Origin of the sequence: Cellulosimicrobium sp. Marseille-Q4280 (genome assembly GCF_943181405.1) — a bacterium.
Classification (GTDB): domain Bacteria; phylum Actinomycetota; class Actinomycetes; order Actinomycetales; family Cellulomonadaceae; genus Cellulosimicrobium.
In genome coordinates, this window is sequence record NZ_CALPBY010000004.1 from 54,752 (window position 1) to 285,437 (window position 230,686).

General features: G+C 74.3%; 190 protein-coding genes and 1 pseudogene (2 of these 191 cut by a window edge). 123 read left to right on the top strand and 68 right to left on the bottom strand.

Annotation, left to right across the window (positions count from 1 at the left end):
• Positions 1 to 2,679 carry the 5' portion of a helix-turn-helix transcriptional regulator gene (locus NFS20_RS22160; protein ID WP_285821128.1) on the bottom strand. The gene continues 258 nt to the left of window position 1, outside the view, so 2,679 of the gene's 2,937 nt are visible here — the first part of the coding sequence; it begins with the start codon at positions 2,677 to 2,679; its stop codon lies beyond the left edge, outside the window.
• Between the two features lie 179 nt (positions 2,680 to 2,858).
• Complete coding sequence (locus tag NFS20_RS11635; protein ID WP_251151953.1) at positions 2,859 to 2,996, bottom strand: hypothetical protein; 138 nt, start codon at positions 2,994 to 2,996, stop codon at positions 2,859 to 2,861.
• A 252-nt stretch (positions 2,997 to 3,248) separates the two neighbouring features.
• On the opposite strand from NFS20_RS11635, the gene NFS20_RS11640 reads away from it, so the two are divergent.
• From NFS20_RS11640 to NFS20_RS11650, 3 genes are all read left to right on the top strand, one after another.
• Positions 3,249 to 3,941 carry a hypothetical protein gene (locus tag NFS20_RS11640; RefSeq protein WP_251151954.1) on the top strand — a complete coding sequence of 231 codons (693 nt, stop codon included), beginning with the start codon at positions 3,249 to 3,251 and terminating at the stop codon, positions 3,939 to 3,941.
• Positions 3,938 to 4,348 carry a UBP-type zinc finger domain-containing protein gene (locus NFS20_RS11645; RefSeq protein ID WP_251151955.1) on the top strand — a complete coding sequence of 137 codons (411 nt, stop codon included), beginning with the start codon at positions 3,938 to 3,940 and terminating at the stop codon, positions 4,346 to 4,348. Before NFS20_RS11640 ends, NFS20_RS11645 begins: the two co-directional genes overlap by 4 nt.
• A 251-nt stretch (positions 4,349 to 4,599) precedes the next feature.
• On the top strand, positions 4,600 to 8,223 hold the full coding sequence (locus NFS20_RS11650) for a LamG-like jellyroll fold domain-containing protein (RefSeq protein WP_251151956.1): 3,624 nt from the start codon (positions 4,600 to 4,602) through the stop codon (positions 8,221 to 8,223).
• Between the two features lie 107 nt (positions 8,224 to 8,330).
• Here the strand turns inward: NFS20_RS11650 and NFS20_RS11655 are convergent, their stop codons facing one another.
• Positions 8,331 to 9,503: an ROK family transcriptional regulator gene (locus NFS20_RS11655; RefSeq protein ID WP_251151957.1), complete on the bottom strand. Its 1,173-nt coding sequence runs from the start codon at positions 9,501 to 9,503 to the stop codon at positions 8,331 to 8,333.
• A 98-nt stretch (positions 9,504 to 9,601) separates the two neighbouring features.
• Here NFS20_RS11655 and NFS20_RS11660 point away from each other — a divergent pair, with 98 nt between their 5' ends.
• Entirely contained in the window at positions 9,602 to 10,465 is an 864-nt protein-coding gene (locus NFS20_RS11660; protein ID WP_251151958.1) for a LacI family DNA-binding transcriptional regulator, read from the top strand.
• Between the two features lie 106 nt (positions 10,466 to 10,571).
• Here the strand turns inward: NFS20_RS11660 and NFS20_RS11665 are convergent, their stop codons facing one another.
• Complete coding sequence (locus NFS20_RS11665; protein ID WP_251151959.1) at positions 10,572 to 11,210, bottom strand: isochorismatase family protein; 639 nt, start codon at positions 11,208 to 11,210, stop codon at positions 10,572 to 10,574.
• Between the two features lie 111 nt (positions 11,211 to 11,321).
• Here NFS20_RS11665 and NFS20_RS11670 point away from each other — a divergent pair, with 111 nt between their 5' ends.
• From NFS20_RS11670 to NFS20_RS11690, 5 genes are all read left to right on the top strand, one after another.
• The gene (locus NFS20_RS11670) at positions 11,322 to 12,296 is read left to right on the top strand and encodes a GlxA family transcriptional regulator (RefSeq protein WP_251151960.1); all 975 of its coding nucleotides are present in this window, start codon (positions 11,322 to 11,324) and stop codon (positions 12,294 to 12,296) included.
• 147 nt (positions 12,297 to 12,443) lie between these two features.
• Complete coding sequence (locus NFS20_RS11675) at positions 12,444 to 12,974, top strand: histidine kinase (protein WP_251151961.1); 531 nt, start codon at positions 12,444 to 12,446, stop codon at positions 12,972 to 12,974.
• Between the two features lie 98 nt (positions 12,975 to 13,072).
• Positions 13,073 to 13,912 (top strand): DUF4097 family beta strand repeat-containing protein, encoded by an 840-nt coding sequence (locus NFS20_RS11680; protein ID WP_251151962.1) that lies wholly within the window; start codon positions 13,073 to 13,075, stop codon positions 13,910 to 13,912.
• A gap of 26 nt (positions 13,913 to 13,938) precedes the next feature.
• Entirely contained in the window at positions 13,939 to 14,763 is an 825-nt protein-coding gene (locus tag NFS20_RS11685; protein WP_251151963.1) for an ABC transporter ATP-binding protein, read from the top strand.
• Positions 14,760 to 15,524 carry an ABC transporter permease gene (locus NFS20_RS11690; protein WP_251151964.1) on the top strand — a complete coding sequence of 255 codons (765 nt, stop codon included), beginning with the start codon at positions 14,760 to 14,762 and terminating at the stop codon, positions 15,522 to 15,524. Before NFS20_RS11685 ends, NFS20_RS11690 begins: the two co-directional genes overlap by 4 nt.
• A 115-nt stretch (positions 15,525 to 15,639) precedes the next feature.
• On the opposite strand, the gene NFS20_RS11695 is transcribed toward NFS20_RS11690, so the two are convergent.
• Positions 15,640 to 16,230, bottom strand: coding sequence for a TetR/AcrR family transcriptional regulator (locus NFS20_RS11695; protein WP_251151965.1), 591 nt, complete (start codon positions 16,228 to 16,230; stop codon positions 15,640 to 15,642).
• A gap of 115 nt (positions 16,231 to 16,345) precedes the next feature.
• Between NFS20_RS11695 and NFS20_RS11700 the strand changes: the two genes are divergently transcribed.
• The 3 genes from NFS20_RS11700 to NFS20_RS11710 all read left to right on the top strand — a co-directional run bounded on the left by NFS20_RS11700 (position 16,346) and on the right by NFS20_RS11710 (position 21,683).
• Positions 16,346 to 17,206, top strand: coding sequence for an SDR family NAD(P)-dependent oxidoreductase (locus NFS20_RS11700; protein ID WP_251151966.1), 861 nt, complete (start codon positions 16,346 to 16,348; stop codon positions 17,204 to 17,206).
• A gap of 86 nt (positions 17,207 to 17,292) precedes the next feature.
• Positions 17,293 to 20,073 carry a cation-translocating P-type ATPase gene (locus tag NFS20_RS11705; RefSeq protein ID WP_251151967.1) on the top strand — a complete coding sequence of 927 codons (2,781 nt, stop codon included), beginning with the start codon at positions 17,293 to 17,295 and terminating at the stop codon, positions 20,071 to 20,073.
• Positions 20,074 to 20,162: 89 nt separating this feature from the next.
• The gene (locus NFS20_RS11710) at positions 20,163 to 21,683 is read left to right on the top strand and encodes an MFS transporter (RefSeq protein ID WP_251152272.1); all 1,521 of its coding nucleotides are present in this window, start codon (positions 20,163 to 20,165) and stop codon (positions 21,681 to 21,683) included.
• A gap of 4 nt (positions 21,684 to 21,687) precedes the next feature.
• Here NFS20_RS11710 and NFS20_RS11715 read toward each other — a convergent pair whose 3' ends face one another.
• Positions 21,688 to 24,435 carry a winged helix-turn-helix domain-containing protein gene (locus NFS20_RS11715; RefSeq protein WP_251151968.1) on the bottom strand — a complete coding sequence of 916 codons (2,748 nt, stop codon included), beginning with the start codon at positions 24,433 to 24,435 and terminating at the stop codon, positions 21,688 to 21,690.
• 49 nt (positions 24,436 to 24,484) lie between these two features.
• Positions 24,485 to 25,840, bottom strand: a complete 1,356-nt coding sequence (locus NFS20_RS11720; RefSeq protein ID WP_251151969.1) for a hypothetical protein — start codon at positions 25,838 to 25,840, stop codon at positions 24,485 to 24,487.
• A gap of 172 nt (positions 25,841 to 26,012) precedes the next feature.
• Between NFS20_RS11720 and NFS20_RS11725 the strand changes: the two genes are divergently transcribed.
• Together NFS20_RS11725 and NFS20_RS11730 are read left to right on the top strand one after the other, a co-directional pair.
• On the top strand, positions 26,013 to 26,930 hold the full coding sequence (locus NFS20_RS11725) for a DUF6325 family protein (RefSeq protein WP_251151970.1): 918 nt from the start codon (positions 26,013 to 26,015) through the stop codon (positions 26,928 to 26,930).
• Between the two features lie 13 nt (positions 26,931 to 26,943).
• On the top strand, positions 26,944 to 27,261 hold the full coding sequence (locus NFS20_RS11730) for an SHOCT domain-containing protein (protein WP_251151971.1): 318 nt from the start codon (positions 26,944 to 26,946) through the stop codon (positions 27,259 to 27,261).
• A 100-nt stretch (positions 27,262 to 27,361) separates the two neighbouring features.
• Here the strand turns inward: NFS20_RS11730 and NFS20_RS11735 are convergent, their stop codons facing one another.
• The 4 genes from NFS20_RS11735 to NFS20_RS11750 form a co-directional block, all read right to left on the bottom strand.
• Complete coding sequence (locus NFS20_RS11735; RefSeq protein ID WP_251151972.1) at positions 27,362 to 27,751, bottom strand: SHOCT domain-containing protein; 390 nt, start codon at positions 27,749 to 27,751, stop codon at positions 27,362 to 27,364.
• A 73-nt stretch (positions 27,752 to 27,824) separates the two neighbouring features.
• Positions 27,825 to 28,670, bottom strand: a complete 846-nt coding sequence (locus tag NFS20_RS11740) for an alpha/beta fold hydrolase (RefSeq protein WP_251151973.1) — start codon at positions 28,668 to 28,670, stop codon at positions 27,825 to 27,827.
• Positions 28,671 to 28,759: 89 nt separating this feature from the next.
• Positions 28,760 to 30,904, bottom strand: a complete 2,145-nt coding sequence (locus tag NFS20_RS11745; protein WP_251151974.1) for an alpha-galactosidase — start codon at positions 30,902 to 30,904, stop codon at positions 28,760 to 28,762.
• Between the two features lie 96 nt (positions 30,905 to 31,000).
• Positions 31,001 to 32,239, bottom strand: coding sequence for an ROK family transcriptional regulator (locus NFS20_RS11750; protein WP_251151975.1), 1,239 nt, complete (start codon positions 32,237 to 32,239; stop codon positions 31,001 to 31,003).
• Positions 32,240 to 32,394: 155 nt separating this feature from the next.
• Between NFS20_RS11750 and NFS20_RS11755 the strand changes: the two genes are divergently transcribed.
• From NFS20_RS11755 to NFS20_RS11805, 11 genes are all read left to right on the top strand, one after another.
• Positions 32,395 to 34,083 carry an ABC transporter substrate-binding protein gene (locus NFS20_RS11755; protein WP_251151976.1) on the top strand — a complete coding sequence of 563 codons (1,689 nt, stop codon included), beginning with the start codon at positions 32,395 to 32,397 and terminating at the stop codon, positions 34,081 to 34,083.
• A gap of 105 nt (positions 34,084 to 34,188) precedes the next feature.
• Positions 34,189 to 35,181, top strand: a complete 993-nt coding sequence (locus tag NFS20_RS11760; protein ID WP_251151977.1) for an ABC transporter permease — start codon at positions 34,189 to 34,191, stop codon at positions 35,179 to 35,181.
• Between the two features lie 9 nt (positions 35,182 to 35,190).
• The gene (locus NFS20_RS11765) at positions 35,191 to 36,159 is read left to right on the top strand and encodes an ABC transporter permease (protein WP_251151978.1); all 969 of its coding nucleotides are present in this window, start codon (positions 35,191 to 35,193) and stop codon (positions 36,157 to 36,159) included.
• Positions 36,156 to 37,130, top strand: a complete 975-nt coding sequence (locus NFS20_RS11770) for an ABC transporter ATP-binding protein (protein ID WP_251151979.1) — start codon at positions 36,156 to 36,158, stop codon at positions 37,128 to 37,130. Before NFS20_RS11765 ends, NFS20_RS11770 begins: the two co-directional genes overlap by 4 nt.
• Entirely contained in the window at positions 37,127 to 37,933 is an 807-nt protein-coding gene (locus NFS20_RS11775; protein WP_251151980.1) for an ABC transporter ATP-binding protein, read from the top strand. The genes NFS20_RS11770 and NFS20_RS11775 overlap by 4 nt, the downstream gene beginning before the upstream one ends.
• Positions 37,930 to 38,559 carry an SGNH/GDSL hydrolase family protein gene (locus NFS20_RS11780; protein ID WP_251151981.1) on the top strand — a complete coding sequence of 210 codons (630 nt, stop codon included), beginning with the start codon at positions 37,930 to 37,932 and terminating at the stop codon, positions 38,557 to 38,559. The genes NFS20_RS11775 and NFS20_RS11780 overlap by 4 nt, the downstream gene beginning before the upstream one ends.
• A complete protein-coding gene (locus tag NFS20_RS11785; RefSeq protein WP_251151982.1) occupies positions 38,556 to 41,192 on the top strand; it encodes a glycosyl hydrolase 2 galactose-binding domain-containing protein in 2,637 nt (878 codons plus the stop codon). The genes NFS20_RS11780 and NFS20_RS11785 overlap by 4 nt, the downstream gene beginning before the upstream one ends.
• A 202-nt stretch (positions 41,193 to 41,394) precedes the next feature.
• A complete protein-coding gene (locus tag NFS20_RS11790; RefSeq protein ID WP_251151983.1) occupies positions 41,395 to 41,736 on the top strand; it encodes an S-adenosylmethionine decarboxylase family protein in 342 nt (113 codons plus the stop codon).
• Complete coding sequence (locus tag NFS20_RS11795) at positions 41,733 to 42,491, top strand: DUF4178 domain-containing protein (protein WP_251151984.1); 759 nt, start codon at positions 41,733 to 41,735, stop codon at positions 42,489 to 42,491. The genes NFS20_RS11790 and NFS20_RS11795 overlap by 4 nt, the downstream gene beginning before the upstream one ends.
• Before the next feature lie 71 nt (positions 42,492 to 42,562).
• The gene (locus NFS20_RS11800) at positions 42,563 to 42,787 is read left to right on the top strand and encodes a DUF350 domain-containing protein (protein WP_251151985.1); all 225 of its coding nucleotides are present in this window, start codon (positions 42,563 to 42,565) and stop codon (positions 42,785 to 42,787) included.
• A gap of 2 nt (positions 42,788 to 42,789) precedes the next feature.
• Positions 42,790 to 44,418 (top strand): polyamine aminopropyltransferase, encoded by a 1,629-nt coding sequence (locus NFS20_RS11805; protein ID WP_251151986.1) that lies wholly within the window; start codon positions 42,790 to 42,792, stop codon positions 44,416 to 44,418.
• A 25-nt stretch (positions 44,419 to 44,443) separates the two neighbouring features.
• Here NFS20_RS11805 and NFS20_RS11810 read toward each other — a convergent pair whose 3' ends face one another.
• Both NFS20_RS11810 and NFS20_RS11815 read right to left on the bottom strand, forming a co-directional pair.
• The gene (locus tag NFS20_RS11810) at positions 44,444 to 45,490 is read right to left on the bottom strand and encodes an LLM class flavin-dependent oxidoreductase (protein WP_251151987.1); all 1,047 of its coding nucleotides are present in this window, start codon (positions 45,488 to 45,490) and stop codon (positions 44,444 to 44,446) included.
• 25 nt (positions 45,491 to 45,515) lie between these two features.
• Positions 45,516 to 45,950, bottom strand: coding sequence for a VOC family protein (locus tag NFS20_RS11815; RefSeq protein WP_251151988.1), 435 nt, complete (start codon positions 45,948 to 45,950; stop codon positions 45,516 to 45,518).
• A gap of 252 nt (positions 45,951 to 46,202) precedes the next feature.
• On the opposite strand from NFS20_RS11815, the gene NFS20_RS11820 reads away from it, so the two are divergent.
• Positions 46,203 to 47,378 (top strand): serine hydrolase domain-containing protein, encoded by a 1,176-nt coding sequence (locus NFS20_RS11820; protein WP_251151989.1) that lies wholly within the window; start codon positions 46,203 to 46,205, stop codon positions 47,376 to 47,378.
• Positions 47,379 to 47,391: 13 nt separating this feature from the next.
• Here NFS20_RS11820 and NFS20_RS11825 read toward each other — a convergent pair whose 3' ends face one another.
• Positions 47,392 to 47,823, bottom strand: a complete 432-nt coding sequence (locus tag NFS20_RS11825; protein ID WP_251151990.1) for a YdeI/OmpD-associated family protein — start codon at positions 47,821 to 47,823, stop codon at positions 47,392 to 47,394.
• Between the two features lie 109 nt (positions 47,824 to 47,932).
• On the opposite strand from NFS20_RS11825, the gene NFS20_RS11830 reads away from it, so the two are divergent.
• The 9 genes from NFS20_RS11830 to NFS20_RS11870 all read left to right on the top strand — a co-directional run bounded on the left by NFS20_RS11830 (position 47,933) and on the right by NFS20_RS11870 (position 59,675).
• Entirely contained in the window at positions 47,933 to 48,679 is a 747-nt protein-coding gene (locus tag NFS20_RS11830) for a DedA family protein (protein WP_251151991.1), read from the top strand.
• 95 nt (positions 48,680 to 48,774) lie between these two features.
• Entirely contained in the window at positions 48,775 to 50,463 is a 1,689-nt protein-coding gene (locus NFS20_RS11835) for a bifunctional lysylphosphatidylglycerol flippase/synthetase MprF (protein ID WP_251151992.1), read from the top strand.
• A complete protein-coding gene (locus NFS20_RS11840) occupies positions 50,460 to 51,311 on the top strand; it encodes a hypothetical protein (protein WP_251151993.1) in 852 nt (283 codons plus the stop codon). Before NFS20_RS11835 ends, NFS20_RS11840 begins: the two co-directional genes overlap by 4 nt.
• Positions 51,312 to 51,438: 127 nt before the next feature.
• Complete coding sequence (locus tag NFS20_RS11845) at positions 51,439 to 52,689, top strand: MalY/PatB family protein (RefSeq protein WP_251151994.1); 1,251 nt, start codon at positions 51,439 to 51,441, stop codon at positions 52,687 to 52,689.
• A gap of 173 nt (positions 52,690 to 52,862) precedes the next feature.
• Positions 52,863 to 54,371, top strand: coding sequence for a WXG100 family type VII secretion target (locus NFS20_RS11850; protein ID WP_251151995.1), 1,509 nt, complete (start codon positions 52,863 to 52,865; stop codon positions 54,369 to 54,371).
• Positions 54,368 to 55,021 (top strand): hypothetical protein, encoded by a 654-nt coding sequence (locus NFS20_RS11855; RefSeq protein WP_251151996.1) that lies wholly within the window; start codon positions 54,368 to 54,370, stop codon positions 55,019 to 55,021. Before NFS20_RS11850 ends, NFS20_RS11855 begins: the two co-directional genes overlap by 4 nt.
• Positions 55,022 to 55,254: 233 nt before the next feature.
• Complete coding sequence (locus tag NFS20_RS11860) at positions 55,255 to 57,165, top strand: penicillin-binding transpeptidase domain-containing protein (protein ID WP_251151997.1); 1,911 nt, start codon at positions 55,255 to 55,257, stop codon at positions 57,163 to 57,165.
• Between the two features lie 146 nt (positions 57,166 to 57,311).
• A complete protein-coding gene (locus NFS20_RS11865) occupies positions 57,312 to 58,907 on the top strand; it encodes an alpha/beta hydrolase (protein WP_251151998.1) in 1,596 nt (531 codons plus the stop codon).
• Positions 58,908 to 58,952: 45 nt separating this feature from the next.
• Complete coding sequence (locus tag NFS20_RS11870; RefSeq protein WP_251151999.1) at positions 58,953 to 59,675, top strand: helix-turn-helix domain-containing protein; 723 nt, start codon at positions 58,953 to 58,955, stop codon at positions 59,673 to 59,675.
• Between the two features lie 96 nt (positions 59,676 to 59,771).
• Here NFS20_RS11870 and NFS20_RS11875 read toward each other — a convergent pair whose 3' ends face one another.
• Positions 59,772 to 60,071 carry a hypothetical protein gene (locus NFS20_RS11875; protein ID WP_251152000.1) on the bottom strand — a complete coding sequence of 100 codons (300 nt, stop codon included), beginning with the start codon at positions 60,069 to 60,071 and terminating at the stop codon, positions 59,772 to 59,774.
• 513 nt (positions 60,072 to 60,584) lie between these two features.
• On the opposite strand from NFS20_RS11875, the gene NFS20_RS11880 reads away from it, so the two are divergent.
• Positions 60,585 to 62,126: a dicarboxylate/amino acid:cation symporter gene (locus tag NFS20_RS11880; protein ID WP_502800810.1), complete on the top strand. Its 1,542-nt coding sequence runs from the start codon at positions 60,585 to 60,587 to the stop codon at positions 62,124 to 62,126.
• 142 nt (positions 62,127 to 62,268) lie between these two features.
• On the opposite strand, the gene NFS20_RS11885 is transcribed toward NFS20_RS11880, so the two are convergent.
• The 7 genes from NFS20_RS11885 to NFS20_RS11915 form a co-directional block, all read right to left on the bottom strand.
• Positions 62,269 to 62,748 carry an SRPBCC family protein gene (locus NFS20_RS11885; protein ID WP_251152001.1) on the bottom strand — a complete coding sequence of 160 codons (480 nt, stop codon included), beginning with the start codon at positions 62,746 to 62,748 and terminating at the stop codon, positions 62,269 to 62,271.
• A gap of 102 nt (positions 62,749 to 62,850) precedes the next feature.
• Positions 62,851 to 63,270 carry an MmcQ/YjbR family DNA-binding protein gene (locus NFS20_RS11890; RefSeq protein ID WP_251152002.1) on the bottom strand — a complete coding sequence of 140 codons (420 nt, stop codon included), beginning with the start codon at positions 63,268 to 63,270 and terminating at the stop codon, positions 62,851 to 62,853.
• Positions 63,271 to 63,364: 94 nt separating this feature from the next.
• The gene (locus NFS20_RS11895; protein ID WP_251152003.1) at positions 63,365 to 63,829 is read right to left on the bottom strand and encodes a hypothetical protein; all 465 of its coding nucleotides are present in this window, start codon (positions 63,827 to 63,829) and stop codon (positions 63,365 to 63,367) included.
• Between the two features lie 136 nt (positions 63,830 to 63,965).
• Positions 63,966 to 64,913, bottom strand: a complete 948-nt coding sequence (locus NFS20_RS11900; protein WP_251152004.1) for a quinone oxidoreductase family protein — start codon at positions 64,911 to 64,913, stop codon at positions 63,966 to 63,968.
• Between the two features lie 128 nt (positions 64,914 to 65,041).
• On the bottom strand, positions 65,042 to 65,422 hold the full coding sequence (locus tag NFS20_RS11905; protein WP_251152005.1) for a fluoride efflux transporter FluC: 381 nt from the start codon (positions 65,420 to 65,422) through the stop codon (positions 65,042 to 65,044).
• Positions 65,419 to 65,832 (bottom strand): fluoride efflux transporter FluC, encoded by a 414-nt coding sequence (locus NFS20_RS11910; protein ID WP_251152006.1) that lies wholly within the window; start codon positions 65,830 to 65,832, stop codon positions 65,419 to 65,421. The genes NFS20_RS11905 and NFS20_RS11910 overlap by 4 nt, the downstream gene beginning before the upstream one ends.
• Positions 65,829 to 66,380, bottom strand: coding sequence for a universal stress protein (locus NFS20_RS11915; protein WP_251152007.1), 552 nt, complete (start codon positions 66,378 to 66,380; stop codon positions 65,829 to 65,831). The genes NFS20_RS11910 and NFS20_RS11915 overlap by 4 nt, the downstream gene beginning before the upstream one ends.
• Before the next feature lie 144 nt (positions 66,381 to 66,524).
• On the opposite strand from NFS20_RS11915, the gene NFS20_RS11920 reads away from it, so the two are divergent.
• Complete coding sequence (locus NFS20_RS11920) at positions 66,525 to 66,881, top strand: TraR/DksA family transcriptional regulator (protein ID WP_251152008.1); 357 nt, start codon at positions 66,525 to 66,527, stop codon at positions 66,879 to 66,881.
• Between the two features lie 52 nt (positions 66,882 to 66,933).
• On the opposite strand, the gene NFS20_RS11925 is transcribed toward NFS20_RS11920, so the two are convergent.
• The gene (locus NFS20_RS11925) at positions 66,934 to 67,338 is read right to left on the bottom strand and encodes a hypothetical protein (RefSeq protein ID WP_251152009.1); all 405 of its coding nucleotides are present in this window, start codon (positions 67,336 to 67,338) and stop codon (positions 66,934 to 66,936) included.
• Positions 67,339 to 67,398: 60 nt separating this feature from the next.
• Positions 67,399 to 68,670 (bottom strand): amidohydrolase, encoded by a 1,272-nt coding sequence (locus NFS20_RS11930; protein ID WP_251152010.1) that lies wholly within the window; start codon positions 68,668 to 68,670, stop codon positions 67,399 to 67,401.
• Positions 68,671 to 68,828: 158 nt separating this feature from the next.
• Between NFS20_RS11930 and NFS20_RS11935 the strand changes: the two genes are divergently transcribed.
• The 7 genes from NFS20_RS11935 (at position 68,829) to NFS20_RS11965 (ending at position 75,088) form a co-directional block, all read left to right on the top strand.
• The gene (locus tag NFS20_RS11935) at positions 68,829 to 69,605 is read left to right on the top strand and encodes a Pr6Pr family membrane protein (protein WP_251152011.1); all 777 of its coding nucleotides are present in this window, start codon (positions 68,829 to 68,831) and stop codon (positions 69,603 to 69,605) included.
• Positions 69,606 to 69,627: 22 nt separating this feature from the next.
• Entirely contained in the window at positions 69,628 to 70,305 is a 678-nt protein-coding gene (locus NFS20_RS11940; RefSeq protein ID WP_251152012.1) for a hypothetical protein, read from the top strand.
• A gap of 110 nt (positions 70,306 to 70,415) precedes the next feature.
• Positions 70,416 to 71,135, top strand: a complete 720-nt coding sequence (locus NFS20_RS11945) for a copper resistance CopC family protein (protein WP_251152013.1) — start codon at positions 70,416 to 70,418, stop codon at positions 71,133 to 71,135.
• A 207-nt stretch (positions 71,136 to 71,342) separates the two neighbouring features.
• Positions 71,343 to 71,891, top strand: coding sequence for a hypothetical protein (locus NFS20_RS11950; RefSeq protein WP_251152014.1), 549 nt, complete (start codon positions 71,343 to 71,345; stop codon positions 71,889 to 71,891).
• A 98-nt stretch (positions 71,892 to 71,989) separates the two neighbouring features.
• A complete protein-coding gene (locus NFS20_RS11955; protein WP_251152015.1) occupies positions 71,990 to 72,718 on the top strand; it encodes a DUF1775 domain-containing protein in 729 nt (242 codons plus the stop codon).
• 7 nt (positions 72,719 to 72,725) lie between these two features.
• Positions 72,726 to 74,474, top strand: a complete 1,749-nt coding sequence (locus tag NFS20_RS11960) for a copper resistance CopC/CopD family protein (protein ID WP_251152016.1) — start codon at positions 72,726 to 72,728, stop codon at positions 74,472 to 74,474.
• Complete coding sequence (locus tag NFS20_RS11965; RefSeq protein ID WP_251152017.1) at positions 74,471 to 75,088, top strand: DUF1775 domain-containing protein; 618 nt, start codon at positions 74,471 to 74,473, stop codon at positions 75,086 to 75,088. Before NFS20_RS11960 ends, NFS20_RS11965 begins: the two co-directional genes overlap by 4 nt.
• A 222-nt stretch (positions 75,089 to 75,310) precedes the next feature.
• Here the strand turns inward: NFS20_RS11965 and NFS20_RS11970 are convergent, their stop codons facing one another.
• Positions 75,311 to 76,489: a CobW family GTP-binding protein gene (locus NFS20_RS11970; protein ID WP_251152018.1), complete on the bottom strand. Its 1,179-nt coding sequence runs from the start codon at positions 76,487 to 76,489 to the stop codon at positions 75,311 to 75,313.
• A 116-nt stretch (positions 76,490 to 76,605) separates the two neighbouring features.
• On the opposite strand from NFS20_RS11970, the gene rpmB reads away from it, so the two are divergent.
• The 5 genes from rpmB to ykgO are packed head-to-tail and all read left to right on the top strand — an operon-like array spanning position 76,606 to position 77,765.
• Positions 76,606 to 76,842 carry a 50S ribosomal protein L28 gene (gene rpmB, locus NFS20_RS11975; protein ID WP_251152019.1) on the top strand — a complete coding sequence of 79 codons (237 nt, stop codon included), beginning with the start codon at positions 76,606 to 76,608 and terminating at the stop codon, positions 76,840 to 76,842.
• Complete coding sequence (gene rpmG / locus NFS20_RS11980) at positions 76,842 to 77,009, top strand: 50S ribosomal protein L33 (protein ID WP_251152020.1); 168 nt, start codon at positions 76,842 to 76,844, stop codon at positions 77,007 to 77,009. Before rpmB ends, rpmG begins: the two co-directional genes overlap by 1 nt.
• Positions 77,009 to 77,314, top strand: a complete 306-nt coding sequence (gene rpsN / locus NFS20_RS11985) for a 30S ribosomal protein S14 (RefSeq protein ID WP_251152021.1) — start codon at positions 77,009 to 77,011, stop codon at positions 77,312 to 77,314. The genes rpmG and rpsN overlap by 1 nt, the downstream gene beginning before the upstream one ends.
• Before the next feature lie 38 nt (positions 77,315 to 77,352).
• The gene (locus NFS20_RS11990; RefSeq protein ID WP_251152022.1) at positions 77,353 to 77,646 is read left to right on the top strand and encodes a type B 50S ribosomal protein L31; all 294 of its coding nucleotides are present in this window, start codon (positions 77,353 to 77,355) and stop codon (positions 77,644 to 77,646) included.
• Positions 77,643 to 77,765 (top strand): type B 50S ribosomal protein L36, encoded by a 123-nt coding sequence (gene ykgO / locus NFS20_RS11995; RefSeq protein WP_251152023.1) that lies wholly within the window; start codon positions 77,643 to 77,645, stop codon positions 77,763 to 77,765. Before NFS20_RS11990 ends, ykgO begins: the two co-directional genes overlap by 4 nt.
• A 304-nt stretch (positions 77,766 to 78,069) precedes the next feature.
• Here the strand turns inward: ykgO and NFS20_RS12000 are convergent, their stop codons facing one another.
• The 6 genes from NFS20_RS12000 to NFS20_RS12025 form a co-directional block, all read right to left on the bottom strand.
• Positions 78,070 to 78,903, bottom strand: a complete 834-nt coding sequence (locus NFS20_RS12000) for a helix-turn-helix domain-containing protein (RefSeq protein ID WP_251152024.1) — start codon at positions 78,901 to 78,903, stop codon at positions 78,070 to 78,072.
• 101 nt (positions 78,904 to 79,004) lie between these two features.
• Positions 79,005 to 79,643 carry an Atu4866 domain-containing protein gene (locus tag NFS20_RS12005; RefSeq protein WP_251152025.1) on the bottom strand — a complete coding sequence of 213 codons (639 nt, stop codon included), beginning with the start codon at positions 79,641 to 79,643 and terminating at the stop codon, positions 79,005 to 79,007.
• Positions 79,640 to 81,031 (bottom strand): amidohydrolase family protein, encoded by a 1,392-nt coding sequence (locus NFS20_RS12010; protein ID WP_251152026.1) that lies wholly within the window; start codon positions 81,029 to 81,031, stop codon positions 79,640 to 79,642. The genes NFS20_RS12005 and NFS20_RS12010 overlap by 4 nt, the downstream gene beginning before the upstream one ends.
• Complete coding sequence (locus tag NFS20_RS12015) at positions 81,028 to 81,768, bottom strand: Atu4866 domain-containing protein (protein ID WP_251152027.1); 741 nt, start codon at positions 81,766 to 81,768, stop codon at positions 81,028 to 81,030. Before NFS20_RS12015 ends, NFS20_RS12010 begins: the two co-directional genes overlap by 4 nt.
• A gap of 209 nt (positions 81,769 to 81,977) precedes the next feature.
• Positions 81,978 to 82,355 (bottom strand): DUF1304 family protein, encoded by a 378-nt coding sequence (locus tag NFS20_RS12020; RefSeq protein WP_251152028.1) that lies wholly within the window; start codon positions 82,353 to 82,355, stop codon positions 81,978 to 81,980.
• Positions 82,352 to 83,029 carry a maleylpyruvate isomerase family mycothiol-dependent enzyme gene (locus NFS20_RS12025; RefSeq protein WP_251152029.1) on the bottom strand — a complete coding sequence of 226 codons (678 nt, stop codon included), beginning with the start codon at positions 83,027 to 83,029 and terminating at the stop codon, positions 82,352 to 82,354. The genes NFS20_RS12020 and NFS20_RS12025 overlap by 4 nt, the downstream gene beginning before the upstream one ends.
• Before the next feature lie 89 nt (positions 83,030 to 83,118).
• Between NFS20_RS12025 and NFS20_RS12030 the strand changes: the two genes are divergently transcribed.
• Positions 83,119 to 83,559: a MarR family winged helix-turn-helix transcriptional regulator gene (locus NFS20_RS12030; RefSeq protein WP_251152030.1), complete on the top strand. Its 441-nt coding sequence runs from the start codon at positions 83,119 to 83,121 to the stop codon at positions 83,557 to 83,559.
• On the opposite strand, the gene NFS20_RS12035 is transcribed toward NFS20_RS12030, so the two are convergent.
• Genes NFS20_RS12035 through NFS20_RS12055 form a run of 5 tightly spaced genes read right to left on the bottom strand, consistent with a single transcriptional unit; the run spans position 83,556 to position 89,867 of the window.
• Positions 83,556 to 85,223, bottom strand: coding sequence for an ABC transporter ATP-binding protein (locus NFS20_RS12035; protein WP_251152031.1), 1,668 nt, complete (start codon positions 85,221 to 85,223; stop codon positions 83,556 to 83,558). The two genes, NFS20_RS12030 and NFS20_RS12035, sit on opposite strands and share 4 nt — an antisense overlap.
• On the bottom strand, positions 85,220 to 86,899 hold the full coding sequence (locus tag NFS20_RS12040) for an ABC transporter ATP-binding protein/permease (protein WP_251152032.1): 1,680 nt from the start codon (positions 86,897 to 86,899) through the stop codon (positions 85,220 to 85,222). The genes NFS20_RS12035 and NFS20_RS12040 overlap by 4 nt, the downstream gene beginning before the upstream one ends.
• 3 nt (positions 86,900 to 86,902) lie before the next feature.
• Positions 86,903 to 87,940 (bottom strand): ABC transporter substrate-binding protein, encoded by a 1,038-nt coding sequence (locus tag NFS20_RS12045; RefSeq protein ID WP_251152033.1) that lies wholly within the window; start codon positions 87,938 to 87,940, stop codon positions 86,903 to 86,905.
• Positions 87,937 to 88,752: an ABC transporter ATP-binding protein gene (locus NFS20_RS12050; RefSeq protein ID WP_251152034.1), complete on the bottom strand. Its 816-nt coding sequence runs from the start codon at positions 88,750 to 88,752 to the stop codon at positions 87,937 to 87,939. The genes NFS20_RS12045 and NFS20_RS12050 overlap by 4 nt, the downstream gene beginning before the upstream one ends.
• Positions 88,749 to 89,867, bottom strand: a complete 1,119-nt coding sequence (locus NFS20_RS12055) for a FecCD family ABC transporter permease (RefSeq protein ID WP_251152035.1) — start codon at positions 89,865 to 89,867, stop codon at positions 88,749 to 88,751. The genes NFS20_RS12050 and NFS20_RS12055 overlap by 4 nt, the downstream gene beginning before the upstream one ends.
• Positions 89,868 to 90,099: 232 nt before the next feature.
• On the opposite strand from NFS20_RS12055, the gene aztD reads away from it, so the two are divergent.
• From aztD to NFS20_RS12075, 4 genes are all read left to right on the top strand, one after another.
• On the top strand, positions 90,100 to 91,512 hold the full coding sequence (aztD, locus tag NFS20_RS12060) for a zinc metallochaperone AztD (RefSeq protein ID WP_251152036.1): 1,413 nt from the start codon (positions 90,100 to 90,102) through the stop codon (positions 91,510 to 91,512).
• A gap of 122 nt (positions 91,513 to 91,634) precedes the next feature.
• Positions 91,635 to 92,564 carry a metal ABC transporter substrate-binding protein gene (locus NFS20_RS12065; protein ID WP_251152037.1) on the top strand — a complete coding sequence of 310 codons (930 nt, stop codon included), beginning with the start codon at positions 91,635 to 91,637 and terminating at the stop codon, positions 92,562 to 92,564.
• 74 nt (positions 92,565 to 92,638) lie between these two features.
• Entirely contained in the window at positions 92,639 to 93,031 is a 393-nt protein-coding gene (locus tag NFS20_RS12070) for a Fur family transcriptional regulator (protein WP_251152274.1), read from the top strand.
• 132 nt (positions 93,032 to 93,163) lie between these two features.
• Complete coding sequence (locus NFS20_RS12075; protein WP_021482680.1) at positions 93,164 to 93,445, top strand: HU family DNA-binding protein; 282 nt, start codon at positions 93,164 to 93,166, stop codon at positions 93,443 to 93,445.
• 87 nt (positions 93,446 to 93,532) lie between these two features.
• Here NFS20_RS12075 and NFS20_RS12080 read toward each other — a convergent pair whose 3' ends face one another.
• On the bottom strand, positions 93,533 to 93,904 hold the full coding sequence (locus NFS20_RS12080; protein ID WP_251152038.1) for a hypothetical protein: 372 nt from the start codon (positions 93,902 to 93,904) through the stop codon (positions 93,533 to 93,535).
• A 161-nt stretch (positions 93,905 to 94,065) separates the two neighbouring features.
• Here NFS20_RS12080 and rpmF point away from each other — a divergent pair, with 161 nt between their 5' ends.
• The 4 genes from rpmF to NFS20_RS12100 all read left to right on the top strand — a co-directional run bounded on the left by rpmF (position 94,066) and on the right by NFS20_RS12100 (position 102,247).
• Entirely contained in the window at positions 94,066 to 94,236 is a 171-nt protein-coding gene (gene rpmF, locus NFS20_RS12085; protein WP_251152039.1) for a 50S ribosomal protein L32, read from the top strand.
• Between the two features lie 97 nt (positions 94,237 to 94,333).
• Positions 94,334 to 95,629, top strand: coding sequence for a YibE/F family protein (locus NFS20_RS12090; protein WP_251152040.1), 1,296 nt, complete (start codon positions 94,334 to 94,336; stop codon positions 95,627 to 95,629).
• Between the two features lie 197 nt (positions 95,630 to 95,826).
• A complete protein-coding gene (locus NFS20_RS12095) occupies positions 95,827 to 99,792 on the top strand; it encodes an SCO7613 C-terminal domain-containing membrane protein (protein ID WP_251152295.1) in 3,966 nt (1,321 codons plus the stop codon).
• 58 nt (positions 99,793 to 99,850) lie between these two features.
• Entirely contained in the window at positions 99,851 to 102,247 is a 2,397-nt protein-coding gene (locus NFS20_RS12100) for a glycoside hydrolase family 95 protein (RefSeq protein ID WP_251152041.1), read from the top strand.
• A 5-nt stretch (positions 102,248 to 102,252) separates the two neighbouring features.
• On the opposite strand, the gene NFS20_RS12105 is transcribed toward NFS20_RS12100, so the two are convergent.
• Both NFS20_RS12105 and NFS20_RS12110 read right to left on the bottom strand, forming a co-directional pair.
• Entirely contained in the window at positions 102,253 to 103,104 is an 852-nt protein-coding gene (locus tag NFS20_RS12105; RefSeq protein WP_251152042.1) for a YrhB domain-containing protein, read from the bottom strand.
• 49 nt (positions 103,105 to 103,153) lie between these two features.
• Positions 103,154 to 103,642, bottom strand: coding sequence for an Lrp/AsnC family transcriptional regulator (locus tag NFS20_RS12110; protein ID WP_251152275.1), 489 nt, complete (start codon positions 103,640 to 103,642; stop codon positions 103,154 to 103,156).
• Positions 103,643 to 103,790: 148 nt separating this feature from the next.
• On the opposite strand from NFS20_RS12110, the gene NFS20_RS12115 reads away from it, so the two are divergent.
• The 9 genes from NFS20_RS12115 (at position 103,791) to NFS20_RS12155 (ending at position 117,319) form a co-directional block, all read left to right on the top strand.
• Positions 103,791 to 105,152, top strand: a complete 1,362-nt coding sequence (locus NFS20_RS12115) for a thiamine pyrophosphate-dependent dehydrogenase E1 component subunit alpha (protein ID WP_502800811.1) — start codon at positions 103,791 to 103,793, stop codon at positions 105,150 to 105,152.
• Positions 105,149 to 106,225 (top strand): alpha-ketoacid dehydrogenase subunit beta, encoded by a 1,077-nt coding sequence (locus NFS20_RS12120; protein WP_251152043.1) that lies wholly within the window; start codon positions 105,149 to 105,151, stop codon positions 106,223 to 106,225. Before NFS20_RS12115 ends, NFS20_RS12120 begins: the two co-directional genes overlap by 4 nt.
• Positions 106,225 to 107,928 (top strand): dihydrolipoamide acetyltransferase family protein, encoded by a 1,704-nt coding sequence (locus NFS20_RS12125; protein ID WP_251152044.1) that lies wholly within the window; start codon positions 106,225 to 106,227, stop codon positions 107,926 to 107,928. The genes NFS20_RS12120 and NFS20_RS12125 overlap by 1 nt, the downstream gene beginning before the upstream one ends.
• Complete coding sequence (locus tag NFS20_RS12130; RefSeq protein WP_251152045.1) at positions 107,925 to 109,625, top strand: carboxyl transferase domain-containing protein; 1,701 nt, start codon at positions 107,925 to 107,927, stop codon at positions 109,623 to 109,625. The genes NFS20_RS12125 and NFS20_RS12130 overlap by 4 nt, the downstream gene beginning before the upstream one ends.
• A gap of 5 nt (positions 109,626 to 109,630) precedes the next feature.
• On the top strand, positions 109,631 to 112,123 hold the full coding sequence (locus tag NFS20_RS12135) for an ATP-binding protein (RefSeq protein WP_251152046.1): 2,493 nt from the start codon (positions 109,631 to 109,633) through the stop codon (positions 112,121 to 112,123).
• The gene (locus tag NFS20_RS12140) at positions 112,120 to 113,295 is read left to right on the top strand and encodes an acyl-CoA dehydrogenase family protein (RefSeq protein ID WP_251152047.1); all 1,176 of its coding nucleotides are present in this window, start codon (positions 112,120 to 112,122) and stop codon (positions 113,293 to 113,295) included. Before NFS20_RS12135 ends, NFS20_RS12140 begins: the two co-directional genes overlap by 4 nt.
• Positions 113,296 to 113,423: 128 nt before the next feature.
• On the top strand, positions 113,424 to 113,987 hold the full coding sequence (locus tag NFS20_RS12145) for a MaoC family dehydratase (protein ID WP_251152048.1): 564 nt from the start codon (positions 113,424 to 113,426) through the stop codon (positions 113,985 to 113,987).
• Complete coding sequence (locus tag NFS20_RS12150) at positions 113,984 to 114,880, top strand: HpcH/HpaI aldolase/citrate lyase family protein (RefSeq protein ID WP_502800812.1); 897 nt, start codon at positions 113,984 to 113,986, stop codon at positions 114,878 to 114,880. Before NFS20_RS12145 ends, NFS20_RS12150 begins: the two co-directional genes overlap by 4 nt.
• Positions 114,881 to 115,048: 168 nt before the next feature.
• Positions 115,049 to 117,319: a tetratricopeptide repeat protein gene (locus NFS20_RS12155; RefSeq protein ID WP_251152049.1), complete on the top strand. Its 2,271-nt coding sequence runs from the start codon at positions 115,049 to 115,051 to the stop codon at positions 117,317 to 117,319.
• A gap of 21 nt (positions 117,320 to 117,340) precedes the next feature.
• On the opposite strand, the gene pntB is transcribed toward NFS20_RS12155, so the two are convergent.
• Positions 117,341 to 118,747 carry a Re/Si-specific NAD(P)(+) transhydrogenase subunit beta gene (gene pntB / locus NFS20_RS12160; RefSeq protein WP_251152050.1) on the bottom strand — a complete coding sequence of 469 codons (1,407 nt, stop codon included), beginning with the start codon at positions 118,745 to 118,747 and terminating at the stop codon, positions 117,341 to 117,343.
• Positions 118,744 to 120,399 (bottom strand): Re/Si-specific NAD(P)(+) transhydrogenase subunit alpha, encoded by a 1,656-nt coding sequence (locus tag NFS20_RS12165; protein ID WP_251152051.1) that lies wholly within the window; start codon positions 120,397 to 120,399, stop codon positions 118,744 to 118,746. Before NFS20_RS12165 ends, pntB begins: the two co-directional genes overlap by 4 nt.
• A gap of 234 nt (positions 120,400 to 120,633) precedes the next feature.
• Here NFS20_RS12165 and NFS20_RS12170 point away from each other — a divergent pair, with 234 nt between their 5' ends.
• A complete protein-coding gene (locus NFS20_RS12170) occupies positions 120,634 to 120,972 on the top strand; it encodes a hypothetical protein (protein ID WP_251152052.1) in 339 nt (112 codons plus the stop codon).
• Positions 120,973 to 120,979: 7 nt separating this feature from the next.
• Here NFS20_RS12170 and NFS20_RS12175 read toward each other — a convergent pair whose 3' ends face one another.
• A complete protein-coding gene (locus NFS20_RS12175; protein WP_251152053.1) occupies positions 120,980 to 123,787 on the bottom strand; it encodes a flippase-like domain-containing protein in 2,808 nt (935 codons plus the stop codon).
• A 198-nt stretch (positions 123,788 to 123,985) separates the two neighbouring features.
• Here NFS20_RS12175 and NFS20_RS12180 point away from each other — a divergent pair, with 198 nt between their 5' ends.
• From NFS20_RS12180 to NFS20_RS12210, 7 genes are all read left to right on the top strand, one after another.
• Entirely contained in the window at positions 123,986 to 124,975 is a 990-nt protein-coding gene (locus NFS20_RS12180) for an HdeD family acid-resistance protein (protein ID WP_251152054.1), read from the top strand.
• A 298-nt stretch (positions 124,976 to 125,273) separates the two neighbouring features.
• On the top strand, positions 125,274 to 126,917 hold the full coding sequence (locus NFS20_RS12185) for an ABC transporter substrate-binding protein (RefSeq protein ID WP_251152055.1): 1,644 nt from the start codon (positions 125,274 to 125,276) through the stop codon (positions 126,915 to 126,917).
• 84 nt (positions 126,918 to 127,001) lie between these two features.
• Positions 127,002 to 128,105, top strand: a complete 1,104-nt coding sequence (locus tag NFS20_RS12190) for an ABC transporter permease (RefSeq protein WP_251152056.1) — start codon at positions 127,002 to 127,004, stop codon at positions 128,103 to 128,105.
• Between the two features lie 157 nt (positions 128,106 to 128,262).
• Positions 128,263 to 129,297, top strand: a complete 1,035-nt coding sequence (locus tag NFS20_RS12195; RefSeq protein WP_463106399.1) for an ABC transporter permease — start codon at positions 128,263 to 128,265, stop codon at positions 129,295 to 129,297.
• Positions 129,294 to 131,024, top strand: coding sequence for a dipeptide ABC transporter ATP-binding protein (locus NFS20_RS12200; protein WP_251152058.1), 1,731 nt, complete (start codon positions 129,294 to 129,296; stop codon positions 131,022 to 131,024). Before NFS20_RS12195 ends, NFS20_RS12200 begins: the two co-directional genes overlap by 4 nt.
• Positions 131,021 to 132,001, top strand: a complete 981-nt coding sequence (bla, locus tag NFS20_RS12205) for a class A beta-lactamase (protein WP_251152059.1) — start codon at positions 131,021 to 131,023, stop codon at positions 131,999 to 132,001. The genes NFS20_RS12200 and bla overlap by 4 nt, the downstream gene beginning before the upstream one ends.
• A gap of 146 nt (positions 132,002 to 132,147) precedes the next feature.
• Positions 132,148 to 132,729, top strand: coding sequence for a DUF6993 domain-containing protein (locus tag NFS20_RS12210; RefSeq protein ID WP_251152060.1), 582 nt, complete (start codon positions 132,148 to 132,150; stop codon positions 132,727 to 132,729).
• Positions 132,730 to 132,805: 76 nt separating this feature from the next.
• Here the strand turns inward: NFS20_RS12210 and NFS20_RS12215 are convergent, their stop codons facing one another.
• The 3 genes from NFS20_RS12215 to NFS20_RS12225 form a co-directional block, all read right to left on the bottom strand.
• On the bottom strand, positions 132,806 to 133,654 hold the full coding sequence (locus NFS20_RS12215) for a CPBP family intramembrane glutamic endopeptidase (RefSeq protein ID WP_502800813.1): 849 nt from the start codon (positions 133,652 to 133,654) through the stop codon (positions 132,806 to 132,808).
• Between the two features lie 82 nt (positions 133,655 to 133,736).
• Entirely contained in the window at positions 133,737 to 134,027 is a 291-nt protein-coding gene (locus NFS20_RS12220) for a type II toxin-antitoxin system antitoxin (RefSeq protein WP_251152061.1), read from the bottom strand.
• Complete coding sequence (locus tag NFS20_RS12225) at positions 134,024 to 134,992, bottom strand: SPFH domain-containing protein (protein WP_251152062.1); 969 nt, start codon at positions 134,990 to 134,992, stop codon at positions 134,024 to 134,026. The genes NFS20_RS12220 and NFS20_RS12225 overlap by 4 nt, the downstream gene beginning before the upstream one ends.
• A 215-nt stretch (positions 134,993 to 135,207) precedes the next feature.
• Here NFS20_RS12225 and NFS20_RS12230 point away from each other — a divergent pair, with 215 nt between their 5' ends.
• The 4 genes from NFS20_RS12230 to NFS20_RS12245 are packed head-to-tail and all read left to right on the top strand — an operon-like array spanning position 135,208 to position 138,074.
• Positions 135,208 to 135,924, top strand: a complete 717-nt coding sequence (locus NFS20_RS12230) for a hypothetical protein (RefSeq protein WP_251152063.1) — start codon at positions 135,208 to 135,210, stop codon at positions 135,922 to 135,924.
• Positions 135,917 to 136,222 (top strand): transcriptional regulator, encoded by a 306-nt coding sequence (locus NFS20_RS12235; protein ID WP_251152064.1) that lies wholly within the window; start codon positions 135,917 to 135,919, stop codon positions 136,220 to 136,222. The genes NFS20_RS12230 and NFS20_RS12235 overlap by 8 nt, the downstream gene beginning before the upstream one ends.
• Positions 136,219 to 137,250: an ABC transporter ATP-binding protein gene (locus NFS20_RS12240; RefSeq protein WP_251152065.1), complete on the top strand. Its 1,032-nt coding sequence runs from the start codon at positions 136,219 to 136,221 to the stop codon at positions 137,248 to 137,250. The genes NFS20_RS12235 and NFS20_RS12240 overlap by 4 nt, the downstream gene beginning before the upstream one ends.
• Complete coding sequence (locus tag NFS20_RS12245; protein WP_251152066.1) at positions 137,247 to 138,074, top strand: ABC transporter permease; 828 nt, start codon at positions 137,247 to 137,249, stop codon at positions 138,072 to 138,074. The genes NFS20_RS12240 and NFS20_RS12245 overlap by 4 nt, the downstream gene beginning before the upstream one ends.
• A gap of 129 nt (positions 138,075 to 138,203) precedes the next feature.
• Here NFS20_RS12245 and NFS20_RS12250 read toward each other — a convergent pair whose 3' ends face one another.
• The 3 genes from NFS20_RS12250 to NFS20_RS12260 all read right to left on the bottom strand — a co-directional run bounded on the left by NFS20_RS12250 (position 138,204) and on the right by NFS20_RS12260 (position 142,192).
• A complete protein-coding gene (locus NFS20_RS12250; protein ID WP_502800814.1) occupies positions 138,204 to 141,104 on the bottom strand; it encodes a heavy metal translocating P-type ATPase in 2,901 nt (966 codons plus the stop codon).
• Positions 141,105 to 141,383: 279 nt separating this feature from the next.
• The gene (locus tag NFS20_RS12255) at positions 141,384 to 141,746 is read right to left on the bottom strand and encodes a heavy-metal-associated domain-containing protein (protein ID WP_251152067.1); all 363 of its coding nucleotides are present in this window, start codon (positions 141,744 to 141,746) and stop codon (positions 141,384 to 141,386) included.
• 104 nt (positions 141,747 to 141,850) lie between these two features.
• Positions 141,851 to 142,192, bottom strand: coding sequence for a metal-sensitive transcriptional regulator (locus NFS20_RS12260; protein WP_285821129.1), 342 nt, complete (start codon positions 142,190 to 142,192; stop codon positions 141,851 to 141,853).
• Between the two features lie 178 nt (positions 142,193 to 142,370).
• Between NFS20_RS12260 and NFS20_RS12265 the strand changes: the two genes are divergently transcribed.
• From NFS20_RS12265 to NFS20_RS12275, 3 genes are all read left to right on the top strand, one after another.
• On the top strand, positions 142,371 to 142,853 hold the full coding sequence (locus NFS20_RS12265; RefSeq protein WP_251152068.1) for a hypothetical protein: 483 nt from the start codon (positions 142,371 to 142,373) through the stop codon (positions 142,851 to 142,853).
• 76 nt (positions 142,854 to 142,929) lie between these two features.
• Positions 142,930 to 144,045: a DUF2330 domain-containing protein gene (locus NFS20_RS12270; RefSeq protein ID WP_251152069.1), complete on the top strand. Its 1,116-nt coding sequence runs from the start codon at positions 142,930 to 142,932 to the stop codon at positions 144,043 to 144,045.
• A gap of 157 nt (positions 144,046 to 144,202) precedes the next feature.
• Entirely contained in the window at positions 144,203 to 144,802 is a 600-nt protein-coding gene (locus NFS20_RS12275) for an HdeD family acid-resistance protein (protein ID WP_251152070.1), read from the top strand.
• Positions 144,803 to 145,012: 210 nt separating this feature from the next.
• Here NFS20_RS12275 and hemL read toward each other — a convergent pair whose 3' ends face one another.
• The 6 genes from hemL to hemE form a co-directional block, all read right to left on the bottom strand.
• Complete coding sequence (hemL, locus tag NFS20_RS12280; protein WP_251152071.1) at positions 145,013 to 146,416, bottom strand: glutamate-1-semialdehyde 2,1-aminomutase; 1,404 nt, start codon at positions 146,414 to 146,416, stop codon at positions 145,013 to 145,015.
• Positions 146,416 to 147,474 carry a porphobilinogen synthase gene (gene hemB, locus NFS20_RS12285; protein ID WP_251152072.1) on the bottom strand — a complete coding sequence of 353 codons (1,059 nt, stop codon included), beginning with the start codon at positions 147,472 to 147,474 and terminating at the stop codon, positions 146,416 to 146,418. The genes hemL and hemB overlap by 1 nt, the downstream gene beginning before the upstream one ends.
• Before the next feature lie 85 nt (positions 147,475 to 147,559).
• Positions 147,560 to 148,546: a uroporphyrinogen-III synthase gene (locus NFS20_RS12290; protein ID WP_251152073.1), complete on the bottom strand. Its 987-nt coding sequence runs from the start codon at positions 148,544 to 148,546 to the stop codon at positions 147,560 to 147,562.
• Positions 148,543 to 149,679, bottom strand: a complete 1,137-nt coding sequence (gene hemC, locus NFS20_RS12295) for a hydroxymethylbilane synthase (RefSeq protein ID WP_353050452.1) — start codon at positions 149,677 to 149,679, stop codon at positions 148,543 to 148,545. Before hemC ends, NFS20_RS12290 begins: the two co-directional genes overlap by 4 nt.
• Before the next feature lie 167 nt (positions 149,680 to 149,846).
• A complete protein-coding gene (locus NFS20_RS12300; protein WP_285821130.1) occupies positions 149,847 to 151,304 on the bottom strand; it encodes a protoporphyrinogen/coproporphyrinogen oxidase in 1,458 nt (485 codons plus the stop codon).
• A complete protein-coding gene (gene hemE / locus NFS20_RS12305) occupies positions 151,301 to 152,443 on the bottom strand; it encodes a uroporphyrinogen decarboxylase (RefSeq protein ID WP_251152074.1) in 1,143 nt (380 codons plus the stop codon). Before hemE ends, NFS20_RS12300 begins: the two co-directional genes overlap by 4 nt.
• Before the next feature lie 50 nt (positions 152,444 to 152,493).
• Here hemE and NFS20_RS12310 point away from each other — a divergent pair, with 50 nt between their 5' ends.
• Positions 152,494 to 153,858 (top strand): glutamyl-tRNA reductase, encoded by a 1,365-nt coding sequence (locus tag NFS20_RS12310; protein ID WP_251152075.1) that lies wholly within the window; start codon positions 152,494 to 152,496, stop codon positions 153,856 to 153,858.
• Positions 153,859 to 153,879: 21 nt separating this feature from the next.
• Here the strand turns inward: NFS20_RS12310 and ggt are convergent, their stop codons facing one another.
• Positions 153,880 to 155,820: a gamma-glutamyltransferase gene (ggt, locus tag NFS20_RS12315; RefSeq protein WP_502800815.1), complete on the bottom strand. Its 1,941-nt coding sequence runs from the start codon at positions 155,818 to 155,820 to the stop codon at positions 153,880 to 153,882.
• Positions 155,821 to 155,935: 115 nt separating this feature from the next.
• Between ggt and NFS20_RS12320 the strand changes: the two genes are divergently transcribed.
• Entirely contained in the window at positions 155,936 to 156,892 is a 957-nt protein-coding gene (locus tag NFS20_RS12320) for a Ppx/GppA family phosphatase (RefSeq protein WP_251152076.1), read from the top strand.
• 6 nt (positions 156,893 to 156,898) lie between these two features.
• Here NFS20_RS12320 and NFS20_RS12325 read toward each other — a convergent pair whose 3' ends face one another.
• Positions 156,899 to 158,236 carry a CoA transferase gene (locus tag NFS20_RS12325; protein ID WP_251152077.1) on the bottom strand — a complete coding sequence of 446 codons (1,338 nt, stop codon included), beginning with the start codon at positions 158,234 to 158,236 and terminating at the stop codon, positions 156,899 to 156,901.
• 155 nt (positions 158,237 to 158,391) lie between these two features.
• Here NFS20_RS12325 and NFS20_RS12330 point away from each other — a divergent pair, with 155 nt between their 5' ends.
• The gene (locus NFS20_RS12330; protein ID WP_251152078.1) at positions 158,392 to 159,630 is read left to right on the top strand and encodes an SH3 domain-containing protein; all 1,239 of its coding nucleotides are present in this window, start codon (positions 158,392 to 158,394) and stop codon (positions 159,628 to 159,630) included.
• Between the two features lie 115 nt (positions 159,631 to 159,745).
• Here NFS20_RS12330 and NFS20_RS12335 read toward each other — a convergent pair whose 3' ends face one another.
• A complete protein-coding gene (locus tag NFS20_RS12335) occupies positions 159,746 to 161,404 on the bottom strand; it encodes a glycoside hydrolase family 10-like protein (protein ID WP_251152079.1) in 1,659 nt (552 codons plus the stop codon).
• A 163-nt stretch (positions 161,405 to 161,567) separates the two neighbouring features.
• Between NFS20_RS12335 and NFS20_RS12340 the strand changes: the two genes are divergently transcribed.
• Positions 161,568 to 162,827: a hypothetical protein gene (locus NFS20_RS12340; protein ID WP_251152080.1), complete on the top strand. Its 1,260-nt coding sequence runs from the start codon at positions 161,568 to 161,570 to the stop codon at positions 162,825 to 162,827.
• Positions 162,828 to 162,838: 11 nt separating this feature from the next.
• Here the strand turns inward: NFS20_RS12340 and NFS20_RS12345 are convergent, their stop codons facing one another.
• Together NFS20_RS12345 and NFS20_RS12350 are read right to left on the bottom strand one after the other, a co-directional pair.
• Positions 162,839 to 164,392, bottom strand: coding sequence for an arylsulfotransferase family protein (locus tag NFS20_RS12345; protein WP_251152081.1), 1,554 nt, complete (start codon positions 164,390 to 164,392; stop codon positions 162,839 to 162,841).
• Between the two features lie 101 nt (positions 164,393 to 164,493).
• On the bottom strand, positions 164,494 to 165,855 hold the full coding sequence (locus tag NFS20_RS12350) for a glycoside hydrolase family 6 protein (RefSeq protein ID WP_251152082.1): 1,362 nt from the start codon (positions 165,853 to 165,855) through the stop codon (positions 164,494 to 164,496).
• Positions 165,856 to 166,095: 240 nt separating this feature from the next.
• Between NFS20_RS12350 and NFS20_RS12355 the strand changes: the two genes are divergently transcribed.
• A complete protein-coding gene (locus NFS20_RS12355; RefSeq protein ID WP_251152083.1) occupies positions 166,096 to 166,509 on the top strand; it encodes a PadR family transcriptional regulator in 414 nt (137 codons plus the stop codon).
• Positions 166,506 to 167,732: a hypothetical protein gene (locus NFS20_RS12360; protein WP_251152084.1), complete on the top strand. Its 1,227-nt coding sequence runs from the start codon at positions 166,506 to 166,508 to the stop codon at positions 167,730 to 167,732. The genes NFS20_RS12355 and NFS20_RS12360 overlap by 4 nt, the downstream gene beginning before the upstream one ends.
• A 153-nt stretch (positions 167,733 to 167,885) precedes the next feature.
• On the opposite strand, the gene purB is transcribed toward NFS20_RS12360, so the two are convergent.
• Positions 167,886 to 169,364 (bottom strand): adenylosuccinate lyase, encoded by a 1,479-nt coding sequence (gene purB / locus NFS20_RS12365; RefSeq protein ID WP_251152085.1) that lies wholly within the window; start codon positions 169,362 to 169,364, stop codon positions 167,886 to 167,888.
• A 214-nt stretch (positions 169,365 to 169,578) separates the two neighbouring features.
• Between purB and NFS20_RS12370 the strand changes: the two genes are divergently transcribed.
• Both NFS20_RS12370 and NFS20_RS12375 read left to right on the top strand, forming a co-directional pair.
• Positions 169,579 to 169,890, top strand: a complete 312-nt coding sequence (locus NFS20_RS12370; RefSeq protein ID WP_251152086.1) for a hypothetical protein — start codon at positions 169,579 to 169,581, stop codon at positions 169,888 to 169,890.
• Positions 169,887 to 171,587 carry a hypothetical protein gene (locus NFS20_RS12375; RefSeq protein WP_251152087.1) on the top strand — a complete coding sequence of 567 codons (1,701 nt, stop codon included), beginning with the start codon at positions 169,887 to 169,889 and terminating at the stop codon, positions 171,585 to 171,587. The genes NFS20_RS12370 and NFS20_RS12375 overlap by 4 nt, the downstream gene beginning before the upstream one ends.
• A gap of 10 nt (positions 171,588 to 171,597) precedes the next feature.
• On the opposite strand, the gene NFS20_RS12380 is transcribed toward NFS20_RS12375, so the two are convergent.
• The 3 genes from NFS20_RS12380 to NFS20_RS12390 form a co-directional block, all read right to left on the bottom strand.
• Positions 171,598 to 171,987, bottom strand: coding sequence for a phage holin family protein (locus NFS20_RS12380; protein WP_251152088.1), 390 nt, complete (start codon positions 171,985 to 171,987; stop codon positions 171,598 to 171,600).
• 90 nt (positions 171,988 to 172,077) lie between these two features.
• Positions 172,078 to 172,386 (bottom strand): PAAR domain-containing protein, encoded by a 309-nt coding sequence (locus tag NFS20_RS12385; RefSeq protein WP_251152089.1) that lies wholly within the window; start codon positions 172,384 to 172,386, stop codon positions 172,078 to 172,080.
• A 1-nt stretch (position 172,387) separates the two neighbouring features.
• The gene (locus NFS20_RS12390; protein WP_251152090.1) at positions 172,388 to 173,755 is read right to left on the bottom strand and encodes a COG1470 family protein; all 1,368 of its coding nucleotides are present in this window, start codon (positions 173,753 to 173,755) and stop codon (positions 172,388 to 172,390) included.
• A gap of 179 nt (positions 173,756 to 173,934) precedes the next feature.
• On the opposite strand from NFS20_RS12390, the gene NFS20_RS12395 reads away from it, so the two are divergent.
• The 8 genes from NFS20_RS12395 (at position 173,935) to NFS20_RS12430 (ending at position 188,518) form a co-directional block, all read left to right on the top strand.
• A complete protein-coding gene (locus tag NFS20_RS12395) occupies positions 173,935 to 174,561 on the top strand; it encodes a helix-turn-helix transcriptional regulator (RefSeq protein WP_251152091.1) in 627 nt (208 codons plus the stop codon).
• 132 nt (positions 174,562 to 174,693) lie between these two features.
• A complete protein-coding gene (locus tag NFS20_RS12400; RefSeq protein ID WP_251152092.1) occupies positions 174,694 to 178,365 on the top strand; it encodes a hypothetical protein in 3,672 nt (1,223 codons plus the stop codon).
• 4 nt (positions 178,366 to 178,369) lie between these two features.
• Positions 178,370 to 179,095, top strand: coding sequence for a Pvc16 family protein (locus NFS20_RS12405; RefSeq protein ID WP_251152093.1), 726 nt, complete (start codon positions 178,370 to 178,372; stop codon positions 179,093 to 179,095).
• On the top strand, positions 179,092 to 181,131 hold the full coding sequence (locus tag NFS20_RS12410) for an ATP-binding protein (protein WP_251152094.1): 2,040 nt from the start codon (positions 179,092 to 179,094) through the stop codon (positions 181,129 to 181,131). Before NFS20_RS12405 ends, NFS20_RS12410 begins: the two co-directional genes overlap by 4 nt.
• A 158-nt stretch (positions 181,132 to 181,289) precedes the next feature.
• Entirely contained in the window at positions 181,290 to 182,240 is a 951-nt protein-coding gene (locus NFS20_RS12415; protein WP_251152095.1) for a hypothetical protein, read from the top strand.
• A complete protein-coding gene (locus tag NFS20_RS12420) occupies positions 182,237 to 184,066 on the top strand; it encodes an eCIS core domain-containing protein (protein WP_251152096.1) in 1,830 nt (609 codons plus the stop codon). The genes NFS20_RS12415 and NFS20_RS12420 overlap by 4 nt, the downstream gene beginning before the upstream one ends.
• Before the next feature lie 110 nt (positions 184,067 to 184,176).
• Positions 184,177 to 186,420, top strand: coding sequence for an eCIS core domain-containing protein (locus tag NFS20_RS12425; protein ID WP_251152097.1), 2,244 nt, complete (start codon positions 184,177 to 184,179; stop codon positions 186,418 to 186,420).
• 172 nt (positions 186,421 to 186,592) lie between these two features.
• Complete coding sequence (locus tag NFS20_RS12430) at positions 186,593 to 188,518, top strand: alpha/beta hydrolase domain-containing protein (protein ID WP_251152098.1); 1,926 nt, start codon at positions 186,593 to 186,595, stop codon at positions 188,516 to 188,518.
• Between the two features lie 117 nt (positions 188,519 to 188,635).
• Here NFS20_RS12430 and NFS20_RS12435 read toward each other — a convergent pair whose 3' ends face one another.
• A complete protein-coding gene (locus tag NFS20_RS12435; protein WP_251152099.1) occupies positions 188,636 to 191,776 on the bottom strand; it encodes an alkaline phosphatase D family protein in 3,141 nt (1,046 codons plus the stop codon).
• Between the two features lie 321 nt (positions 191,777 to 192,097).
• Here NFS20_RS12435 and NFS20_RS12440 point away from each other — a divergent pair, with 321 nt between their 5' ends.
• The 4 genes from NFS20_RS12440 (at position 192,098) to NFS20_RS12455 (ending at position 194,798) form a co-directional block, all read left to right on the top strand.
• A complete protein-coding gene (locus NFS20_RS12440; RefSeq protein ID WP_251152100.1) occupies positions 192,098 to 193,663 on the top strand; it encodes a phage tail sheath family protein in 1,566 nt (521 codons plus the stop codon).
• Positions 193,664 to 193,732: 69 nt separating this feature from the next.
• Positions 193,733 to 194,179 (top strand): phage tail protein, encoded by a 447-nt coding sequence (locus NFS20_RS12445; RefSeq protein ID WP_251152101.1) that lies wholly within the window; start codon positions 193,733 to 193,735, stop codon positions 194,177 to 194,179.
• Positions 194,179 to 194,643: a hypothetical protein gene (locus NFS20_RS12450; RefSeq protein ID WP_251152102.1), complete on the top strand. Its 465-nt coding sequence runs from the start codon at positions 194,179 to 194,181 to the stop codon at positions 194,641 to 194,643. The genes NFS20_RS12445 and NFS20_RS12450 overlap by 1 nt, the downstream gene beginning before the upstream one ends.
• Complete coding sequence (locus NFS20_RS12455; RefSeq protein ID WP_251152103.1) at positions 194,640 to 194,798, top strand: DUF6760 family protein; 159 nt, start codon at positions 194,640 to 194,642, stop codon at positions 194,796 to 194,798. The genes NFS20_RS12450 and NFS20_RS12455 overlap by 4 nt, the downstream gene beginning before the upstream one ends.
• A 1,912-nt stretch (positions 194,799 to 196,710) precedes the next feature.
• Here the strand turns inward: NFS20_RS12455 and NFS20_RS12460 are convergent.
• Positions 196,711 to 196,926, bottom strand: coding sequence for a hypothetical protein (locus NFS20_RS12460; protein WP_251152104.1), 216 nt, complete (start codon positions 196,924 to 196,926; stop codon positions 196,711 to 196,713).
• Positions 196,927 to 197,479: 553 nt separating this feature from the next.
• On the opposite strand from NFS20_RS12460, the gene NFS20_RS12465 reads away from it, so the two are divergent.
• The 8 genes from NFS20_RS12465 (at position 197,480) to NFS20_RS12500 (ending at position 205,674) form a co-directional block, all read left to right on the top strand.
• On the top strand, positions 197,480 to 198,481 hold the full coding sequence (locus NFS20_RS12465) for a hypothetical protein (RefSeq protein ID WP_251152105.1): 1,002 nt from the start codon (positions 197,480 to 197,482) through the stop codon (positions 198,479 to 198,481).
• Positions 198,478 to 198,927: a phage tail protein gene (locus NFS20_RS12470; protein ID WP_251152106.1), complete on the top strand. Its 450-nt coding sequence runs from the start codon at positions 198,478 to 198,480 to the stop codon at positions 198,925 to 198,927. The genes NFS20_RS12465 and NFS20_RS12470 overlap by 4 nt, the downstream gene beginning before the upstream one ends.
• A 6-nt stretch (positions 198,928 to 198,933) precedes the next feature.
• Positions 198,934 to 199,719 (top strand): CIS tube protein, encoded by a 786-nt coding sequence (locus NFS20_RS12475; RefSeq protein ID WP_251152107.1) that lies wholly within the window; start codon positions 198,934 to 198,936, stop codon positions 199,717 to 199,719.
• Positions 199,709 to 201,565 carry a VgrG-related protein gene (locus tag NFS20_RS12480; protein ID WP_251152108.1) on the top strand — a complete coding sequence of 619 codons (1,857 nt, stop codon included), beginning with the start codon at positions 199,709 to 199,711 and terminating at the stop codon, positions 201,563 to 201,565. Before NFS20_RS12475 ends, NFS20_RS12480 begins: the two co-directional genes overlap by 11 nt.
• A 15-nt stretch (positions 201,566 to 201,580) precedes the next feature.
• Positions 201,581 to 202,003 (top strand): GPW/gp25 family protein, encoded by a 423-nt coding sequence (locus NFS20_RS12485; protein WP_251152109.1) that lies wholly within the window; start codon positions 201,581 to 201,583, stop codon positions 202,001 to 202,003.
• 1 nt (position 202,004) lies between these two features.
• On the top strand, positions 202,005 to 203,951 hold the full coding sequence (locus tag NFS20_RS12490; RefSeq protein WP_251152110.1) for a putative baseplate assembly protein: 1,947 nt from the start codon (positions 202,005 to 202,007) through the stop codon (positions 203,949 to 203,951).
• Complete coding sequence (locus tag NFS20_RS12495) at positions 203,948 to 204,508, top strand: phage tail protein (protein WP_251152111.1); 561 nt, start codon at positions 203,948 to 203,950, stop codon at positions 204,506 to 204,508. Before NFS20_RS12490 ends, NFS20_RS12495 begins: the two co-directional genes overlap by 4 nt.
• 320 nt (positions 204,509 to 204,828) lie before the next feature.
• A complete protein-coding gene (locus NFS20_RS12500) occupies positions 204,829 to 205,674 on the top strand; it encodes an NADase-type glycan-binding domain-containing protein (protein WP_251152112.1) in 846 nt (281 codons plus the stop codon).
• Here NFS20_RS12500 and NFS20_RS12505 read toward each other — a convergent pair.
• Positions 205,595 to 208,624, bottom strand: a complete 3,030-nt coding sequence (locus NFS20_RS12505) for an AfsR/SARP family transcriptional regulator (RefSeq protein ID WP_251152113.1) — start codon at positions 208,622 to 208,624, stop codon at positions 205,595 to 205,597. The genes NFS20_RS12500 and NFS20_RS12505 overlap by 80 nt on opposite strands.
• Before the next feature lie 184 nt (positions 208,625 to 208,808).
• Here NFS20_RS12505 and hisC point away from each other — a divergent pair, with 184 nt between their 5' ends.
• The 5 genes and pseudogenes from hisC (at position 208,809) to NFS20_RS12530 (ending at position 214,219) form a co-directional block, all read left to right on the top strand.
• A complete protein-coding gene (gene hisC, locus NFS20_RS12510; RefSeq protein WP_251152114.1) occupies positions 208,809 to 209,888 on the top strand; it encodes a histidinol-phosphate transaminase in 1,080 nt (359 codons plus the stop codon).
• Between the two features lie 146 nt (positions 209,889 to 210,034).
• Positions 210,035 to 210,301, top strand: a complete 267-nt coding sequence (locus NFS20_RS12515; RefSeq protein WP_251152115.1) for a DUF805 domain-containing protein — start codon at positions 210,035 to 210,037, stop codon at positions 210,299 to 210,301.
• Positions 210,302 to 210,586: 285 nt separating this feature from the next.
• Complete coding sequence (gene pdhA / locus NFS20_RS12520) at positions 210,587 to 211,741, top strand: pyruvate dehydrogenase (acetyl-transferring) E1 component subunit alpha (protein WP_251152284.1); 1,155 nt, start codon at positions 210,587 to 210,589, stop codon at positions 211,739 to 211,741.
• Positions 211,738 to 212,736: an alpha-ketoacid dehydrogenase subunit beta gene (locus NFS20_RS12525; protein WP_251152116.1), complete on the top strand. Its 999-nt coding sequence runs from the start codon at positions 211,738 to 211,740 to the stop codon at positions 212,734 to 212,736. The genes pdhA and NFS20_RS12525 overlap by 4 nt, the downstream gene beginning before the upstream one ends.
• A gap of 38 nt (positions 212,737 to 212,774) precedes the next feature.
• Positions 212,775 to 214,219, top strand: a pseudogene (locus tag NFS20_RS12530) (dihydrolipoamide acetyltransferase family protein).
• Between the two features lie 57 nt (positions 214,220 to 214,276).
• On the opposite strand, the gene NFS20_RS12535 reads toward NFS20_RS12530, so the two are convergent.
• Positions 214,277 to 216,214, bottom strand: a complete 1,938-nt coding sequence (locus tag NFS20_RS12535) for a pectate lyase-like domain-containing protein (RefSeq protein WP_251152117.1) — start codon at positions 216,212 to 216,214, stop codon at positions 214,277 to 214,279.
• Positions 216,215 to 216,284: 70 nt separating this feature from the next.
• Positions 216,285 to 218,972 carry a glycoside hydrolase family 3 C-terminal domain-containing protein gene (locus NFS20_RS12540; protein ID WP_251152118.1) on the bottom strand — a complete coding sequence of 896 codons (2,688 nt, stop codon included), beginning with the start codon at positions 218,970 to 218,972 and terminating at the stop codon, positions 216,285 to 216,287.
• A gap of 191 nt (positions 218,973 to 219,163) precedes the next feature.
• Here NFS20_RS12540 and NFS20_RS12545 point away from each other — a divergent pair, with 191 nt between their 5' ends.
• The 8 genes from NFS20_RS12545 to nirB form a co-directional block, all read left to right on the top strand.
• Positions 219,164 to 220,084: a helix-turn-helix transcriptional regulator gene (locus NFS20_RS12545; protein ID WP_251152119.1), complete on the top strand. Its 921-nt coding sequence runs from the start codon at positions 219,164 to 219,166 to the stop codon at positions 220,082 to 220,084.
• Positions 220,085 to 220,304: 220 nt separating this feature from the next.
• Complete coding sequence (locus NFS20_RS12550; RefSeq protein ID WP_251152120.1) at positions 220,305 to 220,742, top strand: LysE family transporter; 438 nt, start codon at positions 220,305 to 220,307, stop codon at positions 220,740 to 220,742.
• A gap of 94 nt (positions 220,743 to 220,836) precedes the next feature.
• Positions 220,837 to 221,289, top strand: coding sequence for a hypothetical protein (locus NFS20_RS12555; RefSeq protein WP_251152121.1), 453 nt, complete (start codon positions 220,837 to 220,839; stop codon positions 221,287 to 221,289).
• Between the two features lie 85 nt (positions 221,290 to 221,374).
• A complete protein-coding gene (locus tag NFS20_RS12560) occupies positions 221,375 to 222,082 on the top strand; it encodes a DUF6766 family protein (RefSeq protein WP_251152122.1) in 708 nt (235 codons plus the stop codon).
• 141 nt (positions 222,083 to 222,223) lie between these two features.
• Complete coding sequence (locus NFS20_RS12565) at positions 222,224 to 223,705, top strand: MFS transporter (RefSeq protein WP_251152123.1); 1,482 nt, start codon at positions 222,224 to 222,226, stop codon at positions 223,703 to 223,705.
• Positions 223,706 to 223,725: 20 nt separating this feature from the next.
• Positions 223,726 to 226,116 (top strand): molybdopterin oxidoreductase family protein, encoded by a 2,391-nt coding sequence (locus tag NFS20_RS12570; protein WP_251152124.1) that lies wholly within the window; start codon positions 223,726 to 223,728, stop codon positions 226,114 to 226,116.
• Positions 226,113 to 228,008 carry an FAD-dependent oxidoreductase gene (locus tag NFS20_RS12575; protein WP_251152125.1) on the top strand — a complete coding sequence of 632 codons (1,896 nt, stop codon included), beginning with the start codon at positions 226,113 to 226,115 and terminating at the stop codon, positions 228,006 to 228,008. The genes NFS20_RS12570 and NFS20_RS12575 overlap by 4 nt, the downstream gene beginning before the upstream one ends.
• Before the next feature lie 267 nt (positions 228,009 to 228,275).
• Positions 228,276 to 230,686, top strand: partial view of a nitrite reductase large subunit NirB gene (gene nirB, locus NFS20_RS12580; protein ID WP_251152285.1) — the 5' portion only. The gene runs 262 nt beyond the window's last position; 2,411 of the gene's 2,673 nt are visible here — the first part of the coding sequence; its start codon is at positions 228,276 to 228,278; the stop codon falls past the right edge of the window.

Consider the following 230,686-nt stretch of genomic DNA (forward strand, 5'->3'; position numbering starts at 1 on the left):
GGCCTCGGCGAGCGGAGCGGCCCCCATCGCCTCCGCCTCCTCGAGCGCCTGCGCCGCCTCGATCTCCGCGGCGTTGCGGTCGCCGGTGGCGCACAGCGCCTCCGCCCAGCGGAACCGCGAGCGCGCCGCCTCGTAGCGGTAGCCGTAGTCGAACGCGCGCGTCGTCTCCTCCCACAGCGCGGCGTCGGTCTCGCCGGTGAGCCGAGCGTGCTCGGCGGCGGCGCGCGCGAGCCAGGCCCGCCCCTCGGGGCCGAGCGTCCCGCCGCGAGGGCGGCCGCGCTCCGCCGTCGTGACGGCCGCGTCGAGCAGGGGCCGACCGCGCGCGACGAGGCCCGCGACGGCGGCGGAGGTGTCCCCCGTCACGCGGGCGGCGTCGGCGGCGTCGGCGAGCGCCGCGAGGGCGAGCGCCGAGAGCCAGATCCGCCCGAGGAAGTAGTCGCTCCACGTGCGGCCGAGGTGCTCCACGAGCTCGACGGCGAGCTCGACCGCCTCCTCGTACCGGCCCGCCCACGTGAGCGCGTCGATCGAGCAGCCGCCGGAGATCAGCGCGATCATGCCGTCGCGGTACCAGTCGCGGCGCAGGGCCGTGCCCCGCTCGACGGCGTCCGCGTCGCCCCGCGCGACGGCGGCGTAGAGCTGCACGGCGGCGAGGGTCGGGACCCAGCTCTCCGGAACCGTCTCGCCCAGCGTGTCCGTGGGCGTGAGGTCACCGATGGCGTACCGGACGAGGTCGTCGAACAGTCGCAGCTCGACGCCGTACACGCTCCAGCCCAGACCCGTCGCCAGTGCGCGGTCCACCCCGTCGCGCACGACGTCGAGCGCCTCGGTGAGGTGGCCCGCGTAGTAGCGGTTCGCGGCGATGTTGTACCAGCAGCGCAGCTCGGTGAGGATGTCGCCGGCCTCGACGGCGCGCTCGCGCGCCTGCTCGAGGAGCACCGCCGCGCGGTCCTCGTCCTCGACCTCGAGGACCGCCATCGTCGTGAGGACGTCGGCCTCGACGTCGGGCGCGTCGACGCGGTGCGCCTCCGCGAGGGCCTCGGCGGCGACCTCAGCGGCGAGCTCGTCCTGGTCCGCGTTCATCGCCGCGCGGGCCCGCATCGCGAGCGTCCACGCGCGGTCGAGCGACGGCGGCTCCGTCGGCAGCACCGCGAGCGCCGCCGCCGTGTGCGTGAGGACCTCCTCCACCTGCTCGGTCCCGAGGAGGTAGCGGGAGAGCACGTGGCGCAGCGCGGCCTGGCGCAGGGGATCGTCGGCGGTCGCCTCGACGACCTTGCGCGCGAGCGCGACCGCGCGCTCGGGGCTCCCGGCGCGGCTCGCGGCGCCCGCGGCCGCGAGGGCCACGGCGACCCGGTCCTCCCCGAGGCGCTCCGCGGCGTCGGGCACGGCCGCCCACAGCGACAGGACCTGCTCGAGGTGGCGCAGCTCCTCGGCGGGCGCGAGGACGCGCGCCGCCTTGCGGGCCGCACCGCGCGAGGCGGTGAGCGCCGCCGGGAGGTCGTGCGCGGCGAGCGCGTGGTGGGCGCGCAGCGCGGGCGACCCGAGCGTCGGGTCCTCGCTGAGGGCGCGCAGGTACGTGCGGTGCACGGTGACGCGCTCGCCGGGCAGCAGGTCGGTGGCGACGGCCTCGGCGAGGAGCGCGTGCCGGAACACGACCGTGTCGCGGCCGTCGCCGCTGGGGTCGGCCTCGATGCCCAGGACGTGGTGCGCGATCGCCTCGCGGAGCGAACGGTCGAACGCGCCGGGGTCCGCCGCGAACGCGCCGTCCTGGTCCAGGACGGCGCGCAGGAGGCGCTCGGACACCTGGCGCCCCGAGACCGACGCGGTGCGCACGAGGTGCTGGACCGGCGGGTCGAGGGTCTCCAACCGGGCCCGCAGGACGTCGGCGAGCGACCACGGCAGCTCCTCGCCCGGGCCCGCCTCGACGAGCTCCTCGGCGAAGTAGGCGTTGCCCTCCGAGCGGGTGCGGACCGACTCGAACGCGTCCTCGCGCAACGGGTCGCCCGCGACCGCCGTCGTGAAGTCGCGCAGCTCCCCGGCCGTGAACGGCCGCAGGTCCACGTGCTCGACGCGCGGGTGGCGGCGCAGCTCGGCGAGCACCGGCCGCAGCGGGTGCCGCCGGTGCAGGTCGTCGCTGCGGTAGCTCGCGACGACCACGACGTGCTCCGACCGCAGGCGCGCGACGACGAAGCGCAGGACGTCGCGGCTCGACGGGTCGGCCCAGTGCAGGTCCTCGACGACGAGGACGAGCGGCGCGTCGGGGGTGCCGGAGGCGGCGAGCGCCGCGGCGATGCTCTCGAAGAGCTGCAGGCGCTCGCCCTGGCTCTGCTCGTCGTCGGCGGGGAGCGCGGCGTCGAGCAGGCGCGCGAGCGCGGGACGCTGCGCGACGGTCTCGTCGACGGCGTCGTGCACCGACCGCAGCGTGGTCAGCGCCTCGGTGAAGGGGAGGTAGGGGAGACCGACCTCGCCGAGGTCGACGCAGTGGCTCCACACGACCGTCGCGCCCTGCTCGGCGGCGAGCTCCGTCGCGCGGGTCAGGAGGCGGGTCTTGCCGACGCCGGCGTCCGCGCCGACGAGCACGACACCGGGCTCGCCGCGGCGCGCCCTGTCGACCGCGGCGGCGAGGCGTTCGAGCTCGTCGGCGCGGGCCACGAAGGGCGCGCGGGTGGAGGGGCGGGGCACGGGACCCATCCTCCCAGCGGGCACCCACGAGGGGCCAGGGGAATGGGGCACGTCGTGAGCGACCGGGGACGAGGCGCCGTCGGGCACGACGACGCCGCCGGCAGCGGGTGTCCCACCGGGGGTCCCACCACCGACGGCGTCGGGGGCGTCGTGCTGCCGGCGCTCGCCGGTCGCGGCGCTCACCGGGTGTGCCGGTGCCGGCGCTCCCGGAGCCAGTGCAGCAGCACGGGCTCGCCCCGCTGGTAGTCCTCGCGGAGCTTCTGCTGGTGGTACGTGAGCTCGGCCTCGAAGGCCGGGCCGAACTGCATGCCGCTCATGATCGTCCCCGTTCCCGCAGGCGCCCTGCCTGCCTGACGACAACACTCGTCCTGAGCACCCTGGGCCGGGATCGGTCGTCCGGGCAGGATCGCGTCGCGCAGGGCCTCAGACGCGCGGACCTCGGCCGGCTGAGGCGTCTGAGGTACCTCAGAAGCGCGGCTGCTGTGGCGCCGGTCACGCTTCCCGTTGCCAACGACCCGGCCTCGTCGCAGACTGGACGGTGACCGGACCCACCGTGTGGGGGTGACCTCGTGACCGACACCTACGACATGCTGCCGATGCTGGGCCGTGGCAAGCACCGCAACCCGAAGAAGGGGGCGTGCTTCATGGAGCTCGCGTCCTACCTCGCGGGCGAGCGGTGGAGCGACCATCCACGGTGCACGCACCCGCTCCTCGCGATGCTGGCCCGCGCGGTGAACGACCTCACGGTCGATCCCGAGCGGCCGAGGCTGGCACCGCTCATCCCGTCCGTCATCGGGCTGACGAGCGACGACCCGCACTGGGACGTGCGCATCGCGCTGCGTGCCGCGGTGACGGCGCTCCCGATCGCACCCGCGGAGCGCCAGCAGACGCTCGCCGTCGCGATCATCGGCGCCGAGAAGATGCTCGACGTGCTCGACCACCGCCCCGCCGGGACGATGAGCGCGGAGTCCGCCGACGCGCTCGCGACGTGCCCGCGCACCGCGCGGTGGGCGCAGAAGTTCTGCGAGGGCGCACGACTGCGGCCGAGCCGCTTCGTGCGCGACGCCGCGCCGAGCATCATCTCCGCGGCGGTCCAGGGTGTCGCCGAGGCGTGCGTCCCGAACCCCGACGAGCGTCTGCGCGACCTGCTCTCCGCGACGATCGACGACTGCCGGGCGTGGGCCGCAGCCGAGCCCGCCGCCGCGCTCGACCCCGAGTCGTGGGCTCCCGTCGTCCGGGCGGCCGGCGCCGGGGCGCGATGACCACCGACCGCGCCCCGAGCGTCAACGGGGACGGTCTCGACGATGCGGCGCTCGTCGCCGCCCTGCGGGCTGCCGTGAAGCCGGACGCCCCGCCGAGCGGCGACGGGTGCGCCGAGTGCGACCCCGCCGGTGGGTGGTGGGTGCACCTGCGCCGCTGCGCGACGTGCGGCCACGTCGGGTGCTGCGACACGTCCCCCGCCCAGCACGCGACGGCTCACTACCAGGAGACCGGACACCGCCTGATGCGCTCGTTCGAGCCGGGCGAGGACTGGTACTGGGACTTCGAGAGCGAGCAGGTCCTCGAGGGCCCGCATCTCGCGGCACCGCTGTCGCGCCCGCCGGAGCAGACGGTGCCCGGTCCCGCCGACCGTGTCCCGCCGAACTGGCGCGAGCTGATCCATCGCTGACGCGACCGCGACATCCTGTGACCGAGCCGGGTAGCACGCCATGGGTCTCGGCGAACCCCGGGTTCGGCGCTGCCCGGCTCCGGTTCGGCAGTCCGGCCTCGCGCGTACCTGTTGTCTTTCCGTGGTGGAAGCTGTTTGATTCTGAGGAGCGGTGTTCGCATCGCGGCCGACGACGGTCGCGCGCCCTCGGACGACGGCTGTCCGTACCGGCACCGCGCACCACAGTGATTTCTCGATGAGGAGGACCACGGATGCATCGTCTGACAGCGGTATCACCGCCCAGGGGGAGAAGACGGTCGAGACTGCTCGCCGCTGCGCTCGCCGCCGCCCTGACCATCCCGCTCGCCGCCGTCTCGGCGTCGGCGGGCGCCCTGCCTGCCGAGCCCACGGGGGACGAGCCCGCCGCGCAGGCGGAGGCCCTGCGCAACGGGCTCAAGGGCGAGTACTTCCTCTCCGGCGGCCCGGCCTGGCCGCTGACCGACCTCAAGGCCACCATCCCGGACCCGCGCATCGAGTTCCAGAACCTCGTGCCGACGTTCGCCGAGCTCACGGGTCGCGGCGAGCGCACGTCCGCGCGCTGGACGGGCACGATCACGCCCGAGTTCAGCGAGGCGTACACGTTCTCCGCGATCGGCGACAACGGGTTCCGGCTCTGGATCGACGACGAGCTCGTCATCGACCACTGGGTCGACGACTGGGACGTCGAGCAGACGGGCGCGCCGATCGAGCTCGAGGCCGGTCAGGCGTACGAGTTCCGCATGGAGATGTTCCAGAACACCGGCGGGTCGCACCTGCGGCTGCGGTGGCAGAGCCCGTCGCAGGAGCGCGAGATCGTCCCGACCGACGCCTTCACCTACCCCGACGACTTCGTCGTCTTCCCGGCGGCGGCCGCGCTCGAGGCCGACGGCACGAGCCTCAACGTGACGTTCGAGGGTGCTGCGGGCGGCGTCGACGAGAGCCTCGTCGACCACCTCAGGGTCCAGGTGGACCAGCTCGCGTGGCCGGTCGCCGGTGTCGAGGCGCAGGGCGACGTGCTCGGCATCGACCTGGGCGCGCAGGTGGACCGCGCGTCCGCCGTCCGCCTCGTGTACGACGGCGAGGGCGACCTCACCGTGGGCGGCGAGGCCGTCGGGTCGCTCAACCTTCCCGTGGAGAACTCCTCCACGTTCCGCATCCAGACGCCGTGGGCCGACGACTTCGACCCCGAGAACCCGCTGCCCGAGTACCCGCGCCCGCAGCTGACGCGCGACGACTGGCAGAACCTCAACGGGATCTGGCAGTTCGAGGCGGCATCGGCCGAGACACCTGGTGGCACCACCGACGTCCCGACCGGCCGCGACCTCGACGAGGAGATCGTCGTCCCCTACGCCGTCGAGTCCGCGCTGTCGGGCATCGAGCGGCGCGAGGACGACATGTTCTACCGCCGCACCGTCACGGTCCCCGAGGACTGGGGCGTCGGGACGGACCACCGGCTGCGCCTGAACTTCGGCGCGGTCGACTACACCGCGACCGTGTGGGTCAACGGTACCGAGGTCGGCACGCACCGCGGCGGCTACGACGCGTTCTCGTTCGACGTCACCGACGCGCTCGTCGAGGGCACCGAGCAGGAGGTCGTGGTCCGCGCCGTCGACACGACCGACGGCAGCAACCAGGCCGTCGGCAAGCAGACGCTCAACCCGGGCGGCATCTTCTACACCCCGACGTCGGGCATCTGGCAGACGGTGTGGATGGAGCCCGTTCCCGTCGCCGCGATCGACGACGTCGTCACGACGCCCGACATCGAGGCCGGCGTCCTCGCCGTCACGGCGCACTCGGCGTCCGCGTCCGACGGCGCGACCGTCACCGCGGTCGTCCGCGACGCCGACGGCGCCGAGGTCGGCACCGCGACGGGCGCGGCGAACGAGCAGCTCGCCGTCGAGGTCCCCGACGCCCACCTGTGGACGCCGGACGACCCGTACCTGTACGACGTCGACGTCACCCTGACGGACGGCAGCGGTGACGGCGCGACGACGGACACCGTCGAGTCCTACGCGGGCATGCGCTCGATCGAGGTCGCGGAGGTGGACGGTGTCAACCGCATCCTCCTCAACGGCGAGAACACCTTCCTGCTGTCGACGCTCGACCAGGGCTACTGGCCGGACGGCATCTACACGCCGGCCTCGGACGAGGCGTACGTGTTCGACATCCAGGCGCACAAGGACCTCGGGTTCAACACGCTGCGCAAGCACATCAAGGTCGAGCCCGCGCGGTTCTACCACCACGCCGACACCCTCGGCCTCATGGTCTGGCAGGACATCCCGAGCGGCTGGTTCAACAACGGCGACACCGACCCGGCGTCGCGCACGTTCTGGGAGTCCGAGATGAAGGAGATCATCGACCAGCTGCGGTCGGTGCCGTCCATCGTCGGCTGGGTGACCTTCAACGAGGGCTGGGGCGAGTGGGACCTCGCCCAGACGGCCCGCATCGGGAACGAGATCGACGCCTACGACCCGAGCCGCATCCTCAACACGCACTCCGGCTACAACTGCTGCGCGTCGAAGGGCGACTCGAAGACGGGCGACATCATCGACCACCACCTGTACACCGGCCCGGCCACGCCCAAGCCGGACGCGACGCGCGCGTCCATCGACGGCGAGCACGGCGGCTTCTCGATGAGCGCCCCGGGTCACATGTGGCCGGGCGTCTCCGCCAACCCGTACGGCGGCGTCGCGAACAGCGAGGCGCTGACGGACGCGTACGTGGCGAACACCGAGAAGCTCGTGCGACCTGCGCAGTGCTACCTCTCGGGCTCGGTGTACACGGAGATCTCCGACGTGGAGAACGAGCTCAACGGCTTCTACACCTACGACCGCCGGGTCCTCAAGATGGACGCGGCGCGCGTCAAGGACGTCAACGAGCGCGTCGTCGCGGCGGCGAAGCAGGGCTCCGCGCCGGTCGACCCCGGCACCCCCGGCCTCGCCGGCACGGGACGCTGGTCGTTCGACGAGGGCACCGGCACGACCGCCGCCGACGCCGTGGGCGACCACCCGGCGTCGGGCACGGGCACCTGGGTGCCCGGGCAGGGCGGCACGGGCTCCGCCGTGAAGCTGAACGGCACGAACCAGTCGTTCGCGACGGAGGGGCCCGTGCTCGACACCACCGGCTCGTACACCGTGTCCGCGTGGGCGCAGCTCGACCGCCTGCCGGGCGGCGCGTGGGCGACGGTCGTCGGGCAGGACTCGTCGACCGGCTCCAGCGCGTTCTACCTCCAGTACGGCGGCGGCGGCCGGTTCGCCTTCTCCTACGACGGCGAGCCGCGGGCCGAGTACGTCGTCCAGCCGGTGCTCGGCGACTGGTACCACCTCGTGGGCGTCCGCGACGCGGCCGACCAGACGCTGAAGCTGTACGTCAACGGGGAGCTCGTCGGGCAGTCCGACGTCTGCGGCGGCACGACGCCGTCCGGCCCGCTGACCATCGGCCGCGGCCAGTGGGGCGGCAACCCGGTCGACTTCTGGCCGGGCACGATCGACGACGTCCGCGTCTTCGACCGCGCGCTGTCCGACGACGAGGTCGCGTCCGTGTACGCCGGCGACGACGAGGAGCCGGCGCTCGACGTCACCGTGACCGCGGAGCCGCGCTGCCTCGCGGGCACCGCGTACGTCGCGGTACGGGCGACGAACGGCGGGGACGTCCCGGTGGACGTCACGCTCGACACGCCGTTCGGCTCGAAGACCGTCTCCGACGTCCAGCCGGGGAAGAACGCGTACCAGTCGTTCGCCGTCCGGTCCACGTCGGTCGAGGCCGGGACGGCGACCGTCACCGCGCGCGGCGAGGTCGACGGCGAGGAGGTGACGACCGAGCTCGAGGCCGGGTACGCGGCGTCGTCCTGCGGCTGATCCCACCCGCGAGGTAGAACCGCAGGTCGCGAGGTAGAGCTCGAGGAGCTCTACCTCGCGACCGCGGTTTCTACCTCACGTCGACGCCGCCGCGGAGGCCCGGGCCGTCAGGTCCGACGGCGCGTCGCCTCGTCCGCGACCGCCGGCAGCTCGGCGCGCAGCACCATCGAGGCGGCACCCACGGCCGCGGCGTCGGCGACGCGCATCGAGAGCGCGACGCGGACCTCGTGGCGGGCACGGGGCAGCGCCTCGGCGTCCAGCCGCTCGCGCAGGACCGACAGGTAGATGCTGCCCGCGACCGTGAACGACGGCCCGGCCAGCACGATCGAGTCGAGGTCGAGCAGGTCCACGAGCGTGAGCACGGCGTCCGCGAGGTGGTGCGCCGACTCCTCGACGAGCGCTGTCGCGAGCGCGTCGCCGCGGACGGCCGCGGACGCGACGGCGGCGAAGTCGGTGAACGGGTCGCCGTCGTCGCTCAGCTCGACGACGGTCTCGCGCCCGGCCTCGACGGCGGCGCGCGCGGCGGCGGCGACGGCTGCGGGGGCGGCGAGCTCCTCGACCGTCGGCCCGGCCTTCCCGTCGGCGCGGTGCACGTGCAGGCGCCCGAGCGGCCCGACGTTGCCGCTCGCGCCGCGGTAGACCTGGCCGTCGAGCACGAGCCCGGCGCCGATCGACGCGCCCATGTAGACCGTGCAGTGTGCGCGCGCGTCGCCCACCGTCCCGCGCCAGAGCTCGCCCACGGCGGCCGCGGTCGCATCGTTGCCGAGGACGACGTCCAGTCCCGTCGCGCGTTCGAACGCGGCGCGCACGCCGTGACCGACCCAGCCGGGCAGGCTGCGCGAGTGCAGCAGCGACCCCTGCTCGAGGTCGAGCGTGCCGGGCAGCACGAGCCCCACGCCCACGACCGACGACGGCGCCACCTCGCCCGCGCGCAGCAGCGCGAGGACCTGCGCGGACAGCCGCTCGACGACGGCGTCCGGGTCGTCCGCGCGCGCCCCGCGCACCCGTTGGCGTGCGACGAGCGCGCCCGCGGCGTCGACCACGACGGCCACCGCCCAGTCGGCGCCGACCTGGACCCCCACGGCGCAGCGCGACCGCGGGGCCACGGCGAGCATGACGCGCGGCTTGCCGCCGGTCCACGCCCGCTCGCCCGTCTCGACGACGAGGCCTTCGTCGAGGAGTGCGCGCACCGCGTGCGTCACCGTCGCCTGCGTGAAACCCGTGGTCTCGGCGACCTCGACGCGGCTGATGGGGCCGAGGCGCCGGATCGTGTCGAGCACCGTGGAACGGCTCGTCCGCGCACCCGTTCGGGGCGCACGCCCAGGGACCTCCACGGGACGACGGTACCCGGCGGGCTGTCGGGCGGCATACTTGCGCCATGGAGCAGCCTGCAGCTCCCGGTCGCTCGACGTTGCGCGCCGGGATCGTCCAGCACCGGTCCTCCGACTCGCACGACCTCGACCCGTTCTACGACCACGTGCTCGCAGGGCTGGAGGAGACGCTCGACGCGCACGGCGCGAGCGTGTTCGTGCTGTTCGAGGAGTCGGCCGACGCGGAGCTCGAGGTGTACCGGCGGTGGGCGGACCAGGCGCTCGTCGACGCGGTCGTGCTCACCGACCTCGTCGACGGCGACGAGCGGGTCGCGGCGTGCCGGCGTGCGGGGCTGCCCGCGTACGCCCTGTGCCCGGCCCCGCCGGCCGACGTGCCCGCCGTCGTGGTGGACGACGCCGACGCGATGCGCCGGGCGATCGACTATCTCGCCGGCCTCGGTCACCGGCACGTGGCCCGGGTCAGCGGACCCTCGCACCTCCTGCACACGCGGGCGCGGACCGTGGCGTTCGACGAGGTCGTCACGGCACGGGGTCTGCGCGGCACGACCGTCGTGGGGAGCTACGGGACGGCGTCCGGCGCTGATGCGACCCGGACGCTCCTGGACGCGGACGACCCGCCGACCGCGATCGTCTACGACGACGACCTCATGGCGGTGGGCGGGCTCCGGGTCGCTCGTGCGCTGGGTCGGTCGGTGCCCGGCGACGTGTCGCTGCTCGCGTGGGACGACTCGGCGCACTGCCGCCTCGCCGACCCGCCGCTCTCGGCGGTGAGCCGCGACGTGCGCGGCCTGGGCGCGGAGCTCGGCGCGCTGCTGCTGCGGACCACGACGGGAGATGTCGCGGACGTGCTGCAGGCGCCGGCCGCACGGGTCGTGACGCGGGGGAGCACCGGACCCGTGCCGGCGGCCTGATCAGCGCCGCACGGCGCGCGCGAGCTCGTGTAGGCACAGCGGATCGCAGTGGGAGATCTTCCAGTCGCTCAGCTGAGCGCGGTCGCCGGCGACCAGGGCGGCGAGGTCAGCCCTGCGCGGCGCGCTGCGCGCCCGTGACGGCGGAGGTTCCCAGGTCGCTCGCGGGCAGCGGCGCACCGGCGGTGACGGCGTCGGACCAGGTCACGGTGTCGGTGACCGCGGCGAAGTTGGAGTGGAGCAGCGTCAGCAGGGTCGTGTGCACCGTCTTGGCGTCCGCGAACCCCGCGTCGTTGGCGATGTTGATCGCCCCGGTCGCGTCGGACAGGACCTCGGCCGCCAGGCCGTGCGTCTCGGCCTCGGCGGCAGAGGCAAGGATGCAGTTGTTGGTCATGTAGCCGACGAGGGTGATCGTGTCGACCTTGTGGTCGCGCAGCCACTCGAGCAGGTCCGTCCCGGCGAAGACGGTGCCGTACTCCTTGACGACCGACTTCCACGCGTCGGTCCGGCGGCTCTCGACCTCCGGGTGCAGCTCGAAGCCGGGCGTGGTCGGGTCGAACACCGGAGCGCCCTCGCCCGCCGTGTGCTGCACCGCGACGACGGGGATGCCGGCAGCGGTGGCGGCGTCGACGGCAGCGGCGATGCGGGGCAGCGACTCGGTGTGGGGCGGGTGCTGGATCTCGAGGGGGCCGCCGAAGTACTCCTGCTGAACGTCGATGAGGACGAGGGCGCGGCGCGGGCTGGTCATGACGGGGGTGCTCCTTGGTCGTGGGACGCCGCCTCCGGGGGGCGACTCCTCGATCCTCCCGGCCACGACAGGGCTCGGCCATTGGCACACGTGCATCGTTACGATGATTTCGTGCCAACCTCCGGACCGCCGCTGCGCATCGCCGTCTACGCCTTCGACGGCGTCACGATGTTCCACCTGTCGGTCCCGCAGATCGTCTTCGACGAGGTGTCGCGGCAGGGCCTCGGCTCCTGGGAGACGGTGCTGTTCTCCGACCGCGCCGGGTCTGTCCGCACCGCGGAGGGGTACCGCATCGGCGGGGTGCGGGGCCCCTCGGCGGCCGAGGATGCCGACGTCGTCGTCGTCCCGTCGTGGTTCGAGGACGGCCGCACCGCCGGCGCGACGCTGCGTCGCGCGCTGACGCGGGCTCACGGCCGCGGGGCCACCGTCGCCGGGCTGTGCCTCGGGGCGGTCGCCGTCGCGGACGCGGGACTGCTCTCGGGCCGCGGTGCGGTGACGCACTGGCAGTCGATGGACATGCTGGCCGGCCGCCACCCCGACGTCGCCCTGGACGCGACCGTCCTGTACGTCGACCACGGCGACGTGCTCACCTCGGCCGGGACGGCATCGGCGATCGACGCATGCCTGCATCTCGTCCGCCGTCGGCTCGGCGCGGCGGCGGCCAACCGGGTGGCGCGCCACCTCGTCGTGGCGCCGCACCGTGAAGGCGGGCAGGCGCAGTACATCGAGCGCCCCGTGCCCGCGCGCGCGTCGGACGACCCGGTCTCCCGCGTCGTCACCTGGGCGCTCGAGCACCTCGGCGAGACGCTGACGGTCGAGCGCCTCGCCGCCATGGCCCACATGAGCAGGCGCACCTTCATCCGCACCTTCCGGGCCTCCACCGGCGCGACGCCGGCCGCCTGGGTCCGGTCGCGCCGGCTGGACGAGGCGCGCCGGCTGCTCGAGTCGACGGACCTGCCGATCGACCAGGTGGCTGACGCGTGCGGGTTCGGCAGCGCCGTGACGCTGCGGCAGAGCTTCGCCGCCGCGTTCGGCACGTCGCCGTCGGAGTACCGGCGCCGCTTCGATGCGCGCACCGTGGCCTAGCCCCGCGGGAGTACCGCTGACCCACCGGATGCGCACACGCCGGATGGTGGCGCGAGCTGGGCAGTGACGTCACCTCCGACACCATGATCGACATATCCGATGTCAGAACCCCTTGCAGTGGTGTCACTATGGTGTCATAGTGGAGCCATGGACCTGACCCGATATGTCGACGAGCTGCAGCACCAGCTCTCCACCGCCGCTGCGGCCGGGGGAGACGAGGCGCGTGAGCTCGCCGCCCGGCTGACCGCCCCGCTCGACGCGGCCGCCCGCCTCGTGCTCCTCGAAGCCCTCTCCGACGCCGCGGGGGAGATCTCCGCGGAGCTGGCGCCCGGCTCCGTGGACGTCCGCCTCCGCGGCGGTGCCCCCGAGTTCGTCGTCAGCGCTCCCGCCGCCCCGGCTGTCCCGACAGCCACCTTCGCCCCGGTCGCCGACGCGGCCGCGACACCCGCGCCGCCGACTGTCGACACCGAGGGCGCCGCGACCACCCGCACCACCCTCCGCCTCCCCGACCACCTCAAGACGCAGGCCGAGACCGCCGCCGCGCGTGACGGCGTCTCGGTCAACACCTGGCTCGTCCGTGCGGTCGCAGCCGCCCTCGAGCAGACCTCGGGTCGGCCCGCGACCGCGAGCAGCTCCCCGCAGCGCGGCACCGGCCGCGTCACCGGCTGGGTGCGCTGACACCTGCGCTGACATCTGCGCTGACACCTACGTCGGCAGTCCGCCGCCGTTCTGAACCACCACACCCGACCCCACCCCCCCACCGATGGAGCTTCGTCATGCCCACTTTCCCCGCCCCCCACCCCGTCCCGGTCGTCGTGGACGTGCCCTTCGCCAACCTGCAGGTCGTCGCAGGGGAGCGCGACGACGTCGTCGTCACCGTGCTGCCGACCACCTCCAAGCCCGGCAGCGTGCGTGCCGCCGAGGAGGTGCGCGTCGACCGCGACGGGGACGCCGTGACGATCACGTACCCCGGGTCCTGGAAGCAGTTCGTGCTGCCGTTCGCGTCCGGCACCGCGAACATCACCGTCGAGGTGCCCGCCGGCTCGCGGCTGCGCGGCAAGACCGGCTCGCTCTACGCCGAGGGCCCGCTCGACGCCGTCGACATGACGCTCTCCGCGGGCAACGTCCGGGTGGGCGACGTCGACCGGCTCGACCTCAAGGTCGCCGCCGGCTCGGTCGCCGCGGGCCGCATCACCGGGACGCTGGACGTCAGGGTGAGCGCCGGCTCGGTCGTCGTCGACGAGATCGCCGGCAGCGGCACGATCCGCGCGAGCAACGGGACCACCACGGTGGGAGTCGTCACCGGTTCCCTGGAGGTGCAGGGCGCCCACGCCGACATCGCCGTGAGCCGCGTGCGCGGCACCGTGACCGCCAAGTCCGCCCACGCCGGCATCCGGGTCACCAGCCTCGAGTCCGGCGCCGTGACGCTCACCTCCTCCTACGGCTCGATCGAGGTGGGCGTGCCCGAGGGCACCGCCGCCTACCTCGACGTCTCGTCGGAGAACGGCACAGTCCGCAACCTGCTGACCCCCACCGAGGGGCCGGTCGACGACGAGGCCACCGCAGAGATCCACGCGAGCACCGGCTACGGCGACGTCGTCGTCCGCCGGCCCTGACACGACCCCACGAACGGAGACCGGACATGACCACCCCTCAGTTCCCCGCACCCGCGATCAGGGTGCAGGGCATCCAGAAGTCCTTCCAGGACCTGCACGTGCTGCGCGGCGTCGACCTGGACGTCGCGGCAGGCAGCATCTTCGCGCTGCTGGGCTCGAACGGCGCCGGGAAGACGACGCTCGTGCGGATCCTGTCGACCCTGCTCAAGGCCGACGCGGGCACCGCGACGGTCCACGGGTTCGACGTCGCCACGCAGCCCAGCGAGGTGCGGGAGGCGATCAGCCTCACGGGGCAGTTCGCCGCGGTCGACGAGATCCTCACCGGCCGGGAGAACCTCGTCCTCGTCGCGCGGCTGCGCCACCTGCCCGACCCCGGTGCGATCGCGGACGAGCTGCTCGCGCGGTTCTCGCTCACGGACGCGGGAGGCCGTCGGGCCGGCACCTACTCGGGGGGCATGCGTCGCCGCCTCGACATCGCGATGAGCCTCATCGGCGACCCGCCGGTGATCTTCCTCGACGAGCCCACCACCGGCCTGGACCCGCAGGCCCGGATCGAGGTCTGGGACACCGTCAAGCAGCTCGCGCAGGGCGGCACGACCGTCCTGCTGACCACCCAGTACCTCGACGAGGCTGAGCAGCTCGCCGACCGGATCGCGATCCTGCACCAGGGCACGATCATCCAGAACGGCACGCTCGCCGAGCTCAAGGCGCTCCTGCCCGCGGCCGAGGTCGAGTACGTCGCCAAGCAGCCCTCCCTCGAGGACGTCTTCCTCTCCCTCGTCGGCGAGACCGGCACCACCGCCCAGCCCGCCTCCGCCACCACGGCCGGCACAGACAAGGAAGCACGATGACCACGCACGTCCTCACCGACACCGGCGTCCTGACCGGCCGCTCGCTGCGCCACATCTCGCGCAGCCCCGACACGATCATCACCACCGCCGTCACCCCGACCGCGCTCATGCTGCTGTTCGTCTACGTGCTCGGCGGCGCGATCGACACCGGCACCAGCGAGTCCTACATCGACTACATGCTCCCCGGCATCCTGCTCATCACCATCGCCTCCGGCGTCGCGTACACCGCCTACCGGCTGTTCCTCGACATGCAGGGCGGCATCTTCGAACGGTTCCAGTCGATGCCCATCACCCGCTCGTCCGTCCTGTGGGCGCACGTGCTCACGTCCCTGGTCGCGAACCTCGCGTCGATCGCGATCGTGGTCGCCGTCGCGTTCCTCATGGGCTTCCGCACCGGCGCGTCCGTCGGCGCCTGGCTCGCCGTCGTCGCCATCCTCGTCCTGTTCACCCTCGCCCTGACGTGGCTCGCCGTGATCGCCGGACTCTCGGCGAAGACGGTCGACGGGGCGAGCGCGTTCAGCTACCCCCTGATCTTCCTGCCGTTCATCAGCTCGGCGTTCGTCCCCACCGACACCATGCCCGCCCCGGTCGCCTGGTTCGCCGAGAACCAGCCCGTCACCGCCATCGTCGACACCCTGCGGGCCCTGTTCGGCCAGGAGCCGGTCGGTACCGACATCTGGGTCGCCCTCGCCTGGCTGGTGGGGATCCTCGTCGTCGCCTACGCCGGTGCCGTGGTCATCTACCGCCGCAAGGTCAGCTGACCCCGCGCACCTGCACCGACCACCCCCACCGCACACGCCCACGGCGTCGTGCGGTGCGGTCGTTCCCCGAGGGCGCGGCCCGGTCCCGAGCGCGGCGTCTCGCCTGGCGGAGTGGTCAGGGGCGCATGCCGCCGAGCGCGGTCGTGACGAGCCGGTCGACGTACTCGTCCGTCAGGGGTCCGCTGCGCTGGAGCCACCGGTTGAGCACCGGGCCCCAGATCAGGTCGACGGCGAGGTCGAGGTCGAGGTCGTCCGCGAGCTGGCCTGCTTCCTGGGCGCTGCGCAGGCGTTGCCGCTTCGCCTCCTTCAGCGGCCCGTCGAGCCGCTCGTGGTAGGCGTCGGCCAGCGCGCCGTCGTGCGCGACCTCGGTCGCCAGGGCCCGCATCGGCCGGTCGAGGCGCGGATCGTTCAGCTCCGCGACCGTGGCGCGCAGGACGAGCCGCAGGTCGGCGTCGAGGTCGCCGGTGTCCGGGAGGGTGGGCGGCTCGCCGTCGCCGCTCTCGCTGAGCAGCAGGAACGCGTCGAGGAGCACCGCGGCCTTGGAGGGCCACCACCGGTAGATGGTCTGCTTGCCGACGCCGGCCCGTGCGGCGATGCGCTCGATGCTGAGCTGGGGGTAGGGCATCTCCTGGAGGAGGTCGAACGCGGCGGTGAGCACCGCGCGACGCGACGTCTCGCTCCGGCGGGCGGGGTCTGGCTTCGACATGGAACTACTCTACGTGAACGAGACGGAACGTCTCGTCTTGACCTCTGGGTTGGCCGGGGGTAGCGTCTCGCACTAACGAGACGGACCGTCTCGTCTCATCGACCGAGGAGCTACCGTGCGACCGTCTCCCCTCACACCCCGTACCTGGTTCATCACCGGCGCGAGCCGCGGCCTCGGCCGTGCGCTCGCCGTCGCCGCGCTCGAGCGCGGCGACCGCGTCGTGGCCGCCTCACGGACCGCCACCGCCGACGCCTTCGACCCGGCCCACCGCGAGCGCGTCCTGGCGCTGCCGCTCGACGTGACCGACCGGGACGCGGTCGTCACGGCCGTGGCGGCCGCCGTCGAGCACTTCGGACGGCTCGACGTCGTGGTCAACAACGCCGGCACCCTGTCCATGGGCATGGTCGAGGAGTTCACCGAGGGCGAGGCGAGGGCCCAGCTCGAGGTCAACCTCTTCGGAGCGCTCTGGGTCACCCAGGCCGTGCTCCCGCACCTGCGTCGTCAGGGGTCGGGCCACCTCCTGCAGGTGTCGAGCATCGCCGCCCTCGGCGGCTTCGCGAGCACGGGCCTGTACAGCGCGAGCAAGTTCGCGCTCGAGGGCCTGAGCGAGGCGGTGGCCTCGGAGGCGGCGTCGTTCGGGGCCAAGGTCACGATCGTCCAGCCCGGCGGCTACTGGACCGACCTGTACTCGAGCATGGCGTCGACGACGCCGCTCGAGGCCTATGCGCCGCTGCGCGCCGAGCTGGAGCGCCAGTGGGCGGAGGGCTCGGCGGACAGCGACCCGCGCCTGGCCGCCGAGGCGATGCTCACCGTCGTCGACAGCGACGACCCGCCGCTGCGGCTCCTGCTCGGCAGCATGGTCTACGACCTGGCCCTCGACGTCTCGCGCCGACGCCTGGACACCTGGGCGGCGTGGGAGGCGGTCAGCCGGGCCGCGGAGCACGCGGTCGACGCCCCGGCCGTCGCCGCCGGCTGACCCGGGCCACGGTCACCCGCGGCGGGTGAGGCCCGGGCGACCGGCTCCTGTGACCGTGGAGCCGAGCGCCCTGAGAGGAGCCCGCGATGACGGCTGCGCAGATCCCCCGACAGCAGGTCCCCGGACAGCAGGTCCCCGGACAGCAGGCCCCGACCGAGGCCCGCTCGTGGCACACCGTGCCCGCCGACGCGGTGTGCGCCGAGCTGGGCGTCGACCCGGCCGTCGGACTCTCCTCGGCCGAGGTCGTGGAGCGGCGTGCGCGCTACGGCCCCAACGCGCTCGCCGAGGAGAAGAAGGAACGCCCCTGGCAAGCGTTCCTGCGCCAGTACCGCGACCTCATGCAGCTCGTCCTCGTCGGCGCCGCGGTCGTGAGCATCATCGCGCTCGGCGACGTGACGACAGGCGTCGTCGTCCTCGCCCTCACGGTGCTCAACGCGCTCATGGGCCTGCACCAGGAGGGCAAGGCGGCGCAGAGCGTGGCCGCGCTGCGCGAGATGCTCGTCATGACGGCCACGGTGCGTCGCGACGGCCGGCAGGAGCAGGTGCCCGCCGAGGAGCTCGTGCCGGGCGACGTCGTGGGCTTCGAGGCGGGCAGCAAGATCCCCGCCGACGGACGCCTCCTCGTCGCGGCGTCCCTCGAGATCGAGGAGGCCGGGCTCACGGGCGAGAGCACGCCCGTGCCCAAGGGCGTGGATCCGGTCGCGGCCGACGACGCCCCGCTCGGCGACCGCGTCGACATGGCGTACATGAACTCGCAGGTGACGCGCGGGCGCGGCGAGATGGTCGTGACGGCCACGGGCATGACGACCGAGGTCGGGCGCATCTCCGGGATGCTCAGCGGCGTCGAGCAGGACAAGTCGCCGCTCACGCGCCAGCTCGACCGCATCACGGTCATCATCACGGTGATGGCCGCGATCGCCCTCGTGGTGGTCGTCGTGCTCGGCCTCGCGCGCGGCGAGGACTTCGACAGCCTGTTCGTCGTCGGGATCAGCCTGGCGATCGCCGCGATCCCGACGGGCCTGCCCGCCGTCGTGACGATGCTCCTGTCGCTCGGCACGCGGCAGCTCGCCGACGAGGGCGCGATCGTCAAGCGGCTCAAGTCCGTGGAGACCCTGGGCTCGACGTCCGCGATCTGCTCGGACAAGACCGGGACGCTCACGCTCAACCAGATGACCGCGCGCCGTCTCGTGCTCGCCGGGCGGCGGTTCTCCGTCGACGGCGAGGGCTACTCGACGACGGGCCGCATCCTCGCGGCGGCCGGCTCGACCGACGTCGACCTCGAGCCCGTGGCGCTGCCCATGGCGCTCGCGAGCGACGCGGTCGTGCGCGACGGCGAGTGCCTGGGCGACCCGACCGAGGGCGCCCTCGTCGTGCTCGCCGCCAAGGCGGGGCTCGACGTCGAGGAGACGCGCCGCGAGCACCCGCGCGTCGCCGAGGTGCCGTTCGACACCGAGTACAAGCTCATGGCGACGTTCCACGAGATCGACGGCGTGGTGCGCAGCTTCGTCAAGGGAGCGCCGGACGTCCTCCTGGCACGCTCGACGCGGTATCTCACCGCGGACGGCGGCACGGCGCCGCTCGACGACGACGCCCGGGCGCTCGTCGCGCGCGAGAACGACGCGCTCGCCGGCGAGGGGATGCGCGTCCTCGCCGTCGCGCGGCGCGACGTCTCTCGAGCCGATCTCCAGGGCGACCTGCTCGGGCTGGCCCAGGACCTCGAGCTCCTCGCGCTCGTTGGCATCGTCGACCCGCCGCGCCGCGAGGCGCGCGACGCGATCGCCGAGTGCAAGGACGCGGGGATCCGCGTCCGGATGATCACGGGCGACCACGTGACGACGGCGTCCGCGATCGCCGGCCAGCTCGGCATCGAGGGCCGCGCGCTCACCGGGGCCGAGTTCGCCGCGATGAGCGACGCGCAGCTCGAGGCAGAGGTCGCGAGCATCGGCGTCGTGGCACGCGTGGCGCCGGAGGACAAGGTGCGGCTCGTCGACGTCCTCAAGCGGCAGGGCGACGTGGTCGCGATGACGGGCGACGGCGTGAACGACGCGCCGGCGCTCGCCCGCGCCGACATCGGTGTCGCGATGGGGATCACGGGCACCGAGGTCACCAAGGACGCCGCCGAGATGATCCTCACCGACGACAACTTCGCGACGATCGTCAAGGCCGTCGAGGGCGGCCGCGGCCTCTACGACAACCTCATGAAGTACATCCGCTTCCAGATGGTCGTGCTCGTCGGGTTCATCCTCACGTTCGTGGGCGCCGGGATCTTCATGGTCGCGGCCGGCACACCGCTCACGCCCCTCCAGATCCTCTGGATCAACTTCGCGATCGACGTGCTGCTCGCGATCGGTCTCGGGTTCGACGCGGCCTCACCGGGACTCATGCGCCGCCGACCGCGCCCGCCCTCCGAGCCGGTCATCGGCCGTGCGCTCGGCGTCCGTCTCGCGGTGGGCGGCGTGCTCATCGCCGTCGGGACTCTCGTCGCCGTGGCGTGGGGCGAGGCCCGGTACGACCTGGCAGTCGCGACGACGATGGGCCTCACGGCCATGTCGCTCCTGCACGTCGTCGCGGCGCTCGAGTGGCGGGACCCGCGCGCGAGCATCCTCTCGTTCGACACGCTCGCCAACGGCCGGTTCGTCGTGCTCCTGCTCTCCTCGCTCGGGCTGACGTTCCTCGTCACGACGCTCGACGGGCTCGAGCGGATCTTCGGCACGGTGAGCCTCGACGGCGACCAGTGGGGGGTGTGCGCGCTCGTCGCGCTCGCGTTCCTCGTGCTCGTCGAGCTGGGCAAGCTCGTGCTGCGGCACGTCTCGCCGCGGCGTACGGCGGACCCGCACGTCGCGGCCCACGCGCTGCCGGGGGCCTGACCGTGACGGACCAGGGGGCGGGGGGCGGCGCCCCGAGCGGACCGGAGGCGCCGCAGGGGGTCGACCGGCGGCTCGCGGTGCTGCTCGCGATGGCGATGTTCGTCCTCGTCGTCGACACGTCCTTCATGAACGTGTCGATCTCGGCCGTCGTCCACGACCTCGGGACGTCGGTGAGCGGCGTTCAGACGGCCATCGCGCTCGAGGCGCTCGTCTCCGCGGCGTTCATCCTCCTCGGGAGCAAGGTCGGTGACCTCGTGGGCCGGCGGCGCGCGTACGTGATCGGCCTCGTCGGGTACGGCATCGGTGCCGTGGCGATGATGCTCGCGCAGAGCCTGGTCGCGGTCGTCATCTTCTGGTCCGTGGTCGGCGGACTCGGTGCCGCCCTGCTCCTTCCGGCCATGCAGGCCCTCGTGCACGGGAGCTTCGAGGGCACCGCGCGGACCAAGGTCTACGCGCTCGTCGGGGCGTCCGCGTCGGTGGCGGCCGCGGTCGGGCCGCTCCTCGGCGGCTTCATCACCACCTACCTGTCGTGGCGGGTCGCGTTCGGGCTCGAGGCCGTGGTGATCGTCGTCGTCCTCGCCGGCATCCGGCTCGTGCACGACGTCCCCTTCACGGGGGACCGATCGGTCGACGTCGTCGGGGCCGTGCTCTCCGTGCTGGGGATGGGAGGCGTCGTGCTCGGCGTCCTCGTGTGGCAGGAGGGCGGTGAGGCGGTGGGGATCCTCGTCGCGGTCGGCGTCCTGGGGCTCGTCGGTCTCGCGCGCTGGGTGCTGCGTCGCGAGCGCCGCGGCGCGGTCCCGCTCGTCGACCCGGCGCTGTTCCGCTCGCCGCCGTTCCGCGTCGGGGTGTCGCAGCAGACGCTGCAGCAGGTCGCGCTCGGCGGCGCGATGATCGCCCTGCCCGTGTTCCTCCAGATGGCGCTGGGGTACGACGCGATGCTCGCCGGCCTGTCGCTCGCGCCGCTGTCCCTCAGCATGTTCGCCGCGGCGATCGTGGCGGGCCACCGGGCGGGACGACGGCGCCCGGCCACCATCGTCCTGGCGGGCTTCTCGCTCCTCGTGGTCGGGGTCGCCGCGCTCCTGCCGGTGGTCCCACGCGCGACCTCCGGGTGGTACCTCGCGGTCCCGCTCGTCGTCGCCGGCTGCGGGCTCGGGCTCCTCGTCTCCCAGCTCAACGCCTTCACTCTCTCGCCGATCGAGGAGGAACGGGTGGGGGAGGCCGCGGGCGTGAACTCGGCGGCGGGGTCGTTCGGGCTGTCGCTCGGGCTGGCGCTCGCGGGCGCCGTCATGCTGGCGTCGCTCGCGCGCGGGTTCACCGCGCAGGCGCAGGACAGCCTCGTGCTGCCGCCCGAGGACAAGGCGCAGGTGAGCCAGGTCCTCGAGGAGGACGCCGAGGTCATGAGCGATGCCCAGCTCGTCGAGCTGCTGGCCGACGAGCCGGCGGCCGTGCGCGAGGAGATCTTGCGGATCAACGACGACGTGCGGGCCCGCGCGCTCCAGGTGGCCCTCCTCGTGCCGCTCGGCGCCGGCCTCCTCGGGGTGGCACAGGCGTTCCGGATGCGTCGGCTGCCCGACCCGGTCCCCGGAGCCGCCCCGGCGACCCTGGGCTGACGTGTCAGGGCAGGAGACCGAGCTCGCGCCCTCGGCGGACGGCGTCGCGCCGGGACCCGACGCCGAGCTTGCGGTACAGCGCCTTGAGGTGCGCCTTGACGGTGTTGACGGACACGAGGAAGTCCTCGGCGATCTCGACGTTGCTCTCCATGGTGGGCAGGACCGAGAGGATGGCGAGCTCACGCTCGGTGAGCGGCTGGACGAGCGGTGCGGACGCGAGACCGGCGGGCGTCTCGGGGAACCGGGACCGCAGATGGGTGGAGAGCGGGTCGTCGCGGTGTGTGACGAGGGTGGCAAGGAGGGTGCGGAGCTCGGCCCCGCGGACCGCGAGGAAGGGCTGCGCCAGGTGCTCCGTCGCCGCGAGGGCGAGCGCCCGGTCGATCGCGTGCTCGGCGCGTCGGCTCCCGGCACGCGCCAGCGCAGCCGCCTCCACGAGGACGGCCTCGACGCGCGTCAGGTCGTCCGCGCCGCCGGGCGGCGCGTCCTGCAGCCCGTCGACGGCGCGCAGCGCCGCGTCCGCCCGGCCCGCCGCGAGGAGGAGTCGCGCGCGGCACACGGCGGTCGCCGCAGCCGATCCGAGATGCTCGCGCTCGACGCGCGACGCCCGCGCGACGCCGGGACCGCCCGGCCCTGCGCCGTCGTGCCCGAGCAGCCGCACGTCCGTGTCGACCCGGACCCACAGGTCGGCGAGGACGGGCGGAGCGGGCGTCCCGCCCAGTGCGCGGTCGGCGGCGGCGAGCGCGATCCGGGCGGCGCGACCGTGCCCCGGGGAACCGGCGACCTGCGCCTGCAGCAGCAGCACCGCGGCCTCGGAGGCAGGCTCGCGGCCACCCGCGTCCGCCGCGAGCGCGAACGACAGCGTGCGCTCGAGCCCGGCGTCGGCCCCGCGCAGGTTCTGCGCCCAGGCGAGCGCGGCGTGCGCGGTGCGTGACTGGACGTGGGTCTCCCAGCCACGCCTCCGGGCGGCCTCGATCGCCTCCCGGGCGCGCGACTCGCCCTGCCTGACGCGACCCTCGGCGACGTCGAGGAGCGCGCCGGCGGCCTCCGCGCCGAGGTCGACGAGGCGTTGCGCCCCGGCGACCGCGTCCTCCGGTGCGGCACCGCTGCCCGGACCGACGAGCACCGGGTCCTCGGGTCTGTCGGCTCCCGTGTCGACCCCGACCGGAGCCCGCCGGCGCGGGGTGGTCCTCGCGGGGATCTCGCACCAGGCGAGCCCGGTCCTCCGGTGCGCCTCGGCCAGCTCGCGGTAGGTCTCGAGGGCGGGGAACGGGAAGGGCACCCCGACGGCTGCGGCGAGCGCCGCTCCCGCGGCGGTGGCGAGCGCGCGGACGTCGCCGACCGCGCGGGCCGTCGAGGCGGCCAGCAGCTCGAGGAGGACCGACGCCGGGGACGCCGGGGCGCCGTCGAGCAGCTTGCGCGCGCGGGCGACGTGATGGCGCGTCGCGTCGAACCGCTCGTCCACGAGGGCGAGCGAGCCCGCGGAGAGGTGCAGCGCGACGTCGGGCAGCAGGTCGGCGAACGGCACGCGGCGCAGCAGGTCGGTCACCGCCTCCCGGTGCGGTCCGACGAGGTGGACCGCCGCTCCCTCGACGAAGACCTCGCCCACGAGAGCCCAGTCCTCCGACAGCACCGCGTGCTCCAGGGCGCGCAGAGGCTCCCCGTGCCGGACGAGCCACCGGGCCGCGGCGCGGTGGACGCCCGGCACTGCGGCAGGGTCCTCGCGTCGGAGCTCGCTCTGCAGCATCTCGCGCAGCAGCGGGTGGTAGCGGTACCAGACCTGCCGGCCGCCGACGGCGGTGACGAAGCCGTGGGACGCCGCCAGCTCGGGCAGCAGCCGACCTGCGGGCGCCTCCGGGTCCAGCGTCGACGCCAGCCCGACACAGATCGTCGACGCGACGCTCGTCCGCAGCAAGAACTGTCGTGCCGTCGCGTCCTGGCGGTCCAGCACCTCGGCGAGGAGGAACTCCGCCGCCGAGCGCTCCGCGCGCGCGCGACCCGCCGGGTCCCGCGCGGCCTCGACGTGGAGACGGACCCCGACCGCCCACCCACCGGTCTCCGCGAGCAGGTCCTCGACCTCGTCGGGGGCGAGCGCGCGGCCCTGGAGCGCGCCGAGCGCGGCGACCGCCGTCGCGTCGAACGCGAGGTCGGACGCACCGATCTCGACGACCTCGCCCTGCCCGCGCAGCCGCTCCAGGCGCAGCAGCGGGTCGATCCGGGACAGCATGACGACGTGGAGCGGCAACGGGTAGCGCAGGAGGTCGTCGACCGTGCCCGACACCTCCGCGGTGGCGACGTGGTGGACGTCGTCCAGGACGAGGACGACGGGTTCCGGGAGGTCCTCGATCTCGTCGCGGATGCGGCGGAGGAGGCCCGCCGACATCCGGGAGGGCACCGTGATCGCCGCGAGCGCGTGGTCCCGCGGGACGGCCCCGGCGGCGCGGAGGGCCGCGAGGAGGTCGGACCAGAACGCGGTCGGGGTGTCGTCGAACGGTTCGAGCGTCAGCCAGGCGACCCGGAGGCCGGTCTGCGAGCGGGCCCAGGCGGCGACCGTGGTGGTCTTGCCCCAGCCCGGGCCTGCCGAGACCAGGGTGAGGCGCCGTGAGACCGACTCGTCGAGCCGGGTCTCGAGGCCGGGGCGGCGGACGGTCGACAGGGGGAGGAGCGGGATCGTCGTGCGCGCGCGCAGGGATCCGGAGGCGACCGGGACGCGTGGCGTCACCTCCGGCTCGGCGCGGGGCTCGACCGAGGCCATGACAGCAGGCTACGCGCGCCGTCCCGCTTCTGCCCGGCCCCCGCGCAGGTCAGTCCGACGGCACCGGTACCGGGCGCGCGAGGAGCTCGACGACGAGGAGGAGCACGCCCGCGACGAGCGCCGTCCCCACGACGAGGGCGGGCGTCGGCTGCCCCGCGAGGAGCAGCACCAGTGCGGCGAGCGCGACGACGACGACGCGGACGAAGGTCTTGTGCCGGCCGAGCCACTCCCCGACCGGGCCCGAGGTCACCCCGCGGCCCGCTGCCCAGTCTCGGCCGGAGTCACCCACGCGGGCGAGTCCCGCGCGCAGGCTGCGGGCGGAGGCGCTCGACCCGCCGAGGTAGGCGGCGAGCGCGACGACGAGGCCCAGCACGCCGACCGTGCGCAGCGTGAGCCGCAGGAACGAGACGACCTGGTCGAACACGATCTCGGCGGCGTCCAGCCGCGCCACCTGTCCGCTCAGCGCATTGAGGTAGACGCTGCGCGCGACGGCGAGCGCGACACCCAGCAGGACCATCGCCGCCGCGAGCGCCAGACCGGCGACCACGAGCGCGCGCAGACGGTGGTTCGCCGCGAGGACGCCGGCCGCGAGCAGGCCCAGCGCGACCCACGGGAGCCAGGTCGTGAGCACCACGAGCTGGGCGTAGCGGTTCTGGACCTGCACGAGCTGGGACGTCTGGACGATCGTGAAGCTCGCGTCGATCTCGGGGATGTTGGCGGCGACGTCGAGCCCGCGGTCGACGAGCCGCTGCTTGAGGATCTCGATCATCCCCGAGAGCTGGATGGTCAGCTGCCCGTCCGCTCCCACCTGCAGCACCTCGCCATCCTCGCCCCGCATGACGGCGACGAGCTGCTGGTGCGCGACCCGGTTCGCCTGCACCCACGCCTCCTCGAACGCGTCGCTCTGGACGACCCGATCGGCGGCGCTGCGCACGAACGACTCGACGCCGCTCGTCAGAGGCGCCTCGAGCGCGCTGAGCGCGCGTGTCGCACGGGGGGCGATGTCGTTCTCCTCGAGACCGCCGACGACGTCGTCGAGCAGCGCAGCCACGTCGATCCGGGACATGACCGCCTCGGTGAGCCGGCCCGCGACAGCCGACTGCACGACCGGGTCGCTCGCCAGGGGACCGACCGTCTCCACGTACCGCTCGGTGTCGGTCAGCTCGCGCTGCGCCCACGCCGCGACCGCACCCACCGGGGCGAGGAGCGCGCCGAGCGTGATGAGGACGACGCACGCCACCGCGCGCAGGCGGTGCGGGCGGGGACCGTCCTCGCGCCGCCGCGGCGCCCGCTCGGCCGGCGCCGCGACCTCCGCGGTGGCGAGCCGGCGTCGCAGCTCGGCGTTCTCCCGCTCGAGCGTCGCGAGCCGTTCCTCGACGGACGCGCCGTCGTTCGAGCCGTCCATGCGCGTTCCTCCCGGGTGGCGGCGCTCGGCGGCCGCGACCTCCACTCTGCGGCAGGAGGGCGCGCCCGCTCCTCACCCGTCCGGGGTAGTCGGGCGAGGCACCCGTGCCGGGTGATCCGCCGGACCCGTGGCACGCGGATCCTTGCGGGACGTGGGAAGTCTGGAGGGCGACGTGACCGGGACGACCGTGGTCGAGCTGACGGTGGTGGGGTCCGTCGACGTGTCCGACGTGTCCGACGCGGACCTCGCGGAGCTCGGGGTCCGCCGGGCGACGGTGTGCACCCTGCTCGAGGCGACGGTGCGCGACCAGGCGGCGCTCTACGGGCTGCTCCAGCGGCTCGCGTCCCTCGGTCTCGACCTGCTCGAGCTCCGCACGGCCGCGCCGGGGGCCCGCGCCGACGTCGAGGTCGTCGTCCGCGGCCCGGTGGGCGCCCTCGTGCAGGAGATGCTGCGCGACGTGAGCCGCTCCGTCCCGGCGGCGGTCACGTCGTACCGCGTGCGCGACACGGACCTCGCCGGCCTGCTCGCCGTCGTCGACGGCATCCCCTCACCCTCGATGGGTGAGGACACTCACGGGGCCCGGGGTCACCGTGGATCCGCGGGGCTCGTTCCGGGACTCCGCCGCGTCGCGACGACGGAGGAGAGAGCGATGGACCGAGCGCTGGACGAGATGGGACCGATCGACTACCTGGTGGTGGAGTTCCCCGAGAACCGGCTCGACGGCGAGGCGCTCCCGCTCCTGGTCGAGCTCGTGGACCGCGGGATCATCCGCGTCCTCGACCTGGCGTTCGTCGAGAAGAACCGTGCGGGCGAGGTGTCGGGCATCGAGCTGCGCGACCTCGACAGCACCGGGGACTTCGACGTCTCGGTGTTCGAGGGCGCCTCGTCGGGCCTGCTGGGCGACGACGACCTCGAGGAGGCCGGGGCCGCGCTCGAGCCCGGCAGCGCCGCCGGGGTGCTCGTGTACGAGAACGCGTGGGCGGCCCCGTTCGCGTCCGCGTTGCGTCGCGGCGGCGGGACCGTCGTCGCCGGGGGACGGATCCCCGTCCAGTCGATCGTCGCCGCGCTCGACGCCGTCGAGAGCCGCTGAGGAGGAGCACGCCATGGGACTGATCCGAGGAGTCGCCAGGACCGCCGTCGTCGCGGGGACGGCGAGCGCCGTCTCCGGGCGCGTGCAGCGCCGCCAGCAGGGACGCTGGGCCGCGCAGGACGCCCAGAACGCGCAGCCGGCCTACGCCGAGCCGCAGTACGCACCGCCCCCGCAGCAGTACGCGGCCCCTCCGCCCGCGCCCGCAGCCCCGGCCGGCGACGACATGGACGCGAAGCTGGCGCAGCTGCGCGAGCTCGCCGGGCTGCGCGACCAGGGCGTCCTCACCCCGGCCGAGTTCGACGCCCAGAAGGCGCGGATCCTCGCCACCTGAACCACCTCGCACGCGACATCGGGCCGGCCCGTCGTCCTGACGGGTCGGCCCGACGTCGCCCCGGCCTCGGGATCCGGCGTCCCGAGGCCGGCGCCCCGGACTAGGCGAGCGCCTTCGCCTTGAGCTGCGCGAACTCGCCCGCGTCGATCGTCCCCGCGTCGTAGAGCGCCTTGGCGTCCGCGATCTCGGCGGTCGCGGACCTCCCGCCGCCGCTGCCGGCGGTCGCCCGGACGTAGTCGTCCATGATCTGCTTGCGCGCACGGTCCTCCTCGGCGTGACGCTCGGCCATGCCCCGTCCGCGCGCGATCAGGTAGACCAGCGCGCTGAGGTACGGCACGAGGATCAGCGCCACGACCCACAGCGCCTTCAACCAGCCGCTGAGGTGCTTGTCCCGGAAGAGGTCGCCCAGGATCTGGAAGAGCACGATCAGGTACGCGATGAAGAAGAACCACCACACCATGAGCCAGAACCAGCTCCAGAAGTCGTCCACGGTGCACCCCTCGTCTCGGGGTCACGGGGTCCCGTGACCGCCTCTACCGTGGCGTGACGGCGACGACCGGACCTCACCCGTCAGGGGTGATCGTGGGGTCACGACGGATCTGCAGCACGCGCGCGATCCCGGGGGAGTCCGGGTCGTCGGTGATCTCCCGGCCGTCGAGCCAGCACGACACGACGTGCGCGAGCTCGCCGGGGTGGCTGAAGTTCATCGCGTGCGCGGCTCCCTCGATGAGCGCGACCGTGAGGTGTGCCGGGGCGAGCCGTCCCACCTCGCGCACGCGCCGCGGGGGCGGCATCAGCGGGTCCCGCGAGCCGAGCACGGCGAGCGTCGGGACCGGGGTCCGCAGGATCCGCTCGAGGGACGGGAAACGTGCCAGCTCGCTGAAGAGGTGCAAGGTCGAGACGGGACCGAACCGCACGTAGTCGGGCACGGCGACCCGCGCCATCGCGGGGCTCTCGCGCGTCGCGTCGCGGGCGAGCTGGACGAGGGCGCGCGCGAAGGGCTGGTTGTGGACGCCACCCGCGGGGGACGCGAGGACGACGCCGGCGACACGGTCTGGCGCCTGGTGCGCGACCTCCAGGCTGACGGGCCCGCCCATCGAGTTCCCGATCAGCACGACCCGGTCGAGCTCCAGGGCGTCGAGCAGCTCGAGGAGCGCCAGCGCCAGTGCCGGGATGCCGAGCGCGGACCCCCAGTCCGGCGTGCGCCCGTAGCCCGGCAGGTCGGGGACGAACGTCGTCGCGCGGTGGGCGAGGAGCGACGCCGTCGGGAGCAGGTAGGTGCCGGAGACGGCGAACCCGTGCACGTGCACGATCGGCACGCTCCCGGGCACCTCGGGGCCGACGCGGACGAACACGGGACGCCCCCCGACGTCGACCTCGCGCTCTTCCCAGACGATGTCGCCGCTCATGGCGCGATGCTCCCAGAGCGCGCGACGGTCGGCACGCCGACGGGAGACCGCGCTCGGTCGGCGCGTCAGGCCGAGCGTGCGGCCGAGCGTCAGGCCGCCGTGGTGACGTGCACGACGAGCGCCTGTGCGGGCCACAGCGCGGGGACCTGGAGACCGACCTCGGCGAGCACGCGCCCGCTGACCGTGACGGGCGTCGTCAGCCACGGCGGCGTGACCCAGCCGTGGCGCGCGAGCCCGATCTCGTCGCGCACCCGGACCGTGTAGCGGCGGTCGGGGTCGAGCCCGTGCAGGGGGACGCGCTCCGGCAGCGCGTCCTCGAGCGTCGCCACGGTGGCGACCGTCCAGACACCCTCCGAGCGGTCCGGGAGGACTGCCCCGACGACGCGCAGCGCCGGGTCGACGACGTCGGCGTGCACCGCGGTCCCGGTGTGGAGCACGTGCCGCAGCTCCTTGTAGAGCGCTGCGAAGGCCGTGATCGTCGCGACCTCGTCGGGACCGCACCCGAGGACGTCCCACTCGAAGCCCGCCGACCCCATGAGGCTCGTCGCGAGGCGGTAGGAGAGGTCGGTCGTGCGACCGGACGAGTGCGCCTCCCCGGGACCGACGTGCCCGCCGACGAGCTCGGGCGGCAGGAGGAGCTGCGTCCAGCGCTGGATGTCCTGGCGCTCGACCGGGTCGTTGGAGTCCGACGCCCAGACGCGGTCGGCCACCGCCATGACGCCGAGGTCCGTGCGTGCGCCGCCCGACGAGCACGACTCGATCTCGAGGCCGGGACGCCGTTCCTTGAGCTCGGCCATGAGCGCGTACGCCGCACGGGTCTGGGCGTGCGTGCCGGGACGGCCGTCGTGGACCGTCTCGACGAGGTCGCGGTTGTGGTCCCACTTGACGAAGTCCACGCCCAGCTCGCCGATCACGGCGCTCATCGCGTCGCGCACGTGGGCGTACGCGTCCGGGTTCGCGAGGTCGAGGACGTGCTGGCCGCGCCACGACAGCCCGGCGGGCGCGTCGAGGTGGGTGGGGCTGTGCAGGAGCCAGTCCGGGTGGGCTCGAGCCAGGTCGGAGTCGAGGTTGACCATCTCCGGCTCGAACCACAGCCCGAGCTCCATCCCGAGCCCGTGCACGAGGTCGGCGAGCGGCCCGAGACCGTCGGGCCACACCGTCCGGTCGACCCACCAGTCCCCGAGGCCGCGGGTGTCGTCACGGCGGTCGTGGAACCACCCGTCGTCGAGCACGAACCGCTCCACACCGACCTCCGCCGCGCGCCGCGCGAGCGCGTCGACGCGCGCCGGGTCGTGGTCGAAGTAGACGGCCTCCCACGTGTTGAGCACGAGCGGCCGCGGCGACCGGGGGTGCTGCGGCCGCGCCCGCAGGTACGTGTGGAAGCGCGCCGCGACGCCGTCGAGCCCGTCGCCCGACCACGCGAAGTACGTCGTGGGGGCCGTGTGCTCCTCGCCGGGGGCGAGGACGACCTCGCCCGGGCGCAGCAGCTCGCCCGCGCCGAGGAGCGTCGGGTGCTCGGGCGTGCGGTCGACGCGGTAGGTGACGTCGGCGCTCCAGCCGAGGTGCACCGCCCAGACGTCGCCGCGCCGGTCGCGCGGCGCGCCCGCCGAGGCCAGCACGACGTGCGGCGAGTCGTGCCCGACGCGTCCGCGTCGGGTCTGGCGCGTCGTCGAGCCGCGCGGCGTCTCGGTCGTGCGTGGCGACTTCTCGCGCGTCCACCGCCCGGTGAACGACGTCAGGTGGTCCGCGCGCGTCGGCACGGGGAGCGTCGCCTCGAGCTGGTGCACGGTGAGGGGCTCGTCACCGCCGTTCACCAGCGCGTGGTCGACCGTCACCACGCCGCCTGCGCCGATCGCGAGGCGCGTCGTCAGGCGCAGGCCGGCCGTGGCGTCGTGCGCCTCGACGACGAGCGCGGCCCCGCCTGCGCCGTCGCCCGCGCGCCGGACCTGTGCGGTCCAGCGCGGGAACACCGGGCGCCCGGAGCGCTCCAGGAGGATCCCGGGCCGCCCGGCCCAGCCCTCGGAGTCCTGCGGGAGCAGGCTCAGGCGCCACGCGGCGTCGAGGGTCCCGGGCGGCGTCTGGCGCGTCGTGGCCAGCGCGAGCCCGTCGAGGAGGTCGTCGTCGAGCTCGCCCAGGTCGGCGCCCCAGTGCAGCACCGCGGGCAGCCCTGTGGCCGGGGTCTCGACGACCAGGGCGACGCCGTCACGGCGCAGGATCGTGCGGTCGAGGTCCATCCTCGTCCTCTCGGTGGGCTCGTCGTGTCGTGGCACCGGTTCGTCGGCAGGTCGTCGGCAGGTCATTGGCAGGGGGTCGGCAGGTCGTCGGCGCTGTCAGGCCGCGCGCGGGCCGGGGCCCGCGGCGTCGGACGCGGGCCGTGGCTCGGGCGGCCCGCGGAGCACCGAGACCGCGACGCCGACGGCGGCCGCCGTCGTCCCGTGCGTGGACAGCGTCGCACGGACGGGCCGCAGGTCCCGGTTGTACGCGGCTCGGTCGAGCGACCGCTGGACGCGGGGCACGACGACGTCGCCCACCGTGCCCAGGGCGGGCCCGGCGAAGACCACGACGTCGAGGTCGAAGAGGTTCGCGAGCGTGACCGCCGCGAGCCCGAGGGCGTCCCCCGCGTCGCCGAGCAGGCGCGCGGCCGCGACGCTCCCGTCGCGTGCTGCGCGCGCGACGCGCTCGAGCTCGACGAGCGTCTCGTCGGGCCGGCCGGTGAGCCCCAGGTGGTCGAGACCCGGCTCGGCGAGGGCGCGCGCGACGACGGCCTCGGGTCCGGCGAGCACCTCGACGCACCCGCGGTTCCCGCAGCGGCAGCGCGGGCCGACGCGGTCGAGGCTGATGTGGCCGAGCTCGACGGCGTTGCCCGACAGCCCGCGGTAGGCCAGGCCGTCGACGACGACGCCCCCGCCCAGGCCGCTGCTGCAGTAGACGAGCCCGAACGTCGCGGGGGAGCTTGCCGTGACCTGCTCGCCCGCCCACTGCTCACCCACCGCGGCAGCGGTCGCGTCGTTCTCGAGCCGGACGGGCAGACCGAGGCGCGCGGCGAGGTCGGTGACGAGGGGGTACCCGCGCCACGCCGGGGTGGGCTGCGGGGTGAGGAGCACGCCTCGTTCCTCGTCCTGGGGACCGTGCGTCGCGAGGCCCACGCCGAGCACGCGCTCGGCGGCGACGCGCGCGTCGTCGAGCACGGCCCGGACCTGGGCCGCGACGATCCCGAGATAGTCCCCGGGCGCCTCGCGCCCGGTGCCGCGCAGCGCGGACCGGGCGACCGTTCGCCCGGCGAAGTCGAGCAGGACGACGCTCGCCGAGCAGCGGTCGAGCTGGACCCCGACGGCGTACCAGGCCTCGGGGTCCACCGCGAGCAGCCGGCGCGGGGTGCCGCCCGACTTCTGGCGGCCCACCTCGCGGACCAGGCCGTCCGCCACGAGCTCGCGCACGACGTGGGTGATGGTCGCGGGGGTCAGGCCGGTGCGCTCGGCGATCTCGACGCGGCTGAGGGTGCCGGTCGAGCGCACGAGGTCGAGCACGGCCGCGCGGGTCGCGCTCCGGCCGGGTGCGCTGCGGGACATCGTCGTCGACCTCCTGGACGGTTCGAGGTGCCCGACGCCGGTGCCGAGCCGCGGCGATATCTTGACACGGTAAATTTAGTGGGGCAAGAATCCTCCTGCGGTCATCGCCCAGAACCGGCCACCGTCGGCCGGTCGCCACCCGAGGAGGACCACTGATGTTCCTGCACCGCACCCGAACGCTCACCGTCGCGGCCGCCGCCGCCGCGTCGGTCGCCCTGCTCGCCGGCTGCAGCGGCGGTGCCGGAGACGGCACCACGACCACCGGCGACGGCACGTCGATCACCGTGTTCAACGGCTCGACCGGCACGATCACCGAGAACTTCAACCCGCTGAGCACGACGGCGCTCCAGCCGACGCTCGGCGTGATCTTCCAGCCGCTCTACTGGTACAACCTCGCGAGCGACGCCGAGCCCACGCCGCTCCTCGCCACCGGCCACGAGTGGAACGAGGACGGCACCGTCCTCACGATCACGACCCGGGAGGGCGTGTCGTGGAGCGACGGGCAGCCGTTCACCGCCGCCGACGTCGCCTTCACGTTCAACCTCATCAAGGACACGCCCGCCCTCAACACGAGCGGCCTCGCCGCGACGGCCGAGGCGACCGACGACACCACGGTGACGCTCACGTTCCCCGAGACGTCGTTCATGCAGGAGCCCGCGGTCCTGGGGAACCAGGCGATCGTCCCGGAGCACGTGTGGACGGACGTCGCCGACCCGGTGACGGAGATCAACAGCGACCCCGTCGGCACGGGGCCCTTCACGGTGAAGTCGTTCTCCGCGCAGTCCTACGTGCTCGAGAAGAACCCCGAGTACTGGGAGGAGGGCCTGCCCAAGGTCGACGAGGTGCGCTACATCGCCCTCGACACCGCGGACGCCGCGAGCGCCGCCCTCACCGCGGGCGACGTCGACTGGATGTCGTCGTTCCTGCCCGGGCTCGAGGACCTCATCGAGACGAACCCCGACCTGTCGTACGTGAACACCCCGGCGCTCACGGCGTCGATCTTCACGTGCTCCAACGCCGAGCTCGGGTGCGAGGGGCCGCAGACCGACAAGGCGGTGCGCCAGGCGCTCTACCACGCGATCGACCGGACCCAGCTCAACAACCTCGCGGGCGGCGGGTTCGCCGAGACCGCGTCGCCGACGCTGCTCCTGCCCGAGCGTGACGACCGGTGGATCACCGACAAGGACCTGCTCACGGCGCCCGAGACGGCCGACGTCGACACGGCGAACCAGATCCTCGACGACGCCGGCTGGACGACGGGCGACGACGGCGTCCGCACCAAGGACGGCCAGCGACTGTCCATGACCATCCAGACCGTCACCGGGTGGAGCGACTTCATCTCGCTCAACGACGCGATGAAGCAGCAGGCCGCCGAGGTCGGGATCGAGCTCGTGCCGAGCCAGGTCGCGTGGAACGAGTGGAACCAGGCGCAGACGTCGGGCACGTTCCAGCTCAGCCTCGACTCGATCGGTCTCGGGGCGTCGTCGAACCCGTACTTCACCTACTTCGGGAAGTACGACTCGGCGAACACGGTGAAGGTGGGCGAGACGGCGTCGGCCGGCAACTTCGCGCGGTTCTCGAACCCCGACGTGGACGCGGCGCTCGCGACGGCCCGTGCGACCGACGACGAGGCCGTGCAGACCCAGGAGTACGCGAAGGTCCAGGAGATCATCGCCGACGAGCTGCCGTACATCCCGATCTACGTGAACTCGATGCTCACGGAGTTCAACACGTCGCGGGCGACCGGATGGCCGACCGACGACGACAAGTACGCGATGCCCGCGTCCTGGAAGGCCTGGGACAACGGGATCGTCCTCAAGTCCATCACCCCTGTGGAGAACTGACCCGTCCCTGGACAGGTCCCGGCGTCGCCGCGCGGCGCCCCCGCCGACCGCGGTTGCGCCGGGACCACCCAGCCGGGCAGCAGGACGAACAGGGAGGTTCGACCGGTGCGCTTCGTACTCCGGAAGGCGGGCTTCTACGTCGTGGCCCTGTGGGCCGCGCTGACGCTCAACTTCCTCATCCCCCGGCTCATGCCGGGCAACCCCGTCGACATCATGCTCTCGAAGCTCGCGACGAAGGGCCCGGTCACACCGGCCACGCGCGACGCGATCGAGGCGATGCTCGGCACCGACACCGACGCGTCGCTGTGGAGCCAGTACGTCACGTACCTCCAGGCGCTCGCGCACGGGGACCTCGGGACCTCGGTCGCGTTCTTCCCGGCGGGCGTGGGCCAGGTCATCGGCCAGACGCTGCCGTGGACCATCGGTCTCATCGGCCTGTCGACCGTCGTGTCGTTCGCGATCGGCGTCGGGCTCGGCATGGTCGCCGGGTGGCGGCGCGGGTCGTTCGTCGACAACCTCGTGCCGGCCGCGACGATGCTGCAGTCCGTCCCCTACTTCTGGCTCGCGCTGCTCCTGCTGTTCCTGCTCGGCAGCGTCTGGCCCGTCTTCCCGCTGAGCCACGGCTACGACGTCTACACGTTCGCCGGCCCGGAGCCCACGTGGGCGTTCGTGTCGTCCGTGATCTACCACGGCACGCTGCCCGCGCTGACGATCGTCATCTCGTCGGTCGGCGGCTGGATGCTCGGGATGCGCAACATGATGGTCTCGACCCTCGCCGAGGACTACCTCGTCACGGCCGAGGCCAAGGGCCTGCGGCCGCGCCGCATCCGGTTCGCCTACGCCGCGCGCAACGCCGTGCTGCCGTCGCTGTCCGGCTTCGCCATCTCGCTCGGCTTCGTCGTCGCCGGGTCGATCGTCACCGAGGCGGTGTTCTCGTACCCCGGCATCGGGTCCGCGCTGCTCCAGGCGGTCAACAGCAACGACTACGCGCTCATGCAGGGCGTGTTCCTCGTCATCACCCTGTCCGTGCTCGGGGCGAACCTCCTGGTCGACCTCCTGTACGGCGTGATCGACCCGCGCACGCGGGCCCGGTCCTAGGAGGTCCGCATGGCCATCACCACCCAAGACCCGGCGCTCGCCGCCGAGGAGGCCGTCGAGGCCTCCAGCGGTCGCCGCCGGCGCCGCGTCCTGCCGCCGATGACGCTCAAGCTCGGCGTCGGGCTGACCGTCGCCGGGGCGATCGTCCTGTTCGGCCTCCTCGGGCCGCTGTTCGTCGGGAACCCGTCGACGGTCTCCGACATCGGGCTGTCCCCGCCCGGTCCCGGGCACCCGCTCGGCACGACGCAGACCGGGCAGGACGTCCTCGCCCAGCTCGCGTACGCGACGCGGGGGTCGCTGACGATCGGTCTCGTCGTCGGTGTCCTCACGCTCGTGCTGTCGGCGTTCTTCGGCGTCGTCGGCACGTTCGTCGGCGGCTGGGTCGACGAGGCGTTCTCCCTGTTCTCGAACGTCATGCTCGTGCTCCCCGGCCTCCCGCTGGTCATCGTCATCTCGAGCTACGTGCCGCAGAAGTCGGTGTGGCTCGTCGCGCTGGTCCTCGCGATCACGAGCTGGGCCGGGTCGGCGCGCGTGCTGCGCGGCTACACGCTGTCGCTGCGCGAGCGCGACTACGTGCTCGCGTCGCGCGTGGCCGACGAGCGGAGCTGGCGGATCCTCGCCGTCGAGATCCTGCCGAACCTCGTGCCGATCATCGCCTCGCAGGTCGTGTTCGCCGTGATCTTCGCGATCCTCGGGGAGGCCGGCCTGTCGTTCCTGGGGCTCGGGGCCTCCAACTCCTTCACGTGGGGCACGATGCTCTACTACGCGCAGAACGGCCTCGCGCTGCGCCTCGGGGCGTGGTGGTGGTTCGTGCCGCCGGGCCTCATGCTCGCGCTGTTCGGCGCGGCGCTGTCGCTCATCAACTTCTCCATCGACGAGATCATCAACCCGAAGCTGCGCGCCCAGACCCGCTCCCAGCGCAAGCGGTGGCGCATGTCGCGCGAGCAGCTCCGCGAGGCCGACGAGGTGACGGCATGACCGAGGGCACCCTCCAGGAGCAGCCGGCGGCCGTCGTCGGCTCCCACCCCGTCCTCGAGATCGAGGACTTCTCCGTCACCTACCTGGTCGACCCGCCCGTCCCGGCGGTGCAGCACGTGGACCTCGTGCTGCGCCGCGGCGAGATCCTCGGGCTCGCGGGCGAGAGCGGGTGCGGCAAGTCCACGCTCGCGTACGGCGTGACGCGCCTGCTCAAGCCGCCGGCCGCGATCACGTCGGGCCGGGCGGTGTTCCACTCGCGCGAGGGGTACACCGTCGACCTGTCGTCGCTGCACGGCGAGGACCTGCGGGCGTTCCGCTGGGACAAGGTCGCCATGGTGTTCCAGGGCGCGATGAACTCGCTCAACCCGGTCCTGACGATCCGGTCGCAGCTCGAGGACGTCTTCACGACGCACCGGCCGCAGCTCTCGCGCCGCGAGCGGCGCGCCCGGTGCGGCGAGCTCCTCGAGCGCGTCGGGGTCGACGCGAGCCGGCTCGGTGCCTACCCGCACGAGCTCTCGGGCGGCATGCGCCAGCGCGTCATGATCGCCATGGCGCTCGCGCTCGAGCCGCAGGTGCTCGTCATGGACGAGCCGACGACGGCGCTCGACGTCGTGGTCCAGCGCGAGATCCTGCGCGAGATCACGCGCCTGCGGGCAGAGCTGGGGTTCGCCGTCGTGTTCATCACGCACGACCTGCCGCTCCTGCTGGAGATCAGCGACCGGATCGCCGTCATGCGCGCCGGCCGGATCGTCGAGCAGGCGGACGCCGTGACGCTGTACACCGACCCGCAGCACCCGTACACGCGGCGGCTGCTCGCGTCCTTCCCGTCGCTGACGGGCGAGCGCGGCGACTTCGTCCGGGCGGGCGACGCCGACCTGGGCGAGGAGCAGCTCGAGGAGACGCCGCAGGACGCGGGCACGGTCGGCATCGCCACGACCGGCATCGCCACGGACGAGGAGGAGACCGCATGACGACGCTCGAGGCCCGTGACCTGGTCAAGGACTACCGCCTGCGCAGCGGCCTGCGCTCGACCCGGCTGCGTGCCGTGGACCACGTGAGCTTCACGCTGCAGCCCGGCAGCACGGTCGCGCTCGTCGGGCAGTCCGGGTCGGGCAAGTCCACGATCGCCAAGCTGCTCATGCAGCTCGAACGTCCGTCGTCGGGCGAGATCCTGGTCGACGGCGCCCCCGTGGGCCGGGGCCGGCGCGCGCGGTCCGCGTACCGCAAGGCCGTGCAGATGGTGTTCCAGGACCCGTTCGCGTCGCTCAACCCGTACCACTCGGCGGGCCACCACCTCGCGCGCGCCGTCGCGCTGCACCACCCGGACCTCGACCGGCGGCAGGTGCACGAGCGCGTGCTGCAGCTCCTGCGCCGCGTGCGGCTCGACCCGGCCGAGGAGTACGCGGAGCGCAAGCCGCACGAGCTCTCCGGCGGCCAGCGTCAGCGCATCGCGATCGCGCGGGCGCTCGCGCCCGAGCCCGGCATCCTCGTCGCGGACGAACCCGTGTCGATGCTCGACGTGTCGATCCGGCTCGGGGTGCTCAACCTGCTCGCGCGCCTGCAGCGCGAGGAGAACCTGGGGGTCCTGTACATCACGCACGACCTCGCGACCGCGCGGCACTTCTCGGACGAGGTCATGGTGCTGCACCGCGGAGTGGTGGTCGAGGCAGGCCCGGCCGACGACGTCATCCTGCGGCCGCAGCACGAGTACACGCGCACGCTCGCGGCGGCCGCCCCCGACCCCGAGCGCCGGATCGCGGAGCTGCGGTCGTGACCCGCGGCACCGGCGCACCCCGGCACGTCGTCTTCGCGGGCGACTCGATCACGGAGTGGGGGCGCGACCGCTCCGACCCCGACGACGTCGGCACCGGCTACGTGGGCCTGCTCGCGCGCGGCCCGCTCGCCGGGTCGACCGTCCACAACACCGGGGTCGGCGGCGACCGGGCGAGCGACCTGCTCGCGCGCTGGGAGCGTGACGTCCTGCCGTTCGACGCCGACGTGCTGTCGCTCTACGTCGGGGTGAACGACACCTGGCGTGCGCTCGACGCGGGCGAGCGCACGCCGGTCGCCTCGTTCGAGACGACCCTGCGAGCGCTCGTCGCGCCGTGGCACGCGCGCGGTACCCGCCTCGTGCTCGCCGAGCCGTTCGCGCTGCCGCTCACCGACGCGCAGGCGTGGGCCGACGACCTCGGTCCGAAGCAGGATGCCGTGGCACGCGTCGCACGCGACGTGGGGGCGACGTTCGTCCCGCTCGCCACCGTCATGGCCGACCTCGCCGACGAGATCGGCCCGCGCGCCGTCGCCGCGGACGGCGTCCATCCGACACACGCCGGTCACACGGCGATAGCAGACGCGTGGTGGGATGCGTTCACCCACCGCTCCGAAGGAGATCCCGCATGACGACCGTCGACCTGACCGCCGGCTGGACCCTGCGCGCCACGGCCGGCGACCTGCCCGCCCCGGTGCACGCCGCCGTCGTGCCCGCGACGGTGCCCGGCGACGCGCACACCGCGCTGCTCGCGGCGGGGCTGATCCCCGATCCGTACGTCGACGCGAACGAGGCGGGGCTCGCGTGGGTCCACGGGACAGACTGGGAGTACCGCCGCGCGCTGCGCCTCGATCCCACGGGCGAGGACGAGCACGTCGACCTCGTGCTCGACGGCCTCGACACCGTCGCCGACGTGCGGCTGGGCGACGAGACGATCCTGACGAGCCGGAACATGCACCGCTCGTACCGGGTGGACGTCCGCCGGTTCGCCGACGGCGCGGAGCGTGACCTCGTCGTCGGGCTCGGCTCGGCGACCGCGTGGTCGGACGCGGCGAGCGAGCGTCTCGGCGCGCGGCCGTCGGCGTACCCGAACACGTTCAACGCGATCCGGAAGATGGCCTGCTCGTACGGGTGGGACTGGGGTCCTGACCTGCGGACCGCGGGCATCTGGAGGCCCGTGCGCGTCGAGCGCTGGCGTGTCGCGCGGCTGGAGCGCGTGCGACCGTTCGTGCGCGTCGCCGACCTCGCTCCCGACGGCGCGACCGGCGCGGGCCGGATCGAGGTCCACGTGGACGTGCAGCGCTCGGCGCTGACCGACGCCGGACCGCTCGTGCTCGACGTCGCGCTGGACCTTCCCGGGTCGGGTCCGGCCGGGTCCGGGTCGGCCGGGTCCGGGTCCGCGACCGCGGTCCCGGGCGGGGGGCGGGCGCCGCGGGCGCGCGTCGAGGTGCCGGCCGGCGCGACGTCGGCGGTCGTGACGCTCGACGTCCCGGACGTGCCCGTGTGGTGGCCCGTGGGGTACGGCGCGCAGCCGCTCGTCGGGGTCGAGGTAACGCTCTCGACGCCCGACGGGGCCGCGCTCGACGGCGCCGTGCTCGACAGGTGGGAGCGGCGCGTCGGGTTCCGCACGGTGCGGCTCGACACGACGCCGGACGAGCACGGGACGCCCTTCGTGCTGCACGTCAACGAGCGGCCCGTGTTCGTGCGCGGCGCGAACTGGATCCCCGACGACCACCTGGTCACGCGCCTCACGCGGGACCGGCTGGCCCGGCGGCTCGACCAGGCCGTCGACGGCAACCTCAACCTGCTGCGCGTGTGGGGCGGCGGGACGTACGAGTCGGAGGACTTCTACGACCTCGCCGACGAGCGCGGGCTCCTCGTGTGGCAGGACTTCCTCCTCGCGTGCGCGGCCTACAGCGAGGACGACGAGCTGTGGGCGGAGATCGAGGCCGAGGCGCGCGAGAACGTCGCGCGGCTCGTCCCGCACCCGTCGCTCGTCGTCTGGAACGGCGGGAACGAGAACGTGTGGGGCCACGAGGACTGGGGCTGGAAGGAGCGTCTGGGCGGGCTCACCTGGGGCGAGGGGTACGCGCGCGACCTGCTGCCGCGCGTCGTCGCGGAGGTCGACCCGACGCGCCCGTACACGGACAACAGCCCGTACAGCCCCGGCCGGCCCGACCTGCACCCCAACGACCCCGACCACGGCACGCACCACCAGTGGGAGGTGTGGAACCGCGTCGACTACCGCGCGTACCGGGACGAGGTGCCGCGCTTCTGCTCCGAGTTCGGGTTCCAGGGACCGCCGACGTGGCGCACGCTCACCGACGCGGTGCACGCCGTCGACGGCGGCCCGCTCGCCGACGCGCCCGACCCCACCGCGGACCCCGTGTGGCTCGTGCACCAGAAGGCCGACGACGGCAACGGCAAGCTCGACCGCGGCATGGCGCCGCACCTCGGCGTCCCTGCGCGCTTCGAGGACTGGCACTGGGCCGCGCAGCTCAACCAGGCTCGCGCCGTCGCGCACGCGCTCGACCACTACCGGTCGTGGTGGCCGCGGACGGCCGGCGCGATCGTCTGGCAGCTCAACGACTGCTGGCCGGTGACGAGCTGGTCCGCGGTCGACTCCGCGGAGCGGCCCAAGCCGCTCTGGTACGCGATGCGGCGGGCGTTCGCGCCGCGGGCGCTCGCGGTGGTCGAGCGCGACGGGTCGCCGCACGTCGCCGTCGTCAACGACCACGACGAGCCGTGGCGCGGCGCGCTGTCGATGCGGCTCGAACGGCTCGACGGGATGGACCCGGCGCGCGGGACGGTCGCGGTGTCGGTGCCGCCGCGCTCGGTGCTGCTCGTCGCGGTCCCCGCCACGCTCGCGCGGCCCGCGGACCCGACGGACGCGGTGCTCGTCGTGGACCTCGGTCCGGAGCGGGTCGTGCACACGTTCGTCGAGGACGTGCACCTGCGCCTCGACCCGCACGCCGCCGAGGTCCGGGCCGAGCGGTGCGCCGGCGGGTACCGCGTGCACGTGCGGGCCCGCTCGCTCGTGCGCGACGTCGCCGTCCTCGCGGACCGGCTCGCGCCCGACGCGGTCGCCGACGACGCCCTGCTGAGCCTCCCCGCAGGCAGCACCGCGACGATCACGGTGACCACCGCGGCCGAGCTGGACCCGGCCGCGCTCACCGCGGCCCCCGTGCTGCGCAGCGCCAACGACCTCCGTGCCGTCCCGCAGCGCGCGGGCGTGCGCGGCCTGGAGGCCGCCGCCGCGAGATAGAACCACCGGTCGCGAGAGAGAAGCCGCGGAGTTCTACCTCGCGACCTGCGGTTCTATCTCGCGACAGACCGGCACGGCCGGGCCTGTGGACGGGCCGGTGAACGCCCTGACCCGGTCCGCTAGGGTGTGCGCGGCCCGACGTCGCGGGCCCGGTCCGGGCGGTTCGTCCCGGGTCGGTCGCGCCGTCCCCGGGAGCTGAGCCGTGCACCGCAACCTCGTCCACGTCTTCGACGTGACGGGAGCCGACCCGCGCCTGCTCGACGACGAGGCGACGGTGCGCGCGTCGCTCGACGCGGTCGTGCGGCTCGCGGGCATGACGCCCCTCGGCGAGGTCGCGCACCGGTTCGAGCCGCAGGGCACGAGCGTCGCGATCCTCCTCGCGGAGTCGCACCTCGCGGTGCACACATGGCCCGAGCACGGCGCCGCGTACGTGACCCTGACGACGTGCCGCGCGCCGTCGTCCCCGACGTTCGCCGACGACGTGCGCGCCCTCCTCGGCGACGTGTTCGCCGCGGGAGACGTCGCCGTGCGGAGCCTCGTGTGAGCGGAGGGCGGCGCCTCGCGCTCCGGGTCGGGGAGGAGCTCGTGGCGACGGGCACGGGACGGGACGCCGTGCGCACGACGGTGCGCGCCTCGGCGGTGGTCGAGATGCGTGAGGCCGGCACGACGTTCACGTGGGAGGAGTGGCAGCTCCTCGGGCACGACGGCTCGGACGTGTGGCTCGAGTACGACCACGACGAGCGCGAGCTCACGCTGTACCGGCCCACGGAGTCGGTCCCGCCCGTCGTCGACCTGGCCGGTCTGCACCGCGGGAGGCAGCTCGACCTGCGGCTCGACGGCAGGCCGCACCGCCTCACGGTGCGCGAGCGCGGGACGGGCACCGTGCGGTCCGTCGAGGGGACGTTCGCCGAGCCGTTCGTGCCCGGCCAGCAGGTCGAGTACGCCGACCTGACCGGGCACGGCGTCGTCGTGTCGGTCGAGCGCACCACCGGACCGCTCGGCCCCGTGACGAGCGTCTACGCGGGGCGGCGCCTCGACGTCGCGGAGCAGACGCGGTTGTTCGGCCGTCGTCTCACGCCGCGCTCGCGCTCGGGCGGAGTCGTCGCCGCGGTGGTCGGGGCGTTCGTGCTGCTCCTCTCCTTCGGCGCGTGCCAGGCGAGCCGGGCCGACGACGCGTCCTGCACGCCACGGTCCGTCGTGACGACCGCGCCCGCGAGCGGGACACCGGCCCCCGCAACGACCGACTCCACGTCGTGCTACCGCCGCACGCTCTACGGCGGCGGGGGTGTCGGGAAGTGAGGCGCCGCACCGGCGTCGTTCCCTGGCCACCCCGTCCGTCCTGACCGTCCACCCCTCACCCAGGAGATTCCGTGTCCGTCGCCTCGCTCGCGTTCCTGTGGGCCTTCCTGTCCACGATCCTCTACTCGGTGCTCGGCATCGTCCTGCTCCTGGTCACGATCGTCGTGGCGAACAAGCTCTTCCGCCTGAACCTGCACCGCGAGCTCGTCGACGAGCACAACGTCGCGTTCGGCGTGATGATCGCGGGCCTGGCCATCGCGATCGGCCTCATCATCGCGGGGACCATCAGCTCCTGAGCATGGTCGACCAGCACGCACCGGCGGCCGTCCTCGACCCTGCCCCGGCGGACGACGGCGGCTCCGCGGACCTCCCGCGCACCGGGCGCACGCGCCGCATGGACCGTCCGACGGTGTTCGCGGCGGCCCTGCTCGTCGCCGTCGGCGGCATCGTCTACGAGCTGATCCTCGGCACGGCGGCGTCGTACCTGTTCGGGGACTCCGTCGTCGCGTTCTCGGTCGCGACGGGCCTGACGCTCTTCGGCATGGGTCTCGGCTCGCTGCTCGCGCCGCGGCTGCAGCGCGAGGCGGGGCTGAACTTCGTCCGCAACGAGCTCGTGCTCAGCCTGCTCGGCGGCACGTCGGTGCTCGTGCTGTTCTGGGCGTACGCGCAGACCGAGCTGTACTGGCCGGTGTTCGTGCTGCTGTCCCTCGCGATCGGGACGGCGATCGGGGTCGAGATCCCGCTGCTCGTCGCGCTGCTCAAGGAGCACGGGCGCGACGAGTCGGTGTCGCTGCTGTCGAAGGTGCTCGCGCTCGACTACTTCGGCGCGCTCGCCGCGTCGCTGCTGTTCCCGTTCCTCCTCCTGCCGTACCTCGGCCTCGTGCGCACCGCGTTCGCCGTCGCGGTGCTCAACGTGGCCGTCGCGCTGTTCATGCTCGCGCGTCTGGGCCACCCGCCGCGCTGGACGGCGCTGACGTGGGTGACGCTCGCCGCGCTGCTCGGGGGGTTCGCCGCGTCGACGTGGCTCGAGACGTCGATCAGCGCCCGGATGTACACCGACCCCGTCGTCGTGCAGGAGTCGAGCCCGTACCAGCGGCTCGTCGTCACCGACTACCGGGGCGACGTGCGGTTGTACCTGAACGACCAGCTCCAGTTCTCGTCCGTCGACGAGGCCCGGTACCACGAGACCCTCGCGCACGCGGCGATGACGTCGGTCGCGGCGCCGGTCTCGGTCGCGATCCTCGGCGGCGGCGACGGCCTGCTCGCGCGCGAGGTGCTGCGGTACGGGTCCGTGCGGGACGTCACGCTCGTCGACCTCGACCCCGCGGTGACCGACCTCGCGCGGGAGAACCGCCTCCTCGCGGACCTCAACGAGCACGCGCTCGACGACGAGCGCGTCACCGTCGTCAACGCCGATGCGTTCCGCTGGCTCGACGAGGCGGACGCGTCGTTCGACGTGGTGCTCGTCGACCTCGTCGACCCGTCGGGCGAGCGCGTCGCGAAGCTCTACTCGCAGGAGTTCTACGCGATGGTCGCCGCGCACCTGCGCCCGGGCGGCGCCTTCGCGACGCAGGCGACGTCCACGTACTTCACGCCGCGCGCATTCTGGCAGGTGGTGGCGACGGCCGAGGCGGCCGCACCCGACCGCACCGTCGTGCCGCTGGGCGTCAACGTCCCGTCGTTCGGCGAGTGGGGCTTCGTCCTCTCGGTGCCCGGCCAGGTGCGCAGCCAGGTGCCCGACGACGCCGCTGGGCTCTTCGCCCGCACGCCGCTGCCCGACGGGCTGCGCTTCCACGACGCCGCGTCGCTCGCCGCGACGACGCGCCTGCCCGCCGACAACCCCCGGCGCGACCTGCCGCCGTCGACGCTGCTCTCACCGGTCGTCCAGCGCACCTACCAGCAGGACATGCGGGCCTGGCGGTACTGAGCGGCGCTACTGCTGAGCGGAGCGCTCAACGCCCTGCGGTGACCGCCTCCAGCGCGTCGAGCGCCGCGAACGGGTCGTCCGGCCGCTGCGGGTCGGGGCTCACGGGCGCCATGACGACGCTCGACACACCGTGCTCGCCGAGCAGCGCGAGGCGGTCGCGCACGTCCGACGGCGTCCCGGTCACGGTGAGCGCGTCGACCCACGCGTCGGGTGCCGCCGCGGCGAACGCCTCGGGCGACGCGCTCTCGCGGGCCAGCGCGCGCAGCTCGTCCGCGAACGGCAGCGGGTCGACGTGGACGGCCCAGTCGGGCAGCGCGAGGACCGCGAGACCCGGGCGCGCCAGCGACCGGGCCAGCGCCGCGTCGTCGTGCACCACGCCGTGCGCGAACGCGACGATCCGGTGCTCCGGCGGCACGGCGTCCCCGGCCGCCGCACGCCCGGCGTCGATCGCCGCGCGGACCCCCGCGAGGTACTCGGGCGTGACCGGCATGTCGAGGATCGTGCCGTCCGCCGCCCGGCCCGACACCTCGAGCGAGCGCGGACCCCGCACGCCGAGGAGCACCGGGGGAGCCACGGCGGGCGGGGCGTGCAGCGCGACGTCGTCCACCTGCACGTAGCGCCCGGAGGTCGACACGGTCTCGCCGTGCAGCAGCGCACGCACCGCCGTCGTCGTCTCCTCGAGCATCGCGAGCGGGCTCGCGGGCCACACCCCGATCTGCCGCATCCACGACGGCATGCCATGACCGAGCCCGAGCTGGAGGCGGCCCGGGTGCAGCGAGGCGAGCGTCGCGGCCTCCATCGCGGCGGTCGACGGCGCGCGCGTCGCCGCCGGGAGGATGCCGATCCCGACGCCGATCCGCTCCGTCGTCGCGAGGATCGTCGCGGCCTGCGCGATCCCGCCCAGGAAGGTGAGGTCCTCGACGACCCACACCTCGTCGAGCCCGACCTCCTCCGCGCGCCGGGCGAACGGCACGATGCGGTCGGCGGGCAGCGTGCGGGGGAGCATCAGCCCGAGCGCGGGACGGCGTGCGGGGGCGGGCGTCGACGAGACGGTCGAGAGGTCTGCGGGCATGACGTGACCGTACGGGACGAACCGGTCAGGCGGGAGCACCCGCGCCCGCGGCCGCACCCGTGACGTTGACCATCCACACCGTGCCGAACCGGTCCGTGAGCATGCCGAACTCGTCGCCCCACGGGGCGGTCTCGATCGCCATGACGTCGCGCGCGCCGTCGGACAGCGCGGTGAACCACGCGTGGAGGCGCTCGCTGTCCGCCTGCTCGCCGAAGAGCGCGACCGACGAGCTGACCGCCGGCGGCATCCCGGGCGCGGTGTCGGACGCCATGAGGGTGCCGACGCCCTCCATGACGAGCTGGGAGTGCATGACCTTCTTCGCCTGCTCGGGGTCGTCGACGGGTCCCACCGAGTCGAAGGTGCTGACCTCGGGCGTCACGCCGAACACCGATGCGTAGAAGTCGACCGCCTCGCGGGCGTTCCCGTCGAAGGTCAGGTAGGGGCTGAGCTGCACGGTCATGGTCGTGTCCTCTCGTGGTGCGGTTCGGGGACGGCGCGCCGTGAGGTGGCGCCACGAGTGGTGGACCGGTGCCGTGCTCCCGACTCATCGTCGCGTCGTCGCCAGCAGTGGTCGACGTCTCACGCATGGCCTGCTCGACAGCGCACACGTCATCTGGTCGACGTACCCGCGCCGGCGCGGGAGCCTTCCCGCGGTGCCGGGTCCAGAGAAATAGCCGGGCGTCGAGAACACCGGCGGGCCTACTGTCGAGACATGGTCACCGATGTCGCCAGCCTCCCCTCCGAGCGCCTTGCCGCGCTGGACGACCACCTGCTCGCCGCGGCGGAGAAGGACGAGTTCTCCGGCGTGGTGCGGATCGAGCGCGACGGCGAGGAGGTCTTCGAGCGCGCGTACGGGGTCGCGTCGCGGCGCTGGGGCGTCCCGGTCCGCACGACGACGCGCTTCGACGTCGCGTCGGTGACGAAGCTCTTCACCGCCGTCGCGGTGCTCCAGCTCGTCGGCGAGGGCCGCCTCGGTCTCGACGACCGGGTCCACGACCACGTCGACCTCGCCGGCACGGCGATCCCGCGCGAGGTGACGATCCGGCACCTGCTCACCCACTCGTCGGGCATCGCGGACGACGCCGACGAGGAGGCCGGCGAGTCGTACGAGGCGCTGTGGGTCGACCGCCCGAGCTACTCCGTCACGCGCACGGCGGACTTCCTCCCCGGGTTCGTCCACAAGGAGCCGAACTTCCCGCCCGGCGAGGGCTGCCGCTACTGCAACGTCGGCTTCGTCCTCGCGGGCCTCGCCCTCGAGAACGTCACGGGGTCGTCGTACCGCGACCACGTCCGCGAGCACGTGTTCGCGCGTGCCGGCATGGCCGACTCGGGCTTCTTCCGCATGGACGAGGCCGTGCCCGACGTCGCGGAGGGCTGGGAGCCGGTGCACGACGACGACGAGCGCGTCACCGGGTGGCGGCAGAACATCTACTCCTACCCGCCCGTGGGCTCGCCCGACGGCGGCGCGCACGTCACGGCGCGCGACCTCACCCGGTTCCTCGCGGCCGTCCGCGGGGGCGAGCTCCTGCCGCCCGACCTCACGCGCGCCTTCCTCACGCCGCAGGTGAAGCACGACGACGGAGACACCGAGGAGACCGACGAGAAGACCGGCCCGGACCTCCCGCCCGGGGACCGCGCCGCCGAGGTGCACTACGGGTTCGGCCTCGAGTTCGAGCTCCTCGCCGACGGGAGCGTGCGCTCGGCGTACAAGGAGGGCATCAACACCGGGTCGAGCGCGATGCTGCGCCACTACCCGGACCCGGCACCGACCGGGTCGGGGGACCTTCCGCCCGCCGGAGGCCCGGGGGTGACGGTCGCCGTCGTCTCCAACCTCGAGGGCGGGGCCTGGGAGCCCGTCCGGTTCATCGACGCGCTCGTCCGGGGCTGAGCGGGCCGGGAGATCAGGCGAGCGACCCGACCGCCTTCTCGATGCGCCGCTGCCGGGTCTCCGGGGTCTTCGCCGCGTCGAGGGGCTCGACGAGCGCTCGCTGCCTCGAGTACGACAGGGCGTCGAACGCACCGCGCGCCCCGGCGGACCTGAGCGCGGTCGCGAGGTCGCCCGGTACGTCCACCGTGCGCGGGGCGTCGTCGACCTCGACGTCGATCTCCACCTCGTCCCCCGCGCTCACGCCTGCGGCCTCGCGGCTCGCCGCGCTGAGCGAGATGACGAACTGGCCGCGGTAGAACGTCAGCGAGCTCCGGTAGGTGTGCCCGCCGATCGTGACGCGCACGGGGAACCTCCGCCCCTGCCCGAACGACAGGGCCACGTCCTCCGGGATCGGCAGCCCCGTCGTCGTGCCGCCGCCCGCCTCCACCGTCGTCGTGATGCGCATGTCGGTCCTCTCCTCGCTCGTCGGGCTCGCCACCTGCCCACGAGACCTCCACAGGCTCTCGAACTCATCGGTGCCGTGTCCTCGGGCGGCTCGCCTAGGCTGGGAGACCATGCGCCCCGGACTCCTCGCCGCCTTGCCGGCCGCCCTGCCGAGCGCCGCGACCGCGGCCCAGGAGCCCGCTCTCGACGGTGTCGCCGGGTGGGCCGTGAACCTCATGGAGACGCTCGGGCCGGCCGGCGCGGCGATCGCCATCGCGCTGGAGAACCTCTTCCCGCCGCTGCCGAGCGAGATCATCCTGCCGCTCGCGGGCTTCACCGCGAGCCAGGGGAGCTTCGGGCTGGTCGAGGCGATCCTGTGGACGACGGCCGGGTCCGTCGTCGGGGCGCTCGCCCTCTACGCCGTCGGTGCGCTCGTCGGGCGCGAGCGAACCCGGTGGATCGCGGAGCGCCTGCCCCTCGTCAAGGTCGAGGACGTCGACCGCACCGAGCAGTTCTTCCTGCGGCACGGCGGCGCGACGGTGTTCTTCGGCCGCTTCATCCCCATCTTCCGCAGCCTCATCTCCATCCCGGCGGGCGTCGAGCGCATGCCCCTGTGGAAGTTCACGGCCCTGTCGACCGCGGGCAGCGCGATCTGGAACACCCTCTTCGTCGTCGCGGGCTACACGCTCGGCGAGAACTGGCACGTCGTCGAGCAGTACGCCGGCGTCTTCCAGAAGATCGTCATCGCCGTGGTCGCGCTCGCCGTGGTCTGGTTCGTCTCGACCCGCGTGTGGCGCTGGGTGCACGACGACGAACGACCGGCCCATGCCCGCCGCCGGGCCGCGCCGGCGGACACCGAGGACGACGCCGCGAGCTGACGGGCGGGGCCTCCCTCCCGGCGAGCACCGTGCGCCGACGGGTGGAAAGCTCCGGACGCCGTGCGCTGCGGGACACGGTCCCGGATGATCGGTGCGTGGAACCCGCCCCGGCCCCGGCCGCTTCTCCCGTCGTCAGCTCACCGCTCGACGAGCAGCGACGTCGTGTGCGGGTGCGGGTCGTCGCGTCGCGCGTCGTCCTCGCCCTGGGGATCCTCGGCGTCCTCGCCGTGCTGGTCCGCGGCCTGTGGACGCACCTGGCCCTCTACCGCGACGTCGTGCCGGGCCTGCTGCCCGGTACCGCGTCGACGACGCTCCTCGTCGACTCCGTCGTGCTGCTGCTCATGGCGCGCGGGCTGCGGCGCGGGCACCGTCTCGCCTGGCTCGTCACGGTCGTGGTGCTCGGGCTCACGGCGGGGACGCACACGGCGCGCGGGGTCGACGTGATCCCGTCCGTCGTGGTCCTCGCCGCGGCGGTGTGGCTCGCGACGCGGTGGCGCTCGTTCCCCGTGCTCCCGACCCGCCGCGCGGTCCGCCGGGCCGCACTGCTGCTCGTGCTCCTCGTGGGTGCGTGGGTCCTCGCGATCGCGGCGCTCGCCGTCGTGGTCCTGCGCGCGGACGACCCCGAGGAAGCGCTCAGCAGCAGCCTCGTCACGACGGTGGCCGTGGTGTCGACCGTCGTCGACCTCGTCGTGCTCGTGCTCGTGCTCTGGTGGCTCGGCTCGCCGCGCGAGGCACGCCGGCTCGCGCCCGCGGAGCACCGCGAGGAGCGCGAGCGGGCGCGCGCCGTCGTCCAGCGGTACGGGGGCGGGACGCTCGACTACTTCGCGCTGCGCGACGACAAGGACTGGTTCTTCGTCGGGCGCAGCGTCGTCGCGCACTCGGTGCGCGGCGGCGTCTGCCTGGTGTCCCCGGACCCGATCGGACCGGTCTCCGAGCGAGAAGAGACGTGGGCCGAGCTCCTCGACCACGCGGCGGCGTCGGGCTGGTCGATCGCGGTCGTCGCGGCGGCTGAGGACTGGTTGCCGGTCTACGAGCGCAGCGGCCTGCGCCACGTCTACCTCGGTGACGAGGCGACGGTCGACTGCACGACGTTCACGCTCGCGGGCCACGACCACAAGTCGCTGCGGCAGGCGGTCAACCGCGTCGCGCGCGGCGGGTACACGACCACGTTCCACGACCCCACGACCCTCGACCCGGTGCTGCGCGAGCAGATCCTCGCGATGAGCGACGAGTCGCGCCAGGGCGAGGACGAGCGCGGGTTCTCCATGACGCTCTCGCGCCTGTTCGACCCCGACGACGCGGGGCTCGTGCTCTCGGTGACCCGGAACGCCGACGGACGCGTCGACGCGTTCTGCCAGTGGGTCCCGGCGGCGGCGATCGACGGCTGGTCGCTCGACGTCATGCGCCGCCGCACCGATGCGGAGGACGTCCCGAACGGCCTGATCGACGCCACGATCGTCGCGACGATCGCCGAGGTCGCGGCGCGCGGGATGCGCGGGCTCGGGCTGAACTTCGCGGTCATGCGCGAGGTGCTCGAGGGCGAGCGCGACGGCCGCGTCGACCAGCTCGCACGGCCGGTCCTGCGACGCCTGTCGAAGGGGACCCAGATGGCGACGTTGGGCGCGTTCAACGAGAAGTTCGACCCGGGGTGGACGCCGCGGTACGTGGTGCTGGACTCGGCGGAGTACACGGCCGCGCAGGCGCTCGTGCTCGCGGGCGCGGAGGGCGTCACGGAGATCCCGGTCGTCGGGCGGTTCCTGCGCGGCGTCGGGACGGCACCGTGATCTGGTCCGTCGCCGCGGCGGTCGGTGCCGCGCTCGCCTACGCGGTGAGCACGATCATGCAGGCCGTCGCGACGCGGCGGGCGCACGGGCTCGCCGCGGTGCGGCACCCGCTCGTCCTCGGCGGTCTCGCGCTCGACGGCGCCGCGTTCCTCCTGTCCCTCCTGGCGCTGGACCACCTGCCGCTCTTCGTCGTCCAGGCGATCATCGCGTCGTCGCTGGTGGGCGTCGTGGTCCTGGCCCGCGTGGTGCTGCACGCGACGCTGCGGCGCACGGACCTCGTCTCGATCGGAGCGGTCGTCGTCGCGCTCGTCGTGCTGGCGCTCTCGGCGGGGGAGCAGCCGGCCGCGGAGCCGCCGGCCGGCTTCACCACCTGGGCGATCGTGGCGTCCCTCGCCCTCGTCGCCGGGGTCGCGCTCGCCTACCGCAGCGGTCATCCGATCCTGCTCGCCCTGCTCGGCGGGCTCGGCTACTCCGTCGCGGCGATCGCCGCTCGGGGCGCGCACGCGTCGGGCGACCTCCTCGACACCGCCCTGCAGCCGCTCGCGATCGCCATCGTCGCCGCGGGCGCGGCAGGCGTCCTGGGCTACCTGCGGGCGCTCGAGAAGGGCAACGTCGGCTCCGTCGCGGCGACGGTCTCCGTCGTGGAGGTCCTCCTCCCCGGGGCCGTGGGGCTGCTCGTGCTGGGCGACATCGTCCGCGACGGCTGGGTGGTGCCGGCCGCCGTCGCGACGGTGCTCGCCGTCGCCGGGTGCGTCGTGCTCGCGACGAGCCCGGCCAACGCCGCGGCCGAGGAGCCGACGGCAGCACCCCTCGGAGCCGGACCGCCATCGAGCTCGGCAGCCCCGTGAGCTCGGCAGCCCCGTGAGATCGGCAGCTCGGCGTGAGATCGGCTCGTGAAACGACCGATCTCGAGGTCGAGGTGCCGATCTCGGGCGAGGATGCCGATCTGACGAGGGGCCTCCTAGCCTGGGACGCATGACCGGAACCTCGCTCCGCACCCCGCTGGACGTGCCCACCCTCGACGAGCTGCGCCGTCGGACGTCGGTGAAGTGGCGAGCGTTCGACCCGGACGTCCTGCCGCTGTTCGTCGCGGAGATGGACGTCGCGCCGTGCGAGCCCGTCGTGGACGCCGTGACGGCGGCGATGCGCGCCGGCGACACGGGCTACGACCACGGCACGGTGTACGGGGAGGCGTACGCACGGTTCGCGGAGCGGCGGTGGGGCTGGTCGTTCGACCCGTCGACGACCCGCACGCTGCCCGACGTCATGGTCGCGATCGTCGAGGTGCTGCGCGTCCTCACCGGGCCGGGCGACGCCGTCGTCGTGAACCCGCCGGTCTACCCGCCCTTCTTCGGCTTCGTGCGGAACGAGGGGCGTCGCGTCGTCACCGCGCCGCTCGGCGCGGACCTGCGCCTCGACCTCGACGCGCTCGAGCGCGCGTTCGCGGAGGCGACCGGCGTCGCGGACCACGGCGGCGGGCCGAGGTCCGGGCGCCGCGCCGTCTGGCTCGTGTGCAACCCCCACAACCCGACCGGCACGGCGCACGCACCGGACGAGCTCGCCGCGGGCCTCGCGCTCGCCGCGCGGTACGGGGTGCGCGTCGTCGCGGACGAGATCCACGCGCCGATCACCCGGCCCGGCCTCGCGGGGCACCCCGCCACCACGCACACGCCGCTGCTCACCGTCCCCGGGTCCGACGACGCGGTGGCGGTCGTGTCCGCGTCCAAGGCGTTCAACCTGCCGGGCATCAAGGCGGCCGCGGCGGTCGGCGGCCCGGGCGCGGTCGCCGACCTGCGACGCATCCCCGAGGAGGCGAGCCACGGCGTGCACCACGTCGCGGTCCTCGCGCACGTCGCGGCGCTCGACCACGGCGACGCCTGGCTCGACGCCGTCCTCGCCGGCGTCGAGCGCAACGCGTGGCTGCTCGCCGACCTGCTCGCCGAGCACCTCCCGGGCGTGCGGTACCGGCCGGGCGAGGCGACCTACCTCGCGTGGCTGGACTGCCGGGACCTGGCCGGCCCGGCGGGTGGCAGCACCGTGCCCGACGGCGCCCGGTCGCCCGCAGCGGACCCGCGCGCCTGGTTCCTCGACCGGGCGCGCGTCGCGCTCGAGGACGGCCGGCGCTTCGGGCCGGGCGGCGAGGGCCACGTGCGGCTCAACCTCGCGACGAACGTCGACGTGCTCACCGAGGCCGTCGTGCGGATCGGCGCGTCCCTGGCGCGCTGACCGGTCGTGCTCCGAGGGGCTGCGCTCGCACGCCGTGCGCATGGGCAGACCTCCCCATCGCCGCGGACCCTGCGACGGCGTAGCCTCACCGTCGACCGCCCGTGCTCACGGGCGTCCCGGGCCGCCGTCCTCGTCGGCGCGCCCGCGCCGCGCACGACCTCGAGGAGCATGTCGTGAGTGGATCGTGGGGCGCCGATGTCGCGGCCCTGCGCGCGCTCGCGGACGTCATGCTCTCCGGGGCCGACACGCTGCGCGGCGCCCGCGCCCAGGTGGCGTCGCTGGTCGAGTCCTCGACGCGGTGGGACGGTCCGGACGCCTCGACCTTCCGCACGGACTGGTCCTCGGCGCTCGCCCCGGCGGTGGTCGCCGCCGCCGCTCTCCTCGACCGGACGGCCGAGACGCTGCGTCGCGACGCCGACCAGCAGGAGTCCGCGAGCGCCGCGGACGGTGGAGCGCCCGGCGGTCCCGGCGGACCGACGCCGCCGGGCGGGCCGGGCGCACCCGGGGCGCCCGGGACGGTCCCGACCCCGAGCCCTGCCGAGTACCTCGCGATGGACGCGGCCGAGCGCGCCGACTGGCTCGCCGCGGCGACGGACGCCCAGGTCGCGGCCCTGTACGGGCGCATGGTCTCCCAGGGTGTCGACCCGGACTCGGCCGGGTTCGCCGACCTCGCCGTCGCGCACTGGACGCGCACCGCCGCCGCCGAGGCCGGCTTCGACTTCGCGGACTGGGACCCGGCCGCGGGTGCGGGCGCCAACCGGGAGATCATCGAGGCCGTCTACAGCTACTACGCCGAGCTGTACCTCGACCAGCCGTGGATGCAGTGGGCGGGCATGGCGGCGATGATCGGGCCGTCGTTCGCCGCCGGGTTCTTCGACCTCGACATGATGCGCGAGCTCGCGCAGGGCGTGCAGGACGGCGCGCAGCACCTGCCACCCGGCGTCACCCCCGCGGCGCTCGCGGCGGTCGCCGGCATGACGGACGCCGAGCTCGCCTTCTACGAGAACCAGTTCCTGTCGATGCAGCGCGAGATCTTCGTCGACCAGGCCGTCATGCACGAGGCCTACCTGAACGGCGGGCTGCCCGAGATGGAGCGCCTGCTCGAGGCCGGCGTCATCGACGACGCCGCGTACCAGGCGTGGGAGGACATCGAGGCCGGTCGCGGCGGGGACGCGCAGGCGCTCGCGGACGGCAACACGGCCCTGCTGTGGCGCGAGCAGAACCAGATCATCGCGGACGACTGGCAGACGATGCGCGACCACCCCGGCACGGGCGAGGCGTTCACGTACCTCATGACGCTCGTCGGGGAGCCGTCGATCCCGGGGGCGGGCACGTACGCGCAGCACGACCCGTTCACCGTGAACGTCGAGACCCCCGGTCCCGAGAACATCGGCATCCCGTTCACCGGCATCTCGCTCGACAACCCCGTGCAGGGGAGCATCTCGGTCGAGACGCCCCTGCCCGGCGGCAACATCGCGGACCAGGCCACGCGCTGGGACTACATCGCCAACGACACGCTGCCCGCCTACCAGGAGCTCATCACGCAGCACCCGGACCAGGCCGCGCAGATCGTCGGGACGGACGTGTCGCAGCGCATCGACGACTACCGGCTCACGGATCCGGGACGGATCGGTCGGATCCTTGACAGACTGACCGAGTGGGACGTGGACGTGGACCAGTGACAGCCGCCCGCGCGGCCGCCGCGGCCGCCCTCGCCCTGGTGCTCGGGCTGGGGGTCGGCGCCTGCACCGTGACCTTCGGCGACCCGGACGACGAGGGCGGGTCGACGTCGTCGGGCAGCGCGGGCAGCACCGGTACGGAGAGCGGCACGACGATCGACGACATCGAGGAGGGCGCACCGATGCGCTGGGACGTGAGCAGCCCGATCACCGCCGAGTCGGTGGGGCTGGGGGAGCAGATGGCGATCGTCGACGTCCCCGGCGGCGGCGCCGAGGTCGAGCTGACCCTCCCCGACGGGACGTGGTCGACGACGGCCGAGGAGCTGACGATCCAGCCGCGGCGCGGGTACGTGAGCTCGATCAACGTGTTCCGCTCGCTGTCCGGCGGCGAGGCCGTGCACGACCAGCTCCTGGCCGACGCCGACGTGCTGGGGTTCCCGCGCGCGCAGGTCGACCGCTGGCTCGACGAGCTCCCGGCCTCGCTCGTGGAGTCGCGGTCGGGCGGGGTCCGGGCGCGCACGGGCATCAACGGTTCCAACGGCGACGTGGTGACGTCGGTCCAGATCAGCCACGAGCCCGGCCCGGGCGGCGACGAGTCGATCCGGCTCTGGTACGCGATCAGCCCGGTGACACCCGCCGAGGGCGAGGACTGACGCCGACGGTCGACGCGCCGTCGGAGGGCTGCGGCCGGACGGCGACGGTGCACGCCCCGCCGGGACACGCTGTGGAGAGGCCGCGGACGATCCGGGTCGGTCTGACCGGGATGTCCCTCGCGCGGGTGCCGTGCGGTAGCGTCCCTCGCGTCCCGTCAGGTCGCAGCAGGGGAGCCCCGGTGAGCACGGTCGCACGCGTTCGTCCCAGGTCGGTCCGCCGGAGGGTGGCCGCCGTGCTGCTCGTCCCGGCCCTCGCGCTCCCGCTCGCGGCGTGCACCGAGGACCGGCCGACCGCCGAGGACGCGGCGGCGGCGCTGGCCGCGGGCATCGCCGAGGGCGACGTGAGCGGCCTGGCGTTCTCCAACGGCCGGGCGGAGAACGTGCAGGGGCACCTCGAGGCCGTCCTCGAGCCCGTCGCCGCGTTCGAGCACACGGTCGAGGTCGACGGCGTCGTCGTGGACGACGAGGGCTCCGACGCCGACGAGCGCGCGACGGCGACCCTCGCCTACCGCTGGGTCGTCACCGACGACGCCGCGTGGGAGTACACGACCGACGTCGACCTGACGTTCGCCGAGCCGGCCGAGGGCGAGGACGGCCCCGGGCGCTGGGAGGCGGCGTGGGAGCCCGACGTGCTCGTGCCGGACCTCGCGCAGGGCGACCGGCTCGCCGTCGACCGCGTGCGCGCGGAGCGCGCCCAGATCCTGGGTCTCGACGACGTCCCGATCGTCGCGGACCGCCCGGTGTACCGCATCGGCGTGGACAAGACACGCCTCGCCGCGGGCGCGTGGGACGGCGCGGCGCGCGCGCTCGCGGGCGTCGTGGGGATCGACCCGGAGGAGTTCGCGCAGCGGGTCGCGGGGGCCGGGGAGAAGGCGTTCGTCGAGGCGATCACGGTGCGCACGGAGGACACGGCCGGCATCGACGTGGACGCGGCGCGCGCCATCGAGGGCGTCGCCGTCATCGACGACGAGATGCCGCTCGCGCCGACGCGCGAGTTCGCCCGCCCGATCCTCGGCCGGGTCGGCGAGGCGACGGCCGAGATCGTCGAGGAGTCCGACGGCGCGGTCGTCGCCGGGGACACGGTCGGCCTGTCCGGCCTGCAGCGCCAGTACGACGAGCAGCTGCGCGGGACGCCCGGGGTCTCGATCACGGTCGTCCCCGACGGGAGCACGCCGGACGAGGTGTCGACGGAGGCGTTCGCGGTCGAGCCGGTCGCGGGCGTGCCGCTCAGCACCACGCTCCGGCCCGAGATGCAGGTCGCCGCCGAGCAGGTCCTCGCGGGGCAGACCTCGCCCAGCGCGATCGTCGCGATCGAGCCGTCCACGGGCGAGGTGCTCGCCGCGGCCAGCGGCACCGCGGGCGACGGGCTGTCCACGGCCACGACCGGCCAGTACGCGCCGGGCTCGACGTTCAAGGTCGCGACGACGCTCGCCATGCTCCGCGCCGGTCTGACGCCCGACTCGGTCGTGTCCTGCCCGCCCGAGATCACCGTCGACGGCCGCACGTTCCAGAACGTTCCCGGCTACCCGACCGACGCGCTCGGCGAGGTGCCGCTGCGCACGGCGTTCGCGAACTCGTGCAACACCGCGATGATCGGCCAGCGCGACACGGTGACGCAGCAGGGGCTGCACGACGCCGCGGCGTCGCTCGGTCTCGGCGTCGAGGCGGACCTCGGCGCGGCGGCGTTCTGGGGCGACGTCCCGGCCGAGGCCGAGGGCACCGACCACGCGGCGTCGATGATCGGCCAGGGGCGCATCCTCGCGTCGCCGCTCGGCATGGCGACGGTCGCGGCGAGCGTCGCAGCAGGTCACCGCGTGGCACCCGTCCTCGTGCGTCCCGACGTCCAGCCCGCCTCGGCCGAGCAGCCCTCGGGCGACCTCACCGAGGACGAGGCCGCGACGCTGCGCAGCCTCATGCGCGCCGTCGTCACGGACGGCTCGGCGGACATGCTCGCCGACCTGCCCGAGGAGGTCGGGGCGAAGACGGGGACCGCGCAGTACGGCGACGGCAACCAGTCGCACGCCTGGATGATCGCGACCCAGGGCGACCTCGCCGTGGCCGTGTTCGTCGAGACGGGGGAGGGCGGTTCCGCGACCGCCGGGCCGCTCATGCGAGCCTTCCTCGACGCGCCGAACCAGGGCTGAGGGTCCGGCCGGCGCGAGCGCGTCGTCGGATGCTCGGTCGTCCTGTGCCCGAGCGTCGAGGGTGGATCGGATGCCGGTGCTTGACCCTGTTCCTTGAACACGGTGTGTGCTGGCGGAGCATCTGACGGCGTGAGGAAGGAACCGACATGGACGACGTCCGACCACGCACGAGCCTTCGCGGCCGGGGACGGGCGCCGCGCGTCGTCGCGGGCCTCGCGGTGCTCGCCGTCTCCGTCCCGCTCGGGGCGTGCTCCCCGCCGGCGGACGTCACGCCCACCACGTCCGGGACCGCGGCGCTCGAGCGGTACTACGAGCAGGAGCTGGTGTGGACAGCGTGCGGTGCCGATCATGCGGGGACCGACGACGACGAGAAGCTGATGGCGACGGTTGCCGGTGCCGAGTGCGCCCGCCTCTCGGTGCCGCTGGACTACGACGATCCTGAGGGGGACGTGGCTTCCGTCGCGGTGCTACGGGTACCGGCGCGAGGCGAGTCGAGAGGGCCGATGGTGATCAACCCGGGAGGCCCGGGCGGTTCAGGGGTGACAGGCGCGATCATCACTGCCGCGGGGCTCGCGGAGAGCCCGATCACCGAGTCCTTCGACGTGGTCGGGTTCGACCCGCGTGGCGTCGGCGCCACGCGGCCCGCCGCGGACTGCTACAGCGACGAGGAGGCCGACGCCGGCACCGTGCCCCTGGGATCGCAGGGCACGACCGTCGCGTTCACCGAGGACGACACCCGGGCGATCATGGAGAAGTGCGCCGAGAGGTCGGGCGGGATGAAGGCGCTCACCCACATGGGGACCCGCGACACCGCTCGTGACATGGACGTGCTGCGCGCCGCGCTCGGGCAGGACGAGCTGACCTACTTCGGGCAGAGCTACGGGACCCGCCTGGGTGTCGTGTACGCAGAGATGTTCCCGGAGAGGGTGCGGGCGATGCTCCTGGACGGCGGTCGAGACTCCCGCGAGGGGACGTTCGAGTCTCGCGTGAACGCCTACGCCGGGTTCCAGGGCGCGTTCGACGAGATGGCCGCGTCCTGCGCGACGCAGGAGAGCTGCCCGCTCGGCACGGACCCGCAGCAGGCGACGGCCAGGTTCCAGGAGATCGTCCGACCGCTGCGGGACCGACCCGTACCGGCGTTGGAGACCGAGCTGGGCTTCGACGACGCGATCGGCGCCGTCATCGCGGGTCTCTACAACCAGGCGGCGTGGCCTCGGATCATCGCCGGCATCACCGAGGTCACCCAGGGCCGTGGCGACGAGATGATGCAGCTCATCTACGACTTCAGCCCGCGCAGCGCGACCGGGCAGTGGCCGAACACGAGCGAGGCGAACTACGCCATCAACTGCATGGACGAGGACCGGCTGACCCCTCGAGAGGGTGGCGAGCTGCGCACCGCCACGTACGAGCGTGCGCCGTTCATGGACCCGGGGGTCGACGTGACCGCGGGAGCGCGCGACGGCTGCGAGCACTGGCCGGCGGAACCCACTCTGGGGATCCCGTACGGGCAGGACATCGACGGGCTCCCGGCCACGCTCGTCGTGTCCATCACGGGCGACCCCACCACCCCCCACGAAGGGGGGATCAGGCTGGCGGACTCGCTCGGGAGCGCTCTGCTGACCGTGGAAGGCCAGGGACACACCATCGTCGCCTTCGGGAAGAACGCGTGCGTCGACGAGGTCGCTGCGGCCTACCTGATCGACCTGGACGTCCCCGCCGAGGGCACGACCTGCACGATGTGAGCCCGCTTCCACCGTGAGAACGGTGCACGTCGACGAAGGAGAAGCATGGCGTGGAGCACCTCCGAGCTCGCCGAGCTGGCCGGTACGACCGTGAACACCGTCCGTCACTACCACCGGGTCGGTCTTCTGGAGCAGCCGGAGCGACGAGCCAACGGGTACAAGCAGTACCGAGCCCGCCACCTCGCTCGCGTCATCCCGATCCGGCGCCTGCGCGAGCTCGGTGTCCCCCTCGCCGAGATCGGGTCGCTCGGGGCAGCCGGGGGAGACGCCGCCGGCACCCTCCGGGCGCTCGACGTCGAGCTCGCCGCGAGCATCGAGCGGCTCCAGCGCGCTCGGACCGAGCTGGCCGTCGTGCTCCGCGACCGTGCATCGCTCGACGTGCCGCCCGAGTTCAGCTCCGTCGAGGAGCGGCTGACCGACGCCGATCGCGCACTGGTCACCATCTGCACGCAGTTCTACGACCGGGACGCGCTGGACGACATCAGGCGCATGATCGAGGTCGAGCCGACCGACATCGATCGTGACTTCACCGCGCTCCCGCCCGACGCGAGCGAGGCGACGAGGCGCGACCTGGTCGAGCGGATGGTGCCGCTCCTCGACCGGCACCTGGCCGACCACCCCTGGCTGAGCGATCCGCTGCCGCGCCTCTCCACGAGCGCGACCGCGGCCCGAGACGCGCTGCACCGAGTGCTGCCCGACCTCTACAACGGGGCGCAGCGCGACGTCCTGCGTCGCGCGATGCTCGTCGTCCTCGACCCTCCCACGTGATGACCACCGTCAGCCGGAGCGACTCTTCTCGGACCCGTCTCTCTCCTGCACAGTCGTGGGCCCAGCAGACCCGGTGCTCGCAGGGGGGCAGGCGGCTCAGGGCCGCGGGTCGACGCGGCGCCAGGGCTTGTCGTCGCGTCGCGCCCCCGTGCCGGCCGAGCAGCGCCGGCACATCGACGAGACGGCGTCGGCGTCCCGGCCGGTCGCCGGCTGGGCGTCGGCCCACGTGACGTGCGGGAACCGGAGGAGGCCCTGACGGCTGAGCTGCAGGCCGCACACCGTCGAGTTCGTGCCGCGCTCCCAGGCGTGCACCTCCCCGGCGGGCATCCGCACGCCGTCCGGGTCGGTCCACGTGCCGGTGGCCGCCACCGCCGCACCCGTCACCCGCTTGCGCATGGGCTCGACCCTAGGCGCGGCGACCTCGCTCGCACGCCGGGGCCACGTTCACACGATCCCTGGGAATGAGACGGCACGGCGGGGCGTTGCCCACCGACGAGTACGATCAGGTGCCGCGGGCGACGATCGTGCCCGCAGCGCGAACACCGCCTACCGCCGAACCTCGGGAGACACCTCCGTGTCCGTCAGCGTGCCGACCTGGTACCTCACCGAGCGCCGCGACGTCGACCTCCGTCGAGTCGCCAGCGCTCTGTGTCGCTGACCCGTCGTCGTCGCTGACGCTCCCCGGCCCTCGCGCCGACGCTGCGCCGCGCCTCGGGTCAGGTCCCTGGTTCACCCTGCTGACGCCTGACCCTGACAACCGGCCGCGTCCGCACGCGTGTCAGGACCCCCGGCCACCCGGGTGATCCCCTGCCCTGACACGGGAACGCCTCGCGACGACGACCCCCGCCCCCTCTCCCGGGTGCGGTCGCGTCGTGCGTCCGTGCCACCCGAGCACCGAAAGGTCCCTCCGTGTCCTCGACCCCCTCGAAGCCCGCAGAGCAGGCTTCCCCCGGCCGCCACGACGTCGCCGCGTCGGCCCCGCCAGCGACCCCGGCCCCCGCGAAGCGCACGCGCCGCTTCCCGTCGTTCAGCACCCAGATCCTCATCGGCCTCGCGCTGGGCATCGCGCTCGGCGGCATCGCCCTCGCGATGGGTCCGCAGGACGCCGACGGCGAGGTCCCCAACGGACTCACGACGACGCTCGCGACGATCGGCAGCTCGTTCGTCACGCTGCTCAAGGCGATCGTCCCGCCGCTGATCTTCACCGCGATCGTCGCGTCGATCGCCAACCTGCGGACCGTCACGAACGCCGCGCGCCTCGCCGGCCAGACGCTCCTGTGGTTCGCGATCACCGCCGCGATCTCCGTCGCGGTCGGCATCGGGCTCGGGCTGATCTTCCAGCCCGGCAACCACGCGTCCGTGTCGCTCGACGACGCCGCCGAGCCGGGGAAGGCCGGCACGTGGCTCGACTTCCTCACGGGCCTGATCCCGGGCAACGTGCTGGGCCTCGGCGCCGGCACGCAGGTCGAGACCGCAGCCGACGGCGCCGTGACCGCGAGCACGTCGATCAACTTCAACGTGCTGCAGATCCTCGTCGTCGCACTCGTCATCGGCATCGCGGCGCTGAAGACCGGCTCCAAGGCCGACCCGTTCCTCGCGTTCAACCGCTCCGCCCTGGCGATCGTCCAGAAGGTGCTGTGGTGGATCATCCGCCTCGCGCCGCTGGGCACGCTGGGCCTCATCGGGAACGCGATCGCCACCTACGGCTGGACGTCGCTGAGCTCGCTCGCCTGGTTCGCCGCGGCGATCTACGTCGGCCTCGCGGTCGTGCTGTTCGTCGTGTACCCGGTGCTGCTGCGCACCAACGGCCTGAAGGTCACGAGCTACTTCAAGGGCGCGTGGCCCGCGATCCAGCTCGCGTTCGTGTCGCGCTCGTCGATCGGCACGCTGCCCGTGACGCAGCGCGTCACCGAGCGCAACCTCGGCGTGCCGAGCGAGTACGCGTCGTTCGCCGTGCCGCTCGCCGCGACCACGAAGATGGACGGCTGCGCCTCGATCTACCCCGCGATCTCGGCGATCTTCGTCGCACAGATCTTCGACGTCGACCTGTCGATCACCGACTACCTGCTCATCGCGTTCGTGTCCGTCGTCGGCTCCGCCGCGACCGCGGGACTCACCGGCGCCGTCGTCATGCTCACGCTGACGCTCTCGACGCTGGGCCTGCCGCTCGCGGGCGTGGGCCTGCTGCTCGCGATCGACCCGATCCTCGACATGGGCCGCACGGCCGTCAACGTCGCGGGCCAGGCGCTCGTGCCGACGATCGTCGCCAAGCGCGAGGGCATCCTCGACGTCGAGCAGTACGAGTCCGCGTCGGCGGAGGACCTCTTCGCGGACGACGACGCCCCGGTCGAGGACGACGACGCCCCGGTCGAGGGCGAGACGCCCGCGGTGGAGGGGGCGCCGTCGGGCGCCGCGACCGACAAGGAGCCCGTGGCGGCCGGCGCCCGCTGACGCCGACGACGCGGTCACCCCGGACGAGCGCGGTTCCGGGGCGGCCGTGCCGGGTCTACCATCCGCGGCCTCGTTCCTCGGCCGCTCCCGCCAGACCCGCCACGACCGCCCCTGCACCGCCCTCGTCCTCCGCGGCTGCCGCTCAGCCCGTCTCGTGCACCGCCGCGAGCACGACCGGGTCGGCGCAGCCGCGCGCGAACCCGGCGATGCGGTGGTCGATGTCGCGGCCGAGCACCCACGACCCGACCCGCTCCGCGAGCGGCGCGAGCCAGCGGGGGCGGCACCGGAAGCTGTAGCGCCACGTCGCGCGCGTGCCGCCCGCCGGGTCGGGGGCGAACCGCCAGCCCCCGGCGAGGTTCTCGAAGAACCACGACCCGCGGACCATGCGCATGCCGACGTTCGTCGGCGGGTTGTACGACACGTACTCGCTGACCATCGTCAGCCCGGTGCGGTGGCGCGTGAGCGTCCGGACACCCTTGGCGGGAGCGGTCGCGCCGTCGAGGAAGCGCTGGTTGCGGATGAACGGGTCCCAGCGCAGCCGGACGTCGCCGGTCGTCTGCGAGACGGCGAACGCGGTCGCGGGGTCGACGGGGACCACGAGCGAGGACTCGACGACGGGCATGCGCCCGATCGTGGCACGACGGCGGCCCTCGCGCAGCGACGGACCCGCGCGCTCCGACGACCCGTGCGCTCCGACGTCCCGCGTGCCGACCGGCCCGCGGGCTCAGGCGTCCCGGTCGGCCGGGCTTCCCTCCGCGTCGAGCCGGGCGACGAGCCGGGCCCCGGAGACCTCGCGGTACGACGCGTCGACGAGCTCCGCGACCTCCTGCCAGTCGACCGGCGCCGCGTCGAGGTCGAGGCCGAGCCATCCCGCGGCACCGTAGTAGGCCGGGACGAAGAACCGCGGGTCCTGCTCGAGCGCCGTGCGGTCGGCGACCGGGACCTGCACGAGGACCGACCGGGGGTGCTGCCGCACCGGGACGTCGGCAGAACGCTTCGTCATGCCGCCGTGGACGGCGAACAGGACCCGGGCACGGAAGGCCGTGCGACCGTGGGTGACGATCTCGTGCGCGTCGGGGAAGGCGAGGCACAGGGTGCGCAGGCGGGAGAGGTGCGGCTCGTCGTCGGGCACGGTGGACGCCATGGGGCCAGGCAAGCACCCGCCACCCACGGACGCGCGAACGCCCCGCCCCCGGACGGTGTCCAGGGCGCGGGGCGTTCGACCGCGGCGCAGGGGATCAGGACGCGAAGGCGTACCCGGCCTCGGTGCACTGCTCGCGGAGGCCGTCGAGCGCCGGCTGCACGCCGTCGGTCTCGACCGTGGCGCCCGTGAGGGCGGCCTCGAACGGGGCCTTGATGCCGTTGAGGTTCTCCTGGAGCTCCACGTCGGCGAAGCGCTGGACGGAGGCGATCTTGTCGCGCGTGGTCGTGATCTCGACCCCGCTCTCGTCGGTGACGGCCTCGGTCGTCAGCGCGAGGGTCGCGTCGACGCGCGTGGCGAGCGAGTTCTCGGCGCCGTCGTAAAACCCGGCGCAGGACTGGACGATCTCGATGACCGTGGGCTCGGGGACCTCGGACTGGGCCGTCGTGGTCTCGTCGGTGGGGGCGGTGGCGTCGTCGCTCGACGGGTCGGTCGTCGACGCACAGGACGCCAGGAGGAGGGCACAGGAGAGCGCCGCGGTAGCGGCCAGGTACTTACGCATGCTAAGGATTGGACACCGGCGGGAGGCCGCGGTGCAAGAAGATTGCTGCGGCCCGGGCGGGCAGATCGCCGGGATCCTGCGGGTGCCGCCGCGCGCTTGTGCGCAGCGTCACAGGATGTGGACGCCCGTCTCGGTCTCAGTCGACGTCGGGCACCTCGAGCACGACCTTGCCCCGCGCGTGCCCGTCCGCGACGAGGCGCAGCGCCTCCGCGGCCTCGGAGAGCGGGAACCGGTGGGAGATCTCGACGTGCAGCCGCCCGTCCTCCGCCAGCGCGAGCACCTCGTCGAGCGCCCCTCGGGCGTCGACCTTGTCGACGATCCCCGCAGCGCGCGACACCTCCGACCCGACGATCGTGACGGCCAGCGGCGGCTCGTCGGGGTCGGCCAGGGCGAGGTCCTCGCCCAGCAGCTCGACCGTGGCGGCGACGGTCTCCGGGGTGCCGACGAGGTCGACGACGACGCTCACCGCGGCCAGCCCGTCCTCGAGCGCGCGGACCGCGTCCACGAGGCCGGGCCCGTAGGCGACGGGTGTCGCGCCGAGCCCGCGCAGGTAGTCGTGGTTCGCGGGCGAGGCGGTGCCGACGACCCGCGCACCCAGCGCGAGCGCGACCTGCACCGCGGCGGAGCCGACGCCGCCGCTCGCGCCGTGGAGGAGCAGGACGTCCCCCTCGCCGACGTCGGCCTGGACGAGCGCGGAGAACGCCGTCGCCGCCGCGACCGGCAGGACCGCGGCCTGCTCCGCGGGGACCGACGGCGGTCTCCGCCGCACGTGGTCGGCCCGCACGACGGAGAGCGCGCGCTGCGCGCCGGTCCCGTGCCACACGACCTCGTCGCCGGGCGCGAAGCCCTCGACGTCCGTCCCGACCGCGTCCACCACGCCCGCGGCCTCGAAGCCGAGCACGCCCGGGACCCGTCCGCCGAACGCTCCGGCGAGCCGCTTGACGTCGGCCGGGTTCACGCCGACGACGCGGTTCGCCACGCGGACCTGTCCCGGTCCGGGCTCGGCAACCTCCTCGTCGGCGACGCGCAGCACCTCGGGACCGCCGAAGGTGTCGAAGCGGACGACGGTCGACGTCGTGCTCATGGGTCCTCCCCTGGTGACCCCGGCTCGGCCGGGCGGTGCCACTCTTCCATCACGGCGGGCCGCTGTCATGCGCATCCCGGCGCGTGGAACCGCTGGTGGGCGTCACGCCGGGCGGTCGCGCCGGCCGGTCAGAGCAGACCTCCGACGACGAGTCCGAGCGCCGTCGCGGCGAGGCACGCCCCGAGCATCCCGAGCGCGTGCACGGCGGCCGCCGCGGGGCGGCCGGCGAGCAGCAGCCGTGCGCCCTCGACGCTCGCCGTCGAGAACGTCGAGTAGCCACCGAGGAGACCGACGCCCACGGCAGCCGCGAGCGCGTCCGGGCCGGCGTGCGCCACGACCCATCCCGTGACGAGGCCGAGCAGGAGGCACGCGCTGACGTTGACGACGACCGTCCCCAGGGGGACGACCGTCCGCGCGCGGCGCGCGACGGCGCCGTCGACCAGGAACCGTGCCGCCGCACCGAGACCCCCGCACGCGGCGACGAGGAGCGGGACGAGGAGCCCGCTCATGCGCGGCCCGCCCCGCCGCGTCGTCCGAGCGTGCCCGCCAGGAGGATCCCGGCACCGGACGCGAGGACGCCCAGCACCACGCTGCCGAGCGCGTACGCCACGCCGAGCCCCGCGTGCCCGGCGTCGACCAGCCGGTCCACCTCGAGCGCGAACGTGCTGTACGTCGTGAAACCGCCCAGCACGCCGGTCCCGACGAGCACGCGGGCCCGGCGCCGCCACCCGTCGTCGGGCCCGGAGCGTGCGAGCCGCTCCAGCAGCACGCCGAGGAGGAACGAGCCGACGAGGTTGATCGCGAACGTCGTCCACGGCCAGGTCCCGGCCTCGGGGGCGAACGCCGTCTCCAGGCCGGCCCGGGCGGAGGTGCCGACGGCGCCGCCGAGGGCGACCAGGCCGGCGAGCCGCAACCTCACCGGCCCCACGGCGCCGGGCCCTCCGCCCAGTCGACGACGCGCAGCGGCACGGTGAGCACCGGGCGGTGCTGGTGGTGCGCGAGATGGGCCGCGACGGAGCCCTCGACGAGCTCGCGCAGGCGTCCGCCGGCGCCGGGCGTCCGCGTCCCGACGACGAGGACCGCGGCGTCGACCGCGCGAGCGAGGTGCGTGAGCGCGCGGTCGGGCCGTCCCGCGAGGTAGCGCAGCTCCCACCGCACGGGCTCGTCGCCCAGCACCGCCGCGACCTGCTCCCGCAGTCCGGCGTCCGTGCCCTCCCACGACCCGTCGTCGGCGTCCGGGTCGACGGCCGCGTGCGCCACGGTGCCGTCGGCGTGCTCCTCGACGACGTAGCGCGACGGGTCGGCGTAGGCGAGGTACAGCGTCGGGGCCCCCGCGGCCCGCGCCCATGCCGCGGCGGTGAGCACGACGAGCGGGTCCTGCCCGGGGACGACGCCGACGACGACGGGATGTCCCGCGAAGGGGGTCAGGCGCTCGGCGCCGGGCTGCGGGACAGGTCGGTCACGCACGATCCGATCACCTCCTGCGGGCACGGTCCCGCTCGCCGCCAGGACGGTCCGGGGCCGTCGGCCACCACCCTAGCCGCGCGCCGGGACACGCGTCCCGACGCGCGGCGAGGGACGGTTCCGGGAGGCCGAGGTGTTGAGGACGACGTGACCGACCTCGACCTCGTGACCGCGCGCGAGCGCCTCCTCGCCGAGCGCGCCGACGCGTTGGCCCGCCTGCGTTCCCTGCGCGGCGAGGTCGCGGAGATCGTCGAGGCCTCGCGGGACTCGAACGCGGACGACGAGCACGACCCGGACGGCGCGACGATCGCGTTCGAGCGGGCCCAGGTCGACGCCCTCGCGCGGTCCGCCGCGGTGCGGGTCGAGGAGGTCGACGCCGCGCTCGCGCGGATGGAGGCCGGCTCCTACGGGACGTGCTCGTCCTGCGGGCAGGAGATCCCCGCCGCCCGGCTCGAGGCCCGCCCGACGGCGCGCACGTGCGTCGGGTGCGCGGCGTCGGCCTGAGCTCTCCTCGGCGCACGTCGACGACGGCGGACGCGGAGGCTCGGTGCGCCGGTCACCGGTCCGAGATCATGTCTCCTCCGATGCCGGCCTGCGTCTCCTCGAGGTCGTCGACATCACCCTGGATCGCCCAGTTCGGGCCCACCAGCACCGCCTCGCCCTCGATCTCGGGCGACGGCGGCAGCATGGAGACGAAGTCGTCCTCCGCCACGCCGTCGGCGAAGACCGCGAGCAGCGCCGTGTCGTCGCACGTGCCGGTCTCGACGTCCGGCGAGCCGGAGTCCGTCTCCGTGAACGACAGGCACGTGAGCCCGGCGGTGGTCGCCGAGCTCTGGAGGTCCGCGACGGAGTCGTAGGTGGTGTCCTTCTCGCCCGGTCCCGAGCCGCTGCACCCGCTGACGAGAGCGGCCATCAGACCGGCCGCCGCGACCGGCAGGGCGACGCCGTGTGCTGTGCGCATGGAGTGATGGTCCCCCTGCGGGGGACGCGGCGCCAGACGAACGGTGGTCGCTCGGACCCCTCAGTGCGCGAAGCGCTCCGCGCGCTCGACGACCCGACCCGCCCCGCGACCGCCGTTCGCCGCGGCGTCCCACGTGTAGACCTCGGTGCCGGTGACGAGCACGTGCTCGGCGCGCGCGGTGACGTCGAGCGGGTCGCCCGACCACACGACGACGTCGCCGTCGAGCCCCGGCGTGAGCGCGCCGACGCGGTCGTCGAGGCCGAGGAACTGCGCCGGGTTCACGGTGAGCGCCTGGAGCGCGACGTCGCGGTCGAGCCCTTCCTTCACCGCGAGGGACGCCTGGTGCACGAGGAAGTTGATCGGCACGACGGGGTGGTCCGTCGTGATCGCGACACGCACGCCCGCGCGGGCGAGCACGCCGAGGTTCGCGATCGCGCGGTCGCGCAGCTCGACCTTGGACCGCGACGTGAACATCGGGCCGAAGATCACCGGGACGTCGCGCTCGGCGAGCACGTCGGCGATCGCGGCGCCGTCGGTGCCGTGGTTGAGGACGAGCCGGTAGCCGAACTCGTCGGCGAGCCGCAGGGCGGTGGCGATGTCGTCCGCCCGGTGCGTGTGCTGGTCCCAGTACAGCTCGCCCGCGAGCACGCGCGCGAGGGTCTCCTTGCCGAGGTCGCGGTCGAACGGCTCGCCCTTCGCCTCGGCGGCGTCACGCTTCGCGACGTAGTTCTGCGCGTCGACGAACGCGGACCGGATGACCTTCGCGACGCCGAGGCGCGTCGAGGGCGTCTTCTTCTGGTCGCCGTAGACCCGCTTGGGGTTCTCGCCGAGCGCCGACTTCACGGACACGGCCTCGCGGATCACCTGCTCGTCGACCGTGCGCCCGCCCCAGGTCTTGATCGCGACCGTCTGCCCGCCGATCGGGTTCCCCGAGCCGGGCTTCACGACGGCGGACGTCACGCCGCCGACGAGCGCGTCGCGGAAGCCCTCGTCCTCGACGTTGATCCCGTCGATCGCCCGCAGCGCAGAGCCGTTCGGGTCGGTCATCTCGTTGGTGTCGTTGCCGGCCCAGCCCTCGGCCTCCTCCATGACGCCCATGTGCGCGTGGGCCTCGACGAAGCCGGGCAGCACCCACCGGCCGCGGGCGTCGAGGACGCGGGCGCCGTCGGGCACCGCGACGTCCGTGCCGACGGCCGTGATCACGCCGTCCTCGACGAGGACCGTCCCGCCCTCGATCGGCGAGGAGGCGACGGGCACGACGTAGCCGTTGGTCACGGCGACGGTCGCGCGCGCGGTGCGGGGGGTGGTCCGGGTGCTGGATGAGGTCGTCATGGGTCCATCATGGCCCCGTCGCCCCGGGCAAGCGTCACCTCGTCCGGTCTGCGCCGGTGCGCCGGGACGGCTCACGGCGGGACTAGGCTCGGCGTGCGGGAAGGCCGCCCGGGGCGACCGGACCGGCTCGTGACCGGATCGCGCGCGAAGGAGCTCGCATGCACGTCGTCGTCGGGATCTTCCGGCTCTTCCTCGTCGTCCTCGCGCTCGTCGGTACGCGCACGATCTGGCGGGACGGCGACGTCGAGGGTCTGATCTACTTCACCAACCAGACCTGCTTCCTCGTCGTGGTCGCCTTCACGTGGGCCGGGATCGCGTCCCTCCTGCGGCGCCGGCAGCCCCCGGCATGGTTCACCGGTGCGGTGACGCTCTTCGCCGCGATCACCGGGCTCGTGTCGTGGTTCGTCCTCGCGCCCGAGGACCCCGACGCGCCGGCGGTCTTCCTCGGGCTGACGGACGGGCAGATCGAGCACGAGGTCCTCCCGCTGGCTGTCGTCGCCGACTTCCTGCTGCTCACCCCGCACCGGCGCCTGCGCGGGCTCACGGCGGCCCAGTGGCTCCTGTACCCGCTCGCCTACTTCGCCTTCACGACGATCCGCGGCTTCGTCAGCCCGGGGAGCGAGTACCCCTACGGGTTCGTCGACCTCGACGCGCTCGGCTGGGCGGGCCTGCTCGTCAACGTCGTCCTCTACGGTGCCGGGTTCCTCGTGCTCGGGCTCGTGCTCGTCGGTCTCGACCGGATGCTGCCCGCGCGGGCTCTGATCGGCTCGTACCCGGGTGCCGTCGTGCTCCCCGACGTCGGCGCCGCCGACGGCACGGGCGCCGACGGCGGCACGGGCGCCGACGGCGGCACGGGCGCCGACGGCGCCGCGCGAGGTGGCCCGGACGCCTCCGACGCCCGCGCGACGGGCCGCGGGGACGGTGCCCCCGCCTGACGCGAGCGGCTAGGGTGGCCCCGTGCTCTCCCCGGTCGCCGGTCCGCTGCGCGTGACGCGCGCAGCGCTCGTGGCGACCCTCGTCCTGGCGCTGAGCGCCGCGGCGCACGCCGTCGCCGGAGGTCACCTCCCGGACCCGCTGGTCCTCGCCGCTCTCGCCGCGTTCACGCTCGCAGGCGCGATGGTCGCAGCCCGGGTCCGCTTCACCGTGCCGCGGCTCCTCGCGGTCCTCGGCACCGCCCAGCTCGGGCTCCACGTCGCGCTCGACACGCTCGGTCACGGCGCCGCGACGTGCGTGCCTGCGGGTCCGTCGGCGGGGGCGGGTCACACCGGGCACGGTGCGGTCCTCGTGTGCTCCCCGGGCGCAGGGCTGCCCGACGCCGGAGCGGGGCTCGCGTCGTCGGCCCGCCTCGCGTCGTCGGCGGCCTCCGTGGTCCCCGGCGTGTGGATGGTCGTCGCCCACGCCGTCGCGACCCTCGTCCTGGCGGTCGTGCTCGCGCGCGGCGAGCGCGCCCTCGAGCGGTTCGTCGCCTGGCTGACGCCGCTCGCGTCCCTGCTCGCCCCCGTCGTCGTGGCCGCGTCGCGCCGCGAGGCCGGCGTCCCCGCCGCGTTCACGCGCCGCCCGACGACGCGCCACCCGGGGACCGCGCCGACGCGTGGCCCCCCGGCCGCCGTCCGGCTCGTCGGGACCTCCGCCTAGAACCCACCGCTCGCGCGTCCGCGCGACGCCCGACGAGGCCGTGCCGGCGCACGCCGGACCACCGGGTACAGCCAGCGGCACCGCCGCGCCTCGGACGGAAAGACCTCCTCATGCTCCCTGCACGAACCCTCACCGCACGCCGACCCTTCTCGGCGCTCCTCACGGCGCTCCTCGCGCTGCTCGCGGCGCTGGCCCTCACCGTCGTGCTCGCGACGTCCTCCGCGCTGCCCGCGCAGGCGCACGACCGTCTCGTCGGCTCGGACCCCGCGGACGGCGCCCAGCTCGACGCCCCGCCCGCCGCGATCACGCTGAGCTTCAACACCGAGCCCCTCGCGGTCGAGCCGCAGGTCGTCGTGACCGACGCCGCCGGGACGGTCGTCGCGGAGGGCGCCCCGACGATCGACGGCGCGAACGCGTCGCTCCCGCTCGACGCGGCCGCCCTGACCGGCGGCACGTACTCGGTCGCGTGGCGCGTCGTCTCGTCCGACGGTCACCCCATCGAGGGCACGCTCTCGTTCGGGGTGGCGGAGCAGCCGGCGGCCGAGCCCGCGCCGTCGGAGAGCTCTCCCGCCGAGGAGGCGACGCCCGAGGAGAGCGCGTCGTCGCCCGCCGCGGACGGCGACGCGGGTGCCGCCGAGGACGCAGCCACCGCCGACGACGGTGACACGGACGGCACCGACGACGCCGCCGCGACCGACGACGACGGTGGCAACGCGCTGCCGTTCGTGATCGGTGCCGTCGCGGTCGTGGCCGCCGCGGGCGTCGCGACGGTCCTCGTGCTGCGCCGCCGTGGCGGCGGTGACGACGGAGCCGGGGACCCGCGGGCCTGACCGCTGCCGGATCCGGCCGCTGCGACGGCACGAACCGGTGCGACTTTTGATTGACGCACGCCAGAAGCGCCGGTACTTTCGGCGAAAGCAGGACGACGGGCGCGACGAGGCGACCCCACGGCCCAGCGGAGGGAACCGGTCGATGACGACCCCGACGAGCACGGAGCGCGACCGGTCGACCGTGTCGCGCGTCGTCGGGGTGCGGTCGTGACGTCTCCGGGGTCCGGGCCGTTGCGCGCCGCGCGCGGGCTCGTGCTCGCTGCCGTGGTCGTGGGTCTCTCGCTCTTGTCGCACGACCTCGCGGGCGGGTCGCGTCCGGGCACCGTCCCCCTGGTCGTCCTCGCGGCGCTCAGCGCGGTCGCGGTGCGTCCGCTGACGCGCCGGGAGGTCGGGCTGCCGCGTCTCCTCGCGCTGCTGGGCGTCGGGCAGGTCGTGATGCACGTCGTGCTCGAGCGCTCCGCGGAGCTCTCCGCGACGGCGACCGCGTCCACCCACGCCCACGACGGCCCCGTCGCGACGGCGACGATGCTCGCGGCACACGCCGTCGCGACCGTCGTCCTCGCGCTCGTGCTCCGGCACGGGGACGCGCTGCTCTGGCGGCTGTGGTCCTGGCTCTCCGGCCGACAGGTCCCTGGTCGCCCGCGGCCGGTCGTCGTCGGCAGGGTGGTCCCGCTCGCCCGCGGCTGCCTCCCCGCGCCCCGCCGTGCTCCCGTCCCGGGGGCGGTCGGCGGACGTGCGCCACCCGCCGTCGCCTGACCCCGGACGCCCACCGCGGCGTCCCGTTCCCGCGCGCCCCGGCGGGCCACGACGTCGTGCCCGCGCGCGCACCCCCGTCTCTCCCGAAAGGCACTCCCATGCGCAAGTCCCTGCGCGCCCTCGGCGCCGCCACCCTTACCACCGGTCTCGTCGTCGCGGGCGCGAGCGTCGCGTCCGCCCACGTGACCGTCACACCGAGCACCTCGACCGCCGGCTCCTACACCGTCCTCACGTTCGCGTTCGGGCACGGCTGCGGGGAGTCGGCGACCACCGAGATCGCGATCCAGATGCCCGAGCAGATCCTCGCGGTCTCGCCCACCGTCCACCCCGGATGGGACGTCGAGAAGGTAATGGAGGACCTCGAGACGCCCGTGGACGACGGCCACGGCGGCGAGTACACGGAGCGGGTCAGCGAGGTCGTGTACACCGCCGAGACCCCGGTCCCGAACGGGTACCGCGACGCGTTCGAGCTGTCCCTCAAGCTCCCCGACGCCGCGGGGGAGACGCTCGACTTCCCCACGGTCCAGACGTGCGAGGAGGGCGAGACCGCGTGGGTGGAGATCCCCGCGGACGGCCAGACCGGCGACGACCTCGAGTCGCCGGCGCCGTCGTTCGACCTGACCGCGGCGGAGGCCGCCGAGGCGGACGGTACCGAGGCCCAGGCCGAGGAGGTCGCAGCGGAGGAGACGCAGGACGACACGTCGGCGGACGCGGCCTCCGACGACGCGGCCACGCCCGTCGTCTCCTGGGTCGCGCTCGCGCTGGGTGCCGCGGGCCTCGTCCTCGGGGCGCTCGCGTTCGCGCGCTCGCGCCGCGCCCAGGACTGACACGTCCATGACCAGCACGACCCACTTCTCGGTGCTGCACCGGGTGGTGGTGCTGGTCGTCGGTGCCGCGGCCGCGGTCCTGCTCGTGATCCTCGCGAGCGGCCCGGCCGCGGCGCACGCCGTCCTCGTGGGTACGGACCCGCAGGACGGCGCGGTGCTCGACGCCCCGCCCGACGCCCTCACCATCACCTTCAACGAGCCCGTGCGGGCCGTCGACGGCGGGACGACCGTGCTCGCAGCCGACGGGTCGGACGTCGCGGTCGACGTCTCCGCGGTCGACGACGCGCTCGTGATCACCCCCGACGGGACGCTCGGCGACGGGACGTACGTCGTGAGCTGGCGCGTCATCTCGCTCGACACGCACCCGGTCGCCGGGGCGTTCAGCTTCTCCGTCGGGGCGCCGAGCGCGACGACGGTCGAGGCGCAGGTCGCCGAGCCGAGCGCTGCGCTCGTCGCGGTACGCGCGGCCGACCAGGCCGCGGTCTACCTCGGCACGTTCCTCGTCGCCGGTCTCCTCGTCTTCGAGCTGCTCGTCCTGCACGCCACGCCCGGCGCCATGCCGCGGCTGCGGTCGCGGCTCCAGCGCGCGCGGCTCGTCGGTCTCGCGACCGGCGCCGTGGGACTCGTGATGAGCGTGCCCCTCACGACGGCGTGGCAGGCCGGGGGCGGCCTCGACGCCGTGCTCGACGCCGCGACGTGGCGCACGGGCCTGACGTCCGACACCGCCCTCGCGGCCGCGCTCGGCGTGGCCGGTCTCGCGTGCGCGGCCCTGCTCGCGCCGCGGGCGGCGCGAGAGAGTCGCGCCGTCTGGCCGGCGGGCGTCGCGCTCGGAGGGGCGACGCTCGCGCTCGGAGCCCTCGTGCTCGTCGGCCACACGCGCACCTTCGGCCCGGCGGTGCTCGTCGTCGCGGCCGACGTCCTGCACGTCGTCGCCGGGGCCGTGTGGATCGGCGGCGTCGTCGGGCTGACGCTCGTGCTCATGCGGTCGTCGCAGGTGGACGAGCGGCGTGCCGCGGTGACCGTGACGCGCTTCTCCGCGCTCGGTGCGTGGGTCGTGCTCGCCCTCGCGCTGACGGGCGTCGTGCTGGGCTGGCGGATCGTCGGCACCGTCGAGGCGCTCGCGTCGACGGCGTACGGGCAGGCGCTCCTCGTCAAGGTCGGTGTCGCGCTGTGCGTCGTCGCCGTCGCGGCGTGGAACCGCTACCGGCTCGTCCCGGCCTTCGCCGCGCGGTCGGGTCGCGGCACGACGGGCCGCGCGGCGGGCACCACCGGGGCGGGGACCGGCGCACCGGCCTCGCGCCGGCTCGGCCGGACCGTCGCGCTCGAGGCGGGGCTGCTCGTCGTCGTGCTCGCCGTGACGGGCGTGCTGGTCTCGCGCAGCCCGGTCGACGGGGTCGCGACCGCTCCGGTGGCGGCCGACGCCGCGCCGGACGCCGTCGAGGAGACCCGGCCGCTCGGCGACGGGACGCTCGAGGCCCGGGTCACGCCGGGCGCGGTCGGGGTCAACGCCCTCGAGCTCGTCCTGCTCGACGCCGACGGGGCGCCGCTCGAGCCCGTCGCGGACCCCGAGGTCACGACGACGCTCGCCGAGCCCGCGCTCGGGCCGTTCGCCCACGCGCTCGTGCGCACCGGGCCGGGGACGTACGAGGCGCCGCTCGACCTGCCCCTCGCGGGGTCGTGGACGGTCACGGTGCAGGTACGGACCTCGAAGTACGAGAGCCCGATCGTCGAGATCCCCCTGGAGGTGACGTCATGACCCGTCGACCGCTGCGCCGGGCGACCGCCGCGCTCGTCCTCGCCGCGGCGGGCGTCGTCGCCGCGTCGAGCCCCGCGGCCGCGCACGTGCTCCTGGAGACCGTCGAGCCGCTCGGCGACGGGACGGCGCGGATCACGTTCACGTTCGACCACGGGTGCGACGGCGAGCCCACCGACGCGCTGCGGGTCGTCATGCCCGAGGGCGTCGAGCTGCTCGCCGCGGATCAGCCCGACGGCTGGACCTCCGAGGTCGGCGACGACGGCGTGGCGTGGTCCGGGGAGGCGGCCCCGATCGCCGACGGCGAGCGTGCGGCGTTCACCGTCGACGTCCGCGTCACCGGCGACATCGGCGAGTCGTTCGCCTTCCCCGCCGTCCAGGAGTGCCCGTCGGGGGCCTCGCACGACTGGAGCGACACCGACCCGTCGGGTGCCCACCCGGCGCCCACCTTCGTCGCGACCGCCGCCACGCTCAGCACGCCGGCGGCGTCACCGCTGCCGGCGAGCGAGGCACCGATACCGCTCGCACCGCTGGTCGCGGGGGTCGTCGGTGCGTCCGTGCTCGCGGGTGCGGGCGGGGCGTGGGCGGTCCGTGGGCGTCGACGCCAGGGGGTCTGACGCGCTGGTTCTGCGCGAAGTGTGACGCAGGTCACGTCAGCGCGGTGTCCCGAACGTGCCGGCCACCCCTCGTTCGCAGGTGGGGGACGTCGTCGCGACGGGTCACGCGACGACACCCGGACCGGTGGCGGTCCGCGACGAGAGCTCCGCTGGGGGGAGCTCACGTGGCGGACCGCCACCGGTTCGTCATTCCCGGTCCGTCCGCCCGGAGGGCGGCAGGGGTCAGACCTCGCTGCGCGCGCCCAGCCACGGCGCGAGGACGTCCTCGCGCCCGAGCCAGCGCAGCCCGCCGTCGGCGAGCTCGTCGGGCGTCGCGAGGACCTCGCCGAACGCGTCGAGCAGCCGGTCGCGCTCGTTGCCGTCGGCCTCCGGGTCGGTGGCGCCCACGACGACGATCCGCGTGTGCGGGTGGACCGGCGTCCCCTCCTCGGTGCTCGCGTCGTCCCAGGTGCCGAGCCCGCCGATGCAGAGCTGTCCGCCTGCCCCGTCCCACGCGCACAGCGAGTCGGGCCGGTTGGCGACGTGGAAGACGCCGCGCGAGCGCAACGGGCCGGTCCCGAGGTCCTCGATCCGGCGCAGGAGCCGCTCCGGGTCGAACGGCCGGGCGGAGCGCAGCTCCAGGGTCCAGCTCCGGTCGCCCGGTCGCCGGTCGCCGTCCGCAGGCCGGCGCGCGCCTCGCGCGCCGAGCGGGTGCGCGCGCCGCTCGGCGGCGGCGGCGTCGTGCACGCCACCGGCGAGGTCCGCGGCGTCGAGGGCGTGCAGCCCGTCGATCCGGCGTGTCCCGGTCCCGCGCAGGCGGTCGACGAGACCGGAGCCGGTGGGTGCCGCCTCGGGCGAACCCGTCGTCACGACCAGGTCCGCGTGCTCGAGCTGGGCCGCGAGCACCTCGCCGATCGCTCGCTCGTCGTCCGGGGTCAGGGCGATCCCGCGCTCGTCGACGAGGTCGTCGCCGAGCAGGTCGTGCTCCACCTGCTCGACGTCCACGACGGCCAGCACGGTCGCGAGCCGCAGGCGCTCGAGCTCGCCGCCCGGGGCGCTCGCGCCGGCGAGCGCCCTCGCGACGGGGAGAGACTCCGCGCCGACGGGCAGCGCGAGGGCGACGTGGTCCCAGCGGCCGTCGGCGGCGAGGCGGCGCAGCGTGGGGACGGCGTCCTCCCGCACCGCGCACGACAGGCACGCGTGCTCGAGCGGGACGCGGACGTCCTCCACCACGCCGGTGGCGTCGACGACGACGCGCCGCAGCTCGCCGTCGGTCGCGAGGATGTCGTGGCGCAGCACCACGGTGCCCTCCCCTCCGACGGCGAGCCCGAAGACGGCCGAGTCGCGCAGGACGGCGTCGACGGTCGCGAGGACGCTCAGCGGGAGGCGGGTGTCGAGCGGGTCCGGGTGGTCGATGGTCATGCAGAGGCTCCAGTTCTGGCCGGGAACATCCGGGTGGACGGGTGTGTTGGACTCTACACCTTGACGAGAACGATTCTCAGTACCTATCGTCTCGGCATCGTCCAGGAAGGAACACCATGTCCGCCGTCTGCCAGGTGCTCGGCACCTCGTCGGGTTTCGGCCACTCGATCTCGCACTCCCACGTGCGGACCAAGCGTCGCTTCGACCCCAACATCCAGAAGAAGCGCTACTGGGTGCCCTCGCTCGGGCGCCACGTCACGCTGCGCGTGAGCACGCGCGGCATCAAGACCATCGACCGCAAGGGGATCGACGTCGTCGTGGCGGAGATCCTCGCGAGAGGGGAGAAGCTCTGATGGCCACCCGCCAGGACCTGCGTCCCGTGATCAAGCTGCGTTCCACCGCCGGCACCGGGTTCACCTACGTGACCCGCAAGAACCGCCGCAACGACCCGGACCGGCTCGTGCTGCGCAAGTTCGACCCCGTCGCGCGGCGCCACGTCGACTTCCGCGAGGAGCGCTGATGGCCAAGACGTCGAAGATCGCGCGGAACGATCAGCGGGCGGCCGTCGTCGCCCGGTACGCGGAGCGGCGCGCGGAGCTGAAGCGCGTCGTCGCGTCGCCCACGGCCACGGCCGACGAGAAGGCCGCGGCCGTCGCGGAGCTGCAGCGCCAGCCGCGCGACGCGAGCGCGACGCGCCTGCGCAACCGCGACGTCGGTGACGGCCGCCCGCGCGGCTACCTACGGAAGTTCGGGATCTCGCGCGTGCGGATGCGTCAGATGGCGCACCGCGGCGAGCTGCCCGGAGTCACGAAGTCGAGCTGGTGACGGCCGCCGCCGTCATGACAGCAGTACGGAGGCAAGCAATGAAGAAGGACATCCACCCCCAGTACGGACCCGTCGTCTACCGCGACAAGTCGGCCGACTTCGCGTTCCTCACGCAGTCGACGCTCGCGGGCGACCACCCGGGTGGACCGGGCGTGCCGCGCGAGACGATCGTCTGGGAGGACGGCAACACCTACCCGGTCGTCGACGTCGAGATCTCGAGCGCGAGCCACCCGTTCTACACCGGCACGCAGCGCGTCGTGGACACCGCGGGCCGCGTCGAGCGCTTCCGCCAGCGCTACGGGACGCGCACGCAGGGCGGGGGTGCCCGATGAAGGTCCGCGCCTCGCTGCGCTCGCTGAAGAACAAGCCGGGCGCGATCGTCGTGCGCCGCCGCGGCAAGACGTTCGTCATCAACACGAAGAACCCGCGCTGGAAGGCCCGTCAGGGCTGAGGCGCACCGGGTGGTGCTGTGCGCGCCGCCACGCGGGACCCAGGACCGGAGCTGCCGACGGGCGGCTCCGGCCCTGTCTTCCCCTGGCGTCGGCCCATCCATGTGTACGGAAGTTCGGGCATGTGCCCTCGCGAGTGCACGGCGCGATCCTCACATGCCGGAGTCGGTGGATCAGGTGGCGCCGGCTGGGGTCGGAGGCGGCCGGGACAGGCCGCCGGGTGTCATGGCGCCTCGAACGTCTACGCGCCGTGCTCCAAGCCAGGAGAGCGACCGACGAGCACTCGTGGGACCGGGCGAGTGCGGCTCACGTGGCGGGCGTCGCCGGAGGCGTAGCGTGCAGTGAGGCCAGCAGCTGCAGCTTTTCGGCGCTGGGCGTGCCGGGCGCGGCCTGGTAGACGATCAGCTGGCGGCCCGGTGAGCCCTTGACGTCGAACGCGTGGTAGTCGAGGACGAGGTCGCCGACGTCGCGGTGGCGGAACGTCTTGGAGTCGTGCGTCTTGCCGCGCACGTCGTGCTGGGCCCACAGGTGGCGGAACGCGGCGCTGGCTGCCGAGAGCTCGACCACCAGCCGGCGCACGGCGTCGGCGGAGTCGACGTGGCCCAAGGCCAGGCGCAGGTTGGCCACGCAGGACTCGGCGGCCCGGTCCCAGCGGGCGTAGAAGCTGGTGCCGGCCAGGTCGAGGAACGTCATGCGCGCCAGGTTGTCGATGCGGTCGAAGTCGGAGTACAGGGCCCCGGCCAGGGCGTTGTGCGCCAGGACGTCGAGCTGCCGGTCGATGATCATCGCGGGGGTGGCCGGCCAGGCGTCGAGCAGGTCGAGCAGCGACTGCGGCGGTGTCGCGCTGACCGCGGTCAGGGCCGTGGGTGCCAGGTCGGCGAGGCGGAAGAGGTGCTCCTGCTGGTCGGTGTCGAGGCACAGAGCGCTGGCGATGGCGTTGAGCACCGACGGTGACGGGTTGCGTTCGCGTCCCTGCTCCAGCCGGGCGTAGTAGTCCACGCTGACGCCGGCCAGCAGGGCCACCTCCTCGCGACGCAGCCCGGTGACGCGCCGAGGGGTGTGCCCGGGCAGCCCGACGTCGTCGGGCTGGACCTGCCCGCGGCGTGCCTTGAGGAACGGACCGAGATCTGAGGTGCTCACGCTCCGACCGTAGAGGCACCGCAGCCCACCAACCAGGACCTGGTGCCCCCTGGCAGCCACTCGAGGCGTCGTGCGGGACACGTGCCCGGCGCGCCGCCTGCTCAGCGCCGGGTCATCACGAACCCGGCGTGGTGCAGCACGCCGTCGAGCAGCTGGCCGAACGCCCAGAAGCCGGAGTCGTCCAGGTAGGTGATGCGGTCGGTGTGGACCCAGTAGCGGCCGGTGTAGGCGTCAGCCCGCCCGCCACGGGTCTCCGAGTAGCGGCCGTCCGCCCGCAGGTGCTGCTGCAGGTCCCGGTGAGGGTCGTGCCAGGTGCCCACCCACGTGGCCCGCACCGTCGGGTCGGCGACGTCCTGCCCGGCAGGCCGGGTCGGTGTGCCGTCCCACGCCTCGAGGTGGCCCGCGACCCACACGGCCAGCAGGTCACGCGGGTCGACGACCAGCATGGTCCGCACCTGCGCCTCGCTGACCGGTCGACGCACGACGGCGAAGGTGGCCGCGTTGCCGGGCACCAGGTCGTACCTGCCACGCCGGGAAGGTGGCAGCTGCGCCACGGCGCTGTCGACCGACAGCGGGACGGCATGGGCGCCGTCGGCGCCGATCACCTCCGTCCCGGCGTCGGCCGGCCCCGGGGCCAGGCGCTCCCCGACGACGTACAGGTCGCCGCGTCCCACTCTCCCGGGGGTCGCCCTGACGTGCGCGCCCGTGACGACGAACGCGTCGGCGCTCGGCGGGGTCACCGGCCGGCCACCGGGGTGGCAAGGCGCTCGGTGATCGCGGCGAGCGAGTCGTGCACCTGGGTGCGCAGCGCGTCGACGTCCACGCCGACGAGCTCGCCGTCCCACTTGCGCACCTGGCCCGCCACCCACACCGAGGTGATGTTCGAGCGGTCGGCGCCCAGCACGAGGGTCCCGATCGCGTCGTGCAGCGGCATGGTGTTGATCGCCTCGGCGTCCACGACGATCAGGTCGGCCTGCTTGCCGGGGGTGATGGAGCCGGTGCGGTCGTCGAGCCGCAGCGTGCGTGCTCCGGACAGGGTGGCGAAGTCGAGGACGTCACGGGTGGTGATGCGGGTGGGCTCCCGCCCGGTCCCGTAGGCGGAGTTGACCGCACGCATGCGCTGGATGGTCAGCAGCGCCCGCATCTGGGTGAACATGTCGGAGGCCAGCGCGACCTCCACGTCCACCGACAGCCCGGGCCGGATGCCGTGGGCGAGAGCATCGTCGACCGGCGGGACGGCGTCCTCCAGCCCGATCTGGGCGTCGGAGGTGGGTGCCAGCGCGACCGTCACGCCGTGGTCGCGCATCGCCGCCCAGGCGTCCGCGGTGAGCGCCGTGGAGTGGATGGACTCCAGGTGCGGGCCGAGCAGTCCCTGGCTCTGCCAGGCGAGGACGGCCCGGGAGGCGCCCTGGCCGAACATCACGTCCAGGCTCACACCGATGTCCAGGTCGGTGGCGACCTCGGCCAGCTCGGGACCGTAGGCGAGGTGCCCGGCGATGTCTCCGGTGGCCAACGCTGCCATGCGCAGCGTCACGAGCTGGTCGTCGGTGGGGACGTACGTCGAGCGCAACCGGGCGAGATCCGCGGGCCACTGGCCGTCCCAGTCGCCGAAGTGCGGGCCCATGGAGGCGTGCACGCCGCGGATGCCGGAGTCGATCAGCGCGGTGATCGCGGCGTCCGAGTGCGCGGTGGTGCGTGAGTTGTGCGAGAAGTCGAGCATCGTGGTGATGCCGCCGTCCAGCGCGGTCAGCGCGGCCAGGCGGGTCCCGACGTACACGTCCTCGGGCGCGTAGGCGGGCGCCACATGCATGAGCGTGGACTGCAGGTACCCGGCCAGGTCGTCGACGTCGGGGATGGTGCGGCGCATCTGCGCCTGCCAGGCGTGCCGGTGGGTGTCCACCATGCCGGGGGCCACGATGCTGCCGGTCGCGTCGACGACGATCGCGCCGGTGTCCGGCAGGTGCCGGCCGACGTCGACGATGCGTTCCCCGCGGACCAGCACGTCGCCGGCATCGATGGTCCCCAGCGTGGGGTCCATCGTCACGACGGTGCCGCCGCGCAGCAGGACGATCCGGTCGGGGTCGGTGGCGGAGCGGGTCAGTGCGTCGAGGGCGGGGCCGGTGCTCATCGGGCGTCCTTCCGGTGCATGGTGTAGCCGGCGTGGTGCAGGGCGTCGCCGGCGAACGTGCCGAAGGCCCAGAAGCCGAGGTCGTCGAGGTAGTCGATGCGGTCGCCGTCGATCCAGTAGCTGCCTTGGAAGGCGTGCGGCCGTCCGCCGCGGGTCTCGTCGTAGCGGCCGTCGGCTGTCAGCTCTTGGTGGAGGAAGTCGTCGGTGTCGATCCATACGCCCACACGGCTCGGGTCCACCGCAGGCCGACCAGGCAATGAGGAGGTGGCCGGGACACCGCCGAAGGACTCGCCGGCCCAGTGGGTGGGCCGCCCCTCGAGCAGTACGGCAAGGAGGTGCTCGGGCTGGGTGAACGCGGTGTGCAGCGCCGCGGGCAGGTCGGCAGCGTGCTGGGCGGGCACGACGACGAGGCCGGCCTCGGATCCGGGAGCGAGCGTCCCGGCCCCGGTGCCGCGCGCTGCGGCGCCGAGGGTGGCGGTCGCGTCGAGGCGAGCCGGCAGGACGGCGGTGCCGGTGGCGTCGATGACCACGGCGCCGTCGTCCTCGGCTGCGGTGACGATCCCGGGTCCGACACCGACGATCAGCGTCGCGCCGATGAGGACGTCGGCACCGTGCATGGTGCCGATCAGCGGGTCGAGGGTGTGAACGGTCGCGTTGGTCAGCAGCAGCGGCCGGTCGGCACCGGCGCGCACGGCGTCCAGACCAGCGGCAGTGAAGGAGGGAAAGGCGTTGGGCATGGCTCCACCCTCGTGCGTCCCGACGCGGACTAGAAGGCCGGGACGCACCCAGGGAGCGCCGCACCCCGGCTACGTGAGCCCACCGGCCGCGCTGAGGGAGGCGCCGGCCAGTCGCCCGCGCGCGGCCAGAGCGGGTCGTGGACGAGGGGCTGCTCCGCGGTGGTCACCTCAAGACCTGGGCCCGTCGACGGCCGACCGCCGCGGTCCCGTCAGGACGCGAGCGTCGCGACGAGCGTCGCCAGCCCGAACCCCGACTGCCCCAGGGTCCCGGTCCACAGCCGATGGTCGGAGATCCACAGGACGACGCCACCCAGCGTCATGAACCCCGCGGTGTACAGCACGAGGGTGCGGCCTTCGTCGATGAGCCCCTGCGCGGCGAGCGCGACGCCCAGCACGGTGCCGGCACCGAGGAAGATGTTGTAGAACGCGACGTTGAAGGCCCACAGCGTGACCTCGGGCGGCGACGACTGCTTGCGCAGCAGGAACTGCTGGGCCCAGGGCCGGTGGAAGAAGAAGGCCTCGACGACTCCGACGCCGACGTGCAGGACGCCGGCGGCGACGGCGAGGACCTGGGCGAGCGTGCTCATGGGAGCTCCTCCCGGTTCTGCGGCGAGAACGAGCGGGCGAGGCGACGGGCGCCGTCCCCGTCCAGGTGGGCGAGGGCTGCAGGTCGCCCGGTCAGCAGCAGGAGCAGCGCGGTCATGGAGCCGGTCACCTGCTGGCCCTCGCCGCGGTGCCACGGCACGTCGGCGGCGACGAGGTGGAACCCGGTCAGCCGTCTCCGGGCGCGGAAGGGGAACGAAACGGCCCATACGCGCTCGGCCGCCTCGCGGGCCGCGACCTGCGGGGCGGGGACCTCGATCCCGAGCGCGACGGCGACGTCCTGCGTGTGGACGAGCGCGTCGACGAGGGCGACGCGCGGGGTCGTCCCCGGCGCGAGTCGGCGGGAGCCGGCGGTCGCGCGCAGGGTGGCGAGGACGTCCTCGCGAGGACGCGACCCGGCCTCGCGCGTGAGGAGGTCCATCATCCGGTCGAAGCTCCCGTGGCCACGGACCAGGCCGCGGACGAGCGCGCGGCGCGTCGAGGTGGGGGCGAGGGTGAGATGGGCGGCGACGTCGTGCACACGCCACCCCGCGCACAGGCTGGGGCGTTCCCAGTCGGCGGGGCCGAGCCCGGTGACGAGGTCCACGAAGGAGGCCCGGGCGAGCGCGACGGCCGCCCACACCTCGTCCTCCGTCATCCAGTAGTCGGGTGCACTCATCGGAGCGCCTCCAGAACTGATACGATGATCTGACTACTTTAGTCAGTCGGACTGACGATGGTCAACCCCTCGACCCCGCGGAGGCGCCCGTGAGCCGGCAGGGCGAGCTCAACACCGGACTGCTCCTGTTCATCCCCTACCGCGCGCTCGAGCTGCGGGTCTACACCGCGGTCCGGGACGCCGGGTTCGACGACGCGACGCCCGCGCAGCTCCGGGTCTTCCAGCGCATCGGGCCGCGCGGTACGCGGCTCACCGAGCTCGCGGAGGCGGCGGAGATCACCAAGCAGACCGCAGGCTTCCTCGTCGACCAGCTCGAGGCGGCCGGGTACACCGAGCGCGTCCCCGACCCGGCCGACCGCCGGGCGCGCCTCGTGCGCGTCACGCCTCGTGGCGAGGCGGCGTCCCGGGTCGCCGCGGCGGAGCTCGCCCGCGTCGAGGCGGAGTGGACCGCCCATCTCGGCGCGCGCGGCATGGCCTCCCTGCGCCGTCAGCTCGAGCGCCTGCGGGAGATCACCGACCCCTGGGCCTAGGCGCACCGACCCGCTGCGTCGTCGACGCGGTCGAGGCGAACCACCCGATGGGCGGCGTCGACGGTGGCGCGTCGGTGGGCGACGACGAGGGTGGCGCGGCTCGGCGAGGTGGCGAGCAGCTCCATGAGGGCCGCGTCGGCCTCGTGGTCGAGCGACGCGGTCGCCTCGTCGAGCACGAGGACCCGTGGGTCGCGCAGCAGAGCGCGTGCGATGGCGACGCGGGCCCGTTGCCCTCCGGAGAGCCCGTGGCCGTGCTCGCCGACGGGGGTGTCCAGTCCCCGGGGCAGCCCGACGTCGGGGCGGAGGAGGCCGGCGTCCCGAGCGGCCCGTCCGACCGCCTCCGCGGGTGCGTCCGGGTCGCCGAGGACGATGTTGGACCGCACGGTGCCGCGCAGCAGCGGGGACGACTGCGGGACGACGGCGACGAGTCCGCGCAGCGCCTGGTCGGACAGGTCCCGGACGTCGGTCCCGTCGACGCGGACGGCGCCGGAGTCGGGGTCCCAGAGCCGTAGCACGAGCCGAGCGGCCGTCGTCTTGCCCGCCCCGGACGGTCCGGTGAGCGCGACCACCTCCCCGGGCCGTACGTGCAGCGAGAACCGGTCGAGGACGGGCCGGGCGCCGTCGTAGGAGAAGGACACGGCGTCGAGCACGAGGCCGCTCTCCGTCGCGGCGGGTGGCCGGTCCGGCCGCTGCTCCTCCACCCTGGCGTCCGTCCCGACGGTGGGCGGGAGGTCGAGCACCTCGGTGATCCGCGCGGCCGCCGCGCGCAGCGTGCCGGCGTTGCGCAGGAGGTCGGCGATCTGGGCCGCGGGACCGAGCCCCGCGACCGCCACGGTCAGGGCGAGCGGGACGTCACCCGGTGCGACCGCGCCACGGTCCAGCAGCGCGACGCCGAGCGCGCCGAGGGCGGTGGCCGCGAGCAGCAGGTCGCCGATGCCGCGCTCGGCTCCGAGGCGGGACGCCTCCCGGATCTGGAGGCGGCCCAGTGCTCGGGTGCGCTCGGACACGTTCGCGAGCTGCACGTCGAGCGCGTCGGCGCCGGCGAGCTCTCGCAGACCGCGGACGGTGTCGATCACCTGGGTGCGCAGCTGCGCTGCGCCCGTCGCGAGCGCATCGCCGTCGTCTCGGGCGCGTCGCGCCGTGGCGAGGGGGACGGCGACGCCGACGACGAGGAGCGGTACCCACACGAGCAGCAGCAGAGGGCTGATCGCCGCCGATGCCGCGGCGCTGATCCCGAGGACGAGCCCTGCGCCGAGCGTCTGGGAGACCGTGTGCGCGTAGAGCCACTCGAGAGTCTCGATGTCGGTGACGACCGTCGTCGTGAGATCGCCCGAGTGCCGATGGCGGGTACGCGCCGGCAGCGCCCGGCGCAGCGTGTCGAAGACCCGCCCGCGCAGGACGCCGATGAGCCGGTAGGCGAGGTCGTGCGACACCCACGCCTCGCGCCAGGCCGCACCCGCGGCGACCAGGCAGAGGGCGGCGAGCCCGGCGGTGGTCGGTCCGAGCGCCGGCGGCTCGCCCGCGACCGCCCGTCCGACCGTCGCGGCGAGCCAGAGCGCGATCACCAGCACGGCGACCTGGGCGACGACGTTCCACACGACCGTCTCGACGAAGAGCCGTCGGTGGGTGAGCACGACCGGGAGCATCCGCAGCACGGGCCTCATCGGTCGGCTCCGGCGAGGACGCGCTCCGTCGGCGGACCGTCCCCCGAGCCCACCACCCGTCCGCCCTCGAGCGCGATCCACCGGTCGGCGTGGGCGCACGCGCCCGCTCGGTGCGCGACGACGATCGTCGTGCGGTGGCCGTCCCGCTCGGCGACGGTGCGCACGAGGCGCCGCTCGGTCTCGGGGTCGAGGGCGGACGTCACCTCGTCGAGCACCAGCACGGGCGCTCGGGAGACGAGGGCGCGCGCTACCGCGAGGCGTTGGCGCTGCCCGCCCGACAGCTGTGCGCCGTCCTCGGCGAGGACGGTGGAGTAGCCCTGCGGCAGGGCGAGCAGGACGTCGTGCACCTCGGCGGCGCGCGCGGCGTCCTCGAGCTCCGCGTCGGTCGCTTCCGGGCGGTACAGGCGCAGGTTGTCCCGGACCGTCCACGCGAAGAGGGCCGGATCCTGGGGCACCACGACGACGCTGCGGACGCGGGCCGCGCGGTCGAAGGTGCGCAGGTCCGCGCCGTCGACGCGGACCGTGCCGCGGTCGGGGTCGACGTCGCGCTCGAGCAGCCGGGCGAGCGTGCTCTTGCCGGAGCCGGACGGCCCGACGACCGCGACGGTCTCGCCGGGTGCGATGCGCAGGGTGACGTCGGTGACGCCGACGTCGGTGCCGGGGTAGCGGTACGTCACCTGCTCCAGCGCGACGGCTGCGGGCGAGGTAGCGGGACAAGAGCGGGTGCCGTCGTCGGTCACCGCCGACCGGGCCGACAGCAGCCGGTCGAACCCGTCGACGGCCGTGAGCCCGAGGTAGCCGGAGTGCCAGTGCCGGGCGAGGTCCGTGACGGGCCGGAAGCACTCCCGGGCGAGCAGCATCACGGTGATCGCACCGGCGACCGGCAGGGCGCCGCGGGCGGCGTCGACGAGCGTGACCACGACGGCGAGGACGACCCCGAGCTGCATCGCGAGGACGCCGACCCCCGTGTCGACCATGGACCAGCGCAGCTGGTGCATGGTCGACGCACGCAGCGCCTCGGCGCGTCCTGCGAGGCGGTCGCCGGCGCGTCCGGACGCGCCGAAGGAGCGCAGCAGCGGGATCGACTGCAGCGCCTCGACGTAGTCGCCCGCGAGCTCCTCGAACCGCTGCCAGCGCACCCGTCCGTGGCGCACGAGCCGCGCGTCGCCCAGGCGGGGCAGGAGGACGGCCACGGCGGCCGAGCCGGCGAGGACCCCCGCGGCGGCGGGGGAGTGCGTCCCCACGAGGAGGACGACGCCGAGGGGGACGACCGCCGTGACGACGAGCTGGGGCAGGTAACGGGTGCAGTACGCGTCGACCCCGTTCACGCCGTCGAGCACGGTCGCCGCTGCCCGCCCGGAGTCGCGCTCGCCGGCGGGAACGGCCTGCAGCTGACGCAGCAGCCGGGCGCGCAGCCTCACCCGCACGGCCACCCCCACGCGTGCGGCGAGCGGTTCCTGGGCCCAGACGAGGACCGCGCGCACCGCCGCGACGACGCCGAGGAGGAGGAGCAGCGCAAGCACCTGCCCGCGGCCGTGCACGACCGCCGCCACGGCCTCGCCCGCGAGGACGGCGGACGCGACGTGCGCCCCGCACAGCGCGACGCCGAGTGCGGCCAGGGCGCAGATCGCGCCCGGGGCCGCGCCCGCGAGGTGGAGGAGCCGCCGATGGAGCACCGCTCAGAACGCGTCGGGGTAGAGCTGCTCGGCGATCTGGCGCACGATCGAGACGTTGCCGAGGGTGCCCGGGAAGACGTCGGCGCTGGACACGGCGACGAGGCGGTCCTCCCGGACGGCCGGCATGTCCGGGAAGGTCGTGGTCAGGTACTCGCGCGTCGCGGCCTCGTGCGCGTCGTCGTAGACGGAGAACACGAGCGCGTCCGGCTGTTCCGCTGCGAGCGACTCAGGCGTGACCGTTGCCGCGAAGAAGTCCGCGAACGCGGACTGGTCCGGTGCGTACACGGTGTCCGCCCCGGCGCGACGCAGGATGTCGTACTCCACGCCGGCGCCGATCGCGGAGAGCGTCGTGCCCTCGACGTACACCTGCGCGACCCGGAGCTCGTCGACGTCGGCGACAGCCGCCTCGACGTCGTCCAGCTCCGTCTGGCTCTGCTCGACGAGCTCCGCGGCGGCGTCCTGCACGTCGAACGCCTTCCCCAGGTTCTCGAGGTCGGTGAACAGGTCCGTCACCTCGGCGGACATCCGTCGCTCGGCGCACCCTCCCGTCGCGACGTACACCGCCGCCCCGGCCTGCTCGAGCTGCTCGATGCTCGCGAAGCCCTGCTCGGCCGTGAACTCGTACGTCGTGGGCGAGTACACGAAGTCCGGTCCGACGGCGAGGAGGTCCTCGCGCGCAGGCGGCATCACGTCGCCGATGACCGGCACGTCCTGGGCCAGGTCCGCGACGTCCTCGGGCAGCGCCTGCGCCCCCGCCTGCGCCTGACCGGCCAGGCGGTCGGCCAGTCCGAGCCGCAGCAGCAGCTCGGTCTGGGCGGGGTGCATCCCGACCGCGGCCGCCGGCACCTCCTCCAGCACTACCTCGCGGCCGCAGTTCTCCAGGGTCACGGGAGCCGGTGCGGAGTCGTCGCCGGCGCCGGCCTCTGCCGGTGGGTCCGCCGAGACCGACTGGCCGCAGCCGGCCAGGAGCGCGGCGGCGAGGACGGCCACCGTGGCGCGGCGTGCGGTGGTCCAGGGGAGGGAGGCATGGGGAGTCGTCATGGGTGCGTGCTCTCTGCTCGGGGGGCGGTGGTGCGGTCGGAGGTGTGCGCGGTGGCGCGGGCCAGTGGCCGGAACGCGAACACGGGCGGGTCGCCGAGCACGCGCACGTCGACGGCGAACGTCGCGCGCACGAGGTCGGGGGTCAGGACGACGCCGGGCGGGCCGTCGGCGACGACGCGGCCGTCGGCGAGCACGACGACGCGGTCGCAGTACTGCGCGGCGAGGTTGAGGTCGTGCAGCGCGGCGATCACGGTGCGGCCGAGGCTGCGCACGGTGCTCATCAGGTCGTGCTGGTGGCTGACGTCGAGGTGGTTGCTGGGCTCGTCGAGCACGAGCACGGGGCTGCGCTGGGCGAGGGCGCGCGCGAGCATGACGCGCTGACGCTGCCCTCCGGAGAGCGTCGCGACCATGCGGTCGGCCAGGTCGTCGACCTCCGTGCGGCGCATGGCCTCGTCGAGGATGGCGAGGTCCTGCGCGGTGTCCCGGCCGAACGACGCGTGGTGCGGGCCGCGGCCGAGCAGCACGGTCTCGTGCACGTCGAGGTCGAACTCCGTGCGCGGGTCCTGCAGCATGACCGCGACGCGGCGGGCGGCCTCGCGCGGACCGAGCGCGAGCACGTCGTCGCCGTCGACGCGCACGGTGCCGCTGCTCGGACGCACCGCCCGGTACAGGGTGCGCAGCAGCGAGGACTTGCCGCTGCCGTTCGGCCCGACGAGGCCGACCACCTCGCCGGGCTCGACGACGAGCGACGCACCGCTCACGACCTCGCGTCCGCCGAGCGTGACGCAGACCTCGTCGATCTCCACCCTCATCGGCCGAACCCCGCCCGTTCGGCGCCGTCACGGCGCATGAGCCACAGGAAGAAGGGGGCGCCGACGAACGCGGTGAGGATGCCGAGGGGGATCTCGGTCGGTGCGGCGACCGTGCGTGCGAGCAGGTCGGCGGCCATGAGGAAGACCGCACCCCCGAGCACGGTCACGGGCAGCATGCGCCGGTGGTCGGAGCCGACGACGATGCGCGCGACGTGCGGCACGACGAGCCCGACGAAGCCGATGCCCCCCGCGACGGACACGACGGTCCCCGTCAGCAGCGACGCGACGACGAGCAGCCCGCCGCGCAGCCTCGTGGCGTCCACGCCGAGGGAGGCGGCCGACTCGTCCCCGGTGAGCAGGGCGTTGAGCGACCGGGAGAAGGCCGCGGCCACGACGCACCCCACGACGAGCGCGACGGCCGGGCCGACGAGGCTCGTCATCGTCGCCGCCGAGACGCTGCCGAGGAGGAAGAACAGGACGCTCACCACGTTCTGCGCGTCGGTGGAAATCGTCAGGTAGCTGGTGATCGCGCTGAACAGGCTGCCCAGCGCGACGCCCGACAGGATCATCCGGGTCGGCGACAGGGTCCCGTCCTTGCGGGCCAGCGCGGCGACGCACCCGCAGGCCACCAGCGCCCCGACGAACGCCGCGACGTTCAGCGAGAGCCCACCGACGGCGGCCGAACCGAGCACGATGACGAGGACCGCCCCGACGCTCGCACCCGACGAGACCCCGAGGATGTAGGGCTCGGCCAAGGGGTTGCGGACGGTGACCTGCATGAGCGCCCCGGCCAGCGCGAGACCGGCCCCGGCCAGCCCGGCCAGGAGCACGCGGGGCAGGCGGAACTGCCACACGGCCTGGTCCTGCAGCATCGTCAGAGAACCGTCGCTCATCCACGGCATCCCCGGGACCAGGTGCCCGACGACGATCTGTGCGGCCTGCGCAGGAGCGACCGCGACCGCCCCCACGGCGCACGAGACGACGATCAGCAGCACCGCCGCGACCGCCAGGACGCTGCTGAGCAGGACGGCTCGTCGGGCGAGGGGCCGTCGAGACTCCTGACGTCTCGTCGACGGTGAGGTGCCCGCAGGAGGGCGCCGAAGCTCGTGAAGCACAGGCGAGAAGATACTGAGAATTGTTCTCAGCGCCTAATCCCGCGGTCCGGGCCAGTCGCGAGCCGGCCTGGGTGCACGGCACCGCACGGTGGCGCAGGTGGCGGATGGGCTCGCGACGAGAATGAGAATGATTCTAAGTTCTGTTAGCCTGCCGCCAGACCGCCCAGCGGCTCTCTGTCCCCATCGGAAAGGAGTGGGTTCCGCACGCCTGCACGCGGAGCCCGACCCACGCATGACCCTCACACGCCACCGCACCCGACCGCTCGCCGCGCTCGGGATGCTCCTCCCGCTCGCGCTGATCGCCGCCTGCTCGTCCGGCGAGCCCGCCGCCGAGGAGGCCCCGAGCTCGCCCGCCGCGGAGGAGACCGCGAACGAGCCGAGCGAGGCCTCGTCCCGCACCCCGCGCCTCGCCGTCACCTACGACGGCGGCATCCAGGTCCTCGACGCCCAGACGCTCGAGGTCCTGGAGGACTTCGAGCTCGACGGCTTCAACCGCCTCAACGGCGCCGGCGACGGCCGCCACCTCCTCGTCTCGACGACGGGCGGCTTCCAGGTGCTCGACGGCGGGGCCTGGGCCGAGCCGCACGGCGACCACTCGCACTACTACACGGCGCACCCCGAGCTCACGGACGTGATGTTCGACGCCGAGAAGCCGGGCCACGTCGTCGTGCACGCCGGGCGCACCGCGCTCTTCGACGACGGCACCGGCGAGATCACGGTCCTCGACTCCGGCGACGTCGCGGACGAGTCCCGCGAGGCGCGCGAGCTCACGACGCCGGAGGCGCACCACGGCGTCGCCGTCGAGCTGTCCGACGGCACGCTCGTCGTCTCCGAGGGCACCGAGGACGCGCGCACGGGCATCCGCGTGCTCGACGCCGAGGGCGCCGAGATCGCCGCGTCCGACGAGTGCCCCGGCGTCCACGGCGAGGCCGTGGCTGCCGACGAGGCCGTGCTCATCGGCTGCGAGGACGGCGTCCTCGTCGTCAAGGACGGCGAGATCACCAAGGTCGCGAGCCCCGACGCGTACGGCCGCATCGGCAACCAGGCCGGCAGCGAGGAGTCGACGGTCGTCCTCGGCGACTACAAGTCGGACCCCGACGCCGAGCTGGAGCGCCCCACGCGGGTCTCGCTCACCGACACCGCGACGGGCGAGCTGACCCTCGTCGACCTCCCGTCGAGCTACACGTTCCGCTCCCTCGCCCGGGGCGACGCGGGAGAGGCCCTCGTGCTCGGCACGGACGGCCAGATCCACGTCGTCGACCCGGCGACCAAGCAGCTCGTCCGCTCCATCCCGGTGGTCGACGCGTGGGAGGAGCCCGAGGAGTGGCAGTCGCCGCGACCGGCGATCTTCATGCTCGACGGCTCCGCCTACGTCACCGACCCGGCGAACCAGGCGATCCACGCGGTCGACATCGAGACCGGCGAGGTCTGGAACACGGTCGAGCTCGACGTCGAGCCCAACGAGATCAACGGGGTCTCCGGCGACGTCGAGGCCGGGTCGGCCGAGCACGGCGAGGCCGGGCACTCGGAGGAGGAGCACGCCGAGGCCGGGCACTCGGAGGAGGAGCACTCCGAGGAGGACGCGCACGACCACTCCGAGGAGGACCACGAGCACGCGGACGAGGAGACCACTCCCGCGGGCTGAGCACCTCCACGCAGCACGCACGGCCGCGGTACCCGGTCCGTCGACCGGGTACCGCGGCCGTCGTACGTCGCCCTCGGCGGACCCGTCGCCCGCACCCGAACCACCGACCCACGGAGCACCCCATGACCCGCCCCCTCCCGCGCGCCCGCGGCGCCGCCCTCGCCGGCGGCGTGCTCCTCGCCCTGACGCTCACCGCCGCCTGCACGCCCGCCGGCGCCGACGACGACGGCGTCGAGGTCCTCGCCTCGTTCTACCCGCTGGAGTACGTCGCCGAGCGCGTCGGCGGCGAGCACGTCGCCGTCAGCAACCTCACCCCGCCCGCGGCCGAGCCGCACGACCTCGAGCTCTCACCGGCGCAGGTGCGCCAGATCGGGAGCTCCGACCTCGTCGTCTACCTGTCGGGGATGCAGCCCTCGACCGACGAGGCGGTCGCCGCACGGGACCCCGAGAACGTGCTGGACACCGCAGAGGCCGCCGGTCTCGAGGCCGGGCCCAACGGCTCCGCGGCCCCGGCGCCGGAGGGCTCCGTCCTCGACCCGCACTTCTGGCTCGACCCGACGCGGCTCGCGACCGTCGGGCACCAGGTCGCCGAGGAGCTCTCCGCGATCGACCCCGACCACGCCGACGACTACGCCGCCAACGCGCAGGCGCTCGAGGACGACCTCGTCGTTCTCGACGAGGAGTACGCGACGGGGCTCGCGGCGTGCGCGGGCGCGACGCTCGTCGTCTCGCACGCGGCCTTCGGCTACCTCGCCGAGCGGTACGACCTGGTCCAGGTCGGCATCTCCGGGATCGACCCGGAGGCGGAGCCGTCGCCCGCCCGGCTGCGCGAGGTCCGCGGCGTCGTCGAGGACGCGGGGGTGGAGACCCTGTTCTTCGAGGTGCTCGTGAGCCCCAAGGTCACCCGGACCCTGGCGGACGACCTCGGGGTGGGCACCGACATGCTCGACCCGCTCGAGGGGCACACCGACGAGGAGGCCGACTACCTGGCGGCCATGCGCGCGAACCTCGACGCCCTCCGGCAGGGTCTGGTGTGCGAGGCTGCGGGCTGACGGCCCCGCTCCTCCGGAATCCCGTGAGATGCTCGGGCGTTCCACGGACGGAGGAGGTGGTCGTCGTGCAGAGGATGACGCGGCAGCGCGCGGTGCTGCTCGAGGCGATCGACGCGCAGGCCGGCTTCCGCAGCGCGCAGGACATCCATCAGGACCTGCGCGCCCGGGGCGACGCGGTCGGTCTCGCGACCGTCTACCGCGGGCTCCAGGCGCTGTCGGAGGCCGGCGTCGTCGACACCCTGCGCACCGCGGAGGGCGAGAACCTGTACCGCCGGTGCGCACGGACCGAGCACCACCACCACCTCGTCTGCCGCTCGTGCGGACGCACGGAGGAGATCGACGGCCCGAGCGTGGAGAGCTGGGCCCGCACGGTCGGCTCGTCGCACGGCTTCGTCGACATCGAGCACGTCGTGGAGCTCTTCGGCACGTGCGCGACGTGCCGTGCCGAGGCCTCCGACGCCGGCTGAGGCGCCAGAAGTCGCGCGAAACTCCGCGTGTTCCCTAGTGTTGTCCCCGGTGCACGGCCCCTCGGCTGGCACACTGAGACCGTGACGACGCGTGGTGACCACCGCGCGTCGTGAACCGAGGAAGGGATTCGCATGTCGCTCAACAAGTCCGAGCTCGTCTCGGCCATCGCCAGCAAGGCCGACCTGTCGAAGGCGGACGCGGAGAAGGCCCTCAACGCCTTCCAGGAGGTGCTCATCGAGTCGCTGGGCAAGGGCGAGGCCGTCAAGGTCACGGGCCTCCTGTCCGTCGAGCGCGTCGAGCGTGCCGCCCGCACGGGTCGCAACCCCCGCACGGGCGAGGAGATCTCGATCCCGGCCGGCTACGGCGTGAAGATCAGCGCCGGCAGCCTGCTCAAGAAGGCCGTCGCCAAGTGACGTCCCGCTGACCGAGCCGTCACCGGCCGGTCGGCGTGACGAAGGCCCGGGTCCCGCGAGGGACCCGGGCCTTCGTCGTGCGCCTCGTCAGGCGTGGACGACGTCCGCGAGGATGCCGGCCTGCGTGAGCCGGGTCCCGATGGCCTGGTCCGCCTCGGAGAACGCCTTGTTCGACCGCGCGACGCCGACCGCGCCCGCCATCGCGCCCTGACCGGTGGGGCGCTGGACGCGCGCGACCAGGGCGCCGCCGTGCTCCATGAAGTCCACCGTGAACACGAGGTGCTGCTGCTTGCCGGCGAACGCGCCGAGCCAGAACGTCTTCGTCCTGCTCCCGCGCTCGACCGACCACTGGCCGCTGCGCTGCGTGGTCACGGTGAAGCCCTGCTCGTGGAGCGCCGTCGCGAGCTGGTGACGGGCGGCGTCGTGGTCGCCGGTGAGGAAGTAGTCGACGGTGGCCATGCGGTGCTCCTGGCGGGTGCGGGGCGCAGGGACGCGCCCGGTCGGGTCCGCGCGACCGCGCGGCGGGTGGGATGCTACCGGTCCGCATCGCGCCGCGGAGTCAGTTGATAACCGTTATCAGTCCTCGTAGACTCGTCCTCCCGACCCCGGAAGGACCTCTCATGGCCGTGCCCAAGCGCAAGCTGTCCCGCTCCAACACCCGCGCCCGTCGTTCGCAGTGGAAGGCGCAGGTCCCGCAGCTCGTGACCGTCGTCGTCGACGGGCGGGAGGTCGCCGTGCCCCGCCGCCTCGTCGCGGGCGTGCGCCGCGGGCTCGTCACCCTCCCCGAGTGACGTGCCGGCCGGGGCCTCCCGGCCGTGAGGCGACGGCGGGCGTGCCCGACGGCGCGGGGGCGCCCGGGCAGGCCGGCGGACGTGTCAGCATCGTCCGGTGACCGAACCGACCACCCGCCGCGCGGTCCGCGCCGCAGGACGACCCGGCGGACCCGAGGCGGTCCACGGGCACGCGCACGGACCCGCCGCCCCCGCCACGCGCCGGGTCCGGCTGACGCTCACCGCGCTGCTCGTGCCGCTCCTGCTCGCGACCCTCGCCGGGCTCGTCGCGCTGTGGCCGGCGGCCGACGACGTCCCCGCCCGCATCCCCGTCGCCGCCGAGGGCAGCTCCGTCCTGCGGGCGACCGTCACCGGGCCGGTGGACGAGGAGACGTCGTCCGTCCTCGCGCGGCTCGACGACGGCTCGCGCGCCGGGGGTGTGGACGTGGGCGGCGACGAGATCACCGTGCAGGCGCCGCCCGAGTACCTCGCCTACGGCTTCGACGAGGGCGACCGCCTGCGCGTGCTGTTCATCGCCGGGGCCGAGGCGGGCGGTGGGACACCGTTCGTCTTCCTCGACTTCGAGCGCGGGCTGCCGATCGGCATCCTCGCTGCGGCGTACGCGCTCGTCGTGCTGGCCGTCGCGCGATGGCGCGGGCTCGCGGCGCTCGCCGGGCTGGCGGGCGCGTTCGCCGTCATCGGCTGGTTCACGCTGCCCGCCCTGCTCACCGGGCAGGACGCGCTCGGCGTCGCGCTCGTGACGTCGTCGCTCGTGATGTTCGTCGTCCTGTACGTCGCGCACGGGTTCACGGCCCGGACGTCGACGGCGCTGCTCGGCACCCTCGTCGGGCTCGCCCTCACGGCGCTGATCGGGTCGTGGGGGTCCGGCGCGTCGAACATCACGGGCCTCACGTCCGAGGAGTCCCTGTGGATCCCGCAGTACGCACCGGCGATCGACATCCAGGGCGTCGTCCTGTGCGGGCTCGTCCTCGCCGGAATGGGCGTGCTCAACGACGTGACCATCACCCAGGCGTCCGCGGTGTGGGAGCTGCGCGCCGTCGCGCCGCTCGCCACGCGGGCCGAGCTCTTCACGCGCGCGATGCGCATCGGCCGCGACCACATCGCCTCGACCGTCTACACGATCGCGTTCGCGTACGTCGGCGCCGCGCTGCCGCTGCTCATGGCCGTCTACCTGTCCGACCAGTCGCTCGCGACGAGCCTCACGTCAGGCGAGATCGCGGAGGAGGTCGTGCGCACGCTCGTCGGGTCGATCGGGCTCGTCCTCGCGATCCCGATCACGACCGCGATCGCGGCGGTCGCCGTGCCGGGCTCTGCGTCGGTGGACCGCGGTCCTCGGCCGGCCGAGGTCGTCGAGACGGCGATCGGAGACGTTGCCGAGACGGCGGCCGGCTAGGCCGTCGGGGCGGCGACCGGTGAGGTTGCCGAACCCCGGGTTGTGCGGCACATCGGCCTCCGAACGCCGCACAACCCCGGGTTCGGCAGGCTCCACTGGGCCTCAGAAGGCGCTACCGCCTCGGTCTTCACGAGACTGCCACGGTTCCCGCTGTGGACAGCGCCCCCGCGGGCGCCCCGGTTCGCCAGGATGTCCGCATGAGAGAGCCGTGGGTCGACGTCGCGCTGGCGCGGCTGCCCGACACCCGTTCGTGTCCCGCGTGCGCCGCGCCCCTGCGTTCCACCCGCTGCGACCGCTGCCGGCTCGACCTCGTCGGTCCGCTCGCGTTCGCGGTCGACGGCGCGTCGCGCGAGGCCGCCGACGCGCTCGGACGGCGCCAGGACGCGCTCGACGCGCTGCGGGCCGCCCAGCCCGAGGCCGCGGCGTGGGCTCGCGAGAGCACGAGGCGCGCGGGGTACGCACCGTCGCCCGACCGGCGCGCCGTCGCCCACCGCCCCACCGGCACCGTGCCGGCGGTGGGCGCTCCCACCTCTCCTCCCGGTGCGGCTCCCGGTCGGCCCACGGTGCCGCGTCCTGTACCGGCGGGAGCGGCTCCCCGGACCGCGCCTCCTCGCGGGTACGCGCCGGTACCGGGGTACTCGCCCGTGCCGACGCCCGCGCCCAGGCCCGCGCCGAGCATCGGTCTGCAGCCGGTCCTCGCCGCGGCGGGTGCCGGTCTCCTCGCCGTGTCCGTGGTCGTCTTCGTCTTCTTCACGTTCGGCGACGCCCTCGCCCTGCGGGCCGTCGCGACCGGGGTCGTCACCGTCCTGACGCTCGGCGCGGCGGTCCTGCTGCGCCGCACCGGCCTGCGGTCGTCGGCGGAGGCGGTCGCGGCCCTCGCCGTGGTGCTCGCGCTCGTCGACGCGGAGCTCGCGCTCCAGGCCGGGCTGCTCGCCGGCGTCGACCCCGCGCTCGCGCGGGCCCTGGTCCTCGGCGGCGTCGTCGTCGTGCTCGGCGTCGTGGGGGACCGGGCACGCGTGCGCGCCTGGGTGACGAGCGCCGTCGTGCTCGCCCCCGTGGTGCCGCTCCTCGTCGCGATGGCAGGCCTGCGTGCGTGGGCCTGGGTGCTGGGGCTGCTCGCGGCGAGCCTCGTGTCCGCTGCGGTGGGCGTCGTCGCGCGCCGCACGGGACCGCGTCTCGGCTCCACGCTCGCGCCCGAGCGTCGCCTGTCGCAGGTCGTGCGGGCGGTCCTCTTCCCGCTGGCGGTCCTGGTCTCGCTGACGGCCCTGGACACGCCCGGGACGCCGGGGCGTCTCGCAGCGGCAGGGCTCGTGCTGGCGTGCGCGGTCGTCGCCGTCGTGCTGCGTCTCGTCACGCACGAGCGCGCGTGGCTCGCGGCGACGGGCGTCACCGCCGTGCTCGCCGCCGGGCTGCTCGGCGTGAGCGACGATCTGCTCCGGCTCGGGCTCGTCCCCGCCAGCGCGGCCCTCGGCTGGCTCGCGCTCGTGGCCGGGAGCGACCCGCGCGTCACGACGGCGCTCCGTGGCGGCACGCCCCTGGCCTCCCGGTCCCGCTCGGACCTCCTGCTCGGCGGTGGGCTGACCGTCCTGCTGCTCGGCACGGGGGCGCTGCTCGGGCTGCCCGCCCGCGCTCTGGACGTGGTCGCGCGCGCGGCCGCCGGACCCGACGTGCGGCTCGGGACGGCGCCGCTCGGCAGCGACGCCTGGTGGACGCAGTCCGCGGTCGGCGCGGAGAGCACGTTCTGGGCGGGGCCGCTCGCCACCGGGGTGCACGTCGGTGTGCTCGCGCTGCTCGTCGTGGCGCTCGTCGCGGGCCGGCTGCCGCTCGGCACCCAGGGGCCCGCCGTCACCGGTGGCCCGGTCGCGACCGGGAGCCCTGTCACGACCGCCGGCCGCGCGACCGCGCCGTGGTTCGCCCTCGCGCTCGTCCTCGGCCTCGTGCTCGACCCGCGGCTCGCGGGCGTGTCGTCGCTCGTGCTGCTCGCGACGCTCGCGACCGTGCTGCTCGTCGCGTGCGCCCGACGACGCGTCGCGACGGCGGGCGGCGACGTGGCGCGCTGGCGGGTCGCCGGGATCGTGGGCGTCTTCGCCGCGACCGGTCTCCTCCTCGTCGGCTCGTGGTCGTCGCGGCCGACGGCGACCCTCGGGGCGGTCGCGGTCGTGGCGCTCCTCCTCGCGGTGCGTCGGGCCGTGCCGCGGCCCGCGCACGCGCCGCTCGTCGCGGCCGCGTACGCCTACGGGCTCGTCGTCCTCGGCGTGACGCTCGGCTGGTCCGGCCTCGACGGCGTCGCGGCGCTGTGCACGGTGTCGGCGGTGGCGTCGGTCGTGGCGCTCGCGACGACGCTCGTCCCGCGCGCTGGGCGGGACACCTGGTGGGCCGTCCTCGGCGTCACCGCGGTGCCGTTCGTCGTCGGGGTCGCGACCGTCGCGACCGCGCGCAGCTGGTGGTCCGTCGTCGCGTGCCTCGCGATGCTCGCGCTCGAGGTCGTGCTCGTCGTCACGCGCCGGTCCGGCACCGCTCCGGCGCTGCGGCTCGTCGGCGCGGGGCTCGCCCTGCCGACGGCGTCCGTCGCCGTCGTGAGCGCGGGCGCCATGCTCGTCCCGGGCAGCGGTTCGCCCGTCGTGCTGCCCGTCGTCGCGGCGCTCGTCGCCACGGTCGCGGCCGGTGCCCGCGGGGTCGGGCACGCCGTCGACGTGAGGGTGGGTGACGCGCGCGGCGTCCGGGAGGTGCTCGAGGCGAGCGCCGCGCTCACGGGGACGATCGCCGTCGGGCTCGCGTACGCGCGGCCCGCGGCCGGGCCCGACGTCGCGGTGGCGGTCCTGCTGCTCCTGGCGGTGGGCGCGGCGCTCGTCGCGCGCACGCCCGACCGCACGCCGGTCTGGTGGCTCGTCGGTGTCCTCACCACCGTCGCCGTGTGGACGGCGCTCGCCGCCTCGGGCGTCGGCCTCGTCGAGGCGTACACGGCGCCGCCCGGTCTCGCGGCGGCCGTCGTCGGTGTGCTCCTCGCGTGGCGAGGGCGTCGGGGATGGGACCTCGCGACCGCCGGCGGGGTCCTGCTCGTCGCGCCGTCGCTCGTCGTGCTCGTCGCTCGGCCCGGCGCGGGGGACGTGCGGGCGACCTGCCTGGTGGCGGCCGCGGGACTGCTCGTGGTCGGGGCGGCGGCACTGGCGTCGCGACGCCGGCCCGCCCCTGGTTGGGCACGTCCCGCGGTGCTCCGGGTCAGCGGGCTCGCGGTCCTCGCGGCGAGCGCCGGGACCGTCGAGTCGCTCCACGTGGCGCACGTGCCGGGCGGGGGAGCGCTGTTCGGGCTCGGGTCCGCGTGGGCGCTCGCGGGTGGGGCGTGCGCGCTCGGAGCCGGGGTGGTCGCCGCCCGCGTCGCGCCGCGGTCCTGGCGGGCGGGGCTGCGGAGCTGGGCACTGGCTCCTGCGCTCGTGCTCGTCGTGGTCGGCGTCGTCGCGAACGTGCGACCCGTGTGGGGCGCGATCGCCGCGGCCTGGGCGGTCGAGGTCGTCCTCCTGGTGCTCGTCGTCGTCGGTGCCCGGCGCGCCCTGCGCGGTCTCGACGACCTGCCTCCGGCCTGGTTCACGTGGCTGCTCGCGCTCGTCGCGGCGATCGGCGCGTGGTCGCCGCGTGAGCTCCGCGTCGAGGTGTTCTCGCTGCCGCTCGGCGCGGGGCTGCTCGTCGCGGGCTACCTCGCGTTCGTCGCGACGTCGGTGCCAGCCGCTCCGGGCGGGTCGGACGCCGTCCCGGTCGACGGCACGGGTCGCACGTCCGGCGCCCGACGCCGGACGTGGCCCCTCGGTCGTGCCGGGTCGTGGGCGCTGCTCGCCCCGGGCATCCTCGCGACGCTCGGACCGTCGGTCCTCGCGACCTACACGGACGCGCGGACCTGGCGCGCGATGCTCGTCGTCGTCCTCGCGCTCGCCGCGGTGCTCGTCGGGACCCGCATGCACCTCGCGGCACCGTTCCTCCTGGGGGTCGCGGTCCTCCCGGTGGAGATCCTCGTCGTGTTCGTCTCCCAGCTCGGGACACGCATCTCGGCCGGGCCGTGGATGCTCACGCTCGCCGCCGCGGGCGGCCTGCTCCTCATCATCGCCACGTACTACGAGCGGCGGATCGCCGCCTACGACGGCGCCGCCGCCTACGTCCGCGACCTGCGGTGAGCGGGCTCCGGTCCCCGCTCACGACCATGCACCCGACCGACGACGTCCCGGAGGTCTCGTGACCCACGCCCCTGAGCACCCTCGGCCCGCACCGACCGCCGGCCGGTCCCCGGCCGCGCTCTGGTACGACGCGCCCGCGACGGACTGGTCGTCCGAGTCTCTCCCGATCGGCAACGGCCGCCTCGGCGCGACGCTGTTCGGCGGGATCGCCGAGGAGCGCGTCCAGCTCAACGAGCACAGTCTCTGGGGAGGGGCGAACGGCTACGACAACGCCCTCGCCGGCGTTCCCGACGACGCGTTCGACCTCGGCGTCACGGGATTCGGGTCGTACCGCGCGTTCGGCGTGCTCCGCATCGCCGTCGAGGGCACGGGTCGCGACGGCTCGGAGGCGGACGGCGAGGTCGGTGTCGCGGACGCCGTGGCGTCCGCCGACTACCGCCGCGCGCTCGACCCGACCGTCGGCGTCCACACCACCACGTTCGCGACGCCGGCGGGGACCGTCCGGCGCGAGGCGTTCGCGAGCCACGTCGCCGACGTCCTCGTCCTGCGCTGCACGACCGACGCGCCGTCGGGCCTGACCGCCACCATCACGCTCGACTCGGCCCAGGAGGACGCCCCGACCACCGTCGACGGAGAGGCCCGCCGGCTCGCGTTCCGCGGCGTGCTCGCCAACGGCCTGCGCCACGCGGCCGCGGTGCAGGTGATCGCGACCGGACCGGGGAGCGGCACCGGTGCGCGCGACGGCGGGCGCAGCGGCAGGCCCGGCGCGGGACGCGACGGCGGAGCACCCGCGGCCGAGGTGACGTCGGACGGGACGGCGCTGCGCGTCGTCGGCGCCACGAGCCTCACGGTCCTCGTCGACGCCCGGACCGACTACCGCCTGAGCGCGGCCCACGGCTGGCGGGGCGAGGACCCGGTGCCGGTCCTCGACGCGGCGCTCGCCGCGGCGGCCGCACGGCCGTACGAGGAGCTGCGCGCCGAGCACGTCGCGCACGTCGGCGAGGCGATGTCGCGCGTGCGCGTGGACTGGGGGACGTCCGCGCCCGACGTGCTCGCGCTGCCGACCGACCGCCGGCTCGCGCGCTACGCCGACGGCGGCGAGGACCCGTCCCTCGAGCAGACCCTGTTCGCCTACGGGCGCTACCTCCTGCACGCGTCGTCGCGCCCGGGAGGGCTCCCCGCGAACCTGCAGGGTCTGTGGAACGACGAGGACGAACCGCCCTGGGCGTGCGACTACCACACCAACATCAACGTCCAGATGAACTACTGGGGCGCCGAGACCACGAACCTCCCGGAGACCCACGAGGCGCTCGCCGCGTTCGTCGAGCAGGTGGCGGTGCCGAGCCGCGTCGCGACGCGGCACGCCTTCGGGCCGGACGTCCGGGGGTGGACGGCGCGCACGTCGCAGAGCATCTTCGGCGGCAACGCGTGGGAGTGGAACACCGTCGCGAGCGCCTGGTACGCGCAGCACCTCTACGAGCACTGGGCGTTCACGCAGGATCGCGCGTTCCTCGAGGCGACGGCCTACCCGGTGCTGCGCGAGGTGTGCGAGTTCTGGGAGGACCGGCTCGTCGAGCGGCCCGACGGCGCGCTCGTCGCCCCCGACGGCTGGTCACCGGAGCACGGGCCTCGCGAGGACGGCGTGATGCACGACCAGCAGATCGTGCGCGACCTGTTCGAGAACTACCTCGACTGCGCGGTGGCGCTCGACGCCGACCCGGAGCACCGCGCCGTCGTCGCCGGGCTGCTGACGCGGCTCGCGCCGAACCTCGTGGGCCGCTGGGGCCAGCTCCAGGAGTGGCAGACCGACCGGGACGACCCCGAGGACCTGCACCGCCACACGTCGCACCTGTTCGCCGTCTTCCCGGGACGGCAGGTCACTGCCGCGACCCCCGAGCTGCGGGCCGCTGCGCTCGTCTCCCTCAAGGCCAGGTGCGGCGAGCGGGACGGCGTGCCCTTCGACGAGGCGACGGTGTCAGGAGACAGCCGTCGCTCGTGGACGTGGCCGTGGCGTGCCGCGCTGTTCGCGCGGCTCGGGGACGCCGAGCGCGCGCGGTCCATGCTCCGGGGGCTCCTCCGGTTCAGCACGCTGCCGAACCTGCTGGCCACGCACCCGCCCATGCAGCTCGACGGCAACCTCGGCATCACCGGCGCGGTCGCGGAGATGCTGCTCCAGAGCCACGACGGATTCCTCCACCTGCTCCCCGCGCTGCCCGCCGCCTGGTCGGCAGAGGGGTCGTTCACCGGCCTCCGCGCGCGTGGCGGCTACGAGGTCAGCGTGCGGTGGCGGGACGGCAAGGTCGTGTCGTACGACGTCGTCGCGGACCGCGCGCCCGACGCGCGCCCCGTGCGCGTGCGGGTCGACGGCGAGGACCGGCGCATCGTGCCGGCGCGCGACGGCCTCCCGGTCCGGGAGCTCGGGGGGTGGACGGAGAGCGTGTCGTCGTCGCGGTGATGCCCTCAGAGCTCGCCGCGGCGCCAGCGGTCGAGCCCGACGGCGACCGGGTAGGCGGTGGGGAGGACGAACCACGGCCGACCGTCCTTGGGCACGACGACGGGACCGACGAGCACCTGCCGGAGGAAGTCCTTGCTCCGGAGGTACTCCACCGAGTTCCACATCACGACCCAGACGTCGCCGTGGTCGCCGACCGGCTCGACGCCCGGGTCGTCCTCCCAGATCGCGAGCGGGACCCTCAGGTCGCGCTCGAGCTCGACGAGCGCCTCCTCCGCGACGGCCCTCGCCCGCGCGGCGTCGATCGGCGGCGCGTCCCCGCGAGCTGCCCGACCGCGCTCCTCCAGCAGCGCGGTCAGCCGGCGCTCCAGCGCTGCCCGGCGCTCCCCGAGGAGCCTCACGCTCTCGAGGGTGGACCGGGCGGGCGGTGGTGGCGACAGCGGGTCGAGACCTGAGACGCTCAGCACGACGTCGTACAGCGGGGCGAGCGCGCCGTCCGGGAACTTCAGCTGGCGGGCAAGCGTCAGCAGCGGTGTGCCGAAGCGCGCGGACGCGCGGTTCGGGTCGCACCCGCCGTCGAACAGCCGCCGCAGCAGCGGTCCGTCGGTCGGGACGTCGAACCGCGGGCGTCCCAGCAGCACGTGCGCCGTCGTCACGCCGTCGGGCGTGACCGCCGCCGCGTCGGCATCGTCGTCGAGCAGGCGCCCGGCGATCCGGGCCCGCACGACCGGCTTGTTGCCCAGCGCGGCGTGGAGCACCGTCGACCCCGTGCTGTCCGAGGCGGTCGCGTCGGAGGGGTCGTACACCGACACGAACTCCTCGTAGGTGCCTCTCCTCGCCACGACGAACAGGTTCGGCACGGTTCCTCCGATCTCCGCGTGGACAGGTCCGACGACGACGCTCTCCGGCTCACGCTCCGGCCGCCCGGCGGCCCCGGCGCTGCTTCTCGATCAGGGGCTGCAGCCGGTAGGGGATGAGCTCGCCCATGGAGAGCGAGGTCTCGGTCCGCTCGACGCCGTCGATCGCGAGGATGGCGGCGTCGATGCGGAACAGGTGGTCGGTGTCGCGGCACGCGACGGTGACGCGCAGGTCCGCGGTCCCGCTGCGACCGTGCGCCTGCACGACCTCCGGGATGCGCGCGACGTCCTCGACGATGCGCGCCAGCTCCTTCTGCCGCAGCTGCACCTCGACGAACGCGGTGAGCGGGTGGTCGAGCACGTGCGGGTCGATGCGCCGGTCGAGCGCGAGGAACGCGCCCTCCGCCTCGAGCCGCGCCAGCCGTGCCGCGACGGTGTTGCGCGAGAGCCGCAGACGGTCGGCGAGCGCGACGATCGTGGCCCGCGGGTCGTCGCGGAGCGCGAGCAGGAGGTCGAGGTCGACAGCGTCGGCGCTGTGCATGCTGCTCACCCTAACAACGTGACGGTGCTCACACTGCACAGCGTGTCGGGCATCGGTGGAGCCATGTGCGTGACCGGGGTTACGTTCGCCCTATCCCGGTCCTCGACGGTGAGGTCCGGCTCCCAGCAGTACTCGAAGGCGAGGTGGCATGGTGGCCAGCGAACCTGCGGTGCGGACCGGCTCGACGGTGGAGACCCTGCCGAAGGAGCACGACGGTCACCGGGCGGAGACCCCGCGCGACGCACGAGCAGAGCAGGACGACGAGACGACGACCCCGGCCGTACCGGGCAGCGCGGAGAGCCGCACGGTGCGCCTCCTCGCCGAGGACGGGACGCGTCGTCCGGACGCGGAGCACGACCGGTGGCTCACCGACCTCGACCTCGCGTCCGGGGACGACGCCGCACGGGCCGTGGCACGGGGCACGCTCCTGCGGCTCTACGAGGACATGGTCGTCGCGCGCCGCCTCGACGCGGAGGCGACGGCGCTCCAGCGCCAGGGCGAGCTGGCCCTGTGGCCACCGCTGCTCGGCCAGGAGGCGGCGCAGGTCGGGTCGGCCCGCGCGCTGCGCCGTGACGACTTCGTCTTCTCGTCCTACCGCGAGCACGCCGTCGCGTCGGTGCGCGGCGCGTCGCCCGTCGACCTCGTCCGCGTGTGGCGGGGCGTCACGGTCTGCGGCTGGGACCCGTACGCGATCGGCATGGCGTCGCCGCAGGTGATCATCGGTGCGCAGGCCCTGCACGCGACGGGCTGGGCGATGGGCGTGCAGCTCGACGTCGACGCCGGTCGCGTCGACCCTGCGGACGGCCTGCCCGTGGGCGTCGCGTACTTCGGCGACGGCGCGATGAGCCAGGGCGACGTCAACGAGGCCTTCGTCTTCTCGGCGACGTACCGCTCGCCCGTCGTGTTCCTCTGCCAGAACAACCAGTGGGCCATCTCCGAGCCGGTCGCGCTCCAGTCGCGCGTGCCGCTCGTCGAGCGCGCGCGGGGCTTCGGCATGCCGGGCGTGCGCGTCGACGGCAACGACGTCCTCGCCGTCCTCGCGGTGACCCGTGCGGCGCTCGACCGGGCCCGGCACGGCGGCGGCCCCACCCTGGTCGAGGCCGTCACCTACCGCATGGGCCCGCACACCACCGCCGACGACCCGAAGCGCTACCGGGACGCGGCCGAGCTCGAGCTGTGGGCGGGACGAGACCCGGTCGCGCGCTACGCGGCGTACCTGCGCGGCGTCGGCGTGCTGACCGACGCCGAGGACGAGCGCGTCCGACGTGCCGCCGACACCGCCGCCGCCGAGCTGCGCGCCGGGTGCGTCGCGCTCGAGGACCCGCCGCCGTCGTCGCTCTTCGACCACGTGTACGCCGAGCCGCACGCACCCCTCGCGCGCGAGCGCGCCGAGCACGCGCGCTACCTCGCGTCGTTCGACGACGCGGCGAGCGACGCGGCAGGCGGGCCTCCGGACGAGGGCGACGCCGCGTCGTCGGGCACCGGGATGCCGGAAGGAGCACGGCGATGACCACCACCCTGACGCTCGCGAAGGCGCTCGGCGCCGGGCTGCACCGGGCCATGACCGACGACGACCGCGTCGTCGTCATGGGCGAGGACGTGGGCCGGCTCGGCGGCGTCTACCGCGTGACCGACGGCCTGCAGGCCGAGTTCGGCCCGCGGCGCGTGCTCGACACGCCGCTCGCGGAGTCGGGGATCATCGGCACGGCCGTGGGGCTGGCGATGCGCGGGTACCGCCCCGTGTGCGAGATCCAGTTCGACGGCTTCGTGTTCGTCGCGTTCGACCAGATCGTGTCCCAGCTCGCGAAGATGCACGCGCGCACCGGTGGCCGGGTCCGGCTGCCGATCACGATCCGCATCCCCGTGGGCGGCGGCATCGGCGCGGCCGAGCACCACTCGGAGTCGCCCGAGGCGATGTTCGCGCACGTCGCGGGCCTGCGCGTCGTCTCGGTCGCGAGCCCGCAGGACGCGTTCACGGTCCTGCGGCAGGCGGTCGCGTGCGACGACCCCGTGATCTTCTTCGAGCCCAAGCGGCGCTACCACCTCAAGGGCGAGGTCGAGGAGATCCCCCTCGCGCTCGCACCACCGATGGACCGTGCGCACGTGCTGCGCGAGGGCCGCGACGTCACGCTCGTCACGTGGGGCGGGCTCGTCGGGACGGCGCTCGACGCCGCCGTCGCCGCCTCCGACGACGGCGTGTCCCTCGAGGTGATCGACCTGCGGTCGCTGTCCCCGATGGACCACGACACGGTCGCCGCGTCCGTGCGCCGGACCGGCCACCTCGTCGTCGCCCACGAGGCGCCGCGACACGCCGGGCTCGGTGCCGAGGTCGTCGCGACCATGACCGACCGCTGCTTCGAGTACCTCGAGGCCGCGCCCGTGCGCGTCACGGGGCACGGGATGCCGTATCCCCCGGCGCGGCTCGAGGGCCACTACCTGCCGGACCTCGACCGCATCCTCGACGGGGTCGACCGGGTGCTCGGCCGGGTGCCGAGCGGTGGCGCTGCGGCGGGTGCCGCGACCGGTGCCACCGCCGGGCGGGCGACGGTGCCCGTCCTCGCGGGGGAGGGGGTGTCCCGGTGATGACGACGCGCGAGTTCCGCCTCCCCGACCTCGGGGAAGGGCTCACCGAGTCCGACATCGTGATCTGGCACGTCCACGCCGGCGACCACGTCGAGCTCAACCAGGTGATCGCCGAGGTCGAGACGGCCAAGGCGCTCGTCGACCTGCCCTCGCCCTACGCGGGCGTCGTCGCGACGCTGCACGCCGTCGAGGGCCAGACGGTGAACGTCGGCGACCCCATCGTCACGTTCGAGGTCGACGACCCGGCGACATCGGGCGACCCCGCGACGCCGGGCGACCCCGCGACGCCGGGCGCGGAGTCACCTCCGGCTGCCGAACCCGGGGTCGTGCGGCAGCCGGAGGCCTCCGTGCCGCAGGAGCCGGGGTCCGACGCCGCGGAGGAGGGCGAGCGCCCGGACGTCCGCGACGTCGTCGAGCCGAACCTCGTGGGCTACGGCGCCCGCCCGGACAGCACGGGCCGCCCGGCGCGCCGTCGTCGCCGTGCCGCCGAGGCTGCTGCCGAACCCGGCGTTACGCGGCAGTCAGGCCCGCACGTGCCGCACAACCCAGGGTTCGGCGGCACACCGCTGCCCGATAGCAGGACGGCTGACGGCGCCGTCGAACGGCCGCGGTCGACGCCGCCGGTGCGCGCGCTCGCCAAGAAGCTCGGCGTGCACGTCGAGCGCGTCGAGGGCACCGGGCCGGGCGGTCTCATCACGCGCGCCGACGTGCTCGCGGCGGTGAGCTGCCACCGTGACGTCACACCGGACCACGCCGCGGCGCCCGGAAGGGGAGGGCACCGAGATCGGCACGTCGGCCCGAGACCGGTCCTCCGGACGACCGATCTCGCGTCCGGCGACCGATCTGACGTCGACGTGCCGATCTCGGCGGCCGCGTCGACGTCCCCGGGTCCTGCGACCGCCGTCGAGCGCGTCGCCGTGCGTGGCGTGCGCAAGCACACGGCCGCGGCGATGGTGTCGAGCGCGTTCACCGCCCCGCACGCGACGGTCTTCCTCACGGTCGACGTCACGCGCAGCCTCGAGCTGCTCGACCGGCTGCGCACGCACCGGCTCGCACGGGACAGCCGGATCACGGTGCTCGCGCTCGTTGCGCGCGCCCTGTGCGTCACGCTGCCGCGGCACCCCGCGCTCAACAGCGCCTGGCACGACCTGCCCGACGGCTCGGCCGAGATCTGGCGGCACCGCGACGTGCACCTGGGGATCGCCGTGGCGTCGGAGCGTGGGCTCGTGGTCCCGCACGTCCCGCACGCCGACGCGCTCGACCTCCCGACGCTCGCCGACGCGCTCGCGGAGCTCGTCGCGACGGCGCGCGCCGGCCGCACGCCACCCGAGCGCCTCGCCGGAGGAACGATCACCATCACGAACGTCGGGGTGTTCGGCGTCGACGCCGGGACGCCGATCCTCGTGCCGGGCGAGGCGGCGATCCTCGGTCTCGGCGCGGTCCGACGGCGGCCGTGGGAGCACGACGGCGAGGTCGCCCTGCGCGACGTGGTCACCCTCAGCCTCTCGTTCGACCATCGTGTCGTGGACGGCGAGCAGGGTGCCCGGTTCCTCGCCGACCTCGGCGCGCTCCTCGAGGACCCGGGGCTCGCGCTGCTCCACGGCGGCGGGCTGACCGACGGCCGAACCCGGGGCTCCGCGGCAGAGTCGACCGGTCCTGCCGCTCGACCCGGGGTCCGGCCGGGAGAGGGGACGTCCGCGTGACCGTCCTGACGACCGCCGTCGACCCGGGGTCGGAGACCGCCCGGGCCGACGACGCCGCGCAGCGGGCCCTCGTGGCCGACCTGCGCGAGCGCACCGCCGCCGCCGCGCTGGGTGGACCGGCCTCGGCACGCGACCGCCACGTGTCGCGCGGCAAGCTGCTGCCGCGCGACCGCGTCGACCGCCTGCTCGACGAGGGCAGCCCGTTCCTCGAGATCGCGCCGCTCGCGGGTCACGGCGTGGACGACGGCGCGTGGCCGGCCGCGGGCGTCGTCGCCGGGATCGGCGTCGTGAGCGGCCGTCAGGTCATGGTCGTGTGCAACGACGCCACGGTGAAGGGCGGGACGTACCACCCGCTCACGGTGAAGAAGCACCTGCGCGCGCAGGAGATCGCGCTGGAGAACCGGCTGCCGTGCGTCTACCTCGTCGACTCGGGTGGCGCGTTCCTGCCGCGACAGGCCGAGGTGTTCCCCGACCGCGACCACTTCGGCCGCATCTTCTTCAACCAGGCCCAGCTGTCCGCCGCGGGGATCGCGCAGATCTCCGCCGTGCTGGGGTCGTGCACCGCGGGCGGCGCCTACGTGCCGGCGATGAGCGACGAGTCCGTCATCGTGCGCGACCAGGGCACGATCTTCCTCGGTGGCCCGCCGCTCGTGAAGGCCGCGATCGGTGAGGTCGTCACGGCCGAGGAGCTGGGCGGCGGCGAGCTGCACGCCCGGCGCAGCGGTGTCGTCGACCACCTGGCCGAGGACGACGACGACGCGCTCGACACGGTGCGCCGCATCGTCGCGACGTTGCCGCCCGACCCTGCGCCCGCGTGGGACGTCGAGCCGTCCGAGCCGCCCGCCGTCGGGGCGTCCGCCACGGGGACGCCCGCCGCAGGGCGGGACGAGGACCTGGCGCCGGGCGAGACAAGAGCGTTCGGCGAGAGCCTGTACAGCGCCGTCCCGACCGATGTACAAGCCCCGTACGACCCGCGCGAGATCGTCGCGCGGATCGTCGACGGCAGCCGGTTCCACGAGTTCAAGCGCGAGTACGGCGACACGCTCGTCACCGGGTTCGCGCGGATCCACGGCCACCCCGTGGGGATCCTCGCGAACCGCGGCGTGCTGTTCGGCGCGTCGGCGCTCAAGGGGGCGCACTTCGTCGAGCTGTGCGACCAGCGCGGCATCCCGCTGCTGTTCCTGCAGAACATCTCCGGGTTCATGGTCGGCACGGACGCCGAGGCGGGCGGCATCGCGAAGGACGGCGCGAAGATGGTCACGGCCGTCGCGACGACGCGCGTCCCGAAGCTCACGGTGATCGTCGGCGGGTCGTTCGGCGCCGGGAACTACTCGATGTGCGGGCGCGCGTACTCGCCGCGCTTCCTGTGGTCGTGGCCCGCGAGCCGCATCTCCGTCATGGGCGGTCCGCAGGCCGCGTCCGTCCTCTCGACGGTCAAGCGCGACCAGCTCGCCGCGCGCGGCGAGACGTGGGACCCCGCCGAGGAGGCCGCCTTCGCGGCCGGCATCCGCGCGGACTACGACGAGCACGGCAGCCCGTACTACGCCACGGCCCGGCTGTGGGACGACGGCGTCATCGACCCCGCCGACACGCGCCGCGTGCTCGGTCTCGCGCTGGGCGTGTGCTCCCGCACGCCCCTCGCGCCCCTCGGCACGGCCGACCGGACCACCGCCCGGTTCGGGCTCTTCCGGATGTGAGGCCCGTGACCGTCCACCGCCCCTCACTGGCCTCGCGCCCGGCCCCGCCCCCGGCGACGCGGCCGTTCGGCACCGTGCTCGTCGCCAACCGCGGCGAGATCGCGTGCCGCGTGATCGGGACCCTGCGCCGACTCGGGGTCCGGTCGGTCGCGGTGTTCTCCGACGCCGACGCCGGGGCGCGCCACGTGCGCGAGGCCGACGTCGCGGTGCGCCTCGGCCCCGCCCCTGCGGCGCGCTCGTACCTCGACGTCGAGGCCGTCCTCGCCGCCGCCGTCGCGACCGGCGCCGACGCGATCCACCCCGGGTACGGCTTCCTGTCGGAGAACCCCGCCCTGGCGACCGCGTGCGGGCGAGCCGGGATCGCGTTCGTCGGCCCGGGCGTCGACGCCCTCGAGACCATGGCCGACAAGCTCGCGGCGAAGAGCGTCGTCGCGGCGCGCGGCGTGCCCGTGGTCCCGGGGGCGGGCGAGCCGGGGATGCCCGACGACGCGCTGCTCGCCGCCGCACCCGGCGTCGGGTTCCCCTTGCTCGTCAAGCCGTCCGCCGGTGGCGGGGGCAAGGGGATGGTCGTCGTGCGGTCCGCCGCCGACCTGCCCGGTGCGCTCGCGTCCGCGCGGCGGGTCGCGACGTCGTCGTTCGGCGACGACACGCTGCTGCTCGAGCGGCTCGTCGAGGCGCCCCGCCACGTCGAGGTCCAGGTGCTCGCGGACACGCACGGGAACGTGATCCACCTCGGCGAGCGCGAGTGCTCGCTCCAGCGGCGCCACCAGAAGGTCGTCGAGGAGGCGCCGTCGCCGTTGCTGTCCGCCGCCGAGCGCGCGCGGATGGGTGAGGCCGCGTGCGAGGTCGCGCGGTCCGTCGGCTACGTCGGCGCCGGGACCGTCGAGTTCCTCGTCCCTGCCGCGTCGCCCGACGAGTTCTTCTTCATCGAGATGAACACGCGACTCCAGGTCGAGCACCCGGTCACCGAGATGGTCACGGGGCTCGACCTCGTCGAGCTCCAGCTGCGCGTCGCGGCGGGGGAGCCGTTGCCGCTCGCGCAGGACGACGTCGTGCTCCGCGGCCACGCGGTGGAGGCGCGCGTCTACGCCGAGTCACCGGCGCGCGGCTTCCTGCCCGCGACGGGGACGGTCCTCGCGTACGACGACGGCGGGGTCGACGCCGGGCCCGACGAGTCGCCGCTGCGCCTCGACTCCGGGGTGGAGCGCGGGGCCGTCGTCGGCGGAGACTACGACCCGATGCTGGCGAAGGCGGTCGCGTGGGCACCGACGCGCGACGAGGCGATCGAACGGCTCGACGGGTTGCTGGCGCGGACCGTCGTGCTCGGTGTCGAGACGAACGTCGGGTTCCTGCGGTCGTTGCTCGCCGACGAGGACGTCCGGGCGGGGCGGCTCGACACCGGCCTGATCGACCGGTTGGTCCAGTCCGGCGAGGAACGGGGGAGGGGACGCGCCGTCTACCATCCGCGCCCTCGTCCCTCGGGCGCTCCCGCCAGACCCGACCACGACGGCGCGCCCCCTCCCCCGCACCTCGCCTCCGAGCTCGGGGCACCTTCCGCTGGCGACGGCGCGCACACCCCCGACCCCCTCACCTCGTCCGTCACGTCACCGGTCGACCTCGTCGCGGCGGCGATGTTCGTCGTCCGGGCTGCCGAGCACGGGGTTGGCCACCGTTCTGGACCCGGTGTGGTGGACGAGCCCGTTCTCGGCGAGGCCGAGGGTGGCCCGTGGGCGGCCCGCGACGGGTGGCGGCTCAACGCGCGGCCCGCGGCGCGCGTCGTCGTGCTGCGCGACGTGAGCGACCCTGCCGGTCGGCTCGAGCACGAGGTGCGGGTCCGGGGCGTGGTGCGCGACGCCGTCGTGCAGCTGCGGGAGACCGACGGGTCCTCCGACGACGGTGCGCGGGCCCGCGACGTCCGGGCGTCGCTCGCACCGGATCTGCGGCACGACGACGCGTGGTGGCTCACCGTCGACGGCACCCGGGAGCGGGTGCGGCTCGCGTGGCAGCCCGCCGCCGACGGCGATCCCGCGGTCGTGTGGCTCCACCGCGACGGCCGGGTCGTCGCGTTCGCAGCCCCCGACCGGACGGAGCGTGCCGCGCGGAACCGGGCCGAGCGCCGTCGGGCACGCGGGGGCGTCGCCACCGCGACGGACCCGGAGGTGCGCGCCGCGATGCCCGGGACGGTCGTGGCGACCGCGCCCGACGGCGAGCCGGTCAGCGCGGGCGCGGTCCTCGTCACGGTCGAGGCGATGAAGATGGAGCACCCCGTGCTCGCGCCGCACGACGGCGTCGCGCGCGTCGCCGTGCGCCCCGGCGACCTCGTGCGCCGCGACCAGGTGGTCGCGGTCGTCGAACCGGCACCGGCACCCGCCGCGGACGGACGCGCCGGGAGTGACCCGGACGACCCGGCCTCCAGCACGACCACCACCCGGACCGACGCCGTCGCGGCACACCCCGCCGCGTCGGCGACATCCTCCGACACCCAGGGAGCACCATGATCGAGGTCGACACCCTGCTCACCGACGAGCAGGCGAAGCTCTACCAGGTCGTGCGGGACTTCGCCGACGGCGTCGTCGCGCCGGCCGCGTACCGGTACGACACCGAGCGTCGGCTGCCGATGGAGATCATCGCGCAGATGGGCGAGCTCGGGCTGTTCGGGCTGCCGTTCCCGCGCGACGTCGGCGGTCAGGGCAAGGACTACGTGTCGCTCTGCCTCGCGGTGGAGGCGCTCGCGCGCGCCGACCAGTCGATCGCGGTGACGCTGGAGGCGGGGGTCGGGCTCGGCATCGTGCCGATCTACCGGCACGGGACGCGCGAGCAGCAGGAGCGCTGGTTGCCGGACCTGCTCGCGGGCAGGGCGCTCGCGGCCTTCGGCCTGACCGAGGCGCAGGCCGGCTCGGACGCCGGCGGGACGCGCACGACCGCGCGGCTCGACGGCGACGAGTGGGTGGTCGACGGCTCCAAGCAGTTCATCACCAACTCCGGCACGCCGATCACGAGCCTCGTGACGATCACGGCCGTCACGGGGGAGACGCGCGGTCCGGGCGGCGACGTGCGCAAGGAGCTGTCGAGCATCATCGTCCCCGCGGGGACGCCGGGGTTCGAGGTGGGGCCGGCGTACGACAAGGTCGGCTGGCACACCTCCGACACGCACCCGCTCACACTCACCGACGTGCGGGTCCCGGCGGAGAACCTGCTCGGCGAGCGCGGACGCGGGTACGCGAACTTCCTGCGTGCGCTCGACGAGGGTCGCATCGCGTTCGCCGCGCTCGCGACCGGCGCCGCGCAGGGCTGCCTCGAGGAGGCGCTGCGGTACGCGACGGAGCGCGTGGTGTTCGGGCGGTCGATCGGGGAGAACCAGCACGTCGCGTTCACGCTCGCGCGCATGCAGGCCCGCGTCCACACCGCGCGGCTGGCCTGGCTCGACGCCGCGCAGAAGCTCGTGCACGGCAAGCCGTTCAAGGCCGAGGCGTCGGTCGCGAAGCTCGTCGGCGGCGAGGCCGCGATGGCGAACGCGCGCGACGCGTCGCAGATCTTCGGCGGCTACGGCTTCCTCAACGAGAACCCGGTCGCGCGGCACTACCGTGACGCGAAGGTGCTCGAGGTCGGCGAGGGCACGACCGAGGTGCAGCTCATGGTCATCGCGAGGAGCCTGGGCCTGGAGGGCTGACCACGGTCCGCCGCCGAACACGACCTGAAGGACGTCATCGACGGTTTCACGACCTTCAGGTCGTGATCGACGGCGAGCGGGGTCGTTCTCGGCGGACGTCGCCGGGCCGGAGGAGCGGGAGGAGCAGCATGCGCGAGGTGGTCCAGCGGGGCCTGTACTACGACGAGCTCGAGCCGGGCGTGGTGTACCGCCACCGTCCCGGCCGCACTCTGACCGAGGCCGACGACGTCCTGTTCTCCACGCTCACGATGAACCACCAGGCGCTCCACCTCGACGCCGCGTGGGCCGCGACGCAGCCGTTCGGGCAGCGCCTCATGAACTCGATGATGACGCTCTCGACGCTCGTCGGTCTGTCCGTCGGGCAGGTCACGCAGGGCACGATCGTCGCGAACCTCGGGTTCCGCGAGGTCGAGTTCCCGAAGCCGCTGTTCCACGGCGACACGCTCTACGCCGAGACCGAGGTCGTCGAGAAGCGGCTCTCCGCGTCCCGGCCCGGGCAGGGGGTCGTCACGCTCGAGCACCGGGGTCTGAACCAGCGCGGAGAGCTCGTCGCCCGGGCAGTCCGCACGGCGTTGTTCTGGACGCGCGCGGCCCACGAGGTCATCACCGTGCCCGACGGCGCGGGGCCGGCCGCTCCGCCGGGGCCCGCCGGGCCGCGCCTCACCTCCGGCGACGAGGCGGGCGCGTGGTGAGCGACGGCGTCGGGCAGGGGGCGGAGACGCTCCCGCCGGACGTGCGGGAGCCGTTCCAGCTCGGACCGGCGCTGCTGTTCTGCCCCGCGGACCGGCCCGACCGGTTCGCGAAGGCCGCGGACCGCGCCGACGCGGTGATCCTCGACCTGGAGGACGCCGTGGCCCCCGCCGCGAAGGACGCCGCGCGCCGGTCCGTCGTCGAGGCGTCCGCGACCCTCGACCCGGAGCGCACGGTCGTACGGGTCAACGCCGTGGGCACGCGCGAGCACGCGCTCGACGTCGCGGCGCTCGCGGACACGCGGCTGCGCACGGTCATGGTCGCGAAGGCCGGACCGGAGCTCGTCGCGTCGCTGCCCGCCCTCGCGAGCACGCTCCCTGGCGTGCGGGTGGTCGCGCTGTGCGAGACCGCGGCAGGGGTCCTCGCGGCGCCCGAGCTCGCGCGCCGGGACGAGGTCGTCGCGCTCATGTGGGGCGCGGAGGACCTCGTCGCCTCGCTCGGGGGGACGTCGAGCCGTCGCGCGAACGGCTCGTACCGCGACGTCGCGCGGCACGCCCGCGCGACCGTGCTCCTCGCGGCAGGTGCGGCGGGGAAGGCGGCCATCGACGCCGTGCACGTCGACATCGCGGACCTGGACGGTCTGCGCGCGGAGGCCGAGGACGCCGCGGCGAGCGGCTTCGCCGCGACGGCGTGCATCCACCCGAGCCACGTCCCGGTCATCCGCGTCGCGCACGCGCCGACCCCGGACCAGGTCGCCGCTGCCCAGGCGCTGCTCGACGCCGCCGCGGCGAACCCCGCCGGACCGGACGCGGTCTTCACGCACGAGGGCCGGATGGTCGACGGGCCGGTGCTGCGCCACGCGGAGGCGGTGCTGCGCCGTGCTGCGCCCCGCTGACGTGCGGGTACGCGCCGCCCCGCCGTGTGAGCGCACGCTCACCGCACGGGTGCGCGGGTTCTCGTTCCACGGCGACGGCCGCTGTGCCGGGCGCGCGGCGGTGGCATGGGGAGCACTCCCCATGGGCGTCGGCGCGGGACGGCGCCGACAGACCGTAACCTCGTCCGCGTGACCGACGCGAACCCGCAGACCACGCAGTCCCAGCACTGGACCGAAGGGTTCCCCCACCTCGTGGAGCGCGCGGCGACGCTCCTCGGCACCGACGTCGCGACCGCCACGCGGCACAGCAAGGTCGTCCCGGGCGGCTTCCACGTGTGGACGCCGGGTCGCGGTGGTGCGCAAGCGGTCGTCGGGTTCGACGGCGCGGCGTACGTGCGCGAGTCGTGCTTCTCGCAGAGCCAGATGGTGCAGGCGTTCGCCGCCGGCCACCGCAACGACGCGACGCTCGCCGAGCGGCCCATCAACCACGCGGCGTCCGCGGTGGCCTCGATGGTCGGGTTCCTGAACGGCGGCGAGACCCGGACGGCGACGCCGACGGGTCCGAGCGAGGCCGAGCTCGCCGACCTCATGGGTGGCGCGTTCGAGCAGACGACTCCCGACGAGATCGCCGAGCGCCTGCGCGGCCGGGGCAAGGGTGCCTTCGCGGTCGTCGGCGTCGACCGCGCGCACGGTCCCGGTCACTGGTACGTCGCGATGTTCGACGGCGAGCACGTCCACGCGTTCGACTCGATCGCCAACGCGCGCACCGAGTGGCCACCGCCCGCGGCCGACGCGGTGCGCTGGTGGGCCGACGGCGCGCCGACGCGGGTGCCGGAGACGGTCACCGCCGACACGCGCTCCCGCCAGGGGCGTCGAGTGTGGATCCGCACCACGCCCGCCCTGCTGCCGTGGGCGAAGGGCCTGCTCGACTGGTACGCGTCCACCGATCCCGTGAACGTGGCCGCGGGCCGCGGCACCTGGTACGGGCTGTGGTGGGCCGCGCTCTCGCCGGACGGCGACGACCTGCGGGTCGCGGCCACCGACCTCACGAAGGACGGCATCACGACGCTCACGTGGGACGTCGACCCGATGCTCGACGTCCACCGACAGCAGCGCGAGCTCGAGAGCTTCTGCCGGACCGGCTGGCAGCCGACCCGGTTCACGGAGACCGTGCTCGTCTACGACGGCGTGTACGACGCCCCGGAGATGTACGTCGAGCGCACGTCCCCCCGGGGCGACGGGGCCTCGGGCTGGGTCGTCAAGCCCATCGCGGAGCAGCCGCGCGGCGGACTCCTGCCCGTGCCCGCGCACGAGCTGTACCGGAGGGCGCCCCACCTCGTGCGCTACCTCTCGCTGCCGGAGGGCTTCCGCGCCGTGTGGTCGAACGGTCGGACGAGCACGCTCCGGAACCCCGCCGGCGAGCTGGTCTGGGAAGCGGCCGCGCGTGACCGCGACCAGGGGGCCACCCCGGGTCACCCTGCGGCGCCCGTCCAGCAGGCAGCGCCCGTCCAGCCCGCACAGCCCGCGGCACCCGTCCAGCCCGCGCAGCCCGCGCAGCCCGCGGCGCCCGCACAGCCCGCCCCGGCGGGACGGGGGTCCGACGCCGCGTCGTCGCAGGGCGCGCAGCGACCGAGCGGGGGGACGGCGTTCGAGGTGGCGGCGGCGGCCGTCCGGGACCCGGCGCCGGACGCCGCGCGGCTGCTGGCCGCGGCCCAGGGCCTGCGCGACGCCTTCGTCCGCAACGAGCACCTGATCGGGCTCCTGCCGCCGCAGGCGGCCCAGCTCATGCTCCTGGCCTACCAGAGGGCCGACGAGGTCGGCTCGAGCACCGGGCGTCCCGACGTCGCGCGCGAGGCCGCGCTCGCGTGGGCGCGCGAGAGGTACTTCCGCGAGCTCTACCCGGCGGACGACGTCGCGGCGCGGGTCGACCGCCTCGTCGCCGACGACCCCGACGGCGCGGCCCACGTGCTGCGTGGCTGGATGCGGTACAACGGCTACGGCTATGCGAAGGACGCCGCGGCATCGGTCCGCGACCACGAGGTGGCAGCAGAGCGGGGCAACCCCGACGCGCTCTTCGAGCTCTCGGTGCTCACGGCGACGGGCCAGGGCGTGGCGGCGGACCCGGCGAGGTCGCGCGACCTCCTCGAGCGGGCGGCCGCGGCAGGTCACCCGCGAGCGCTCTACAACGTCGCCGCCCAGCACGCCACGGGCGACGGCCGACCCCGCGACCCGGAGCGCGCGCTCGCGCTGTACGTCCAGGCGGGCGAGAGGGGCAACGGCCGGGCGCTGTTCACGGCGGGCATCATGACGCTCACGGGCGACGGCACGCTCCCCGACCCCGGGCGTGCGGCGGCGCTGCTCCAGCAGGCGCAGGACCTCGGGTTCGACGTCCCCGGTGCCGCGGCCCAGCTCCCGGAGGTCCTCGAGCGCCAGGTCGTGACGGCGCTCGGCGACGTCTGACCGGGCGCGGCCGGGCGGTCCTCAGCCCACCCGCAGGTGCGCGACGATGCCCTCGACGCGCTCCTTCGCGTCACCGAACAGCATGGACGTGTTCTCGCGGAAGAACAGCGGGTTCTGCACGCCGGCGTACCCGGTGGCCATCGACCGCTTGAAGACGACGACGTCGCGCGCCTCCCAGACGTGCAGCACGGGCATGCCCGCGATGGGCGAGCCGGGGTCGTCGAGCGCGGCGGGGTTCACGGTGTCGTTGGCCCCGATGACGAGCACCACGTCGGTGTCGGGGAAGCGGTCGTTGACCTCGTCCATCTCGAACACGACGTCGTACGGCACGCGCGCCTCGGCGAGCAGCACGTTCATGTGGCCGGGCAGGCGGCCGGCCACGGGATGCACACCGAACCGCACGTCGACCCCGCGCGAGCGCAGCAGCTCGACGAGCTCCGCGACCGGGTACTGCGCCTTGGCGACGGCCATGCCGTAGCCCGGCGTGATGACCACGCTGCGCGCGTCCGCGAGGAGGCGCGCGACGTCGTCGGCGTGGGTCTCCCGGTGCTCTCCCTGCTCACCCGTGGACGCGGAGACCGTGCCCTCCTCCGTGCCGAAGCCGCCGAGGATCACGGAGACGAACGACCGGTTCATGGCCCGGCACATGATGTACGACAGGATCGCGCCGGAGGAGCCGACGAGGGCGCCGGTGACGATGAGCAGGTCGTTGCTCAGCATGAAGCCCGCGGCGGCGGCGGCCCAGCCGGAGTACGAGTTGAGCATCGAGACGACGACGGGCATGTCGCCCCCGCCGATCGACGCGACGAGGTGCCAGCCGAGCGCGAGCGCGACGACGGTCATGAGCAGCAGCGGCCAGACCGACGGCGCCCCGACGAACCACACGAGGAGCGCGACGCTCGCGACGAGCGCCGACAGGTTGAGCAGGTTGCGCCCGGGGAGCCGCAGCGGCGCGGACCGGGCCCGCCCCGAGAGCTTGAGGTACGCGACGACGGACCCCGTGAACGTCACCGAGCCGACGAGCACGCCGAGGTACACCTCGACGAGGTGCGCAGCGTCGCCGGCCTCGGCGACAGGCACAGCGAGGTAGGAGTTGTAGCCGACCAGCACGGCGGCCAGACCCACGAAGCTGTGCAGGATCGCGATGAGCTCGGGCATCTGCGTCATCTCGACGCGGCGCGCGCGCCACGTGCCCACGACCGCGCCGACGAGGAGCACGCTCGCGATGAGCAGCGCCGTGACGAGCGCCGGTCGCCGGCTCGTGTCGAGCGCGAGGACGATGGTCGCGCCGAGCGCGAGGACCATGCCGACGGCGCCCGCGACGTTGCCGCGCCGCGCCGTCTCCTGCCGGGACAGGCCGGCGAGGCTGAGGACGAACAGGAGCGCCGCGAGGACGTAGACGGCCTGGGCGACGGACGTGGGCGTCATCGGACCTCCCCCGCGCTGCCGGTCGCAGCAGCCGCCGTGCGACCCGCCGCCGGGCCGGTCGCCGGACCCACCGACGTGTCCCGCCGGAACATGCGGATCATGCGGTTCGCGACGAGGAACCCGCCGAAGATGTTGATGCTCGCGACGGCCGCGGCGATGCACGCCAGGGTCGTGACGAGCCAGTCGTCCGAGCCGATCTGCAGGAGCGCACCGACGAGGATGATCCCGGAGATGGCGTTCGTCTGCGCCATGAGCGGCGTGTGCAGCGAGTGCGTCACGTGCGAGATGACGTAGTACCCGACGACCACCGCGAGGACGAAGACCGTCACGTGCCCCACGAGCGACGGCGGAGCGAACGACAGCGCGAGCGTCACGAGCACCGCGGCGAGCGCGGCCCCGACGAGGCGCCGGCGACCGCGGAGCGCGCGCCGCTGCTCCGCCTTCGCCGCCGCAGCGGCGGCGCGCTCCGCGACCACGGCAGGATCCTCGGGCGGTCCCCCGTCACCACCCCCCGGCGGTGGTGCCGCGCTCACCGCCACGGGCGGCGGCGGCCACAGGACCTCGCCCTGACGCGCGACGGTCATCCCGCGCTGCACCGGGTCGTCGAGGTCGAGGACGGTCATGCCGTCCTTCCCGGGCGTGAGCAGCTCGAGCAGGTGCACGACGTTCGTCCCGAGGAGCTGCGACGTGTGCTGCGGGAGCCGCCCGGGGAGGTCCGTCCAGCCGAGGACGACGACGCCGCCGTCGGTCACGACGCGCTCGCCCGGGACGGTCACCTCGCAGTTCCCCCCGCCGGACGCGGCGAGGTCGACGACGACGCTCCCGGGGCGCATGCCCGCGACCGCCGCCGCGGTGAGGGTGCGCGGCGCGACGCCCCGCACGAGCGCCGTCGTGACGACGACGTCGGCGTCCGCGGCCTCGCGCGCGTAGACCTCGAGCGCGTGCTGCTCCTGCTCGGGGGTGAGCGGTCGCGCGTAGCCGTCGGCGTTCATGTGCTGCTGCGCCTCGGGCGCGCGCACGGCGACGCCGCCGAGCGACTCGATCTGCTCCGCGGCCTCCGTGCGCACGTCGAACGCGCGCACCTGCGCGCCGAGGCTCGACGCCGTGCCGACCGCGGCGAGCCCGGCGACCCCGCCGCCGATGACGAAGACCCTCGCGGGCGGCGTCTTGCCCGCGGCGGTGACCTGGCCGGCGAACATGCCGCCGTACTCCTGGGCCGCCTCCACGACCGCGCGGTAGCCCGCGACGTTGGACAGCGTGCTCAGCACGTCGAGCGCCTGGGCGCGCGAGATGCGAGGGACCGCGTCGAGCGCCAGAGCCGTGATCCCGGCGGCGGCGAGCCGCTCGACGAGCTCCGGCCGGCTGCCCGGGTAGAGCATCGCGACGAGCGTCGACCCGGGCCGCAGCAGCGCGACCTGTGCGTCGGTCGGCGCGTTCACCGCGACGACGACGTCCGCGCCCCACGCGGTCGCGCCGTCGACGACCGACGCCCCTGCCTCCGCGTACGCCGCGTCCGTGAACGTGGCCCGCGCCCCGGCGTCGTGCTCGACGACGACCTCGTACCCGAGCGCGCGCAGGCGCTCCACCGTCCGCGGGGTCGCGGCGACGAGCCGCTCCCCGTCCCTCACCTCGCGGGGGACACCGATCCTCACGTGCAGGCTCCTCGCATCGTCGAACCATGACCGAGCATCACCGAGCTCGTCGGCCTCGCTGCCGACGGGTGCGCCGTGAGCCTACCGAGTCGCCGAGGGGAGCCGACCGGGTCGAACGTCCCGGACCTGTCGCGGACCGCCCGGACGGGGAGCTCTCCCCATCGGGCGAGGTGGCCCGGCGTCGTCCTCGTCCGCCATGATCAGGGCCGACATCGACCGACCCCAGGGGGATCCATGTACCGCACCGCGTCCGTCCGTCCCGTCCGTGCGCTCCTGCTCGTGCCCGCCGCCGTGCTCTGCGCCGGCGTCCTCGGTGCCTGCTCGTTCAGCGCCAACCTCACCGTGCCCGCGTCGACGATCGCGACCGACGCCGAGCGGGCGCTCGCCGAGATCGGTGAGGCGGACGTCGACTGCGGCGACGGGAGCGTCGGGCTCGTGGACGGGGAGGTCGTCGAGTGCGAGCTCACGGACCCCGCGACCGGCACGCTCTACGACCTGACGGTCACGCTGTCCGAGGTCGACGGGACGGACTACCACGTGGACGTGAAGGTCGCCGACGAGCCCAAGGCCTGACCGCGGGCTACAGGTCGCCCTTCTTCTGGAGGAAGCGCATCGCCGCCCAGCCGAACGGGATGCGCCCCCAGTAGGTGGCCACGCGGAACAGCACCGTGGCCGACGTCGCGAGCGCGACGGGCACCCCGGCGGCGGTGAGGCCCGCGGTGAGCGCGAGCTCGATGGTGCCGAGGCCGCCCGGGGTCGGGACGGCCGCGCCAGCCGCGTTCCCGACGAGGTAGATCACCGCGACGTCGACGAGCGAGAGCTCCTGGCCGAACGCGGCGAGCGCGGCGTCGAACGCGAGCACGTACCCGAGCGTCATGACCACGTTGCCGCCGAACCCGAGCGCGAGCCGTCCCGGCTGGCCGAGCAGCTCCGAGAGGCGCGGCCACACCTGCTGGAGCGTGGGCCGGATCTTCGCGAGCACCCAGTTCCGGACGGCCGGCACGAGCAGCGTCGCGAGGACGGCGAGGGCGACGCCGCCGATGGCGAGGAGGACGGTCGTCGACGGGAGCTGCACGAGCCCGCCGTCGCCCGTGAAGATCGACAGGACGACGAGCAGCAGGATCGTCACGACGAACTGCGACACCTGGACCAGCCCGACGGTCGCGACGGCGACCGGTGTCGAGACGCCCCGCTTCTGCAGCATGCGGAGGTTGAGCGCCGCCGGGCCGATGCCCGCGGGTGCCGCCAGGGCGACGAACGACCCGGCGGCCTGCGTGAGCGTGGCGCGGATCATCGGCAGGTGGACGGGGGAGAAGGCGACGAACGTCAGGGCCGCACCGACCCACGTGAGGACACCGAGCGCGAACGAGACGACCGCCCACCACGGGTTGGCCTGGGAGACGGCCTCCGTGATCTCGGCGAAGTTGATGCTCGTGACGACGACGGTCACCGCGACGACCGCGAGCGCGAGGGTGATGACCGTGCGGGCGCCGAACCGGGTGATGCGCTGCGGCTCGACGTCCGCCTCGGGCAGCCGTTCGACGAGCGCGGCGCGCAGCTCCTTGAGCAGCTCCTTGTCCTGCCGCATCTCCTCGCGCGTGCTCGGGGGCAGCGCGATCGACTGCAGGAGCGGACCGATCGCGGCGATGTCCTCGTCCGGCAGCACGCTGACCGCGGACTCGACGGCGCGGCGCGCGCCGACGCGCAGCGCGAGCAGCGCGACCATCTGCGCGAGGTCCATCCGGCGTGCGAGCTGCGACGACGCGATGTCGCCCTGGTCCCACCCCGTGAGCCAGACCTCCGGGGCGCCGGTGGCCGCCTCGCGCGAGACGAGCACGACGTCGGACGTGAGCGCCCGGTGCGCGATGCCCGCGGAGTGGGCGAGCGTGAGCTGGCGCCAGGCCTCGTTGAGCACGGAGTCGCTGACGCGGTCGGCGGGCAGGTCGCGCAGGGACACGGCGCCCCCGGCGTGCTCCTGCACGAGCACCATCGAGTCGGCCGCCTCGGCGACGCCGAGGAGGCGCGGGGTGCGGATGCCCGCCGCGCGGGCGGCGTAGGTGAGGAGCGCGGTCCGCTCGGCTGCGGCGCGCAGCGAGATCGCGGTGCGGCCCTCGAGGCCGCGCAGCCGCAGCGAGCGCCAGAACCGGGTGAGGAAGCCGACGACCTGCCGGTCGCCGTCGAGCACGACGACGTCCCGGCGGCCGCCGTCCTCGCCGAGCATCGCGTAGACGCGGTTGTCGCCCGCGCGCGTGAGCGCGATCGCCGCCGGGTCGGAGGGCGCGCCCTCTCCCGGCCGGCCCGGTGCCCCGGCGGTTACCGGGCGCTCGTCGGCGGTCTCCTCGGCGGGCGCCGTGCCGCCGAGGTGGTGCCGCGCGAGGGCGGCGTCGGCGGTGAGGACCGTCCCGGCGTCGTGCCCCGCGCCCGGTGCGCGCAGGACGCCGACGTGGACCTCGGAGGTGATGTGGCCCTCGGCGTCGACCTCCGTGATGGGGTCCTCGGCCGCCTCCGCGAGCTCGTCGTCGTCGGTGACGTCCCGGACGCGGACGAGCGCGACCGGGGCGAAGCCGGCGCGGCGCACGCCGGCGACGAGCTCCGGGCCGTAGGCGCGCTCGCTGCGCACGCCGGACACGTACCGGACCGCGAGGCCGGCGACGCGTCCGAGCAGGAGCGCGACGAGGATGCCGGGCAGCGACACCTGTCCCGTGACGAGCACGACGCCGATCGCGACGAAGATGAGGTTCCACGACCATGCGACGGTCCGGCGCCTCGTCCGGGTCCCGGCCGCGGTGAGCAGACCACCGAGCGCGGCGACGTAGCCGGGGATCGTGAGTCGCCACTCGCCCTGCGTGAAGATGGACATCCCGCGGACGAGCTCGTCGGAGCCCCACTCCATGACGGCGAGCGTCACGAGGATGCCGAGCAGGAGCCCGAGCGCCGCGGCGACGATCGACTCCACGACCTGCCGGCCGAGCCGGCGCACACCGAGCTCGATGAGGACGGCGGTGGGCACGAACAGCGTGACGAGGCCCTCGAGCACGGCCACGGGGACGAAGAGGACGCGGGCGAGGATGTCGGAGAAGTTCTGCACGTCCTCCGCGACGCCCTCGGTCGTGCCGTGCGCGAAGACCGACATGAGCATGACGAGCGCCACGCCGACGGCGCACAGGACCAGGTTGACGAGGTCGCTCGGGTGGCGGACGCGCTGCTCCGCGGTGTCGACGACGCGGACCGTGCCCTCGTCGGCGGGGACCGGGCGCGCGAGCAGGGCCTCGAACGCCCCGGTCTGCGGCCGGGGCTCGGGCCGCGGGCTCTCGACGAGGCTGCCGACCTCCACGACGGAACCTGTGGCCGGGCGGCCCTCGGGCGTCTCGTGGGGAGTCACGGGCATGGCTGCGAGTCTAGGGCTGGCCGTCCTCGTAGGCGCGGTATTTGGCCGATTTCTCCGGGTGATTCGACCGGTTCGTCCGGCACGTGCCGGGGTGCCCGCGCCGTGTCGCGCGCGAGTGTGAGCAAGGTCTCTCTAGCATGAGGACGACTCCGCGGCCCGATCCAGGGCGTCCGGCGGGGCTCGGACCGGGAGGTCTCCATGGCAGGCGACAGGTCGGCACGCGACAGGACGACGCGTCACGGGGCAGCACCCGACGCAGCAGGACCCGGCGCGGCTCGCGACGGCGAGGTGGCCGCCGCCGAGTCGGCGGCGCAGGAGCGCAACCCGTTCCGCAAGGTGTGGTGGCTGCCCGTGGTGCGGGGGATCCTGCTCGTGGTGCTGGGGCTGCTCCTCATGATCGAGCCGCTCGAGCAGCTCGAGACGCTCCGGCTCGTCCTCGGTGCGTTCCTCGTGGCCGACGGCGTGCTGGTCGCCGTGCAGGGCTTCGTCCACCGGCAGCAGGTCGGGTCCGCGTGGTGGCTCGCGCAGGCGGGCGTGAACGTCGTGTTCGGCGTGGTCGTGGCGTTCTGGCCGGACCTCTCGCCGACCGCCCTCTACTACGTGCTCGCCGTGTGGGTGCTCGTGCTCGGCATCACGACGATCGCCGGTGCCGCGGCGCTGGCCCGCAACCGCGACCTCGGGTGGGCGTGGATGCTCGCGTTCGGGATCGTGTCGGTGCTGTTCGGGATCCTGCTCGTCACGCGACCGCTGGACGCGTTCGACGTGCTGCGCCTCGTGACGGTCGTCTTCGCGCTCTACGCGTTCGTCGCCGGGTCGATCCACGTGGTGTCCGGGTTCGCGGTGCGCGCCGTGGCGCGCGAGATCGCCGACCTGCGCGGTCAGGCGGTGGCCGCGGGCGTCGTCGTGACAGGTGGGTCCGTGCTGGGTGCCGCCGCCGAGCGCCCCGACGTCGCACCGCCCACCGCGAGCGCCGCGCCCCAGGCCGCGCCGGAGCCGGGCAGCGGCGCCGCGCACCAGGCCGCGCTGGAGCCGGGCAGTGGCGCCGCGCCCGCCGGCGGTGCCGCTCCGACCGCGCCGGAGCCGACCGCGCCGGAGCCGGGCGCGCACGAGCCGGGCGCGCACGAGCGGACGCCCGGGACCGACAGCCCCTCCGCCGAGCCTCCCGAGCCGCCTCGCGCGCGCGGGTGACGAGCCCGCTGCCACGCCACGCTCCCCGCCGCCAGACCTCTCGGCGGGGGCGGAACAGTACACCGCGCCGAGGCCGCCCAGGGATGTGTCTCACGTCACGTCGGTTGCCTCGGGCTCAGGGTTACGACCCGGTAACAACGTCGGCAGGATGTCCTGCTTTCTCCTGCTTCTGACACATGCTCGACACGGCGCTGTGCTAGAAATCACGGCACTCCGCCACCAGGCCGGGGTCCTGGTGCGTGCGACGTCGCACCACCTGTGTCTCGTACCCCGAGATCTCCGAGAAAGAGGTAGACACATGACAGCGGTGTCCAAGAAGCGGCTCCTCGCCGCGGCCGCCGGCATCACGGCGGTGACGCTCACCCTCACGGCGTGCGGCGGCGACAGCTCCGGCGACGACGGCGACGGCGCCAGCTCGGCCGGGGGCGGCTCGCTGATCATCGGCACGACCGACAAGGTCACGACGCTCGACCCCGCGGGCTCGTACGACAACGGCTCGTTCGCGGTGATGAACCAGGTCTTCCCGTTCCTCATGAACACGCCGTACGGCAGCCCCGACGTCGAGCCGGACATCGCCGAGTCGGCGGAGTTCACGGCCCCGACCGAGTACACGGTCACGCTCAAGGCGGGCCTGAAGTGGGCCAACGGCAACGACCTCACGTCCTCGGACGTGAAGTTCACGTTCGACCGCCAGCTGGCGATCGCCGACCCCAACGGCCCGTCGTCGCTGCTGTACAACCTCGAGAGCGTCGAGGCGCCGGACGACACGACCGTCGTCTTCCACCTCAAGAGCGAGAACGACCAGGTCTTCCCGCAGATCCTCTCGAGCCCGGCGGGCCCGATCGTCGACGAGGACGTGTTCTCGGCAGACGCGCTGACGCCCGACCAGGAGATCGTGGACGGCGACGCGTTCGCGGGCCAGTACACGATCACGAGCTACGACTTCAACAACCTCGTCTCCTACGAGGCCTACGAGGGCTACGAGGGTCTGCTCGGGGCCGCGAAGAACGAGAAGGTCGCGGTGAAGTACTTCGCCGAGGCCTCGAACCTCAAGCTCGAGATCCAGCAGGGCGAGATCGACGTCGCGTGGCGCAGCCTCTCCGCCACGGACATCGAGGACCTGCGCGGCAACGACGACGTCAAGGTCGTCGACGGCCCCGGCGGCGAGATCCGGTACATCACGTTCAACTTCGACACCCAGCCGTTCGGTGCCGCGACGCCCGAGGCCGACCCGGACAAGGCGCTCGCCGTGCGCCAGGCCGCGGCGTCGCTCATCGACCGCGACGAGCTCTCCGAGCAGGTCTACAAGGGCACGTACACGCCGCTCTACTCCTACGTCCCGGCGGGACTGACCGGTGCGATCGAGCCGCTCAAGGAGATGTACGGCGACGGCGCCGGTGCGCCCGACGCGGCCGCGGCCGAGGCGCTGCTCGCGGACGCGGGCGTCGAGACGCCCGTCACGCTCAACCTGCAGTACTCGAACGACCACTACGGCCCGTCGTCGGCGGACGAGTACGCGCTCATCAAGGACCAGCTCGAGAAGGACGGCCTGTTCACGGTCAACCTGCAGACGACCGAGTGGGTCACGTACGCCGAGGAGCGCACCGCCGACGTCTACCCGGCCTACCAGCTCGGCTGGTTCCCGGACTACTCCGACGCGGACAACTACCTCACGCCGTTCTTCCTCACGGAGAACTTCCTCGTGAACCACTACGAGAACACGGAGGTGAACGACCTGATCCTCGAGCAGGCCGTCACCGCCGACGCGGACGAGCGCACCGCGCTCATCGAGGAGATCCAGACGGCCGTGGCCGGGGACCTGTCGACGCTGCCGTACCTCCAGGGTGCGCAGGTCGCGGTCGTCGGAGCCGACGTCGAGGGCACGGAGGACACGCTCGACCCGTCCTTCAAGTTCCGCTACGCGGCTCTGTCCAAGGGCTGACCCGCCCGACGTGCGACCGGCCCTCCGCCACACCGCGGAGGGCCGGTCGCCCGGTCGCCCCCTGCACCCCGACGAAGAGACGACATGACGACCACCACCTCGGACCAGCAGGTCGGCGAGGGCCGGACGGCGGCACCCCGCGCCCTCGGCCGCCGACGCGGCAGCGGCGGCGGGCTCGGGACCTACCTCCTCGTGCGCGCCCTCCTCATCATCCCGACCGTCTTCATCCTCGTGACCACGGTCTTCGTGGTCATGCGCGCCACGGGTGACCCGATCACCGCCGCGCTGGGCGGGCGGCTCACCCCCGACCAGCTCGCCGAGCGCATCGAGGCGGCCGGGTACGACCGGCCGATCGTGGTGCAGTACCTCGAGTACCTCGGCGGCATCCTGCGCGGCGACTTCGGCACGACCATCAGCGACAACCGGCCCGTGACCGAGGTCCTCGCGACCTACGGCAGCGCGACGCTCGAGCTCGCGCTCTACGCGCTCCTCGTCGCGTTCGTCGTCGGCATCCCGCTCGGCATGGCCGCGGGCTACTTCCGCGACCGCGCGTCCGACGCCGCGCTGCGCATCGGCGCGATCCTCGCCTACGCGACCCCCGTCTTCTTCGCGGGACTCCTGCTCAAGCTCGTCTTCTCCGTCTGGCTCGGCTGGCTGCCCGTCTCCGGCCGCGCCTCGACGAGCGCGGAGATCGAGATGCAGATGCTCGACGACCCGAGCGGCTTCTACCTCGTCGACGCGCTCCGCACGGGCGACCCCGAGGTGGTCGGCGACGTCCTCGCCCACGCGGTGCTGCCCGCGATCGCCCTGGGTCTGCTCACCGCAGGCGTGTTCCTGCGGCTCGTGCGGACCAACGTCATCGGCACGCTGTCCACCGACTACGTCGTCGCGGCCCGCTCGCGCGGCGTGCGCGAGTCGCGCCTCGTGCGCACGCACGCGTGGCGGCCCGCGCTCATCCCGATCATCACGGTCATCGGCCTCCAGGTCGCCATGCTCCTCGCGGGCGCCGTCCTCACCGAGACGACGTTCGAGTGGAAGGGCCTCGGCTTCCAGCTCGCCGAGTACCTGCAGGCGCGCGACTTCGTCGCCGTGCAGGGCATCGTCGTGCTCATGGCCGTCATCGTGGCGGTGACGAACTTCGTCGTGGACGTCGTCGCCGCGCTCATCGACCCGAGGGTGAGGTACTGACATGGTCGCCGAGACCGGACTCACCACCGGCGCCGCCGCACCGGGCGCGACGCCCGGGCCGCCGCCCGTGGCCGTCCCCGAGCGCGGGCGGGCCCCGTGGTGGAAGCGGCTCCCCGTCGTGCACCAGCTGCGCCAGAGCGTCGGCCTGCAGCGCGGCATGCTCGTCGCGGGGCTCGTCGTCACCGCGCTGTTCGCGCTCACCGCGGCGCTCGCGCCGTGGCTCGCCCCGTACGGCTACAGCCAGCTCCGCACGGAGGACGGCGCGTTCGGCGCACAGCAGCCGCCGTCCGCCGAGCACCTGCTCGGCACGACGGTCGGCGGGTACGACGTCCTCTCGCGGGTGATCTGGGGCGCCCAGACCGCGATCCTCGTGATCGTCGTGGCGATCCTCGCGTCGATCGTCGTCGGGGTGCTGCTCGGGCTCGTGTCCGGGTACTTCGGCGGCTGGGCCGACCGCCTGCTCGTCGTGGTCGCCGACGCGGTCTACGCGTTCCCCTCGCTGCTGCTTGCGATCCTCATGGCCATCGTCATCTCGGGCGGCCAGTCGAGCATGTGGGGCGGCATCCTCGCCGCGGCGCTGTCCATCACAGTCGTGTTCATCCCGCAGTACTTCCGGGTGACGAGGGCCGAGGTGGTGCGCATCAAGGGCGAGGCGTTCGTCGACTCGGCGCGCGTGCTCGGCACGCCGCACCACCGGATCATGCTGCGGCACGTGCTGCGCAACGCGACGCGCACGCTGCCGCTCATCGTCACGCTCAACGCGTCCGAGGCCATCCTCACGCTCGCGGGCCTCGGCTTCCTCGGCTTCGGCATCGAGCCGACGGCGGCCGCGGAGTGGGGCTACGACCTCAACAAGGCCGTGTCCGACGTGACGAGCGGCATCTGGTGGACCGCGCTCTTCCCCGGGCTCGCGATCGTCCTCGCGGTGCTCGGCATCACGCTCGTCGGGGAGAGCCTGAACGACCTCGCCGACCCGCGCCTGCGCTCGCGCCGAGCCGCCGCCGAGGTGTCCGGGGAGGTCGCCGAGACCTCCGTCGTCCCGGGCGGGACGCTGTCCGCCGGGCCCGGGGGGCTCGACGGGCTGGAGGGCCGGGGAGCGCGCTCCGACGGCGGACCGGCCGAGGACGACCTCGACCCGCTCGAGCGGCCGCTCGTGGACGGCACCGACGACGACAGGGAGGGCGGGCGATGACCGCGACCTCGCGCACCACGACCGGCACGACCGACCGCACGGGCCGGCCCGTCGTCGCGATCCGCGACCTCGCGGTGTCGTTCGCGACCGACGCCGGGTCGGTGCGCGCCGTCGACGGCGTCGACCTCGAGGTCGCCCCGGGGGAGGTGCTCGCGATCGTCGGCGAGTCGGGCTCCGGCAAGACCGTGACCGCGAAGACGATCCTCGGGCTCCTGCCGTCGACCGCGACGGCGCGCGGCGCCGTCGTCCTGTCGAACAAGGCCGGGACCGACGAGCACGACGTCGTCACGCTCGACGCCGACCGCCTGCGGACCGTGCGCGGCACGGACGTCGCGATGGTGTTCCAGGAGCCCTCTGCGGCGCTGAACCCGGTCTTCACCGTGGGCTGGCAGATCGCCGAGGGGATCCGGGCGCACGGGAAGGTGGGTCGACGCGAGGCGCGGCGGCGCGCGATCGACGTCCTGCGCCGCGTCGGGATCCCCGACCCGGAGACGCGCGTCGACCACTACCCGCACCAGTTCTCGGGGGGCCAGAAGCAGCGCGTCGTCATCGCGATGGCGCTCGTGCTCGACCCGGGGCTCATCGTCGCCGACGAGCCCACGACCGCGCTCGACGTCACCGTCCAGGCCGAGATCCTGGACCTGCTGCGGCGCTGCCGCGACGAGTTCGGCACGGCGATCGTGCTCATCACGCACAACATGGGCGTGGTGGCGGACCTCGCCGACCGCGTCGCGGTGATGTACCAGGGCAAGGTCGTCGAGCAGGCGACCGCCCGCGACCTCTTCGCGGACCCGCGCGCCGACTACACGAAGGCGCTGCTCGCCGCCGTGCCCCGCGTCGGCGAGGGCGTCGCCCGGGCCGCGACGCGCGCGTCGGCCCGTGCCGAGACCTGGGAGGCCGCGGAACCCGTCGTCGAGGCGCGGGGCCTGACGGTCACGTACCCGGGCCGCCTCCGCAAGCCCGGGTTCACGGCGGTCGACGACGTGTCGCTCACCATCCGCCCGGGCGAGGTGCTCGGCCTCGTGGGGGAGTCGGGCTCGGGCAAGACGACGTTCGCGCGCGCCGTCGCGGGCCTGACGCCCGTGACCGGTGGGTCGCTGCGCGTCCTCGGCGTCGAGATGCTGGGCGTGCGGCAGCGCGACCTGCTGCCGATGAGGCCTCGCATCGGGTTCGTGTTCCAGGACCCCGCGACGAGCTTCAACCCGCTCCTGACGATCGCGGACTGCGTCGCCGAGCCGCTCGTCGTGCACGGCCGGGCCGCGTCGCCGCAGGACGCGCGAGGCCGGGTCGACGAGCTGCTGGAGGCGGTCCAGCTCCCGAGGTCGTACGGCGACCGCTTCCCGCACGAGCTCTCGGGCGGCCAGCGCCAGCGTGCCTCGCTCGCGCGGGCGCTCGCGCTCGACCCGGAGCTGCTCGTCGCGGACGAGCCGACGTCGGCGCTCGACGTCTCCGTGCAGGCGCGCGTGCTCGAGCTCTTCGCGGAGCTCCAGCGCGAGCTCGGCTTCGCGAGCCTCTTCGTGTCCCACGACCTCGCGGTCGTCGACCTGCTCGCGGACCGCATCGCGGTGCTCTACCGCGGCCGGCTCGTCGAGGAGGGGACGGGGGCCGAGGTCCTGGGCGACCCGCGCGAGGAGTACACGAGGCGGTTGCTCGCGTCGCTCCCGGTGCCCGACCCGGTGGCGCAGGCCGAGCGGCGCGAGGCGCTGCGGGCGCTGAGGGGCGCGTGACCGCCGGGCGGCGACGGTGGGCCGGCGCCCTCTTCGCGGCGGCGGGGGTGCTGCTCCTGCCCGCGTGCGGACCCGGCCCCGCCGCCCCGGACGGCGAGCCGTCGACGACCGCGCCGAGCGGCACGCCCTCGGTACCGGCCCCCCCTGCCCCGGACCCGGCCCCCACGGACCTCACCGCGGTGGTCGCGGCCGACCTGGCGGAGCTCGAGACCGCCTACGACGCGCGGGTCGGCGTCTACGCGGTCGACACCGCGACGGGCGACCTGGTCGAGCACCGGGCCGACGAGCGCTTCGCGTACGCGTCCACGATCAAGGCCCTCGCCGCAGGGTTCGTCCTGCGGGGCCGGTCGGTCGAGGTGCTCGACGAGCCCGTGCCGGTGACCACCGACGACGTGTCCGGCGCGGGATGGTCACCCGCCACCGAGTCGCGCGTGGGCACGGACGCGACCGTGCGCGAGCTGGGCGCGGCGGCGGTCTCCGAGAGCGACAACGGCGCGTTCAACGCGCTGCTGCGCCGGCTCGGCGGACCGGAGGCGCTCCAGGCCGCGCTCGTCGACCTCGGGGACACGACGACCCTCGTCGACGCCTGGGAACCCGAGCTCAACCGCTTCACGCCGGGCGAGCCCGCGCGGACCAGCACGCCGCGCGCGCTCGCGGACGGGCTCGCCGCGTTCGCGCTGGGCGACGAGCTCGAGCCGGGCGTCCGGGAGGAGTACGTCGGCTGGCTCACGGGCAGCACGACGGGGGACGGCACGGTCCGGGCCGGCGCGCCGGACGGCTGGGTGGTCGGCAGCAAGACCGGCACCGCAGGTCGCCACGGGTCGCGCAACGACGTCGCGGTGGTGTGGCCGCCCGACGGGGCTCCGATCGTGCTCGCCGTCCTCACGGACCGCGTCGCGCCGGACGCGGAGCCCGACGACGCGCTGCTCGCCGACGTCGCACGGACCGTGCTGGGGGCGTACGCCGACCAGGGCTGACGGGTCCCGGGTGCGGCCGGTCCGCAGGACGCCCGGGTCACGGCCGTCGTCGCTCGCGACGGGCCTGCGTCGGCGCCGTGTGGAGATCTCGGTGAGGTCCTGCGACGTGGCGCGCGGTCCGGGCCGGCGCGCGCGAGACTCGCCGCGTGACGACACCTCAGGACGGCGGGCCCGACCGCTCCGAGCGGGTCGTGCGTGCCGTCACGGGGGTGGTCGTGGGCGTCGTGGGGCTCGGGCTCGTGGTCCTCGTCGTGGCGGTCCTGGGATACCAGATGCTCGTCAGCGGCTGGGCCGAGCAGTACGACACCTCGACGCGGGCCGACACGCCCGCCCCGGCGTCGACGCCGTCCGCGTCGGCTGATCGGACGGGCTTCTCCGAGGAAGGGCTCGACCTCTCGAACGAGGCGTACCGCCAGCACGTCGGGTCGCCCGAGAGCCACGCGCAGGCGGCGCTCTCGGTGCCGGACGTGCAGGCGGCGCTCGAACCGCTCGCCTCCGGTGAGCCGGTCGACCAGGACGACGTGGTGTCGGCGCTCGTCGCAGCGGGGTTCGAGGACGTCCAGGTGCACGGCGGCTCGGTGCTCACCTCCGACACCTCGACGCACGTCGGGGTCGGGGTCGGCGTGCCGGGCGGCTGCGTCTACGGCGCGGTCGGGCCGGACGGCGTCACGCTCGAGGCGGGTGGCCCGATCGCGGACGGCGGCTGCCTGGAGATGCCGACGCACTGAGCGGACGTCGCGGCGCGTCCGGCCCGCAGGCCACGCCTGAGCGCGTGTCTCGCCCGCCCGCGTGCCCGCCCGCGTGTCACGCCAGGCCGAGCGACTGCTTCCACTCGAGCGGCAGGAGCGCGTAGCCGACGAACGCGACGACGTCGAGCAGCGTGTGCGCGATCACGAGGGGCATGACGCGGTGCCGTCCCCACCGGCTCGTGTAGAACCACGAGAACACGACGCCCATGACGACGTTGCCGACGAACGGCCCGATGCCCTGGTACAGGTGGTACGAGCCGCGCAGCAGCGAGCTCGCGACGACGAACTTCACGCGCCCCCACCCGAGGTCGCGCGTGCGCTCGTACAGGTAGCCGACGGCGATGACCTCCTCGAGCAGGCCGTTCTGCAGCGCCGCGAGGACCAGGACGGGAACGGTCCACCACGCCGCGTTGAGCGCCGCTGCCTGGACCTCGACGGTGATGCCCATCGCCCGACCCGCGAGGTAGAACGCGAGGCCCGGGACGCCGATGGCGGCGGCGAGCGCGAACCCCCAGCCGACGTCACGCAGGGGGCGGGCGCCGTCGAGCCCGATCGCCCGGACCGCGGACCGGCCCCGCGCGCTGAGCAGGTACAGCGCGAGCGCGACGGGCAGGACCGCGAAGAAGATCCCGACGAGCTGGTACGTGAGGTCGAGGTACGGCCGCGCCGACTGGCTGACGTTGAGGCTCGCCGACTGGTCGCGCAGCGGCGTGCCCGCGGTGAGCCGCGCGACGATGTTGATGATCGCGTAGACGGCGGACCTGCCGAGGCTCAGACCGAGGACGATCCAGATCTCCGCCCCGATGCGGCGTCGCGTCGCGCGGTCGGGGCGCGCTGGAGCGGCGGTCGTCGCGACGTCGTCCGTCGTCACGACCGGCGCGGCGGTCGGGTCGGGGGCTGGCACCGTCCGGTTATAGCACCGCCACCCGGGTGCGGGCTCGACGTCTGCTGGACGCGGGCTGCCTGCCGAGCACGTCCCGGCGCGGTCAGACGTCGCGGGGCGGGCGCCCGGGGCGGCGGACGGGCCGGACGTCGCGGGGGAGGCGGTCGGCGTCGGACAGCGCGCCGCGCAGCAGCATCTCGATCTGCGCGTTGACGCTGCGCAGGTCGTCCGCGGCCCAGCGGGCGAGCGCGTCGTGCACGGCGGGGTCGAGCCGCAGCAGCACCGACTTGCGCTGCACCCTGCGCGGCCGCTCCGCGGGCACGCCCGTGCCCGACGACGGTCCGTCGCCGTCGTCGGGCACGTCCGGCCGCCGCTCGGGCGGAGCAGGGGTCACCGGTACAGCGACCCCGTGTTGACGACAGGGGTCACGCGGCTGTCGCCGCACAGCACGACGAGCAGGTTGGACACCATCGTGGCGCGACGCTCGTCGTCGAGCGTGACGATGTCGTCGGCCTCCAGGCGGGAGAGCGCGTCCTCGACCATCGAGACCGCGCCCTCGACGATGCGCGAGCGGGCGGCGATGATCGCGCCGGCCTGCTGGCGCTGCAGCATGGCCTGGGCGATCTCGGGCGCGTACGCGAGGTTGGAGATGCGCGCCTCGATGACCTCGACGCCCGCGACGACGACGCGCTCCGCGACCTCGGCGGCGATCTCGGCCGAGACGACCTCCGTCGCGCCGCGCAGGGACTCCTCCCCGGCGTCGGCGTCGTCGTAGGGGTGCGACATCGCGACGTGGCGCAGCGCGGACTCGGACTGGACCACGACGAAGTCGTCGTAGTCCTCGACGGCGAAGCTCGCCTTCGCGGTGTCCGCGACCTGCCAGACGACGATCGCCGCGATGTTGATGGGGTTGCCGTCGGCGTCGTTGACCTTGAGCTCGCTCGTCTCGAAGTTGCGCACGCGCACGGAGACGCGACGGCGCGTGCTGAAGGGGACGGTCGCGACGAGGCCCGTGCGGCGCACCGTGCCGAGGTACCGGCCGAAGAACTGGACCACGACCGTCTCGCCGGGGTTCACGACGGCGACGCCGGTCGGGAGGAAGACCCCGACGAGGAACAGCACGACACCGACGGTGATGAGGACGCCCGGGCTGCCCAGCTCGGCCGCCGCGGCGACGACGAGGCCGACGCCTCCGAGGAGGAGCAGCACGCTGAGCGCGATGACGCCGGCCGCGCCGCCCGCACCGAGGGACCACGCGGGGCGTTCGGTGACGTCCACCCGGGTCCCGGCGTGACCCACCGGGCGGCCCACGGGCTCGCCACCCACGGAGTCTTGCGGGGGTGCTGCGCTCTCGGTCACGGTCGCCGTCCTCTCCTGCGGCCGACGGCCGCTGCCGATGTATAGCAAAGTGATATCACATTATCCGGCCGAACATGACATGGCGGTCGTTCTGCGGCCGTTGGCGACCTTCAGGTCGTGCTCGGCGGGCTCAGGGGGTTGTCCTCGGGGCCGACCTGTGCGACTCTACAAACAGGTTTGCAGCACAAACTACTCTGCGAGGACGGACAGCGAGCATGACGAGCGACCACGACGGCCCGAGCGACGACCCGTCCTCCGCCGAGACCCGCCAGGTCTTCGACCCTGCCGAGACCCTGCGGCTCATCCAGCAGCAGCAGGACCGTGCGCGCGCCGCGACGGAGCCCGACGGCCGCCTGCTCTTCCTGGCCTGGGGCCTCGCGTGGCTCGTCGGCTACCTCTGCCTGTTCCTGAGCGCGGACGCCGACGGGCAGGCGGCGCCGTGGGCGTTCTTCGTCTTCTCGGGCGCGATCATCTCGGCCGTCGCGTTCACGATCGTCCACTCGGTCACGCGCACGGCCGGCACCCGCGGCGTCAGCGCGCGCACCGGTGCGATGTACGGCTGGTCGTGGATGCTCGGGTTCCTCGCGCTCGGGCTCGTCCTCGGCGGGCTCGGTCGTGCCGGGGCCTCCGAGGAGGTCATGGCGCTCGCGAGCAACGCGTTCGCGTGCATCGTCGTGGGGCTCCTGTACCTCGGGGGAGCGGCCGCGTTCCAGGACGTGCGGCTCTTCGCGCTCGGCGTGTGGATCCTGCTCGTCGCCGCGGCCGCGACCTTCGCGGGACTCCCGCTCACCTACCTCGTCATGGCGGCCCTCGGTGGCGGGGGCTTCCTCGTGATGGCCGGGATCGAGCACGGGCTGCGTGCCCGACGACGGAGCGTCGCCGCTCGCTGCGTGGGCACCACGTCCGGGGCGGGGGAGGCGGTCGATGCCTGACGTCGAGCTCGACTCGGTCATCCACGCCCCCGCCCGGCTGCGCGTCGTCGCGACGCTCGCCGCGCTCGGCGCCGGCGACGAGCTGTCCTTCCCCAAGCTGCAGAAGCTGCTCGACATGACGGCCGGCAACCTGTCGACCCACCTGCGCAAGCTCGAGGACGCGGGCTACGTGCGCGTCACCAAGACCCACGAGGGCCGCACGCCGGCCACGTACCTCGCGCTCACGGTCCACGGCCGCAGCGCGTTCGAGGACTACACCACGGCACTGAACACCCTCCTGAGAGGAGCCGGAGCATGAACGTCTCACGCACCCGGACGGACCGGGCCGCAGGCCCCGGCACCCGCACCGACGCCGACACCCGCACCGAGACCGGCACCGCGGCCGGCGCCGCGCCGTCGGGCACCGCCGCCGACCGACCGGTGGTCGCCGCCGACCACGTGACGCGGCGCTTCGGGCAGGTCGTCGCGCTCGACGACGTGTCGCTCACCGTAGGCGCGGGCGAGCTCGTCGGCCTGCTCGGCCCGAACGGCGCCGGGAAGTCGACGCTGCTGTCCCTGGTCAGCGGGCAGCGCAAGCCCGACGCGGGCACCGTGCGCCTGTTCGGCGGCGACCCGCGCGACGCCCGGAGCCGCGTCTCGCTCGGCATCACGCCGCAGGAGACCGGCCTGCCCGCGACGCTCAAGGTCCGCGAGGTCGTGGACTTCGTGGGCGGCCACTACCCCGACCCCGTCCCGACCGGAGAGCTGCTCGACCAGTTCGGCCTCACCGAGCTCGCCGGCCGCCAGACCGGCGCGATGTCCGGCGGGCAGAAGCGTCGCCTCGCGGTGGCGCTCGCGCTCGTCGGCCGGCCGGCCGTCGTCCTGCTCGACGAGCCCACCACCGGCCTCGACGTCGGCGCCCGGCAGACGCTGTGGGACGCGATCCGCGCGTACCACGCCGACGGCGGGACCGTCCTCCTCACGAGCCACTACCTCGAGGAGGTGCAGGCGCTCGCGGAGCGGGTCGTCGTCATCGACCAGGGCGTGGTCCGGGCCGACGACTCGCTCGACGCGATCCTGCGGCGCGTGGCGCTGCGCCGCGTCGTCGTGCGGTCGACGACCGACCTCGCGGCGTGGCCCGGCGTGGTCCGGTCCGAGCGTGCCGCCGACGGCCGGCAGGAGCTGTACACGCCCGACGCCGACGCGCTCGTCCGCGAGCTCGTCACCTCGGGCGTCGACTTCCACGACCTCGAGATCCGGGGCGCGAGCCTCGAGGAGGCGTTCGAGCAGATGGTCGCACGCGACGGCGCGTCGACCCCCACCACGACCGACGGAGGACGGCGATGAGCACGACGGCGAGCAGGACCCGCCCGGGCGAGGGCCCGGCGTCGGGCACGACGGGCGGCCGCGCGGCCCTGCCCGGTCCGGTGCGGCTGACCTGGCTGCACCTGCGCTACCAGTTCCTCGAGACGGTCCGCGTGCCGATCGCGGTGCTCGGCAACCTGCTGTTCCCGGCGCTCGCGATGTTCTTCTTCGTCGTGCCGCAGGAGGCCGTCGCGCAGGACCCGGTCGCGGCGACCACGGCCGTCGCGTCGCTCGGGCTGTTCGCGATCTGCTCGGCGAGCCTGTTCACGTACGGGCTCGGCGTCGCGGAGGACCGCCAGCTCCCGTTCGACCCGTTCGTGCGGTCGCTGCCCGCAGGGCCCGCTCCGCGCATGGTCGCGCGCATCCTCAACGGCGGGATCTTCTCGCTGTTCGGGGTCGTCCCGCTGATCCTCATCGCGTGGCTGTTCACCGAGGCGAGCGTGACCTGGTCGCAGCTCCTCGCCGGCGTCGGGACGGTGCTGATCGTCTCCGTGCCGTTCGTGCTGCTCGGCATGGCGGTCGGGTACTCGCTGTCCGCGAAGGCGGCGCTGCCCGTCGTGCAGGTGATCCTCTTCCCGCTCGCGTTCGCCGGCGGTCTGTTCCTCCCGCCGTTCCTCTTCCCGCCGTGGCTCGACGCCATCTCGATGGCGACACCGACGCGCGCCGGCCGCGACCTGCTCGTCCAGGCGCTCACGGGCGAGCCGGCGTACGGGCTCGCGTGGCCCGTGCTCATCGGGTGGACCGTGCTGTTCGCTGCGCTCGCCGTGGGCGCATACCGCCGCGACGAGGGCCGTCGCTTCCGCTGACCTCGCCCGGGAGGGTGCGCGAGCGGCGTCGCGGGGCACGGGAGGGCGCGCGAGCGCCCTCCCGCACCCCGCTCCCGCCAGGCCCGCCACGATCGCGCGCGCCCTCCCGCACCCCGCTCCGGCGCCTCGTCAGCCCGCCGACCGCAGGCGCAGCGAGTTGCCGACGACGAGCACGGAGCTCGCCGCCATCGCGGCGCCGGCGATCATCGGGTTGAGCAGGCCGGCGGCCGCGAGCGGGATGGCCGCGACGTTGTAGGCGAACGCCCAGAACAGGTTCTGCTGGATGATCCGCAGGGTCCGGCGCGAGAGTCGGATGGCGGTCGCCGCGGTCCGCAGGTCGCCGCGGACGAGCGTGAGGTCGCTCGCCTCGATCGCGACGTCCGTGCCCGTGCCCATCGCGAGCCCCAGGTCCGCGGTCGCGAGCGCGGCGGCGTCGTTCACGCCGTCTCCCACCATCGCGACGACCCGGCCCTCGCGCTGCAGGCGCACCACGACGTCGACCTTCTGGTCCGGGAGGACACGGGCGATCACGTCGGCCTCCGCGATCCCGACGGCGCGCGCCGCCTCGCGGGCCGCGCCCTCGCCGTCGCCCGTGAGCAGGTACGGGCGCAGCCCGAGGCCCTTCAGCTCGGCGACCGCTTCGGCGGACGTCGGCTTCACCGGGTCGCGCAGCACGAGCACGGCGCGGGCCGTGCCGCCCCAGGCGACGACGACGGCGCTCGCCCCGGTGCGCTCGGCGTCCGCGAAGGCGTCCTGGAGCGGGGGAGACGTCGTCACGCCCTGGCCGGCGAGCCACGCCGGCTGGCCGACGAGCACGCGCCGCGCGTTGAGCGAGCCGTCCGCGCCCGACCGTGCCTCCTCTGGACCGGACCCGAGCGAGAGGCCCGAGTGCGCCGCCCGGACGACCGCCTCGACGCCGCCGCCCGCCGTGCTGCGGAAGTCGAACGCCTGCAGCGAGCCGATGCGGACGCCGTCGGCCCCCACCGCCGTGTCAGGGCGAGGCGACGCCCCGGTGACCTGTGGCCCGGACAGCTCGGACGAGGCAGGAGTCGTGTCAGGGCGAGAGGACACGCCGGTGACCTGTGGCCCTGACACGTCGCGGGCCGCGGCGGCGATCGCCCGGGCGATCGGGTGCTCGCTCAGCGCCTCGACGGCGCCGGCGTGGCGCAGCGCGTCGAGCGCGTCCTGCGGCGTGTCAGGGCCCTGGTTCACCGGGGTGTCCTGGGCCCCTGACAGGTCGAGCGTGCCCGACGGCGCGACCACGGCCTCCAGCGCCATCGCGCCCTGGGTGACGGTGCCCGTCTTGTCGAGCACGACCGTGTCCACGCGCCGTGTCGACTCGAGGATCTCCGGACCCTTGATGAGCACGCCGAGCTGCGCGCCGCGGCCCGTGCCGACGAGCAGCGCCGTCGGCGTCGCGAGCCCCAGCGCGCACGGGCACGCGATGATGAGCACCGCCACGGCGGCCGTGAACGCGAACTGCGTCCCGGCGCCCGCGAGCAGCCAGCCGACGAGCGTCGCGACCGCGAGCACGAGCACGATCGGGACGAACACCGCGGAGATGCGGTCCGCGAGGCGCTGCACCGGGGCCTTGCCCGTCTGCGCCTGCGACACGAGCCGCCCGATCTGCGCGAGCGTCGTCTCCTCGCCCACGCGCGTCGCGCGCACGAGCAGGCTGCCCGACGTGTTCACCGTCGCGCCCGTCACGTCGTCCCCCGGTGCCACGTCGACCGGCACCGGCTCGCCCGTGAGGAGCGACGTGTCGACCGCGCTCGACCCCTCGAGCACCACGCCGTCGGTCGCGACCTTGTCCCCCGGCCGCACGACGAACACGTCCCCGACGCCGAGCGCCGTGATGGGCACCAGCTCGGTGAGGCGCGCGCCGTCGGGGCCCGTGCGGGGCGTGCCGTCCGGGTCGACGAGGACGCGCTCCGCGTCCTTCGCGCCCAGCTCGAGCAGCGACCGCAGCGCGTCGCCCGCGCGGCGCCGCGACCGGTGCTCGGCGTACCGCCCGGCGAGGAGGAACGTCGTGACGACCGCCGCGACCTCGAGGTACAGCTCCGGCGGGCCCATCTCGTCGCGCGTCGGGACCAGCGTCGGCTGCATGCGCATCCCGATCTCGCCCGCGCCACCCAGCAGCAGCGCCCACAGGGACCACAGCGACGCCGCGATCACGCCGAGCGACACGAGCGTGTCCATCGTCGACGCGCCGTGACGCGCCGCGCGGAACGCCGCCCGGTGGAACGGCCACGCCGCCCACGTGACGACCGGCAGCGCGAGCGCCGCGACGACCCACTGCCAGCCCGGGAACTGCAGCGCCGGGATCATCGACAGCGCGAGGACCGGGACCGTGAGGACCGACGCGACGCGCAGGCGGCGCAGCAGGTCGGTGCCCCGGTCGCGTGTCGGTTCCGCGTCCGCGCCCGTGGTTCCGCCGGCGCGGACGGGGGCGGCTTCGGGGCTCGGGCTACCATCCGCGCCGCTCGTCCCTCGCGTCGCTCCCGCCAGGCCCGCCACGCCCTTCGCCTCCGACGCCGCCCCCACCGCCTCCGCGGCCGTCTCGCCACGGGTGGTGGCCGGGGCCGTCGTGCCCGACGGCGTGCGCTCGGCTCCTGTGGTCGGCTCGCCCTCGCGATCTGCCGAGGTAGTACCGCGGTCTGCCGAGGTAGTACCGCGGTCCGCCGAGGTAGTACCGCGGTCCGGGTGCGCGAGGGCGCGGCGGGTCGTGACGCGGGCGGTGTAGCCGGCCCGCTCGACGGCCGCGACGAGGTCGGCGTCGGAGACGTCGGCCGCGAGGACGACGTGGGCGTTCTCGAGAGGGAGGTTGACCGTGGCCGTGGCGCCGTCGACGCGGTTGAGGCGCTTCTCGACGCGCGCGACGCACGACGCGCACGTCATGCCCTCGATCGCGAGGTCGACCTCCGCGAGGGGTGCGGGCGGGACGGCGGAGGATCCAGCCGTCGCGGCCGTCGCGGCCGTCGCGTCGGGTGCGGCTGGTGCACCCAGGGACTGCGGGGACTGCGGGGACATGAGGGTGACTCCTCGACAGGTTCGTGGCGGTGTCACCGGCGTGGTCCGGGGTGGCGGACGTCGCGGCGGGCGCCTGCCTCCGGTGAGGTGGTGGCGCGGCGCGGAGGGCCTGGGTCGCGCGGCGGCGACGTGTCGGCAGGCGGTCCGCGGGTGGTGCTGCGGTCTCCCGACGGCGGGGCGCACGGTCGTGCGTGAGGTGCGGTCCGCCGTCGGGCACCGGGGCGAGCTGTCAGCGCCTGACCGGTGCAGGGGCCGGTGTGCTGCTGACGACCCGCCGGGTCAGACCGAGGGGTCGCGCAGGTCGGCGGTCCGGGTGGCGAACGACGTCGCGGCGGCGTCGGACGTGGTCGCGTCGTCGTGCGCGGCCTGCTTGCCGGGCGCCTGCTCGGCGTACTGGGCGGCGAGGGCGTCCTGCTGGACGTCCACGGACTCGACGGCGTAGCCCGCCTCGTCCACGGCGTCGCGCAGCGCCTTCTCGTCGAGGGGCTCGTCGGAGAAGACGCTGACCTCGCTCGTGCCGCCGTCGTGCAGCTCGATGCTGACGTTCTCGACGCCGGCGACCTTCTCGACCTCTTCCGTGACGCTCGCGACGCAGTGGCTGCAGGTCATGCCGGTGACGCCCAGGGTGGTGACGGTGCTCATGGTGCTCCTCGGTGGTCGTGCGGTGGTCGTGCGGGTGCGGGTGCGGGTGGTGCGGTGCTGGTCGGGTGCTGGTCAGGCCGGGCTGGTGGCCGGGAGAGGCGGCCTCAGCTGCGGACGAGGCGGGCGATCGCGTCGGCGGCCTCCTTGACCTTCGCGGCGCCCTCGTCCTCAGACTGACGTGCCGCGTCGACGACGCAGTGGCCGAGGTGGTCCTCGACGAGCCCGATGCTCACGGCCTGCAGGGCCTTGGTCACGGCCGAGACCTGCGTGAGGATGTCGATGCAGTAGACGTCCTCGTCGATCATGCGGGCGATCCCGCGGACCTGCCCCTCGATACGGCGCATGCGCCGGAGGTAGGCCTCCTTGTCGGACGCGTAGCCGTGCGGGCCGTCGTGGCTCGCGTGCTCCTCGTGCTGGACGTCCTGGTCCGTCGTGGTGTCGGTCATGGTCTCTCCTCGTCGCCGGGCATCCCGATCATACCCCCTCAGGGTATGTCCACGCCATGTCGCATGACACGTGTCACCCCGAGCCCGTGACAGGCGCACCCGGGCCGATGACGGGCCGCACTGCCGCGAGGCCGGTCCGCGCGCGACGGTGGTGGGACCACGACACGAGAGGCTCGACATGACCGACATCATCACCACCCTGCAGGACTTCACGCTCGGCCTGCCGCCCCTGCTCCGCTGGGTCGGGGTGCTCGTCGCCGCCATGGTCCCCTTCGTCGAGGCCGAGGGCGCCGCGGTCCTGGGTGTCGTCGCCGGTATCAACCCGCTCGTCGCGATCCCGGCCGCGGTGCTCGGCAACGCCCTCGCGCTCGCGGTCGTCGTCTGGGTGATCGGCACGGCGCGATCCGGCCTGACCCGGGGCCGCCAGGTCGAGACCAACCCCAAGCGCCAGCGGATGCGTCGCGTCTTCGACCGCTACGGCGTGCCGGGAGTCAGCCTTCTCGGGCCGCTCCTGCTGCCCAGCCACGTCACCGCCGCGGCGATGGTCGGCTTCGGCGCGCCGCGCACGCGGGTGTTCGTCTGGGGGGTCGTCGCCGTGGCGCTCTGGGCGGTGGTGCTCGGAACGATCGCGTACCTCGGTGTGCAGGCGGCGGCGGGCTGACGCCGTCCGGTCACGGCCGGGTCACGATCCGTCCCCCCGCCGGGCGCCCTTCCGCGACGCGGCCTAGCCTCCCAGCATGGGGACGCGATCCGCGACGGCGCGGCGGGGGGCACGTGCGGCTCTCGCCTCGGTCGCGCTCGCCGCGGGTCTCGTCGCGACGGCACCGCCCGCGTCCGCGTGCGCGTGCGGCGGTCTCGTCGACACCCCCGCGTACGACTCGTCGGTGAGCTCCGAGTCCGCCGTCCTCCAGTGGGACGGGACCACGCAGACGCTCCTCCTCGAGCTCGAGACGCTGTCCCAGGCACCGGAGGTCGGCCTCATCCTCCCGACGCCCGCCCCCGCCGAGGTCACGCTCGCCGACCCGGCGGTGTTCCGCGAGCTCGACACGATCACCGCGCCCCGGCCGGTCGTCTCCGACCACCGCTGGTGGCCCGAGCTCGGGTTCGGGTCGCCCGCCGACGGAGCGGGCGCGGCGACCGGCGTCGACGTGTTCGACGAGGTCCGGCTCGGACCGCTCGACGTCACGACGCTCGCTGCCACCGACGGGGCGGCGCTCGACGCCTGGCTCACCGAGCGCGGCTTCCAGGTCACGGCGTCGATCCGCGGGGCGATCGCCCCGTACGTCGCCGATGGCTGGACGTTCGTCGTCGCGCGCCTCGCCCCCGAGGCCGCGGCCACGTTCGACGGCACGCTGCAGCCGCTGCGCGTCACCTTCGCGAGCGACGCGCTCGTGTACCCGATGCGGATGTCGGCCGCAGCCCAGGACACCCAGCGCACCCGCACGTACGTCCTCGCGGACGGGCGCGTGGACCGTGCCGACGCGACGGCCGACCTCGCCGCACCGCAGGTCCGTTTCGCCGGCCGCGTCGACCCGGCGTCGGTGACGAGCGACGAGCTCGCCGCGCTCCTCACGGCCGGCGGCTACGTGACGGCGCACGAGCAGACGTTCACCGAACCGTCCGCGCAGATCGTCTCCGACTTCGCGTTCGTCCCGGCGGCGTCCGACGTCGCGTTCTCGCCGACGTACGCCGTCGTCGCGGACAAGCGGATCGGTCCCTTCTTCGCCGGTCCCGTGCTCGCGTTCGGCGGGGTTCTCGCGCTGTCCTCCCTCGTCGTCTGGTCCGCCCGTCGCCGACTCCTGTCGGCACGTGCCGGCACGGTCCGTCGCGCACCCCGTCCCGTCCGCGCCTGAGGGGCCGGAGCGTGGCCGTCGACGTCGCGCACCGCCCGGTCCGCGGGCTGTGGGCGAAACGCGCGGTTCGGCGCGACACGGGCGAATCCCGGGTGTTTCATGAGGTCGAGGCGGGACGCGAACCCACCCACGCTGCCACCCACGTGAGAGGTGCACCATGACGACGCAGGACCCTATCCTCACCGCGTTCTCCTCGACGGCCAGGCAGGTCTGGTACTGGCCCGTGCTGCGCGGCGTGCTCGCGATCATCTTCGGCATCGTCGCCATCGCGTGGCCCGAGATCACCGCCGCCGCGATCATCTGGGTGATCGGCATCTTCACGATCGTCGACGGCATCGTCGAGATCGTCGAGGGCATCCGTCGCCGCGGTACCGGCAACGGCACGGCGTTCCTCGTGACGATGGGCGTCCTGAGCGTCGCGGTCGGCATCGTGCTGCTGGTCTGGCCCGGCAAGACCGCCGAAGTCCTCACGTGGATCGTCGGCCTCTGGGCCGTGGCCTACGGGCTCTTCCAGCTCGTCGCGAGCCTGGACCTGCGCAAGGTGGCGGGCAGCGGCTGGGGCTGGGGCGTCTTCGCCGGCCTCCTCGGCATCGTCTTCGGTGTCCTCGTGCTCTTCAACGTCAGTGCCGGGCTCGTCTCCATCGTGTGGATCCTCGCGATCTTCGCCATCCTCTGGGGCGTCATGCTCATCGCGTTCGGGTTCCAGATCCGCTCGCTCGGCAAGCAGGCCGGCACCGCGGCGCAGCGCGGCTACTGACGCGCGCGCCGTCGAGCACGCCCTGCCGAGCACGCCCTGCCGAGCACGCCCTGACGCGCTGCCGAGCACGCCCTGGGGGTCGTTATCCGTCGGATAACGACCCCCAGGGCGTGTTCGGCGGTCGCGGTGACCGTGCCGTGGCGGTGCCTGCTCCGTGTCGGTGCCAGGGGCCGGTGCTCGTCAGGCCGGCAGCGCCGCCGTCGGTGCCCGTCAGGCCGGTGCGGCCTCCGCCGCGGCGCGTGCCGCTGCCGGGAAGGCGTCGACGATCCGCTGGACCGCCGCGTCGTCGTGCGCGGCCGAGACGAACCACGCCTCGAACACCGACGGCGGCAGGTTCACGCCCTGGTCGAGCATCGCGTGGAAGAACGCGCGGTACCGGAACGACTCCTGGGCCTGGGCCTGCGCGTAGTCGCGCACGCCCGCGCTCGCCGCGAGGTCGCCGAAGAACACCGAGAACAGCGACCCGGCGCGCTGGACGCGGTGCGCCACGCCCGCGGCGTCGAGGGCGTCGCCGACGGCCTTCGAGAGCACCGAGGCGACGCCGTCCACGCGCGCGTACACCGCGTCGTCGGCCAGGCGCAGCGTCGCGAGGCCCGCCGCGACGGCGACGGGGTTCCCGGACAGCGTGCCCGCCTGGTAGACCGGGCCGAGCGGCGCGAGCTGGTCCATGACCGCCGCCGGGCCGCCGACCGCGGCGACGGGCATCCCGCCGCCCACGACCTTGCCGAACGTGAAGAGGTCGGGCGTGTACCCGTCCGCTCCCTGGCTCCGCAGCACCGCGTTCTCCACGCCCCACCAACCGCTCGGGCCGACGCGGAAGCCCGTGAGCACCTCGTCGAGGACCAGGAGCGACCCGTGCGCGGCCGTGATGCGCCGCAGGCCCTCGTTGAACCCCTCCGCCGGCGGCACGACGCCCATGTTCGCGGGCGCCGCCTCCGTGATGACGGCCGCGATCTCCGAACCGCGCTCCGCGAACACCGCCTCGACCGCCGCGAGGTCGTTGTAGGGGAGCACGAGCGTCTCGGCCGCGCTCGCCTCGGTCACGCCCGCCGACCCGGGCAGCGCGAGCGTGGCGACGCCGGAGCCCGCCTCCGCGAGCAGCGCGTCGACGTGCCCGTGGTAGCAGCCGGCGAACTTCACGATCACGTCGCGACCCGTGACGCCGCGCGCGAGGCGGATCGCCGTCATGGTCGCCTCGGTGCCCGTGGACACGAGGCGCACGTGCTCCGCGGCGGGGACCCGACGACGGATCTCCTCGCCCAGCTCGACCTCGCCGAGCGTCGGTGCGCCGAACGACAGCCCGCGTGCCGCCGCCTCCTGCACCGCGGCGACCACCTCCGGGTGCGCGTGGCCCAGCAGCGCCGGGCCCCAGGAGCACACGAGGTCGACGTACTCGCGCCCCGCGACGTCGGTCACGTACGCGCCGCGCGCCGACGCGAGGAACCGCGGGTCGCCGCCCACCGACCCGTACGCGCGCACGGGCGAGCTCACGCCGCCCGGCAGCACGGCCTGCGCGCGCACGAACGCGGCGTGGTTGTCCGTCGCGGTGGTGGACGGCGCCACGGTCTCCGCGTGTGCGGCCGCCGCGACCCCGAACCCGGTCGACTCCGTCATCAGCGCGTCCCTCCGAACGTCTCGTCGCGCAGCCAGCCGGCGATCTCGGTGGCCCAGTAGGTGAGGATCACGTCCGCGCCGGCGCGCTTGATGCCGAGCACCGACTCCGTGACCGCGCCGCGGCGGTCGATCCAGCCGTTCGCCGCGGCGGCCTCGATCATCGCGTACTCGCCCGACACCTGGTACGCCGCGACCGGCACCGGCGACATCTCGGCGACCGCGGCCAGCACGTCGAGGTACGACCCCGCGGGCTTGACCATGACCATGTCGGCGCCCTCGGCGAGGTCCAGGTCCGCCTCGCGCAGACCCTCCCGCGCGTTGCCCGCGTCCATCTGGTACGTCCGGCGGTCGCCCTGCAGCGCGGAGTCGACGGCCTCGCGGAACGGCCCGTAGAACGCGCTCGCGTACTTGGCCGAGTAGGCGAGGATCCCGACGTCGGAGTATCCCGCGGCGTCGAGCGCCTCGCGGATCACGCCCACCTGGCCGTCCATCATGCCGGACGGGGCCACGACGTCCGCGCCCGCCCGTGCCTGCGCGACGGCCATCGACGCGTACCGCTCGAGCGTCGCGTCGTTGTCGACCACCATGACCTCGCGCGTACCGTCGTGTCGCCTCGCGAGCACGCCGCAGTGGCCGTGGTCCGTGAACTCGTCGAGGCACGTGTCGGCCATGACGACAGGGCCCGAACCACCACGGGCGCCGTCGGCGGCCTCCACCTCGCGCACGACGTCTCGTGAGAGCCGGATCGCGCGCTGCAGGATCCCGTCCTCGGCGTCCGCCTGGCTCCCGGTCGCGTCGCGCTCGGCCGGGATGCCGAAGAGCATCACGCCGCCGATCCCCGCACGGGCCGCGTCGCGCACCGCGCCGGCGAGCGTCGCCTCGGTGTGCTGCACGACGCCCGGCATCGACGAGATGGGGTGCGGCGCGTCGAGGCCTTCCTTGACGAAGAGCGGCAGCACGAGGTCAGCCGGGTGCAGACGCGTCTCGCCGACGAGCCGGCGCAGGCGCGGCGTCGTGCGCAGTCGGCGGGGCCGGTGGTGTCCGGGGGAGAGGGTCACGAAGGGTCTCCTGTGTCGGTGGGTCGGCCGGTCGTGTCAGGGTCAGGGACCACCGGGGTGACCTGTCGTCCTGACACGGTGGTGGTCAGCGGGGGATGTCAGGGCCAGGGGCCGCTGGAGTGATCGGTGCTCCTGACAGGACGGTGGTGAGCGCGGCGGCGAGCGCGTCGTCGGTCGGTCGGTCGGCCACCGCGTCGAGCCGCAGCCCGACGGCGCGCGCCGCCCGGGCCGTCGGCTCGCCGATCGCGACGGCCGCGACGTCGTCGCGCGGGCCGAGCTGCCGCGCGATCTCGCGGACGACGCTCCCCGAGGTGAGCACGACGGCGTCGACCTCGCCCGCGCGCCAGGCCGCGACGGCCTCAGGGGCGAGGTCGTGCGCGACCGTGCGGTAGACGGTGACGACGTGCGGGTCGTGACCGAGGTCGCGGAGCCCGTCGGCCATCGTCGGCGCGGCGAGGTCTCCCTGTGGCAGCAGGACGGTGCTCGCGGCCGGGTGCCGGTGCTCGAAGGCGGCGACGAGCCCGCGGGCGGAGTTCTCCGCCGGTTCCAGCTCGACCGTGACGCCGACGGCCTCGAGCGCGCGGCGCGTGGCCGGCCCGACGGCGGCCCAGCGGGCCGTGCGCGCGACGTCACCGAGGGGCGTGCCGAGACGCTCTGCGGCGGCGGCGAGCTCGTCGATCGCGTTGACGCTCGTGACCACGACCCAGCCGTAGCCGCCGTCGGCGAGGCGGGCGACGGCGTCGTCCACGGGTGCGGTGTCCTCGACGCGGGCGCGCTCGATGGCCGGGCTCACGAGGACCCGGGCGCCGGCGGCGCGCAGCGCCGAGGCGAGGGCGGCCGCCCGCTCGGGATCGCGCGGCACGAGGACGGTCCGGTCGGTCAGGGGGGCCGACTGGTCGCCGAACCCCGGGTTGTGCGTCGATCCGGGGGCTGAGGGGCGCTCAACCCGGGGTTCGGCACCGGGACCTGACGACGGGCCCGAGGCCGGCGGCTGGGCGGACGGGTCGACCGGAGGCGTCGGGACGACGGGTGCGGGGCCGCGCGACGGGTCGCGCAGGCGGCCGGGGCTCACGCGGGCTCCCCGCGGTAGCCGCCGTCGCGGAGCTGTTCGCGCGCCGCCTCGACCGCCGGGTCGGGGGCGTCCGTCACCGAGCCCCGCCCGGGGCCACCGGCGCCGGGGAGCGAGGACTCCGCGGTCCGTGCGGCGTCGGCAGGCGGCCCGAGAGGCGCGAGACGCCCGGCGCCGTCGGCGAGGAGCGCATCGGCGACGCGCTCGCCGAGCCGGAGCGCGACGTCGTCGCGCGCGGCTCGCAGGTCGCCGCCGGTCGCGGGCAGCAGCGCCCGCGCGGAGTGCGTGAGCTGCTCGACGCCGTCGACGCGCGCGACGACCGCCGTGAGGGTGACCTCGCCGCCGTCGACGAGCGCGTGGGCGCCGACCGGAGCCGCGCAGCCCGCCTCGAGGCGCGCGAGCAGGGCCCGCTCCGCGAGGACGGCGAGGCGCGTCGGCTCGTGGTCGAGGGCGTCGAGCGCCGCGGCGACGACCGGGTCGTCGAGCTCGGACGTGCGGACCTCGACGGCGAGGGCGCCCTGCCCGGCCGCGGGCGCCATGACCGTCGTGTCGATCACCTCGGTGACGGCGTCGAGCCGGCCGAGACGGGACAGGCCCGCGTAGGCGAGCACCACGGCGTCGAGGTCGGCGTCCTCCCCGTGGACCCGGCGCAGGCGCGTGTCGACGTTGCCGCGGATGTCGACGACGTCGAGGTCGGGCCGGACCGACCGCAGCTGCGCCGCCCGGCGCGGGGACCCGGTGCCGACGTGCGCGCCGCGCGGGAGGGTCGCGATCGTCAGGCCGTCGCGCGCGCACAGGGCGTCGCGCGGGTCCTCGCGCTCGGGCGTCACGACGGTCAGCCCGGGAGCGGGCGTCGTGGGGAGGTCCTTGAGCGAGTGCACCGCGACGTCGCAGCGGCCGTCGAGGAGCGCCTCGCGAAGAGCGGTGACGAAGACGCCCGTGCCGCCCATCTGGGCGAGGGACCCGGTCAGCACGTCGCCGTCGGTGCGGATCCGGACGGTCTCGATCGTCCGGCCCGTCAGCTCCTCGAGGCGTCGCGCGACGTGACCCGTCTGGGTGGTCGCGAGCGCGCTCCCGCGGGTGCCGACACGGATCACGTCGTGGCCCGTCGCGGGGCGCGTGTGGGTGCTGCTCACGGTCTCAGTGTCCTCCGTGCGGCGACGATCTCGAAATGCGCGCCGCGCCGACCGAGAATTTCCCCGCCCGCCGCGACGGCGGAGTGACGCGGTCCTGACGCCCGGTCACGACGATGCGGACAATGTGTCATCTTGCCCATTCCCGGTGCATTCCGGTGAGGATTGCCTCACACGTTTCGCGCGCATTCCTGGGCGTGCCCGACGACCGCCGCGAGCCCTGTCCCGGCGATCCACCCGCCGGTGACGCCGAGCCCCGGGACGTCGGCGACGCGGGCGGTGAACGCCGCGACCTCGCGCCGGTACGCCGGGGTCGGCGGGGGGAGCGCACCGTTCCACCGGGTCACGACGTGGCCGAGCACGCGGCCGTGCAGGTCGACGCCGAACAGGCGCGACGCGTCGGCGACGACCTGGTCCAGGTCGGGCTCCGTCGTCGCCCCCATCCGTCCGTAGCTGAGCCGCACCACGTGGTGACCCGGCCCGACGGCGTCGCGCACCCGCGCGCGCAGCCACGGCCACTTCGCGGTCGAGTGCGTCATGGCCTTGGCCTCGATGTCGGGGCGACGCGCCTCGCGCCCGGCGTCCCGGTGCGGCGGTGCGACGAGCATCCCGGTGCCGCGCGGGGCGTCGTCGAGCTCCGGCGCGCGCAGGAGCAGCGTGACGAGACGGACGTCCGCGCCCGGCTCGGGGTCGGGCAGCAGGTCCGCCGGGCCGCCGACGAGAGGACCCAGCGCGTCGACGACCGCGGGGGTGGTCACGACGAGCCGCGCAGCCACGAGCTCGACGGGTCCGTCGGGGCCGACCGCGCGCACGACCCAGTCGCCGAGACGGTCCGAGGCGTCCCGTCGGGCGAGGTCCACGACCTCGTGGCGCACGCGCACGTCGGCCTCGGCGGCGAGGGCTTCGACGAGGCGGTGCATCCCGCCGTCGATACCGCGCACCGCCGAGCCGGCCGGCGCGAGCGCCCGCAACGACGCGACGGCGCGGGCGAGCGACCCCTCGCGCTCGAACGCGGCGAGCAGGCCGGGCGCGACGGCGTCGACGTCGAGCCGGTCGAGCGGTGCCGAGTGGACGCCGCCCGCGACGGGTGCGACGAGCCGTTCGGTGACGCGCGTCCCCATGCGCGAGCGGGCGAACGACTCGAGCGTCGCCGTGTCGGTGAACCGCCGCGGCAGCACGCGGTCGAGGCCGGCGCGGAGCGAGCCCGCGACACCCACGGCCCGCCGCACGTCGGCGGCCCACGGGTGCGCCGGGATGCCGAGGACCCCGGCGCGCGGGAGCGGGAACGTGCGGCCCGCCGCGTAGCCCCACGCGGACGCGCCGGACGGCTCCACGACGCTCAGCCCGAGCGCGAGGGCCAGCTCGCCGACGGCCGTGCCGCGGGCGGCGAAGGACTCCGCGCCGACGTCGACCCGCAGGTCGTCCAGGCCGGGCAGGTGCGCCCCGCGCACCGGGCCGCCCGCCGTCGTGGCGGCCTCCAGCACGACGACGCGCAGCCCGCGCTCGCGCAGCGTCCGGGCTGCGGTGAGGCCGGCGATCCCGGCGCCGACGACGACCGCGTCCACGTCCTCGGGCCCGGGAGGACCGGCGGGACCGGGGGAGCGGGGAGTCGTCGGCGCGGCGCTCACCGGACCTCGACCCCTGAGGCCTGCACGGGCTCCGCGGCGCCCGCGGAGTGGACGAGCTCCACGACGCGCGTCAGGACCGTCGGGTCCGTGTCCGGCGGGACGCCGTGACCGAGGTTGGCGACGTGTCCGGGAGCCGCGGCGCCCCGCCGCAGGACGTCGAGCACGTGCGCCTCGAGGACGTCCCACGGCGCGGCGAGCAGCGCGGGGTCGATGTTGCCCTGGACGGGGACGGTGCCACCGAGCAGCTGCGCGGCCTCGTCGAGCGGCGTGCGGTAGTCGACGCCCACGACGACGTCGCGCACGCCGGCCGCGACGACGGCGTCGCGCATCGCGGGGAGCAGGTGCCCGGTCCCGGTGCCGAAGTGGACGACGGGCACGTCGAGGTCCGCGACGTGCGTCAGGGCGCGGGTGGAGGCCCCGGCGGCGCCGTGCGCGTAGTCCTCGAGCGAGAGGGACCCGGCCCACGAGTCGAAGAGCTGCGCGGCGCTGGCCCCCGCGGCGACCTGCGCGCGCAGGAACGTGCCGGCGAGGTCGGCCGCCCAGTCCACGAGGCGCTGCCACGTCTCGGGGTCGGACCGCAGCAGGGCGCGCGCCGCGAGGTGGTCGCGCGACGGGCGGCCCTCGACGAGGTAGGCCGCGAGCGTGAACGGCGCGCCGGCGAAGCCGATGAGCGGCGTGCTGCCGAGCGCGTCCACCGTCAGCCCGACGGCCTCGGTGATCGGCGCGAGGGCCTCGGGCGTCAGCTCGGCCTCGACGAGGCGCGCGACGTCGTCGGGCGTCCGGTACGCCTGACCCATGACCGGGCCGACGCCCGGCGCGATGTCGACCTCGACGCCTGCGAGGCGCAGCGGCACGACGATGTCGGAGAAGAAGATGGCGGCGTCGACGCCGTGGCGGCGGACCGGCTGGAGCGTGATCTCCGACGCCAGGTCGGGCCGCAGGCAGGAGTCGAGCATGCTCACGCCCTCGCGCGCCGCGCGGTACTCGGGGAGCGACCGGCCCGCCTGGCGCATGAACCACACCGGTGTGATTTCCGGCCTTTCCCCGGTGGTGCCCGCGCGCAGCGCCCGCACGAGCGGGGATTTCGCCGTACGGCCGTCGTGGAGCGGGTGGGCGGTGGAAAGCGCGACAGGAATCACAGCTACCGATTCTGCCTCTCTCCTGGGGGAATGATTAAATCGGAGGCACTGTGGCTCTTCTCTCTCTCACGGCCAGCCACCACGAGCTCGACCTCGACGCCCTGGAACGACTGTCCACCGGGGCCCAGTCGATCGGCGGTTCCGCGGTCTCGGCCTGCGACGTCATCACCGGTGCGGTGGTCCTGGCGACCTGCAACCGGTTCGAGCTGTACCTCGACGTCGACGCCCCGCTCGACGGCCCCGGCGTGCGGCACGCGACCGAGCACGTCGCCCGGCTCGTCGCGGAGGCCTCCGGCGTCGACGCCGTCGAGGCGGCGACGTCGTTCCGCGCCCGGGCCGGCAACGAGGTGGTCGAGCACCTCTTCGCGGTCGCCGCGGGCCTCGACTCGATGGTCGTCGGGGAGCGGGAGATCGCGGGCCAGGTCAAGCGCGCGCTCGAGGCCGCGCACGCCGACGGCGTGACGTCCTCGACGCTCGAGCTGCTGTTCCAGACGGCGTCGCGCACGTCGAAGCGTGTGAGCACCGAGACGGCACTCGGGGGCGCCGGGCGCTCGGTCGTCGCGCTCGGCCTGGAGCTCGCCGCGGCGGAGCTGCCGCCGTGGCACCAGGTCCGGACGGTCCTCATCGGCACCGGCTCCTACGCGGGCGCCAGCCTCGCCGCGCTGCGCGCGCTCGGGTGCGACGACGTCCGGGTCTACTCGCAGTCGGGGCGCGCCGAGGAGTTCGCGGCGGCGCGCGGCATCGAGCCGGTCGACGACCTCGTCGCCGCGCTCGAGGACGCCGACCTCGTCGTCTCGTGCAGCGGCGCGCGAGGCCGTGCCGTCGCCGAGGCCGCGGGTTCGCGGCGCGAGCAGGCCATCGAGCACGTGCTCGACGCCGCGTCCGTCGTGCGGGCGCGCGAGCGGGCCGCGGTCGCGGCGGGCGACGAGCCAGGGGCGCGGCCCACGGTCGTGCTCGACCTCGCCCTGCACCGCGACGTCGACCCGCACGTCGCCGACGTCGAGGGCGTGCTGCTCTACGACCTCGCGACGCTCGCCGCGCGCTCGCCCGCCGTCGCCTCGGACCTCGTCGCGCACGCGCGGTCGATTGTCGACGACGCGGCGCGCACCTTCGAGGAGACCCGGCTGGGCCGGGCCGCGGACACCGCGGTCGTCGCGCTCCTGCAGGACGCCGAGCGCCGCATCCGCGCCGAGGTCGACGACGTCGTCGCGCTGCGCCGCGCCGCGGGCGACGACCCGGGCGAGGACGAGGTCGAGGAGCTGGCGCGCGGCGTGCGCCGGCGCGTGCACGCCGACCTCCACCGGGCCATCGTCGCCGCGCGCGCGGAGGCGGTCGAGGCGTCGCGTGCCGCCGTCCGCGGGGTCGTCGCCGACGCCGAGGCCCTCATCGCGGAGGCCGACGCCGAGGTCGGCTGACAGTCGTCGTGCGGACGCGAGTCAGTCCCTGACCGGCTTCAGCACCAGCGCCGAGCCTCCACCGCGGCGCTGCGGCTCGGCGACGGCGGTCAGCAGCCCGTCCGGGCCTATCTGCACCGCCGTCGCCGCACCGATCTCCGCGGCGGAGGTGAACGAGTCGCCGGACGGCACGAGCGTGTGGCCGTACGCCTCGAGCCCCGGGCCGTATGTCTGGATGAACTCCGGCTCGGCGATGACGTCCGCGGTGTTGCGCTGGGTGGCGCGCGGCGCGGCGAGCGCCTCGTCGATCGGCATGCCCCGGTCGAGGTGGTTGGTCAGCGTCTGCAGCACCGTGGTGATGATGGTCGACCCGCCGGGGGAGCCGAGCGCCAGCACGGGCTCGCCGTCGCGCAGGACGAGCGTCGGTGCCATCGACGAGCGCGGTCGCTTGCCGGGCTCGATGCGGTTCGGGTCGTCGGCGTCCCACACGGTCGAGAAGTCGGTGAGCTCGTTGTTGAGCAGGAACCCGCGGCCGGGCACGACCATCCCGGACCCGCCGGTCTGCTCGATCGTCAGCGTGTACTCGACGACGTCTCCCCACCGGTCCACGACGGTGAGGTTCGTCGTCGAGACGTTCTCCGTGTCGTCGCGGTGCGGAGCGGCCGTCTCGCCGCACGCGGCGTCGAACGCGTCGACGTCGCCGGCCGCGACGGGCTTGGGCGCGGCGGCCTCCGGGTCGACGAGGCACGCGCGAGAGGCCGCGAACTCGTCGGAGAGCAGGGTGTCGAGCGGGACGTCGACGAACGCAGCGTCGCCCAGGTACGCGCCGCGGTCGGCGAACGCGAGGGCGCTGGCCTCGAGGTAGTGGTGCAGGTACGCGCTGTCCGACATGCCGGCGAGGTCGAACGTCTCCAGGATGTTCAGCGCCTCGCCCACGGTGGAGCCGCCGCTCGACGGTGGCGCCATGCCGTAGACGTCGTACCCGCGGTAGTCGGAGACGGTCGGGTCCTGCACCAGGGCCTCGTAGTCGTCGAGGTCGTCGAGGTCGAGGTATCCGGGCGGCACGGGCAGGTCGGTGTCCGGGCTGGTCTGCGGGTCCTGCACGGCGCGGACCATCTCGCGGGCGAGGCGTCCCTCGTAGAAGGCGTCGGTGCCGCGCAGCGCGAGCAGGGTGTACGTCTTCGCGAGGTCGACGTTGCGGAACCGGGTCCCCACGCGCGGGGCGTCGCCGCGCGGCAGGAACAGCTCGGCCGACGCGGGGAAGGCGGCGAAGCGCTCGGCGTTGTCGAGCGTCTGTTGGCGGAACGTCTCGTCGACGACGAAGCCGCGCAGGGCGAGCGCGGTGGCGGGCTGCAACGCCTTGCCCAGCGAGTAGGTCCCCCACTCGTCCAGCGCGGTCTCCCAGGTGGCCGGCGTGCCGGGCGTGCCGACGGAGACGCCGCTGGTGACGAGCTCCGGGGTGAACGGGTAGGGCGCGTTCGTCTCCGGGTCGATGAACGCGTCGCGCGGCATGTCCGCCGGCGCCGTCTCACGCCCGTCGATCGTGGACACCGCGCCCGTCCCCGCGTCGTAGTGCAGGAAGAAGCCGCCGCCCCCGATCCCGGCGCTGTACGGCTCGGTGACGCCGAGGGCGGCCGCGGTGGCCACGGCGGCGTCGACGGCGTTCCCGCCGCGACGCAGCACGTCGAGACCCACCCGGCTGGCCTCCGGGTCGACGGTGCTGACGGCACCCCCGTACCCGACGGCGGTCGGGACCTTCTCCCACCGGTCATGCCACCCGCCGTGCCACCCCCCGTGCGATCGGCTGTCGGTGCCGTGGCCGGCATCGTCGGTGGTCGCGGAGGCGCTGCCGGCGACGGCGGTCGTCGCGGCGAGCGTCGCGGCGGCGACCGCGGCGATGGCTCGGGCGCCGGGACGAGCCCGACCGGTACTGCGGTGGCCGGAGCTACAGGGGCCGGGACGGACGGAGCTGCGGTGGTCCATGGTCGTCTTCCCTCGGTGAGCAGGGATCCTCATCCCCCACCGTCGCGCAGGGCGGCGGACCTCGCGCGCTGAGCCCTCCCCCACGGGCGGTCCGGCGCGAGTAGCCTCGGTGCTCGTGACGACCACGGACTCGACCGGCCGCCCGACGACGCGCCTCGGCGTCCTCGACATCGGTTCCAACACCGTGCACCTCGCCGTGGTCGACGCGGCCTACGCCGCTCGGCCCGTCCAGGCCGCGGGAGCGCGGACGGTCGTGCGGATCATGCGCTACCTGCAGCCGGACGGGGCGCTCTCGGACGAGGGCGTCGCCGCGATGCTCGCCGCGGTCGACGACGCGATGGCGCTCGCCCGGAAGTCTGCGGTCGACGAGATGCTGCCCATGGCGACGTCAGCGCTGCGCGACGCGACGAACGGCGGCGAGATCCTCGCCGCGATCGGCGAACGCGTCGGGCAGCCCGTGCGCGTCCTGTCGGGCGAGGACGAGTCGCGCCTCACGTTCCTCGCCGCGCGCCGCTGGGCGGGCTGGGGCGCAGGGCGGCTCCTGGTCCTCGACATCGGTGGTGGCTCTCTCGAGATCGCGTCGGGAGTGGACGAGGAGCCGGATCTCGCGGCGTCGCTCCCGCTCGGCGCGGGCCGGATGACCATGGCGTTCCTGCCCGGCGACCCGCCGGCCCCGGACGACGTCGACGCGCTGCGTCAGCACGTGCGCGCGACGCTCGCCCGGACGGCTGCCGCCTTCAAGGCGCTGCCCGCTCCCGACCACGTCGTCGCGACGTCGAAGACGTTCCGGTCCCTCGCGCGGCTCGCGGGCATGCAGGTCGACGTCGTCGGGCCCGACGAGCGCTGGCGCATGCGGCGCTCGCAGCTCGCCGACTGGGTGCCGCGTCTCGCGCGCCTCACGGCCGAGGGGCGGACCGCCCTGCCGGGCGTGACGCCCGAGCGGACCTTCCAGATCGTCGCGGGAGGAGTCGTCGCGGTCGAGACCATGCGCGCGCTGGGCGTCGACGAGCTGGAGATCTGCCCCTGGGCGCTGCGCGAGGGCGCGATCCTGCGGCGCCTCGACCACATCTGACGACTCTCACGCGCTCCAGCGCGGTGGGTCCGACCCCCACGCGTGCGCCGGTGCCGGGTAGTCGTCGACCCGCTCGCCACCGATCGCGCCGGGCGCGGGGCGCGCGGTGACCAGCTCGACCTCTCGGCCGTCCAGCGGCACCCGGTGCCCGACGACGCACCGCGCCCCGGGCGTCCGCGCCGCGCCGTGCCCGGGGTCGCGCCCGGGCGCCGCGAGCAGCGCCGTCGCGGTGCGGGCCAGCACGCCGTCGACGTCGCGGCCGTGCCCGTCCGCAGCCCGGTCGGCGAGGGCGTCGACGACGGCCGCCGCGACGAGGTACCCGGTCGCGTGGTCGAGCGCCTGGGCCGGGAGCGCGCCCGGCGACACACCGTCCGGCGCCGCGTCGGCGGGCGGGCCGGCCGTGCCGTCGCGCGAGCCCTCGACGAGCGCGATCCCGCTCGCGGCCTGGACGATCGAGTCGAACCCCCTCCGCCCGGACCACGGACCGTCGTCCCACGCCGCGACCCGGGCCCGGACTGCTCCGTCGGGGAGCCGGAGCCCGAGCGCCTCGACCGCGCCCGGCCGGTAGCCCGTGACGAGCACGTCCGCGCCGTCGAGCAGCTCCTGGGCGCGCGCGAGGTCGCCGGCGTCGCGGAGGTCGAGCAGCGTCGACCGCTTGCCCTGCCCGCTGTCGAGGTGCTGCCAGCCGATCTCCGGCAGCCCCCGGGGGTCCACGCGCAGCACGTCGGCGCCGAGCAGCGCGAGCGTGCGCGTCGCGACCGGTCCCGCGATCACGCGCGTCAGGTCGAGCACGCGGACGCCGGCCAGCGGGCGGGGTCCGCGCCCGAGCGCGCGGCCCGGCCCGACGTCGTCCCGGACCTCCGTCCGCACGGGCACCGCGGAGCCCGCACCGCGGCCCGCGCACGCGCCCCACTCCGCCTCCGTGCGCACGCGTGCCGCGACGGCACCGGCGTCCCCGGCGGCGACCTCCACGTCCTGCGCTGACCACCGCCCGACGCGGTCGATCAGCGCGTCGCGCGCCGCGTCGTCGGGCAGCCCGAGGAGGTGGAGCAGTCGCTCCCGGTGGTGGGGGTAGTTGGCGTGCGTGCGTACCCAGCCGTCGGACGCTCGGAAGAAGCCGGACATCGGGGCGAACCCGTCGACCGGTGCCCCGTCCACCCGCAGCAGGCGGTCGCTGGTGAACGCCGCGGCGACGCGCTCCGGGTCGGGTGGCGCGCTCGGAGCTGCGCCGGTTGCTCGCGCGACGGCGTCGCCCACGGCGCGGACCGAGCCCACGGCGAGCGCGAGCACGGGCAGCGTGGCAGCGAGGAACCCGTGCGCGCCCGACGACGCCGTCCCGTCCACGGGACGACCGTATGACAGGCCTCCCGCCGCGGCACCCGGGTAGGGGGCCTGGACAGCCGTCCACGTGGTGCTCCCACCCCCGCGAACGTACCGTGCTGCAGAGGGTGTCAATCCGACACGCCGGGATGGTCATGATTTCTCAGCAGGGGGCAGGTATGGGAAGGATCGTCAGGGGCTGGGGCGGCAGGGCGCGGATCGCGATGGCTGTCGCGCTCGCGACAGGGCTCGGCTCGCTCCTCGTGGCGCCGGCGGCGAGCGCCGCGAGCTCGGTGGTGTCGCCGCTGGGCGCGCGGACGTACTCGCTGTCGTCGTACTACGGGCCGCGGTGCATGCCGGTCGCGAACGCCTCGACGTGGCACCTGGGACAGGACATGGGGGCGGCGTCGGGCACGCGGATCAACGCGGTCGCCGCCGGGACCGTGCTCAAGGCCGGTGCCGTGAGCGGGTTCGGGCAGTGGGTGGTCGTCAAGCACACGATCGCCGGGAAGCCGGTGTCGACGGTCTACGGCCACGTGATCGACGGCGACCGGTACGTGCGCGCCGGGCAGAAGGTCGCCGCCGGCCAGCGGATCGCGGACGTCGGGTCGACGGGCACGTCGACCTCGCCGCACCTGCACCTCGAGGTGTGGAACGGGACCTACGGGTCGGGCGCGACGCACGCCGACCCGCTGCCCTTCCTGCAGGCCCGGGGGATCGACCTCGCGAAGAGCGCGACGCGCGTCGCGACCCGCACGACGCCGTCGTCGTGCACGTACTACGCGAACGCGAACGTCAACCTCCGGGCCGCGGCGAGCGGGTCGGCCGCGGTCCTCGCCGTGGTGCCGCGGTCGGCGAAGGTGGTCGCCAAGCCCGGTGACGGCTCAGGCTCCTGGCGCAGGGTCACGTACGGCTCGCGCACGGGCTGGGTCTCGGCGGCGTACGTCGGCCCGAACAAGCCCGCGGCGACCGCCGCCCCCGTGTCGCGACCCGCTGCGACGCGGTACGTCACGGCGACCTCGCTCAACCTGCGGGCGCAGGCGACGACCTCCTCCGCGGTCCTCGCGCGGCTTGCGAAGGGGGCGAAGCTCTCCGTGCTGTCGACGTCCGGGAGCTGGCTCAAGGTCACGACCGCGGGCCGGACCGGCTGGGTCTCGGCGCAGTACACGACGACGACCGCCCCGACGGCGAGCGCGCCGAAGCCCGCGCCCCCGAAGGCGGCGACGTCGTACGTGACGGCGTCGGTGCTCAACCTGCGGGCCGCGCCGACGACGTCCTCGGCCGTCGTCGCGAAGCTCGCCCGGGGGACGGCGATCAAGCACGCGGGGACGGCCTCGAAGGGCTGGCTCAAGGTCACGGTGGGAACGCGGACGGGTTACGTCTCGACGGCGTACCTGTCCGCGACGAAGCCGCGCTGACCCTGCCCGACGGCGCGTGGTGCACCCAGCGACCACGCGCCGTCGGAGGCCCTCCTCGCGCGGCCCCAGTTCCGGCGAGGAGGAACCGCCCCCGGCGGGCCGGGGGCGGAGCTCGTCAGACCGAGCGGACGCGGCTCGGCCGGGACTCGTTCCACAGGCGGTCGAGCGCGGTCACCGCGTACGTGTACGTCGTCCCCGCGACGGCCGTGCCGTCGGTCCAGTCCTGGACGACGTGCCCGCTGCTGCGGACGGTCGCCACCAGGTTGACGGGGTCCTCCACGTCGATCGCGCGCGCGTCGCCCTCGACACGATAGACGGCGAACGACGTCGCCGCCGTCCGGCGCGGCCCCGCGTCGTTCCAGTGGAGACGGACGCCGTCGGCCGCCCACCGCGCGGTCGTGAGCACGGGAACGCGCACGCGGGTCCCGGGCAGGTGCGGCATCGCCGGGACGAGCGCGGGGTGGCGGTAGTGGTCGTCGCGCACGCGCGTCATCGAGCCCTGCGGATCCGCCGGGACGTGCTTGGCGGAGAACCAGACGTTGCCCAGCACGGGGTGCTCCTGCTCCTGGCAGAACGTCAGGTGGTTCGACAGCTCGGCCGGGTCCGTGAACACGCCCGACGTCACCTTGTACAGCGCCTCGCCGACGTAGAGCTGCGTCCCGGACTGCGCGGCGACCTCGGCCCACCATGGGACGAGCTTCGCGTAGTCGGCGACGGCGAGGCCGAGCTGCCAGTAGATCTGCGGGTTGATGTAGTCGAGCCAGCCCTCGAGGACCCACTTGCGCGTGTCGGCGAACTGCATGTCGTAGGACTGCGACCCGCCCGTCTCGGAACCGCGCGGGTCGGTCGACGCGTTGCGCCAGATGCCGAACGGGCTGATGCCGAACTTGACCCACGGCTTGGTCTGCTTGATGCGCTCGGAGATGCTGCGGACGAACTCGTCGACGTTGTGCCGGCGCCAGTCCTCGACGCGGTCGAACCCGCTGCCGTGCGTCGCGAAGGTCGCGGCGTCGGGGATGGTCTGGCCCGCGACGGCGTACGGGTAGAAGTAGTCGTCGAAGTGGACGCCGTCGATGTCGTAGTTCTCGACGCTGTGCAGGATCGCGGTCTTGATGTGCTCCTGGGCCTCGGGCAGGCCCGGGTCGAAGTACAGCTTGCCGCCGTAGGCCCAGACCCACTCCGGGTGCTGCCGCGCCGGGTGCTCGGGCACGAGCTGGGACAGGTCGGCCTGCATGGAGACGCGGTACGGGTTGTACCAGGCGTGGATCTCGAGGTTGCGCCGGTGGCACTCCTCGACGACGAACGCGAGCGGGTCGTAGCCGGGGTCCTGGCCCTGCGTGCCCGTGAGGTACTGCGACCACGGCTCGTGCGGGCTCGGCCAGAACGCGTCGGCGGTGGGGCGCACCTGGACGAACACGGCGTTGAGGCGGAAGTCGCGCGCGACGTCGAGCCAGTGCAGGAACTCGGCTCTCTGCTGCTCCGCGGAGAGCCCGGCCGCGGACGGCCAGTCGATGTTCACGACGCTCGAGATCCACATCGCGCGCAGCTCGCGCTTGCGCGGGGCGGGGATGCCCGACGCCGCGGCGCGGGCCGTGCCGGCGGGTGCGGTGAGCGCGGCGGCCGGGGCGAGGGAGCCGACCGTCACGGTGAGCGTGCTGGCCGCGACGCCGGCGGTGGCGAGCGTGAGGAACTGGCGGCGGCCGACACCGGGGGCTCCTGCTCCCGACAGGTGTCCGGGTCCGGGCGAGGACGGGGTGGGGGCTTCGAGCGTCATTGCTGTGCTCCTCCGGGTCGATCATGGTGTATGGAAGATACTTTCACAGTGATGCGCAACTGTGAAGACTTCTACCGGCCGCTGCTTGTGGGGAACTTGCGGGGAAGGGGTACTTTGCGCTGGGGGAGCGCCTGGGTGCTGCCTGGTCCTGTATCCTCCGGTCGTGACTACAAAGCCTGTCTTGTCGGTGGGTCGAGTGTTCGTGCCAGGTGGAAAGCCCACGATTACATATGTTCCTCGTGAGGAATTGAATCTCGAGAAGCGCATCGATGAGTTCCTTGGCGAGCGCGGCAAGGTGTTGTCCATCTCCGGCCCGACGAAGACCGGGAAGACCGTGTTGCTTCGAAGCCGTATCGAATCAGCAATCTGGCTCTCGGGCGGCACGATTTCGTCGGTGCAAGATTTCTGGGATGGGCTGGCTGACGAGCTTGGTTTATATACTGAACTCACCACTTCCGGCGACCTGAGCCACACGGAGACCATAGCGGGCGGTGCCAGCTTGGACGCTGCCGTGGTGAAGGCAGATGTCACGGGTTCGGACGCGACCACGCGTTCAAAGGGGCAAGTGTGGGGTAGGTCTCGCAGTGCTCGAAATGTGGCGAGAGAGCGAATTCGCGCAGATCCGTGGGAAGTTGCGATCGTGATCGACGACTTCCACTACGTTCCGCAAGGCGTACAGCTCGAAATTATCCGCGGCATGAAAGACCTCGTTTTCGACGGGCTGGCGCTGATCGTTGTCGCAGTTCCCCATCGCGCGTATGACGTCGTGCGGGTCGAAAAGGAGATGACAGGCCGTGTAGCGCAATTGGAGGTCGGTTTCTGGGACGACGGGGATCTCCGGGAGATTGCTGATCGCGGGTTCGACGCACTCAACGTGTCGGATGAGAATGGTCTGATTTCTCGACTGGTCGATGAGGCCTTCCAAAGCCCACACCTGATGCAGGAGTTCTGTCGTGAGTTGTGCAAGCTGAACGGCGTGACCGAGACATCCGATGGCATGGCGGTGCTCGAGGCGCCCGACTGGGACGACTTCTTCGCCCGGCTGGCGCCGGATACGTCGAAGGCGGCATTCGACCTGCTGGCTCGCGGCCCTCGCCAACGCTCAGATCGAAAGGCGCGGACACTCGCGGCGGGCGGCGAGACGGACATCTATGGCGCTGTCCTGCGAGCGATTGCTAAGACCGGGCCTCTCACCGCGCTCACATACGAGCAACTACGGGGTTCTTTGCGAGAAGTGCTGGCAGAAGATGCGCCCCAGCGGCACGAAGTGACGCGCGTGCTTGAAGAAATGGCGAAGATTGCCAAGGAGCAAATCGAGGGAGAGCCGGTAGTCGACTACGATAACGAACTGGCGACGCTCCATATCTCGGACCCCTATTTTGCATACTGGCTCCGCTGGGGTACGCACAACCAAGAGTCGTAGTCTGCAGGAAACTAGGGCGTTTCACTTTCGAAAGTAGTTGCGCTCAGTAGGGTGCCGTCGGGTGCGAGCGCCTCGACCGCGACGTACGCCGCGCCGTCGGGCACGGGGGCGAGCGCCGTCTCGAAGCCGTCGCGCGGCGCCTCGGCGACCGTCGCGGCGTCCTCCGCGGAGGACCCGGCGACGAGGCGCCACGAGGCGACCTCCGTCGCGCCGTTCCAGCTCGCGTACGCGGTCCCGCCCTCGACGACCACGGCCGGCGGCTCGGCGGGCGAGCCCACCCAGTCGTCGAACCGGTACGAGCGGTACGACTCGCCCGCTTCGAGCGGCATCTCGCGCACGAGCGTGCCGTCCGTCGTGTACTCGCTCGTGAGCTGCGCGTCGCCCCACCCGATCACGACGTTCCCGTCCGCGAGCACCTGGAGGTTGCCCTGGCTCCCGGCGAGCATCTCCGGGTCGGAGGGCAGCCACTCCTGCGCGACCGTCGCCGTCATCGCGTCGGTGTCGACGTCGAGCCGCAGGCCGCGCGAGCGCTCGCCGACCGGCGGGTTCGCCTGGTTGTCGAACAGCGTGAGGGTGCCGTCGTCGTGCAGCTGCGCGTCGTGCTGCCACGCGAACTGCGCGCCCGTCCCGTCGTCGGCGCCCTCCATCGCGAAGTCGCTCGACGTGCCGCCGAGGACCCACTCGACGTCCCCGGACTCGCGGTCGACCCGGTAGACGGCGTGCGTGTTGCGCGCCGAGAGCAGGAGGTCGCCGTCCGGGGTGAGCGTGGCGCTGTTGACGTGGAACCAGTCGAACGGGTCGTCCTCGGAGCCCTTGGGGGCGTCCGGGTCGGCGTCGGGAGCGGCCTTGGTGTCGGTCATCTCGACGTGGTCGGAAGCGCGCCACTCGAACAGCACCTCGCCGCTCTCGACGTCGACCTCCTGCACGACGTTCTCCCACGCCCAGCCGTCCTCGTCGCCGCCCACCGGGGTGAGGTCCGTGGGCTCGGCGACGTAGGCGAGCAGGAGCATCGTGCCGTCGGGCGTGATCGTCGCGTCGTGCATGTCCGCGTTACCGGGCCCGACGTCGCCGCCCGTCGTCACGCGCGCGATCTCCGTGTACGACGTGTCGAGGACCACGATGTCGCCGAACCCGTGCCCGACGAAGTCCGACTGCCCGACGTAGTACGTGATGACCGGCTTGCCGTCGAGCTCCTGGACCCGGACGTCGTACGCGGCGGTGTCGTCGGGGGCGATCCACACCGGCTCGCCCTGGGCGTCGACGAACAGCGGCCCCTTCTTCGGCGCCTCGCTCTTCTTCGGCCCGAGGACGTACAGGGCGTCGTCGTCCTCGGCCGGTGCCGCCGGGCCGCGCGTCACCGGGAGCACGGGCGCGACGAGCTCGGTCGAGCGGAAGCGGTGCGCCGCGGGCCGTGCCTCCTGGGCGGCCGACTCCTCCGCCGTCGGGACGGACGGCGGAGGGGACGGGTCGCGGCCCTCCTCGGGGCCGGTGCAGGCGCTCGCGACGAGAGCCGTCGCGGCGACGGTGGCGGTCAGGGTGACGAGGTGGCGGGTCCTGCGGTGCATCCTCCGAGCGTCGCGCACCGACCTGTGAGTCGCCAGGCAGCCGGTCCTGTGCGGTCAGGTCGGGCCGGCCTGCTCGGCGAGCCGGCCCGACCGGAGGAGCGCTACCAGGCCGCGTTGCGCGCGAGCTCGAGCGCGACGTCCTGCCACCACTGCCCGGCGGGCGGGCCGCCGTTGCACGACCCGTCGCTCTCGCCGGGGAGCTTGACCCACAGGAGCGCGTCGAGGTGCGTCGCGTCGTCGACCGCGGTCGGCCGCTCGCCGAGCGCCCGACCGCGCGGGTTGCACCACTCGCCGTTGGACCCGTTGCCGTTGCGCGACGTGTCGACGACGAACGGCGCGCCCCCGAGCAGCGCCGAGACCTGCTCGCCGTACGCCCGGGACTCGGCCGTCGTGCGGTAGTTCGACGTGTTGAGCGCGAACCCGACCGCGTCGTCGAGGCCGACCTGCCGCAGGCGTGCCGCGGTCTCCGACGCGCTGAGCCAGGCCGAGTGGCCGGCGTCGACGTAGACCCGGGCGCCCGCGTCGGTGAGGATCCGGGCGGCGTCGCGCAGCATCCCGACCCGGTCGCCCTGTCCGGAGCAGTCGCCGAGCTGGGCGAGCGCGTCCGGCTCGAGGACCACCCACGGCTCGCCGACGATGCCCGACGCCACGGTCTGGACCCAGCTCCGGTACGCCGCCTCGGCGGTGCCGCCGCCCGAGTGCGAGCCGCAGTCGCGGCCGGGGATCGCGTAGATCGTGAGCAGCGGCGTCGCGCCCTCGGCGGCGGCCGCCCCGGTGAACGCCGCGACCTTCGCGCGCGACACCTGCGCGTCGGGGTCCGTGACCCACGACGACTGCGGCGTGAGCGCGATCTTCGCGAGCAGGGCCTTGTCGGTACCCGACGCGGACTGCCACGCCTCCCAGGCCTGGGACGTCTCGTCGACGTGGAACGTCACGTCGCCCGGCTGCTCGGTCGGTTCCTCGGTCGGTTCCTCGGTGGGGTCGGGATCGGGATCGGGGTCGGGCGGCGGGCCGCCGTCGCCGCACACGACGCCGTCGAGCGTGAAGTCCGTGGGCACGACCGGGGCCGACACGGCCGTGCCCACGAAGCCGAAGGACGCGCTGCCGCCCGTGGCGAGCTGCCCGTTCCAGCCCACGTCACCCACCCTGACGTGGGCGCCGTCACGCGCGAGCGCGCCGTTCCAGAGCTGGCTGATCCCTTCGCCGGCGGGGACGTCCCACGCGAGCTCCCACCCGGAGCGCGCGGGGCCGAGGTTGGTCACCGTCACCGCGGCCTGGAACCCGCCGCCCCACGAGCTCGTGACGCGGTAGTCCACGGCGCACGCGCCGGGCGCGGCCGCGGCGCTGCTCGCGAGGCCGGTGCCGATCGCCGCCGTGGCCGTGAGCGCGGTGACGGTCGCGACGACGGCTGCGAGCGTCGTCGTCCGGGGTCCGCGGCGGGTCGCGCGAAGAGTGGGTCTCATGATCAAGGCTCCGTCGCCTCGGGGTCAGGACGTCGCCACCGTAGGCACCCGCGGCGCGCCCCCACAGTCCCGAAACGTTTCAGATCCGGGAAGGCGGAGCCCGTCTGCTGCCGAACACGACCTGAGGGTCGCTCTGTGACGGATGACGACCCTCAGGTCGTGCTCGACCGGTCCTGACGTCGTGGTCGGCATCGGTGCATCGAACAGCTATAGCGTTGTCGCGAGGGTATGCTCGCCGACATGGCATCGAAGCCCCTCCAGGAACCCGCGTTCCTCATCCTGTCCGCGCTCGCGCGCGAGCCGCTGCACGGGTACGGCATCGCGCAAGACGTCGAGTCGAGCTCCGACGGTCGCATCACGCTGCGCGCCGGGACGCTCTACGGCGCGATCGACCGACTTGTCGCAGGCGGGCTCGTCGAGGTCGACCACGAGGAGGTCGTCGACTCGCGGCTGCGCCGCTACTACCGCCTCACCGTCGAGGGTGGTGACCGCCTCGACGCCGAGGCCCGGCGCGCCGAGGCGCAGGCGCAGCGTGCGCTCGAACGCCTCGGTGCCCGACGGCGCGCGGCGGGCCTCGCCGGCTCTCTCGCCTCCGCACGTCCTGGGGCACGCGGCGTCACCGGCATCGCCGACGGCGGGGCGGTGCCGGCATGAGCGGCGTCGATCCCGCGGGCACCGCCCCGGGCCCGACCGGTGCGGGCCAGGCCGTTCCCGGCGCGGTCGCTTCGAGTCCGGCTGGTGGGCAATTGGCTGGATCAGGCCCGACGCCGCCGCTCGCCGAGGTCCTGCCTGTCGCCCCGGTCCTCGTCCGGGACTACCGCCGCCTGCTCCGTCTCTTCCCGTACACGTACCGCCGCGCTCACGAGGCGGAGATGCTCGGGCACCTGCTCGACGGCGCGGCGCCCGGCCAGGCACGCCCGTCCCCGGCAGAGCGGCGGGACCTGCTCCGTGCTGCGGTCCGCGAGTGGCTGTTCGCCCCGCTCGGCTCGACGGCGCGGCAGCGCCGCGACGGGAGCGCGCTGCTGCTCGTCGTGCTCATGCTGCTGCTCGCGGTCCAGGCCGCGCGTGAGCTGTCCGCCGCGATGCTGTTCCTCGGCAGCGAGAGTCGTCACGAGGCCCTGCGGATCGCGGACGAACCGTTCTGGATCGGGGTGAACGCCCTGATCTCGGTCCCGCTCGCCCCCGCGTGGCTCGCGTGGGGGCTCTGCGTCGGCGCGCTCGCCCTCGGGCTCTCGAGGACGGGGGCGGCGCTCGCCGTCGTCGCGACGATCGCCGGAGCCGTCGCGGTCGGGGGCCTCATCTCGGCCGAGCGGGTGTACCTGGGGTACGTGAGCGCCGGCTGGGTCGTCGCTCTCGCCGCCTTCGCGCTCGTCGTCGCTGACCGCGCGCGCCTGGATGTGCGCGTGATGACGCTTCGCACCGTCGCCGTGACGATGTGCTCGGCCGCCGTCGCGGTCAGCCTCCACGCTCTCGCCGCGCCGACCGGTGACAGTCTCTGGGCGAGCTCGATCCTCGTGGGAAACGTCTCCTGGACGCTCCAGGGCCTGCTCCGCCCCACGTTCGTCGTGCTCTGTGCCTTGCTCCTGTGGGATCGCACGCGCCAGTCGGTCCCCACGCTCACCGGAGTCGCCACCGCGCTGCTCCTCGGCCGCGAGCCGTTCTTCTGGTCGGAGGGCCTCTGGATAGAGCCCGTCCACCTCGGAGACGTCCTTGCGCTGCTCGGGTTCTCGCTCGCCGCGACAGCGGCCACCCGGTGGGTCGTCAACCGGCTCGACGAGCTGCAGGACGCCCGGGCCTCGCACCGCGCCCTGCTCGCCGCGGCGGGCGGGTTCGCGGACCCGCGCGCGCGACGCCCCGGCGAGCCGACCGCCGTCTGACGCTGCGGCGTCGGGCACCGTCCCCCGGTGCGACGGCACCGCTGCCGAGCACGACTTTGCACGCTGCCGAACACGACCTGAGGGCCGCTATCCGACGGATAGCGACCCTCAGGTCGTGTTCGGCGAGGGGCCCGCGGTCGGCGCCGGGCCGGGTCAGGCCAGGTAGTCGGCGACCAGCTGCTCGGCGAGGCCGGTGTACGTCGCGGGGGTGAGGTCGGCGAGGCGGCGCGCGACGTCGTCGGGCAGGCCGAGGCCTGCGACGAACTCGCGGAGCCGGGCCGCGTCGACGCGCTGGCCGCGCGTGAGGTCCTTGAGCCGCTCGTAGGGGTTCTCCATGCCGGGCACGCCCGCGACCGACGCCGCGCGCATCGCCGACTGGATCGGCTCGCCGAGCACCTCCCAGTTCTCGTCGAGGTCCGCCGCCATGAGATCGGCGTTCGCGGCGAGGGCCTTGAGGCCGCGGCGCACGTTGTCGATCGCGAGCAGCGAGTGGCCGAACGCGGGGCCGATGTTGCGCTGCGTCGTCGAGTCCGTGAGGTCGCGCTGCAGGCGCGAGGTGACGAGCGTCGCGCCGAGCGTGTCGAGCAGCGCGCACGAGATCTCGAGGTTCGCCTCGGCGTTCTCGAACCGGATCGGGTTGACCTTGTGCGGCATGGTCGACGAGCCGGTCGCGCCCGGCACGGGGATCTGCGTGAAGAACCCGAGCGAGATGTACGTCCACACGTCCGTCGACAGGTTGTGGAGGACGCGGTTGAAGCGCGCGACGTCGGCGTACAGCTCGGCCTGCCAGTCGTGCGACTCGATCTGCGTGGTGAGCGGGTTCCAGGTCAGCCCCAGGCCCTCGACGAACGCGCGCGAGACCGTGGGCCAGTCGACGCCCGGCACGGCGACGGTGTGCGCGCCGTAGGTGCCTGTCGCGCCGTTGAGCTTGCCGAGGTACTCGGCCGCGCCGATGCGGCGGAGCTGGCGGCGCAGGCGGTGTGCGAGGACCGCCAGCTCCTTGCCGAGCGTCGACGGCGTGGCGGGCTGGCCGTGGGTGCGGGAGAGCAGCGGCACGGCCGCGAGCTCGCGCGCCATGTCGGCGAGCTGGTCGACGAGCGCGGTCGCGGCCGGCAGCCAGACGTCGACGACCGCGCCGCGCACCATGAGCGCGTACGACAGGTTGTTGACGTCCTCGCTCGTGCACGCGAAGTGGACGAGCTCCCCGACGCCGGGCAGGACGGTGTCCGCGCCGAGCGCCTCAGGGGCGGCGGTCAGACGGCGCTTGACGAAGTACTCGACGGCCTTGACGTCGTGCACCGTCTCGCGCTCGATCGCGGCAAGCTCCGCGACCTCGTCCGCGCCGAACGTCGCGGGGATCCGGCGGAGGTACGCGACCTCCGCGTCGGAGAGCTGCGGGGCGCCCGGCACCACGGGGCCGTCCGTCACGCCCGGTACGCCGTTGCACAGCGTGACCAGCCACTCCACCTCGACGTGGACGCGCTCGCGGTTGAGCGCGGCCTCGCTCAGGTGGTCGACGAGCGGGGCGACGGCGCCGCGGTAGCGGCCGTCGAGCGGTCCGAGCGCGATCGGCGGCGTGACGTCGGCGAGGGACGTGCGGGCAGGGGCGGCTGCGGCAGGGTTCTCGGGCACGCCCCTGATTCTCCCACGCGTGCCCGACGGCGACCCGCGCCTCCCGAGGGGCGGTCACCCGGCGACGCGGGGCTGGCCCGGTCGTCCGAAGCCTCGCACCACCGGCCGGAGAGGTGACGCCTGGCCGTGCACAGGCCCGGCCCTCGACGGTCCCGTCCACAGCGGGAACGGAACACGTGGGGACGGTGTCGTCGACCTTCCTAGTCTCCGACTCATGCACAGCACGGACCACGCACCCCCGACCTGCCAGGTGTCCCCGTACGGGCCGCTCGTCGACCCGACCCCGGCGCTGCGCGCGGCCGGGGAGGACGTCGGGTCCACCCGCTGGCGGGTGGGAGCCGCGACGACCCTGGACTGGGCGGGTCCTGCCGCGGACGGCTATCGACAGGCCCTCGACGACGCGGTCGCTCGCGCCGTCGCGGCCGGGCTGCTGGTCGACGACGCGGTCACGGCCGCCGACCGGTACCTCCGTGCGCTCGACCTGGAGCACGAGCAGGCCGTCGTCGCCGCACGGAGCGTCGGGTGAGCGGCTCCACCGACCCCACGGCGACGGTCGTGGTGACGGGCGGGCCGGTGACGGCCGTCGACACGGAGCAGATCCTCGGCCAGGCGACGGTGGTCCGGTCGGCGGCGGACCTGGTCCGCTCCGCGCGCGAACGGTGCCGCGACGCGCGCGAGAGCCTGCGGTCGGCGCCGTGGCGGTGGGCCGTGACCGTCGGCGGGCTCGGAGCGGGACCGCAGCTCAGCGCGCACCCGGTCGCGGCACCCGGCAGCACGAGCGCCCGCGAGCGGGACGCGGCGCTCGGAGCCGTCGACGCGCTGGACGCGGCACTCGGCGAGCTGGAGCGTCTCCTCGACGGCGTCGGGGTGCGCATGGCCAAGGCGTCGGGCACCTACGTCAGGGCCGAGGCCGAGGCCTGGCGTGTGCTCGGGGCGGTGGCGGACGTCCCGCTCGTCGGTCTGGAGGTCGCGCTCCTGGCGGGTCAGCTCGCGTTCCTCGAGGGCGTCCTCACCGGTGACGGCCTGCCGTGGGGCCGTCTCGTCACCGGGGGCGGCCCGCTGCACGAGAGGGCCGTCGCCTCGACCGGTGCGCTCCTCGGGCTGCTGGACCCCGACCGAGGGCTCCTCGAACGTCCGACCGTCGCCCACGGCGCCTCGGTCCTGCGACTGCTCTCGGAAGGCTGGCGAGGGCTCTTCCTCGACCGCGTCCACGTCGAGCGGCTGGGCTCGGAGCAGTCACCGGGTCCCGAGCTCATGCCGCCACCGCGCACGGCGCAGGACCTCCTGCGCCGCATCGACACGGTCTACGGCACGGGCGAGGGCAACCCCGTGCCCCACTCGGCGATCGCCCTGGAGAAGATCGTGCACGACGGCGGCCGCGCGACCTGGGTCGTGACGATCCCGGGCACGCAGCTCGGGCTGTCCAGCCTCGGTACGGCGTTCTCCATGACGTCCAACTACGACCTCATGGAGGGTGACGAGCTCTCGGGCAGCACCGTGGGGGGTCGGACGGCCGACAGCACGGCCCTCGTCCTCGCGGCGCTGGAGGACGCCGAGGTGGGCGCGGACGACGAGGTGGTGCTCGTCGGCCACAGCCAGGGCGGCATGGTGGCCGCGTCGGTGGCCGCGCTGACCGCGGGATCCGCCGCGACGGCGGCCTCGTCACCGTCCGGCACCTCCGCGCGCCCGAGACCATCCGGCCCGGTGCCGGAGACCGGAGGGCCACCGCGGTACCGCGTGACGCACGTGGTGACGGCAGGGGCGCCGGTGGGCGGGATGCCGCTGCCGCCAGGGGTGCTCGGGACGCACGTCGAGAACCGCCAGGAGGGTGTGTCGGGTCTCGACGGGCGCGGGAACCCGGCGACCACGAACCAGGTGACCGTGTCGCGCGACCTCGACCTGCTGACGGGGAACGAGACGCAGGGGATCCCGCACGGCGTCGGGCACCACGTGGACGCGCTGACCGACGCGCAGGGCATCGGGCACCCCGGGCTGAGGTCCCACCTCGACGCGCTCGAGGCGTCGTTGGACGGGAAGCGGGAGGAGGTCGCGTACTACCGCGGCACGCTCGTGCTCGATCCCGAGGCCGTGGCGGACCGGATGACGCCGCCCGGGACGCTCCTGCCCGATCCGTCGGACGTCCTCGGCCTCGGGCGTGGCGGGTCCGGTGCCGCGACGGTCGTCGCGCCGGGGCCGACGGAACCGTCGTCGGGGGCGCGGTGAGCGGGGACGGTCAGCGGTCCTTGCTCTTGGGCACGACGGCGGAGACGGCGAAGTTGATGAGGCCGATGATCAGGGCCGCGAGCAGCGCCCACCAGAACCCGCCGATGATCCGGATGCCCCAGTCGGTCTGCTCGGTGATCCACGCGGTGAGCATGAGCATGAGCGCGTTGACGACGAGCGAGAACAGGCCGAGCGTGAGGATGTACAGCGGGATCGACAGGATCTGCACGATCGGCTTGATGACCGCGTTGACGAGCGAGTACAGCAGCGCGACGACGAGGATGATGACGAGCTTCCCGCCGGCGGTGTCGGAGCCGACGATCTGGAAGTGGTCGTCGATGAACAGGCTCGTGAGCCAGATGGCGAGACCGGTGACGAGGACGCGGACGACGAAGCTCATACCCGGCATCCTGCCATCCGGTCGTCGCGCGCACGAGGTGGCCGGACGCCGTGGCGAGCGACGTCGTGGCGAGCGACGACGACGCGGCGTTCAGCCGCCGACGATCACGGTCGGGCATCCCGGGCCCACGACCTTCCCGCCGTGGACGGTGGTGTCGCCCACGCGTGCCGCGGCCAGGTTCCCGACCAGCACCGTGAGGCTGCCGACCGCGATCCCGTTCGGGGCGGGCGACACGCACACGACGCCGGCGCCGTTCGCGACGGCCGCAGGTCGCCCGCCGACGAGCACCGTCGGCACGCACGCGGCCGGCGTGACGGGACCGCCGACGTGAGGCTTGGGACCGTCGAACAGCGGGCACACGACCTGGTCGCCTGCGCAGGCTGCGGGTCCGGTCGGCATCTCAGGGCTGCGTCTCGGCGGCGGGGCTCTCGGCAGCGGGACTCTCCGCGGCCGCGGCGTCCGGGGTGAACATCGTCCCGCCGACGTACATCGAGGTGTCGCACGCCGTCGGAGCAGGGTCCAGGCCGAGCGGTGCGCCCGGCTGACGACACGTCACCTCCATCGTCAGGACGGAGCCGGCCTCGAACGTGAGGGGCGACTGGAAGTGGTAGTCGAGGTCGCGGAAGTTCTCGAGGGCGAAGTCGAGGAACACCTCGTCGTCCTGGGAGACGGTGAGGCGCCCGAAGTCGCCCTGCGGGTTCGACAGGATGATGTCGTCGATCGTGAGCGTCGAGCCCTCGGGCACCTCGAAGGGCACGGCGTCGGACTCCCCGGCGGCGGGCTCGACCTCGAGACGCTGCCGGACGGGCACCGACGTGCCGGACGGGGGGACGAACTCGGCGACGGCGTCCTCCGTGTCGGCGAGCGTCGTGCCGGCCTCGGTCGCGGCCACCTCGGCGTCCGACGCCGCGCCGGTCGCCTGCTGTGCCGCGCCGGCGGCTTCCTGGGCCGCCTCCTGCGCGGCTGCGGCCGCCTCCTGCGCCTGCGTGAGGTCGTCGCCGACGGCGGCCTGCGCGGCGGAGGTGATCGCCGGCTTGAGCAGCGTGAACCACAGCACGACGAGGAGCGCGAGGAGGGCGAGGAGCGCGAGGAGCGCCTTGAGGAACCACTTCGGGAGGACCGCGGTCTGGACGTGGGAGCCGTCCAGCGTGACGGGCACGGTGCTGTCCGCCTCGACCTGGACGACGAACGGCAGCGTCTTGTCGGGTCCGCGCCAGGTCGTCGCGCGCGGCCGGACCCGGACGTCGGTGAACGCAGCGGTCCCGGCGGCCACGACGAGCAGGGGCTGCTTGACCGTGAACCGGAGCTCGTCGGTGCCGTCGGCGCACGCGAGGAGCACCGAGACGGGCGCGTTGCCCCGGTTGTCGACGGCCACCTGGTGCTTCGCGCCGCGCCGGCCGTGCGTCGTGCGGGGGACCAGCTCCGCGGTCGTGTCGAGGAAGGGCAGCACCTCCACGACGCCCTCGGGCACGACCGTGTCGTCGGGGTGCTCGAGCGGGACGACGCGGACGCCGAACTGGAGGTCTCCGGCGGGCACCTCGGCGCTGCGCGGTGGACGGAACGTGAGCGTCGCCGTCGTGGCCGTGTCCGGGTAGAGGCCCTCGATGACCGCGGGCTCGACGACGGTCCAGTCCCCCGGGACCCCGAGGACCTCGATCCGGTACGCCTCGACGATCGCGCCGGTGTTGCGCACCGTCACGGGGACCGTGACCTCCTCGCCGGGGGTCAGCGCGATCCTCGTCGCGTCGAGGGTGGCCAGCGTTGCCATGCTCCCGACCGTAGGACTCGGCGGAACAGGCGCGCAGCACCGCGGGGGCGGCCGATGAGGCACGCGGACTGCCCGTTGAGTCCTTGATGAGTGCCCGGAGAGCGACCTGAGGACACTGGGTCGTCCCGGGCCACGGCCGGCCCGGAGGGCGGCGCGACGACGGGCAGGGGAGCAGGACGATGGGACGGATCACGGTGTCGGTGAGCGCGCAGGACCCGATCTCCGAGGGAGGCGTGGTCAGCGCGTTGCGCCCGCGACCCGAGGTGCGCGTCCTGGGTCACGACGAGGACGTGCGCGACGCGGAGGTCGCGCTGGTCGTCGCGGACCAGCTGGACGAGGAGGCGGTGCGCCTCGTGCGGGCGGTCCAGCGCAACGGTGGCGGCCGGGCCGTGCTCGTGGCGGGACGGCTCGACGAGAAGGACGTGGTCGCTGCGGTGGAGGCCGGCGTCGTCGGCATGGTGCGGCGCGGCGAGGCGACCCCCGACCGGCTGGTCACCGTGATCCGGGGCGCGGCGAGCGGGGAGGGCAGCATGCCCCCGGACCTGCTGGGCAAGCTGCTCGGCCAGGTCGGCTCGCTCCAGCGCCAGGTGCTGCAGCCCCGGGGCATCACGTTCGCGGGCCTCGCGACCCGGGAGGTGGAGGTGCTGCGGCTCATCGCCGACGGGTTCGACACGGCGGAGGTCGCGCGGCACCTCGCCTACTCGGAGCGGACGGTGAAGAACGTGCTGCACGACATCACGTCGCGGCTCCAGCTCCGCAACCGTGTGCACGCGGTCGCGTACGCGCTGCGCGAGGGGCTGATCTGACCAGCCCGTTGCCCGATCGGGCACGCGCCGCTGCACGTTCCGCGGGACGGGCGCGGGTGCCGTCGGCGCCCGTCGCGGTCCACGGTGGGCGTGGACCGCACCGTCTGCGTTGCCGGGCCGGGGAGGTGAGCGGTGGGGAAGGTCGCCACGGGCGTCGCGCTGCTCGCCGTCGTCGGGGTCCTCGGTGCCGGCGCGCTCGTTCCCGACGCCGCGGCGGGCCTGTCGCCGCGCGCCGCCGCCACAGAGCTCTCGGCCCTCCGCGCGGCGGTCGGAGACCTCCCGGACGCGCTCGCCGCGGAGCCGCGGGTCGCCTTCTCCCTCGGCTCGGACGGCCTCGCCGCGGTCGACATGACGTTCGGTCTGGAGCTGAACGGCAGCGCCGGGTACGTCGTCGACGACGCCGTGCTCGAGGACCCTGTGGAGGTCGAGCCGGGGCACCGCCACGAGGGCGAGTCGTCGTCCGCCGGCTCGGACGCCGGGGGAGAGGCGGCCCGGGCGTACGCGTTCGTCAGCACCCGGGCCGCGACGCAGGACCCCGACGTCTACGTCCGCGTCCCGCCGGTCGGCGCGACCGACGACGTGCCCGAGGCGGAGTGGGACACGATCCGGGTGACGTGCGACACCGCGCAGGAGACCCACCCCGTGCTCGCGTCGGACCTGACCCGCGTCGCCTACTCGACGGACGCCTCCGGCGACACCGAGATCGTCGTCGCGGACGCGCGCTCGGAGTGCGCCGGGGACGACGCCGTCGCCCTGGCGCCGGACGCCGACGCGGAGGACCTGTGGCCGTCCTGGGGGCCGGGCGACGCGAGCCTGTTCTTCTCGAGCACGCGCGACGACCCGCTCGGCGACCTGTACGCGGTCGGTCTCGAGCAGGGAGGGACGTCTGCGAGGGCGGCGGACGCTGCCACGGCAGTCGCGCGGGCGACGGGACCGCCGGTCCGGCTGACGGACGATGCCGGTGCCGACACGATGCCCGACGTCGTCGTGGACGCGCAGGGCAGCACGCTGGTGCTGTTCACGACCACCCGGTTCCGTCCTGGCGGTTCCGTCGCGTCGTTCTCGTTGCCGTACTTCTGGAGCCCTGGCGGCTCCGTGGAGCCGGGTGTGGTGTCCGACCCCTGGGCCGAGGCCGACGGGGCCGTCGACGGTCCCGCCGTCGGGCGCGAGCCGAGGGCACGGGTCGTGACGCTCGACGACGCGGGACCCGCGGTGCTGCTCGCCTACACGGCGACCGACGAGGGCTCGGGCCGGCCGTCGGCGTGGGTCGCCCTCCTGCGAGGTCAGGGCGGCGCGCTGGAGGTCGACGCGGCGTGGCGCGTCCCGTCCTCCGGGCAGGGTGGGTCGCACCCCGACTGGGTGACGGTCCGCCCGATGCAGGGCGGCTTCAGCTCGGAGCCGGAACAGGAGACGGTCCCCGGCAGCGCACGGCTCCGGTTCACGCAGCGGTCGGAGGAGCGGGTCGTCGCCGACGCACCCGCAGCCGGCTCCGGGACCGGTGACGCCGGGGTGCGGCAGCTGACCGGAGGCCCCGGAGCCGCCTCTCGGCTCGACGACGCCGGGCCGGCGTACGCACCCGACGGGGGACGGCTCGCGTTCAGCGCCCTTCTCCCGGGCGAGCCTCCGGACGGCCCGGACACGGCCCTGCGCGAGATCGCGGTGGTCGACCCCACGACGCGTGCCCTCTCGACCCTCGTGCCGAGGAGCCTGTACGGGATGGCGAACCCGGACTGGTCTCCTGACGGCGCCCGGGTGGCGTACTCGGGCATCCGCGGGTCGGAGGAGAGCATCGGCGTCGGGTGGGTGGACGTCGGGACGGGCGCCGAGGACTGGACCCGCGACGAGGGGAGCGGGGGGTGGGCACCGCTGCACCCCTCGTGGTCACCGGACGGCGAGTGGCTCGTCGCCGAGGCCGGACGGGTCGACGACGAGGACGACGTCACGCGGTACCTGGGCGTGCTCGAGCTCGCGTCGCGCACGTGGACCCCGTTGACCGTCGACGTCGTCGAGGACTGCTGGCGCTACACCGAGGACGTCCTGTGCGACGTCGCCTCCGAGGTGGTCCAGGGCCGGGAGCCGGCGTGGTCGCCCGACGGGACCCAGGTCGCGGTGGTCGACCTGCGGATCGGTGGCGTCGAGGTCGCGCCCGGCGGCATCTCGGTGCTGGACGTCGAGCCCGCCGACCTGACCGACGGTGACTCCGCTGACGACGTCCCTGTCGTCGTGGGTCTGCGCGCGCTGACGGGCTTCGACCACTCGGCGCTGGTCCGCACGACGCAGCCGCCCGTCCGGGAGGGTTCCGCCGAGCCCGACCCCGGGCCGACGCTCGCCCCCACGCCGAGCCGCGCGCGCGTCGCGCTGTCCGACGGACCCGCGTGGTCGACCGACGGCACGGAGGTCGTGTTCAGCGGTCAGCCGGCCGGCCGCCCCGACGACCGCGACCTGTACGCGGTCGCGCCGGACGGGTCGGGACTGCGGACCGTCCTCGACCTGCCTGCGGCCCTCACGGAGCCCGACGTGCAGCCCGTCGGGGACCTCTCCCTGCGGCTGACCGCGGACCCCGTCCGGCTCGACCTCGGCACGACGACCACGGTGACCGCGACGGTCACGAACACCGGTCGGACCGCTGCGGCGCCGACGGTCGTGCTGGTGCTGCCCCCTGGGCTCCGGCCCGGGGACCTGCCGCCCGGCTGCGTGGCGGAGCCCGGGACCGGTACAGGCTCGACGGTCGTGACGTGCACGACGCGGAACCTCGGGCCCGGCGACGAGACCCGGGTCGCGGTCCCGGTGGTCGCCGAGAGGTCGGGCGTGCTCGACGTCGTCGGCGCCGTGGTGAACCCCGGCCCCGAAGCGGACGTCGAGGACAACCTCCGGACCGTCTCGCTCACCGTGGCCGACCCCGATCCCGTGCCCGGCGGCGACGCCGACCTCTTCGCCGAGGTCGCCGTCTCGGCCCCGCGCGCGTGGGTGGGCGGTCGCCCGGTCGACGTCACCGTGACGGTACGCAACACGGGCACGGCGACGGCGACGGACGTCGTGCTCGTTGCGGAGCACCCCGCGGGGGTGTCGCCGTCGGACGCGGGGCCGACGGCCGCGCCGTCGGACGCGGGACCGACCGGCCTGCCGGCAGGCGGCGAGTGCCTGGGCGCGTGGGGGACCTGTCCGATCGCCGACCTGGCGCCCGGGGCCGAGGTCACGGTCGTGTCCGCCCTCGCGCCCGTCGGCCCGGCCGCGCGGGGCGCGGTGACCGTGACGGTCACGGGTCGCACCGGCACGCCGGACCCGTTCACGCCGCTGACCTCGCCGGTGCCGCTGCCCGCGCCGACGTCGGTGACGACGTCCGCGGGTCTCGAGGTGGTGCAGCCGTGGTTGCGGGTCCTGCCCGCCGTCGCCGCGCCGGGCGACGTCGTGCTCGCCTACGGCGAGGACTTCCCGCCCGGCGAGGACGCGGTGCTCACGTGGTCCGCGGGCATCACGTCCGCGTCCGGGCCGTACCGGGTCGGTCCGGACGGTCGGCTGAGCGTCCCCGTCCTCATCGTGCGCAACGACCTGCGGGGCGAGCGGTGGCTGCGTGTCACGAGCGGGGACCCGCCACCGCTGACGACCCCCCGGGTCGTCGACGCGTCCTCGTCCGACCCGTCCGCCGGACCCGTGCCGCCGTGCCCCGGACCGCCGGGCACCCCGTCCCCGTCCGAGCTCGCGCCGGGGACGTCCACGCCGGGCCCGGCGTGGTGCGAGGTGGACGGCGCCGTGCTCGTCGTGACGCCGACCGTCGCCGTGCCCGACACCCAGGAACGGAGGTGACCCGATGATCACCGAGGTCGACGACGCGCTCCGAGCCCTGGTGCGCGAGGCGGTCGGCGACGTCGAGGTCGCGTTCGACGCCCCGACGAAGGACTGGGCCGCGCGCCGCAACGCGCCCACGGTCGACGTGTACCTGTACGACGTCCGCGAGGACGTCAAGCGCCGCTCGCACGGGCTGGTCGACCGCCGCGGTCCCGACGGCACGGTGGTCGGCCGCGCCGACCCGCCGCGGCACTTCCGGCTGTCCTACCTCGTCACGGCCTGGACGCAGCGTCCCGAGGACGAGCACAGGTTGCTCGACCGTGTGCTCGCGGCGCTCATCGGCCTCGACGCACTGCCTCCCGAGCACGTCGTGGGGTCGCTCGCGGAGGCTCGCGGGCCGGTGCCCGTGACCGTCGGGATGCCACCCGCCGAGGACCGCAGCGTCACCGACGTGTGGTCCTCGCTCGGCGGCGAGCTCAAGCCCTCGGTCGAGGTCGCCGTGACCGCACCCCTGCTGCGCCCGGACCGCGGCGAGGTCGGTCCGCCCGTGCGCGAGGAGCTGCTGCTCGCCGCGCGAGACACGACCGGCGACGGCGCCGACACGCAGCGGCGACGGCACCGCGCGCCCGCCGCGGCGCCCGCACCGGCAGCCGTCCTCGCCCCGGTCCCGCGCGAGACCGACGGCGAGGCTGCGGCGGCGGGGGCGGCGTCGGGCACCCGCGCACCGCGCGCACGGAGGCGGTCATGACCGACGCGAGCCTCGTCCACCTCGGCGGGCGCCTCGGCGTCCTCGAGGAGCGCGTGCGTGACCTCGTGGCCCGACGGCGCGTGGGTGACCCGACCGCGGACGACCCGTTCCGCGGCCTCTACCTCACGGACGCCGCGGTCGACCACCTGCTGGTCGGACCGGCGCTCGCGGCGGACCTCGGCGTGGCGTCGGACCGCCTGGCGATGGTCGAGCAGGCCGCGGACGCCGCTGAGCGGTCCGGGGAGCGCGTGCGGCTGCGCGCGCTCGCCCGCGCGTTCGACCTCACGGACCTCGACGTCGAGATGTTCCTCGTGGCGCTCGCGGGCGAGGTGGACCTCCGGTTCGAGCAGCTCTTCGGCTACCTCAACGACGACGTCTCGCGGCACCGGCCGTCCGTCGCGACGGCGTTCGCGCTGTGCGGGGTCCCGCTCGCGTCGGCGCCCGCCCGCCACCGGCTCACGCACGGGCCGCTCGTGCGGGGCGGGCTCGTCGACGTCGAGGACCTCGACCGGCCCCTGCCGGGGCGCGCGCTGCGGGTCCCGGACCGCGTCGTCGGGCACCTGCTGGGCGACGACGCCCCCGACCCGGCGCTCGCCGACGCCCTCGTGGACCTCGTCCCGATCGACTCGGACGACGCTGACCGGGTCCGGGCCGCGCTCGCCGCGGGCGTCGGGTTGCTGTACCTGAAGCAGCCCGGGACAGGCTCCGCGGCATCCGCCGCTGCGGCGGCGCTCGCGGCGACCGGTCGCGACGTCGTCGGGCTGGACCTGCGGCGTCTCGGTGCCGACCCGGTGGACACGGTCCGGGCGGCCGTGCGGGAAGCGTCGCTGCGCGACGCGGGACTGGTCGCCGATCCCGTGGACGCGGTGCGCGGGTCGCCCGAGGTCGTCGCGGCGCTGGCGGAGGGCTCAGGTGTGACGGTGCTCGTCGGGGAGGCCGCGTGGGACCCCGAGTGGTCGCGTGCCACGCCGCTGCTCGTCGACGCGGACGAGGTGACGACGGCCGAGCGCGCCGCGCTGTGGGCCGCCGCCCTGGGGGACGTGGCAGGCGACGTCGACGTCGCGGGCGTGACCGCCCCCTTCCGGCTGCGGCCCGAGCAGGTGGTCCGGGCGGCGCGGTCGGCCGGTGCGCAGGCCGTGCTGCGGCCCGACGGACGGGTGTCGGCCGAGGACGTGCGCCGCGGGGCGCGGGCCGAGAACGGCACGGCGCTGGACCGCCTCGCGCGGCGCGTCACGCCCGCCGTCGGGTGGGACGACCTCGTCCTCGCGACCCCGGCGCTGCGGGCGCTGCGGGAGGTGTCGCAGCGCGCGCGCCACCGCGACCGCGTGCTGGGCGACTGGGGGATGCGTCCCGGCGGCGGACGTGGGCGCGGCGTGGCGGCGCTGTTCGCGGGCGGCTCGGGGACGGGCAAGACGATGTCCGCCGAGGTCGTGGCGCACGATCTCGGGCTCGAGCTCTACGTCGTCGACCTCGCGGCCGTCGTGGACAAGTACGTGGGCGAGACGGAGAAGAACCTCGAGCGGATCTTCACCGGCGCCGCCGGGGTGAACGCCGTGCTGCTGTTCGACGAGGCCGACGCCGTGTTCGGCCGCCGCTCCGAGGTCAAGGACGCCCACGACCGCTACGCCAACATCGAGAGCGCCTACCTGCTGCAGCGCATGGAGACGTTCGACGGGCTCGTCGTCCTGTCCACGAACCTGCGCGCGAACATCGACGAGGCGTTCACGCGTCGGCTCGACGTCGTCGTGGACTTCCCCGTGCCCGACGACGCCGCGCGCCGCCTCCTGTGGGACCGGTGCCTCGGGTCCGTGGTCCCGCGCGCGGACGACCTCGACCTCGACTTCTGTGCCAAGGCGTTCGAGCTCGCTGGCGGAGGGATCCGCTCCGCGGCCGTCACCGCGGCCTACCTCGCCGCGGCCGACGACGGCGTGGTCGAGATGCGGCACCTCGTCACCGCGGTGCACCGGGAGCACCGCAAGCTCGGCCGGCTCACGCAGCCGAGCGAGTTCGGACCGTACTGGGAGCTGGTGGAGTGATGTCGGAGCACGAGGAACACCCCCGCCCGGTCGTGCCGCGCCACACCGCCGGCCGTCCGGGGCGGACGGGCACCGCAGCAGCCGCGCCGCTCCGTGGCGAACGGCCGCTGGTGCTGCCAGGGCTCCAGCGCGACGTCGGCAACGCGCAGGTGTCCCGGATGCTCGCACCTGCGGCGGGCGTCGTCGTCCAGCGCGCCGTCACGGCCGCGGAGGTGAAGACGCTGCCGGAGGAGGTCAAGCGCGCGGTCGTCGTCGACTTCCCGCGGGTGCTGTCCGCGGTGCTCTCCCGCACGATCTCGCTGAAGGACGTGCTCGACGCGGCGAAGGACCTCGCGACCCTGGACACCGACGCACGGTTCTACCTCCAGCACCACCGGCAGGTCGAGGCTGCGCTCGCGGGGATGCAGCAGGCGACGGAACCCGACGCGATCCGTCAGGCCGTCGAGGACGACCTCCTCCGCGACCTCCGGGCGGTCCCGTGGCTCCCGCAGAGCGCGCAGGACCGTATCGCCACCGACCTCGCCGGGCGGGTGCGCGTGCTCGACGAGGTCGACTTCGCCCGCAGACGCGTGCTGGAGTGGGGGTCCGGACCGGGTGGCCCGCAAAGCATGGACGCCGTTCTGCGCACGGTCATGGGGAGCTGGCGCGCGCTCGGCTTCGCCGAGCGGAACCGCAACCCACGACACCTCAACCTGCGGCAGCACGTCGTCAAGCCGCACCACGCGATCCACGAGGCGCTGCACATCCTGTCCGGCGCCGGGTGGGACAAGCACGTGGGGGACGGTGACGCGACGGGCTGGCCCGCGCTCGTCGAGGGGGCCACGGAGATCACGACCCTGCTCGTGCTCGACGCGCTCCAGAAGCCCAGCGAGGGCGACTACTACGCGGCGAACAAGCGGGAAGCGCTCGCCCTGATCGGCCAGGCCGGGATCAAGGGCACGGAGCTGGTCGCGTACTACTTCCAGGACGCGACGGTGTTCCGCGGCGTGCTGAAGATCAAGGAGGACGTGCAGGAGGGCGGCGGGTTCATCTCGTCCGCCGTTCTCGGCTACACCGGCGGAAGCCGGAGGAAGAAGGTCGGCGCGACCCCGAAGGAGACGACGCAATGACGCGCGAGCAGGGGGCCACGGCTCACCACGTCGGCAGGGAGCGCCCGCGCGAGACGCGTGAGCGGTCGACCGACCAGACCGTCTCCCGGGCGGCCGAGGCCGTCGGCTCGGCGGCCGCCGCGCTGATCGGCGGACAGAGCGCCGTCCTCGGAGAGGTCGACCTCCGGGCACTGCAGCGCGGCGTGGGGAACGGCGTGCTCCAGCGCGTCGTCGGCGAGGGTGGCCGGTCACCGGTGCTCGACGTCGTCGGGCGTGGGGGCGGATCGCCGCTCGCACCGGACGTGCGCGAGGACATGGAGTCGCGGATCGGCGCCGACTTCTCCGACGTGCGCGTGCACACCGGCGGGACGGCAGCGTCGTCCGCCGCCGCGGTCGGCGCTCACGGCTACACGGTGGGCCGCGACGTCGTGTTCGGCGCCGGGAAGTTCGACAGCACGTCGACGGCGGGCAAGACGATGCTCGCGCACGAGCTGACGCACGTCGTGCAGCAGCGCAGCGGCTCCGTGTCCGGGACCCCGACGGGCGACGGCATCAGCGTCTCCGACCCGGGCGACCGGTTCGAGCACGAGGCGGAGACCAACGCCCGGAGGGTGATGCGGTTCCCGCGCGGTCAGGCCACGGCTCCCGCGGCCGGCGCCGGCCGTGATGCCTCGGAGGTGCGTCACGACGCGTCGTCGACCGCCGGTGCGAGCCTCCAGCGCGACCAGGCATCCGCTGCGCTTCTGCGGACGCTCGCGGTGCCTCAGGCGTTCCAAGGTCCCGAGGTCCAGCTCCAGACGTCGATCGTGAACGCCATCGAGGGCGAGATCCTGCGCCTCCGGCAGGCGGAGGAGCTTCCTCTCTACCTCGAGCTCGGCGGCGCGATGTTCGTCGGCGCGATCACCCTGAGTCGGATCCCTGCCGACCCGGCGGGTGAGCCGGCGATGATCGGTGCGGCGGCGTTGCACGACCTGCCGTCGGAGTACGAAGCGAAGCAGACCGGCGGTCAGCACCACGCGCTGCGTGCGAACGAGACCGGATACGCGATGGTCAAGTCCCTCGGTCTCGAGGCAGCCATCGTCGAGAACACCCTCAAGACCATGATCGCGGCGCGTCAGATCGAGTACCTCCGTCTGCGAAAGCTCACGGACCGTTGGAAGATCCTCGTCGAGGTGCACTACTACCGAGGGCGCCCGCAGAACACCCACAAGTTCCACAAGGACACGCTCGGGCAGACGCTCTTCGTCAACCTGAACTACGAGAACGACCGCGCCATCGCGGGTCCCGAGTACGTCCTCAACCCGCCGGCGGTCGCCGAGCACGACCAGCGCACGGCGTCCAGCCTCCCGCGGCGGTTCCAGAGGGACCTCGCAGCGGTGCGGACCTCGCTCGGCGCCCCGACGAAGATCAAGGCACCGACGATCCCCCAGTTCGGTGCCGTCGCCTTCGTCGACGAGGCTGTCCACCACATGACGCCGTTGATCGGACGCCGGGTGGTGCCGTCCTCGGTGATCCGTGATCAGCTGGATGCCCCGACGGGAGGAGCGCACGTGTTCGGCGCAGGCTCCCGCAGGATGCTCCGCAACCTGGCTGCCGTGAAGAGCACGTACAACCGCGACGACCTGCTGCGCGTCGGCGTCGACGCGGCGGACGCGGACTTCCTCGTCGCGGCTGCGAACCCCGGCTTCGAGAACGTCACGATCCCCCGGTCGCAGGAGTCTCCGGTCGCGACCCCGACGCGCCTGACCCGGTCGATGAGCAAGAAGGCCGTGGCCGGGACGCTGCCCGACGCACCGTCCGGCGACCGGCGGTTCTTCCGGACGTGGGTGCGGGTGGTACCGCGGTGACGGAGCGTAGGCACGTCGAGCCGCGGGCCCCCGGAGCGAGACCCTCCCGTCCAGCGGGTGCGGATCGCGCGCGCAGGGCCGCGGACCCGCGAGGACGCGGCGCCGGCTCGGTGGCCGAAGCGGTGACCGCGCTGCAACGGAGCGTCGGGAACGGCGTGATGCAACGTGCGCTCGGTGGTGGTGCGAGGTCGCCCGTGCTGGACGTGGTCGGCAGCGGTGGTGGCTCGCCGCTCGCGCGCGACGTGCGCGAGGACATGGAGGCACGACTCGGCGCAGACTTCTCCGACGTGCGCGTCCACACGGGCGGGACCGCGGCGTCGTCCGCCGCGGCCGTCGGGGCTCAGGCCTACACCGTGGGCAACGACGTCGTGTTCGGCGCCGGGACGTTCGACACCACGTCGACGGCGGGCAAGACGATGCTCGCGCACGAGCTGACGCACGTCGTGCAGCAGCGCAGCGGGCCGGTCTCGGGCACACCGACCGGCGACGGCATCAGCGTCTCCGACCCGGGCGACCGGTTCGAGCGCGAGGCCGAGGCGAACGCCGTGCGGGTGATGTGGGCACCCGCATCCCCGCCCGAGGTCAACACGGCACCGGCGCCGGGCCAGCCTTCAGGCGCCCGACGCGACCCCGGCGGGGCCGGAGGGCACCCCGCGGCTGCGCCGACGGTGCAGCGCACGCTCGACGTGGACCAGGCCGTCAGCATCATGGTCGCCGCTGATCAACAGCTGCAGGACGTACGCCTGCGGAACCTTCCCGAGCTGCGCACCTACTGGTTGGAGAACGTCCACCGCAAGCTGGTCAAGGACTTCGATGACCTGGCGACTGCGCGGGAGGCGCTAGATCGATGGTTCGCGGAAATCGCCGACCGTGGGCACGACGCGGGGCACAGAGCGCGGGCCTGGGAGAGAATCTCCGCGGAGTACGAGCCGGCAGCACCGAAGGTCGCACGGCCACCTTCGGACCCGCGCAAGATTGGGCTAAACACCAAATCGCGCGCCATGGAGAAAGCGCAAGGGGTGAACGACAGCGATCGGTCGTCGCTGAAAGACAACGTCGAGCTCCTGCGGAAGAACCAAGGGGCCGTGTTCTACGTGTACGGCAAGAGCGCAATGGGGCAGGGTGACACGGCGTTCATCGTCCGCACTGTCAATCTGCTCAATGGCCTCGGCTTGAAGGCCGTGGGCGTCAAGGCGGAGGAATCTGCCCACGACCCCGGCTCGTCCTTCAAGAAGAGCCTGGACTCCATCACGCCTCAGGAGCTTTACACCAAGGCAAGACCTGGCGATTTCGTGATCGAGGGGCCGCTCTCCGACCCGGTCGATCTCCAGGACCCCGGCCGAGCTACCTGGTTCGACACCGTGGCGGGCAAGTTCACGGACAAAGGCAGGGAGATCCGCAACCTCCGCCTGTACGAGTATGGAACCCTGACATACCGCGGCGGCCAGCAGATGCAGCAGGAACGGACTCAGAGGAATGGCTCGCCCGTCAACGTCGTCAATCACGCCGGAGATTCGCGCCACGCCTTCATGGGCATGGGCCACGGCGAGATCGGCGCGTTCTACAACTCCGGTGCCGGCAAAGAGGAACGTCCGCTGACCGACGTGCTGGAGAGCCACGCCGAGAGCAGCGAGACGGCGCGGCAGATCCAGGCGGTGCTGAAGCAGCATCTCGACGCCTCCATATTCATCGGGTACGCCAACTCCTCCCGGGTGGCCTACAACTGGGCCAGAGCCGTCAAGCATGCGCTGGGAGGAGATTCATCCAGCGCCTACTCGTTGATCGTGGCGGTGTACGGTGGAAAGCAGATCCAGCCCACATTCGCGATCGAGGACGACGGCACGAGCATCACGTCGATCATCAACCGGGAGAAAGGGCCCGAACCACGTTCCGTGGAGCGCGTCAAGGCGCCCGAGAAGGCGACGGGTTCGATCATCCTGACCGACAGCGTCCCGGCCCCGGTGATGAATGCCTTGCAGCGCCACGCCCGTCCGTTCACTCTGGCGACGGGAAACTATTCCCTGTCTGAGGCGATCGAGAACGGTCACCTCGCCTCCTACGAGGCACTCGACTTCAACGCAGGCGTGGACGCGGACTACAGGTGGCAGCTTCTCAATGCCATGACGACCCTGCAGATCGACGAGAAGCTGCAGGCCGCTGTCACGGCCTTGGTCTCGCCTGACGCCCCGGGAAAGAGGTCGCCCGAGATCCGACTAGCGCTCGAGCATCCTGAAGATGTCAAGCGGATCATGGCGGAAGTCCGAGCCAACACCGACATCACCCGACTGTTGGTGGGGAGGCTCGCCTCGCTGGAACGAGCGAGACGAGATGAACTCATGCGGGGCGAAGACTGAAACGACCCGGCTTCCGTGCAGCCCGCCCCACAGGTGTGCGGCGAGACGGCGACGACCGGCCCTTCTGGCGAGCGCGACGCAAAACCTGCCGACCGGTCGACAGAGGTCGAAGGCGTCCCTAGGCTGCTGAGCGTCCCGACGGCGCGGTCGGGCCCCGACGAAGGAGTCGTCCATGCCTGCACGTCTCGTCCGACGCCCGCTCGCCCTCGTCGCCACCGGAGCGCTGCTCCTGACCGGCCTGGCGCTGCCTGCCGGTGCCGCGGAGGCGGTGCCCGATCCCGAGGTCGTCGGCCCGATCCCGGCGACCACCGCCCCCGGCGACCCCGCCCACGGCTATCCGTTCCTCGCCACCGACTACGACCTCACCGGGCACGGCTACGTCGAGGAGGAGTTCTTCCTCGAGGGCGAGGCGACGCGGTACCAGGCCGACGGCGTCACCGACGCGACGGTGCTCAGCACCGGGCACGACTACCGGACGCGCATCGTGGTCCGCCGCCCCGTCGACCCGGACGCGTTCAACGGCACCGTGATCGCCGAGTGGTACAACGTCTCGAACCAGTGGGACCAGGAGGTCGACTGGTTCCAGACGCACGAGCACCTCGTCCGCGAGGGCTACGCCTGGGTCGGAGTCTCCGCCCAACGCGCCGGCGTCCACTCCGCGACCGGTCTGCGCACCTGGAGCCCCGAGCGCTACGGCGCGCTCGACCTCACCGACGGCGGCGCGGTCACGGACGACACGCTCTCGTGGGACGTCTTCAGCCAGGCGGTCCAGGCGGTGCGCGACCCCGCCGGCACCGCGCCGCTCGGACCGCTCGACGCCGAGCGCGTCGTCGCGACGGGGCACTCGCAGTCGGCGGGCCGCCTGTGGTCCTACGTCAACTCCGTCGACCCGCTCGCGGACGTGGTCGACGCGGTCGTCCTCCACGGCGGGGGCGGCGTGGTTCGGGACGACCTCGAGACGCCCGTGTTCAAGATCAACAGCGAGACCGACGTCGCGATCGACCTGCTCGGGGCGGCGCAGCGCCAGCCCGACACGGACGTGCTCCGCACGTGGGAGGTCGCGGGCGCGTCGCACGGCGACTGGAAGCTCATCACGGACTACGGGCGCCTGCGGATCCGCGACGTCGGCTCCGCGCCGGGCGGCTACCCGGGCACGCCGCAGACGTGCGAGCAGCCGTCGGGGTCGCGCGTGCCGCAGCACATGGTCCAGGGCACGGTGTACGACCACGTTTCCGCCTGGGTGGCCGACGGAACGGCGCCGCCGTCGGCCGAGCCGATCGAGCTGACCGACGACCCGCGGACGGTCGTGCGCGACGAGCTCGGCCTCGGCCTCGGCGGCATCCGCCTCGCGCAGCAGGACGTGCCGACGCGGATCAACTCCGGCCTGAACGCCGGCCCGGGCTTCTGCTTCCTCGACGGCGGGTCCACACCCGTCGACGACGCCACGCTCGCCGCCTGGTACCCGGACCCGCAGGAGTACGCGGACGACGTCGTCGCGTCGACACGTGCAGCGGTGGAGTCCGGCTACCTGCCCGCGGAGGTCGCGGCGGACCCGGCCTGGTACACGGACGTCGTCGAGCTCGTGGGCGACCGCGTCGCCGCCGGGACGGTCGACGCCGCGGTCGGCGAGCAGGTCCAGGACCGCGTGCGGCAGGCGCTCGACGCCGCGGACGCGGGCGACTGGGGAGCGGCCGAGGCACTGGTCGCCCAGGCGCAGGACCTCGCCGAGACGCAGGTGGACGACGCCGGCGCGTCGGCGAGCATCGTCCGCGCCACCCTGGCCGTGCGCGGCGTCATCGGCCTCACCGCGGCGCACGACGACCTGGCCGTCTCGACGCAGGCCCAGGCGCGCTGCCTCGCAGGCCGGGCGTACGTCGCCGTCCGCGCGACGAACGACGAGTCGGTGCCGGTCGACATCACGCTGGCCACGCCGTTCGGGACCAGGACCGTGACGGACGTGGAACCGGGGGCGTCGGCGTACCAGTCGTTCGCCGTGCGGGCGACGTCGGTGGAGACGGGCGACGCCCAGGTGTCGGCGTCGGGTGACGGGCGGTCGTTCGCCGCCGACGTCGCGTACGACGCGATCGCCTGCGGCTGAGCTCTCGCAGGAACTCGCGACGCCGCGAGATCGCGCTCCCTCACGGGGGACGACGCCGTGGACGTCCGGCCGACAGCGGTCGCGGCATCCACGGCGTCGTCGCGGGTGGACCCTCGCTCAGCCGCGGGCGTCGTAGAGCGCCGTGACGGTGTTGCGCACCGCGAGCTGGTCGATCCGGCCGCTCAGCTCGACCGTCACCGCCCCCGCGGGGACCGCAGACCTGCGGGTGGCGAACGACTGGTACGCGTTGGCGCCCGGCAGGACGCCGAGGAACGACTTCGTGCCGAAGTCGGTCGTGATCTTGACGTCCACCGGCACGGACTCGGTGTTCTCGACCCGGACGGCGACCACGACCTTGTCCGCGATGGTGCGGGACTCCGCCGTGACGACCGCCTCGGGACGCTCACGCTCCACAGCCCGGCCGTAGGGCGTGAGCTCGGCGGCCGCCGCGAACTGGAGGCCGTTCTGCGAGCTCAGCGCCACGAGCTTGACGTAGCGGGCGGCGGTCTCGGCGAAGTCGACGCGGGCGAGCGCGGTCCCGGTAGGGAAGGAGCCGGTCGCCACGGCGCTGCCCCACGTGGTGTTGTCGTGCGACAGGTAGACCTCGTAGTCCTTGATCAGCCCGTTCGTGCCGGACTGCCGGGGCAGGTAGCCGAGGCCGTCGAGCAGGTGCTCGGCCCCGAGGTCCACGGCGATCCAGTGCGGGTGGCCCGGGACCGGCTGCGCGGCCCACCGCGAGTGCCAGATGGACTGCGGTGCACCGTCGATGACGTTCACCGCCGGGTCGCTCGTGGGCTCCTCGCTGCTGAACCCGGCGATCGACAGGCGCGAGCGGGGCACCGTGCCGTCCGCGACGACGGAGACCGTCGCCTGCCGCGTCGCCGTGCCGTGGGCGCCGGCCGGCGAGTACGTCGACCGGGCGACGAGCACCACGTCGCCGGGCTCGGCACCGACGGGCGGCTCGACCGTCCAGTTCGTCGTGCGCGTCTCGCCGTCGGCGAGGTCGCGGAACGTCGTCTCGGTCGCCGCGGTGACCTGCCAGCCGAGGGGCGCCTCCAGCACGGCCGTCACCTCGTCGAGCCGGTCGCCCGACTGGTTGGTCACGCTCGTCGTGATCGTCGACGACCGGCCGGCGAGCAGCTCGGTCGCGGCCGACGGGAAGCCCACGAGGACGGGGAGCGGCGTGAGCTGCGCGGCGTCGGTCGCGACCTCGAAGACGCGCTCGCCGTCGCGGTTGATCCACGTCGCGGTCATCGTCGCGGGCTCCACCGTCGAGTCGATCTCGAGCTTGAGGAAGACGTGCGGCTCGACCGCGCTGTGGACGAGGGCAGGGTTCGGGACGTTGAGGCTCGGGATGACCGAGCTGTGCATCGGGCTCACGATGAACTGCCACAGGTCGTAGCCCACGCGCGGGCCGTAGTTCAGCGCGCGCGAGACGTGGATGTCGCCGCCGAGCAGGAAGACCCCGGGGATGCGGTGCTCCTGCACGAGGTCGAAGATCGCGTCGCGCTCGTAGGAGTACGTGCCCCAGTCGTCGGCCTCGCCGTTCTGCTTGTCGTCCCAGATCATCCCGCTCGCGAGGAGCTTGAACGGTGCCGTGCTCGCGAGCAGCCTCTCCCGCAGCCACTCCCACTGCACCTGGCCGATGCCCGTCGTCCTCGTCGCGTCCGCCCAGCTCGGCCCGGTGCGGCTGAACCAGCGCGGGTCGATCAGGAACACCTCGAGGGGGCCGCGCCGGAACGACGTGTAGATGCCCTCGCCGTCGACCGTGCGCTCGCGCAGGGGCTCGCCCGCCGCCGTGTGCCCGAACGTCGCGTTCGCGCGGTAGTCGACGAACGCGGTGCGGTTGTTGCGCTTGCCCGGCAGGTCGCCGTGCACGTCGTTGCCGCCGAAGTCGTGGTCGTCCCACGTCCCCCAGACCGGCATCGTCCGGGTGACCTCGCGCACCTGCGGCACCTGGAGGAACGCCCGGTGCTTGTCCCGGGCGGTCTGCAGGTTGGTGCTGTCGATGTACGGGGTGTCGCCCATGAAGACGAAGGCCTCGCACCCCTCCGCGCGGATCGTGTCCCAGATGTGGTTCTGCTCGGTCCACACGCACGAGCCGAGACCGACGACGAGCCTCGTCGCGGCGTCGTCGGCGGGCGCGGTCGTGAACGACCCCGAGATGTCGAGCCCGGGGATGGGGTCGCCCTCGGGGGCGATCGCGTAGGAGTAGGCCGTCGCGGCCGTGAGGCCGGCGATGTCGAAGAGCACGGTCGAGTCGTTGTCGGGGGAGAGGACGGCACCGACGCTCTCGCGGGGCCCGCCCTCGGTCCAGTACTCGAGCGTCCACGACTCGCGGTCGTGCAGGTCGCTGCCCGGACGGATGAGGACGCGCGAGTGGTTCGTGCCGGTGTCGCCGACGAGCGGGCCGGCGACGGCCTGCATCGTCGGGGTCACCACCGGCGCCGTCCCAGCGACGACCATCCTCACGTAGGTGGCGAAGGCCGTGAAGAACATCTCGCTGTCGGCGACGGCCTCGCTCGGCTGGACGGTCTGACCGGCGGCGTTGTAGATCTTGTCGATGGTGAGGCTCGACAGGACGAAGCGGCCGCGACCGTGCGCGCCCTCGAGCAGGGCCGGCGGGCGTCCGCCCGCGCTGCACGCGAGCAGCACCCGCATCTGACGCCAGTCGAGCAGCGACTCCCAGCTCACGCGGATCTGCGTCGACCGCCCCGTGAACACCCGGCCGTCGACCACCCGCAGGTGCGACACCAGCGGGTGGTCGGCGACGACCGGGAAGATCGAGTCGTGGTCGGCGTCGTTGCGGCTCGCCGACATCGGCGACGGCAGGTAGGACACCGTCGAGTGGAACTGGTCGGACTGCGCCATGTCGAGGACGACGCCACCCTCGGCGACGAAGGCCCGCAGCGACTCGGCCTGCGCCTCGATGTAGCGGCCGTACGTCGGCTCGTTGTTGGTGAACCCGCCGAACGCGATGACGTCGACGCCCTGCTCGGTCGCGGGCTTCGCCGGGTCGAGCGCGACGACCGCGAAACCGGCCTTCGTCAAGAGCTTCTCGAGACCGGTCGCGCCGGTCCACGGGTCGCGGAGCTCCAGGACGGCTGCGCGCAGCGGGACGTCGTCCGCCGCGACGGCAGCGGTGCCGTTCGCCGCGAGCCACGCGGTGGCGGCGGCCGTCGCGGCCCCGCCGAGGAACACGCGCCGGCTCGTGCCGGAGGTGGTCGGACTGCCCTGCTCGGGCGTGCGCTTCTTCACGGGTGTCTCTCCGAATCCAGGGGACGGTCGTGCGCTGAGGCGCACGGCCCTGATCCGACCGGCCCGGGATGTCCGGCAGCCGATCGCCAGGTGAACGGAGAGGGGAATGCGGACGACGACCCCCGGGGGTTGTCCGGCCAACCCGGCGACCGTGGGAGACGGTTGCCGCCGCAGATCGGTGTCGACCCGCCGTCGGGCGCCGACGCCGCCCGATCGGGCAGCGACGTCTGCCCCGGGAGGTAGCCGACCGGCCCTGATCTCCCGTGCGTCGCCGTACGACCCTGGTCCTCACCAGCGTGTTCCCTAGGAGGCGACGACGACATGACGACGTATCTCTCGCCCGGCGTGTACGTGGAAGAGGTCGAGGCCGGCTCACGGCCCATCGAGGGGGTCGGCACGTCGGTCGCGGCGTTCGTCGGTCTCGCGGCCAGGGGTCCGGTGAACGAGCCGACGCTCGTGTCCAACTGGTCCCAGTTCTCGCAGACGTTCGGCGACTTCGTACCCGGCTCGTACCTCGCGCACGCGGTGTACGGCTACTTCCTCAACGGCGGCGGCAACTGCTACGTGGTGCGCATCGGCGGGGCCGCGCCCGCGTCGTCGGGACGCGGCAAGGCCGCGCCGAAGGCGATCGCCGGCCCGCCGGTGGCGGCCCTGGGTGGCTACCGCCTGACCGCGCTCGACGGCACGACGACCGGCAAGCCGAAGAAGATCACCGTCGAGGTGGCCGACGCCGGCGGCGAGTCCGCGCCGGACGACCAGTTCAGGCTCGTGATCAAGGTCGACGGCAAGGAGGCCGAGACCTTCGACAACGTCACCACCAAGCGCGGCGCGGACAACGTCGCGACGAAGGTGAAGCAGGAGTCGAAGATCATCACGATCGAGGAGGTCGCCCAGGGCAGCGCCCTGATGAAGCCGGACAAGGGCGCCGTCGAGCTCGTGGCACCCGAGCCGGAGCCGGAGCCGCCGTCGACCGCGGACCTGGGCGCCGAGGACTACATCGGCGACGCGGCCGACCGGACGGGATTCAGCGGGCTCGAGGCGGTCGACGACGTCACCATCGTCGCCATCCCGGACCTCGTCGCGGCTCTCGAGCAGGACGCGATCGACCTGGAGACGTTCCAGGCCGTCCAGCTCGCGATGATCGCGCACTGCGAGCTCATGGGCGACCGCATGGCGATCCTCGACCCGCCACCCGGTCTGAACGCCCAGCAGGTCAAGGAGTGGCGGGTCTCGGGCGCAGGCTACGACTCGAAGTACGCGACCCTGTACTGGCCGTACGTGAAGATCTTCGACCCCCTGTCGGGCACGAACGTGTTCGTCCCGCCGTCGGGCCACCTGGCCGGGCTGTGGGCCCGCAACGACGGCGAGCGCGGCGTGCACAAGGCACCGGCGAACGAGGTCGTCCGCGGAGCGATCACGCTGCAGACCAACATCACGCGCGCCGAGAACGACCTGCTCAACCCCGTCGGGATCAACTGCATCCGGGCGTTCCCCGGCCGCGGTGTGCGGGTGTGGGGTGCGCGCACCCTGTCCTCCGACCCGGCATGGCGCTACATCAACGTCCGGAGGCTGTTCAACTACCTCGAGGAGTCGATCCTCGTCGGGACGCAGTGGGTCGTGTTCGAGCCCAACGACCCGGCGCTGTGGGCGCGGATCCGCCGGACGATCGCGAGCTTCCTCGTCAACGAGTGGCGCAAGGGCGCGCTGTTCGGGGTCACGCCCGACGAGGCGTTCTTCGTCAAGTGCGACGACGAGACCAACCCGGCCGAGGGGATCGACGCGGGCCAGGTCGTGTGCCAGGTCGGCATCGCCCCGGTGAAGCCCGCGGAGTTCGTCATCTTCCAGCTGTCCCAGTTCTCGGGCGGCACGAGCCTCGTCGCCGAGTAGCGCGACGGGGACATCCGGCGCCCGCCTGACACCCCGACCGACATCGCACGCACAACGAAGGAGCGCACCATGCCTCTCGCCGACCCCCTCGACTCGTCCGCCGCGAACGGGTTCATCGTGACGATCGACGGGATCCAGGTCCCCAAGGTCATCGAGGTCAGCGGCATCAAGTCCGAGGTCGAGAAGATCGAGCACAAGCAGCAGACCAAGGACGGCAAGTACGTCGTCCGTCAGCTCATGGGCCGGCCCAAGCCCGGCGAGTTCACCGTGACCCGCGGCCTCACCGACAGCAAGACGATCTCCGACTGGCTCAAGATCGTCGCGCAGGGCGACGTCAAGGGGTCGCGCAAGACCGCGGCGGTGGCCTTCCTCGACTACACCGGCGCGACCCTCCAGTCGTACAACTTCACGAACTGCTGGGTGTCGAGCGTCGAGGTCTCCGCGATGAAGGCCGGCGCGACCGAGCCCGCGACCGAGAAGTTCACGGTCGCCTACGACGAGATGACGGTCGGCTGATGCAGCGCGGTCCAGCGCTGGAGACCCTGGACCGCGACGCGCCGGGCGAGCAGGAGACGCCCGGCGCCGGGCGGTCGGCGGGAACGCCCGCGCCGTTGCGCACGGAGTTCGACTTCGAGCTCCCGCGGGGGTACGTCGACGCCGACGGCGTTCGGCACACGCGCGGGACCATGCGTCTCGCGACGGCGCGGGACGAGCTGCTCCCGCTGTACGACTCGCGCGTGCAGGAGAACGCCGCGTTCACGACGGTCGTCCTGCTGAGCCGCGTCATCACGTCGCTGGGCTCGATGTCGAGCATCTCGACGAACGTCGTGGAGAACATGTTCGCCTCGGACGTCGCGTTCCTCCAGGACTTCTACCGCCGGGTCAACGCGGAGGGCCACACGAAGGCCGCCGTCACGTGCCCCGAGTGCTCGCACCGCTTCACGATCGACCTCGCGGGCGGCCGCCTGGGGGAATCGTGACGTACGCGACCGACCGGCTGTACGAGGAGATCGCGTACGTCGCCTACCACTTCCACTGGTCGCCGGACGACATCCTCGACCTCGAGCACGGGGTGCGGCAGCGGTTCGCCCGCGAGATCTCGAAGATCAACACGCGCCTGTCCGAGGGGCGCTGACCATGAGGTGGCCGTGGCAGCGCCGCGACCGGGCGGCGACCGCGGCCGGCCCCCGGGCCGTGGCCGCCGCCCGCGCCGGGGACCTGGCTCCCGGTGGCCCGGGCACGACGCCGCCCGTGGGCTGGGCCTTCGTCCCGCCCGTGCAGCGCATCCTGGGCGACCTCCGGCTGACGACCTCACCGGCAGAGTTCCCCGCCGGGCTCGCCGCCTGGTCGAGCCCGCGGTTCCTCGGGACGATGGGGCACGCCGTCGACCACCGCGCGCCGTCGGGCGTCGTCGACGGCGACGGGGCCCGCCACCTGCAGCGTGCGGTGTCGTCCGACGTCGAGCTCACCCTCCTCGGGCCCGACGACGCCCCGGTTCCCGCCCCTGAGGCGCCCGCGTGGTCGGGGGCCGCACCGTCCGGCAGGTTCACGAGCGCCGCAGCCGTGTCCGACCGGCTGCCGGCCAGCAGACCCGTCGTCGTCGCGCGCACCGCAGCCACTCCGGACACCGGGAGCGGTCCGCTCGTGGTCCCGACCGCGGGACCGGGCGTGGTCCAGCGGGCCACGGCCGTGCCCGACGTCGTCGCCGGCGTCCCGCTGTCGGCGGCACCGACGGGCGCGGTGACCACCGGCGCGGCCGCCTTCTCCGACGGGACGGGGACCGTCCTGCCCCTCGCCGCGGTCTCGGCACCGGTGGCAGTCCCGGCCGACGCCCCGGTGCGTCGCGCACCGACCGTGCAGCGTTCCACCACGGCCGACCTCTCGGCGCCGACGCGTCCCCCGCTGCCGACGGCGCACGGGAGCGGTGCGGCGACCCGCGGTGAGGTCGGTGGGCGACCGGTGCAGCGGCTCGGGCTCGGGGCTCCTCTCCCGACGACAGCCCCGGGCTCGGACCCGGCGCTCGCGGTGCCGCCACCGACCGCTCGGGCCGCAGACCGTGGCGCCTCTCGGGCGGCGGTGCCGTCCGACGGGTGGCCGGTGTCGCCTGTGCCACCGGTCGCTCAGAGGTCTCGCGACGCCGCGGTCGTTCCGGCGAGCCCGGTCGCCCGTCCGGAACCGCCCCTCTCGGTCGCGTCCGGCACGGCGTCCGTACCGTCGGCACCTGGTGCGGATCTCCCCCCGGCCGGCGGCCGCGCACCGACCTCGGAGGGCGTAGTTCCGGCGGGTCCGACGCCGGGCTCTCGCGCGACGTCGAGCGGCCGCGCCGCGATCGGCTCGAGCCTCCCGGCGCAACGGGCCGCGGCGCTCCCGGGTCCCGCGTCCTCGAGCGACGGCGAGCTCGCGCCGGAGACGCCGGCCGGTGCGGCACGCGTCGGGCACGACGCGGCGGTGCTGTCGGACCGGCCGGGCGCGCGCGCCGCGGGTCCCGCCGTCTCGGCTGTGCAGCGCTCCGCCGCGCCGGGCCGGACCGCACCTGCCGTGCCCTCGCCGGGCGCCGCCTCGGAGCCGCCGAGCGGGGGCGGGCTGATCACACCGGTCGTGTCGCGCCGCGTCGCCGCTGCCCCGATGCTCGGCACCGCCGCACCGGCCCCCGCACGTGCCCCGCACGGGACGGAGGGCGCGGCCCTGCACGGCGCGCAGCCACCCGGGCCGGTGGATCCGCCCGAGCCGGGCGGCCAGACGGCGACGCAGCCAGCCCCTGCCGTCGTGCCGCTCCTCGCGGGACCGCCGCACGCGACGGCGTACAACCAGGTCTCCCGTGCCACGGACCCATCGACGTCCGGGCGCGCGGACGAGACGTCCTCCGCGGCCGTGCCCGCATCGACCGTGCCGGCGAGGCGAAAGAGCACGGAGGATGCGCCCCTTCCGGCCGTTCAGCGCGCGCGGGAGGCGTCCGAGCCCGTCGCCCCGTCGCCCGCGCCGCGGCCCGCGATCCCCCTGGTCGTGGCCGCGCTGCCGATCTCACCCGTGTCGGGCACGGCGCCCGCTCACAGCGCGTCAGGCGCACCGGCCACGTCGCCGTCCGCCACCCAGGAACCTGCCGTCGCACCGTCTGACTCGCGTGCGCCGTCCACCTCGGTCTCGCGAACCACGGCGCCGTCCACGGTGCCGTCGCCGTCCCTGTCCCCGTCCACGCCGTCGTCGCCGACGCGCTCGCCGAGGGCGTCGGGCACGAGCGCGGCGGCCGAGGCGGGACGATCCACGACGCAGGCAACGACACCGCCGGCAGACGCACCGCTGACTGTCGCACGACTGACCGCCGGAGCCCCGCTCGCCGCCCCCCGGACGCCCGTGCCGACGCCCGACGTCGCGGGTCGGTCAGCTGCGGGCGCGGTCCGCGGGCCGGTCCCGGTGGACGATGCCGCCTCTGCGCACGGCACGCCGGCCGCGGCGCCGCCGTCCGTCGGGCCGGGCTCGTCGTCCGTCGAGCCGGGCCTCCCGTCCGCGGCGCCAGACAGGGCGTCCGCCGAACGCGCGGTCCTCGCACAGAGGTCGGCGACGTCGGTGTCGACGTTCGCCCCGACGGCCGGTGCACCGCCGGCACCACCCGCACCACCGGCGCCGCAGGACGGCGCTCTGCCGACCGCCACGACGCCGACCGCCACGACGCCGACCGCCACGACGCCGACCGTCGCGCCGTCTCGCGCGGCGTCCGAGGGTCCACCTCCCCTCGCCGCACCTCCCGTGCCTCCTGTCACCGCGCCTCCTGTCGCCAGGCGTCCCCTCGTGTCAGGACGCATCGACAGCGGTTCTGTCGTGTCCCGCGTCGCGCTCGCCCGCCCGCACGCCGACCGCGCCGCGCCCGACCGCGTCGCGCTCGCCCGCCCGCACGCCGACCGCGCCGCGCCCGACCGCAGCGTGCCCGACCGCAGCGCGCCCGACCCAGCGGGTGGCGCGTCGACGGGGCCGGGCGGCACGGCGGGGGAGGGCCCTGTCGTCGCTCGGCTCGCCGGAGACCCGTTCACCGGCGCCGCGCCAACGCCACCGCTCGGCGTCGCGCCGCGAACGCAGCCGCTCGGCGTCGCGCTGCGAACGCAGCCGCTCGGCGTCGCGCCGCGAACGCAGCCGCTCGGCGTCGCGCCGCGAACGCAGCCGCTCGGCGTCGCGCTGCGAACGCAGCCGCTGGACGTCGCACCGCGAACGCAGCCGCTCGGCGTCGCACCGCGACCCCTCCTCGGTGTCGCGGCGCCTGGACCGGTGGTGTCGCGGGACCTCGACGGGACGGGGTCGTGGGCGTCGGCGGCACGACGGACGCGCGGGACGATCGGCGGACATCGCGCCCTGGCGGGCCAGGACCGGTCGGCGCACGGCGCCGCGCCCGTCCTCGACCCCTCGTCCACCACGACGACGCCGTGGCACGTACCGTCGGCCGGACCGGCGGCGGCTGACGCGCTCGCGCCGAGGACGGCCCCGACCGCACCCGCACCCGTGCCCGTGCCCGCACCGACGATGCTCGCGCCGACGGCGCTCGCGCCGACTCCCGGAGCACCGACCGCCGTCCCGGCCGTCCCGGCCGCCGCGCCGACCCCGGTGTCGGCGTCGGCCCCGCCCGCCGCGATGTCGACGGCACCCGTTCCCCCGACCGCGGGGAACGCCGGGCGGTCGTCGTCCCCCGCGGGGCGGTTCGCGATGACCGAGGCCGAGCTCGACGACCTGGCGCGGCGGCTGACCGACCCGTTGCTCCGCAGGCTGCGGCACGAGGTCCTCGTCGACCGTGAACGGCTGGGGCTGCGCATCGACCGGGGGTGGCAGGGGTGACGATCTACGAGGACACGACGCTCGCCGTCGGCATCCGGTACCGCATCTTCCTCGACGACTGGAACCTCGGGCACTTCAGCTCGTGCTCCGGGCTCGGGGCGGAGGTGACCGTCGAGACGCGCGAGGAGGGCGGGAACAACGGGTCGGTGTGGCAGTTCCCCACACGGCTGCGGTTCCCGAACGTCACGCTCACCCGCCCCCTGAACCGGGACAGCGCCAAGATCGGTGAGTGGTTCACGTCGATGGTGACGAGCGGCTACACGTTCGGGACGGCGACGATCGACGCGATGACCGCCCAGGGCACGGAGGTGGCCCGGTTCGGGCTGATGGGCATCGTCCCGGTGCGGTGGTCGGGCCCGACGCTGTCGACGACGGACTCGACCGTGGTGGTCGAGTCCGTGGAGATCGCGCACCACGGGTTCGTGCCGCCGAAGGCTGCGGGGTGAGGTGAGATGGCCTCTGCAGTCGGCCTCGACGCCGCGGCAGCCGGGGGATCCGGCTCGGGCTCCAAGCTCGAGCACGCGTACCTCCTGCTGTTCGAGCCGTCGAAGGACGGGTCGCTCGCCAAGGCGGGCCCGGAGATCGGACGCATCGCGTTCCAGTTCAACCCCACCGAGCTGGCCCTGCAGAAGGCTGCGACGTGGACCCGCCCGACCAACCCGGGCAACCGCCGCTCGAGCCCTCCCCAGTTCCAGGGCCCGGAACCGTCGCGGCTGTCCCTCGAGATGTTCTTCGACGCGTCGCAGGCGCACGACGACGCGGTGGTCAAGGCCGTGGAGAAGCTCTTCACGAGCTGTGTCCCGACTCCTGCCTCGCACGACCAGCGCAAGGACTCCCCGCCGTGGGTGCTGTTCCGGTGGGGGAGCCTGACGGGCTTCCTCGCGTACGTCAGCAGCGTCCAGGTCCGCTACACGCTGTTCACCTCCGGCGGCCTGCCGATCCGGGCGGTGTGCTCCGTGACCCTCGAGGAGATCGCGGGCGAGGCGCCACGCCAGAACCCGACCTCGGGCGGGCTCGTGCCGCACCGCGAGCACGTCGTGGTGCACGGGGAGACCCTCGCGGGGATCGCGTACCGCGAGTACGGCGACCCGCAGCTGTGGCGGGACGTCGCCGAGGCCAACCGGGTCGACGACCCGTTCCGGCTGCGCGCAGGCGACCGCGTGCTGCTCCCCGCCGTGGAGGACCTGCGGGACCCCGCGGTCGGACGACGCCCGGGGGTGGTCGCCGGTGCACGGTGAGGAGCACAGCGCCCGGGTCGTCGTCCGGGTCGACGGCCGGGAGCTCCCGGCCGACGTCGAGCCCGCGGTCGCGTCCGTGCTCGTCGACGCCCGGCGGGACCAGCCGGCGCTGTTCGTGATCCGCCTCTCCGACGAGCACGGCGCCGTCCTGGACAAGGCGGGGATCCGGGTGGGGGTGAAGGTCGAGCTGTCCGTCCAGCTCAGCGGGCCGGGCGGCCCGACGCCGCTGCTCACCGGCGAGGTGACGTCGCTCGAGACCGAGATCGGGCCGGGCGGCCGGCAGACGACGGTGCGCGGCTTCGACCCGGCGCACCGGCTCGTCGGCGCGCGCCGGGTCGCGACGTACGTCAACGTGACCGCGTCCGACGTCGTCCGCAAGGTCGCGGGGGCCAACGGCCTGCCCGTCGGCAGGGTCGACGCGACGACCGAGGTGTTCGAGCACGTGTGGCAGCCCAACATCAGCGACTGGGACCTGCTCCAGCGCCTCGCGGCACGCAGCGGGAGGGTGGTCGGCGTCTCGGGCGGCCGCCTCGACTTCCACCGACCCGCGGAGGCCAGAGGTGCCCCCTCGGGGACGACCGGCGCGCGCCAGGACCCGGCCGTCGTCGAGCACGGCGTGAACCTGATCTCGCTGCGCGCGACCGTGACGAGCGCGTCCCAGGTGCGGGAGGTCGAGGCGCGCGGCTGGGACCAGCTCCGCAAGCGAGCGCTCGTCGCCCGTGCGAAGGCGTCGACGTCCAGCGCCCAGCTGTCCACGACCGACCCGGCGAGGCTGGGGGCGCACTTCTCGCCGCCGCCGCTCGTCGTCCCGAGCACGTCCTTCGGCTCGCAGGGCCAGGCGACGGAGAGCGCGAGGTCGGTGGCCGACCGGGTCGGCGGAGGGTTCGCCGAGATCGAGGCGACCGTGCTCGGCAACCCGGCGATCGCCGTCGGGCGCCCCGTCGCGGTCGTCGGGTGCGGTGACCCGTTCGACGGCAAGTACGTGGTGAGCGGTGCCCGGCACGAGCTCTCGGGCGAGCGGGGCTACCTGACGCACGTCACCGTCGCGGACGCGTCCGACCGCACCACCCACGGCACGGTCGCCGGGTCCCGCTCCGCCGCCGGTGCGGGTGCGCGGGGCGCCGGGATCCTGCCCGCGGTGGTGACGTCGGTCGACGACCCCGAGGGCGTCGGCCGGGTCAAGGTCAAGCTTCCGGTGCTGCACGACTCGCTGGAGAGCTGGTGGGCGCGCGTCGTCCAGCCGGGCGCGGGGGCGATGCGTGGCACCTTCGTGCTGCCCGAGGTGGGGGACGAGGTCCTCGTCGCGCTCGCCGAGGGCGAGCTCGACCAGCCGTACGTCCTCGGTGGCCTGTTCAGCACGACGGACAAGCCGCCCGCGCCGTCCACGGCCCCCTACGTCGACAAGAACAGCGGCGCCGTGACCCGACGGACCATCACGTCGCGCACTGGGATGCACGTCGAGTTCGTCGAGAAGCCCGGCGAGGAGCGTCTCGTCGTCTCGGACAAGGGCGGCAAGGAGCAGGTCGTGCTCGTGCAGAAGCCCGAGGCGGCGATCGAGATCACGTCGTCCGGGCCGGTCAGGGTCACCGCGCAGAAGGCCGTGGAGGTGACCGCCCAGCAGGACGTGACCTGCACGTCGACGACGGGGAAGGTCACCGTGAAGGGCGTGCAGGTCGCGATCGAGGGCACGAGCGCGATCGAGCTCAAGGCGCCGAAGGTCTCGATCAGCGCCGACGCGCAGCTCGCGCTCCGGGGCGCGACCGCGACGCTCGACGGCAGCGCGACCGCGGAGGTCACGTCCGCGGGCGTGACGACGGTCAAGGGCTCGCTCGTGAAGATCAACTGAGGTCGAGGAGGAGCCGTGGGGCAGGAGTTCATCGGGGCCGGGCTGGCGTTCCCGCTGCGGACGGACCGCACCGGGCGCATCGCGCTCGTGCGCCGGACGCAGGAGATCGAGGAGAGCATCCGGCTGGTCCTCGCCACCGCGCCCGGCGAGCGACCCATGCGCCCGGAGTTCGGCTGCGCCGTCCACGACTACGTGTTCGGCCCGGCCGACGCCGGGACCGCGGGCGACATCGCCTACGCCGTGCGGGTCGCACTCGACCGCTGGGAGCCCCGGATCGAGCTGCACGACGTGCTCGTGCGGTTCGACCACGTCGACCAGGGCGTGCTGTACATCGACGTCCGGTACACGGTGCGCGGCACGAACGACCCGCGCAACCTCGTCTTCCCCTTCTACGTGATCCCCCGGGACACCGCGTCCGCGGTCGAGGGCGGCGAGTGACGTGCTGCCCTCCCCGAACCTCGACGACCGCCGCTTCCAGGACCTCGTGGACGACGCGAAGCGGATGGTGCAGGCGCGCTGCCCCGAGTGGACCGACCACAACGTGTCCGACCCGGGCGTGACCCTCATCGAGACGTTCGCGTTCATGACGGACCAGTTGCTGTACCGCCTGAACCGCGTCCCGGACCGTCTGTACGTCGCGTTCCTCGAGCTCCTCGGCGTGACGCTGCACCCCGCGACCGCGGCCACGGTCGACGTCTCGTTCTGGCTGTCCGCGCCGCAGGAGGAACCCGTCGCCGTCCCGGAGGGGACCGAGGTCTCGACGCCGCGGACCGAGCACGACGACGCGGTCGTGTTCCGCACGACCGGCCCGCTCGTCGTGCCGCCGCGACGCCGGGTGCACCTCCTCACGCAGCGCGCGGACCTCGCGCCGCCCGTCCGTCGCACCGAGACCGTGACGACCGGCGAGCGGTTCCCGTGCTTCGGGGAGCCGCCGACGCCGGGCGACGTCCTGCTCGTCGGGCTCGACGACGCGGCGCCCGGCTGCGCCGTGGTGCTGCGGTTCGACTGCGACGTCCAGGGCGTGGGGGTCGACCCCCGCCGCCCCCCGATCGTCTGGGAGGCGTGGGGCGGCGAGCGCTGGGTGCGCTGCGACGTCGACTCCGACGGGACGGGCGGGCTCAACCGCGCGGGCGACGTCGTGCTGCACCTGCCCGCGGCCCACGCGGCGTCGGTCCAGGACGGGCTCCGGGCGGGCTGGGTCCGGTGCCGCGTCGTCGAGCCGGAGGAGGGCGCCCGCGCGTACAGCTCGTCCCCGGTCGTCAAGGACGTCGAGGCGTTCACGATCGGCGGCACGGTCGGCGCCGTGCACGCCGAGACGGTCACGGGCGAGGTGCTGGGGACGTCCGAGGGCATCCCCGGGCAGACGTTCGCGCTCGAGCGCCGCCCGGTGGTGGCGGGCGGTGCGCCGGCGACGCTCGAGGTCGCGACCGGGGACGGCTGGGAGACGTGGACGGAGACCGGCTCGTTCGCCGGGTCCGGTCCGGACGACCCCGTGTTCACCCTGGACCGGGCGGCGGGGGAGATCCACCTCCCGCCCGCGGTTCGCGACGTCGACGGGACGCTGACGCTGCACGGGAGGGTGCCGCCGTCGGGCGCGCTCCTGCGGCTGCCCGGGTACCAGGTGGGCGGCGGGCCGGCCGGCAACGTCGCGACCGGGGCCGTCCGGGTGCTGCGCGGCACCATCGGGTTCGTCGACCGGGTCGAGAACCGCCGGCCCGCGCTCGGTGGCGTCGACGCCGAGTCGGTCGACGAGGCGCGCGAGCGCGGACCGCTCGCGCTGCGGACGCGGGACCGCGCGGTCACCGCCGAGGACTACGAGCACCTGACGCGCGACGCGGCGCCGCACCTCGCCCGGGTGCGCTGCCTCTCCGTGGCGGGCGCCCCCCAGGCGGTGCGCGTGCTCGTCGTCCCCGCGGTGCCCGCCGCCGACGACGGCACGCGCCGCTTCGAGGACCTGGTCCCCGACCCGGACGTCCTCGACCGCATCGTCGAGCACCTCGAGCCGCGCCGCATGCTCGGCACGCAGGTGCTCGTCGAGCCGCCCTTCTACCAGGGCGTCACCGTCGTCGCGCGGATCGCGGCGCGACGCCGGACCCGGCAGGCCCTGCTCGAGAGCGACGCGCTGCGTGCGCTCAACGCCTACGTCGACCCGCTCGGCGGTGGCCTCGACGGGCTGGGCTGGCCGTTCGGCCGGGCCGTGCGCGCCGGGGAGATCTTCGCGGTGCTCCAGGGCGTGCCGGGCGTCGAGGCGGTGGAGGACGTCAAGCTGTTCGCGGCCGACCCGATCACGGGCGACCGCGGGGAACCGGTGCAGCGCGTCGACGTCGCGGGTGACGCACTCGCGTTCTCGTACCAGCACCAGGTCCGCGTCGTGGAGGCGTCATGACCGGCGGACCGACGCGGCGGGGCGCGGTGGCCGGGCTCGCGAGCCCCGCCCCGGTGACGTCGATGCTGCCGGGGGTCTTCCTCGACGACGACCTGCTCGGGCGGTTCGTCAGCGCCTTCGACGACGCCCTCGCGCCCGTCTTCCTCACGCTCGACACCCTCGAGTGCTACGTCGACCCGTGGCTCGCGCCGCGCGACCACCTCGAGTGGGTGGGGCGGTGGGTCGGGGTGGACGCCGACCCGTCGTGGGAGACCGGACGCCTCCGCGTCGCCGTCGCGGACGCGGCGCGCACCCAGCGGCTGCGCGGCACCGCGCGCGGCGTCGCCGACGCGGTGCGGACCGTGACCGGCGGCGAGGTCCACGTGAGCGACACGGGCGGCGTCGCGTCGTCCGTCGTCCCCGGCGGAGACCTCCCCGGCACCGCCGGGCCCTCGTTCCACGTGCGCGTGCTGGTCGACGACCCCGCGGAGGTCGACGACCGGCACGTGCACGAGGTGATCGCGCAGTGTCGCCCCGTCCACGTCCCCTACACGCTCGAGGTGGTGGAGAACCGATGATGACGTGCCCGGCCTGCGGTCAGGCCAACGAACAGGGAGTCTCGTTCTGCGGGTCCTGCGGCAGCTACCTGGAGTGGGAGGAGCCGGCGCCACCGGCCGCCGCTCCGGCGACCGCTCCGGCGACCGCGTCGGTGCCCGCGGCGGCCCGGACGGTCGGCGAGCCCGGGCCGGGCCCGACCCACCCCCCGGTCGTCGCGGCCGGGGCCGCGCCCGACAGTGCCTCCGATCCGGACGGTGCGCCCGCTCCCGACGGCGTGCCGACCCGTGCGCGACCGCCCGGCCCTGCCGGTCCGCCCCCCCCCCCCGGCTCCCCGTCGGTCGTGCCCCAGGAGCTTCCGCCTGCCCGCGAGCCTGCCGCGGTGCTCCCCGGCGTGCCGCTCGCGCGGCCCGCGCCGCGCGCGCCCGAGCCGGACGCGCCCCCGCCCGAGGCGGGCGACCTCGTCTGCGGGACGTGCGGTGCGGGGAACGTCCCGACCCGGCACTTCTGCCGCCGGTGCGGGACGAGCCTCGCGGACGCCCGGGTGCAGGGGAGGAGGTCGTGGTGGAGCCGGCTCTGGCGCCCGGACCCCCGCCCGGCCCCGACCGCGGGCACCCGACCGCGGCGACGGCGCCGCTTCCCCACGAAGACGGTCGTCGCGCTCCTGGTCGTGGGCGGCATCGGGTTCGCCGGCTACCAGCTGCGCGACACCATCGGCGGCGGTGCCACCACCGTGCAGGACCGGCTGCAGGGCGACGAGGTGTACAACCCCGTCACGGTCGTCGCGTCGAGCGAGGCCCCGGACCGGCCCGCGTCGCACCTCGTCGACGGGACGAACGACCTGGCGTGGTCCCCGGCGCAGCCCGGCGACGGTGCCGGGCAGACCGTCGACCTGACGTTCGACCAGCCCTTCCGGCTCGTCCACCTCGTCGTCACGGGAGGGTCCTCGACGGTGCAGGAGGAGTACCTGCAGGGCTCGAGCCCTCGCGCGCTCGACGTCACCGTCACCCGCGCGGACGGGTCGACGGCGCAGCACCGCGTCGACCTCGACGACGTGCCGGGACCGCAGACCGTCGAGGTCGTCGAGGACGACGTCGCGACCGTGCGGCTCACGATCGTGTCGTCGTTCCGTGCGACCCCAGAGACGTCGGTGGCGATCGCCGAGGTCGAGTTCCGGGGCCGCGGTTGACGGGGGCGTGGTCGACCGGGCGGCGGACGCCCAGCTCCTGGAGCACGGCGTCGTACTCGCGTCGCGCGTGGAGCGCGGCCGCGTGGTCGCCGAGCGCGGTGAGCGCCTCGACGAGCAGCCGCCACGGGGCGTCGACCCACCGGTTCAGCTCGATGCTGTGCCGTGCGGCGGACACGGCCCGGTCCGGCTCGTCCGCGCGCAGGCACGCGCCGGCGAGCGACTCGGCGGCGCCGGCCGCGAGCAGGACGTACCGCTCCCGCTCCGGCCGCACCCACTCGGCGGCGCCCTCCTCCGGGAGGAGCTCGCCGCCGTACGCGTCGACGGCGGCCTGCCACCCGTTCACCGCCGAGGACGGGCTCTCGTGCTCGAGCCGTCGTGCTCGCGACAGCCGCTGCTCGAACCGCGCGACGTCGCAGTCCGAGCCGGGAGGCAGCGGCAGCATGTAGGTCTCCCCGTCGCGGCGCACCAGTCCTTCCTCGCGCCGGGCGCCGCGGGGCTCGAGGGCGCGGCGCACCGCGGAGATGTTGACGTGCAGGTTGTGCATCGCGGACCCGAGGTCCAGCTCGCCCCACAGGGCCTGGGCGAGCTGCTCGCGGTGGACCGGACGCCCGGCCCGCATCGACAGGTAGCGCAGGGTCCGCCGTGCCCGTGGGCGGAGACCGGAGAGGTCGACGCCGTGCCCGTCCACGGAGATCTCGAAGGCCCCGAAGCACCGCACGACGACCACGTGCTCCCGGTCGCCGACGTGCAGGACCGTCGGTCGGGTCTCCTCCGCGTCGTCCTCCGCCGCGCGGGCGGGGGCGGCCGGCCCGGCAGGCGGGAGCGGCCTGGTCGGCACGGCGGGTGTGTCGGGCTCGGCCGTCGGGGCGGGCGGAGCGCGACGGGTCGGGTCGTCCAGGCCGGCCGACCGCGCCGTCGACGACGCGAGGCGGAGCAGGTCGTCGCGCTGGGCCGGCTTGCACCCCGCGAGCGCGACGTAGGCGAGCGCGAGCGCGCCGGGCACGTCCGCGGTCCTGGCGAGGCTCTCCGCCTGCGCGGCCAGCTCGGCGGCCTCGGGGAGGCCGGCCTCCACCGCCGCGACCGCGAGCGCCCCGCGGGCCCACGCCACGAGGGTCCCTGCGCCGAGCGCGTGGCACCGGAGCGCGAGCCTCTCCCAGTCCTCCGGCTCCCCGGTCCCGCGCCTCGACCGTGCGACGACCTCTGCGCCGGCCACGAGCAGCGCGCTCCAGCGGTCCCCGTCGCTCTCGCAGTACGCCACGCACCGGGCCACCTGCAGCCGCGCCGCAGGGTTGTCGTCGTCCGCGAGGACGACGCCGTGCGTGATGCGGGCGAGCCAGACGAGACCACGACGTTCGGCCTCGGAGTGGATCCGGTCGAGCGCCGCGGCGCTCGCGCCGTCGTCCGGGCCCCGCGTGAACACGACCCTGAAGAGCTGGGCCAGGAGCATCATGCTGGCGTCGGCCTCGACGTCGTTCGCGGCGTCCCGCAGCGCCTCGCGCGCACGTCGCTGGTCGCCCGTGAGGAGCCGCGCGACACCCTCGACGAGCGCGCGGCCCCGCACCGACGCGGGGGCCAGCGTCACGACCGCGCCCGGGTCGCGCACCGTCGCGGCGATGAGGAGGTGGAACCAGTCGGGACGGCGCGGACCCTGCGGGTCCATGAGCGTGTGGACGCGGTCGGCCGTCCCCTTCAGCGCCTCGACGACCCGACGGGCGGCGGCGAGGCGCACCGCGTCGGCGCCCCCCGGCGCCGCGGCGCGGTCGACGACGACGCCGGCCTCCGAGACCCGTCCGTCGGCGACGAGCTCGCGCGCCCGGGCCAGGAGGACGTCCGGGTCCGCCTCGACGAGGTCGGGCGGGAACGCGGACCCCCAGTCGCGCTCGCCACGGTCGTGGGCACCGGGGTCGACGCGGGTCAGCAGGCGCTTCACGCCGTCGAGGTCGTGGGCGCGACCGCGGGACCGCAGCGCCTCGTGCAGCGCGCCCTCGGCCTCGAGGACCTCCGCGGCGCGGGCGTGCATCGACCGCGCCTGCGCGACCGACACCTCGTCCGTGACCGCGGCGACCAGGTGGCGTCTCAGGACGCGGTGCACGCGGTACCCGTCCTCGCCGACCGTCCGCACGAGCGACGTCGACCGGGCGAGCCGACGGAGCGCGTCGCGGGACGTCGCGACGCCGAGCAGGGTGTCGCAGCGGCGCGGCGTGAGCAGGTCGAGCGTCGCCGTGCTGTGCAGGAGCCGCTGGAGGTCCACGGGCAGCGGGCGGAGCACCTGCGTCTGCAGGTAGTCCCACGCGAAGCGTTGGCGGTGGTCGAGCCGGCGGATGGCCCGGCGCTGCTCCCCGGGCAGGTCGTCGGCGACCGAGAGGTGGAAGAGGTGGAGCGCGGCGGCCCAGCCGTCCGTGTGCCATGTGAGCGCCACGACGTCCGCGGGGTCGAGGGGGACGTCGTACAGCTCGCGGTACAGCCGCTCGACCTCCCACGACCGGAACCGCAGCGCGACGTCGGTCAGCGTGACGGGCGCGGAGAGCTCGACCCTCGCCAGGTTGAGCGGCGGTGCGCGACGCGAGCCGAGCAGGACCGAGACGTGCGGCGGTGCGTGCGCGAGCAGGGCCGAGAGCTCGTCCTCGAGCGGGCTGCCGATGAGGTGGTGCGCGTCGTCGACCACCACGAGCAACGGGTCCTGCGCCATGCGGCCGAGGCGCGCCAGGTGCCCCGGCGCGTCGCCCTGCGCGAGCCGTCCGGCGAGGTGCGGGGGCGTCCGCACCGTCACGCGGGGCCCGTCCGCGCCTCGCTCGTCCCCGGCCTCGCACCGGACCCAGACCACGTCCGTCGAGGCGCGCCGGGCGGCCTGGGTGAGCAGCGTCGTCTTCCCCGATCCCTGCGGGGCGACCACGAGCGCGAGGCGTGCCCCGTCGAGCTGGTCGAGGAGGCGCGGGCGCGGAAGACCCACGACACCGGGCACCGGGACCTGGTGCGCTCCGTGATCCTCTCCGCGGGCGGCGCTCATCGAGTCGTGTGCCCCCTCGTCCTCGGACGGTCACCGGGAGTCGATCATAGGGAGGCCCGTGCAGGGTCCGCAGGCCGACCGGCAGATATCACCCTCGCCGGGTGCGCGGGTGGCATGATCGACGACCGTGGCCCACGAACCCCGCGTCCCCCTGCGTCCCGCCGTCGCCGCGCTGCCCGCATACGTCCCGGGGGGCCGCGTCGCCCCGGGTGCCGCGGCGTTCAAGCTCTCGTCGAACGAGAACCCGTACCCGCCCCTGCCGTCGGTGGTCGCCGCGATCGCCGACGCCGCGGCCGACGTCAACCGGTACCCCGACATGTACGCGACCGAGCTCGTCGAGGCGCTCGCGGACCGCCTGGGCGTGACGGCGGCCGAGGTCGTCGTGGGCAACGGGTCGGTCGCCGTCCTCGCGCACGTGCTGCAGACGGTCGTCGAGCCGGGGGACGAGGTCGTCTACCCGTGGCGCTCGTTCGAGGCGTACCCGATCGCCGTCGCGGTCGCGGGCGGCACGTCCGTCCAGGTGCCGTTGCTGACGGGAGAGGGCCGGGGTCGGCTCGACCTGCGGGCGATGGCTGCGGCCGTCACCGAGCGCACGCGCGTCGTCCTGGTGTGCACGCCCAACAACCCGACCGGTCCCGTCGTGCACCGCGACGAGCTCGACGCGTTCCTCGCGGCCGTCCCGTCGGACGTGCTCGTCGTGCTGGACGAGGCGTACCTGGAGTTCGTGCGCGACCCGCAGGCGCCCGACGGCCTCGCCGTGTACGCGAAGCACCCGAACGTCGTGCTGCTGCGCACGTTCTCCAAGGCCTACGGGCTCGCGGGCCTGCGCGTCGGGCACGCGGTCGCGCGTCCCCGGCTCGCGGCCGGGATCCGGGCCGTGTCGACCCCGTTCGGCGTCTCGCACGTCGCGCAAGGGGCGGCGCTGGCCTCCCTGCGGGCGAGCGACGAGCTGCTCGGCCGGGTCGAGCACCTGGTCGAGGACCGCACGCGTCTCGTCGAGGGCCTGCGCGACCAGGGCTGGGAGCTGCCGGAGACCCAGGCCAACTTCGTGTGGTTCGACCTCGGCGACCGCACCGTCCAGCGGGCCGAGGAGGCGCGTGCCGCGGGGGCGATCGTCCGCCCGTTCGCGGGCGAGGGCCTGCGCGTGAGCGTCGGCGAGCCGGAGGCGACGGACCTGTTCCTGCGCGTGAGCGCGACCTGGAGATAGCGCGTCAGGTCACGGTCGGCGGCGGAGAGAGGATCGGCACGAGCTCGCTGAACGGGCGGAAGTCCTCGGTGCCCGTGGTGTAGACGCAGGTCTACAGCGGTTCCGCTCCGGTTGCCGACACCCCGCGCCGCGAGAACACTCGCGCCATGGACAACGTGGAGTACGACCAGTTCGTCGAGGACTACGGCTGGCTGTTCGGCGGTGTCGCCGTGGTCGTCTACGTCGCCGTGGCGGTGATCTTCTTCATCGCCTACGTCCGGATCATCCAGAAGGCCGGCTACTCGGGCTGGTGGATCCTCGTCGGCCTCGTCCCGATCCTCAACGTCGTGATGTTCCTCGTGTTCGCGTTCTCGCGCTGGCCCGTGCTGCGCGAGCGTGACGCCCTGCGGGCGGGCGGCGTCTACCCGCGGTGAGGCTGTCCCCGCTCGACGCGGGGGTGGCCCGGTGGGGTTTGGAGGTTCCCTCCAAACGGTTGCCGCACACGTTGGGCGACACGTCGGCAGCGGAACCTACGCAGTCGTAGCCTACGCTTGCGTAGGCTACGGAGACGTAGGTTACGACGGCGCCCCCGACGGGCGTCACCTGCCCCCGAGCGGGCGGTCGCCAGGCGGCCCGCACCGAAGGAGATTCGCGTGACGGACCACGAGGCGAGAGAACCTGCCCGGGACGCAGCGAGCACGGCCCCGGACCTTCCCGACATGGCGGGCGGCCCCGACGACGCTCCCCTGATCCAGCTCGTCACCCCGGCCGGCGCCCGGGTGACGACCCCCGAGACCGACCCGTACCGCGAGCGCGTCGCGCACCTCGACGCCGCCGCGCTGCGCGGCCTGTACCGGGACATGGTCCTCACGCGCCGCTTCGACGACGAGGCGACCGCGCTGCAGCGGCAGGGCGAGCTCGGCCTCTTCGCCCAGTCGAAGGGCCAGGAGGCCGCGCAGATCGGCTCGGGCCGCGCGCTCGCGCCGCAGGACTACGTCTTCCCGTCGTACCGCGAGCACGGCGTCTCGCACGTGCGCGGCATCGACACCGTCGACCGCCTGCGGCTGTTCCGCGGCGTCGACCACGGCGGCTGGGACCCGGCCGTGCACAACGTGCACCTGTACACGCTCGTCATCGGGTCGCACGCGCTGCACGCGACGGGCTACGCGATGGGCGTCCAGCGCGACGGCCTCGTCGGCACGGGCGACCCGGAGCGCGACACGGCGGTCGTCGCGTACTTCGGCGACGGCGCGACGTCGCAGGGCGACGTCAGCGAGGCGCTCGTCTTCGCCGCCGTGAACAACGCCCCGATCGTCCTCTTCTGCCAGAACAACCAGTGGGCCATCTCGGAGCCCACGACCAAGCAGACGCGCGTGCCGCTCTACCGTCGCGGCGGCGGGTTCGGCGTGCCGAGCGTGCGCGTCGACGGCAACGACGTGCTCGCGTGCTACGCCGTGACGGCCGAGGCGCTCGAGCGCGCGCGGTCCGGCGGCGGCCCGACCTTCGTCGAGGCCTTCACGTACCGCATGGGCGCGCACACGACGTCGGACGACCCCACGAAGTACCGGTCCCGGGCGCAGGAGGAGTACTGGCGCCGCCGCGACCCGATCGACCGGCTGGAGGCGCTGCTCCGCGCCGAGGACGCGTGGGACGACGCGTTCGCCGCCGACCTCGCCGCGGAGGCCGACGCGCTCGGCGAGCGCCTGCGCACCGAGACCCGGGCGCTCGGGGCGCCCGCGTCGTCGAGCATGTTCGAGCACGTCTACGGCTCGCCGCACGCGGTCGTCGAGGCCGAGAAGGCGTGGTTCGCCGACTACGAGGAGTCCTTCGCGGCGGACGACGCGCCCGCCGCCCGGCAGGAGGTCGCACGATGAGCACGGGCACCACGAAGACGCTCACCCTCGCCAAGGCGATCAACGAGGGCCTGCGGCGCTCGCTCGAGACCGACCCGAAGGTCCTGCTCATGGGCGAGGACATCGGACCGCTCGGCGGCGTGTTCCGCGTGACGGACGGCCTGCAGAAGGACTTCGGCGAGGACCGCGTGGTCGACACGCCGCTCGCGGAGTCGGGCATCCTCGGCACCGCGATCGGCCTCGCGCTGCGCGGCTACCGACCAGTGTGCGAGATCCAGTTCGACGGGTTCATCTTCCCGGCGTACGACCAGATCACGACGCAGCTCGCCAAGATGCGCTACCGCTCGGGCGGCAAGCTCCAGGTGCCGGTCGTCGTCCGCGTGCCCTACGGCGGTGGCATCGGCGCCGTCGAGCACCACAGCGAGAGCCCGGAGGCGCTCTTCGCGCACACGGCCGGGCTGCGGGTCGTCTCGCCCTCGACGCCCCAGGACGCGTTCACGATGATCCAGGAGGCCGTCGCCTCCCCGGACCCGGTGCTGTTCTTCGAGCCGAAGGGCCGCTACTGGGAGAAGGGCGAGGTCGAGCTCGGCGGTCCGGGGGAGGGGGCGGGCGTGCTCGACCGCGCGCGCGTCCTGCGCGCCGGGACCGACCTCACGCTCGTCGCCTACGGCCCGACCGTCGCCACGGCGCTGCGCGTCGCCGCCGCGGCCGAGCAGGAGGGCCGCAGCGTCGAGGTCGTCGACCTGCGCTCGATCTCGCCGCTCGACACCGCGACCGTCGTCGAGTCGGTGCGCCGCACGGGACGCTGCGTCGTCGTGCACGAGGCGCCCACCTACCTGGGCTCCGGCGCAGAGGTGGCGGCCCGGGTGACCGAGGAGTGCTTCTACTCGCTCGAGGCGCCCGTGCTGCGCGTCGGCGGGTTCCACACGCCGTACCCCGTCGCGAAGATCGAGCACGACTACCTGCCGAGCCTCGACCGCGTGCTCGACGCCGTCGACCGCGCGTTCGCGTACTGACGCGCGCCGCTCAGGACCGAGACCCAGGAGGACCAGCAGTGCCGACGTACGAGCAGTTCAAGCTTCCCGACGCGGGCGAGGGGCTCACCGAGGCCGAGATCGTGCACTGGCACGTGGCCGCGGGCGACCGCGTCACGGTCAACCAGACGATCGTCGAGATCGAGACCGCGAAGTCGCTCGTCGAGCTGCCGTCGCCCTTCACGGGCGTGGTGAGCGAGATCCTCGTCCCCGAGGGCGTGACGGTCGAGGTCGGCGTGCCGATCGTCGTCGTCGACACCGACCCGGACGGCGCGTCGCCGGCGCCCACGGCACCGGCCGCGACGGTGCCCGACGGCGTGGACGCGCCCGCTCCCGAGGCCGGCGGCTCCGGCTCGGTGCTCGTGGGCTACGGCACCGTCGAGCCCGGCAGCGCGCGCCGCCCGCGGCGTGGCGCCCCGGCAGCCGTCGCTTCGGCCGTCGCAGGCCCGGCTGCCGCCCCGGCCCCCGCCCCCGCCCCGCTGTGCCGGCCGCACCTCCCAGCCCGGCGTCGTCGGTGCCCGTCCCCGCGCCGGCGAGCCCCGCCGTCGGGCACGCGCACCTGCCGGTGCTCGCCAAGCCGCCCGTGCGCAAGCTCGCGAAGGACCTCGGGATGGACCTCGCGAGCGTCGCGGGCACCGGCCCGGGCGGGATCGTCACGCGCGAGGACGTCGTCGCCCACCACGAGCAGGCGAAGGCGAAGCCTCTCGCGACGTACGCGGACGACGACCAGCCGTGGCTCGCGACCGGCGCCGTCACGTCCGACGGCCGGCAGACCCGCGTGCCCGTGAAGTCGGTGCGCAAGCGGACGGCCGAGGCGATGGTCGCGAGCGCCTTCACCGCGCCGCACGTCACGGTGTTCCAGACGGTCGACGTGACGCGCACGATGCGGCTCGTGGGCACGCTCCGCGAGGACCGCGAGTTCGCGGACGTGCGCGTCACGCCCCTGCTCGTCACGGCGAAGGCGATGCTCCTCGCGGTGCGCCGCCACCCCGAGATCAACGCGAGCTGGGACGACGCCGCGCAGGAGATCGTCTACAAGCACTACGTGAACCTGGGCATCGCGGCCTCGACGCCGCGAGGGCTCGTGGTGCCGAACATCAAGGACGCGCACCGGCTCGACCTGCACGGGCTCGCGACGGAGATCGCCGACCTCACGGCGACCGCCCGCGCGGGACGCACGAGCCCGGCCGACATGTCCGACGGCACCATCACCATCACGAACGTCGGCGTGTTCGGCATCGACACGGGGACGCCCATCCTCAACCCGGGCGAGGCCGCGATCCTCGCGTTCGGGGCGATCCGCGAGCAGCCGTGGGTGCACAAGGGCAAGATCCGCAAGCGCTGGGTCACGCAGCTCGCGCTGAGCTTCGACCACCGGCTGGTCGACGGCGCGCTCGGCGCGCGCTTCCTGTCCGACGTCGCGCGCGTCCTCGAGGACCCGGCGCGGGGCCTGGTCTGGGGCTGACGCCGCGGCACCCTGTGCCACCTCCGGGCCACGCGGTGCCCCGTCCGCCCGTCCGCGTCACGGGTCGCCGTCGGTGCCGGGGTAGCTCTCGACGTAGACGGGGCGACCCGTCCTCGACGGGTCCGCCGCCTCGCCGACGCCGTTCACGACGTGCTCGATCGTGCCCGCGCCGAGGCTGACGGTCGCGACGTGGTGGAGCCGGACGCCCGGGGTCTGCGGGACCTCGAACCCGTTCGCCGTGCGGATCGAGGGGTCCTCGAGGTTCGCGGCGTAGACGCCGCCCCCGTGGAGCACGTGGCGGCGGACGTCCTCGCCGACGGCGTAGCCCGCCCAGCCCTCGACGTCGCCCTTCATCCAGGCCGCCTGGTCCGGCGGGTCGTACGCGAGCTCGCTCTGGTAGAAGACGGTCGTGCCGTCCTCGCCGTCCCAGAACGTGTTGTGCTCCTGGAAGTGCTCGACGAACAGGCCGGTCGCTGTGACGTGATCGCCGTGCACCACGACGCCCTGGCGGCCGATGTTCGTGACCCACCGCTCCCCGTCGTCGAAGCCCTCCGCGCCGTGGTCCGCGCGCCAGACCCAGGCGTGGTCGACGAGGACGTGGTCGCCGTTGACCTCCAGCGCGACGTCGGCGCTGCCGGGGTGCGGCCCGCCGACGCGCAGGTAGACGTCGCTCAGCGTCGTCGGGTTCGCCGGGTCATCGGCCCGCTCGGCGTCCTCGGCTCCCGAGCCGACCCGGACCAGGACGGGGGACCGGACCTCGCCCGCGTCGACCGTGACACCGGCCACGACGACGCCGGGGACGTCCGCCACGGTGAGGGGCGTGGCACCGTCGACCGCCGTGAGCGTGGGGTGCCCGATCCCGAGGACGACCGTGTCGGGCCGCTCGACGGCGATGCTCTCCCCGACGTCGTACACACCGGGCGTGAGGAGCAGGTGCCGGCCCTGCTCCAGCGCGTCGTTGATCGTCGCCACGGGGTCCGTCGGGCGCGCGACGAAGAAGTCGGTGAGCGGGACGGTGCGGCCGGGTGTGGGGCCGTCCTCCCAGGAGATGCCCGAGGAGTCGCGCTGCGCCGCCGGGACGCGCACCTGGTAAGCGCCGTCGCCGTCGACGAACAGGTACGGCTTCTCGCGGCTGAGGGGCGTCCGCTCGAGCGTCGTGTACGCGGGGTCGGGGTAGGCGGAGTCGTCGGGAGCCCCCTCGACCCCCGCGAACACCTGGTTCCAGACGGCGTTGCTCCAGCTCCCGATCACGCTGTTCCGCGTGAACCACTGCTGCTGGGAGCCGTTGACGACGTCGCCCGCCCGCGAGTCGGCGACGAACCCGCCGCTCCCGTACTGCGGCCCTGCCGAGCACGTGTCGGTGAGCGAGAGCGGGGGCCGCCCGTCTCCGCCGAGCACGTCGACCCGCCGCATCGACACGGCCTGGGAGACGGCCCAGGTGCTCGCCGCCTGCCGGCACCCGTCCTGCCCCGCGCCGTCGGCGTCGATCGTGAGGTTGGCCAGCGTGCGCCAGAAGTTCACGAGCGCGAGGCAGTTCGACGTCCCGTCGTCCGCGAGACAGCGGTTGAACACCTCGATCTTCCCGTTCACCACGACGTCCCCCGGTGACGCGCCGAGCCCGGCGACCTCGGTGTAGTAGCCGACCGTGAGCTGCAGCGGCTCGGTGTCGGTGCCGTACGTCCCCGGCTCGAGCAGCACGGCGTACCGTCCGGTACCCATCTCGTCGTCCGTCTGCCGGGCGGTGATCCCGTCGACCAGGGCGTGGATCTCGGCCACGGACATCGACGGCGACAGGACGACCACGCCGGGACCGAGGTCGGGGTCGGTGGCGCTCACCTCGCGGAGCGGCGCCGGGGCGCCCACGGCGGGCGTCCCGGCGTCCGGGGACCGGTCCACGACGAGCACCGTGCCGACCACGCCGACGAGGACACCGACGGCGGTCCCGAGCGCGGCCCCGAGGAGGAACCGGCGGCGCGCGGCGTCGACACGGTCCACGAGCCCTCCCTCCGGCGACCGTGACGCCCGTGCTGCCCCCGCTCGGAGAACGGGGGCAGCACGGGAGGCGTCAGCGACGGACGCGCACCGCTCCGGCGAGGTCGACGTCCACGGCCGAGCGGCCGACGTACACGGCCACCTGGCCGGTGGGGGTGACCCACTCGTCCGCCTCGGCGTCCCAGTACGAGAAGTCGCGCCGGTCCAGCTCCACGCGGACCTGCTGGCGGCGGCCCGCCTCCAGCTCGACCTTGGCGTAGCCCGCCAGCTTGAGCTCCGGGGACTCGACCCCGGGCAGCGGGCCGAGGTACACCTGGACCACCTCGGTGCCGGTCCGGTCACCGACGTTGCGCACGCGTACCCGCACGTCGACGGTGTCGTTCCCGCCGGTCGCCCGGATGGCGTTCCCGACCCGGAACCGGTCGAGGTCGAACTCCGTGTAGGAGAGGCCGTGGCCGAAGGCCCACATCGGCTCGACGTTCGCCGCGAGGTATCCGCGGTAGCCGACGTTCAGACCCTCCGAGAACTCCACGTCCGGGTCGTCGAGCCAGGGGTTCTGCACGGCGAGCGGCAGCTCCTCCTCGCTGCGGGGGTACGACACGGGGAGGTGGCCGGAGGGGTCCTCGTCGCCGAACAGGATCGCCGCGAGCGCGTTGCCCTCCTCCTGGCCGCCGTAGAAGTTCTGCAGCACCGCCGGGACGGCGTCCGCCCACGGCATGACGACGCCGGAGCCGGTCGCCACGACGACGACGGTCCGCGGGTTCGCGGCCGCGACCTGGCGGATGAGCTGCTCGGCGTTCTGCGGCAGCTTGAGCGAGACCATGTCCCGCTCCTCGGTCTCGTAGGTGCGCACGTAGACGACGGCGACGTCGGACGCCGCGGCCGCCTCGGCCGCCTCGACGACGGACGGCGGCAGGGCGTCGTCCGGCGTGTCCCACTGCAGGAGGAAGGTACCCGGCTGCAGCCCGACCAGCGGGCGGGTCTGGGAGTACTCGACGCGCAGGTCGTAGGCCTGACCCGCCTCGAGCGCCAGGCCGGCGGAGCGGACGTCCCGGCGGCCGTCCTCGCCCGTCATGTCGACGACGAGCTCGTCGTCCAGCCAGACCCGGGCGTCGCCCCAGCCCGTGGCGCCGAGCACGTACTCCCCGGTGGAGGGTGCGACGAGCTCGCCCGTCCAGCGGACCGACTGCTCGCCGTTCTGCGCCGGGCCGAGCCCCGCGAGCGTGGGCGTCGGGGGCACCTGCGAGCCGTACAGCGAGGCGAAGGCCGGCCCGCCGCCGGTGAAGCCGACGTCGTACGAGGCCTGCGCCTCGGTGCGGGTCAGACCCACGGCGCCCGTCCACGTGGCGTTCGCGAAGTAGCGGGCGGTGAGCCCGTCACCGATCCCGCGCTCGGGCCGCAGCACCGACGACGGCACGGCGGTCATGTCGCGGGTCTCGATCATGTTCGCCGCGCTGACGGGGTCGTTGCCCTGCGCGTAGCGGACCTGGGTGCCGCTCTCCTCCGCGCGGTCCCGCATCGCGTCGAGCAGCGAGACCTCGTAGGTCGGCTGGACGAACGCGGAGCCGCCGAGGGCCGAGGGGATGGTGGCGTCCGCCCCCACGACGGCGACGGACGTCGCGGCGTCGAGCGGGAGCGCGTCGTCGTTCTTCAGCAGCGTGATCGCGTCCTCCTGCACCTCGCGCGCGAGGGCACCGTGCTCCTCGACGGGGATCGCCGTCGGCGTGTAGTCGCCGTCGAAGATGCCGATCGCGAACATCGTGCGCAGGATCCGCAGCACAGCCCGGTCGACGAGTGCCACCGGAACGGTGCCGTCGTTGACGGCAGCGAGGAGCGCGTCACCGTAGAACGACCGCGTCCCGGTCTCCATGTCGGTCCCCGCGACGATCGAGGGCAGCGTCGAGTGGATGGCCCCGAAGTCGGTGAGGACGAAGCCGGTGAAGCCGAGCTGCTCGCGCAGGATCTCGTTCAGGGCCAGCTCGCTCTCGCACGCGTAGACCCCGTTGATCTTGTTGAAGGAGCACATGACGGAGCCCAGGTCGGCGTCGCGGACCGCGGCCTCGTACCCGGCCGTGTGGACCTCACGGAGCGTGCGCTCGTCGACGATCGCGTTCTGCAGGCCCCCGCGGTACGTCTCCTGCGTGTAGGCGGTGTAGTGCTTGAGGTTCGCGATGACGCCGCGCTCCTGGACCTCCTGGACGTAGGGCACCACGATCGAGGACCCGAGCTCGGGGTCCTCGCCGGTCGACTCGGCCTGCCGGCCCCAGAAGGGGTTGCGCGTCGGGTCGAAGTTGGGGCCGAGCAGCACCTCGTGCCCGGTCTGCCTCGACTCGTCGCCGACGACACCCGCGTAGTCCCGCGCTCGCTGGGGGTCCCAGGTCGCGGCCAGGGCGAGCGTCGCGGGCATGGCCGTGGCGCGGTCGCCGGTCTCCGGCAGCACCCAGCCGCGCGACGCGATGCCGGCGGTGGCGTCGGCCATGCTCAGCTCGGGGATGCCGAGGCGCTCGATGGGCGCGTTGTAGAACGCCGCGGGCGCTGCACCCTGGTCGCCGGACATCAGCTCGACCTTCTCCTCGAGCGTCATCGCCTGCAGCAGCAGGACCGCCCGTTGGTCCGGTGACAGCGCGGTGTTCATCCACGGCGGGTCCGCCGTCGCCGCGTGCGCCGACGGCGCCAGCGTCACGACCAGCGCGGCGGCCGCGAACGCCGCGACGGCACCCACCCCGCTCCTGCGCGCACGATGCATCTCGACCACTCCCATGACGAGCCCTCCCCTTCGAGGACGGATCCGTGGCCGCGGAGGTCGCCGATGACCTCCGCAGGTCCTCCACGGTCCGGACACGCCCACGACACTCGCCCGCCGCCCGGGCGGCAACCCCCCGACGGGGGACCAGTTTGGGACCCCCGGTCGCCCCGCGCGCGAGCCGGAGAGGCGTCGCTAGCATCGGGAAGATGCGCAACGAGGAGCTGCGCGAGTTCCTGACGACGCGACGTGCCCGCATCACCCCGGCTCGCGCCGGGCTGCCCGAGACGGGCGGCGCCCGCCGCGTGGCCGGTCTGCGCCGCGCCGAGGTCGCGGACCTCGCGGGGATCAGCGCGGGGTACTACCGACGTCTGGAGCGGGGCGCCGTCGCCTCCGTGTCCACGTCGGTCATGACGGGCGTCGGGCGTGCTCTACAGCTCGACGGCGCCGAACGGGACCATCTCGCGGACCTGCTCCGGTGGCCGCGCGGCAGGGCGGTGGTCGCGCACCCGGCACCGGCGCCCACCGCGGTGCTGCCGTTCGTGCGCCGGCTCCTCGACGCGACGGCGCTGCCCTGCTGCGTGCTCGACGACCGGCTCGACCTCCTCGCCGCCAACGACCTCGCGCAGGCGCTGTACCACCCGCTCTACGCCGGACCCGGCGCGCCGGAGAACCTCGCGCGCTTCGTGTTCCTCGACCGCGCCGCGCGCGACTTCTGGTCCGACTGGCCCGTCGTCGCCGACCTCGTGGCGTCGCTGCTGCGGACCGGCTCGGGCCGCGACCCGCTCGACGCCGACCTCGTGGCGCTCGTGCGCGACCTCCGCGCGCGCAGCGCCGAGTTCCGCACCCGATGGGCCGCGCACGAGGTCGCCGGCGACGCGTCCGGGACCCGCGAGATCCGCCACCCCGTCGTCGGGCGGCTCACGCTCGAGGTGCACGCGCTCACCGTCCCGGACGCGCCGGGGCAGCACGTCGTGATCCACGCCGCGGCCCACGGCTCGGCCTCGCAGCGGCGGCTCGACGAGCTCGCGGACTGGGCGGAGGAGTCACGGCGCACCGACCGCCGTGACGCGACGAGCGGGAAACCGGCTGACCGGGCTGCCGGTCGCGTGCGACCATCGCGCCCATGACCGATGCTCTTCCCGCCCTCTGGGCGGGGGTGCTCGCGGGGTACGCCATCGCCGTGCCCGTGGGCGCGATCGCCACGTACCTCGTCGCCCTCACCGCACGCACGTCGTGGCGCGTGGGCGCGGCGGCCGGGCTCGGCATCGCGACGGCGGACGGGCTGTACGCGCTCGTGGCCACGCTCGGTGGCGTGGCGCTCGCAGGCGTCATCGCGCCCGCCGCGCCGTGGCTGCGCCTCGCGTCCGGGGTCGGCTCGTCGTCCTGGCCCTGCGGACCGCGTGGGTCGCCGTGCGGGAGCACCGCGCGCGCACGGTGCCCGCCGACGCGTCTCCCGACCGTCGCCGCGCACGGCTCGCCGGGCCGCCACCGGGCCCCGGTCGGGCGTACGCCCAGCTCTTCGCGCTCACCGTCGTCAACCCGGCCACCGTCGCGTACTTCGCGACGGTCGTCGTGGGCGCACGGGCGGCGGCGGGGGACGCGGACGTCGCCTCGGGCGCGTTGTTCGTCCTCGGTGCGTTCGTGGCGTCCGCGAGCTGGCAGCTCGTGCTCGCCGGCGGCGGGACGGTTCTCGGCCGGTGGCTGTCCGGGCCGCGCGGCCGCCTCGCGACGGGCCTGGTCTCCGCGGTGGTGATGCTCGTGCTCGTCGTCGTGCTGGTGGTCTGAGGACGAGGCCGCCCCGCTTGCAACGGACCGGAGAAGGACGACGATGGGGGCGGTCGGCGTACTCACACCGGTGGGATTCGAAGGAGGCGATGACGTGCGTCGGAGCACGCTCCGGGCAGGGGCGGCGGACCGTGGCCTGGCGGCGGTCCCGGTTCTCGCACTGACCGTCCTGGGTCTCGCCGCGTGCGCCGGTCCGGGCGCGACGGACGCGGAGGACGTCGTGACGCGCTTCGTCGGCGCGATCGCCGCGGGCGACGGTCCCGAGGCGTGCCGCCTGCTCCTGCCGGACGCCGCCGAGGCGCTCGCCGAGGACGCGGGCGAACCGTGCCAGGAGGCGGTCGTCGACCCGTCCGGACCGCTCGCCGACGTGGTCGCCGGCGCGGACGACGTCGTCGTCGAGGACGTCCACGTCGCCGGTCGGCAGGCGCAGGTCGTCACGGCGTCCGACACCGTGTTCCTCGCCCTCTCGGGCGACGGCTGGGTCGTGACCGCAGCCGGGTGCACGGCGCGGCCCGACCGCCCCTACGACTGCGAGGTGGAGGCGTGAGAATCCCCCGGTTCATGTTCTGGGCAACGCTCGTGCTGGTGGCCGTGGGCCTGGTGACGGCCCTCGTGCTCGCGGCGGTGCACCGGTGAGCGGCGGGTCGGGCGGGGGCTCCGGCGGTGTCCTCGGCGGTCTGCGCGCCAGCTCGCTGAGCATCTTCTTCGCGGTCGTCTTCCTCGTGACGCTCGTGGGCCAGGCCCTGAGCGGCGTCGCGGTGTTCAACCTCGACCAGCGCGCCGCGGGTCTCGACCCGGTGACGCTCGGCCAGTACGTCGCGACGTCGGCCTTCTGGGTCGACGTCACCGAGAACTGGCAGTCGGAGTTCCTCCAGTTCCTGCTGTTCATCACCGCGACCGTCTGGTTCGTCCAGCGGGGGTCGCCCGAGTCGAAGAAGCTCGAGAAGGCGGGGCGCGAGTCCGACGAGGACCAGAAGGTCGGCGAGCACGCGGACGAGGGCTCACCCACCTGGGCGAAGGCCCGCGGGTGGCGCCTCGCGGTCTACTCGCGCTCGTTGTCGCTCGTCATGGGGCTGATCTTCCTGGGTTCGTGGCTCGCGCAGTCCGCCGCCGGCGCGGTCGCGTTCAGCGAGGAGCAGATGCGCGAGCTCCAGGACCCCGTCCCCTGGGGCGAGTACCTCACGCTGCCCGACTTCTGGAGCCGGACGTTGCAGAACTGGCAGTCCGAGATGCTCGCCGTGCTCAGCATGGTGGTGCTGTCGATCTACCTGCGCGAGCGCGGGTCCCCCGAGTCCAAGCCGGTGGGCTACGCGCACGAGGCCACGGGCGTCGAGGGCTGACGGCGGCGGCAGCTCACCTCTCACAGCGTCCCGGCGCTCTGTGCGGAAGACCTCACACACGCTTAACGACCCGCGCCGACCGGCGAAACACGGTGTTCCTAGCGTCCTGGGTACTGACCGGGACCTGCTGAAGGAGCCGCCATGTCCGCGCCCACGAGCCCCACCACCCACGAGGGTGAGCAGTCCGCAGACCTTCCCGCCGGCGCCGAGCCGGCCGAGACCACCACCGCGACGCTCGCACCCGAGGCGACGACCGCCGTCGGGCAGGCGCCCGCACGACGCCGCTCCGGGCGGTGGATCGACCGCTGGGACCCCGAGGACCCGACGTTCTGGCGCGACGGCGGCCGGAAGGTCGCGTCGCGGAACCTGTGGATCTCGATCTTCGCCGAGTTCCTCGGGTTCGCCGTGTGGGCGCTGTGGTCGATCGTCGTGCCGCAGCTCCCGGCCGCCGGGTTCGCGCTCACGGTCGACCAGCAGTTCTGGCTCATCGCCGTGCCGAGCCTCGTCGGCGCCACGCTGCGCATCCCGTACACGTTCGCGGTGCCGGTCTTCGGCGGCCGGAACTGGACGGTCGTGTCCGCGCTCCTGCTCCTCCTGCCGACCGCGGCACTGGCCGTCGTCGTGCAGAACCCCGAGACGCCGTTCGGGCTGATGCTCGGCGCCGCGGCGCTCGCCGGCTTCGGCGGCGGCAACTTCGCGTCGTCGATGGCGAACATCTCCTTCTTCTACCCCGAGAAGGAGAAGGGCAAGGCGCTCGGGCTCAACGCCGCGGGCGGCAACCTCGGGACCGCCGCCGTCCAGCTCGCCGTCCCGCTGGTCATCGTGGCCGGCGCGGGCATCGCGCTCGAGCGGGCCGGGCTCATGATGGTCCCGTTCATCGTGCTCGCGGCGTTCCTCGCGTGGCGCTTCATGGACAACCTGTCGACCGCGAAGGCCGACCCCCGCTCGTTCGCCGCCGCGACGAAGAACAAGCACACGTGGATCATCTCGTTCCTCTACATCGGCACGTTCGGGTCGTTCATCGGCTACGCCGGAGCGTTCCCGATGCTGCTCAAGGGCCAGTTCCCCGAGGTCACGCTGTCCATCGCGTTCCTCGGCGCGCTCGTCGGCTCGGTCACGCGCCCGCTCGGCGGCATCATCGCCGACCGCGTCGGCGGCACGCGCGTGACCATCGCGTCGTACGGGGTCATGGCGCTCGGCGCGTTCGGCGCGATCCAGGCGCTGCAGTCGCACAGCTTCGGCCTGTTCTTCGGCTCGTTCCTGCTGCTGTTCGTCGCGACCGGCATCGGCAACGGCTCGACCTACCGCATGATCCCCGCGGTGTTCCAGGCGAGCGCCGTGCCGGGCGGGGCCGTCGACGGCGCGGGCACGGTCGACGCGGCCGCGCTCGACGAGACCCGTGCCAGGGCACGCAAGGCCGCCGCCGGCTGCATCGGCATCGCCGGCGCGATCGGCGCGTTCGGCGGGTTCCTCATCCCCCGCGGGTTCGCGGCGTCGACGAGCCTCGCCGGGTCGCTCGTGCCCGCCCTGTGGACGTTCATCGGGGTCTACGCCGTCATGGCGGTCGTCGCGTGGGCCGTGTACCTGCGCAAGGGCGCGGCGCTCGCCGCCGCCCGGATCTGACGGACGGCCGAGGCGCGCGCATGACGACCACACCCACGACTGCCGCGCCGGGGAGAGCTGAGGCCCCCGGCGCGGCACCGGCCCGCACGCACTGCCCCTACTGCGCGCTCCAGTGCGCCATGACGCTCGACCCTCGCGGTCCCGACGCCGCGGGTGACGCGGGCGCGGGAGGCGACGCCACGGCGCCGGGCACCCCGGCGAGGGTCCTGCCCGTGACGGTCGCGCCCCGCGACTTCCCCACGAACAAGGGCGGGCTGTGCCAGAAGGGGTGGACGAGCGCGACGGTGCTGCGCGCGACCGACCGGCTGACGACGCCGTTGCTGCGGGGGGCGGACGGCGAGCTGCACCCCGCGACGTGGGACGACGCGCTCGACGTCGTCACCGGCGGGATCACGCGGATCCAGACGGAGCACGGGCGGGACGCGGTCGCGATCTTCGGCGGCGGGGGACTGACGAACGAGAAGGCGTACGCGCTCGGCAAGTTCGCGCGGACCGTGCTGCGGACGGCCAACATCGACTACAACGGCCGGTTCTGCATGGCGTCGGCCGCGGCCGGCTCGAACCGCGCGTTCGGCATGGACCGTGGGCTGCCGTTCCCGCTCGCCGACCTCGGCGGCGCGGACGCGGTCCTGCTGCTCGGGTCGAACCTCGCCGAGACCATGCCGCCGTCGGTGCAGCACCTCGCGGGGGTCCGCTCGCGCGGCGGGCTCGTGGTCGTGGACCCGCGGCGCAGCGCGACGGCCGTGCTGACCGGGGAGGCGGAGCCCCGGGAGGGTGTCCCGGCGGCGGTGGGGCCGGTGGGGGACCAGGGCCTGCACCTGCAGCCCGTCCCGGGCACGGACCTCGTCGTCCTCCTCGCGCTGCTGCACGTCGTGGTCGTGGAGGGTCTCGTCGACGAGGAGTACGTCGCGGCGCGCACCACGGGGTTCGACGACGTGCGGCGCTCCGTCATGGCGTGGTGGCCCGAGCGCGCAGAGACGGTGTGCGGGGTACCGGCCGAGCGGCTGCGGCACGTCGCGCGGCTGCTCGCCGCGGCGTCGCCGGCACGCGGCGGGGCCGGCGCGTACCTGCTCACGGGCCGTGGCGTCGAGCAGTCCTCCCAGGGGACGGCGACCGTCACGGCGACGATCAACCTCGCGCTCGCGCTCGGGCTGCCGGGCCGCGTCGGGTCCGGGTACGGCGCGATCACGGGCCAGGGCAACGGGCAGGGCGGCCGCGAGCACGGGCAGAAGGCCGACCAGCTCCCCGGCTACCGCAAGATCGACGACCCCGCGGCGCGCGCGCACGTCGCGGCGGTGTGGGGCGTGGACCCCGCGACGATCCCCGGACCGGGCATGCCCGCGGTCCGGCTCCTACGCTCGCTGGGCTCCGGGGAGGAGGAGCGGCCGCGGGCCTTGCTCGTGCACGGGTCGAACGTCGTCGTGAGCGCGCCGAACGCCGACCGGGTCGTGGACGGGCTCCGCGCGCTCGACCTGCTCGTCGTGTGCGACGTCGTCCCGTCCGAGACCGCGCTGCTCGCCGACGTCGTGCTGCCCGTGACGCAGTGGGCCGAGGAGGAGGGCACCATGACGTCGCTCGAGGGGCGGGTCATCCGCCGTCGTCGGGCGGTCGACGCCCCGGGCGAGGCCCGGTCGGAGCTGTGGATCCTCGCCGAGCTCGCGCGGCGGCTCGGGTCCACGGTCGCGTTCTCGACCGACCCGGCGGTCGTCTTCGACGAGCTCGCTCGCGCCTCGGCGGGCGGCGTCGCCGACTACTCGGGCCTGAGCCACGCCCGCCTCGACGCCGACGAGGCCGAGAGCGGGCCGGGGTTCTTCTGGCCGGTCCCCGCCGCCGTGTCAGGGTCACGGGTCACCGGGGCGTCTCCTCGCCCTGACACGTCGACGCCGCATCCCGGCACTCCGCGCCCGTTCCTCGACCGCTTCGCCACGCCCGACGGCCGTGCCCGGATGGTCGCCGTCGACCACGTCGGGCCGAGCGACGACGTCCGCGCCGACGCGCCCCTCTACCTCGTCACGGGCCGCGTGCTCCAGCACTACCAGTCCGGCGCGCAGACGCACCGCGTGCCCGAGCTCGACCGGGTCGTCCCCGACCCGTTCGTCGAGATGCACCCGCTCCTGGGCGTCCGGCTCGGCGTCGCCGACGGTGACCGCGTGTGTCTCACGTCGAGCCGCGGCCACGTCGAGGCGGCGGCGCGCTGGACCGACCGCATCCGGCCCGACACGGTCTTCATGCCGTTCCACTGGAGCGGCGCCGGGAGCGTCAACCGCGTGACGACGGACGCGACCGACCCGATCTCCGGCATGCCGGAGTTCAAGGTGTGCGCGGTGGACGTGCGCCGCGCCCCCGACCCCGACGACCCGGCGGGCGACGGCACGACGTCCGTCCGCGACCGGCAGGAGGTGCTCGCATGAGCGGGACGAACGGGCGGACGACGCGCGTCGTCGTCGTCGGCAACGGCATGGTCGGTGCACGGTTCGCGCAGGACCTCGTCGCGCGCGTCGGCTCCGGCGCGGACGTCGCGCCCGTCGAGGTGACGGTGCTCGGCGCCGAGGAGTACGAACCGTACAACCGGGTGCTGCTGAGCGAGGTCGTCGCCGGGAAGGTCGACCTCGCCGGGATCGGCCTGCCTGCGACGGACGACCCCCGCGTGACGGTGCGTCGCGGCACGGAGGCCATCGCGATCGACCGCTCCGCGCGCCGGGTCGTCACGGCCGACGGCGCGTACCCCTACGACGCGGTCGTCCTCGCGACCGGCGCGGCGGCACGCGTGCCGGAGGTCGCCGGCCTGACCGGGCGGCCGGACCTGCCGCGCGGTGCGCACGCGCTGCGCACGCTCGACGACGCACGGGAGATCGTCGCCGCGTCGGTCAACGCGCAGCACGCCGTCGTGGTGGGGGCCGGGGTGCTCGGCCTCGAGGTCGCGTGCGGCCTCGCCCGGCGAGGGGTCGCGGTCAGCCTCGTGCACGGCGGCGAGAGCCTCATGGACCGCCAGCTCGACGTCGCGGCCGGCGGTGTCGTCGCCCGCAGCCTCGCCGCGCTGGGGGTGCGCACCTGGACGCGGGCGAGCACCGAGCGCGTGCGCGTGGGGTCCGGGCAGGTGCGCGGCGTCGCGCTCCGTGTGCCCGACGACGGCCGCGCGGCCCTGACGACCGGCCTCGCCTCGTCGACCGGCCTCGCCTCGTCGACCGGCCCTGCCCCGTCGACGGGCCCGACCGAGCCACTCGCCGCGACCCGCGTCGTCGAGATCGAGGCCGACCTCGTCGTGCTCGCGTGCGGCACGGTCCCCGAGACCGGCCTCGCGCGTGCCGCAGGCCTGGCGGTCGACCGGGGCGTCGTCGTCGGCGACGACCTCGCGAGCCCTGACGACCCCGCCGTCTTCGCGATCGGCGACTGCGCGCAGCCGCCCGAGGGCGGGTCGGGGCTCGTCGCGCAGGGCTGGGACCAGTCGCGTCGCCTCGCGGAGGCCCTCGCCGCCACGGTGACCGCGAGAGCCACGGCCGCGCCGCCTGACGGACGTCGCGACGGCGGGCGCGCCGGTGCACGACCACCCGCCCCGGCGTCCCCGCACGTGCGGCTGGGGGGCGAGCAGGACCGCCCGAGCATGGCGCTCCGGCTCGCGATGAGCGTCGTGGCCCGGCCCGTCGTGTCAGGGCCTCAGGTCACCGGGGCGTCCTCTCGCCCTGACCCGTCGCAGGACCCGACCCGCGTGTCAGGACGTCGGGTCACCGGGGCGTCTCCTCGTCCTGACAGCGCACGGTCCGCCGTCGGGACCGACGTCGTCCGGGTCAAGGCCGCCGGGCTCGAGATCGTGGCGATGGGCGTGTGCGGGGTGCGGCGTCCCCACGACCCCGCCCACCGCACGGTCGCGCTGAGCGACCCCGCGTCGGGTCGCCACGTCGAGGTCGTCGTCGCGGACGGCCTGCTCGTCGGCGCGACGTGCGTCGGCGCGCCCGACGTCGGTGCCGACCTCACCGCCACGTACACGCGGCGCGTGCCCGTCCCCGCCGACCCGGCCCACCTCCTGCTGCGGCCTGTCGCGCAGGTGGCCGCGCCGGCGTCGACCCCGACGCACATGCCCGACCGCACGACGGTGTGCACGTGCAACGGCGTGACGAAGGGCGACATCGTCGGCTGCTGGCACGACGGCGCCCGCAGCGTCGACGACGTCGCGCGGGCCACGCGGGCGACGACCGGCTGCGGGGGCTGCAAGGAGGTCGTGTGCGGCCTCGTCGACTGGCTCGCGAAGGCGGACCCGGACCAGCCGGCCGACGCCGGGCGGGCCCGGGTGACGGCGTCCCGCTAGACGTGCGGTCTTCTCACCCGGGCGCTGCCGCCGGTGTGAGAAGACCGTTACGGCCGGGCAACGACCGGGGCACGGTCGCGAAACCGCTGCTCCGTAGCGTCGTCCGTACCTTCCCGGCCGACACTCGAGGCCTGTGGCGGCCGGGAAGGTGGCTCTCTCGCCCCCGCCCACCCTCAGGAGCTCGCCGTGACCGGACCTCAGACCGATCCCACCCCCGCCCCGGGCACGGCGGCGACCGCGCGACACCTCGTCGTCGTCGGTGGCGGCATGGTCGCCCAGCGGCTCGTCGAGGCGCTGCGCGCCCGCGACGGCGCGGGCGCCTGGCGCATCTCGGTGTTCGCGGAGGAGCCGCGCAAGCCGTACGACCGCGTCGCCCTGACGAGCTACTTCTCGGCGCGCGACGCCGACGAGCTGACGCTCGGCGACCCGGCGCTGTGGGACGACGAGCTCGTCACGCTGCACCGCGACTGCGCCGTGACGGCGGTCGACCGCGAGGCGCAGACCGTCACCGACCGCCTTGGCCGCGTCCACGCCTACGACGAGCTCGTGCTCGCGACCGGCTCCAGCGCCGCGATGCCGCCCATCCCGGGCAACGACCTGCCCGGCGTGTTCGTCTACCGCACGATCGACGACGTCGCGGCCCTGCGCGGCTGGGTCGAGGAGAAGCGGCGCAGCACGACGACCGAGGGCGGCTGGGAGCGGCCGGTGCGCGGCGCCGTCATCGGCGGCGGCCTCCTGGGCCTCGAGGCCGCGGGCGCGCTCAAGGCGCTCGGCGCGCAGGCCACGGTCATCCAGTTCGGCACGCACATGATGGACGCGCAGATCGACCTCGGCGGCGGCGAGGCCCTCAAGCGCCTCATCAACGGCATGGGCATCGCCGTCCGCTGCAACACCGGCACCAAGGAGATGAAGGTCTCCCGCAAGACCGGTCACGTGGGCCGGCTCGACTTCGCCGACGGCGGGCGGCTCGACGTCGACGTGGTCGTCGTCGCCACCGGCGTGCGGCCGCGCGACGAGCTCGCGCGGGCCGCGGGGCTCGCGGTCGGGGAGCGCGGCGGCGCCGTCGTCGACCTCGCGTGCCGCACCGAGGACGAGCACGTCTGGGCCGTCGGTGAGGTCGCGTGCATCGAGGGCCGCTGCATCGGGCTCGTCGCGCCGGGCTACGCGATGGCGGAGGTCGTCGCGGACCGTCTGCTCGGCGGCGAGGCAACCTTCCCGGGCGCGGACACCGCGACCAAGCTCAAGCTCCAGGGCGTCGACGTCGCGAGCTTCGGCGACGCGTTCGGCCGCACCGAGGGCGCGATGGAGCTCGTCTACGCGGACCCGGTCGCGGGCGTCTACAAGAAGCTCGTCCTGTCCGACGACGCGCGCACGCTCCTCGGCGGCGTGTTCGTCGGCGACGCGACGCCGTACGCGTCGCTGCGGCCGATGGTGGGCGCGGAGCTGCCGGGCGACCCCGGCGCGTTCCTGCTCCCGGAGGGGTCGGGTGGCGGCGCCCCGGCGCTCGAGCTGCCCGACGACGCCACGGTCTGCTCGTGCAACAACGTCTCGGCCGGGACCATCCGCGGCGCCGTCACGGAGCACGGGTGCACCGACCTCGCGAGCGTCAAGGCGTGCACCAAGGCCGGGACGTCGTGCGGGTCGTGCCTCCCGCTCGTCAAGAAGATCACGACGACCGAGCTCACCCGGGCCGGCGTCGAGGTCTCCAACGCCCTGTGCGAGCACTTCGAGCTCTCGCGGGCCCAGCTCTTCGACGCGGTGCGCGTCGCGGACCTGCACACGTTCAGCGAGATCATCGGCCGGTTCGGTCGGGGTGTTGAGGCGCCGGTGGACGAGGACGCAGCCACCGAGGGCGCCGTGCTCGTCCGCGACGCCGGCCGCGGCTGCGACATCTGCAAGCCGGTCGTCGCGTCGGTCCTCGCGTCGCTCGGCAACGGGCACATCCTCGAGGGCGAGCAGGCGACGCTCCAGGACACCAACGACCACGTCATGGCCAACATGCAGAAGGACGGCACGTACTCGGTCGTCCCGCGCATCCCCGGCGGCGAGATCACGCCCGACGGGCTGCTCGTGATCGGGCAGGTCGCCAAGGACTTCGGCCTCTACACGAAGATCACGGGCGGCCAGCGCATCGACATGTTCGGCGCCCGCATCGAGCAGCTCCCCCACATCTGGCGGCGCCTCGTCGAGCACGGCTTCGAGTCGGGTCACGCGTACGGCAAGTCGCTGCGCACGGTGAAGTCGTGCGTCGGGTCGACGTGGTGCCGGTTCGGCGTCCAGGACTCCGTGGGGATGGCCGTCGAGCTCGAGCTGCGCTACCGCGGTCTGCGCTCGCCGCACAAGATCAAGCTCGGCGTCTCGGGCTGCGCGCGCGAGTGCGCCGAGGCCCGGGGCAAGGACGTCGGCGTCATCGCGACGGACAAGGGCTGGAACGTGTACGTCGGCGGCAACGGCGGCTTCACGCCGAGGCACGCGCAGCTCCTCGCCGAGGACCTCACCTCGGACGAGCTGATCCGCACCATTGACCGGTTCCTCATGTACTACATCCGCACCGCCGACCGCCTCCAGCGCACGGCCGCGTGGGTCGAGGACTACGAGGGCGGGCTGGAGGCGATCCGCGAGGTGATCATCGAGGACTCCCTCGGCATCGGTGCCGACCTCGACGCCGCGATGGTCCG

What these genes read in the sequence shown, in the direction of transcription:
- NFS20_RS11665 (WP_251151959.1), bottom strand. Translation starts at nt 11,210, where the DNA reads ATGACCAGCCCGCGCCGCGCCCTCGTCCTCATCGACGTTCAGCAGGAG.
- NFS20_RS11695 (WP_251151965.1), bottom strand. Translation starts at nt 16,230, where the DNA reads ATGTCGAAGCCAGACCCCGCCCGCCGGAGCGAGACGTCGCGTCGCGCG.
- NFS20_RS12265 (WP_251152068.1), top strand. Translation starts at nt 142,371, where the DNA reads ATGACCGACATCATCACCACCCTGCAGGACTTCACGCTCGGCCTGCCG.
- NFS20_RS12075 (WP_021482680.1), top strand. Translation starts at nt 93,164, where the DNA reads ATGTCGCTCAACAAGTCCGAGCTCGTCTCGGCCATCGCCAGCAAGGCC.
- NFS20_RS12380 (WP_251152088.1), bottom strand. Translation starts at nt 171,987, where the DNA reads ATGAGCTTCGTCGTCCGCGTCCTCGTCACCGGTCTCGCCATCTGGCTC.
- NFS20_RS11820 (WP_251151989.1), top strand. Translation starts at nt 46,203, where the DNA reads ATGGTCACCGATGTCGCCAGCCTCCCCTCCGAGCGCCTTGCCGCGCTG.
- NFS20_RS11710 (WP_251152272.1), top strand. Translation starts at nt 20,163, where the DNA reads ATGGCGATGTTCGTCCTCGTCGTCGACACGTCCTTCATGAACGTGTCG.
- NFS20_RS11845 (WP_251151994.1), top strand. Translation starts at nt 51,439, where the DNA reads ATGACCGGAACCTCGCTCCGCACCCCGCTGGACGTGCCCACCCTCGAC.
- NFS20_RS12015 (WP_251152027.1), bottom strand. Translation starts at nt 81,768, where the DNA reads ATGCCCAACGCCTTTCCCTCCTTCACTGCCGCTGGTCTGGACGCCGTG.
- NFS20_RS11830 (WP_251151991.1), top strand. Translation starts at nt 47,933, where the DNA reads ATGCGCCCCGGACTCCTCGCCGCCTTGCCGGCCGCCCTGCCGAGCGCC.
- NFS20_RS12445 (WP_251152101.1), top strand. Translation starts at nt 193,733, where the DNA reads ATGCCTCTCGCCGACCCCCTCGACTCGTCCGCCGCGAACGGGTTCATC.
- NFS20_RS12475 (WP_251152107.1), top strand. Translation starts at nt 198,934, where the DNA reads ATGGCCTCTGCAGTCGGCCTCGACGCCGCGGCAGCCGGGGGATCCGGC.
- NFS20_RS11970 (WP_251152018.1), bottom strand. Translation starts at nt 76,489, where the DNA reads ATGACCATCGACCACCCGGACCCGCTCGACACCCGCCTCCCGCTGAGC.
- NFS20_RS12190 (WP_251152056.1), top strand. Translation starts at nt 127,002, where the DNA reads ATGACGACCACCACCTCGGACCAGCAGGTCGGCGAGGGCCGGACGGCG.
- rpmG (WP_251152020.1), top strand. Translation starts at nt 76,842, where the DNA reads ATGGCCACCCGCCAGGACCTGCGTCCCGTGATCAAGCTGCGTTCCACC.
- NFS20_RS12275 (WP_251152070.1), top strand. Translation starts at nt 144,203, where the DNA reads ATGACGACGCAGGACCCTATCCTCACCGCGTTCTCCTCGACGGCCAGG.
- NFS20_RS11740 (WP_251151973.1), bottom strand. Translation starts at nt 28,670, where the DNA reads ATGAGCGGCGACATCGTCTGGGAAGAGCGCGAGGTCGACGTCGGGGGG.
- NFS20_RS11805 (WP_251151986.1), top strand. Translation starts at nt 42,790, where the DNA reads ATGGTCGACCAGCACGCACCGGCGGCCGTCCTCGACCCTGCCCCGGCG.
- NFS20_RS11825 (WP_251151990.1), bottom strand. Translation starts at nt 47,823, where the DNA reads ATGCGCATCACGACGACGGTGGAGGCGGGCGGCGGCACGACGACGGGG.
- ggt (WP_502800815.1), bottom strand. Translation starts at nt 155,820, where the DNA reads ATGGACCACCGCAGCTCCGTCCGTCCCGGCCCCTGTAGCTCCGGCCAC.
- NFS20_RS12010 (WP_251152026.1), bottom strand. Translation starts at nt 81,031, where the DNA reads ATGAGCACCGGCCCCGCCCTCGACGCACTGACCCGCTCCGCCACCGAC.
- NFS20_RS12200 (WP_251152058.1), top strand. Translation starts at nt 129,294, where the DNA reads ATGACCGCGACCTCGCGCACCACGACCGGCACGACCGACCGCACGGGC.
- NFS20_RS12080 (WP_251152038.1), bottom strand. Translation starts at nt 93,904, where the DNA reads ATGGCCACCGTCGACTACTTCCTCACCGGCGACCACGACGCCGCCCGT.
- NFS20_RS11965 (WP_251152017.1), top strand. Translation starts at nt 74,471, where the DNA reads ATGACCCGTCGACCGCTGCGCCGGGCGACCGCCGCGCTCGTCCTCGCC.
- NFS20_RS12410 (WP_251152094.1), top strand. Translation starts at nt 179,092, where the DNA reads ATGACCGACGCGAGCCTCGTCCACCTCGGCGGGCGCCTCGGCGTCCTC.
- NFS20_RS11645 (WP_251151955.1), top strand. Translation starts at nt 3,938, where the DNA reads ATGACCACCGACCGCGCCCCGAGCGTCAACGGGGACGGTCTCGACGAT.
- NFS20_RS12565 (WP_251152123.1), top strand. Translation starts at nt 222,224, where the DNA reads ATGTCCGCGCCCACGAGCCCCACCACCCACGAGGGTGAGCAGTCCGCA.
- NFS20_RS11935 (WP_251152011.1), top strand. Translation starts at nt 68,829, where the DNA reads ATGCACGTCGTCGTCGGGATCTTCCGGCTCTTCCTCGTCGTCCTCGCG.
- NFS20_RS12350 (WP_251152082.1), bottom strand. Translation starts at nt 165,855, where the DNA reads ATGAGACCCACTCTTCGCGCGACCCGCCGCGGACCCCGGACGACGACG.
- NFS20_RS12255 (WP_251152067.1), bottom strand. Translation starts at nt 141,746, where the DNA reads ATGAGCACCGTCACCACCCTGGGCGTCACCGGCATGACCTGCAGCCAC.
- NFS20_RS12070 (WP_251152274.1), top strand. Translation starts at nt 92,639, where the DNA reads ATGACGCGGCAGCGCGCGGTGCTGCTCGAGGCGATCGACGCGCAGGCC.
- NFS20_RS11955 (WP_251152015.1), top strand. Translation starts at nt 71,990, where the DNA reads ATGCGCAAGTCCCTGCGCGCCCTCGGCGCCGCCACCCTTACCACCGGT.
- NFS20_RS11875 (WP_251152000.1), bottom strand. Translation starts at nt 60,071, where the DNA reads ATGCGCAAGCGGGTGACGGGTGCGGCGGTGGCGGCCACCGGCACGTGG.
- NFS20_RS12125 (WP_251152044.1), top strand. Translation starts at nt 106,225, where the DNA reads ATGACGACGCGCGAGTTCCGCCTCCCCGACCTCGGGGAAGGGCTCACC.
- NFS20_RS12195 (WP_463106399.1), top strand. Translation starts at nt 128,263, where the DNA reads ATGCTCGTCGCGGGGCTCGTCGTCACCGCGCTGTTCGCGCTCACCGCG.
- NFS20_RS12385 (WP_251152089.1), bottom strand. Translation starts at nt 172,386, where the DNA reads ATGCCGACCGGACCCGCAGCCTGCGCAGGCGACCAGGTCGTGTGCCCG.
- rpmB (WP_251152019.1), top strand. Translation starts at nt 76,606, where the DNA reads ATGTCCGCCGTCTGCCAGGTGCTCGGCACCTCGTCGGGTTTCGGCCAC.
- NFS20_RS11720 (WP_251151969.1), bottom strand. Translation starts at nt 25,840, where the DNA reads ATGGACGGCTCGAACGACGGCGCGTCCGTCGAGGAACGGCTCGCGACG.
- NFS20_RS11730 (WP_251151971.1), top strand. Translation starts at nt 26,944, where the DNA reads ATGGGACTGATCCGAGGAGTCGCCAGGACCGCCGTCGTCGCGGGGACG.
- ykgO (WP_251152023.1), top strand. Translation starts at nt 77,643, where the DNA reads ATGAAGGTCCGCGCCTCGCTGCGCTCGCTGAAGAACAAGCCGGGCGCG.
- NFS20_RS11895 (WP_251152003.1), bottom strand. Translation starts at nt 63,829, where the DNA reads ATGCGTAAGTACCTGGCCGCTACCGCGGCGCTCTCCTGTGCCCTCCTC.
- NFS20_RS12360 (WP_251152084.1), top strand. Translation starts at nt 166,506, where the DNA reads ATGAGCGGCGTCGATCCCGCGGGCACCGCCCCGGGCCCGACCGGTGCG.
- NFS20_RS12095 (WP_251152295.1), top strand. Translation starts at nt 95,827, where the DNA reads ATGAGAGAGCCGTGGGTCGACGTCGCGCTGGCGCGGCTGCCCGACACC.
- NFS20_RS12415 (WP_251152095.1), top strand. Translation starts at nt 181,290, where the DNA reads ATGCTCGCACCTGCGGCGGGCGTCGTCGTCCAGCGCGCCGTCACGGCC.
- NFS20_RS11870 (WP_251151999.1), top strand. Translation starts at nt 58,953, where the DNA reads ATGGCGTGGAGCACCTCCGAGCTCGCCGAGCTGGCCGGTACGACCGTG.
- NFS20_RS11900 (WP_251152004.1), bottom strand. Translation starts at nt 64,913, where the DNA reads ATGAGCACGACGTCGACCGTCGTCCGCTTCGACACCTTCGGCGGTCCC.
- NFS20_RS11775 (WP_251151980.1), top strand. Translation starts at nt 37,127, where the DNA reads ATGACGACGCTCGAGGCCCGTGACCTGGTCAAGGACTACCGCCTGCGC.
- rpsN (WP_251152021.1), top strand. Translation starts at nt 77,009, where the DNA reads ATGGCCAAGACGTCGAAGATCGCGCGGAACGATCAGCGGGCGGCCGTC.
- NFS20_RS11905 (WP_251152005.1), bottom strand. Translation starts at nt 65,422, where the DNA reads ATGAGCGGGCTCCTCGTCCCGCTCCTCGTCGCCGCGTGCGGGGGTCTC.
- NFS20_RS12450 (WP_251152102.1), top strand. Translation starts at nt 194,179, where the DNA reads ATGCAGCGCGGTCCAGCGCTGGAGACCCTGGACCGCGACGCGCCGGGC.
- NFS20_RS12405 (WP_251152093.1), top strand. Translation starts at nt 178,370, where the DNA reads ATGATCACCGAGGTCGACGACGCGCTCCGAGCCCTGGTGCGCGAGGCG.
- NFS20_RS12170 (WP_251152052.1), top strand. Translation starts at nt 120,634, where the DNA reads ATGTACCGCACCGCGTCCGTCCGTCCCGTCCGTGCGCTCCTGCTCGTG.
- NFS20_RS12345 (WP_251152081.1), bottom strand. Translation starts at nt 164,392, where the DNA reads ATGCACCGCAGGACCCGCCACCTCGTCACCCTGACCGCCACCGTCGCC.
- NFS20_RS12525 (WP_251152116.1), top strand. Translation starts at nt 211,738, where the DNA reads ATGAGCACGGGCACCACGAAGACGCTCACCCTCGCCAAGGCGATCAAC.
- NFS20_RS12175 (WP_251152053.1), bottom strand. Translation starts at nt 123,787, where the DNA reads ATGCCCGTGACTCCCCACGAGACGCCCGAGGGCCGCCCGGCCACAGGT.
- NFS20_RS11885 (WP_251152001.1), bottom strand. Translation starts at nt 62,748, where the DNA reads ATGCCCGTCGTCGAGTCCTCGCTCGTGGTCCCCGTCGACCCCGCGACC.
- NFS20_RS11745 (WP_251151974.1), bottom strand. Translation starts at nt 30,904, where the DNA reads ATGGACCTCGACCGCACGATCCTGCGCCGTGACGGCGTCGCCCTGGTC.
- NFS20_RS11685 (WP_251151963.1), top strand. Translation starts at nt 13,939, where the DNA reads ATGACCACCCCTCAGTTCCCCGCACCCGCGATCAGGGTGCAGGGCATC.
- NFS20_RS12545 (WP_251152119.1), top strand. Translation starts at nt 219,164, where the DNA reads ATGCGCAACGAGGAGCTGCGCGAGTTCCTGACGACGCGACGTGCCCGC.
- aztD (WP_251152036.1), top strand. Translation starts at nt 90,100, where the DNA reads ATGACCCTCACACGCCACCGCACCCGACCGCTCGCCGCGCTCGGGATG.
- NFS20_RS12235 (WP_251152064.1), top strand. Translation starts at nt 135,917, where the DNA reads ATGCCTGACGTCGAGCTCGACTCGGTCATCCACGCCCCCGCCCGGCTG.
- NFS20_RS12270 (WP_251152069.1), top strand. Translation starts at nt 142,930, where the DNA reads ATGGGGACGCGATCCGCGACGGCGCGGCGGGGGGCACGTGCGGCTCTC.
- NFS20_RS11660 (WP_251151958.1), top strand. Translation starts at nt 9,602, where the DNA reads ATGGAGCAGCCTGCAGCTCCCGGTCGCTCGACGTTGCGCGCCGGGATC.
- NFS20_RS11815 (WP_251151988.1), bottom strand. Translation starts at nt 45,950, where the DNA reads ATGACCGTGCAGCTCAGCCCCTACCTGACCTTCGACGGGAACGCCCGC.
- NFS20_RS11690 (WP_251151964.1), top strand. Translation starts at nt 14,760, where the DNA reads ATGACCACGCACGTCCTCACCGACACCGGCGTCCTGACCGGCCGCTCG.
- NFS20_RS12420 (WP_251152096.1), top strand. Translation starts at nt 182,237, where the DNA reads ATGACGCGCGAGCAGGGGGCCACGGCTCACCACGTCGGCAGGGAGCGC.
- NFS20_RS12180 (WP_251152054.1), top strand. Translation starts at nt 123,986, where the DNA reads ATGGCAGGCGACAGGTCGGCACGCGACAGGACGACGCGTCACGGGGCA.
- NFS20_RS12395 (WP_251152091.1), top strand. Translation starts at nt 173,935, where the DNA reads ATGGGACGGATCACGGTGTCGGTGAGCGCGCAGGACCCGATCTCCGAG.
- NFS20_RS12260 (WP_285821129.1), bottom strand. Translation starts at nt 142,192, where the DNA reads ATGACCGACACCACGACGGACCAGGACGTCCAGCACGAGGAGCACGCG.
- NFS20_RS11990 (WP_251152022.1), top strand. Translation starts at nt 77,353, where the DNA reads ATGAAGAAGGACATCCACCCCCAGTACGGACCCGTCGTCTACCGCGAC.
- NFS20_RS12110 (WP_251152275.1), bottom strand. Translation starts at nt 103,642, where the DNA reads ATGCACAGCGCCGACGCTGTCGACCTCGACCTCCTGCTCGCGCTCCGC.
- NFS20_RS12495 (WP_251152111.1), top strand. Translation starts at nt 203,948, where the DNA reads ATGACCGGCGGACCGACGCGGCGGGGCGCGGTGGCCGGGCTCGCGAGC.
- NFS20_RS11890 (WP_251152002.1), bottom strand. Translation starts at nt 63,270, where the DNA reads ATGGCGTCCACCGTGCCCGACGACGAGCCGCACCTCTCCCGCCTGCGC.
- NFS20_RS12515 (WP_251152115.1), top strand. Translation starts at nt 210,035, where the DNA reads ATGGACAACGTGGAGTACGACCAGTTCGTCGAGGACTACGGCTGGCTG.
- NFS20_RS11635 (WP_251151953.1), bottom strand. Translation starts at nt 2,996, where the DNA reads ATGAGCGGCATGCAGTTCGGCCCGGCCTTCGAGGCCGAGCTCACGTAC.
- NFS20_RS12065 (WP_251152037.1), top strand. Translation starts at nt 91,635, where the DNA reads ATGACCCGCCCCCTCCCGCGCGCCCGCGGCGCCGCCCTCGCCGGCGGC.
- NFS20_RS11960 (WP_251152016.1), top strand. Translation starts at nt 72,726, where the DNA reads ATGACCAGCACGACCCACTTCTCGGTGCTGCACCGGGTGGTGGTGCTG.
- NFS20_RS11675 (WP_251151961.1), top strand. Translation starts at nt 12,444, where the DNA reads ATGGACCTGACCCGATATGTCGACGAGCTGCAGCACCAGCTCTCCACC.
- NFS20_RS11930 (WP_251152010.1), bottom strand. Translation starts at nt 68,670, where the DNA reads ATGACGACCTCATCCAGCACCCGGACCACCCCCCGCACCGCGCGCGCG.
- NFS20_RS12045 (WP_251152033.1), bottom strand. Translation starts at nt 87,940, where the DNA reads ATGACGACTCCCCATGCCTCCCTCCCCTGGACCACCGCACGCCGCGCC.
- NFS20_RS12570 (WP_251152124.1), top strand. Translation starts at nt 223,726, where the DNA reads ATGACGACCACACCCACGACTGCCGCGCCGGGGAGAGCTGAGGCCCCC.
- NFS20_RS11750 (WP_251151975.1), bottom strand. Translation starts at nt 32,239, where the DNA reads ATGTCCCGCAGCGCACCCGGCCGGAGCGCGACCCGCGCGGCCGTGCTC.
- NFS20_RS12050 (WP_251152034.1), bottom strand. Translation starts at nt 88,752, where the DNA reads ATGAGGGTGGAGATCGACGAGGTCTGCGTCACGCTCGGCGGACGCGAG.
- NFS20_RS11705 (WP_251151967.1), top strand. Translation starts at nt 17,293, where the DNA reads ATGACGGCTGCGCAGATCCCCCGACAGCAGGTCCCCGGACAGCAGGTC.
- NFS20_RS11755 (WP_251151976.1), top strand. Translation starts at nt 32,395, where the DNA reads ATGTTCCTGCACCGCACCCGAACGCTCACCGTCGCGGCCGCCGCCGCC.
- NFS20_RS12115 (WP_502800811.1), top strand. Translation starts at nt 103,791, where the DNA reads ATGGTGGCCAGCGAACCTGCGGTGCGGACCGGCTCGACGGTGGAGACC.
- NFS20_RS12540 (WP_251152118.1), bottom strand. Translation starts at nt 218,972, where the DNA reads ATGGGAGTGGTCGAGATGCATCGTGCGCGCAGGAGCGGGGTGGGTGCC.
- hemL (WP_251152071.1), bottom strand. Translation starts at nt 146,416, where the DNA reads ATGACGGAGTCGACCGGGTTCGGGGTCGCGGCGGCCGCACACGCGGAG.
- NFS20_RS12575 (WP_251152125.1), top strand. Translation starts at nt 226,113, where the DNA reads ATGAGCGGGACGAACGGGCGGACGACGCGCGTCGTCGTCGTCGGCAAC.
- NFS20_RS12355 (WP_251152083.1), top strand. Translation starts at nt 166,096, where the DNA reads ATGGCATCGAAGCCCCTCCAGGAACCCGCGTTCCTCATCCTGTCCGCG.
- NFS20_RS12250 (WP_502800814.1), bottom strand. Translation starts at nt 141,104, where the DNA reads ATGTCCCCGCAGTCCCCGCAGTCCCTGGGTGCACCAGCCGCACCCGAC.
- NFS20_RS12035 (WP_251152031.1), bottom strand. Translation starts at nt 85,223, where the DNA reads ATGAGGCCCGTGCTGCGGATGCTCCCGGTCGTGCTCACCCACCGACGG.
- NFS20_RS11765 (WP_251151978.1), top strand. Translation starts at nt 35,191, where the DNA reads ATGGCCATCACCACCCAAGACCCGGCGCTCGCCGCCGAGGAGGCCGTC.
- NFS20_RS12335 (WP_251152079.1), bottom strand. Translation starts at nt 161,404, where the DNA reads ATGACGCTCGAAGCCCCCACCCCGTCCTCGCCCGGACCCGGACACCTG.
- NFS20_RS11785 (WP_251151982.1), top strand. Translation starts at nt 38,556, where the DNA reads ATGACGACCGTCGACCTGACCGCCGGCTGGACCCTGCGCGCCACGGCC.
- NFS20_RS12370 (WP_251152086.1), top strand. Translation starts at nt 169,579, where the DNA reads ATGCACAGCACGGACCACGCACCCCCGACCTGCCAGGTGTCCCCGTAC.
- NFS20_RS12120 (WP_251152043.1), top strand. Translation starts at nt 105,149, where the DNA reads ATGACCACCACCCTGACGCTCGCGAAGGCGCTCGGCGCCGGGCTGCAC.
- NFS20_RS11715 (WP_251151968.1), bottom strand. Translation starts at nt 24,435, where the DNA reads ATGGCCTCGGTCGAGCCCCGCGCCGAGCCGGAGGTGACGCCACGCGTC.
- NFS20_RS11770 (WP_251151979.1), top strand. Translation starts at nt 36,156, where the DNA reads ATGACCGAGGGCACCCTCCAGGAGCAGCCGGCGGCCGTCGTCGGCTCC.
- NFS20_RS11650 (WP_251151956.1), top strand. Translation starts at nt 4,600, where the DNA reads ATGCATCGTCTGACAGCGGTATCACCGCCCAGGGGGAGAAGACGGTCG.
- NFS20_RS12240 (WP_251152065.1), top strand. Translation starts at nt 136,219, where the DNA reads ATGAACGTCTCACGCACCCGGACGGACCGGGCCGCAGGCCCCGGCACC.
- NFS20_RS12140 (WP_251152047.1), top strand. Translation starts at nt 112,120, where the DNA reads ATGATCGAGGTCGACACCCTGCTCACCGACGAGCAGGCGAAGCTCTAC.
- rpmF (WP_251152039.1), top strand. Translation starts at nt 94,066, where the DNA reads ATGGCCGTGCCCAAGCGCAAGCTGTCCCGCTCCAACACCCGCGCCCGT.
- NFS20_RS11865 (WP_251151998.1), top strand. Translation starts at nt 57,312, where the DNA reads ATGGACGACGTCCGACCACGCACGAGCCTTCGCGGCCGGGGACGGGCG.
- NFS20_RS12145 (WP_251152048.1), top strand. Translation starts at nt 113,424, where the DNA reads ATGCGCGAGGTGGTCCAGCGGGGCCTGTACTACGACGAGCTCGAGCCG.
- NFS20_RS12390 (WP_251152090.1), bottom strand. Translation starts at nt 173,755, where the DNA reads ATGGCAACGCTGGCCACCCTCGACGCGACGAGGATCGCGCTGACCCCC.
- pdhA (WP_251152284.1), top strand. Translation starts at nt 210,587, where the DNA reads ATGGCGGGCGGCCCCGACGACGCTCCCCTGATCCAGCTCGTCACCCCG.
- NFS20_RS12025 (WP_251152029.1), bottom strand. Translation starts at nt 83,029, where the DNA reads ATGAGTGCACCCGACTACTGGATGACGGAGGACGAGGTGTGGGCGGCC.
- NFS20_RS12185 (WP_251152055.1), top strand. Translation starts at nt 125,274, where the DNA reads ATGACAGCGGTGTCCAAGAAGCGGCTCCTCGCCGCGGCCGCCGGCATC.
- NFS20_RS12430 (WP_251152098.1), top strand. Translation starts at nt 186,593, where the DNA reads ATGCCTGCACGTCTCGTCCGACGCCCGCTCGCCCTCGTCGCCACCGGA.
- NFS20_RS11810 (WP_251151987.1), bottom strand. Translation starts at nt 45,490, where the DNA reads ATGCCCGCAGACCTCTCGACCGTCTCGTCGACGCCCGCCCCCGCACGC.
- NFS20_RS12230 (WP_251152063.1), top strand. Translation starts at nt 135,208, where the DNA reads ATGACGAGCGACCACGACGGCCCGAGCGACGACCCGTCCTCCGCCGAG.
- NFS20_RS12440 (WP_251152100.1), top strand. Translation starts at nt 192,098, where the DNA reads ATGACGACGTATCTCTCGCCCGGCGTGTACGTGGAAGAGGTCGAGGCC.
- NFS20_RS11925 (WP_251152009.1), bottom strand. Translation starts at nt 67,338, where the DNA reads ATGCGCACAGCACACGGCGTCGCCCTGCCGGTCGCGGCGGCCGGTCTG.
- NFS20_RS11680 (WP_251151962.1), top strand. Translation starts at nt 13,073, where the DNA reads ATGCCCACTTTCCCCGCCCCCCACCCCGTCCCGGTCGTCGTGGACGTG.
- NFS20_RS12245 (WP_251152066.1), top strand. Translation starts at nt 137,247, where the DNA reads ATGAGCACGACGGCGAGCAGGACCCGCCCGGGCGAGGGCCCGGCGTCG.
- NFS20_RS12020 (WP_251152028.1), bottom strand. Translation starts at nt 82,355, where the DNA reads ATGAGCACGCTCGCCCAGGTCCTCGCCGTCGCCGCCGGCGTCCTGCAC.
- pntB (WP_251152050.1), bottom strand. Translation starts at nt 118,747, where the DNA reads ATGACGCCCACGTCCGTCGCCCAGGCCGTCTACGTCCTCGCGGCGCTC.
- NFS20_RS12330 (WP_251152078.1), top strand. Translation starts at nt 158,392, where the DNA reads ATGGGAAGGATCGTCAGGGGCTGGGGCGGCAGGGCGCGGATCGCGATG.
- NFS20_RS11945 (WP_251152013.1), top strand. Translation starts at nt 70,416, where the DNA reads ATGCTCCCTGCACGAACCCTCACCGCACGCCGACCCTTCTCGGCGCTC.